The sequence below is a fragment of the Dictyobacter aurantiacus genome (genome assembly GCF_003967515.1).
GTDB classification, from domain to species: domain Bacteria; phylum Chloroflexota; class Ktedonobacteria; order Ktedonobacterales; family Ktedonobacteraceae; genus Dictyobacter; species Dictyobacter aurantiacus.
Genome location: NZ_BIFQ01000002.1, coordinates 1,038,085 through 1,268,770, shown reverse-complemented (window position 1 = coordinate 1,268,770; position 230,686 = coordinate 1,038,085). Strand labels below are relative to the sequence as shown.

The 230,686-nt window shown below is 52.4% G+C and carries 175 protein-coding genes and 1 other annotated feature (2 of these 176 running past the window's edge); of the genes, 89 read left to right on the top strand and 86 right to left on the bottom strand.

Going from position 1 to position 230,686, the window contains the following annotated elements; genetic code table 11:
* A protein-coding gene (locus KTT_RS30050) for a hypothetical protein (RefSeq protein WP_126601371.1) crosses the window boundary here: on the bottom strand, positions 1-473 show its 5' portion. 400 nt of this gene lie to the left of the window's left edge; the window shows 473 of its 873 coding nt (coding positions 1-473); its start codon is at positions 471-473; the stop codon falls past the left edge of the window.
* Positions 474-683: 210 nt separating this feature from the next.
* Between KTT_RS30050 and nudC the strand changes: the two genes are divergently transcribed.
* Together nudC and KTT_RS30040 are read left to right on the top strand one after the other, a co-directional pair.
* Positions 684-1,541: an NAD(+) diphosphatase gene (nudC, locus tag KTT_RS30045; protein ID WP_126601370.1), complete on the top strand. Its 858-nt coding sequence runs from the start codon at positions 684-686 to the stop codon at positions 1,539-1,541.
* 365 nt (positions 1,542-1,906) lie between these two features.
* On the top strand, positions 1,907-3,100 hold the full coding sequence (locus KTT_RS30040) for a lipid II:glycine glycyltransferase FemX (RefSeq protein ID WP_126601369.1): 1,194 nt from the start codon (positions 1,907-1,909) through the stop codon (positions 3,098-3,100).
* Positions 3,101-3,168: 68 nt separating this feature from the next.
* On the opposite strand, the gene KTT_RS30035 is transcribed toward KTT_RS30040, so the two are convergent.
* Positions 3,169-3,792 carry a TetR/AcrR family transcriptional regulator gene (locus tag KTT_RS30035; RefSeq protein ID WP_160146226.1) on the bottom strand — a complete coding sequence of 208 codons (624 nt, stop codon included), beginning with the start codon at positions 3,790-3,792 and terminating at the stop codon, positions 3,169-3,171.
* A 224-nt stretch (positions 3,793-4,016) separates the two neighbouring features.
* Between KTT_RS30035 and KTT_RS30030 the strand changes: the two genes are divergently transcribed.
* Positions 4,017-4,955, top strand: a complete 939-nt coding sequence (locus KTT_RS30030) for a serine/threonine protein kinase (RefSeq protein WP_126601367.1) — start codon at positions 4,017-4,019, stop codon at positions 4,953-4,955.
* 540 nt (positions 4,956-5,495) lie between these two features.
* Complete coding sequence (locus tag KTT_RS36585) at positions 5,496-7,367, top strand: hypothetical protein (RefSeq protein ID WP_174844811.1); 1,872 nt, start codon at positions 5,496-5,498, stop codon at positions 7,365-7,367.
* A 150-nt stretch (positions 7,368-7,517) separates the two neighbouring features.
* On the opposite strand, the gene KTT_RS37475 is transcribed toward KTT_RS36585, so the two are convergent.
* Entirely contained in the window at positions 7,518-7,673 is a 156-nt protein-coding gene (locus KTT_RS37475; protein WP_170207753.1) for a DUF5679 domain-containing protein, read from the bottom strand.
* A gap of 351 nt (positions 7,674-8,024) precedes the next feature.
* Complete coding sequence (locus KTT_RS30020; RefSeq protein ID WP_126601366.1) at positions 8,025-9,449, bottom strand: MFS transporter; 1,425 nt, start codon at positions 9,447-9,449, stop codon at positions 8,025-8,027.
* Between the two features lie 492 nt (positions 9,450-9,941).
* Between KTT_RS30020 and KTT_RS30015 the strand changes: the two genes are divergently transcribed.
* From KTT_RS30015 to KTT_RS36855, 7 genes are all read left to right on the top strand, one after another.
* The gene (locus KTT_RS30015; protein WP_160146225.1) at positions 9,942-11,237 is read left to right on the top strand and encodes an acyl-CoA thioester hydrolase/BAAT C-terminal domain-containing protein; all 1,296 of its coding nucleotides are present in this window, start codon (positions 9,942-9,944) and stop codon (positions 11,235-11,237) included.
* Between the two features lie 244 nt (positions 11,238-11,481).
* A complete protein-coding gene (locus KTT_RS30010; RefSeq protein WP_126601364.1) occupies positions 11,482-12,768 on the top strand; it encodes a hypothetical protein in 1,287 nt (428 codons plus the stop codon).
* Between the two features lie 1,754 nt (positions 12,769-14,522).
* A complete protein-coding gene (locus KTT_RS30005) occupies positions 14,523-16,760 on the top strand; it encodes a hypothetical protein (protein WP_126601363.1) in 2,238 nt (745 codons plus the stop codon).
* A 381-nt stretch (positions 16,761-17,141) separates the two neighbouring features.
* Positions 17,142-17,441 carry a hypothetical protein gene (locus KTT_RS30000; RefSeq protein ID WP_126601362.1) on the top strand — a complete coding sequence of 100 codons (300 nt, stop codon included), beginning with the start codon at positions 17,142-17,144 and terminating at the stop codon, positions 17,439-17,441.
* Positions 17,442-18,534: 1,093 nt separating this feature from the next.
* The gene (gene ltrA, locus KTT_RS29995; RefSeq protein WP_126601361.1) at positions 18,535-20,400 is read left to right on the top strand and encodes a group II intron reverse transcriptase/maturase; all 1,866 of its coding nucleotides are present in this window, start codon (positions 18,535-18,537) and stop codon (positions 20,398-20,400) included.
* Positions 20,390-21,229 carry a ParA family protein gene (locus tag KTT_RS29990; RefSeq protein ID WP_160146224.1) on the top strand — a complete coding sequence of 280 codons (840 nt, stop codon included), beginning with the start codon at positions 20,390-20,392 and terminating at the stop codon, positions 21,227-21,229. Before ltrA ends, KTT_RS29990 begins: the two co-directional genes overlap by 11 nt.
* Complete coding sequence (locus KTT_RS36855; RefSeq protein WP_218031046.1) at positions 21,213-21,884, top strand: hypothetical protein; 672 nt, start codon at positions 21,213-21,215, stop codon at positions 21,882-21,884. Before KTT_RS29990 ends, KTT_RS36855 begins: the two co-directional genes overlap by 17 nt.
* A 210-nt stretch (positions 21,885-22,094) precedes the next feature.
* Here KTT_RS36855 and KTT_RS29980 read toward each other — a convergent pair whose 3' ends face one another.
* On the bottom strand, positions 22,095-22,988 hold the full coding sequence (locus KTT_RS29980; RefSeq protein WP_126601359.1) for a hypothetical protein: 894 nt from the start codon (positions 22,986-22,988) through the stop codon (positions 22,095-22,097).
* 419 nt (positions 22,989-23,407) lie between these two features.
* Here KTT_RS29980 and KTT_RS29975 point away from each other — a divergent pair, with 419 nt between their 5' ends.
* A complete protein-coding gene (locus KTT_RS29975) occupies positions 23,408-24,280 on the top strand; it encodes a nucleotidyltransferase domain-containing protein (protein WP_126601358.1) in 873 nt (290 codons plus the stop codon).
* Positions 24,281-24,328: 48 nt separating this feature from the next.
* On the opposite strand, the gene eno is transcribed toward KTT_RS29975, so the two are convergent.
* From eno to KTT_RS29940, 7 genes are all read right to left on the bottom strand, one after another.
* Positions 24,329-25,606 (bottom strand): phosphopyruvate hydratase, encoded by a 1,278-nt coding sequence (gene eno, locus KTT_RS29970; RefSeq protein ID WP_126601357.1) that lies wholly within the window; start codon positions 25,604-25,606, stop codon positions 24,329-24,331.
* A complete protein-coding gene (locus tag KTT_RS29965) occupies positions 25,581-26,645 on the bottom strand; it encodes a phosphotransferase family protein (protein ID WP_126601356.1) in 1,065 nt (354 codons plus the stop codon). The genes eno and KTT_RS29965 overlap by 26 nt, the downstream gene beginning before the upstream one ends.
* A 164-nt stretch (positions 26,646-26,809) precedes the next feature.
* Complete coding sequence (locus KTT_RS29960) at positions 26,810-27,988, bottom strand: mandelate racemase/muconate lactonizing enzyme family protein (protein ID WP_126601355.1); 1,179 nt, start codon at positions 27,986-27,988, stop codon at positions 26,810-26,812.
* A 24-nt stretch (positions 27,989-28,012) separates the two neighbouring features.
* Positions 28,013-29,062 (bottom strand): galactitol-1-phosphate 5-dehydrogenase, encoded by a 1,050-nt coding sequence (locus tag KTT_RS29955; RefSeq protein ID WP_126601354.1) that lies wholly within the window; start codon positions 29,060-29,062, stop codon positions 28,013-28,015.
* A 52-nt stretch (positions 29,063-29,114) separates the two neighbouring features.
* A complete protein-coding gene (locus KTT_RS29950; protein WP_126601353.1) occupies positions 29,115-29,993 on the bottom strand; it encodes a fumarylacetoacetate hydrolase family protein in 879 nt (292 codons plus the stop codon).
* An 89-nt stretch (positions 29,994-30,082) separates the two neighbouring features.
* Positions 30,083-30,781 carry a FadR/GntR family transcriptional regulator gene (locus KTT_RS29945; protein WP_235845980.1) on the bottom strand — a complete coding sequence of 233 codons (699 nt, stop codon included), beginning with the start codon at positions 30,779-30,781 and terminating at the stop codon, positions 30,083-30,085.
* Between the two features lie 318 nt (positions 30,782-31,099).
* Positions 31,100-31,765, bottom strand: coding sequence for a hypothetical protein (locus KTT_RS29940; protein WP_126601351.1), 666 nt, complete (start codon positions 31,763-31,765; stop codon positions 31,100-31,102).
* A gap of 288 nt (positions 31,766-32,053) precedes the next feature.
* Here KTT_RS29940 and KTT_RS29935 point away from each other — a divergent pair, with 288 nt between their 5' ends.
* The 3 genes from KTT_RS29935 (at position 32,054) to KTT_RS29925 (ending at position 36,759) form a co-directional block, all read left to right on the top strand.
* Entirely contained in the window at positions 32,054-35,464 is a 3,411-nt protein-coding gene (locus KTT_RS29935; RefSeq protein WP_126601350.1) for an Eco57I restriction-modification methylase domain-containing protein, read from the top strand.
* A 128-nt stretch (positions 35,465-35,592) separates the two neighbouring features.
* On the top strand, positions 35,593-36,189 hold the full coding sequence (locus KTT_RS29930; protein ID WP_126601349.1) for a hypothetical protein: 597 nt from the start codon (positions 35,593-35,595) through the stop codon (positions 36,187-36,189).
* A gap of 66 nt (positions 36,190-36,255) precedes the next feature.
* Entirely contained in the window at positions 36,256-36,759 is a 504-nt protein-coding gene (locus KTT_RS29925; protein ID WP_126601348.1) for a GNAT family N-acetyltransferase, read from the top strand.
* Between the two features lie 100 nt (positions 36,760-36,859).
* Here the strand turns inward: KTT_RS29925 and KTT_RS29920 are convergent, their stop codons facing one another.
* The 4 genes from KTT_RS29920 to KTT_RS29905 form a co-directional block, all read right to left on the bottom strand.
* Positions 36,860-37,111: a hypothetical protein gene (locus KTT_RS29920; protein WP_126601347.1), complete on the bottom strand. Its 252-nt coding sequence runs from the start codon at positions 37,109-37,111 to the stop codon at positions 36,860-36,862.
* 588 nt (positions 37,112-37,699) lie between these two features.
* Positions 37,700-38,809, bottom strand: a complete 1,110-nt coding sequence (gene dinB, locus KTT_RS29915; protein WP_126601346.1) for a DNA polymerase IV — start codon at positions 38,807-38,809, stop codon at positions 37,700-37,702.
* 177 nt (positions 38,810-38,986) lie between these two features.
* Positions 38,987-43,021: a tetratricopeptide repeat protein gene (locus tag KTT_RS29910; RefSeq protein WP_126601345.1), complete on the bottom strand. Its 4,035-nt coding sequence runs from the start codon at positions 43,019-43,021 to the stop codon at positions 38,987-38,989.
* 387 nt (positions 43,022-43,408) lie between these two features.
* Complete coding sequence (locus tag KTT_RS29905) at positions 43,409-44,047, bottom strand: NAD(P)-dependent oxidoreductase (protein WP_235845979.1); 639 nt, start codon at positions 44,045-44,047, stop codon at positions 43,409-43,411.
* Positions 44,048-44,455: 408 nt separating this feature from the next.
* Between KTT_RS29905 and KTT_RS29900 the strand changes: the two genes are divergently transcribed.
* Positions 44,456-45,001 carry a hypothetical protein gene (locus KTT_RS29900; RefSeq protein ID WP_126601343.1) on the top strand — a complete coding sequence of 182 codons (546 nt, stop codon included), beginning with the start codon at positions 44,456-44,458 and terminating at the stop codon, positions 44,999-45,001.
* Positions 45,002-45,266: 265 nt separating this feature from the next.
* Here the strand turns inward: KTT_RS29900 and KTT_RS29895 are convergent, their stop codons facing one another.
* Together KTT_RS29895 and KTT_RS36320 are read right to left on the bottom strand one after the other, a co-directional pair.
* The gene (locus KTT_RS29895; RefSeq protein ID WP_126601342.1) at positions 45,267-45,821 is read right to left on the bottom strand and encodes a YtxH domain-containing protein; all 555 of its coding nucleotides are present in this window, start codon (positions 45,819-45,821) and stop codon (positions 45,267-45,269) included.
* Between the two features lie 443 nt (positions 45,822-46,264).
* The gene (locus KTT_RS36320) at positions 46,265-47,800 is read right to left on the bottom strand and encodes a S1C family serine protease (protein ID WP_160146223.1); all 1,536 of its coding nucleotides are present in this window, start codon (positions 47,798-47,800) and stop codon (positions 46,265-46,267) included.
* Between the two features lie 241 nt (positions 47,801-48,041).
* On the opposite strand from KTT_RS36320, the gene KTT_RS29885 reads away from it, so the two are divergent.
* Positions 48,042-48,821: a Type 1 glutamine amidotransferase-like domain-containing protein gene (locus tag KTT_RS29885; RefSeq protein WP_160146222.1), complete on the top strand. Its 780-nt coding sequence runs from the start codon at positions 48,042-48,044 to the stop codon at positions 48,819-48,821.
* Positions 48,822-49,223: 402 nt separating this feature from the next.
* Complete coding sequence (locus KTT_RS29880; RefSeq protein ID WP_126601340.1) at positions 49,224-49,469, top strand: hypothetical protein; 246 nt, start codon at positions 49,224-49,226, stop codon at positions 49,467-49,469.
* Between the two features lie 57 nt (positions 49,470-49,526).
* On the opposite strand, the gene KTT_RS29875 is transcribed toward KTT_RS29880, so the two are convergent.
* From KTT_RS29875 to KTT_RS36315, 3 genes are all read right to left on the bottom strand, one after another.
* Positions 49,527-51,806: a PAS domain-containing sensor histidine kinase gene (locus KTT_RS29875; RefSeq protein WP_126601339.1), complete on the bottom strand. Its 2,280-nt coding sequence runs from the start codon at positions 51,804-51,806 to the stop codon at positions 49,527-49,529.
* Positions 51,807-51,992: 186 nt separating this feature from the next.
* A complete protein-coding gene (locus KTT_RS29870) occupies positions 51,993-54,431 on the bottom strand; it encodes a DUF2298 domain-containing protein (RefSeq protein WP_126601338.1) in 2,439 nt (812 codons plus the stop codon).
* Positions 54,432-54,608: 177 nt separating this feature from the next.
* Positions 54,609-54,761 (bottom strand): hypothetical protein, encoded by a 153-nt coding sequence (locus KTT_RS36315; RefSeq protein WP_160146221.1) that lies wholly within the window; start codon positions 54,759-54,761, stop codon positions 54,609-54,611.
* A 199-nt stretch (positions 54,762-54,960) separates the two neighbouring features.
* On the opposite strand from KTT_RS36315, the gene KTT_RS29865 reads away from it, so the two are divergent.
* Entirely contained in the window at positions 54,961-56,103 is a 1,143-nt protein-coding gene (locus KTT_RS29865) for a hypothetical protein (protein ID WP_126601337.1), read from the top strand.
* 6 nt (positions 56,104-56,109) lie between these two features.
* On the opposite strand, the gene KTT_RS29860 is transcribed toward KTT_RS29865, so the two are convergent.
* The gene (locus KTT_RS29860) at positions 56,110-57,135 is read right to left on the bottom strand and encodes a LacI family DNA-binding transcriptional regulator (RefSeq protein ID WP_126601336.1); all 1,026 of its coding nucleotides are present in this window, start codon (positions 57,133-57,135) and stop codon (positions 56,110-56,112) included.
* A gap of 527 nt (positions 57,136-57,662) precedes the next feature.
* On the opposite strand from KTT_RS29860, the gene KTT_RS29855 reads away from it, so the two are divergent.
* From KTT_RS29855 to KTT_RS29830, 6 genes are all read left to right on the top strand, one after another.
* Positions 57,663-59,051 carry an ABC transporter substrate-binding protein gene (locus KTT_RS29855; protein ID WP_126601335.1) on the top strand — a complete coding sequence of 463 codons (1,389 nt, stop codon included), beginning with the start codon at positions 57,663-57,665 and terminating at the stop codon, positions 59,049-59,051.
* 87 nt (positions 59,052-59,138) lie between these two features.
* Positions 59,139-60,083 (top strand): carbohydrate ABC transporter permease, encoded by a 945-nt coding sequence (locus tag KTT_RS29850; RefSeq protein ID WP_126601334.1) that lies wholly within the window; start codon positions 59,139-59,141, stop codon positions 60,081-60,083.
* A 1-nt stretch (position 60,084) separates the two neighbouring features.
* Entirely contained in the window at positions 60,085-61,008 is a 924-nt protein-coding gene (locus KTT_RS29845; RefSeq protein WP_126601333.1) for a carbohydrate ABC transporter permease, read from the top strand.
* Positions 61,009-61,011: 3 nt separating this feature from the next.
* Entirely contained in the window at positions 61,012-63,156 is a 2,145-nt protein-coding gene (locus KTT_RS29840) for a glycoside hydrolase family 2 protein (RefSeq protein ID WP_126601332.1), read from the top strand.
* Between the two features lie 110 nt (positions 63,157-63,266).
* The gene (locus KTT_RS29835; protein WP_126601331.1) at positions 63,267-64,328 is read left to right on the top strand and encodes a sialidase family protein; all 1,062 of its coding nucleotides are present in this window, start codon (positions 63,267-63,269) and stop codon (positions 64,326-64,328) included.
* 131 nt (positions 64,329-64,459) lie between these two features.
* On the top strand, positions 64,460-65,416 hold the full coding sequence (locus KTT_RS29830; protein ID WP_160146220.1) for a glycoside hydrolase family 43 protein: 957 nt from the start codon (positions 64,460-64,462) through the stop codon (positions 65,414-65,416).
* A 47-nt stretch (positions 65,417-65,463) separates the two neighbouring features.
* Here KTT_RS29830 and KTT_RS29825 read toward each other — a convergent pair whose 3' ends face one another.
* The 4 genes from KTT_RS29825 to KTT_RS36580 all read right to left on the bottom strand — a co-directional run bounded on the left by KTT_RS29825 (position 65,464) and on the right by KTT_RS36580 (position 69,063).
* Positions 65,464-66,435 (bottom strand): amidohydrolase family protein, encoded by a 972-nt coding sequence (locus KTT_RS29825; RefSeq protein WP_218031045.1) that lies wholly within the window; start codon positions 66,433-66,435, stop codon positions 65,464-65,466.
* A gap of 162 nt (positions 66,436-66,597) precedes the next feature.
* On the bottom strand, positions 66,598-66,846 hold the full coding sequence (locus tag KTT_RS29820) for a hypothetical protein (protein WP_126601329.1): 249 nt from the start codon (positions 66,844-66,846) through the stop codon (positions 66,598-66,600).
* Between the two features lie 340 nt (positions 66,847-67,186).
* Entirely contained in the window at positions 67,187-67,738 is a 552-nt protein-coding gene (locus KTT_RS36850) for a VOC family protein (protein WP_218031044.1), read from the bottom strand.
* Between the two features lie 101 nt (positions 67,739-67,839).
* Positions 67,840-69,063 (bottom strand): hypothetical protein, encoded by a 1,224-nt coding sequence (locus KTT_RS36580; RefSeq protein ID WP_126601328.1) that lies wholly within the window; start codon positions 69,061-69,063, stop codon positions 67,840-67,842.
* Positions 69,064-69,565: 502 nt separating this feature from the next.
* Here KTT_RS36580 and KTT_RS29805 point away from each other — a divergent pair.
* Both KTT_RS29805 and KTT_RS29800 read left to right on the top strand, forming a co-directional pair.
* Entirely contained in the window at positions 69,566-70,858 is a 1,293-nt protein-coding gene (locus KTT_RS29805; RefSeq protein ID WP_126601327.1) for an MFS transporter, read from the top strand.
* Positions 70,859-71,060: 202 nt separating this feature from the next.
* Positions 71,061-73,130, top strand: a complete 2,070-nt coding sequence (locus KTT_RS29800; RefSeq protein WP_218031043.1) for an alpha-amylase family glycosyl hydrolase — start codon at positions 71,061-71,063, stop codon at positions 73,128-73,130.
* A 269-nt stretch (positions 73,131-73,399) separates the two neighbouring features.
* Here the strand turns inward: KTT_RS29800 and KTT_RS29795 are convergent, their stop codons facing one another.
* Positions 73,400-74,260: a hypothetical protein gene (locus KTT_RS29795; protein ID WP_126601326.1), complete on the bottom strand. Its 861-nt coding sequence runs from the start codon at positions 74,258-74,260 to the stop codon at positions 73,400-73,402.
* A gap of 252 nt (positions 74,261-74,512) precedes the next feature.
* Between KTT_RS29795 and KTT_RS29790 the strand changes: the two genes are divergently transcribed.
* Positions 74,513-75,982: an MDR family MFS transporter gene (locus KTT_RS29790; RefSeq protein ID WP_126601325.1), complete on the top strand. Its 1,470-nt coding sequence runs from the start codon at positions 74,513-74,515 to the stop codon at positions 75,980-75,982.
* A gap of 353 nt (positions 75,983-76,335) precedes the next feature.
* Here the strand turns inward: KTT_RS29790 and KTT_RS29785 are convergent, their stop codons facing one another.
* The 4 genes from KTT_RS29785 to KTT_RS29770 all read right to left on the bottom strand — a co-directional run bounded on the left by KTT_RS29785 (position 76,336) and on the right by KTT_RS29770 (position 80,057).
* Positions 76,336-76,779 carry a PaaI family thioesterase gene (locus KTT_RS29785; protein ID WP_126601324.1) on the bottom strand — a complete coding sequence of 148 codons (444 nt, stop codon included), beginning with the start codon at positions 76,777-76,779 and terminating at the stop codon, positions 76,336-76,338.
* A complete protein-coding gene (locus KTT_RS29780; RefSeq protein ID WP_126601323.1) occupies positions 76,772-77,383 on the bottom strand; it encodes a hypothetical protein in 612 nt (203 codons plus the stop codon). The genes KTT_RS29785 and KTT_RS29780 overlap by 8 nt, the downstream gene beginning before the upstream one ends.
* A gap of 201 nt (positions 77,384-77,584) precedes the next feature.
* Entirely contained in the window at positions 77,585-78,841 is a 1,257-nt protein-coding gene (locus KTT_RS29775; RefSeq protein ID WP_126601322.1) for a cytochrome P450, read from the bottom strand.
* A 211-nt stretch (positions 78,842-79,052) separates the two neighbouring features.
* On the bottom strand, positions 79,053-80,057 hold the full coding sequence (locus tag KTT_RS29770; RefSeq protein ID WP_235845915.1) for an aldo/keto reductase: 1,005 nt from the start codon (positions 80,055-80,057) through the stop codon (positions 79,053-79,055).
* 200 nt (positions 80,058-80,257) lie between these two features.
* Between KTT_RS29770 and KTT_RS29765 the strand changes: the two genes are divergently transcribed.
* Positions 80,258-81,202 (top strand): oxidoreductase, encoded by a 945-nt coding sequence (locus tag KTT_RS29765; protein WP_126601321.1) that lies wholly within the window; start codon positions 80,258-80,260, stop codon positions 81,200-81,202.
* A gap of 444 nt (positions 81,203-81,646) precedes the next feature.
* Entirely contained in the window at positions 81,647-82,183 is a 537-nt protein-coding gene (locus tag KTT_RS29760; RefSeq protein WP_126601320.1) for a DUF1269 domain-containing protein, read from the top strand.
* A 95-nt stretch (positions 82,184-82,278) separates the two neighbouring features.
* Here the strand turns inward: KTT_RS29760 and KTT_RS29755 are convergent, their stop codons facing one another.
* On the bottom strand, positions 82,279-82,713 hold the full coding sequence (locus KTT_RS29755) for a zinc-ribbon domain-containing protein (RefSeq protein ID WP_126601319.1): 435 nt from the start codon (positions 82,711-82,713) through the stop codon (positions 82,279-82,281).
* Positions 82,714-83,011: 298 nt separating this feature from the next.
* Here KTT_RS29755 and KTT_RS29750 point away from each other — a divergent pair, with 298 nt between their 5' ends.
* Both KTT_RS29750 and KTT_RS29745 read left to right on the top strand, forming a co-directional pair.
* Complete coding sequence (locus tag KTT_RS29750; protein WP_126601318.1) at positions 83,012-83,317, top strand: hypothetical protein; 306 nt, start codon at positions 83,012-83,014, stop codon at positions 83,315-83,317.
* 66 nt (positions 83,318-83,383) lie between these two features.
* Entirely contained in the window at positions 83,384-84,478 is a 1,095-nt protein-coding gene (locus KTT_RS29745; protein WP_126601317.1) for a hypothetical protein, read from the top strand.
* 59 nt (positions 84,479-84,537) lie between these two features.
* Here KTT_RS29745 and KTT_RS29740 read toward each other — a convergent pair whose 3' ends face one another.
* On the bottom strand, positions 84,538-85,437 hold the full coding sequence (locus KTT_RS29740; protein ID WP_126601316.1) for a LysR family transcriptional regulator: 900 nt from the start codon (positions 85,435-85,437) through the stop codon (positions 84,538-84,540).
* A gap of 268 nt (positions 85,438-85,705) precedes the next feature.
* Here KTT_RS29740 and KTT_RS29735 point away from each other — a divergent pair, with 268 nt between their 5' ends.
* On the top strand, positions 85,706-86,740 hold the full coding sequence (locus KTT_RS29735) for an aldo/keto reductase (protein ID WP_126601315.1): 1,035 nt from the start codon (positions 85,706-85,708) through the stop codon (positions 86,738-86,740).
* Between the two features lie 120 nt (positions 86,741-86,860).
* On the opposite strand, the gene KTT_RS29730 is transcribed toward KTT_RS29735, so the two are convergent.
* Positions 86,861-89,149, bottom strand: coding sequence for an MMPL family transporter (locus tag KTT_RS29730; RefSeq protein WP_160146219.1), 2,289 nt, complete (start codon positions 89,147-89,149; stop codon positions 86,861-86,863).
* A 382-nt stretch (positions 89,150-89,531) separates the two neighbouring features.
* On the opposite strand from KTT_RS29730, the gene KTT_RS29725 reads away from it, so the two are divergent.
* On the top strand, positions 89,532-90,710 hold the full coding sequence (locus tag KTT_RS29725) for a sensor histidine kinase (RefSeq protein ID WP_160146218.1): 1,179 nt from the start codon (positions 89,532-89,534) through the stop codon (positions 90,708-90,710).
* Positions 90,707-91,378: a response regulator gene (locus KTT_RS29720; protein WP_126601312.1), complete on the top strand. Its 672-nt coding sequence runs from the start codon at positions 90,707-90,709 to the stop codon at positions 91,376-91,378. The genes KTT_RS29725 and KTT_RS29720 overlap by 4 nt, the downstream gene beginning before the upstream one ends.
* A gap of 100 nt (positions 91,379-91,478) precedes the next feature.
* Here KTT_RS29720 and KTT_RS29715 read toward each other — a convergent pair whose 3' ends face one another.
* Complete coding sequence (locus KTT_RS29715) at positions 91,479-92,429, bottom strand: phosphotransferase family protein (RefSeq protein ID WP_126601311.1); 951 nt, start codon at positions 92,427-92,429, stop codon at positions 91,479-91,481.
* Positions 92,430-92,477: 48 nt separating this feature from the next.
* Complete coding sequence (locus tag KTT_RS29710; RefSeq protein ID WP_126601310.1) at positions 92,478-93,323, bottom strand: methyl-accepting chemotaxis protein; 846 nt, start codon at positions 93,321-93,323, stop codon at positions 92,478-92,480.
* 1,316 nt (positions 93,324-94,639) lie between these two features.
* On the opposite strand from KTT_RS29710, the gene KTT_RS29705 reads away from it, so the two are divergent.
* From KTT_RS29705 to KTT_RS29680, 6 genes are all read left to right on the top strand, one after another.
* Positions 94,640-95,755 carry a carboxylate-amine ligase gene (locus tag KTT_RS29705; protein WP_126601309.1) on the top strand — a complete coding sequence of 372 codons (1,116 nt, stop codon included), beginning with the start codon at positions 94,640-94,642 and terminating at the stop codon, positions 95,753-95,755.
* 102 nt (positions 95,756-95,857) lie between these two features.
* Positions 95,858-98,089, top strand: coding sequence for an SF1B family DNA helicase RecD2 (gene recD2, locus KTT_RS29700; RefSeq protein WP_126601308.1), 2,232 nt, complete (start codon positions 95,858-95,860; stop codon positions 98,087-98,089).
* Between the two features lie 549 nt (positions 98,090-98,638).
* Entirely contained in the window at positions 98,639-99,691 is a 1,053-nt protein-coding gene (locus tag KTT_RS29695) for a chemotaxis protein CheB (protein WP_126601307.1), read from the top strand.
* 141 nt (positions 99,692-99,832) lie between these two features.
* Complete coding sequence (locus KTT_RS29690) at positions 99,833-103,603, top strand: CheR family methyltransferase (protein WP_126601306.1); 3,771 nt, start codon at positions 99,833-99,835, stop codon at positions 103,601-103,603.
* A 110-nt stretch (positions 103,604-103,713) separates the two neighbouring features.
* On the top strand, positions 103,714-104,925 hold the full coding sequence (locus KTT_RS29685; RefSeq protein ID WP_126601305.1) for a Gfo/Idh/MocA family protein: 1,212 nt from the start codon (positions 103,714-103,716) through the stop codon (positions 104,923-104,925).
* Positions 104,926-105,134: 209 nt separating this feature from the next.
* Positions 105,135-105,656, top strand: a complete 522-nt coding sequence (locus KTT_RS29680) for a protease inhibitor I42 family protein (RefSeq protein WP_126601304.1) — start codon at positions 105,135-105,137, stop codon at positions 105,654-105,656.
* Between the two features lie 65 nt (positions 105,657-105,721).
* Here the strand turns inward: KTT_RS29680 and KTT_RS29675 are convergent, their stop codons facing one another.
* Positions 105,722-106,513, bottom strand: coding sequence for a Nif3-like dinuclear metal center hexameric protein (locus KTT_RS29675; protein ID WP_126601303.1), 792 nt, complete (start codon positions 106,511-106,513; stop codon positions 105,722-105,724).
* 122 nt (positions 106,514-106,635) lie between these two features.
* Between KTT_RS29675 and KTT_RS29670 the strand changes: the two genes are divergently transcribed.
* Positions 106,636-107,109 carry a peroxiredoxin gene (locus tag KTT_RS29670; RefSeq protein ID WP_126601302.1) on the top strand — a complete coding sequence of 158 codons (474 nt, stop codon included), beginning with the start codon at positions 106,636-106,638 and terminating at the stop codon, positions 107,107-107,109.
* Here the strand turns inward: KTT_RS29670 and KTT_RS29665 are convergent.
* Positions 107,106-107,804, bottom strand: a complete 699-nt coding sequence (locus KTT_RS29665) for a lipid II:glycine glycyltransferase FemX (protein WP_126601301.1) — start codon at positions 107,802-107,804, stop codon at positions 107,106-107,108. The genes KTT_RS29670 and KTT_RS29665 overlap by 4 nt on opposite strands.
* A 531-nt stretch (positions 107,805-108,335) precedes the next feature.
* Here KTT_RS29665 and KTT_RS29660 point away from each other — a divergent pair.
* Complete coding sequence (locus KTT_RS29660; RefSeq protein WP_235845914.1) at positions 108,336-108,587, top strand: helix-turn-helix domain-containing protein; 252 nt, start codon at positions 108,336-108,338, stop codon at positions 108,585-108,587.
* A gap of 197 nt (positions 108,588-108,784) precedes the next feature.
* Positions 108,785-109,501 carry a YjbE family putative metal transport protein gene (locus KTT_RS29655; RefSeq protein ID WP_160146217.1) on the top strand — a complete coding sequence of 239 codons (717 nt, stop codon included), beginning with the start codon at positions 108,785-108,787 and terminating at the stop codon, positions 109,499-109,501.
* Positions 109,502-109,581: 80 nt separating this feature from the next.
* Here KTT_RS29655 and KTT_RS29650 read toward each other — a convergent pair whose 3' ends face one another.
* Complete coding sequence (locus KTT_RS29650) at positions 109,582-110,727, bottom strand: hypothetical protein (protein ID WP_126601299.1); 1,146 nt, start codon at positions 110,725-110,727, stop codon at positions 109,582-109,584.
* A 19-nt stretch (positions 110,728-110,746) separates the two neighbouring features.
* On the bottom strand, positions 110,747-111,286 hold the full coding sequence (locus KTT_RS29645; RefSeq protein WP_126601298.1) for a hypothetical protein: 540 nt from the start codon (positions 111,284-111,286) through the stop codon (positions 110,747-110,749).
* A gap of 388 nt (positions 111,287-111,674) precedes the next feature.
* Here KTT_RS29645 and KTT_RS29640 point away from each other — a divergent pair, with 388 nt between their 5' ends.
* Positions 111,675-112,508, top strand: a complete 834-nt coding sequence (locus tag KTT_RS29640; protein ID WP_126601297.1) for an alpha/beta fold hydrolase — start codon at positions 111,675-111,677, stop codon at positions 112,506-112,508.
* 171 nt (positions 112,509-112,679) lie between these two features.
* Here KTT_RS29640 and KTT_RS37470 read toward each other — a convergent pair whose 3' ends face one another.
* Positions 112,680-112,805: a hypothetical protein gene (locus KTT_RS37470; protein ID WP_268904551.1), complete on the bottom strand. Its 126-nt coding sequence runs from the start codon at positions 112,803-112,805 to the stop codon at positions 112,680-112,682.
* A gap of 156 nt (positions 112,806-112,961) precedes the next feature.
* On the opposite strand from KTT_RS37470, the gene KTT_RS29635 reads away from it, so the two are divergent.
* Both KTT_RS29635 and KTT_RS29630 read left to right on the top strand, forming a co-directional pair.
* A complete protein-coding gene (locus KTT_RS29635; protein WP_126601296.1) occupies positions 112,962-113,870 on the top strand; it encodes a LysR family transcriptional regulator in 909 nt (302 codons plus the stop codon).
* A gap of 385 nt (positions 113,871-114,255) precedes the next feature.
* Positions 114,256-115,044 carry a PadR family transcriptional regulator gene (locus KTT_RS29630; RefSeq protein WP_126601295.1) on the top strand — a complete coding sequence of 263 codons (789 nt, stop codon included), beginning with the start codon at positions 114,256-114,258 and terminating at the stop codon, positions 115,042-115,044.
* A gap of 110 nt (positions 115,045-115,154) precedes the next feature.
* Here KTT_RS29630 and KTT_RS29625 read toward each other — a convergent pair whose 3' ends face one another.
* Positions 115,155-116,708 (bottom strand): alpha-glucosidase/alpha-galactosidase, encoded by a 1,554-nt coding sequence (locus tag KTT_RS29625; protein WP_126601294.1) that lies wholly within the window; start codon positions 116,706-116,708, stop codon positions 115,155-115,157.
* 271 nt (positions 116,709-116,979) lie between these two features.
* On the opposite strand from KTT_RS29625, the gene KTT_RS29620 reads away from it, so the two are divergent.
* Both KTT_RS29620 and KTT_RS29615 read left to right on the top strand, forming a co-directional pair.
* Positions 116,980-118,038, top strand: coding sequence for a LacI family DNA-binding transcriptional regulator (locus KTT_RS29620; RefSeq protein WP_126601293.1), 1,059 nt, complete (start codon positions 116,980-116,982; stop codon positions 118,036-118,038).
* Between the two features lie 194 nt (positions 118,039-118,232).
* Entirely contained in the window at positions 118,233-119,507 is a 1,275-nt protein-coding gene (locus KTT_RS29615; RefSeq protein ID WP_126601292.1) for a hypothetical protein, read from the top strand.
* Between the two features lie 95 nt (positions 119,508-119,602).
* Here KTT_RS29615 and KTT_RS29610 read toward each other — a convergent pair whose 3' ends face one another.
* Positions 119,603-119,818, bottom strand: coding sequence for a hypothetical protein (locus tag KTT_RS29610; protein WP_126601291.1), 216 nt, complete (start codon positions 119,816-119,818; stop codon positions 119,603-119,605).
* Positions 119,819-120,408: 590 nt separating this feature from the next.
* On the opposite strand from KTT_RS29610, the gene KTT_RS29605 reads away from it, so the two are divergent.
* Positions 120,409-122,028, top strand: coding sequence for a serine/threonine protein kinase (locus KTT_RS29605; protein ID WP_235845978.1), 1,620 nt, complete (start codon positions 120,409-120,411; stop codon positions 122,026-122,028).
* Here KTT_RS29605 and abc-f read toward each other — a convergent pair.
* Positions 122,025-123,695 (bottom strand): ribosomal protection-like ABC-F family protein, encoded by a 1,671-nt coding sequence (abc-f, locus tag KTT_RS29600; protein ID WP_126601289.1) that lies wholly within the window; start codon positions 123,693-123,695, stop codon positions 122,025-122,027. The genes KTT_RS29605 and abc-f overlap by 4 nt on opposite strands.
* A 982-nt stretch (positions 123,696-124,677) precedes the next feature.
* Between abc-f and KTT_RS29595 the strand changes: the two genes are divergently transcribed.
* The 7 genes from KTT_RS29595 (at position 124,678) to KTT_RS29565 (ending at position 135,111) form a co-directional block, all read left to right on the top strand.
* Entirely contained in the window at positions 124,678-125,343 is a 666-nt protein-coding gene (locus tag KTT_RS29595; RefSeq protein WP_160146216.1) for a TMEM175 family protein, read from the top strand.
* Positions 125,344-125,419: 76 nt separating this feature from the next.
* Entirely contained in the window at positions 125,420-126,052 is a 633-nt protein-coding gene (locus KTT_RS29590; RefSeq protein ID WP_126601287.1) for a TetR/AcrR family transcriptional regulator, read from the top strand.
* A 134-nt stretch (positions 126,053-126,186) separates the two neighbouring features.
* Positions 126,187-127,515 carry a cytochrome P450 gene (locus tag KTT_RS29585; protein WP_160146215.1) on the top strand — a complete coding sequence of 443 codons (1,329 nt, stop codon included), beginning with the start codon at positions 126,187-126,189 and terminating at the stop codon, positions 127,513-127,515.
* Between the two features lie 298 nt (positions 127,516-127,813).
* Positions 127,814-129,697, top strand: coding sequence for an FHA domain-containing protein (locus KTT_RS29580; protein WP_126601285.1), 1,884 nt, complete (start codon positions 127,814-127,816; stop codon positions 129,695-129,697).
* Between the two features lie 240 nt (positions 129,698-129,937).
* A complete protein-coding gene (locus KTT_RS29575; protein WP_126601284.1) occupies positions 129,938-131,620 on the top strand; it encodes an oligosaccharide flippase family protein in 1,683 nt (560 codons plus the stop codon).
* 149 nt (positions 131,621-131,769) lie between these two features.
* Positions 131,770-133,095: a nickel pincer cofactor-dependent isomerase, group 22 gene (locus KTT_RS29570; RefSeq protein ID WP_126601283.1), complete on the top strand. Its 1,326-nt coding sequence runs from the start codon at positions 131,770-131,772 to the stop codon at positions 133,093-133,095.
* Between the two features lie 390 nt (positions 133,096-133,485).
* Entirely contained in the window at positions 133,486-135,111 is a 1,626-nt protein-coding gene (locus KTT_RS29565) for a UxaA family hydrolase (protein ID WP_126601282.1), read from the top strand.
* A 62-nt stretch (positions 135,112-135,173) separates the two neighbouring features.
* Here KTT_RS29565 and KTT_RS29560 read toward each other — a convergent pair whose 3' ends face one another.
* A complete protein-coding gene (locus KTT_RS29560; protein WP_126601281.1) occupies positions 135,174-136,844 on the bottom strand; it encodes a thiamine pyrophosphate-binding protein in 1,671 nt (556 codons plus the stop codon).
* 329 nt (positions 136,845-137,173) lie between these two features.
* Between KTT_RS29560 and KTT_RS29555 the strand changes: the two genes are divergently transcribed.
* Together KTT_RS29555 and KTT_RS29550 are read left to right on the top strand one after the other, a co-directional pair.
* Positions 137,174-139,045 carry a glycosyltransferase family protein gene (locus KTT_RS29555; protein ID WP_126601280.1) on the top strand — a complete coding sequence of 624 codons (1,872 nt, stop codon included), beginning with the start codon at positions 137,174-137,176 and terminating at the stop codon, positions 139,043-139,045.
* Between the two features lie 164 nt (positions 139,046-139,209).
* The gene (locus KTT_RS29550) at positions 139,210-139,881 is read left to right on the top strand and encodes a copper resistance CopC family protein (RefSeq protein ID WP_126601279.1); all 672 of its coding nucleotides are present in this window, start codon (positions 139,210-139,212) and stop codon (positions 139,879-139,881) included.
* 13 nt (positions 139,882-139,894) lie between these two features.
* Here KTT_RS29550 and KTT_RS29545 read toward each other — a convergent pair whose 3' ends face one another.
* Positions 139,895-140,401, bottom strand: coding sequence for a GNAT family N-acetyltransferase (locus tag KTT_RS29545; RefSeq protein ID WP_126601278.1), 507 nt, complete (start codon positions 140,399-140,401; stop codon positions 139,895-139,897).
* A 218-nt stretch (positions 140,402-140,619) separates the two neighbouring features.
* Between KTT_RS29545 and KTT_RS29540 the strand changes: the two genes are divergently transcribed.
* From KTT_RS29540 to KTT_RS29510, 7 genes are all read left to right on the top strand, one after another.
* Positions 140,620-140,820, top strand: a complete 201-nt coding sequence (locus KTT_RS29540) for a hypothetical protein (protein WP_126601277.1) — start codon at positions 140,620-140,622, stop codon at positions 140,818-140,820.
* Between the two features lie 295 nt (positions 140,821-141,115).
* Positions 141,116-143,458 (top strand): ATP-binding protein, encoded by a 2,343-nt coding sequence (locus KTT_RS29535; RefSeq protein WP_126601276.1) that lies wholly within the window; start codon positions 141,116-141,118, stop codon positions 143,456-143,458.
* Positions 143,458-143,865: a response regulator gene (locus tag KTT_RS29530; protein ID WP_126601275.1), complete on the top strand. Its 408-nt coding sequence runs from the start codon at positions 143,458-143,460 to the stop codon at positions 143,863-143,865. Before KTT_RS29535 ends, KTT_RS29530 begins: the two co-directional genes overlap by 1 nt.
* 41 nt (positions 143,866-143,906) lie before the next feature.
* Complete coding sequence (locus KTT_RS29525; RefSeq protein ID WP_160146214.1) at positions 143,907-146,864, top strand: PAS domain S-box protein; 2,958 nt, start codon at positions 143,907-143,909, stop codon at positions 146,862-146,864.
* 249 nt (positions 146,865-147,113) lie between these two features.
* Positions 147,114-148,133, top strand: coding sequence for an NAD-dependent epimerase/dehydratase family protein (locus KTT_RS29520; protein ID WP_126601273.1), 1,020 nt, complete (start codon positions 147,114-147,116; stop codon positions 148,131-148,133).
* A 474-nt stretch (positions 148,134-148,607) separates the two neighbouring features.
* Complete coding sequence (gene fdhA / locus KTT_RS29515) at positions 148,608-149,801, top strand: formaldehyde dehydrogenase, glutathione-independent (RefSeq protein WP_126601272.1); 1,194 nt, start codon at positions 148,608-148,610, stop codon at positions 149,799-149,801.
* 396 nt (positions 149,802-150,197) lie between these two features.
* Positions 150,198-150,740 carry a L,D-transpeptidase gene (locus KTT_RS29510; protein ID WP_126601271.1) on the top strand — a complete coding sequence of 181 codons (543 nt, stop codon included), beginning with the start codon at positions 150,198-150,200 and terminating at the stop codon, positions 150,738-150,740.
* Positions 150,741-150,826: 86 nt separating this feature from the next.
* Here the strand turns inward: KTT_RS29510 and KTT_RS29505 are convergent, their stop codons facing one another.
* The gene (locus KTT_RS29505) at positions 150,827-152,632 is read right to left on the bottom strand and encodes a glycoside hydrolase family 36 protein (RefSeq protein WP_126601270.1); all 1,806 of its coding nucleotides are present in this window, start codon (positions 152,630-152,632) and stop codon (positions 150,827-150,829) included.
* Between the two features lie 623 nt (positions 152,633-153,255).
* Between KTT_RS29505 and KTT_RS29500 the strand changes: the two genes are divergently transcribed.
* On the top strand, positions 153,256-154,125 hold the full coding sequence (locus tag KTT_RS29500) for a hypothetical protein (RefSeq protein WP_126601269.1): 870 nt from the start codon (positions 153,256-153,258) through the stop codon (positions 154,123-154,125).
* Positions 154,126-154,236: 111 nt separating this feature from the next.
* Here KTT_RS29500 and KTT_RS29495 read toward each other — a convergent pair whose 3' ends face one another.
* The 5 genes from KTT_RS29495 to KTT_RS29475 are packed head-to-tail and all read right to left on the bottom strand — an operon-like array spanning position 154,237 to position 158,598.
* Positions 154,237-155,148 (bottom strand): ABC transporter ATP-binding protein, encoded by a 912-nt coding sequence (locus tag KTT_RS29495; protein WP_126601268.1) that lies wholly within the window; start codon positions 155,146-155,148, stop codon positions 154,237-154,239.
* 35 nt (positions 155,149-155,183) lie between these two features.
* Positions 155,184-155,969, bottom strand: coding sequence for an ABC transporter permease (locus KTT_RS29490; protein WP_126601267.1), 786 nt, complete (start codon positions 155,967-155,969; stop codon positions 155,184-155,186).
* Positions 155,966-156,706, bottom strand: a complete 741-nt coding sequence (locus KTT_RS29485) for a hypothetical protein (RefSeq protein ID WP_126601266.1) — start codon at positions 156,704-156,706, stop codon at positions 155,966-155,968. The genes KTT_RS29490 and KTT_RS29485 overlap by 4 nt, the downstream gene beginning before the upstream one ends.
* A 36-nt stretch (positions 156,707-156,742) precedes the next feature.
* The gene (locus tag KTT_RS29480; RefSeq protein ID WP_126601265.1) at positions 156,743-158,005 is read right to left on the bottom strand and encodes a HEAT repeat domain-containing protein; all 1,263 of its coding nucleotides are present in this window, start codon (positions 158,003-158,005) and stop codon (positions 156,743-156,745) included.
* On the bottom strand, positions 158,002-158,598 hold the full coding sequence (locus tag KTT_RS29475; RefSeq protein ID WP_160146213.1) for an RNA polymerase sigma factor: 597 nt from the start codon (positions 158,596-158,598) through the stop codon (positions 158,002-158,004). The genes KTT_RS29480 and KTT_RS29475 overlap by 4 nt, the downstream gene beginning before the upstream one ends.
* Positions 158,599-159,016: 418 nt before the next feature.
* Between KTT_RS29475 and KTT_RS29470 the strand changes: the two genes are divergently transcribed.
* On the top strand, positions 159,017-159,976 hold the full coding sequence (locus KTT_RS29470) for a zinc ribbon domain-containing protein (protein ID WP_126601263.1): 960 nt from the start codon (positions 159,017-159,019) through the stop codon (positions 159,974-159,976).
* 65 nt (positions 159,977-160,041) lie between these two features.
* Here KTT_RS29470 and KTT_RS29465 read toward each other — a convergent pair whose 3' ends face one another.
* Positions 160,042-160,491: an OsmC family protein gene (locus KTT_RS29465; protein WP_126601262.1), complete on the bottom strand. Its 450-nt coding sequence runs from the start codon at positions 160,489-160,491 to the stop codon at positions 160,042-160,044.
* Between the two features lie 204 nt (positions 160,492-160,695).
* On the opposite strand from KTT_RS29465, the gene KTT_RS29460 reads away from it, so the two are divergent.
* Positions 160,696-161,283, top strand: coding sequence for a GNAT family N-acetyltransferase (locus tag KTT_RS29460; RefSeq protein WP_126601261.1), 588 nt, complete (start codon positions 160,696-160,698; stop codon positions 161,281-161,283).
* Positions 161,284-161,390: 107 nt separating this feature from the next.
* On the opposite strand, the gene KTT_RS29455 is transcribed toward KTT_RS29460, so the two are convergent.
* Complete coding sequence (locus tag KTT_RS29455; RefSeq protein ID WP_126601260.1) at positions 161,391-163,589, bottom strand: alpha-galactosidase; 2,199 nt, start codon at positions 163,587-163,589, stop codon at positions 161,391-161,393.
* Positions 163,590-163,980: 391 nt separating this feature from the next.
* Here KTT_RS29455 and KTT_RS29450 point away from each other — a divergent pair, with 391 nt between their 5' ends.
* The 8 genes from KTT_RS29450 to KTT_RS29415 all read left to right on the top strand — a co-directional run bounded on the left by KTT_RS29450 (position 163,981) and on the right by KTT_RS29415 (position 174,936).
* Positions 163,981-164,907: an N-acetylmuramoyl-L-alanine amidase gene (locus tag KTT_RS29450; RefSeq protein ID WP_126601259.1), complete on the top strand. Its 927-nt coding sequence runs from the start codon at positions 163,981-163,983 to the stop codon at positions 164,905-164,907.
* A gap of 301 nt (positions 164,908-165,208) precedes the next feature.
* Positions 165,209-167,818, top strand: a complete 2,610-nt coding sequence (gene pulA / locus KTT_RS29445) for a type I pullulanase (protein ID WP_126601258.1) — start codon at positions 165,209-165,211, stop codon at positions 167,816-167,818.
* 401 nt (positions 167,819-168,219) lie between these two features.
* On the top strand, positions 168,220-168,603 hold the full coding sequence (locus KTT_RS29440) for a hypothetical protein (RefSeq protein ID WP_126601257.1): 384 nt from the start codon (positions 168,220-168,222) through the stop codon (positions 168,601-168,603).
* A 225-nt stretch (positions 168,604-168,828) separates the two neighbouring features.
* Positions 168,829-169,959 (top strand): GntR family transcriptional regulator, encoded by a 1,131-nt coding sequence (locus tag KTT_RS29435; RefSeq protein ID WP_160146212.1) that lies wholly within the window; start codon positions 168,829-168,831, stop codon positions 169,957-169,959.
* A 209-nt stretch (positions 169,960-170,168) separates the two neighbouring features.
* Positions 170,169-171,479 (top strand): glycoside hydrolase family 125 protein, encoded by a 1,311-nt coding sequence (locus tag KTT_RS29430; RefSeq protein WP_126603248.1) that lies wholly within the window; start codon positions 170,169-170,171, stop codon positions 171,477-171,479.
* 69 nt (positions 171,480-171,548) lie between these two features.
* Entirely contained in the window at positions 171,549-172,538 is a 990-nt protein-coding gene (locus KTT_RS29425) for a carbohydrate ABC transporter permease (RefSeq protein ID WP_218031042.1), read from the top strand.
* A gap of 60 nt (positions 172,539-172,598) precedes the next feature.
* Positions 172,599-173,510: a carbohydrate ABC transporter permease gene (locus KTT_RS29420; RefSeq protein ID WP_235845912.1), complete on the top strand. Its 912-nt coding sequence runs from the start codon at positions 172,599-172,601 to the stop codon at positions 173,508-173,510.
* Between the two features lie 100 nt (positions 173,511-173,610).
* The gene (locus KTT_RS29415; RefSeq protein WP_126601255.1) at positions 173,611-174,936 is read left to right on the top strand and encodes an ABC transporter substrate-binding protein; all 1,326 of its coding nucleotides are present in this window, start codon (positions 173,611-173,613) and stop codon (positions 174,934-174,936) included.
* 85 nt (positions 174,937-175,021) lie between these two features.
* Here the strand turns inward: KTT_RS29415 and KTT_RS29410 are convergent, their stop codons facing one another.
* The 8 genes from KTT_RS29410 to KTT_RS29375 all read right to left on the bottom strand — a co-directional run bounded on the left by KTT_RS29410 (position 175,022) and on the right by KTT_RS29375 (position 184,211).
* On the bottom strand, positions 175,022-175,462 hold the full coding sequence (locus KTT_RS29410) for a GNAT family N-acetyltransferase (protein WP_126601254.1): 441 nt from the start codon (positions 175,460-175,462) through the stop codon (positions 175,022-175,024).
* A 128-nt stretch (positions 175,463-175,590) separates the two neighbouring features.
* The gene (locus KTT_RS29405; RefSeq protein WP_126601253.1) at positions 175,591-176,139 is read right to left on the bottom strand and encodes a DinB family protein; all 549 of its coding nucleotides are present in this window, start codon (positions 176,137-176,139) and stop codon (positions 175,591-175,593) included.
* Between the two features lie 270 nt (positions 176,140-176,409).
* A complete protein-coding gene (locus tag KTT_RS29400; RefSeq protein ID WP_126601252.1) occupies positions 176,410-177,390 on the bottom strand; it encodes a D-alanyl-D-alanine carboxypeptidase family protein in 981 nt (326 codons plus the stop codon).
* A gap of 341 nt (positions 177,391-177,731) precedes the next feature.
* Complete coding sequence (locus KTT_RS29395; RefSeq protein ID WP_126601251.1) at positions 177,732-179,060, bottom strand: phospholipase D-like domain-containing protein; 1,329 nt, start codon at positions 179,058-179,060, stop codon at positions 177,732-177,734.
* 174 nt (positions 179,061-179,234) lie between these two features.
* A complete protein-coding gene (locus KTT_RS29390) occupies positions 179,235-179,984 on the bottom strand; it encodes a YqjF family protein (protein WP_235845911.1) in 750 nt (249 codons plus the stop codon).
* Positions 179,985-180,100: 116 nt separating this feature from the next.
* Positions 180,101-181,318 (bottom strand): 6-phosphofructokinase, encoded by a 1,218-nt coding sequence (locus KTT_RS29385; RefSeq protein WP_126601250.1) that lies wholly within the window; start codon positions 181,316-181,318, stop codon positions 180,101-180,103.
* 449 nt (positions 181,319-181,767) lie between these two features.
* Positions 181,768-183,000, bottom strand: coding sequence for an L-fuconate dehydratase (locus KTT_RS29380; RefSeq protein WP_126603240.1), 1,233 nt, complete (start codon positions 182,998-183,000; stop codon positions 181,768-181,770).
* Positions 183,001-183,371: 371 nt separating this feature from the next.
* Positions 183,372-184,211, bottom strand: a complete 840-nt coding sequence (locus KTT_RS29375; protein WP_160146211.1) for a sensor histidine kinase — start codon at positions 184,209-184,211, stop codon at positions 183,372-183,374.
* 341 nt (positions 184,212-184,552) lie between these two features.
* On the opposite strand from KTT_RS29375, the gene KTT_RS29370 reads away from it, so the two are divergent.
* Both KTT_RS29370 and KTT_RS29365 read left to right on the top strand, forming a co-directional pair.
* Positions 184,553-186,442, top strand: a complete 1,890-nt coding sequence (locus KTT_RS29370; RefSeq protein WP_126601248.1) for a GAF domain-containing sensor histidine kinase — start codon at positions 184,553-184,555, stop codon at positions 186,440-186,442.
* Between the two features lie 863 nt (positions 186,443-187,305).
* Positions 187,306-188,637 (top strand): MFS transporter, encoded by a 1,332-nt coding sequence (locus KTT_RS29365; RefSeq protein ID WP_218031041.1) that lies wholly within the window; start codon positions 187,306-187,308, stop codon positions 188,635-188,637.
* Between the two features lie 374 nt (positions 188,638-189,011).
* Here the strand turns inward: KTT_RS29365 and KTT_RS29360 are convergent, their stop codons facing one another.
* From KTT_RS29360 to KTT_RS29350, 3 genes are all read right to left on the bottom strand, one after another.
* Positions 189,012-189,452: a transglycosylase SLT domain-containing protein gene (locus KTT_RS29360; RefSeq protein ID WP_126601247.1), complete on the bottom strand. Its 441-nt coding sequence runs from the start codon at positions 189,450-189,452 to the stop codon at positions 189,012-189,014.
* Positions 189,453-190,302: 850 nt separating this feature from the next.
* Complete coding sequence (locus tag KTT_RS29355) at positions 190,303-190,491, bottom strand: helix-turn-helix domain-containing protein (protein ID WP_126601246.1); 189 nt, start codon at positions 190,489-190,491, stop codon at positions 190,303-190,305.
* Between the two features lie 1,050 nt (positions 190,492-191,541).
* Positions 191,542-193,305 carry a peptide ABC transporter substrate-binding protein gene (locus KTT_RS29350; RefSeq protein ID WP_126601245.1) on the bottom strand — a complete coding sequence of 588 codons (1,764 nt, stop codon included), beginning with the start codon at positions 193,303-193,305 and terminating at the stop codon, positions 191,542-191,544.
* A gap of 474 nt (positions 193,306-193,779) precedes the next feature.
* Between KTT_RS29350 and KTT_RS29345 the strand changes: the two genes are divergently transcribed.
* Complete coding sequence (locus KTT_RS29345; protein ID WP_218031040.1) at positions 193,780-194,715, top strand: threonine/serine dehydratase; 936 nt, start codon at positions 193,780-193,782, stop codon at positions 194,713-194,715.
* A gap of 49 nt (positions 194,716-194,764) precedes the next feature.
* On the opposite strand, the gene KTT_RS29340 is transcribed toward KTT_RS29345, so the two are convergent.
* The 4 genes from KTT_RS29340 to KTT_RS29325 form a co-directional block, all read right to left on the bottom strand.
* A complete protein-coding gene (locus KTT_RS29340) occupies positions 194,765-195,130 on the bottom strand; it encodes a winged helix-turn-helix transcriptional regulator (RefSeq protein ID WP_126601244.1) in 366 nt (121 codons plus the stop codon).
* Positions 195,131-195,777: 647 nt separating this feature from the next.
* On the bottom strand, positions 195,778-197,574 hold the full coding sequence (locus KTT_RS29335; RefSeq protein ID WP_126601243.1) for a sensor histidine kinase: 1,797 nt from the start codon (positions 197,572-197,574) through the stop codon (positions 195,778-195,780).
* Between the two features lie 399 nt (positions 197,575-197,973).
* Entirely contained in the window at positions 197,974-198,159 is a 186-nt protein-coding gene (locus KTT_RS29330) for a hypothetical protein (protein ID WP_126601242.1), read from the bottom strand.
* Positions 198,160-198,204: 45 nt separating this feature from the next.
* Entirely contained in the window at positions 198,205-198,390 is a 186-nt protein-coding gene (locus tag KTT_RS29325; protein WP_126601241.1) for a hypothetical protein, read from the bottom strand.
* Between the two features lie 1,442 nt (positions 198,391-199,832).
* Between KTT_RS29325 and KTT_RS29320 the strand changes: the two genes are divergently transcribed.
* Positions 199,833-200,831 (top strand): RIO1 family regulatory kinase/ATPase domain-containing protein, encoded by a 999-nt coding sequence (locus KTT_RS29320; RefSeq protein ID WP_160146210.1) that lies wholly within the window; start codon positions 199,833-199,835, stop codon positions 200,829-200,831.
* Between the two features lie 263 nt (positions 200,832-201,094).
* Here KTT_RS29320 and KTT_RS29315 read toward each other — a convergent pair whose 3' ends face one another.
* The 5 genes from KTT_RS29315 to KTT_RS29295 form a co-directional block, all read right to left on the bottom strand.
* Entirely contained in the window at positions 201,095-201,772 is a 678-nt protein-coding gene (locus tag KTT_RS29315) for an HAD-IA family hydrolase (RefSeq protein WP_126601239.1), read from the bottom strand.
* A gap of 57 nt (positions 201,773-201,829) precedes the next feature.
* On the bottom strand, positions 201,830-202,897 hold the full coding sequence (locus KTT_RS29310; RefSeq protein ID WP_162854204.1) for an alpha-hydroxy acid oxidase: 1,068 nt from the start codon (positions 202,895-202,897) through the stop codon (positions 201,830-201,832).
* A 67-nt stretch (positions 202,898-202,964) separates the two neighbouring features.
* On the bottom strand, positions 202,965-203,786 hold the full coding sequence (locus KTT_RS29305) for a putative GNAT family N-acetyltransferase (RefSeq protein WP_126601238.1): 822 nt from the start codon (positions 203,784-203,786) through the stop codon (positions 202,965-202,967).
* A 98-nt stretch (positions 203,787-203,884) separates the two neighbouring features.
* Positions 203,885-204,688: an SDR family NAD(P)-dependent oxidoreductase gene (locus tag KTT_RS29300; protein ID WP_218031039.1), complete on the bottom strand. Its 804-nt coding sequence runs from the start codon at positions 204,686-204,688 to the stop codon at positions 203,885-203,887.
* Positions 204,689-204,720: 32 nt separating this feature from the next.
* The gene (locus KTT_RS29295) at positions 204,721-205,149 is read right to left on the bottom strand and encodes an SgcJ/EcaC family oxidoreductase (RefSeq protein WP_160146209.1); all 429 of its coding nucleotides are present in this window, start codon (positions 205,147-205,149) and stop codon (positions 204,721-204,723) included.
* A 365-nt stretch (positions 205,150-205,514) separates the two neighbouring features.
* Here KTT_RS29295 and KTT_RS29290 point away from each other — a divergent pair, with 365 nt between their 5' ends.
* Positions 205,515-207,209 (top strand): serine/threonine protein kinase, encoded by a 1,695-nt coding sequence (locus KTT_RS29290; protein WP_126601236.1) that lies wholly within the window; start codon positions 205,515-205,517, stop codon positions 207,207-207,209.
* 427 nt (positions 207,210-207,636) lie between these two features.
* On the opposite strand, the gene KTT_RS29285 is transcribed toward KTT_RS29290, so the two are convergent.
* The gene (locus tag KTT_RS29285) at positions 207,637-207,831 is read right to left on the bottom strand and encodes a helix-turn-helix domain-containing protein (protein ID WP_126601235.1); all 195 of its coding nucleotides are present in this window, start codon (positions 207,829-207,831) and stop codon (positions 207,637-207,639) included.
* A gap of 735 nt (positions 207,832-208,566) precedes the next feature.
* Between KTT_RS29285 and KTT_RS29280 the strand changes: the two genes are divergently transcribed.
* Positions 208,567-210,243, top strand: coding sequence for an NRAMP family divalent metal transporter (locus KTT_RS29280; protein WP_160146208.1), 1,677 nt, complete (start codon positions 208,567-208,569; stop codon positions 210,241-210,243).
* A 40-nt stretch (positions 210,244-210,283) separates the two neighbouring features.
* On the opposite strand, the gene KTT_RS29275 is transcribed toward KTT_RS29280, so the two are convergent.
* Positions 210,284-210,964: a DUF1345 domain-containing protein gene (locus KTT_RS29275; RefSeq protein WP_126601233.1), complete on the bottom strand. Its 681-nt coding sequence runs from the start codon at positions 210,962-210,964 to the stop codon at positions 210,284-210,286.
* Positions 210,965-211,086: 122 nt separating this feature from the next.
* On the opposite strand from KTT_RS29275, the gene KTT_RS29270 reads away from it, so the two are divergent.
* Entirely contained in the window at positions 211,087-211,644 is a 558-nt protein-coding gene (locus KTT_RS29270) for a hypothetical protein (protein ID WP_126601232.1), read from the top strand.
* A gap of 92 nt (positions 211,645-211,736) precedes the next feature.
* Here the strand turns inward: KTT_RS29270 and KTT_RS29265 are convergent, their stop codons facing one another.
* The gene (locus KTT_RS29265; protein ID WP_126601231.1) at positions 211,737-212,180 is read right to left on the bottom strand and encodes a GNAT family N-acetyltransferase; all 444 of its coding nucleotides are present in this window, start codon (positions 212,178-212,180) and stop codon (positions 211,737-211,739) included.
* A 192-nt stretch (positions 212,181-212,372) separates the two neighbouring features.
* On the opposite strand from KTT_RS29265, the gene KTT_RS29260 reads away from it, so the two are divergent.
* A complete protein-coding gene (locus tag KTT_RS29260) occupies positions 212,373-212,960 on the top strand; it encodes a hypothetical protein (RefSeq protein ID WP_126601230.1) in 588 nt (195 codons plus the stop codon).
* A 12-nt stretch (positions 212,961-212,972) separates the two neighbouring features.
* On the opposite strand, the gene KTT_RS29255 is transcribed toward KTT_RS29260, so the two are convergent.
* Positions 212,973-213,884, bottom strand: coding sequence for a LysR family transcriptional regulator (locus tag KTT_RS29255; protein ID WP_160146207.1), 912 nt, complete (start codon positions 213,882-213,884; stop codon positions 212,973-212,975).
* Between the two features lie 174 nt (positions 213,885-214,058).
* Here KTT_RS29255 and leuC point away from each other — a divergent pair, with 174 nt between their 5' ends.
* Together leuC and leuD are read left to right on the top strand one after the other, a co-directional pair.
* Positions 214,059-215,504 (top strand): 3-isopropylmalate dehydratase large subunit, encoded by a 1,446-nt coding sequence (gene leuC, locus KTT_RS29250; protein ID WP_126601228.1) that lies wholly within the window; start codon positions 214,059-214,061, stop codon positions 215,502-215,504.
* Between the two features lie 22 nt (positions 215,505-215,526).
* Positions 215,527-216,159 carry a 3-isopropylmalate dehydratase small subunit gene (leuD, locus tag KTT_RS29245; protein WP_126601227.1) on the top strand — a complete coding sequence of 211 codons (633 nt, stop codon included), beginning with the start codon at positions 215,527-215,529 and terminating at the stop codon, positions 216,157-216,159.
* 69 nt (positions 216,160-216,228) lie between these two features.
* Here leuD and KTT_RS29240 read toward each other — a convergent pair whose 3' ends face one another.
* Positions 216,229-217,263, bottom strand: coding sequence for an SIS domain-containing protein (locus KTT_RS29240; RefSeq protein ID WP_126601226.1), 1,035 nt, complete (start codon positions 217,261-217,263; stop codon positions 216,229-216,231).
* 311 nt (positions 217,264-217,574) lie between these two features.
* Positions 217,575-217,833, top strand: a binding site (T-box leader).
* Between the two features lie 97 nt (positions 217,834-217,930).
* On the opposite strand from KTT_RS29240, the gene leuS reads away from it, so the two are divergent.
* Positions 217,931-220,444: a leucine--tRNA ligase gene (gene leuS, locus KTT_RS29235; RefSeq protein ID WP_235845909.1), complete on the top strand. Its 2,514-nt coding sequence runs from the start codon at positions 217,931-217,933 to the stop codon at positions 220,442-220,444.
* Between the two features lie 569 nt (positions 220,445-221,013).
* Entirely contained in the window at positions 221,014-222,714 is a 1,701-nt protein-coding gene (locus tag KTT_RS29230; protein ID WP_126601225.1) for a serine/threonine protein kinase, read from the top strand.
* Positions 222,715-222,748: 34 nt separating this feature from the next.
* On the opposite strand, the gene KTT_RS29225 is transcribed toward KTT_RS29230, so the two are convergent.
* From KTT_RS29225 to KTT_RS29195, 7 genes are all read right to left on the bottom strand, one after another.
* Positions 222,749-224,602, bottom strand: coding sequence for an MraY family glycosyltransferase (locus KTT_RS29225; protein WP_126601224.1), 1,854 nt, complete (start codon positions 224,600-224,602; stop codon positions 222,749-222,751).
* Between the two features lie 788 nt (positions 224,603-225,390).
* Entirely contained in the window at positions 225,391-226,542 is a 1,152-nt protein-coding gene (gene ribD / locus KTT_RS29220) for a bifunctional diaminohydroxyphosphoribosylaminopyrimidine deaminase/5-amino-6-(5-phosphoribosylamino)uracil reductase RibD (RefSeq protein WP_126601223.1), read from the bottom strand.
* A 229-nt stretch (positions 226,543-226,771) separates the two neighbouring features.
* On the bottom strand, positions 226,772-227,851 hold the full coding sequence (locus KTT_RS29215) for a glycosyltransferase family 9 protein (RefSeq protein ID WP_160146206.1): 1,080 nt from the start codon (positions 227,849-227,851) through the stop codon (positions 226,772-226,774).
* 243 nt (positions 227,852-228,094) lie between these two features.
* Complete coding sequence (locus tag KTT_RS29210; RefSeq protein WP_126601221.1) at positions 228,095-228,532, bottom strand: Fur family transcriptional regulator; 438 nt, start codon at positions 228,530-228,532, stop codon at positions 228,095-228,097.
* A gap of 169 nt (positions 228,533-228,701) precedes the next feature.
* The gene (locus tag KTT_RS29205; protein ID WP_126601220.1) at positions 228,702-229,601 is read right to left on the bottom strand and encodes a metal ABC transporter permease; all 900 of its coding nucleotides are present in this window, start codon (positions 229,599-229,601) and stop codon (positions 228,702-228,704) included.
* Complete coding sequence (locus tag KTT_RS29200) at positions 229,585-230,478, bottom strand: metal ABC transporter permease (RefSeq protein WP_126601219.1); 894 nt, start codon at positions 230,476-230,478, stop codon at positions 229,585-229,587. Before KTT_RS29200 ends, KTT_RS29205 begins: the two co-directional genes overlap by 17 nt.
* A protein-coding gene (locus KTT_RS29195; RefSeq protein WP_235845908.1) for a metal ABC transporter ATP-binding protein crosses the window boundary here: on the bottom strand, positions 230,479-230,686 show its 3' portion. Its footprint extends 614 nt past the window's final position; the window shows 208 of its 822 coding nt (coding positions 615-822); its start codon lies off the right edge, out of view — the gene reads right to left on this strand; the stop codon is at positions 230,479-230,481.

Below are 230,686 nucleotides of genomic sequence, written 5' to 3'. Positions count from 1 at the left end.
ACCAATAACTGTTCCACCGAATCCGCTATCACAGGCAGCGGTTGCCTGATGATCAAGCGATTCTGCTCGGTCAACTTGAGTTGAAACGGTTGAGAACGGCACCCCAACACCACCAGGGATTCCGCCGTAGGGAGCCTCTCGGTACTCTGGACGAAGAAATCAAAGATTTCACCATTAGAAAAGACAAGATGATGAAGGAAGGCATCATTCCCAAACTGCATAAAAGAGTGACCCTGTACGGCAATCTGCGTAAACAATTGCTCAAATGCGGGCTGACGCCAGCTATCCAGATCAGAAGGGGAGACCGCGACGCGGAAATCGACATCGCTCATGACATCACCGGTGCCGCTCGCCAGACTCCCTCCAACCCAGAGCGCAAGCACATCATCTCGTTCCCAGAGGGTAGAGGCCACCTGTACAATCGTTGCGCATTGAGGAAGATCGGGCAACGCATCAAGAGATAGAGACTGCATCTTCAAGCACCTCTTTTGAGAGTATTACTCCTCGATAAAATACAGTACCGTTTTTATGCATTGTACCTGAAAAAGTGCAAATAAAAAAGGCCACCGACTTGTGATACTATAAACTCAGTCTAATAAATGTCACTCCCTAACGAATAGCATCTCTACCTGAGCAGCTACCAGATTCATTTCTATTCCAGAAGAAGGTAACAGGGGTATATCATGGCAAATATCGAGAGTATCGCAGACAATACCAACAACGAATTCGAGCGCGTCTATCCAACGCAACCTATACCAGAGGGGCAGGTGCTCTGGTTCCCCTTTCAAGGCCAGAGGCTCATGCTAAAAGTCGGAGATCAGGATGCGGCCATACTGCAGGGGGATCAGACCCTGCTGGATAATATAAAGCACGAGGAGATACTGTACATCGGACGTTACAGGGGCCAGCCGTGCCTGGCTAGCGCGCTTGATCCCGAAGCATCACTACCAGGCGATTGGAAGGCCGTTGGCTTACGCGAGCTCTATAACCTGATGCCAGGCAGCGAATACAACATTGCCACCTATGCATCCCAGCTCATCAACTGGTACCAGACCAGCCGCTACTGTCCGGTCTGCGGATCACCCATGGTACCAGTTGATGGTGGATGGGGCAGAAGCTGTGTGAAAGGCCACTATACCGGCTATCCCGCCGTAGTTCCGGCCATCATCATCTTGATTCACGATGGAAAACGCGTTCTCATGGCCCACAAAGCCGGCTGGGGCAAACGCTACGGACTCATCGCGGGCTTTGTCGAACCCGGAGAAACGCTTGAAGAATGCGTTCGTCGGGAAGTGAAAGAAGAAGCGGGCATTGAAATTGAAGACCTGGAATACAGGTGCAGCCAACCCTGGCCATTTCCTAGCCAGCTCATGATCGGTTTCATGGCGCGCTATAAAAGTGGTACCGTTCATCCTCAAGACAACGAGCTTGACGACGTGCACTGGTTTAGTCCTGATACACTGCCCGAACTTCCACCACCTTCCAGCCTGGCCTATATGCTCATTTCCAGCTGGCTCCAGCAATACGGCAATCAACAATAACCGCAGCCAGCAAGCTTTATAGGACCGGTTCCCAAAAGCTAGCAGGTCATATCATGAAGACATGACCTGCTAGCTTTTTTGGATCAGAGCCGTTACAGATGCGTAAAATGCATAATTATCAATATGAACCATCTATTAGGACATAATAGCTATATATATCTCTCTATTCTTCAAAAGTGCCCCACATTTTTATAATGGATACAGCGCATGCTCCTGACAAATCAAAATCGTAACGGTATCGGACCGTGGCAAAGATAGATTCATAGGAACCTTTTGCTGCTGCTCTCGATACCCATCAATGAAGAATTTCTTTTATCAAAGAGCCGCGCGTCAATCACTGAAAACCAGAAGCTTATTGGGGATATATGAAAGCAAAGATTATAACCGATCGCCAACAATGGAACGACTTTATCGCATCATCCGGTGGATGCAACATCACCCAGACATATGAATGGGGGGAGCTGCTGGCAACGAACAACAGGCAGGCGCTCCCTATAGGAGTCATCAACGCCGAGGGCAAACTATGCGCCGCCATATTAATCCTCATCGCGCGCATCTCACTCCTGCCATTCTCCTACTTCTATGCGCCGCGTGGTCCTGTGATCGATGATCCAACCGGGCCAGCCATGGATATCTTACTGGCATGTGTTGAAGCCGAGGCGAGGAAGCACCACGCATTTATGCTGAAGATAGAACCAGGCATCCCCGAACAGGACCAGGCATGGCAGGATGCACTGAAAAAGGCTGGCTTCTGTACCAATCCAGAGGCGCGCCATCTCAGGCATGAATGGGTGCTCGACATTCGTCCCGAGGAGGCAGAACTGCTGGCTGGCATGAGGAAGACCTGGCGCTATTGTATTCGGCTGGCCAGCCGCAGGGGAGTTCAGGTCCGCAGCGGACAGGGACGGGCCGATCTGGATACCTTTTACCAGCTCCTGCGCACAACCAGTGAACGTGATCATTTTTTTATCTATGGCAAAGATTTTTATGCAAGGCTGCTGGCACTCTATGGAGAACGAGCCAGGCTATTGATCGCAGAACACGAAGGCAAAGCCCTGGGCGCGGCTCTGCTCATTGCGCATGGGCGCTGGTGCTGGTACATGTACGGAGCCTCCAGCAACGAGCAGAGAGAACGCATGCCCAACCATTTACTGCAATGGAACGCCTTCCAATGGGCCAAACAACAGGGCTGCTGGTACTATAACTTTCGCGGCATTCCCGATCAGTTAAAAGAAGGTCAGCCAATGTGGGGGGTCTACGTTTTCAAAAGCGGCTTCGGCGGCTATCCAATGCGCGCTATAGAAACCCATGATCTACCTTACAATATCACCATCTACCAGATGTATCGGACACTCTTAAAAATGCGCTCGTGGTATAGCAGCCAGAAAGAGCTGAAACGTTCCACAGCAATCACAGATAAACCAACAAAGGAAAGGCAACCGGCCGAGCGTGTCACGCCAGCGCACCGTCAGACAACAGCTATCGCCGACGCGTCCGTGGAAGTTCAGAAAGAACACGCATTCATTATAAACAGAACAGCGCATTCCCAAAGGCCATAACGCCATTCTTGTTGATACCAACCGTGGGCCGCAGATACGATTGGCATCAACATAGCATGTGCTCTTAGCTAGGAAGGCTGCTTCGCAATCCCGCGAAAAAAGATTTTTTGCACGCAAGACAGGACCTCTTGACGTGTATACCCCTCCTCCAGAAACAGCCGGCGATGGGCGCGCGGAGACAATACACTGAAAAAGCTACTGAGTAAGATATCGGTAGGGATATTAGGATCGAACTCACCGCGCGTCTTCCCTTCCTCTAGATACGCCCTGACTTTATCAGAGATGCGCCGCAAGGTATCCAGGGATTTCTGCTGCAACGTAATTTTAAAATCCTCGCTATTAAAAAGGATGAATAGGAGATTGGCCCGCTTACCAGAAGCGTCCTTATGCATAATATTGACAATAGACTCTAGCTTTGCCCGAGCACTCATCTCTTCGGTAACAGGCAACTGCTCAATGGCCTGGAGAATATTCTGCATTTCCCGCTCAAAAAACGCCAGCATCAGATCCTCTTTTCTGGCAAAATGCAGATAGAGCGTTCCTTTCGCAATGCCAACGCGCGCCGCGATCTCATCCATAGAGGTGTCGCGGTACCCCTTCTCCAATACAACATCTTGCGCAACCTGCAGGATAAGTTCTTCACGTTCAAGGCGTTGCTTTTCCTTGAGCGATCGATGCTCCGGCACCTTCATACGGCTGCCTCCTTGCTTAATCGGCCAAACCTGATCATTTCCGTGACTATCCATTTTAATTTATGACTTCTCAGTCAACATTTTAACTATTCAGTCATAGAATGTCAAGGAGCAGAAGAAAGTTCAGTTCCATAGGAGAGTGGTCCTTTGCGAGTTGACAAGCATTCTGAACAGCAAGTACAATCGCAATATCTTTTGTATCCTCCAGTGAAACTCCGTATTTCATGAATGAATGCCGGTATACATATCAATATATTAACCACTACCATATACAGCAGCTGTTAGGTAAAAGTGACCTATCAGAGGTTTACCTTGCCGAAAATATGAACAATCAAACGCGGGTGGCCTTAAAATTGCTTTACGGGGATTGGAAGGGTGAAAGCGCGGAAAAGTTCCTGACACGAACCGCCACGTTAACACATCTTAACCACCCGAACATCGTCCCTATCCTTGACTTTGGCGTAGAAGATAATGTGGCTTTCATAGCCATGCGCTACATTCCAGATGGGAACCTGCGCCAGCGCCACCCACGTGGAACGAGGATCGATTTAGCGACCGTGATCAGCTATATTCAGCAGATCAGTGTCGCTATCCAATATATCCACGATTTAGGGTTTGTCCACCGCGATATCAAGCCCCACAACCTTTTGGTAGACAAAAACGCTGGCATTATGCTCAGTGACTTCGGAACAACCATCGTATCGCACAGCCTGAGCCCGATTCACGCATCGTTACGCGAATTTGAGGGAACCGCTCCATACGCGGCCCCCGAACAGCTTCAGGGCAAGCCGTGTAGAAATAGCGATCAATACGCACTGGGCATCATGATCTACGAGTGGCTCAGTGGAGACTGGCCATTTAACGGATCTTTTTACGAGATTACCCACCAGCATCTATTTGTAGAGCCTCCAGCTTTCAAAGAACGTGGACTAAACTGTCCTCCCAATGTCGAACAGGTCATCTTCCGTAGCCTGGAAAAAGAGCCAGCCAGGCGCTTTCCAAGCGTCAAGCGCTTCGCCGAAGAATTAGACTGGTCCACCAGGGTCGCTCAGGCCAGGGGACTCACCTTTGGCCCTATTACCACGACAACAACAACTGCTCCCCCTCAGATAGTTCAAAGCAAACGCCAATTCCGATCTCCCTTCAAATTTGGGCCTGAATAACTCGTAGAGCAGCAAGGTTAACTAAAACCTGTAGTTCCTAAAAAAAGCAAATTCTCAACTTATTGGTACCAAATATCTATCACCAGATAAGTATGGTTAAGATATCTCCACCTAAAATGGTACTTTTATATCAATTCTTTACCGTAGTACGCCAATCCCTTACGAAACGTGCTACTATCCTAAACAGAGCCTCATCAAAAGGCATCAGTGTCGTCCAAATTGTTTCAAAGCATGCAAATACACAAATCTATTTACTCGATCAACTGTTGCAATAGGGGAAAGAACATCCCGGCATGCAAAACGAGAGGCTGTAAAGGAAAACACCTCAATAGACAAAAGCCAGAGATGAGGAAGATAAGCCAGCTAAAGAGAGACCATACTGGTCGGCTTACCCATAACGATATTTTCTGAGGCAGGCTGTCAGGTAACAATTCAGCTATACAAGCGCACAAACGGTTGTCTATATCTAACCAGGTCAAAATCAGGGAAGCAGACGCCAAAAACCAGGATTCTTACAATTTGAAAAAGAGGTTCAAAACCGTGCGAACACCGACCAAGCCAAAGCGGAGTGTAGGACCCGATACCTCACTCAAACGCAAACGTCAGAAACGTTTCTCACCACTCATGCTCATCGGCATTAGCGTGCCCCTGCTCGTGATCATAGTCGCGGGTATCATCTTCGTCGTCCCACGCATCAACTCTCATGCGGCCAATGTCAACGCAGATTGTACCCTGATTGTCCCACCCAATCCACTCAGCGCACAGGGATTGGCCACACCTTACCAGCTGGTTGCGACGGATCCCAACGCAGGACCCTGCAATGAAGCCAATGCCGGACAGGCTGCCTTTGTCCAGGGCGCCGTCATCAATCCAAGAAATGGGCAGATATCCATCTACAATCCTTTAGTAGTTGACAAAGGGACCCAGCCCACCGCCAAACCGGTCGTGCCCAACCTGCCGGCTAACGGGGTCGTCGCCCTCTGGTTTGGTTTTAACGGCAACAATCTCACCCTGAAAGGCATGAACAACAGTTTGGCCGCTGGCCGCTGTACAAACGGAAACAACAACTCGATCTTTGGTCAGTTCGCCTACTGCAATGCTCGAGAATTCTTCGCGGTAGCAAACTTCGCCATTCGTCGCGGACAGCTCCAGGTGCCTGCGTTGGGGACAGCCGCCGACGGCATGCCGTGTCCCACCGTGCGCGATTTCAGCGTCATCGACATGGACCAGAGCGATAACGTCACCACCACCTACCTTGTCACCGCCAATGGCATCGCCCAGAACAACGCGGCTAATCTGGCCGCCATGCAAAACGCCCAGGCGCAGACCAACGCCAGCGACAATCGCCTGCTCTCTGTCGCCCTGGATGGCGCGCTCAACTGCCAGCCATGGACGGCGCCCGACCTGGCCGACAACGGCAAAATGGTGCCCGCCCTGCCACTCAACGAATTGCAGGCCGCTGCTCACCCGCCCACTCCTATGGCGGTTGTTCCATTGGGAGATCCGATGGTCCTCAATAACGGCAATCATGATCAGAATAAAGTCAACCTGTACCGCCGGGGCGTGGACCAGAAGCTAATCGGCCAGGGAGGAGACAACGGCAATACCATCACCTACTGTAAAAACTACCTCAATATCGCGCCGGCCCGCATCCAGTTGGATGCCCAATTTACTAAAAATAAGCCCTCGCCTGATCCGGCTGCCGCCAACTCACTCTTCACCTTCCTGGCCCAGCGCTTCAACGCAGGCTTTGGTGATGGTGGTCTCAATTGCGCCAAGCTGCTAAACATGCAGAGCCCCATTAAAGTTACAACGGATGGCAACGGAGTCGCCATCGATGCGACCATCAACCTCGGCAACGGTGGTAATACTGGCGCGCCCAATTGTTCGGTCAATGGCACCGTTATCAATGGCTGCACAGGTACCACAACCATCAATAACCAGACCTGCCAGGTATCGTTTGATAAAGCTACCAACCAGGTGAACATTAACTGTGGTGGCAATCAGACACAGCCTGGTCAGAATCAGCCAACACCGGTACCACCAACACAACAGACTCCTGTACCGCAGGGGCAACCGACCCCCACGCCACAGGTTCAACCAACTCAGCCTGGTCAGAGCCAGATGACTCCTACGCCACAGGGGCAGCAGACGCCCACAGCTCAAAATTCACAGCCCCAGGGCCAGCAGCAGTCCTCAACGACTACAACTACAGGCACAACGACCCAGACGACACAGGCACAGAATCAGCAAGTTCCTACCAGCACAGCGGTACAAACTCAGAGCTTGCAGATCCCGGCCAATGCGGCTACCCAGACACAAACACAGCAACAGACAACCACCAATACGACTCAGATGTCGACTGAAGGTACTACAACCACCAGTCACAAGCAGATGCTCAAAATGAACTAGTCGAGCCGCAAAAGGAAGAGGCCCGCCGCCTTTCGATTGACTGAAAGGCGGCGGGCCTCTTCCTTTTGTATACAAGCCATCATCACACAACACAAAAAAAATAAGTCCCACACTCGCAAAGAGCAATGGGACTGTAGAGTCTGATAAGCCTTACGCTTTCTGGCTAGAAAGGATGCGAGTCAGTTTGGTACCGCAGACTGCGCACGTACCCTGCAATGCGGGTTTACCATTCTTCATCGTAATCTGGTGGGCCTCTTTCATGTCGCGTTTTTCTTTACACTTAACGCAATATGCGATATCTGCCATGAGCTATATCTCCTCACTAATAATCTTGAGATTTCTGGTCTGCATGAGCCTGATGTTAAGAGGCAATCATGCGCTTCTCTTGTTGTAACGGTTCACAACCGCAACGAGACTCACTTCCAGAATTTTCACATTCCAAACAGACAAAATAATGCGTAGTAGAAGCCATTTTAAGGACGCATCATATTGCCAAAAGGCGTGAAACCTCTCCTGGCTATTCGGGCAACAACACACTAAAAGGTAAATGGTGCACTAGCACTAATTATACTGCTGAACCACCATTTTTCAACAAGCAAGCTATTCAGCACGGGTAAAACAGCCAATCAGTACTATGAGCTTAGTGCCAGCACGCGATCAAGGCAGGTCATGACGATGCACACGCATATAGAGAACGCTGATCAAAGAGAGTATACCCAGCACTACAGAGAAACCCATCAAACCGTAGAAGCCAGCCAGATCTACCGTGAGACCACCAATCGAAGCTCCAATAAATTGTCCCAGGCCAAGGACAACTGAATAAATGCCCATCACAGCTCCCCGTTTCCCTGCCATACGCTCTGAAATTGACGCCATCTGTGTTAGAGAGGCAGGTGTAAAGCCACTGAGCAATACAACGCCAAAGACCACTATCGGCAACAGAGTCCAGAGGACGGTCCACGCGTTACGGGTCAAGTCGGACATATTTTCGCCCAGACCATTAATGATAGTGAGTGTAATCACACACAGACTCAGGCCAACCAGACCAATAATCATGACAGTCGTGCGGCGCATACGTGGCAAAATTAACATCCAGGCTCCCATGCCGGCCAGGAAGAACAGTCCGAAGCACCCCAGAGCCAGCGTGGCACTATCTTTTCCAAAACCACCATACAAGAGTTGGTGCGGATGACGAAGATCGGCGGCAGGGTTGGGATAGGTCAGCATAATAATGATCAACGTAATCCAGGCTCCCACCAGTGTATTAATAGATAACCAGGCAGGCAAAAAGGTAAAGATATATTTATTGCGCAACAACTTCAAGCTCTCCATAAGCGAGCCATGATGCCTGGATAGCCGGGATCGATACTGGCTCTCTTCTATACCAAAGAGAACAATCAGCAAATTCAGCACGTGCAGACCAATCACAACCAGAAACCCCCAGTAACCAAGCCACTTGCTAAGTTGACCACCACATGGAATCGCCAGGGCCAGGCCACCTACCGTGGCAACCTCGAAAGCCGTCATTACACGGGCTCGTAAGCGGTCAGAGCCCACAGTCATATCAGTAATGTATCCCAGGCAGGCTGGCGCATTCAGGGCGGTCATAGCGCCTTCTAATAACCGCCCACACAGGATAAATAGCAGTAGCAATACCAGATGTAGATCTATATGCGAAGCATCCGGTCGAGGGAAGAAGCAGGCGGCCAGCAGGAGGCAGAAAGCCGCAATGGCCCCCATTATAGGAGCCAGGATCAAAAACGGTTTTCTCCCCAGGCGATCCGATAGGCTTCCAGAGATCGGAGCTAACGCCAGTTCGCTAATATAGAAGGCCTCCAACACCAGGGCAACCAGCGTGGCCGAAGAAAAATGCTCCCCCAGGTAAAAACCAAGCAATACAAAGCTGAGACGACTGGCAGCACGCAAAAACAGAGTTGAAAGGATATTTGAACTGATAGATAAGGAGGGTTTACGACTATATGATATAGAGCGTACAGCATCTTCCTGCAAAGTCGAAGATTGATAAGAAGGAGACGCTGCCGCTTTTATTGTATCGTCTTTCTGCATAATATTTTGCTTCATAAAATTTTCCAACTATCTCGCTTATGCACACAGTTGATCGATATTCATCAGAAGTCATCACAGAAACAATGATAGAATAAGTATGTCATAGCAGTGTCACAAGGATGTGACAAAAATGTCGCAAAACTGTCTTTCCGCTAGCAACACTTGTTCTAAGAACAGATATGGCTCAACAATCATATCTATGATTACTATACCTATTCAGGATAATATCTTCATGGAGGATACAAAACATATATTGGTTATAAGAATGTGTCTTGCTTTCGTTACCCCGAGGGATACGTAATACCCCCGCACGCGCGTCTGCGGCGCAGACGCGCTGGTTTTGTGTGTTGATGCAACAGGAGCGCATCCAATCCCCTGTTGCATCAACACACCGTGGAAACATCTACCTCCTATTACGGCCTACGATAGCATCCATAACTGGAGTAGGACCTACCAGGTAATGTATCTTCTATATGATGCACTCTACTGGAAAAGGTAATGTCTCGTATGAAAAATCCAGATCCCAGCCAACATATAGAGATGCGGGTTGAACCGCTACGGGCTCAAGCTGATCTGAAAATAGATATCCAGCTAAGCAGTCTGGCACCATATCAGGAGGTAACCGTTACAGCCAACACATGGGACGACAACGGCATGCTCTGGCGCTCAACAGCTACCTTTCAAGCCAACGCACAAGGAATAGTCCGGCCAGCTACCCAACGGCCACTCAAAGGTACCTATCAGCAGAATGACCCGATGGGACTTATCTGGTCCATGTATCCCAGCAACGATAAGCAGAATCTCACGCTGTTTGTTAAAAAGGATATAGAGCCTGTAAACATCTATTTCAAAGCTGAGACAGCAGACTATACAAGCAACGGAATAATACATACGCGTACGTTTCTGGAACAGGGCGTCAGGCAAGAGCCGGTTGAGGAAGAGGGACTCATTGGAACGCTGTATGCGCCTGAAGCCGGAGGCCCATATCCAGGTATCATACTGCTCAGTGGCTCCAGTGGGGTCAGCAGAGATCAAGAGGCGGCCTTACTGGCGACTCATGGATATAACGCGCTCGCCCTAACCTACTTTGGTGTCTCGCCATTACCAATCAACCTGCAGGAGATTCCATTAGAATATTTTAAAAGAGCTATTGACTGGCTACGTAGCCGATCATCGGTTCAACAGACACAGATAGCACTCTTAGGATTATCCAAAGGCGCCGAGGCAGCTCTGCTCGTAGCAGCTACGTATCCCGACGTCAATGCCGTCATTGCGTATGCGCCCAGTGCATTCGTCCATCAAGGATTGGGAGCAACCGCCGAAGATAGTAGAGAACGCTCCTCCTGGACCTATCGGGGAAAGCAGTTGCCTTTTATACCTTATCGGCCCACTGCAGCCTTTCAGGAATATATTACGAAGCAGCGCCAGGCTGGATTACCCGTAGCCTTTCGGCGCGCGTACATGGAGAGTCTGCAAAACCAGCCGTATCTCCCACCAGCCACGATCGCGGTTGAAAAGATCCGAGGCCCCATCTTGATCATTTCGGGACAGGATGATCAGATGTGGCCATCAACGCTCTTCGGGGAGATGATTGATGAACAACTCAGCAAATACCAATATCCCTATCTTCATCAGCATATCAGCTATGCCAATGCCGGCCACAAAATTGGCTATCCATATATGCCAACAACCATTAATCAGGCACGTGGAAATGCCTATGGAGGAACTCCAGCAGGCAATGCCTATGCTACAGAACATTCCTGGCAAGCGGTACTTGCTTTTCTCAAACGCATATTCTCCTGATAAGCATTTATGAAAGGCCGTTAACCACTTCACAAGGAGCATGCAATATGCTACCCTTACCCATAAAGCACAAATATAGGCAAAAGGATAATAGCAATTCTTATCGATCACCTACCCGCTGTTATCAGAGAGACACATAAAGAAACGCGAAGTCACCCGGTACAATACTAATATAATTAACTGCTTTCGCGGGCATATAAAAATGTGTGTCATTCTACAACAAACATCCTGAAGGGGTTTTCTGATGGAAAAACATCAACAGCAGGAACTCAATCTCGTTCCAACTGAAGACAATGAAGCATTCATTACAGAAGAAATCGAAAACGATAGCGAACTCTCGACCCTCCTCGATCAGACCCTTGCAGGTATCACTGATTATATGACCGAGGAAGAAGCGACAGAGTACATCGCTCGTATCCTGGATGGCGTGGAGATCGAGAGTGAGAACACGCTCTTTGAGAACGTCACCCCGTATATCCCTGAAAATATCAAAGTGACCAATTATCGGCCTGATCAAGCGGTGCGCGAAGCATCGTTGGCGCAGAAAAGCATGTGGAAGCCTGGAGATGGCGAGATATCTTATCTGGCTTCTAATACGCTTGAGGTCTATCTGGGTACACCTGAGCGTCCGTTGGAGATCCCACAGGCCCTCAAGCAGATCCGTCAACTAAGCGAGAGCACGGTGCTGACCGCACGCATCGTTCTGGGATTGTGGAATATCCGTCGCCACAACGATCGTGTCTCCAAAAATGGGAGCGTAGCGATCCTGTTAGAAGAGATTCTGCAATGGCAGGGCGTACAAAAGCATAGTCGGGTCGCCCATCCTGGTACCAACAAACGCTATACAGATGGATACCGCACCGAACAGAAGCAGCGTGTCCTTCAAGACCTGGCGCTCCTGGCCTCGTGTAATGTTCGTGGGAACTGCACGATCACCGTTAAAGGCAAGTCGGTCTCGATTCAGGTGGATGGTACATACATGCGCTATTCGGTTGTCAGCCGTAAGACGCTGCTCAATGAAAGAATCATCGTTGGCTTCCTGGTATCGCCCGGCGACTGGATCAGCACTTATGAGCAACATCAAAACTACTACCTGGCAGAGGTGGATACGCAGATCTTTAAGCTCAATCCCCAGAATGATCGTTATGCATTGCGTATGGCCCTCTATCTCACCGAGCGCTGGCGTGAGCAAGCCAAACAGGGTGATTTTAGCACCCCGCTTATGATGTCAGAGCTCCTGGCAGCCAGCATGATAGAGGTAGATGAACGGCATATGACCTCGCGTTTCGTGCCGCGTATCGAGGCGTCGCTGGAAAAACTAGAAAAGATGGGCATTATTGGCAAGCAGCAGTGTCTGACCGAGGTTGACAGAAACCAGACACGCTGGAGCAAGGATTGGTTAGCTTCGCGTTGGGAAATCTTGCCGCCCCTCAAATTGATTCAGGAATATCAGGCAATGAATAATAACCTGCGCAAGCGTTTACGTAATAAAGCACGTACACGTGAGCGTGAGCAAACCCAACAGCATTAATTGGTCGAGGAATATCCCCCATCTCATAAGCATCAAATTGAGCTCAATGAGGGCCGATATCCAGGCTAACAGCGCTACACCCCACCAGGGTGTGGCGCATTTTTTATCGTGAGCAATCAAGACCCCACCAGGGCATGGTGCATTTTGTGTTTTATTACCATCTCATCCCCACCAGGGTCGGGTGCAAATATAGGCAAATGCAGAAAGAAAGATCTGTCGGAAGTTAACAAATCCATATCTAAAAAGATAGCACTACCCCCACCAGGGTCCGGTGCATTTTGGTGTGTCATATCAGCTTTTATCCCCACCAGGGTTCGGTGCATTTTGGTGTGCTATATCAGCTTTTACCCCCACCAGGGTTCGGTGCATTCTCTCATTGCCTGCCAGTGTTTACCCCACCAGAGTCCGGTGCATTCTTCAGTTGTCAAAGCGGCCTTATCCCCACCAGGGTTTGGTGCATTTTGGTTCGCCATACCATCACTTATCCCCACCAGGGTCTGGCGCATTTTGGCTCATCATGCCATCACTTATCCCCACCAGGGTTTGGTGCATTTTTTCACGATGGCGATTTTTCAATTTTTATAGCTCCCATCAAAATATAAAACCTCCGGCAAACAGCATCTACCTATATATAGTAGCCCTATCAATTCATATCCATGAATTAACCCCACCGGAGTATGGAGCATTTTGGAAAAGGCTTCCTTTATAAAATGCGGCTATTCCTACCTCCGGCTATTGCCATCTTCAAATTGAAAAACGATGTTGTTCAACACGTACATATATATAAGTAGAGAAACACTAAAACACCTTCATATGATATCCCCACCAGGGTCCGGTGCATTCTGACTCCAGATAAGAGAAAAACAGCTTTACACATCCCAGTAGATCAGTAACATACCCCCACCAGGGTCCGGTGCATTTTGGTTGCAACCAGTGGTAGATACCCCCACCAGGGTCTGGCGCATTTTGGCTGATCCTGCTAATAAATACCCCCACCAGGGTCTGGCGCATTTTTCTCGAGATCAGCGATAAATACCCCCACCAGGGTTCGGTGCATTTTTCTCGAGATCAGCGATAAATACCCCCACCAGGGTTCGGTGCATTTTGGTTGTGTACACAGAAACATACCCCACCAGGGTCTGGCGCATTTAGTCTCATCATGCTCTGCCATAACCCCACCAGGGTTCGGCGCAAATTCTACTCAATGTGATAAATGGTCAATGAGGAGGCTGAATAATTTGTATAACATTAGAGGCCATAAAATCGATAAATATCGATTTTAATATTCGGGCCATAAGGATCGATATGTGTAGATGGAAACACAAAGCCAGGGATAAAAGCAGTAAATCATTCCTGGCAAACAGCAAAGCGGGATAGCTAATACACTAACGATCGATGTTTATACCAGAAGTACTGTGCTCAAAAACGTCATCCCCACCAGGGTTAGGTGAAAACCCCACCAGGGTTAGGTGAAAACCCCACCATTGTTAGGTGCATTTTTGAGCGTAAAACCATCAGAGTAATAAGTAATTACTAAAAGACACTGCCACTAGTAAAATGCGATTTCGCAAGGTACTATGTACATCACGACTTGAAGTGCGTGCACCAGAGCGAATACACAATAGGTTTACAAAGAAATTTAGTCTCTGTACTGAGTGGGGGGAAACCAATATTTTTATAGCGGTTTCTTACCCATCAGGCAAGCAAGCGATAAAGGCCAATAAATAAAAAAATATGTGGAAGGTGTAGGAAAGATGGGGGGTATTGCAAGTGAATATGCCAATGTTATGCCACCAAAATTTTTTAGTGAGGAAGCGGCAACGTATATGCAGCAAAGTACGATAGAAATTCAAAACATGCATAGCCAGGCGATCAGCCAGCCTGAGCACGTGCTGTCTACTGATGCTGCCCAATTCACAAACTACGAGCGAGTAGATCCATCGACACTAAAGGTTATCGCCACCCTCTTCCCAAGCGGTGGATTAGAATTTCTGGCTCGGTTATTACAACACGCGACAATCAAACAGGCGACGTTGCCAGGGATAGGAGTCAGAGAATATGTTGCGGTCATCAACGCACGTACGCTACGCGCATTGGCTAAAATCATCAAATGGGGATACGACACGACCCACAAATACGTGTCACTGTTCGATGCCTTAAATCTACTAAGCAAGGTCAAGGACGGCAAAGAGCTCAAGATCGTTATCCATATGGGTGCATATCAGGCACCTAAAAATTTACAAAGGCTTGATAAGTTAATCACCAAGAGCCGCCCAAAGGTTCAGCAGTTCGCCAGGAACGTCAAGGGACGCCTTCTCAAGCATAATCTGCTATCTATATCACCTGAGCCCTCCGACGAGGCTCAGGCGTTCTCAGAATGCGATCCACAGCTGCAACAAAAATTCTATGGCCCTATGTTAGAAATTATGGAGTCAGAGGGCATAGATCGCGCAAAGGGACAGCACGTTCTATTTCGCATGGTCAATGAAGTATTGGGAAAGATGTTGTTTCCCAAACTGGCCGATGAGGTTAAACAACCATTCAGGTCTACCATGGTCCCAGAATCAAAATCAGAAGTCTACCATTCCCAGAACCCGAAAGGTTCAGGAGTCTACCACCCTCAGAGCTCAAGAAACTCAAAAGTCTACCTTCCTCAACATGAAGGACACACGAAATATCAGGGATACACTCAGTCAGAGTCTACCCGGTCTACCGATTTGCAGCAAAAAGTCTACCCTGTAGGTAGACTTTCACCAGAAAGTAAAATAAGTACACCCGAAAAGTCTACCGATCGTGAAAAGTATTCCGCGCCAGAACAAAAAGTCTACCTGGAACCGCAAAATGAGTCTACCTTACAGCCATCAAGGGTAGACTCGATGTCAGAACTCCTTCATGTCTATAGTGATTTACTCGATGATCAAACAGTAGACTGGGAACAAATGGATCTACCAAAGCAGTTTTTTGAAGGCGTCTATGAGCAGATATATGCTTACTATGTTCGTTTGCACAACACAGGACTGCTGACACGTACAGTGCGGAACGTCTGGCAGTCAGTTGAGATCAGCATTATAAAAAAGCAGTCTGTGGTCTATGATGTTGATAGCACAGCAGCCTGCATATATGTCTTCCAGTGCACAGGACGTGAGTATCATCCACCAGTCACACAATCCAAGAAAGTCTACCCTGCTCCTGCTTCTCAATCTGTGACGACAAAAAAGCGTTTCTCGCGTGATCAGTACCCGGAAGACTGGTATCAGCCACCTGCCCATCGCGATGATCGTAAGGTAGACTGGTTGCAGCTCACAGTAGACCCTCAGAAAACGTTGGTAGACCACAACGCTGAGCAGGAAGTAGACTACGAGGGTGAAAAGTCTACCGCTCGCGAGATTTTTTCAGATAACCACGGCGATAAGTCTACCATCAATTCAGATAATCACAGCGAAAAGTCTACCGCTGGCGAACCACAAATTGAAAAGTCTACCTGGACGGGAGACTTTTTCGAGCAAGAACCAAAAAAAGTCTCCCGTTTGAACGCCGAAATAGACCTGAAAGCTTATGGAGATGAGTTCTATAACGTAATACGTAACGGTAATATATATATATTATTTAGTAATATATATAATAACGTTACGTTACGTAATAGCGCAGCCAGGTTTTTAGCACGCTTATTTGACAACAATGAGAGCGAGAAGATTTGTAAAATAAACAGGACTCTCCTGAAGAAATACAGTCCTGAGAATATTACAACGGCTTTTATTGAAACAGTTTTGTCGATGCATGAGCCTGGTTATGACTCACTACAAAATCCAGGTGCCTACTTTACGTCTCGCTGCAAGTACTATAGCAATCAGAGTGCCAATGAAGAGATATCACGTATCGTTGAAATTTACTCTAGCATGACGTATGAGGAATTGATGGTTGAAATGAAATCAGTTCTCAGCAGCGGAAAGAAATTGCGAGAAAAAGTTTACTCTAGCCGTGAAAAGTTTTGATCTTCTCTAGAGTGGCTTTTTTTATCCCATAGAGCCCTGATTGCTATTGTTTTGTCCACTGCAGCCTTCTGCCATCAGTTTCTATGCCGACCTGTAATACAAGGTTGGCTGAGAGGCTCATTAACGGCTCTCAAGATAAAAAGACCAGTAGTGACTGCTAAAAAACAATCAAAGCCATTTCTTGAGTCTCTCAGGGCCAAATAAGATAGGTTAAAGCGCTTACCCTATCCGTTAAGCAACCAGGATATTGTTAAAACGGCCGACTACATGGCGATAACGACTCTCGCGTTATCGTTCCTCTTCGTGTACAATTTTTGTAGCAATAAAATGGATCATGATCCATTTTATTGCTACAAAAATCAATTTTAGAAGGGTATTTACGTGACTGGATTTTCAGGATCTGATCAAACAGAAACGCTCAATGACATGTGCGTCGTTCAAGAGGCTGCTCAACTGCTAGGTGTAAAGACCAGTCGTATCCATGCGATGATTGAAGACGAAACGTTACCTTCTCGTCTGGCATCCATGGAAGAGATCGCGCAGTTGCTCTTCAGCAAACGTATCAAAGGCGTACCTGGTTCTGGCATTCGACTTATTCCCCAGTCGGCTGTCGCCGCAGCTGTTGGACGTCGCAAAAGAGGTTGGCCAAAAGGGGTTGCACGCTATCAACATAAAACATAAATAACGTGTACGTGTACGTGTACGTGTACGTGTACATCTACGTACACGTACACGTTATTTTGAGCTCAAATAACGAGAAAAATCTTCCTTTAATATTTGAAAAAGCCTTTTATTGGCGCTTTGATGTATGTTACAATGCCCATGGCTATGCGTCTTTATTGTAGGACGTGTACGTGTACGTATACGTGTACATCTACGTATACGTGCGTTTTGAATCGGTAAAAGAGGAATAATTACTGGCGTTTTAAGCGGTAAACCGTTCCTTATATATAAGGGATGGCTATGAGCTGGGGTGAATTCAATGAAAATTCAGGCCAGGACATATGTCAAGGCTGTCATGGAGAAAGAATGTCCTTATATATATAAGGAACGGTTTGTCTCCGTATGAATGATGGATAAGAGGGATCAAATAGCCAGCGGTGCCTTTAGACATTGATGCAGGTTTTTTAATCGCGATCGAAATAGATAGATCACGTTATTTGAAAGGGATAAACGAAGAAGCATGACAAGAATATTTGCACTTTGCAATAACAAAGGGGGGGTCACCGTGCGTCCGTAAGGCGCTCTTTGTATTGCCCCCAAGGGGGTCACGGGTGGAGAGAACCCGTGTGATCGACGAGCTTACCGGAGATGGAAACGTCACAAGGGAACACAGCATGCTCGTAACGCGTCGAGCCTGGAAGTCAGCCTACAGGCGGCGATGCAAGATCAAGAAGTGGCATGGCTAAAGCTGGATTGCTTTAAACCCAGTTCCTTGGCCCTAACCCACCGGGGTGCGCGAACGCTGATTGATAACGCGCACAGAGGAGTTTACAGGAGTTATTGGTTACGACACCTGTACTCTCCAACATCCTCTCAGCGTACCAGAAAGTACGTCAAAGGAATGAACGGGAGCCTAAACCACTTGAAGAGACAAAGAGAACGCTAAACGGAGATCACCTACGTCGGGATGCCAGGAAATTCTGGCTATGGAGGTAGCTCCTGAATACTCGATATGGTGACGGAGCTTCCATAGTAGTCCGAGATGGGTAATGACCATCACATGGCGAAGGGAAGCAGGTCATTCAATTGATAGCACGCGGAGGTATGCGCAATGCAAGAAGCCGAAGTGGTTCTGTCAATGCTAGGTCGAAAATCAACCGAAAACAGTGAGTTTGTTTTTGACAGGCTGTACAGAAACTTGTTCAATTCGGATTTTTACCAGTTGGCATATAGCAACATCTATGCCAGGGAAGGAAATATGACCCAGGGGATAGACGAGAGCACAATCGATGGTTTCAACAAAGCCAGGGTAGAGAAGCTCATTGCTTTACTCAGGCAGGAAACCTACTATCCAAAACCGGTCAGAAGAACATACATTCCTAAAAAGAATGGTGATCAGAGGCCGCTGGGGATACCTTCATTCGAAGACAAGCTCGTGCAAGAAGTCATCCGGCTCCTGTTGCAAGCGATCTACGAACCAGTGTTTCAAGACACTTCCCATGGGTTTCGACCCAATCGAAGCTGTCATACCGCACTGACGCAGATCAAAACAACCTGTAAAGGAACGAATTGGGCTATTGAGGGAGACATTAAGGGATTCTTTGACAACATCAATCACAAGATACTCTTAACACTTCTCTCTCGAAAAATTAGTGATGGAAGATTGCTCAACCTGATTGAGCGTTTTCTCAAAGCGGGATACATGGAATTTAGGCAGGTTCACAACACACTCGCAGGAACTCCGCAAGGAGGGATCGTGAGTCCAATACTGGCCAACATCTACTTGCATGAGTTGGATCTGTGCATGAAGAAAATTTGTGAGCAGCATACAACAGCAAAGAGAATCCGTAAAAAGTATCAGCCCTACCAGGAACTGAACATGCAACGGTATTACGCCAGAAAAAATGGAGACTACGTACACGCCCAGGCACTGCTCAGACAAATGCGAACCATGCCATCCATTGATCCGCTCGACCGAGAGTATATCAGAGTCAACTACACGAGGTACGCAGACGATTTTGTGGTCATGATCAACGGCAGTAAGAGCTTAGCGGAACAGATACGCAAGGAAATTGGTGCGTTTCTCCAACAGGAACTCCAGTTGGAGTTAAGCATGGAGAAAACGCTGATTACGAACGTATCTGACCAAAAAGTGCGCTTTCTAGGATACGAGATAGCCAAGTCCCTGGAAAATACGGCTATCACAACGGACACCAGAGGCCGAAAAAAGCGAACTGCCAATGGGACCATACAACTGCTCGTACCAGGCGATGTAGTAAGAGAAAAGCTCAAGCCATTCGTGGCAAATGGAAAAGCAGTCCATCACAACGCCCGAATCAACGTTCCAGCACTCGACCTCCTTCAGCAATACAATGCGGAGATACGAGGACTCTACGAGTACTACAGCCTTGCAACAGATGTCAGCACGAAAATAGGCAAGTTCAGGTACTACCATTACTACAGTCTGTTAAAGACAGTCGCCCGTAAGGAAAAATGCTCGATAAAGAAAGTCGTAGACAAGTATGGCGTGAGCGTGAAAGTGAAACAAGGAACCGGCACCAGGAAAATCTTTGGCGTCATCTATGAAACCAAAGAAGGTCCAAAGACCATGACCTATTTCAATGAACCGCTCAAGAAGAAGGACAAACCACACGAGGGAAGAAATGCCAATGGCATCATTGAAACAGTCATTCCTCAGAGGCATCAAATTCTCGATAGGATGAATGCCGGAAAGTGCGAGCTTTGTGCGCACGAATCAGCAGATCTGACCGAATTTGAAGTCCATCACGTCAGAAAACTCAAAGACATCAAGCAGAAATACGCGAAACGGGGAAGCCATGTACCCAACTGGGTACTGGCAATGAGCAGCCTGAACCGGAAAACCCTCGTGGTATGCAAACCATGCCACGATGCTATCCACTCAGGCACCAATGTTCATAGTATCAAGAACGCTGTTAAGGGGAAAAATGAGAACTAGGAATGGCTGGAGAGCCGGATACGCTGAAAGGTGTACGTCCGGTTCGGAGGGGGGTTCACGCAAACCTGCTGTAGCGATGCAGCAAGGCGGCGGGTTCCTACCCTACAAGACAACGACAACTGTTAATCTTGGGTATGGCCTGGCACGTGCTGGTAAGCGCGTGCTGGTGATTGATACAGATGCTCAGAGTAATAGCACGTACAGCCTATTAGGCACTTTGGATCAAGAGCAGACCCTGTTTGATGTCTTAACGCAAGGCGTTCGTATGGCTGATACTATTGTGGAGTCGGTGGGACAAAAAGGATTATTTGTTGCTCCTGGCTCAATTAATTTGAGCGCCGCCGATCTTTTGATGGCTTCCGCGCCTGGTCGCGAGCGCAAACTTGCCCGTGCCCTCAATCAGGTAAAAGATGATTTTGATTATGTCTTGATTGATACTCCTCCCAATTTGGGAGTGCTGACAGTAAATTCATTTATCGCCTGTACCGATGTCATTATTCCCATTGCTTTAACGACGTACGCATTGATCGGTATTAGCATTCTCGAAACCACTATGCAAGAGCTGCGCGAAAATTTGGATGTTTCATTGCCAATTTTCGGTGTGGTGGCCAATTTAGATGACCATACACGCTTGAGCACAGATGTCCTGAGCGCGGTGCGTGAACACTTTGGGGATATGGTGTTTGATACGGTGATTCCTCGTAATATTAAAGTAGAAGAAGCCCACAATCAGATCGCCTGTCTCTTTGATTATGCCCCCACCAGTACGGGAGCAATAGCCTATTCAAAACTGGTGAAGGAGGTACTCCAACGTGCCGAAGGAAACTAAGAAGTTTATCAATCCCTTGCTTCGCCCGAGCGCGAGCGCCGATGCAAGGCCCGCGCCGTCCTCTCAGCCTGCAGTCGCTGAGGAGGCTGAAGAAAAGTCCTCTGGCGAATCGTCAGCCAAATATTCGGAAGAGCAGCCTGAGTCAACTCGAGTAGAGGATACTCAATCGTCTGTCGAAACTACCAGTCAGGCACGTGCTGATGAAAAAGATGCTGAAAATACTCCTTCTATAGCAGAGCCATCGTCAAGCTCTGCACGTCGTAGCTCTGCAAACAAGTCTCAGTCCTCACGAGAGGTGACTCAGAATCGCGGGCAGGTGCGTTCAAATCAATCAACTTCGAGTGAAGACGTTGTATCTTATGCAAGGACCAGACCTCTTGCTGAGCCAGTCGATTTCTCTTCCGAGGACTACGCATTGGAAACACCCTTCGGGAACTATGACCCGACGACTTCTACAGAGAACAGCCATACGGGCGCTCGGCGCCCTCGTAATCCACAGCAGTCCTTTGAAATGACCCATGCACGTATTACCCTCTGGATGGATAAGCAGTTGAAGCAGCGCTTCGAAGCTCTGGCCTCCCAGCGCGAATTGCCAAAAACTGCTCTGATTAACGAAGCTGTAAGCGCCTTGCTTAAAAAATATGAAACCCGTTAGCAATGCCCAATACAGAATGGCTGGTCCTCTTTGTGAGCCAGCCATTCTTTGTTATTGTCTACCTTTTATAATGAAACTTTCAAAGCGCAAAAAAATCTGCCAGAAAACTATATGAATTGCATTGATAAGGTAGAATTTAAATTTAGATAAGTAATCACTGATACGGAGCCATATTGTGTATCGTGTCAATATAAATTATTTTAGATCTATCTAATAAGGTAGGGGGCTTATCTTCACGTAGACGTAGACGTAGACGTAGACGTAGACGTAGACGTAGACGTAGACGTACACGTAGACGTACACGTAGACGTAGACGTACACGTAGACGTACACGTACACGTACACGTAGACGTAGACGTAGACGTAGACGTACACGTAGACGTACACGTAGACGTACACGTAGACGTAGACGTAGACGTAGACGTACACGTACACGTAGACGTACACGTAGACGTACACGTAGACGTACACGTACACGTAGACGTACACGTACACGTAGACGTACACGTAGACGTAGACGTACACGTACACGTAGACGTACACGTAGACGTACACGTACACGTAGACGTAGACGTAGACGTAGACGTAGACGTACACGTACACGTAGACGTACACGTAGACGTACACGTAGACGTACACGTACACGTAGACGTAGACGTAGACGTAGACGTAGACGTAGACGTAGACGTACACGTACACGTAGACGTACACGTAGACGTACACGTAGACGTACACGTAGACGTAGACGTAGACGTAGACGTACACGTACACGTAGACGTACACGTAGACGTACACGTAGACGTACACGTACACGTAGACGTAGACGTAGACGTACACGTAGACGTAGACGTAGACGTAGACGTAGACGTAGACGTACACGTACACGTAGACGTAGACGTAGACGTAGACGTACACGTACACGTACACGTACACGTACACGTACACGTACACGTACACGTACACGTACACGTACACGTAGACGTACACGTACACGTACACGTACACGTACACGTACACGTACACGTACACGTACACGTACACGTAGACGTAGACGTAGACGTACACGTACACGTAGACGTAGACGTACACGTAGACGTAAAACATGTTTTCGCTGCAATTTTTGCATGATTTCGATAGAGGCGTGAAATGGGGGAGCCGTAACTCCTGGAAATGCCGCTATTTGTAATTCTAAGGCTCTACAGTGGCCTTTAGGCTGTGGAGATATAAAAGTATACCTTACATCCTCTTAAAGCCCTTTCTTGATTCTCTGAATCCATTTTAGCTCAAGCACAGTGATGAAATTTGATGTGTGTCCGACCAGACCCGATCTGGAGCTCTAGTGACCAACTAAATGGTAATATAACTCACGTGTACACGTACACGTACACGTGAAATTGATTTCTTATATACGTTTTGCTGCGCGATTATTTTATATTTATTACGATGAGTGAAGGGCTTTTCTTTTTCTTTATGCCGTTATCAGAAGTAAAGTAAAAGTTTATATTCGTATCAGCAAGGAAGGTATGACTGTTATGCAGGTGGAAGCTTTGATTAATGTTATAGTTGAGCGCGTTAAGCATATTAAAGGTGTAAAGGCTATTGTGTTGGGAGGCTCTTATGCGAGCAATACACAGCGGCCTGATTCTGATATCGATATTGGTCTGTACTATGGATCTGATCAACTTCTCGACATTAAGGCGGTGCGCGCTGTGGCGCAGGAGCTGAATGATTTTCCAGATCCTACTGTAACCGCATTAGGTGGCTGGGGTACCTGGGTCAATGGAGGCGCCTGGCTAACCATTCAAGGGCAGCGGGTCGATTTTCTTTACCGCGATCTCAATTTTGTGACTACTACCATTGATGATTGTCTGCATGGTAAGGTGATTTCTGATTACTGGCAGCAGCCTGCCTATGGCTTTCATAATTTTATGTATTGTACTGAAACGGCCATCTGTAAGCCGCTGTATGATCCAGAGTACATCATTGAAACTTTAAAGACCAGGATCAATCCTTATCCTTTACTACTTCAAAAAGCAATTATAAAGAATTTTCTCTGGAGCGTGCGCTTTACGCTGGAAAACATGTATAAGCCAGCAAAGCGAGGGGAAGTCTATATGGTTGTTGGTGGATTGGCGCGGGCTGTCCATTGTCTGGTACAGGTGTTGTATGCTCTCAATAAAGTCTACTATTTGAGCGAAAAGAGATTAGCGGCGGATGTCGCTGCCTTCGCTATTAAACCAGACAATTTTGTAGAATGCATTACAGTTTTACTTGGTAAGATTGGTACCACTGGCGAACAGCTACAGGCATCAATCGCTGCGGTGGAAGAATTATATGCGCAGGTCGATCAACTAGGAAGTGATGTTCTCAATCAAGTTGCGGATACCAATCATTGAGCGACTTGATTGAGAATTGTGGGCATATGCGCATCGGATACGGATTATTCAGGATAGGGTTGGCCATTTTATCAGGGGCAAGTGTGTCTCGTTTTCAATCTCTAATAATCGATTATACTTTGTCAGGCGTTCACCGTGGGTAATTGAACCTATCTTGATCTGGTCGCCGGACCAGCCAACCGCGAGATCCGCTAACCAGTTGTCTTCGGTCTCGCCGCTGCGTGCGCTGATGGTGACGCGCCAGCCAGCTGAATGCGCTAGCTGATAGGACTGTGCTGCCTCGCTGAGTGTGCCTATCTGATTAACTTTCAAGAGCAAGGCATTGGCGGCCTGATTGGTAATGGCGCGCTGGATGCGCGTAGGATTGGTACATAGGAAGTCGTCGCCCAGTACGAGGGTCTGTGCAGCAAGACGGTTATGCAGCCCTGACCAGTTATCCCAGTCATCCTCGGCTAATCCATCTTCAATGCTGACCAGGGGATAACGCGACGACCAGTCCGTCAGGCGCTCGATCATGTCTGCACTCGATAATTGCTGCCCGTCGAGATGGTACTGTCCCTGCTGAAAAAAGTGGCTGGATGCAACATCGATCGCCAGCGCAACATCTTTTCCCGCTGTATAACCGGCTATCTCTATCGCTTCAACGGCATCCGTCAGCATGGTCTCGGTGTTGGGAAAGGGAGGAGCCAGGCCACCTTCATCGGCCGTCAGGCTACGGGTACCATATTTTTTATAGGTCAGCTCGGCGGCGGATTGGTAGATGGCGAAGGTTACGGCTAGCGCCTCATCCATCGTTTGCGCCGCCGCTGGTACCAGTAATACATCCTGAATGTCTACCTGACCACCGGCATGTTTGCCTCCACTAAAAAGGTTAATGGTAGGCCGTGGTAGTGTGCGCAAAGAAAGTTCCTGCATATCGGCGAAGTGCTGATAGAGTGGGCGCTGTCGCTCTATAGCTACTGCGCGCGCGAAAGCCAGAGAGACGGCCAGGATGGCATTGGCTCCCAGACGAGATTTATTCGGTGTACCATCCAGTGAAATTAACATGGTGTCCAGTTCTTGCTGACCGGCCAATGGACGTCTGCTTAGCGCGCTATTAATCTCTCCATTGATATTGGCGACCGCCTTACGACATCCCAAACCTCGATAGCGTGCGGGATCATTATCGCGTAATTCATGTGCCTCGGCCGCTCCCGTTGAGGCGCCCGAAGGGACGGAGACGATTCCGGTTGCCCCGCTATCTAATGTACACCGGGCTTTGACCGTTGGACGCCCCCGGCTATCCAGAATTTCCCATGCGCTAAGCTGTTTGATCGTTGTCGTCATACTGATTGATCCTCTCTATAAATTGCTCAATAAGTGCGTTGATAGTGGCTGGTTGGTCAGTGATGAGGCTCAAAATAACCTGGCGCTGCCGCAAACGTTGCTGGGGAGAGAAATACTCCAGCATGGAGCGACCAGCGACTCGGGCCAGCATGCAGGCCAGTGTATGACGAACCGCTCGTGCTTCCAGAGGCCGCGACCAGGGTACATCTTCAATGGACTTCTTATAGTTTTGCCAGTACATGTTGGCGGCCCGTGCGAAATCTGTTCTTTGAGCGGTAAGGTGATGTGCTTTGCTTAAGAGATGGGTGAGTGAAAAACCGAGATCGAAGGCGGGATCGCCATAGTGGATGACTTCGTGATCCAATAAAATAAGTTTGTCGGCATGTACCAGGATGTTTTTGGGGCTGTAATCACCATGTACCAGCGTTAAACGGTTGGCGCGTGTCTCTTGAACCAGCGTCTCGATGAAGGTGTTGGCTTCTGGAACCTGCGTAGCGGTATAGAGATAATATGGTTCGATGCGTAGCGATTCAAAAAATGAGGTGTCGTCGAATACACGGGCGATTCCCTCTTGCCGCTCGTAGGCATGGCGATGGATGTTGCCCAGCAATTCACTGAATTGCACGACGTGTTGATCTTGCAGCTGGCCTGCTAGCAGCAGTGTTTTCCAGTTAGCGTGTGGCTGAGGCACAGCTTGCATCGCCAGCAAATGCTGGATATGATCCTCAAACACAAAGGGGGTAATCGTACCAGAGGGTGCCAATTGTGATAGCCAGCGGATGCCGAGCGCCTCACGGTGGATACGTTCGGGACTGCTAAACCAGTCCGTGGCCACGCGCAGCTTTGCCAGCGCCTGCTTGATGACCCAGCTCTCTCCGTCTGCGCGCTGCACCAGTACGGTACGATTCGAGATCCCTCCGGCCAGTATCTGAATAATCGGTTCTTCTTCGGGTTCTATGCGCCCATGGGCCTGTAAGTAACGCTGAAGCACTCCTGGTTGCTCAATGTCTAGAGCACCATCATCGATGTTTTGTTGCATAAGTGCCTTCCCTGCAAGTGCTTGATTTCAGTTGCAATATAAGAGAACAACTTTGGAAGTGATGGAAACGAGGCGCGATATGCAGTGTAGACGGATAGAAATGAGTATCAATGCGGCATCCGCAATGGGGTATTTCGCCATTGCGGATGCCGTATCTGATCCTGTTATTGGGCGGCTGGCTGTTCAGCCTGCCGATACTGCCAGTCCTGCTTGAAGAGATCGAAGAAGACATCTTTATGTGGGTGTGCGGCGATGAAGTCTTCGTTCAGCTTGACGCCCAGTCCTGGTCCTGATGGTAACGGGAAGCTACCATCGGCTGGATCAACTTCGGGCATGCCGGTGACTACGTCCTTCACCCAGGCATCGGCGAAGTCGTTAAAGTGCTCCTGGATTTTGAAGTTGGTGGTACTGGCTGCCAGGTGCAGGGCCGCCGCTGTTCCAACCGGACCACATACGTTATGTGGCGCGATCAGCATATAATAAGCATCCGCCCAGGCGGCGATCTTTTTGCTTGCCAGTAGACCACCAGTATGCGTAATATCCGCCTGGACGATGTCCGCCGCCTGTAGCTCAAATAGTTCGCGGAACTCGTATGGTGTATGCAGACGTTCGCCGGTGGCGATGGGGATTCCCAGTGGACCGGTGGCGTCGCTGACCTTCTTGAGAACCGCCAGATTTTCGGGTGGTACTGGCTCTTCAAACCAGCCGGGAGTAAAGCGTGCCAGTTCCCGTATCATTTCCGTCGCGGTGGCGGCGTTGAAGCGTCCATGCATTTCTATAAATATATCTATCTCCTCACCGACGGCCGCACGTATGGCCTCGATGAGTGAGATGGCGCGCCGTTTCTCGGTACGACTCAGCTCATAGAAACCGGCGCCGAACGGATCGACTTTGAGCGCGCGATAGCCGCGTGCCGCGACTCTTTTTGCGGCCGCGTGAAATTCCGCCGGCGAGCGTTCTACTGTATACCATCCGTTGGCATAAGCCGGGATGCGTTCTCGTACGGCGCCTCCCAGCAACTGATAAACTGGAACATTGAGCGCCTGCCCCATGATGTCCCAGCAGGCGATTTCAACGGCGGCGATCGCCGACATCATGATCTCGCTGGGTCGCGCGAAGTCACGTCTGAACATCCGCTGCGTGAGATCCTCGATCCTGAAGGGATCCGAGCCCAGTATGTGATGCCTGGCCGCTTCATTTAGATAGCCCAGGAGCGACTCGGTATGGTTAACCATGCGTACTTCTCCCACACCACGCAGCCCTTCATCCGTCTCGACGACGACATAGGTTAGATTACGCCAGGGTGTGCCAAGAACAAGCGGACGTACCGCACTGATTTTCATCTTACTCATCCTTTTTGTTTCGCTTTATTCTACACGCAGAACGATTTTTGTGGCCGCCACACTGCCGGCGATCAATTCGGCGAATGCGTTGGCACCAGCGGCCAGCGGACGTTCCTCCAGCCAATCTGTTTCAGCTTGCAGCAGGCCCTGCTTCAGGTACCCGAAGGAGAGGTCAAAATCGGCTGGCGTGTAGCTAAAGCTTCCACTGATCGTTACTTCTTGTCGGACCAGGTAGTTCGCTTCCAGCGGAGAAGATTCGTGATGGAGGCCAATAAAGACGACTTGCCCACCGGGAACTGCGGCCTGGACCGCCTGGGCGCGCGTGCTGTTCAAGCCAACCGCGTCGATGACCGCGTCAACACCACCCGGAAAGAGTTGTTGAATGGTCTCCACCACGTTTTGCTCGCCCGCGTTGATGGTTGCCTGCGCACCCCAGCGGTTCGCGATGTCCAGTCGGGATGGCGACATGTCGCTGATTACGATATTCTGGATGCCCAGTGCCTTTGCGGCGGCCAGGCAGAAGAGTCCAATAGGTCCCGCACCCAGAATGAAGAGGCTCTGCTCCGGCTGTAGGTGCGCGATAGAGACGGCTCTTACGGAACATGCCAGTGGTTCAGCCAGGGAAGCGATCGAGGTCGACATATTGTCTGGTAAGGGATAGCAGAGTTGAGCAGGCACGGCTACATAATCTGCGAAGGCACCCGGACGATGGATGCCAATGATCTGGCGGGTGCGGCAGAGATTTGGTCGGTTGGCCCTACAGCGATCACAGTGTCCGCAGGTGATCAGGGGATTGAAGGTAACCCGCGTATCTATGCTGGCCGGGCTGCCATCGTGAAAGGTTCCATCTGTTACCTGCACGACCCGACCGGCGGCTTCATGCCCCATCACTAAGGGTGGTTTACGCAGGCTATTTTCACCCAGGTAGCCGCTCAACTCTGATCCGCAGATACCGGCCGCGCTTACCTTGAGCAATACCTCGCCCGCTTTGGGCTGGGGGACTCCGGTCGTGCGCATCTCCATCATACGTGGACCCAGCCAGGTTAACGCTTCCATCTGTTGCGTTGTACTCATCCCTCTATCCTTTCAGTGTATTTTTTCTTGCCGTGTATCCGCAAAGACAGGCTTAGCGTAGGACATTTGTCAATCTACCCAGGTTACCGATCTCGATCGTGACCTGGTCACCCGCCTTGAGCCATTGAGGTTGGGCATAGCCCGAGATGACCCCTTCAGGTGTACCGGTGACGATCGTGTCACCCGGCTCTAGCGTAATATACTGGCTCAGGTAGCTCACAAGATAGGGGACCGAGAAGATCATATCCGAGGTGTTGGATTGCTGGCGTATCTCACCATTGAGCCAGAGTTTGATGCTCAAGTTTTGTGGATCACCGACCTCGTCAGAGGTAACCAGGTACGGGCCGATGGGCAGGAATTTGTCGACCGTCTTGCCAAGCATCCATTGCGAGGTACGGAACTGGAGGTCGCGTGCGCTCAGGTCGTGTCCGTTACAATAGCCCAGCACATAATCAAGGGCTTCCTGTTCTGAAACATTGTGGGCGCGGCGTCCGATGACCAGTGCCAGCTCCGCCTCATAGTCATATTGCGTGGCGTTCGCAGGCAAGGGAATATCTTCACCAGAGCCCGCCAGTGTGTTGGCGTATTTGGGGAAGAGTACCGGCGATTCTGGTACGGGCATCTTCGATTCAGCCGCGTGGCGCCGGTAATTCAATCCTACGCAGATGATCTTGCCATAACGTGAGGCACTGGGACCATATTGGATGTTGTCCTCTGACAGCAGCCAGTCGCCACTTTTGCCTTCGGCCGCGTTAACCAGCTGGTGTAATCCCTGCAGATCAACAGCATCTCCACTACAGAGCTCTTCAAAAGTAGCAGGAACGTGCTGAATATGTAACGCCGTGCTGGCGGCGGCCACATCGATGATGCCGCGCTCGGTTTTGATTCCTAACTTTAAACCTGTTGGCGCATGAAAAGTTAATAGACGCATGGATGATCCTTTCCTTTAAAACTATGCAGGTACAGAGTAACAACACTATTAGAGCTACTCACGAACGTTCAACATGGCTGTCTGCCTGATTAAGATTGTTCCTTAAGCAGGCGTTGCTCAATATGTTCGAGATGGGTAAGCATCGCATTATGGGCGGCCTGAGCATCATGAGCTTTCAGGGCGTTGATGATCCCCTGATGATCTTGAATGGTCTGGGCAAAAACACCGGGCAGCGTCGATGTGCGCTGACGACTGGCGCGGCCAAGGCTACGGATACTGGCCATGAAACGTTTTAAAAGGGGATTACGCGCGGCCTGCGTGATTATTTCGTGTAGATCCAGATCGGCCTGGAGATACACTTCTGGATTGTCGAGACCCACTTTAGAGCGTTCGACGCAGGCTTCAAGTTGGGTGAGTTCTTCTTCGGTAATGTGCCGGGCTGCCAGCGCGCAAATACCAGGCTCTAGAATCTTTCGGGTCTGAAAGAGCTGTAAATATGTGGAGTCATCCAGCGAAAAGACGAAATCAAGATGCTCAACCAGTGCCGATGGTTCGAGCGCCGTAATGTATGCGCCTGAGCCATGGCGCAACTCAACGACGCGCATGATCGATAGCGTACGTAACGCTTCGCGCAGCGAGGGCCGACTCACCTGCATCATCGCGGCCAGTTCCCGTTCGGGTGGCAGTTTATCTCCGGGCCGCAACTTTTTTTCTCGAATCAGCAGCAGCAGATGACTGACGATATCCTCCGCCACCGCGGATTTTGGTATAACCTGGAATGATGACATCACATACCCTATCCGTTACAGAATGAAAATTGGTAAGATGACTTGTCCAAAACGTACCATGACAAAATCTTATTGTCAAGTAGAGCGAGAGCGGAAACAGGGCTTTTTAATATTCGTCCAGAGATTGTCGGAAGATCACGAGCAAGCGATACGATGTATATTCTTTCAAGTGTGGAGTGTGTGGTGGGCGGCTGCGGCCGCCCACCACACACTCCACACCTCCCAACCCGGCCCCGTAGGCGCCAAAGAGGAACATAAAAAAGCGCTGGAGTGGAAATACTGAAAGGGAGCAGGAGGACAGGCGTCCTCCTACGGTATTTAAAGGGTGGTGATGCGAATAGAGCTCAGGCGCAAGATAACTTTGCTGCCGATAATACGAATGGGGCCATCTGATAGCGTATCGGTTTTGATACTGAGCGCATCGCTGATGGATCTATCGTCGATTAAAAGGCTGGCACGCGCGCCTGAGACCTCTACGCGGAATGTATGCCACTGGGTACCCGGTTCATAATCCATGGTCTCAAAGCTTCCTCGATCCATAGAACCACTGGGATCAATATAGGCCTGCACCTGGGGATGGCTACCATTCGGACGTACGTCCGTCTGGAGGAGATTCAGGATTCCCGCGCGATATCCATCTTTATTAGGCTGTCTATCGGCGCTGATAAGTACGCTACCACCATTACTTGCTACATGGACAATCTGCAGCCGCGCTTCAACCGCGTAGTTAGAGACCCTGGGCTGGTAAGGGATGGTCAGTGATAGATTGTCCATCGGCTCGGTTTGTAAATTCTTACCCAGTATCTTCCAGCCTGGTGAAGCGTGCCAGTGGTCCAGGCCCAGGGACCAGTTGGATTCATAGAGTAAGGTACCTGCGGGCACCGGTGTCGCGGTAGGTCGGCGAAGAACTGGCGTAGGTTTGGCCGGCGCCGTTCCTCCGATAGTTCCACAACTGGCAACACAAAAAGATAAAAAAGCAATCATAACTATGCTCATAAGAATAGTGATGCGCTTGCTAAAATTGTGCATTGTCCTTCCATTTCTTTGTAATCCTGCCAGAAAACAGGTAAAATTATTGACGTGAAGCAGGTATGTCCTTCTTTCTGTGCTTTGTGTATCCTGAAAGGAGGTATAACATTTTCTCTGCATATGTATACGACGCCGATCTATCAGATCTCCCACATAAAACTTGTCTGTTTTGCCCGATCTCGTTATACTGATTGCATATTCTTGTGTTGACAATAGATGCCGGGGCAGGCTAGTGGTGATGGGATGGCGGTGTGTGTGGAGGACCAGTTTGGTAAGCAGGCTGATGCATGGTGTGAGCAGGTACGGGTAGCGGTAGAGATACTGCTAGACGCTATGGATGCCGCTCCGCTGGCTGATAAACATCAATGGTTTGAGATGATCGGGCGCGAGGTTGATGGCACATCCCTTTCTTTGCGCGATACGCTGGATGCGCTCTACCAGTCTGGAAGTGCTATCATTATGCGATTAATCGTGCTTCTCTATATGCGGGCACGCCATCTGCAACCTCTACGAGGGATGACCGATCAGCCATATGGCGATCTCAATATACTTGATCAACTATTGTGCTGCCCGGCTTCATCAGGGCGATATGACGCCTGGAAGCATCTGAAGCTGCTTTTCCTCCTCTGTGATCAGTATTTAAATCCCGGTTCTGGTGACTTTGCTCCCCATTACGTGCGCCTCTTTTTGCCAGGAGATCGACATAGTATCCGCGCGCTGCGGCGGGCGCTGGCTGTTTTGGAGTCGTGGGATATGCTTTTTTCCGATTCCTGTGTCAAGCAGTTGCTAACTATCCTGCAAACCACCTGTTCCAGTGTACCTCCGGCCCCTGGCGACTTCAAAGATTTTCCTGTAGAAGCAATCGGCCTGGCTCATCAATATCTGCTGGATTGGCAGCTTTGCTGGGATGGTCAGGATCTGTACCTGCAACAGGGAGTGGGTGCGCGTAAAGCTTCGGGTACCTTTTATACGCCACCTACATTGGCGAGGTCGCTGACCGAATGTGCCCTGGAGCCGCTGGTGTATAGACGTGATCAGCAGGGAATGCTTGTTCCGAGGACGCCAGAAGAGATTGTGAGCGTTAAGGTCTGCGATCCAGCCTGCGGGCCCGGTTTTTTTCTGCTGGCCGCCTTACGCTATATGACCGATGCCCTCTGTAAAGCTTACCAGCTTTATTGCTGTCCGCCTGTCGCGGCACCTGAACAGCAACGCGCCAGGGCGGCCATGCTGGTGGCACAACAATGTCTGTATGGCGTCGATCTCAATCTGTTTACAGTTGAACTGGCTCGCGTCAGTCTGTGGCTTGAGGTGGGCGATGATTGTATCCCTTTGAATTTTATCGATCATCAGATCAAGCCCGGCAATGCTCTGGTTGGCACGTGGTCCCACCTGTATCAGAAATATCCTGTTATGGCCTGGCTGCGCGAAGCGGGGGATGAGAACCATACCACTGGCGTGCACTATCGCGCTCGTCAATGGGGCGCCGATCTACTAAAGGTGCGTAGAGAGGTTGTTAAACCAGAGTTTCAGCAGATGCTACTTCACGATCAGGAGAAGATCGCCGGCGCGGCTTGTCCTGAGGATGATACGCTGGAAGAGGGCCAGATGCGTCTTTACGATCGCTGGTGCGCGCTCTGGTTCTGGCCGCCCGAACATCTCGATATCGCTCCCACCCCGGCTACTTTTGCCCGGAGCAGTGCGGCTGTCGATAGGATCGTAGCGACCGTGGCCGAAAAAATAGGCTTTTTCCACTGGGAGCTAGAATTTCCGGCTGTCTTTCAATCTGGCGGTTTTAGCGCCATACTATCCAATCCTCCCTGGGAAACGTTAAAGCCCTGTTCGCGCGAGTTTTTTCAGTGCTATGATCCCCACTACTTGAGCTACAATAAACAGGAAGCTTTGCTGGTCCAGCGGCAGTTGTTCGCGCGAGACGAGAAGATCGAGCAGGACTGGCTGGCATATCAGGCGTATTTCAAGTATATGGCGAACTGGGTCAGGCATGTGGCCTCTCCATCTGGTGATTCCTCAATAGCTGGCGGTAGCGCTTCTTTCAAGCTGGCTTCTGGTCCGCTGAACGAACGAATGCACGCTCCATTCCGTTACCAGGGCAACGCCGATCTGAATAGCTATAAGCTCTTTTTAGAACTGGCTCACTATCTGCTCCGGCCTGAGGGACAACTGGGTATGCTGGTGCCTGCCGCTATCTATACGGACCAGGGGACGGCCGCACTGAGACAATTATTTTTGGAGCGCTGCCAGTGGCGATTGTTGTTCGGTTTCGTGAATCGACGGCGCATTTTTGCCATCCATAGCTCTTTTAAATTTGCCGCCATTGTGCTAACGAAGGGTGGTCACACTACTCAGGTCGCGCTAACCTTTAATCAAGAGGAGGCGCAGGCATTGGCTGATCTGCGTGAGCCGCGGTTGTTATCCATGTCGCGTCAGCAGATTCTTTCTCTCAGCCCATCATCGCAGACTATCCTCGAGATTCGAGATCGGCGTGATCTGGAGATTCTGGAGAAGATCTATCCACATAGCGTGTTGCTGGGTGCGCAGCATGAGCAGAGCTGGCGACTGCGTTACGCGCGCGAATTCGATATGACCAATGACTCTCACCTGTTTGCGCCGGTGGCGCATTGGCAGTCGCGTGGCTATGCGCCCGATGTATCAGGATGCTGGATTGATCGCGAGGGGAAGGTTGCCCTGCCTTTGTATGAGGGGCGCATGATCGGCGCCTTTGATCCCGCCCTCAAAGGCTGGGTGCGCGGCAGAGGGCGGAGCGCGCGGTGGCAGGATCTACCTTTGACCCACAAGCGGTTGCAACCTCAATTCCTGATGGCGGCCGAGATCTATCGGGATAGCTCGACGGCTGTCAGAGGTAATAAGCTGGCGTTCATGGATGTCTGCTCCCCCAGTAATGCGCGTTCGATGTATGCCAGTATCGTGAATGGTTTGCCCTGTGGCAACGTGACGCCAGTGTTGCAGCCCGCGAACAGCAGTATTATCAGCGTGGCGGCGTTGGCGGCGAATCTAAACTCGTTTGTGTATGATTATTTGCTGCGCTGTCGCCTGGGTGGCGTCCATCTGAATTACTTTATTATCGCCGAGACACCCTTGCTATCACCCGAACGATTATGCGCGACCTGCTGCCCCCTGATGGCGGCCCGGCTTAATTTGATCCTGCCTGGCTGCGCGTCGCAATGGTTGGAATTGCGGTCCTTACTGCCAGAACTGGGCCAGCAGCACTGGCGTCAGCTCTGGGCAGTGACCGCGCATGAGCGCCTGCGTTTGCGCTGCATGCTGGATGCCATTGTGGCCGACTTATATGGACTTGACTATGCGGATCTCTGCTGGATTTTGAGCTCAGATCCCCGGCACATCAAGGGCTTCTGGCGTATCGATAAAGAGAAGCCAGAGCCATTGCGCCAGACAACCCTGACGTTGCAGGCTTTTGAGCACCTCATACGCGTCGGGCGAGAAACATTTGAAATGGAAGGCTGGCAACTCCCTGCCGACGTTGCGCACTATCTGGGACCACGCTTTACGTCCTGGCAATGCGAGGGAAGTATAGCAGAGAGCTGGCGCGAGTGTGAGGCTCTGGCCGACCTGACCTGTAATTTAGAGGGAAAAAGGTGCCAGCAGGTAGGGTGCTAAAACTTTGTTCCCATGTGATGGCCCGATCGCATATACTTATATCATCGAATAAAGAGATGTAGTCAGAGATTATGGCTGAACAGTTGAGGGATCACCGGGCTGATTGGCAATGAAGGGAGCAATGTTCTATGTATAGCGATCAAGCACATGAGAGAGCTGTTAAGCAGACCGCTTACCTGTGGACGTGGTGGCAAGGTGATTCCGCACCGTTCTTCCCAGAGATCCAGGGCTGGCATGTGGAGACTTCGGACGATGTATCTATGGTGGCCAGGTTGTCTAATATCAGCAAGAAAAGCGCCGAGGCGCGTTTTCAGATGGGGCATCTCTCATACCTGGCGTATCTGGATAAAAATCTGGTCTCCTACGGCTGGTCCGCTGTTCGCGAGGCCGAATTTGGAAGCCCCGGCGTCCATTTTCGCCTTCCCCCCCATAATCTTTATCTCTACCACTTTATGACGCTGTTGCCATGGCGCGGCCACGGGTTCTATCCACGCCTGATACAAGAAGTCATTAAACGCTCTCTGGCCGACTATCAGCGCTTCTGGATTATTCATCAGATCTCCAACCAGGCCTCAAGAAATGGTATTGCCAGGGCTGGCTTTCACATTGCCAATAGCATTGTACAGATGGCTAAAAATGGTCCGGCTCTCTTACCCGACGACAATGAAGAGCGGTCCCGAGCCGGCGCGGAATTGTTGGGCCTGCCATTGCTGACGAGGCGTTGAGTTTTTTCTGTTCTATGTTATGCTGTGTTTTCAGAAGATCCACGATATTGAATGGAGACGCAGCCTATGCAAAAAACGATAGAATTCGATCAGCTGACCATCCGCAATGCCACGCGTGCCGATGTGCCCGCTATCGTTCACCTGCTGGCAGATGATGTGCTGGGTCAGCAGCGCGAATGCGATCAAGATCCGTTGCCCCAGGCGTACTACACAGCTTTTGAACAGATTGATCGCGATCCAAATAATGAGCTGATCGTGGTCGAACTGGCTGGAGAGGTGATTGGTGTGCTTCAATTTACACTTATCCCATCGCTCAGCTTTCAGGGTGGGACTCGTGCCCAGATTGAATCGGTGCGCGTGGACCAGCGTTATCGCAGCCACGGCATCGGTCGCTACCTGTTCGAATGGGCGATTGAGCGGGCTCGCCAGTCTGGCTGTCGCATGGTGCAGTTGACCACTAACGCCAGCCGTGGCGATGCGCACCGCTTCTATGAGCGCCTCGGCTTTGTCAGCTCGCATGTCGGAATGAAGCTGGATCTAGTTAGAACGCTCTCTAATCATCCGGCATAATAAAAAATCCCCCCGACCGGATTGTTGCTATGATGGTTAGCCTGGTTGGCTGGAGTGGCTGGTGGAATATGGGCCAGCCATGCCAGCGAGGTTGTAGCCTTTAACTCGATACCAGGCAGATCCTGTGGTTGGTGATAGCTGTAGTCTGCGGTGTGCCGGGTGGGGCGGCGGAGGCGTGGTCTGTTTGCTCATCTTCACCAGCTACAAATACTTTTTTCTGGAAGGCGGCTACCTGGGCAGCTGCTTCAAGCAGGCTGGTTGAGTGCGGATAGAAATGCTGTGTGAAGATATCAACCGTAAGGAAGGTGATGTTTATAGAAGACAGAAAAAAAGGATTGCGCCATCCATCCATAGAAATGCACAATCCCTAAGTTTGTACACTATCCATCCATAGAAATGCACAATCTTTGTTCTGTATATGTAGCCGCGTAAGAGACCCCTACACCAACCTGAATTACTACATCCGTGTGGCATTCTGGAGAGCGTGTGAGCCGCTTTTCTCACCCGGCCAGATACAGCGTAAAGGTAAATAGCATGAACCGCGATGCTCTGTATGCTCCTCCCAGAAGCTCTACAGTACATACTGATAACAGCCCAACTATATGACCAGACCTTGTAAATACAAGCTATTCCCTCGTCCCTGAAGGATAGTGGTAAAAGATAACTGAATGGTTGATTTGTTTCTGCGTCAGATATCAGTGTTCCGCATCGAACAGAGATAGCAGACGTGCTACAAAATAAGATAGACCATTAGTTGCTTTACCTGATAAAAATATACACTAAAAATATCAGAATGTCAATATAATGGAAGATATTTTTCCTCACTTTAATGTAATAGTCATAAGTTGTGTTTATAGTGTTCGCAAGTTCGTAAAAATGGTGCGAATAGCTAGCACTTCTGAAAATGCGAGCGAATAGCTCACAAATGCAGAAAGACACATCAGGCCAACCAGGCTGTTTCATCCCACAGGGGGAGAGGGACGATCTGCGGTGCCTGAGCGGCGGCATGGCTGCTAAGTAGATGGGAGACTGTGACGCCAACCAGACGTACGCGTCTGGGCTCTCGACTGAACTGTTCATGCACAATAGGCGTGAGGAGCGCGACCATTGTGTCTGCGTCCTGTAGCGCGCGGGGAACGGTGACGCGCCGCGTCATCAATTGGAAGTTGTTCCAGCGCAGTTTGAGAACGACCGTTTTTCCATACAGGTCCAGCTCGCGCAGACGGCGTTCGACCTGTTCCGCCATCTGGCGCATGATCTGGATAACGCGTTCAGGATCGCTGATGTCGTCCGCCAGGGTTGTTTCTTTGCCGACCGATTTGCGGATGCGCGTTGGCTGGACGGGACGTTCGTCTTCACCGCGTACGTAGTGATAGAGGATGCTGCCCTGTTTGTGCAAGAGCCTCTGTAGCTCTGGTTCGGTCAGGCGTTTCAGGTCGGCGCCGGTCTCGATCTCTATTTCGTGTAGCCTGGATGCCGTTACTTTGCCGACCCCAAAGAACTTGTCGATCGGTGTCCGTTCCAGGAACTCGGTGGCTCGCTCAGGAGGGACCACCGTCAGGCCATCGGGTTTGCGGTAATCGGAGGCGAGCTTGGCGATGAATTTATTGAATGAGACGCCGGCTGAGGCGGTGAGGTGCGTTTCATCATAGATCTGTTGTTTGATGGCGCGTGCCACCATGGTGGCCGAGGCGATGCCCTGGCGATTATTGGTAACATCCAGGTAAGCTTCATCCAGCGAGAGCGGCTCGACCAGTTCGGTGTAGCTGCGGAAGATCTGCATGATCTGATTGGAGACCGCGCGGTAGGTGTCGAAGCGTGGTCGGATAAAGATGGCGTGGGGGCAGCGTTGATACGCCTTCTGCGCTGGCATGGCGGAATGGATGCCATATTTGCGTGCCTCGTAGGAACAGGTGGCCACGACCCCTCGGCGCTGTGGATCTCCTCCTACAACTACCGGTTTGCCCCGCAGCTCGGGATGATCGCGTTGCTCGATCGAGGCATAGAATGCATCCATATCTATGTGTATAATCTTTCGCGTTGGCTGCATCCTCGTCTCCTGCGCTAGAATCTTCCAAAAAGCGGGGAGGTGCAGGAGGGCGGCTAGCCCTTCCTGCTGGGGTGGGGTTCCCCCCACAAATCCCTCTCTCCTTACCACCATTTCTATTCTACTGTAGCATTGCTATAGTAGAATAGATCACATCATATCATGTGCGATATGCCTTTGCTAGAGTTTGTGTTTGCCCGTGCGTTTGCGTAATTCTTCATATTTGCTGCGTGCCACCGGATCGTGTGGGTCTAGCTGTTGAGCGCGTTCATAGGCCGTGAGCGCTTCTTGATGGCGCCCGAGGCGCCGCAGTATGGTTCCTCGGTCACTATAGGTCTGCGCTAGCATTGGATTGAAGCGCAGGGATTGATTGTAGGCTTCCAGTGCCTCCTCATATCTCTTCAGGCTATAGAGGATTTTGCCTTTATTGATATAGGCGGTGGCATCTGTTGGTGATAGGTGGATAACATGCTCAAAGACCGCCAGGGCTTCCTCATAGCGATAGAGCTTGCGCAGTGTTATACCCTGGTGGTAATAGAAAAGCGTGTTTTTGGAATCGAACTGGATGGCTTGCGCATAGATGTCCAGGGCGACCTCATAATGCTTGAGTTCATGTAGCACTTCACCGTGCTGTTCTAGCAGATTGAGATAGCTTGAGCGGATGCCCTCGTGTTCTGGATGTTGTTTGATCCAGGCCGCGGTTGCCTGTAGCGCTTGCGCGATCTGTTTGCTATTGCCATATTGTTTCATGATGGTCAGATAGGTAATCCATACCGGTGGCTGTTCGGGATGTTGCTCAAGCCACGTGGTGAGCTCTTCCAGCATGCTGTTGCGTTGTTCTTCGCTGCCGTGCTGTTTGAGGAGCTTCAGATAGGCGGTCCAGACATGGATACAATCTTTGTGTCGTGCTAGCCAGTTGCGGGTGCGGACGATCTGTTGTTCAATGGTGCTGATGGTTCCATGGTGCTCAACCAGGCGTAGATAGGCAGCGCGCACAAAGATATTATCCTGGTGTTCGTCTAGCCAGGTGGTGGTAAAGTTGAGCATCATCTGTATCTGGCTTTCGGTTCCGTAGTATTTCAGGAGCTTTAAATAGACAGCCGGGATTACGATCTCTTTTTCGCCTGGCGCAGACATCAGGTAATTGGTGGTGGTGTTCAGAGCATGTATGATCTGCGGTGTAGAGTCACAGTATTCTACCAGGTCCAGATATGTTTCCAGCACAAAGGCGTCCAGGCAATTTGTATCGAGCCAGGCCGTCGTTATATCAAGCGCGCTTAATATCTGTTCCCGCGTGCCATAGCGCCTGATCAGGCTGAGATACATGGTGAGCAGGTAACCGTCGGATGTTCCCGTTGTTAGCCATTCGGTTGTAAAGTGGAGCGCTTCATGGATCTGTTCGTCTGTGCCGTGGTATTTGATCTGTTGCAGGTACACGGTGAGTAGATAAGGATTGGCGTTGTGCAGTACAAGCCAGTTGCTGGTGAAATTCAGGATGCGCTGAACCTGGGCCACCGATCCGTGTCGTCCGATGAGATTCAAGTAGGCTGAGAGTAGATACGCACTGGTGTCTACCAGCGTTAAGCGTTGCTCGGTAAAACCTAACAGCTCCTGAATGGTTTTCTTTCCTCCATGTTTGCTGACGAAGTTCAGGTAGTGTACCAGGAGATTATCATCCGGCGTGTTGTTTTGGAGCCAGTTTTCCATTAAAGTGATGAGCTCGTGAATCTGTTCTCTATTTCCAGCATGCTCGATCAGCTCGACCAGGTGCGTCAGGGCATTACTGCTCTGCTGCAGTAGTGGAGACCAGCCGGACAACGTGGCCAGAAATGCCGCGATCTGTGCGGGAGTACCGACATGGTCCAGTAACCTGATGTATGTGGTGAGAATATGAACGTTTTTTGTGTGTCCAGCCAGCCAATCTGTCAGTGCGTTAAGCAAAGCCCTGAGCTGCGATGGGGAAGCATGGTGCTCGGCCAGTTCTAAATACGCTTTAACTTCGCTACTCTGGCGCCTGGGTGTTAACCAGTTGATGGCTTGCTCGATCGCCAGCGTGGTATGCTGGGTATTGCCCCGGTGCAGTACGAGGCCCATATACGCTATGCGAACTACCGAGTCCTGGATATGGGCCGCTGGCAAAGTGGTTGTCGCGACAATGGCTGTATCGACCTGTTGGGCATCTCCGTAGCGCTCGACCAGTTTGAGATAGGTGGCCCTGAGCCGGGTTTCATCGGGATGGATCGCCAGCCAGCTGATTGTGGCATCGATTACCTGCTGAATGGTCTTCGGGTCTCCGTAGCGATAGAGGAGTTTAAGGTAGGCATTGCGTACATAGGGGTCCTGTGGATGGGCGATTAGCCAGCTGGCTGTCTGCTTCAGGGCATCTGCGATCGCTTCCTGTGACCCCCATTGTCCTATCAAATTGAGATACATGGCGCGTGTGTTGACGCTCTGTGGGTTCATCTGCAGCCAGGTCTGGGTGGTGTTGATGGCACTCTGTACCTGTTCTGCCGTACCATACTGCTCAACTATCTTGAGATATGTGGCGCGGATGGCGCTGACCTGGGGGGTGTGCTCCAGCCAGGTCGCGGTCTCATCAATTACCTGCGCGATCTGCTCAAGATGGGCGTAATGGCTGATCAGTTCTAAATGGGTTGCGCGAATGGCGTGGTTCTGGGGCTGGGTAGCTATGGCATGGGTGGTTAGCTCGATGGCGGCCACAATCTGCTCCTCGCTCCCGTAGTGCCTCATGAGATCCAGGTAGGTACGCAGGACGTTGGTATCCGGAATATTCATGATGATCTGAAAATCCTCTACATTGAGGATGGCACTGATTAACTCTTTATTGCCACGGCGCTCCAGCGATTTCAAGTAGACCTGGCGTACATAACAATCCTGTGGATTGGCGGCCAGCCAATCCGCGGTATTGGTGAGCAGGGCCATGACCTGTTCGTGGGTACCGCAATGCTCTATAAATTTAAAATATGCCTGCCGGATATTCGAGCAGGTGGGATGCTGCTCAAGCCAGTGGGCCGTGCTCTCTATTAGCCTGGTGATCTGCTCGGTGGTGCCGCAGCGTTCAACAAACGTGAGATAGCCCTGCCGTACATGGGTATCTTCGCTGTGCAGTGAGAGCCAGTCGGAGGTCTCTTCAATAACGTGCGCGATGGTTTCTGGTGAGCCGTTGCGCTCGACCAGGCCGAGATAGGTCTGGCGAACCTGCGTATCGTCGGGATTTTCCTGTAGCCATTGCTCAGTTGACTGCAGCAGGCTTTCCATCTGTTCTGCGGTTCCCCAGTGTTCGATAAATTTCAGGTAGATCTGGCGTACGTTGACGTTCTGGGGATTGGCGTCTAACCAGCATGCGAACGCTTGAATCAGATGGGAGATGTTGGCCAGCGTACCATGGCGTTCAATAAAACCCAGGTAGGCATGGCGTACATTGGTATCCTGTGGATTGGCTTCCAGCCAGCATTCAACCCTGTCTATTAGCTCCGACCTTTGTTCCGCGTTGCCTTGTTGTTCCGTCTGCTTGATCGCGGCTACCCAGTCTAATTCGGACTCCGGCATCCTGTCCAGCCCCATCTGGGTAACCTGTTCAGCCCTGTCATTATCCCCTACCATGCTATAGAGCAGGGCCCAGTTGATTAATTCGGCGTTACTGCAGAATCCGATTAATGTTTGTAGACGGGCTTCGTGTTTACACAGCATATGATGCACAGCCGCAAGCGATGTTTCGCGCGCCACATGCTCCAGCAGACGCTGCAGAAACATGCGTTGCTCACGTCTGTGTATGCTGGTAGCCACAATATAACTATCGAGTAGCCGCTCCTCATCCGATTGGTAAAAACAAATAGCACTATGCGCGACGCGAGGACTTACCGTGCGAATGAGGCCGGGAACATTGCTGTCACGAAAGATAAGCCCCTGGTTGGCGCTGTGTGTCAGGGCGCTATCGATGGGCAGCCTGGGATTCAACTGTGCCAGCAAAGATTCCGGTATGGCCAGTTCGTATTGTCCGGCAAAATAAATATATTCAAACAGTTGATATAGCTGTTTATGATAACACTGCAATAGCGACAGGCTCTCATATACGCAGGAGGCAAAGTCTTCTTCCGTTAGTGGACCAGAAATGGTCGGTAAATGAGCAAGAGGTGCCGCATTAGTCAGGTGATCAAGAGGCATGTTTATGATTGAATCACTATTGTCATTCATGAGCCAGTACTTTCTCTTGCTAAATCCAACCAGTGTCGCTGGTATTTTTATGAGTCATCCCGGATTTTTGAAAAACCCGCAAAACAGGCTCTGCGCTCCCAATGCGGGAGGTGCAGGAGGGCTCGCCGCCCTGCACCCCTGGTTTTGGGAACTTTTTCAAAAGTTCGGGATGACTCATAGCCTATCATATTGCAAATTAGTGATGTTTAATATACTAGAAATTTACTGACAATACAATAAAAATAAAACAAAGAAAATATTTTTGTCGCTTTTTACACAAGGAATATGGGTAAACAGATCTGAAGAACTAAAAGATGAAAATGGGCGATACCTCATGGACTTATGAGGTGCCGCCCAGGATGAGATCGGGAAAATAATTGACTGGAATTAATCAGCAATGACCGGGAGCTTACGCAAGTACTGGGTGTCGGTTAGTTCTTTGAGCATGAAGGCGGCCAGGTCGGTGCGACGCGTTCTCTGGTCTTTGGACGTTGGACGCAGCGAAGTGCGATATTCATCGGTGCGTGGATAATCTGATAGGCGCGCCGGCCGTACTACGACCCAGTCCAGATTGCTTTTGCTGATCTCGCGCTGCATCAATTTCATGTCTTCAAGCGTTTTTCTCCAGATGAGCGGAATCTGAATGGAGCCATATAATCCCTGCGGGGTATACTGATCGTCGGCAGCGGCCGCTGTAACGCAGACCAGGCGGCGAATGCCATTTTTTTGCATCGCCTGTAAAATATTTTTGATGCCCCGCGAATATAAGCCTTCGGGCTTGTAGGCACCTAGCAATCCTCGTTTGCGTGGACCGACCGTAGATAAGACCGCGTTTTTTCCCTGCATCGCGGCATCTACCGACGGCAGGTCAAAGACGTCTGCCTTGACGACGTGCAAGCGTTCGTGTTGTAGTGGAAAGTTGTCCGGGTTGCGTACGCCTGCCGTGACATCATGTCCCGCTTCGAGCGCTTGCTCAACAAGAGCCCTGCCAGTTCTTCCTGAGGCTCCAAAGATTACTAGTTTCATGCGTTTCAATCGTGCGGAACCTCCTGCCGCAGAGGAACGGGGAGGAAGCACGCCTCCTTCTTTCTAAAAAATCGCTGGGAACGTGTTTCTGCTTCATTATACATGATTGCATACATGAATGTGGATTTTTTTGTTTTTCCAGGTATACGACCCGAGATCGATGCTCGCGGACACGATAGTGTGTGCTTTGCTCTCACTTTTCCCATGAAGATGCTTTTGTTTTTGTCAGTGGTGTCACATTTGTTCTTCTGAGGGCGTGTTGAATATAGTCAGAAACGGTTGAATCATACTCGTTGCCTGAACGATGGAACATACTGAGCCATGAAGGATGTGACCTGTGTGCGTGCTTGCCTGTATATATGCTAGCAGCGTATGCACCTGGCCCACAACCGGAAAGGGATTTGATGTATGCGTAATGATAGTGAAGCGATGCAAATTGCTCGCATGTTAGCAAACATTGGACAGCGTACACTGTATAGTTGTGAAGCCCTGCCAGATGATCTATTGCAGTATGCCCCTCCTTTTTCAGAGATCGGTTCCCCACTGGCAACCGCTATTGACCTGGCCCGCGATATTGAAAAATGGGTGCTGATTCCCGTTGGTGGAAGGCAGCCGCTCCTCAATCAATCGCTTGAGATGAAACCGATCTGTTCATTGCTGGCGCTCTCGCGTTGTTATGGCCAGTGGATGAAAAGCGTCCATACTATTTTAGATAATATGCCCGACTCTTTTATGTGTTTGCTGGTAGAGGCGCGATCTTTACAAGGGAAGATGCGTGGCAGGCAGCGTCCAACTGTACGTGCCTGCCTGCTGACTGCGGTTGAGAGGAGCGCGTACCACCTGGGCCGAATCGAGACGATCTGCCAGATGGTAAGCCAGAACAATATGCCCCTCTCATCGGCCAATCTGGTTCATCTGCGCGGTATTCACCATACCACCGTTAGCATCCAGTGATTATGGTGTATCGCCAGGCAGATAGCCGTTTTGAATGTTAGCTATCTGCATGCGTATAATTTTTAGAATGTGTCTGACTCTCATGATGATGGCCTGCGGCCTGCATGGGGTTTCGCACCTGCGGTGCTCAGAATTCCATTGTGTGTTAGTGCATGGGATGCACATCAGTGCATCCCATGCACTAACACACAGAACCAGTGCGGCCGCGTAGCGGACGCCCGTGCGGAGGCGCTCACGTGCCCCCAACATGACGGAAGTCAGACACTTAGTGCTGGCGCGATCTATTGCCGGGGTTTTTCTGTACCGTGGTATTTGTGTTATGCCTGCTTTGATGACTGAGATTCTTGTCGGGATTTTCTGTACTGGTAGCAGGTGGTGCGGTCCGTTTGGGCGCACGCTCATGTTCTGGATTGCCCGCTTTGATTTCTTCAAATGTTTCAACCGGCAAATTCAGGGGTTCGTAATCCATCTCTTCTGGCGTGCTCTCATATTTGTAGAGCCTGCTGTGTGTTGTCGATTGGGTGGATGCACCACCTGATGGTGCGGCCTGTGAAGACATTGGCGACGGTTGCTTGTTTGTTGGTGGTGTGTTATTAAGCGGTAAGGTAATAGGTTCATCGCCTCTCTGGCGCTGAGATTGTGTTGTGCCGCGGCCGCCAGACGTATCGGTTGAGCTCAGCCCGAGCTTTGAATTTGATGCCCTCTCCTGCAACTGTTTGAAGCGCTCCTGGAGCTTGCCACGCAACTCTTCACCACGCATAGGCGCGATCAAGAGGCCTATCGCGGTCCCAAAGAACAGGCCCTGGAGAAACTTTCCCATCTTGTTTGCCTTTCTATGCAACTGTATCTACCTGTGTAGCTAATGGCACAGGTGCGCGTAAATCCTAGTAAACACACGTTTTGGCCTATAACATAGTTTCAAAATGCCTGCATGCGTAGTAGGTGTGCTGTGGCGCACCTGCGGTATCCACAAACCATGTTTCTGTTGGTGCGTGTGCTGTGGTGCACCTGCGGTATCCACAGACCATGTTTCTGTTGGTGCGTGTGCTGTGGTGCACCTGCGGTATCCACAGACCATGTTTCTGTTAGTGCGTGTGGTGTGTGTGCTGTAATGCACCTGCAGTGCCCACAGACTATATTTCTGTTGATGCGTGTGGTGTGTGTGCCACAGCACACACACCACACGCATCAACAGAAAAAACAATGCGGCCGCGCAGCGGACGCGCGTGCGGGAGCGCTAATGTACCCCCCATCAGGGGCGCATTAGCCAAACTGCTGCTCCCCTAGCTGAACCTTGACCGGCATTTGTTGATTGCCGCGATAGATCTGTAGCGTTATGGTCTGACCTGGACTCTTGTTGATCAGGAAATCCTGCAGCATGGCCGTATCCTGGATGGATTGATTGTTGGCCTCGACAATGATATCACCACGCTTTAGGCCGGCCGTGGCGGCGGCGCTATCGGGTTTGACGTTGACGATTAACGCTCCATGGTCCACCGGTAACTGGGCCTGATCTGCGATGTCTGGATCGACGCTGACGACGTTGACCCCTATATCGGCGCGGCCAGATTGGACGACGCGACCCGAGTTAATCAATTGCGGTACGATGAATTTGACGCGATTGGATGGGATGGCGAAGCCGACGCCCGAGGCTGGCGTTTTGAATTCGGGATCGATGGGTACGAGTGTGGGGATGCCAATCAGGTTCCCCTGCATGTTTACCAGGGCTCCACCACTGTTGCCTGGATTGATGGCGGCGTCGGTCTGGATGGCGTTGATGATGAGGTTATTCTGACCTTCATTGATATTGCGTCCCAGCGCGCTGACAATGCCACCCGTGACCGTCTGCGTAATGCCTAGTGGATTCCCGATAGCCAGCACTGGCTGTCCCACCTGCAGGCGCGATGAGTCTCCAATATTTGCCACCGATAGATGTTTGGGTGGATTGATCTTTACGACCGCCAGGTCATCATTGGGATCGGTGCCGACTACGTTCGCGGGTAGCCTGGTATTGTCGTAGAGTACGACCTGGTAGTTGAGGCCGTTGTTAACCACGTGATTGTTGGTGACGATATAGCCGCGCGGATCAATGATGACGCCTGATCCCAACCCTCCTCCTGTCTGGGTTTCGACGTTGATCTGTACTACCGATGTGCGGAATTTGGCCGCGACCTGCTCAGTCGATTGGTTGGCGCCCGGGAAGAGGGCATTGGCGGAATGGGTGGCGGCCCCGGCGGCGAGCCAGCCGCCCAGCGCACCCATCAGGAGCGCGATCAATGGCAGGGCGATGAACTGCATTTTGTTGTTCGTTCCCCTGCGTTGACCGGGTGCGCCTCCGGGAGGTGGAAAACCCTGGGGTGCTGTACCCTGTGCCTGGTAGGCGTACTGTCCTGGTGGTGGTGCGGCTGGCGTATAGGGCGGTGGCATGCCCGATGGGACATTACCGGGAGGAGTACCCGCGCCAGCTGCTGGCGTTGGTGGCCAATCGGGCGGATAGTAAGAGCGATATGTCGGTTCCGCGTACGGTGATGGCCTGCTGGTCGGCGTCTGTCCCTGGGTTTCATTAGATCGATAGATATCTGATTCCGCTTCGAGCGGTGCGTATCCAGCAGGCTGTTCAGTCGGGCCGCGATATGGAGGTGGTTGCGTCGGTCCACCTCTAGATGGATCGTTCAGAAAGGGTGGCGTGTACGACCTGGACCTGCTCTGTTCAGCTGGTTGTTCTGAAGACGAGTCAGTTGCTCGCTGTGGTATATTGGATGATTCCGAAGGATCTGGCTTTTGATCTGAATGTGACATGTGGCAATCCTCCTCAATCAGGATCGGTTAGAAGCACAAGAATGACGATAAATCCACGAGAATAACTATAGCGTGTAGGCCCCTATTTGTACTCCCCCAAAAGATGGATTGCTGCTAACCCTCTAATGCGTGTCCACTGAAACAGCGCGCATTACCAGGATCTGGCATTCATCAAACGCGATGAGCGTGATATAGTATGGATAATTACCAATCACATTCTGTTTTGAAAATAAGGATAACCATGGTACAAAAGCACTCTCTCTCGTCTGCACCTGGCACGGTTGCTCTCCTGGGATCTGGCGAATATTTACCCGTGATGAATGAGACCGATACATACTTACTCGCTACCCTTGGGGGCGCGGGACAGACACACATTGCGTTATTGCCGACGGCCAGTGGACTTGAGCCGGGCCGGCCCCAGTATTGGAATTCCCTGGGTTTTGAACACTTCCAAAAACTGGGCGTGCAGGATATCCGCTTATCGTCCATTATTGATCATACGGGCAGCAACGATCCCGAACAGGTTGCTCTGCTGCAGGGGGCGAATTTCTATTATTTTTCTGGCGGCAATCCGCGCCATATTTTAGAGAGCCTGCGCGCCACTACTGCCTGGGAAGTTATCGCGGCCGCCTATCGACGCGGTGCCATCCTGGCCGGCTGTAGCGCTGGCGCCATGGCGCTTGGTTCCGTCTTGATCTCACCCCGTGACGTCTACTCCGACCAGTCTCCCCACTGGCTGCCCGGACTTGGTATTGTGCCGAAGATCGCTGTTTTTCCACATTTTGATCGCATGCAGGGCAATGAGATCTGGGCCAGTGGATTTAAGCGTATGCTGGCCTCTTTACCCGAGGATCATCGTGGCCTGGGTATTGATGAGGATACCGCCCTGGTCAGAATGCCGGTTGAGACGGAGGCAGAACCTGCCAGTTGGAAGGTGATGGGCCTGGGTAGCGTTACGCTCTTTGAAAGAGATGGGCGCGCCCGCATCTTCCACGTTGGCGAAACGATCGTCGATCTATAAAGCAAACCATTTCCGTAAGAGCTTTTCTATTTTTGAGGGATGAGGCAACACCAGGGGAGGTGCGAATGCACCTCCCCTGGTGTTGCCTCATCCCTCAAAAATAAATTGGGGGCCAAAGGCACGGACCTCTCTTTTGAATAAATGTGGTCGCTATATATACGTCCTTCTATATAGAGGGAAAAGTGCAGCTTGAAAAGCAATTTCTGGATAGACTGATGCTTTTTATTATAGTGAGGGCGGCTATCAAGAGGCCGCCGCACATGAGTGCTTCATGGAGAAACAGGCCTATGAGTATCCTGAGATGCTGGCTATAGTTACGATTACAAACGACATGGTTGTATACTAGAGTACGGTAGAATGAGATAGGCTATGCATAGGGTGCCAGATTAGCGAGAATTGGTGATGGCATACAGAGAAGAGATGACAGCGCGCTACAAAGGGATTACCATCTGGGTCGAAAAAATATCTGAGCACGAGTACGATGGTGTCTTTAAATGGAATGAGCGCGTTATCAAAACAGATCCCGCTTACGAATATTCAGCGACCCCGTTGGAGGCTATCGAGAGCGCTAAAGGGGTTATCGATATTCTGATCGAGTTGCGACGTGGCGGTATCAATGTGGCCGAGGAGGATGAAGACGAGGGATAGTTTGTTGTATAGATTGCTGTCGATCGCGGACGGGCATTAAGCCCGTCCGCGTTGCTATTATGTGGGATCGGAGGGAGGCGCCAGCGGTAATGTAAACCAGAAGGTTGAGCCGTGGCCGGGGGCGCTTTTTACTCCCACCTCTCCATGGTGACGCTGAATGATCGTCTGACAAATGTAGAGCCCCAGGCCCAGCCCCTGCTGCTTGTTGGCGGACGTGGCTGTCTCTTTGATTTGATAGAAGCGGCGCCAGATCTGCTTTTGAGCATCTGCGGTGAGTCCTGGCCCTTCATCCTGGACCCAGACCGATACCTGCTTCTCCTTCTGTTCCAGGCCAATGCGAATAGGATGTTCTGGTTCCGAATATTTAATCGCGTTGGTCACATAGTTGTTGATGACCTGTCCGATGCGATCGGGATCTGCCCGCACATAGATCTCTTGATCCTGCGGAATGAGCATCTGCAGGGTGTGTCCGGGCGAGGTGGCCTGTAGATCCTCAATAGTTTCCTGGATAATCTTGATCAGGTTACAGCGTCTCAGATGTAATTCTAGTTTATCTACCGCGATGCGTGAGATATCGAGCAGGTCGTTGACGAGGCGCGCCTGTACATCGATCTGGCGCAATGCATTGTTCAGGTCATCCTCATTTTTTTGCCAGATCGTTGCTATGTCGGCAGGTGTGGTATCGGGGGAGGAAGCTATACGTTTCATGCGGCGCTGAATAAGCTGGAGGGTGCCTTTGAGGATGGTGATAGGGGTGCGCAATTCATGGCTGGCGATGCTCAGGAAGACATCTTTTTGCTTTTCTACTTCTTTGCGCGCGCTGATATCCAGTACGATGGCTACGCCCAGGGTAGAAGAGCTCTTGAGCTGGGCGATGGCCATCATGATTGGAACCTGTTGCCCCTGCTTATTGCGAATGGTGATCTCAAACGGCTTACTGACGCCGGTTGCCAGGAACTCTTCGATCGCCTGGGCCTGGCGCGGTAGATATTGCTGGGTTGTCATGGCGGTCCATTGTAGATTCCGTTGCTGGATCTCTTCCTCGCTATAACCGGTAATGGCCCGGTAGGCCTCGTTCGTTTCGTAAATGTTGCCATAGATGTCGGCGACCAGTACGCCAATGATGTTGGATTCTACGAAGCGGCGGAACTTGAGCTCGCTTTCACGCAGGGCTCGCTCGATGCGTTTGCGCTCGGTGATGTCCTGGTAGTAGACAGATAATCCCTCGGGGGTGGGATAGGCATGTACCTCGAACCACTTTTTCTGTGGCAAGGAGAACGCTTCAAAGTGATTGGCCTGCTGCGTTGTAATCGCCAGCTGGAACTTGCGCGTAATAAAGGGATCGGCAAAGGCTGGTGTGACGGCCGCGATGGGCTGGTCCAGTAGATCTGCTAGCCTTTTGCCCAGGAGCTTCTCGGCATGAGGATTGACATAGGTGTAGCGCCATTCGCTATCGATGGTGAAAAAGGCGTCGCTGATGCTTTCGAGAATTGAGGTCATCTTGTTGGCGGCCGCTAGTTGCTGCGCTTCAGCCTCCTTGAGGGCGGTAATATCCATGACCGCCGCGATCATGTGTACCGCGACACCCTGCTCATCATACAGCCAGCGTCCTCGCAATGTTATCCAGCGGATTGATTGATCGGGGCAGATGTGGCGATATTCGACACTATATTCTGTTTTTTCCCTTAGCGCTTCCTGGATCGCACGATCGCGCTGGTCCAGATCGTCAGGATGAATGGCCGCCATCAGTTGCTCATAACTGACCGTATGACGAGGAGGGAAGCCAAACAAAATTTTGCACTGCTCATTGAGTGTCAGATGATTGGTGCGTGTATCCCAATCCCACAGCCCGATCTTGGCGGCACCCAGCGCCAGGCGCATCTGTTCCTCGCTCATCTGCTGATAGTGTCGCTGCTCGGTGATATCTTTACCGTGGGCAATGATCTGGTAGATCTGACCATTGGTATCCTGGACGGGAACAAAGTGAAGTCGCATCAGGCGGTAGATGCCATCACTTCTACGCATCCTGCATTCTGTCTCGGACGCTTGCCGGGATTGAACCGCCTGCATAAAGGCGGATTGCGCGCAGGTATTGTCCAGTGGATGGATACAATCAAGCCAGCTTTGATGCTGCTGCGCCTGCTGGATGCCGACAAAAACCTTCCAGTTGGAGGAATCAGGAGCGCCAAAATCACCATAGGGCGTCATGAGCCAGAATATATCCGCGCTGTTACGCGCCAGGGCCAGGAAGAGATCTGTATTTGTCTGTTGTATGTGTTTCTCCTGCCCGGACGGCATAGACTCCTGTGGCCCGGACGTACGTTGGTCAGATTCCATTGAACCTCCACGCAAAAAACGTTCCTCTTTGTATATATACTATACCTCGTTAAAGACGCTCTAGAGGAAAACAGTAACGGGTTATGTCGGTGTGGATTGCCTTTGGAAGCGGCTTCAATCAGTTTCTATAAAGAAAGAATTTTGCCTCGTAGCGCCACGAGGCAAAATTCTTTCTTTATAGAAACTTCAAGCTTTGACCTTGTAGATGGTAACATCCTGGTTGTGATAGACAACCTGCATAAATGACCCAAAGCGATTCAGATTGGCTTTGCTATAGGTGCTGCGCTCTAACGTGCTAACGTAGATGTACTGCGCGTGATAGCGCGCCATCGTGGCCAGCACATCCTGGGGATTGGGATCGGTATAGATCTTGGTGACTTCGTCTTTGCGACTATTAAATTCGGCGGCGTTGGCCGGGTTGCGATTGAACCACTGGACGCGCCACTGGTATTCATGTCCGATCCATCCCATAATAGTCGGCAGGCCGGTTAAGCCCGAGACGCGAGCGTAGTAGGTATAGTCGTCGCCCACCGCTTCCACGATGACTGGTGAGCCGCTAATGTTGGCGTTCAACCAGCGGATCGCGTTGTAGTCTCCAACCGAGGCCGGGTCCCTCTGCAAGTAGTTCAGTCCATCCAGGCTGTTAGTACGGAACATCCCAGTCTGTTGCGTGACCGGATCAAAGCGCACAAAGCGGTAGTAGGGCGCGACAATGGGATAGATGGAACTGGCCAGCACCAGGACCAGCAGGATGGTGCCCCAGACGATCTTCCCGCCCGTCACGACGTAACGCAATGAGCCCTGCAGGCGTTCTTTAAGCTGGAAATTCTCCAGGATGTAGTAGAATCCAGCGCCACCGGCGATTGAGAGCAGGATCCAGGCCTGAAAGTAGAATTTGAAGACGCTGTTCATGCGTGGATTGTTGTCGACGAAGACGTCGCGCAAGAAAAAGACTTCGCAGCCCGCGATCAGGGCGAAGGCGACCGCGCCCAGCAGAAGCGTAAAGGCGTGCGCCCGGTCATCTATCTTCTGCATGATGGCGACGATGGCCGTGATTGTGATGCCCAGCGCGATGAATAGCGTTACATTGGCGGGATTGAAGAACTGGCAGGCCAGTCCGATGACGATAAAGCCCAGGCCCGTCATCGTGCCGATAAAGGGCCAGGAGAGATACGCTTCTTGCGGCGCCGTTTCCGGCTCATCAGACCCCGGCTCTGTGGGAGCCTCTATATTGGGAGCGGGCGCGGGCCTGAATGTACGTGTGATGATATCGCTAAAGAGTAACGAGAGGAAGACGAAGGCCAGGAAGGTGTAGATCAAGAGTTCATTGCGTAAAGATGAGCGCTCCGACAGTGGCGCGATCCCGATGCCCTGTGAGGGAGAGATGAAGGTGAGATGGAAGGGTAAGAATAGCAAGATCGCCAGTACGGCCAGGGCCAGCGATGGCGCAGCGACATCAAGGGCGAGCCGCCAGCTGAAGCGGCGCTTATTCAGCAACCACTGCTGTAGCGCGATACATACGATGGCCAGCCCCATATACGTCGGCAGGTCCCAGCCATTCATCACAAAGAGTCCTCCGAGTGAGAGACTTGTAACGCCTAGCGTCAGGATAAGGCGCCAGCCGCGCCCAAAGAGGAAGATCCCTTTGCCTTCGTGTTCCAGCAACAGATTTAATGCCAGGCCGATGGCCATAATAGTAAACGCCAGCGAGAGCACGTGGGCATGAAAATCTGAGAGCAGGAAGCTAAAGGCCGGGAATTCATTGATGGTGCGTGGGATGATACGTGTCGGGTTGAACCAGTCATAGCCGTTCGCACTCCCTCGATCGTGGAACCATTGAAATGCGGAAGCCATATTGCCGAACATCAGGGCCATGATCACGGTAATCAGCCCGAACGGAATCCCTATTTTGAGGGCACCCGGGATGGCGTGAATCGGTTGCTCTTGTTGCGGCTCGTCCTGTTCCTTGTCGATGACTATCTGCCGCTGCCGGCGCAGGTGACGCGACCAGGAGACCAGGTTGCTGGAGACACCAAATAGACTTACCGCCGTCAGGCCATAGAGCATGCTGATACCGGTGTTAAAGGCTACCGATGGCAGTTGCCCCAGTAATTTGGCCAGGAAGCCAACGATATAGTGGGCATAGTAGTAATAATTGATCGAGTAGCCAGCATACCACATGTCTGGTGGCGGAAAATGCTGGCTGCGCATGATGGAGGCCAGAAACCCTTCATCCATGAACATCTCGTAGGAATGAATATCAGGTCCAAAGGAACGCAACCAGCCTAGCAGGAAGACCATAACCAGGAAGACCGCTTCCGTAGCAATAATATACAGGCTATTAGAGCGCACCATGCGAAGTATGGTCTGGCGTGTACGCAAGAAGCCAACAACATTCAATGCCAGCAGGAGCAGGACTACCGCGAGGATAAAGATCCTGCTGAATGGGAGCGCTTGAATAACCATCAAGGGCCACCAGACACAGAAAGAGGTTACCAGGACTGCCAGCGCCTTGCTCCAGGCCCAGCCCCGATCAGGAATATTGTGGAAAACCGTCACGGTGAGCGGTAGAAAGATGATCCCAAGGACCTCTACCAGTGCCCACATCTGTAATAACTCTAACATATATGCTCATCTCTACCAGAATATCTGTCCCTAATATGGACATGGCCGTTCTCAGCCCTGTAAATCTATTATACCTGCTTCAGGCTATTCTCTGCTTGTTTAAACTGTATCATATTCTACCGTGGTTTGGATGAGGTGAGACCCGTAATAGGGCTTTTGGCTAGTGCTCTATATAATCTAGTGACCGGTAATAAACTGGGTGAGCATAAAAAAGAAGAGCGAGCCGGAAACCAGCAGGTAACATCGGTTGAGCAGGCGATTTTTGCCAGGGATCGCCTGCATTGTGAAGGCAGGGAATATTTCAAGTAGATAGCGCGATAACGCTTCCAAAGGAGGTCGCTTTCAAAGATCTGTCAGAACAGGTGACAATGTTTGTGCTTTCATTTCTGGATTTTCTTTTCGTTTGCTAATATTTATATTGACTTTTTTTTATAAAGCAGTTACACTCGATATGATTTTATTCCTCAACTCTTAATCGCGCAATTGTGTAACCTGTTTTGACTCAATAAGAAAGGGCAAATCTTACTATATGGTGTCTGCACCTGGTGAACCATCTTCGTTTGATGCTGCTGATGCTTTAAAAAAAGCACGCGAGCATGTTCTTTTGATCATTGATACAAATGAGGTTCGGTCTCAGTACCTGGCTCGCCTCCTTACGCTGGCCGGGTTGCGAGCAATTATTACCTCGACCTCCTACCAGGCGTTTGATCGTTTCCTGAAAGAGCATTTCATTCCCCGTCTCATTTTGTTAGGTCAACAGGAGGAGACAACAAGCCCTATTTTTACACGCCTTCTGCGGCGTTTAAACTACGAGCTACAACGAGATGTTCCCGTTATGCCGCTGTCTTCCATATATTTGCCTGATGGTCTGCTGCTATCGGCCGAGGATACGATTTCAAATACTATGCATTGTATCTCTCCACCAAATAGCCTGATTTTGCGGCGCATCTGGCAATTTTTGCCGTCGGCGCAGATACCGCTGAAAACGGCGGAACACACCATGGTTCTGGAGTCTTTGCCGAAGCTAGGCTTTAAGCCACGCGTGGCCCACTCCAAACGGTCTTTTTCTTCGCATCTGCGTCTTGAGTTGAAAGCAGCCAGACAGGTTATTCCTGCTGATCAATGGAATACGTTGTTGACTGATGTTGGCCTGGCACAATTTTGTAAAGAAGAACAATGGCCACCTGAGATCGACCAGTGTACGATTCCTCCTCACTATTTTTCATTATTGATGCGGGCCGTAATGTTTTCGGCGCCTCTGCAGCCTCTGCAGCAGGCATATCGCTGGGCGGGACAGGTTGAAGCTGATACCCTGCAAAAGGCTATCTTTCTCTTTCTTATGCAGCAGATCCCTAAAGTGATCGGTGCTGATCGCACGATGCGTACGCTGCTTACCATCCTGGCAAATGAGGTCGATAGTCGTCGCGGCGAAAAGCTGACCGAGTGGAAGCGCCTCGACAATGGTTCTTTTATGTGTGTGTTTTATAGCAATATTTTTGCCTATAGTGTCATGGGGGCTGAGCATCCGCTGTGTATGCCATGGCAGTATTCGTTTGACCTGATGTTGCGCCTGGTGAAGCAAGAGAAGCAGTGGGAGATACGCGAGGTGGAGTGCAGCGCCCAGACGCATACCGGGCACTGCGTCTTCCTTATTTCACCCAGAAAAGGTTAGCTGATTTTAATCGGTCTTGCATCCCATGGTGCTGGCGCGCGCGTGCAGACGAAATGGTACATAGATTGATTCTGGCTCCTGTGTACGTCGCCCCGTGATACGTCCGAGCAGCAATTGGACCGCGATGCGTGCCATCTCCTGCTTGTCTGGCTCGATGCTGCTGAGGGGTGGGTTGGCGTAGCGCCCGTCTTCAATGTCATCAATACCGATGACGGCGATATCCTCTGGAATACGACACCCAGCCGCTCCCAGTACAGAGATAGCGCCGAGTGCCATCAGGTCGTTGAAGCAGAAGATGGCATCGGGCCACTCCTCGCGGGGACGCGCGAGCAGCGCTTGCATAGCTGCCGCACCGTCGGGCCGGTGCCATAGCCCCCCATCCATGAGGAGCGATTGGTCTATGGGTAGATGAGATTCCGTTAGCGCCCGCATAAAGCCCTGCAGACGTAGCGATGGGGCCTCACTCCGTGCCTTCTGGACTCCGATGGCGGCGATTCTGCGTTTCCCCCGTTCGATCAGGTGTCTGGTGGCTGTATACGCTGCTGCTGTATTGTCGATGAGCACGTGGTCCAGCGGCGCGCCAAACAGCCTTTCACCAAGCAGGACAATTGGACCGCTCGTTTTTATCTGGCCTATGTCTTCTACATCAAGCGCGTGTGAGTCCAGAATCAAGCCATCGATGAGATGGGGGCTCATCCCGGTCAATATATTGAGCTCTTTGTCGCGTTCTGAGAAGGTGTAATCCAGCAGGACCGTGTAGTTGCGCCTGGCTGCTTCAGTAGCGATGGCGTGACCGATATCGGCAAAATAGGGGTTGGATAGATCCGGGAAGGCGTAGGCCAGCACATTCACCTGGGCCTTACGCAGATGACGGGCCGCGTTATTCGGCTGATAATTCAACTTTTTGATGGCATCGAGTACCAGCGCCCGCGTCTCCGGTCCCACATGATCATAATTACCGTTGACTACATTGGAGACAGTCTTTATCGAGACGCCGGTATAAGCCGCGATATCTTTTAAATGCACTCTCACGGTCGTTTTGCCATTCCTTCTCTTACTCAGCTTTATATTTTTGCCAAGATAGTAGCATCCCTATTTATGTCGTGTCAACTTATTGTTTTTCCTTTATGTTTATAAGTTGTGGTGAATGATGCAAATGCCGCGCCATGGCGCGGCATTTGCATCATTCACCACAACTTATAAACGAGGCGGCCGCGCATGCGGACGCCTGTAAGAGACGCTTACGCATACTAGCAAGGGGAGCGTCTGACCCGCCCGGCGAGAAAATTGTTTCACTGAATCCTTGACAGGCACGTTTTTTGGATGTTATACTACGTTCAACGTTGAACGAGCTCTGCTGATCAGCGGCATATATCAGGCAAGGACGTTGCCTGTCTGCCAGCTTTTCGTTATTGTGCAGTGTAGGCATGACCACGATATTGGATTATGTCTGGACATCAGTATGAGTTTGCCTCTTTATTTGTTTAATTCGTCTTTATTTATGCACTGTAGCATGGAACTTCCAGTATTTCTCGTTATGAGGGAAGGGATGAACACGGATGTCGAAACAACAGGATATTTTTAAGCCATGGGATGCCCTCTCATCTCAGTATGCTATCTCACGACGCTCTTTTATTAAGTCCTCCGCTACTGTTGGAGCGTTCGCCGCTGCTGGCGGCTTGCTGGCGGCTTGCGGGTCGCCTTCAACTGGAGGGGCGGCTAGCGGCAATGCGACCGCTAATGAAGGTACCGTGACTATCTGGGATCGCTCAGGTGATCTGTTCCAGGTGTTTGATGCTACCATTGAGAGCTTCAACAAGAAGTACCCCAAAATCAAGGTGAAGCATGTATCGGTAGATGTCGATGCGAAGCTGCCCACGACCCTCAATACCGGCGTTAATGTGCCGGATGGCTCTTTCTACGAGGATAATAACCTGCCAACGCTGGCTTCGCACTACTACGATATTACGGACTGGATTCAGCCGTACGTGAAAGACATTGTTCCGTTTAAGTTGCGTGTCAATACCCATAATAATCGCATCGTTGGTATCCCCTGGGACCTTGATCCAGGGCTGCTGTACTATCGCGAGGATATGTTACAGGAGGCCGGCGTCGATCCTACGTCGATTCAGACCTATGATGATCTGATCGCGGCCGCCAAAAAGGTGCAGACGAAGTTCGGTCCCTCCTGTAAGCCGGTACACCTGGAACAGGATCCCGGCCTGACGCAGTTGTGGGTTGAGATGTTTGCTAACCAGCAGGGGACCAGCATGGTGGATGCCAGTGGTAAGCTGCAGATCAATACGCCGGCCTATCTCAATATCATGAAATTCTTGAAGACGGTACGCGATCAGAACCTGGGGACGCGCGAGACGTATTATAGCCCCGGTGATGTGGCGGCGATCGAGAACAATCAGGTGGCGTTCTATCCCTGGGCGGTCTGGGCTGTGTATGGTCCTGATCTGCTCTTTAAGAAGACCAAAGGGAAGTGGCGCGCCATGCCTCTGCCCGCCTGGACCAAAGGTGGGGCCCGTGGGGCCGTGATGGGTGGTAGCTCGTTTATCATCCCGAAAAAGGCGAAGAATCCTCACCTGGCGTGGCTCTTCTATGAGCACCTGGTCTTCAGTAAAGAGGGCTATAGCGCCGTCTATGGACCCAATAAAGTCTATCCCGGTGGCATCAATACTTCAATCCCTTCGTATATGCCCGCGCTTGGGACACAGCTGTATAAGAATTCTGAGGGTCTGGGTGGACAGAATTTGTGGCAAACAGTGACCGGTACCGTCAAAGATATCCCCGGCAACTTCTATATTGCCCCCTGGTACAACCAGGCTGTACCCTACTTTGGCACCAATGTTCAGCGTATGCTGGATGGGCAGCTGACGCCGCAACAGGTGCTGCAGAAGTCTTCGGATGATATCCAGACCAAACTTGTTGCCCGCCAGTAGGAGCCGCGTGCTTATCTACAGGTCATGGCCTGGGAGGGCTCATATCGTTATGAGTCCTCTTTACCCTCAGGGAGGAGTTTTTCTGTTATGGCTGTCGCTACATCCCGGCCAGGCTCTGCTACCCCTTCTCCTATGCCTTCTCGTTCGCCGTTGGAACGGTTGCGTCGCTGGCTAGGTGGTAGCTTCTCGCCCTATCTATTTATCGCGCCTTTTGTGATTTTCTTTTGCGCTTTTTCGCTGTTTCCGTTTTTCTATTCGCTCTTTTTAAGCTTTACCCATTGGCACGGCGATGCTGATCCTCGCTTCATCGGCCTGGATAACTATACCTTTTTGTTGACGGATAGCTCGTTCTGGCAGTCGTTGGGAAATTCAGCTGTGCTGTGGTTTTTGATTGTGCCGGTGCGCGTGCTGGTGGCTGTGGTGATCGCTGCCTTGCTGTCCTTGCCTGGACTGCGTCTGCGCGGTTTTTTCCGCACCTCTATGCTGCTGTCTTATGTGGTGCCTCTGGTGGCGATTGCCCAGGTCTGGCTGGTGCTGTTCGATCAGGATTTCGGGGCGGTCAATACGCTCTTGCATATAGTACATCTGCCCTCGATCGGTTGGTTGACGACCAGTGAGTGGGCCAAGCCAACCCTGGCTCTGCTGGTGTTGTGGGGAGGGAGTGCCTTCGCGGTGCTGACGATGCTGGCTGCGATCCAGGCGATTCCGGCGGAATATTATGAGGCCGCCTCAATCGATGGCGCCGGAGCGGTACGGCAGTTCTTTGCGCTTACGCTGCCTCTGCTGCGCCGCACCGTTGGTTTTCTGGTGGTCTTTAGCACGCTGGGTGTGGTGCAGATGTTTGCCGAGCCAAAGGTGTTGACGAATGGTGGTCCCTATAATTCGACGACGACCGCCGGTTATCTGCTCAATTCCTATATCGCCAATTCTGACTTTGGCACCGGTGCCGCCAATTCGTTTCTGCTGACAATTTTACTGGTTCTGCTTTCGCTGTTTATGCTGCGCTTCTTGCGAGCTGGAGAGGAGAGGTAGGATGGCTGTAACAACTTCACAGTCCTATGACAAGACGGCTCGCCAGGTGCTCACTGGCTCGTCTGGTATACGTCGCCGTCACTTCCAGTTTAGTAGTGTGCTGGTCTATATCGCGCTGGCTATTGCCGCGTTGGTAACGATTTTCCCACTGGCCTGGATGTTTGTTTCGTCTTTGAAGCCGGGTAGCGAGATCGCTACGACCCCGCTGGGTCTGGATCTGCATACACTCTCTTTTCATAACTATACCGCTTTGCTCGCTGCCGTGCCGATGTGGGTCGGATTTCAGAATACCTTTATCGTGCTGATCCTGCAAGGAGGCGCGACTATGCTCTTTTGTCCCCTGGCCGGTTTTGCCTTTGCCAAGTTTCAGTTCCGGGGCAAGAAATTTCTGTTCGCCTTTGTACTCTCGACCATGATGGTCCCTGCCATCGCGATGATCCTTCCCCTCTTGTTGGAGATGGGCGCCCTCAACTGGGTTGATACCTACCAGGGATTGATCGCGCCCGGACTGGTCAATGCCTTTGCCATTTTCTGGACGCGGCAGCAGATCGCGGATGTGCCGAATGAACTGCTGGAGGCAGCCAAAGTGGATGGGTGTACCCCGTTCGGTATGTACTGGCGTATCGTTCTGCCGCTGATGCGGCCGGCGCTGGCGGCACTGGCGATTATGACCTTTCTGGGCATCTACAATGATTTTGTCTGGCCGGTGATCGTTACGGGGTCCGATTCGATGCAGACCCTGCAGGTGATGCTGTCGAACCTGGCAACCCAGATTAATAATTCGAGTCCGGGGACGACCGGCCATGATGCCTGGGGCATGATTATGGCCGCCAGTACGGTGGCTACGCTTCCGGTCCTGGTCCTGTTTATCGCTCTGCAGCGCCAGTTTGTCAGCGGCATGCTGGCCGGGAGTGTCAAGGGATAGTTTATGCATATATCTTCTAAACCAGAAAACATATCGCGGCTGGCCCGTGGGCAGCGTTCAGCCTATCCTCGTCCAGATTTTGATCGGTCGCATCGCTGGTTGTGCTTAAATGGCTCCTGGGACTTTTTGCCCGATCCCGATCAGCAGGGATTAGCGCAGCACTGGGAAGAACCTGGCCATGCCAGTTGGGCGCAACAAATTCAGGTTCCCTTTGCCTGGGAGACGATGGCTTCTGGGATTGGACAGGAATGGCTGCCGGTTGGCTGGTACCGTCTGCGCATACAGCGTCCTGCGGAATGGGCGCGTGAGCGCACCATTCTGCATTTTGGCGCGGTGCATTATCTATGCCAGGTGTGGGTGAATGGTCTATGGATTGGCGAGCATAGTGGTGGCTATCTGCCTTTCAGCTTTGATATTACTGATGCGTTGCGCGATGGGGCTGGCGAGCTGATCGTGCGCGTTGAGGCGCCCCTGGATAAGCTCGCTATCCCGCATGGGAAGCAGCGTAGCCGTCCCAACGATGATTATTATGAATGCCAGTTTACGGCCAGCAGCGGCATCTGGCAGACGGTCTGGCTGGAGGGGCGCCCAGAGACGTTTATTCAGCGCGTGCACCTGTCTCCATCCCAGGATTTGACGGCCATTGAGGCTCATCTGGAGCTTGCAGGTGAAGCACTGACCAATTCCATTCTTTCCGTTCAATTCGAAGGCATGCCAGCGCAGAGCGTTCCCGTTCACGATCGCGTTGTGCGCTTGACCTTGCCCGTCGAGCAGCCCCGCCTCTGGTCGCCGCAGGACCCGCATCTCTACTTTGTGACATTCAAGTTGACGAGCAGTGCGGGCGTTGATCAGGTGAAGTGCTATACCGGGCTGCGCTCGATTGAGACGCGGGGTAAGCGACTCTTGTTGAATGGCGAGCCGCTCTATGTGCGCGGCGCGTTGGAGCAGGGCTACTGGCCGCAAAGCGGCTATAGCGCGCCCAATGATGATGCCCTGCGCCTGGATGTCGAGATATCGCTGCAGGCAGGCTTTAATCTGATGCGTAAACATATCAAGCTGGAGGATCCGCTCTGGCTCTACTGGGCCGATCAGTTGGGCCTGCTGGTGTGGGCTGAGCCTCCCTGCTATGGTCGTTTCTCTGAGGAGGCGGCCGCCCTGTTTGAAGCGCAGTTGCCGCTGATGGTGGAGCGCGACCATAACCATCCGTCCATTATTCTGTGGGGTATCTATAACGAGGAGTGGGGGCTGGATTGGCGCAGCGGTCAGGATGTGGAGAAGCAGGAGGCGGTGATCCGGGCGTACGATCTGCTGGCCTCCCATGATCATAGTCGTCCCATTCTCGATGATTCCGGTTGGAACCATGTCAAGACCGATGTGCTGGACTGGCATTATTATGATGAGGATAATCAGCGCTGGCGTGATGTGACTGCGGCCCTGGCTAGCGATAATACCACCTGGTTTGGTCACCAACTGGGCGTGGACCACTGGTATGAGACGCAGTTGTGCGTTACCGGCCACGAACACCAGGAGATTCCTCTATTGAATGGTGAATATGGCGCGGGCCGGACCGATGAGGAGCGCGGCTGGTATTTTCGCTGGCAGACACAGGAGCTGCGGCGGCACGCGGCTATCAGCGGCTACATCTATACCGAGCTCTATGATGTTGAAAACGAGCTTTGTGGCCTCTATGATGCCTGGCGCCAGCTCAAGCCGCTGGGTTATGATCCTCGACTAGTAAATGCCGATACGGTTATTATCTTTGGTCTGGTACCACATGAACCGGGCCTGGATTACCTGGTGGAGCAGGCCGAATTGTCGATTCCCTATCAGATCTCGCATCAGGGTGGGCAGGCTATCCATGGCCATCTGCTTTGCTGGTGGGAGGGTGAGCGCGGAGGGGTAAACCGGGTGAAGGTAGATATCGAGCCATATACGATTACTACCCGGCAGCTGTTGAACTTTACCCTGCCTTCCGGGCCTGCTAGTGGTCGTCTGCATGTCCAGTTACAGGATGAGCATGGTCACAACTGCGCCTATGCTTTTCTGGATCTGGCCCCGGCCAGTCAGCCTTTATCCGCAGGGCAGCAGGCATCACAGGAGGGGTATGCCTTCTCTGAAAAAGACCTTTCTCAGATCACTGGAGAATGAATTGTTCTGAAAGATACCCTCGGGTTTCTTTCATTCGCTTATATTGTTGTTGTATTGCGTGACTCACGATGAGAATATCGCTAGCCTATGAACAAGGAGAATGGATTTCTATGCAAAAGTTTACACAGCGATGGCGCGTGCTACTCTTGCCCCTGTTCGGTTTTCTGTTCGCCTGCGCGCCATTCGCGGATGCGCAGGCCGCTGGCCCCATTAACTGGTTTACAATCAGCACCGTCAGCTCTACCAATAGTCCGGGTTGGGGACGTATGCTTCCCTGGGACCAGCAAGGGGACAATCTGGTGACCTATACGGAATATCCAGCGGGCGGTTCGCCGATTATCCGGGTGGCGCGCAGCAATCCAGCCAATCCGACCTATACCGTGATTGGCTGGATCCCTTCACCGGATGGCCATATTCAGGAGCAGTCGCAGATGGTGCAGATGCCCAATGGCGATATCCTGATGGCCATGCGCAACCGGCAGACGGATCTGAACTGGTATGGCCTGCCGATCGTGAAGAGTACCGATGGCGGCTACCAGTGGAACTTCGTTAGTCAGCTAGATACCAATCCCAATTCCAATGGGCGCTTCGATCGCGGATTGTGGGAGCCTTTCCTGTATGTCTTGCCCAATGGCTGCGTGGCAGGTTTCTATGCCAACGAGAAGCACGCGGACGATAATCCTTCTTACAGCCAGATCGTGTCTGAGCGTGTCTCTTGCGATGAGGGGCAGACGTGGGGACCGGAGATCTACGCGGCGGCCGAGCCCGGTTCGGCTCGACCGGGCATGCCGGGCTTTGCGCGCATGGCGAACGGACAGTATATCCTGGTCTTTGAGGTCTGTGGGACCGATAACTGCAATGTCCACTACAAGTTTTCTAACGATGGCACCAGCTGGTCAAATGATCTGGGCTATACGCTGCCCAACCAGCAGAGCGGCCCCTATGTGACGGTACTCTCGTCTGGTCGCATTCTGGTTAGCTCTGGCGGGACCAATCAGATCTCGGTCAGCGATGATAATGGTCAGAGCTGGTATCTCAATGATCCTCCCGCCTTCCAGGGCGCGACGGACACCTGGCCTGCTATCTACCAGACCGGTTACAACCACTCAAATGAGGTCGGCGTGGTTGTCAATATCGATGGTGCCATCAAGATCAACTTCGGTAACTATTAATACAGTAACCATGAAAGGAAAAGATGCACATGGTAGTTAACGGACAGAAGAACAGGTGGCGTGGCATATGTCTCCTCGCGGTGTGGTGGCTGTGCTTGTTATTGACCGCCTGTGCATCATCTACGAAGCCCATGTCAAAATCTGTTGTCGCTCTCCATAATCCATTGGCCCCGGTGGCTGATCCTTTTATTGTCTATCACAAGAAGAGTTACTATTTAACCGGTACGCGTACCGGTAATTCGCTGGAGATCTGGTATGCGCCGCGTCTGGAAGATGTGGGCCGTAGCTCAAAGACCATCTGGAGTCCCGCTCCTGGTGAGCCCGCCTTCCAGGTCTGGTCGCCGTCCATGTTTTTGCTGGATTATCAGGGGAGCCGCCACTGGTTCGTGTATTTTACGGCGGCCCTCACCAATACGAATGAAGACCATCGCATCTATGTTTTGCAGAGCCAGGGGGAAGATCCTCTGGGACCATACACATATAAGGGTCAGTTGACCGGTACAGATAGTACCACAGCCATCGATGCCTCAATTCTACAACTACACAATCAACTCTATATGATGTATGTGCTGGAAAAAGGGACTAATGCAACCTACCTGGCTCCAATGAGTGATCCATTGACTATGAGTGGGGCTCCACACCTGATTATCGATCCCGACCAACCGTGGGAGCAGGGATTCCAGGCCCATTCCACCTATCCAGTAGCTGAAGGGCCTGAGGCTTTGTATCACGATGGCAAAACATTTATCGTCTATTCGGCCAGCGATACCGGTAACTATAATTATTGCCTGGGCTTGATGACATATGTGGGCGGTGATCCACTTGAGCGTAGCTCCTGGCAGAAAAAGGGACCGGTCTTTGAATACAATAGTGATAACGGCGTGTTTGGTCCCGGACGCGCCCACTTCACGACCTCGCCAGATGGCAAGCAGTCCTGGATGGTCTACCATGCCAAGACTACCCCTGACTTCACATATGCGGGACGTGAGGTACGTGCCCAGCCCTTTAGTTGGAATGCCGATGGCAGCCCCAATTTCGGTACTCCGGTTAGCCTGAAGACTCCACTGGAACCACCCTCTGGCGAGTAACACATATTTTGAGAGGGCGTCCAATACGTGGGACGCCCTCTCAAAGATTATCCTAACTTCAAAACGCGTTCGGCGTTCAGGTGACTGATCTTTTCTTTATCGGCGGGACTGATGGCGGCGTGGTCTAGAAATGCACGCCCCTGCTCATTGCCGCTATAGGGATAGTCGACGGAGAAGATGATACGATCGGCCCCAACCGTCTGTAAGGCGAGCAGCAACGGAGGATCTGAGAAGAAGCCGCTGGTCGTGATGGTGAAGTTGTTCAGGAAGTATTCAGGCAGCGGTCGTTTGAGATTCTTGACCAGCGGAGCCAGCGTGTTGCTGATGCGATCTAGCATGAAGGGCAGCATCTCTCCCATATGTCCGATGATGATCTGTAAATCGGGGAAGCGATCAAATACGCCTGCCAGGATCAGGCGCAGGGCGTGAATGCCGACCTCTGAGTGCCAGCCCCAGCCAGCCGTGGCCAGCGAGAATGAGACGGCCGGATCGAAGCCACCGTAATAGGCGTCTCTTACCACTGTGGGCGGCTCGCCGGGATGAATATAGATCGGCACCTGCAGGGCGGTGGCCTGTTCCAGGATGGGGAGAAAGTGCGGATTATCCAGGAAGCGTCCCTGCGTCGTCCCGTTAATCATGGCGGCTTTAAAGCCGGGCAAGCGAAGCGCGCGTGCTAATTCATCAGCCGCGGCGGCCGGACTACTCATTGGCAGGGTGGCAAAGCCCGCGAAGCGCTCTGGATGCGTGGCGATGGCCGCGGCCAGCTGATTATTTGCCTCCCGCACCAGCTCGATCTCCTGTTCCTGTGGAACTGATAATACGCCCATGGCGGTATGCGAGATGACCTGGAGATTAATGCCGTTGGCGTCCATATCTCTGAGACGTGCGTCGCCAAGGTCGCTGAGCTTCTCCTGTATCCTGGATAGCATGGTTGGCGTGGGGCTGTTGCTCTGTCCAGCGTGCAGCACCGCTTTAAAGCCGGTCGACAAAAAGTGTTCTTCAATAGCGATTGTACGCATAAGCAGTCCTCACGATACTTCGTGCCAGCACTGCTCGTCCCTGCCATCACTGCGCACGATCTGATAATCGGATAATCGATTCCGGGCACATAAAAATAATGCTGTCTATACCCGGCATCCCGATGATCCGTTGTCTCGATCAGGAAGCTATGTATGTTTTGTCTACTGCGAAATTTTGGCTTTATAGGCGTTCCATTGCCGTTCATTGAATCCCAGTTCGCGCTTGAGCATATTTAGCTCTTCGCTATCAAGGAACTCTTCGGCCATGAAGCAGCAGCGACCAATATGTTCTTCTTTGACGATGCGTGACATGGGGAGGACAAACCAGCCGCGTTTGCGTAATTGTCGGAGTTCTTGTAGGTCCTGCACAAAGAGGGTTTGCAGGGTATCAAATGCATTGTTCGTCTTCATCGCCTTTGCCTTTCCTTCTCAGCAGTGAGCAGGTCAAAAGATGCCGGTGGGTTATTTATGCATCTACTATATCACACAGAAGTTTGCAGGTGGAATAGTAAAAGGGGCGAAGTTCTAAGATCACATATGGATATTATATCCATATGTGATTATGCTTTTATATGGTTCGCACCTGCGGCGCTCAATGACTTGCATCTACGGTGCTCAAGTCATTTATATATTGCTGCATCGGGGGCGCGGATGCGCCCCCGATGCAGCAATATATAAACTCAGCGCGGCTGCGTAGCGGCCGCGCGTATGGGGGCTAACACATTCCCAATGTGGAGGAGCAGAGATGTCCTTAGTTGTATAACTCGGGATCGAGTTGGTTAATTTTTACCAGCATGTCATCTGGATCTTCTAGCTGTAGCTGGTAGCCAAAGCCTTCATCGCCTGTTGGACGGGCGATGGTAATTCCGGCGGCACGCAGCTTTTTCTCTAACTCTTCCAGCGATGCACCATATTCAAAGTTGAGCTCAACCCGGCCCTCGTTCTGGTCGGGATTGGCCGGGTGCGCCAGTAATCCCAGTTCGGTCTGGCCGATTCGCAACAATGCCCAGTCCCCATCCCGGCTTCCATGAACGATGGTTGCGCCGAGTTTGCTATAGAAATCCAGCGCTCGACCCATATCCTCGACGTGTAACATGGGCTGAAGGCGTAACGTCTCTTCTGACTGCTCAATCGGGGGTGCTGATTGTGGAAGACGCTCCTCGCTCGTGTTGACCAGGTACGCGTTAAAAATTTTTTCTACCAGGTCGGATAATGAGAGTTGCTCATCAATGGAACGGTGCTTCATCTTTTTAACGGTCTCGGGGGTAAGGTACACATTAAATTGCTGTTTCGCTTCTTTCATCCTTCGCCTTCTTTCCTGACAACTAGAATGCTAGTATACTACTATAGTAGTATACTAGCATTCTAGTTGTCAATAGCATATTGCTGTGGAGGAAAGAGCGCTTATTGTACCGTCAGGGCAACATCATCCACATAGAAACTAGAGGTGAGCTGAGAGTCGGTCGTACCTAAGAAGGCGACCTGAACCTGTTGTCCCTTATAGCTGGAAAGGGCCGATGTCACATCAAACGTATACTGTGTCCAACCCTGTGCATCGATATTACACTGTGTCTGAACCGTTGAGATGGTGGATCCGCTGGTTGTACGCAGGCGGGCACGGAAGTAATCGTAGCAGGTACTACCGGTCTCATTTGTCGTGATGTTGATCCAGTAGCTCAGTGTAATTTTGGTGAAACTCGACGGAATGCTGACCGTTTGATAGATCGTATCAGAACAGCTATTGTAACCACACAGATAGGCACTATTGCTACCTGTATGAGGATTGCTGTTATCGACGATCTCATAGCCACCTGATGAGCTCTCGGTCCACGAGGTTGATCCACTCTCAAAACCACCATTGGTCAGGATATTGCCACCACCAGTAGTTGGAGTTGGAGTGGGTGTCGCTGCGGGAGTTGGAGTGGGCGTCTGACCCGGCGCAGGCGTGGGCGTTGGGGTTCCACCGCTTCCAAATTGGATATCGAGTACCGCGTGCAGCTCGATGCCGTTGGGCGCTACGCCCGCCTGACCATGTAAGAAGTCAAAAAATCCTACACCAGTCACGGTCACAGGTATATTCGCGGTCTGGAATGAACTATTGGGGGTATAGCGGGCGTCAAATTCGGCGCGTGCTTTTTGGATGCCGGACAGCAAAGGGCTGGATGAGCCAACGCAGGCCGGATCTGGAATCTCGACGATCATGGTCTGGCCGGAACTATCGGCAAGGATCAGGTGGTAGTCGGAATCGGTTTCAAGTTTGTACTGGGTAAGGGTGTCCTGCAGTTGGAATACGGTTGTCTCGGTTGGCTGAATGCGATTGTTGGAGGGGAGGCTGCTGGGTGCGGTCAGGGCTCTCAATGCTGAAATCGTCGTTGGCGTCACAGATTGCAGGTTGATCTTGCTCGCGTCGGCATCCGTGCCAGTTTTGACGGACCATCGTTCAACTCCACAGGATCCAGTACTGCTCTGCGGATTGACGTGGAGTGTTTCCTGGTCCGTATCCGTGTCTTTAATTGGTCCAGGATGAGGATTGGGTAGGGTTTGTGGCTGTGTGGCATATGCTGAACCTATCCCTACAAGGATCAATAAGACGACAGCTGCAAGGGCCAGAAGAACGCGTCTTCTCATGTTAACGCTCCTTTTAACTAACAAAAAATATGAGTAGCTCAACGCATGTGAATCTTCCCGGCAGCAGATAAGAAGATTTCTAATTATAAGTATGATTATGCTGCCTAAAAAAGTATACACTAAAATTGTTATTTTTTTGTTATCTAGTCTTTATATACTTATTATGTTGATTGTTTTATTAGGATAGATAAAATGGAAGGTGAGGCAGCAGGGGTGCATTCGCGCCCCTGCTGCCTCACCTTCCATTTTATCTAACTATTATGAATAACCTTGACGTTAACGTTAATCTTGTTGTATACTTAGAACGTGGTGGAAAACGTTTCCTCGATTCACCATGGCTACTTTTAACTTCAAAGCTATAAATTGATGCATATATGCCATTGTTAATTCGCGCTATTCTTTTAAGAATAGAAAAGGATGGTTCGTATAGCGGAAATTATATTCAAACTCAAAAATCTATAGATCGGAACTTTTCTTAATGCAAACTACCAAACAAGAAAATATGCAATTCTCTTCTGGCTCTTTGCCGGAGCCACAAATCGGGAAGTTCCTGCAGATGTTTCCCGCCTTACGCCAGCGCAACTTCAGATTATTCTGGTTTGGGCAGTTTATCTCATTGATCGGCACCTGGATGCAAACTACCGGCCAGGCCTGGCTGGTGTTGCAGTTGACGCATAACGACCTGGCTTTGGGAACGGTTGGCGCGTTACAGTTTTTGCCAGTGCTGCTATTCACCCTGTTCGGCGGAGTCATCGCCGATAGACTACCCAAGCGTAGGGTGCTCTTAGGTACGCAAACATTTGCCTGTCTGCTGGCAGCCACCCTCTTTACTCTCTATGTGACACATACGATACAGATCTGGCATATCTATATCCTGGCTTTCTTGCTGGGTATCAATAATTCGCTGGATATGCCGACACGACAGGCCTTCGTTGTAGAGATGGTCGGTCGTGATGCGCTGGCTAATGCTGTGGCTCTGAACTCTTCTGTCTTTAATATGGCCAAAATCGTGGGACCTGGCGTGGCTGGACTGGTTATTGCACGCTTCGGTGAAGGGCCTCTGTTCCTGGGCAACGCGATCAGCTTTATCCCGGTTCTGTTCAGCCTGATTTTGCTCGATCCAACGAAGCTCTTTGCTGTACAACGCAAGACTTCGGCGACCCCGATTGGACCACTTCAGAGTCTGAACAATGGTCTGAAATATGTGTGGAAGACGCCGGCGATCTTTCTGATTATCGCTGTGGTTGGTATCGTCTCGCTGTTTGGCATTAACTTTAACGTGGTTGAGCCGCTGGTGGGTACCGAACTGCTGCATCAGGGCGCGCAGGGCTTTGGCCTGATCTCGTCATCCTTCGGCGTTGGTGCCTTGATCGGAGCGCTCTCGATCGCGACGGGCAATAAGGCACCCAGCTTTAAGAAGATGCTGACGCGCGCGGCGATGTTCTGCCTGGGGCTCGCCCTGGTCGGTCTCTCGCATAACTACCTGTTATCGCTGGGTCTGGCGATGTTTACCGGTTTCAGTATGATTACTTTTACGGCGACCGCCAATACAACCTTGCAGACGATTGCTCCTGATCATCTGCGTGGCCGTGTAATGAGCGTCTACATGCTGGTCTTTAACGGCACCACGCCGATCGGCAATCTCTTTACCGGCTGGCTGGCTGGCCTGGCTGGTATCTCGATCGCCCTGGTCGTCAATGCACTGGCCAGCTTCATCGCTGTGCTGGTCGGCTGGATCAAGCGCGGACCCGCTGAAGATAATCTCCAGCAATCCCTCTCCCCTAAAAAATTATAAAGATATACATACAAAGAGGCCGCTCCTTACAATGGGGAGCGGCCTCTTTGTATGTATATCTTGAGCTAATCTCCCAATTGTACCTGCACTGACACGATTTATGGCCGTGCTCCATATTACAATTGATATGGTCTGTATACGATTTTATCTCTTGGAAGGCCGGATGTATAGAAAGTCGCCCGGCTTGAAAGGTTGATCATTCATGCAAGCGGCTAACGTTTCATTGCAGCAAGCGGCAGATCTGCTGGTACATAAGAGGACACATTTCGCGTTGTGGCGGCCAGCGGTGACCGATCCAGCTCCTGAATTGGTGATCGGGATCTTCGCACCGGGCGATCCGCCGACGCTCGCGAATGCACAAACATTTCCGTTGTCTCCTTCGGCAAAGGGGTCTGATTTGTGGGATATTGCAGCCAGGGATTGCCTGCTTGAGAATGGTAAAGTCTATCACTACTGGTTTAAGGTGACGGATAGCAATCTGTATAAAGAGAGCCATCCGCGCATCCTGTGTACCGATCCCTTCGCGACCAGCGTGGATTGGCGCCTGATGGGCCCACGCCCCGATGATCCCGCGTTTGGCGAGGAGGATCGCTATCCGGCCAGCGTGGTGCTATATAAGAACGGCGAACTGCTGCCATGCGATCCCGATGGACAGCAGCCCGACTGGCGCAACGATACGCCGCTGGAGCAGTTGCCGGTCAATACGCAGCTGGTTATTTATGAGCTACCAACGGCCTGGGCGCGCACTCGTAAGGAGGGGGGAATCATGGTGGCGGGCGGTACCTTCCGTGATGTGCTGGCCCTGGTCGATCCGGCGGCGGTCCCCTTTAGCTTCTTTGGCCTGGCCGTGTTGCAGGAGGGACGGGCGCATCTACGCGACCTGGGGATTACCGCGCTGGAACTGCTTCCGCCGGCGGATAGCTTTGTCCGGGGTGGTTGGGGATACTCGACTACCAACTACCTGGCCGCCGATCACGATCTGGGGCTCTATGGCAGAGATCGCAAGTCGGCGCCTATGACTGAACTGGCGCGCCTGATTCGTGCCTGCCACCAGATGGGTATTCGCTTCTTTGCCGATATGGTGATGGCTTTTTCGGCCCGCAATCCCTATCGCTCCATTAATTTCCCGGATTTCTTTGTGAAGGCTGATTCCGGTGATCCAGAGGAATACTCAAACGGGGTGCGGCGCGATGGCTTTGGGAGCGATCTCTTCAAGTATCATTATGAAGTTGAAACCTACGATCCATTTTCAGGCGAGAAGCAGAAGCTGGTGCCGGCCAACGCGTTTATGGTGACGTACCTTGATCACTGGATGCGTTTCTATCGTATCGATGGGGTGCGCATCGATAGCATCGTCAATATCGCCAGCTGGGATTTCATCCAGCACTTTAAGAATATTGGCCACCGCATCTACCAGGAGCGCTGGAGCGCGCAGGGCCATAATCCCGATGAGGCGGGGGCCCGCTACCTGGTCACGGGCGAGGAACTGGCTATGCCGCTGGACCTGATTCATCAGCAGCGTATCGATAGTCTGTGGAATGAATACTTTAAGCGCTATGTGCGGGCCGCCATCCTCGGTCAGAACCATCCTAACGAGCAGAACTTTGAGGATACCGTCAAGAAGATGGTCGATTGTCGCCTGCTCGGTTATGGTGATGGCTCACAGGCGATCAATTATGTCACTTCACACGATGTGGAGGGGTACGGCAATGAGCGCCTCTATGATTTTCTGGAGAATAGTGGGATCGCCGAGAAGGAGCAGCGCATCAAGCTGGCTTTTAGCTGCCTGATCACTTCCGTTGGCGTGCCGATGATCTTTGCCGGCGAGGAGTTTGCCGATCAACACGACGTACCGGCTGAGGGTCCCGATAAGCAGCTGGATGCCGTGAATTTTGAGCGCCGCGACGATCCCTGGCGGGCCCGCATCGTAGACCATGTGACGCGCCTGGTACATCTGCGCACCTATTATGAAGCGTTATGGACCAATGATACGACTTTTATCCACAGCGATTTCTCTGAAGACAAGCGCGTCATGGCCTGGGTGCGAGGCCAGCCTGGCAGTCGCGATATGGTGGTGATCGTGGCTAATTTTAGCGATTATATGACCCCCAATGCGCGCGATAAACGTTCCGAATATGTTATCAATAACTGGCCTCAGCTGCCGGAGGGCATGCGCTGGTATGAGGTCACGCAGGACCGCACCGTCTCCGTACGATGGGCCGGCCGCGAACCTATCTTCCCCTGGGAAGCCAAAGTGTATGCCGCGGTTTAACCTCCATAACGCCGATGTGGCCCGGTGCATTTATGCACCGGGCCACATCGGCTGTATGTTTCGCTCTTCTTTATTTAGAGTGTATTTGATTCTCATGATCATCGCCTGCAGCATGCCTGAGCTTTTGCACCTCTGATGTTCACAAATCCATGGTGAGTTGGTGCAACAGGGGCGCGAAAGCGCCCCTGTTGCACCAACTCACAAAACCAGTGCGGCCGCGTAGCGGACGCGCTCACATGCCCCCAGGGTGACAAGGGTTAGACACACTCTTAAGAGCGCTGGAGCTTTAAGGCGATTACAAGGTCATTCAGGAACGAATTTTCGGCTGGAGATACCTGCTCTCCTCCAAAGAAACCCAGGAAGCCGCCTTCGCGCCCGGCTGCGGCAACGTTATAGGCGAAGGAGTAGACGAACTGCTTGAACGACATGGCATCGCGCGGCGAGGTTCTTTCAAGGATGGATGCGCTACGCTGGCAGGATGCCAGTGCGGTATTGCGCGCCATTTCTGGATTCTGGGACATCTGGCGGATGTCGCCAAATGGACTTTGTCGTCCCGCACGCATGTCCTCTAACCCCCTGGTTAGTTGCTGGCCGATTTGCGTCAGCATCGGACTGATACTGCCCTGGGCTTGCAAGGCCTGTACACTCTTACCGATCGCCATCGCTTCCTGGACCATGCCAAGGATACCCGAAGGCGAGATGGACATCATCGCCAGGCTGACCTGTATGGGCGTGGCGACCAGCGTTTGCCATTCTTGTTGATTAAATGGTAGACCAGTGGGGACCGCATAGTTGGCGGCCGTAACCTGTCCAGGCTGACCAGTTACTCCGCCACCCACGGTGGCTCCCTGCCCTGGCTGGCCCGTGGCTGGCCCGCGATACTGCTCCTGCCCCGGCTGGCCCCAGACGGGTTGTTGTGGCGCGCCTTGCTGTCTATATTGCTCTTGTTCTGGTGTAGGCGCGGCCTCTCGCTTAAATGGTTCCTGGCCAGGCTGAGTGGGTTGAAAAGGATTCTGATTGGGAGGGTTCATGTCGCTCTGCCGATAAGGACCCTGCCCCATATTTTCCGCTGACCCACCTTGAAAGGGGTTCTGATTAGGATTGTCCATCCCTTTATTCGGATTCTGCATGTCATACTCCCCGGCCAGTCCTTGCCTGCGTTAAGATCCAATTGTACGTAATTGATGTGACCCATTTACATACACGTACTGTCCTACGCTTGACCGTACTCCAGAGCCAGGTGCGTTCCTCTCTATTATAATCGGTCAATGCAAACTCTTGCATCAACTCCTAATGTTTAGGATGGATGATTTTTTGACTTTTTGGTGTTCCAATAATGAGAATAATATAAATATGTAGTTAGATGGTCTGGAGTCCAATGAATGCCTCGTCTTCACATGAACCCCAAAATTTCTGTTAGTGTCGTCTTCGTTGCTGCTATGTTTATGAGTATTATGGATGGCACGATTGTTACTGTCGCCCTGCCTTCACTGGGGCGGCAATTTGGTGTTTCTGGTACCGGGATTGATGCGGTGGTGGTGGGTTACCTGGTAAGCCTGGCGGTGGTGATCCCGGCTTCGGGTTGGTTGGGTGACCGCTTTGGAAACAAGCGTATCTTCTTGAGCGCCCTGGCGCTGTTTAGTGTTACTTCTGCGATGTGTGGACTGGCGCCGAGTTTGCCAATGCTTATCCTATTTCGTGTCTTGCAGGGACTGGCTGGTGGTGCGTTGACCCCCGTTGGTACGGCTCTTCTGTATCGTACCTTCCCACCTGCGGAACGTGTGCAGGTATCACGTATCCTGAATATCCCTACTGTATTTGCTCCCGCGATGGGACCAGTTCTGGGTGGCTTATTGATCACCCAGTTCTCATGGCGCTGGGTCTTCTTTGTCAATGTGCCTATTGGTATCCTGACCGCGTTGTTTGGCCTGCTTTTCCTTGAGGAGTACTATGAGGAGTCGGTGGGCGGCTTTGATGTGATGGGCTTCTTTCTGGCCGGCATCGGCCTGGGCCTGGCTATGTACGCCCTGAGTGAAGGTCCAAACTATGGCTGGACCTCGATCGGGATCCTGAGTTGCGGTGCCGCCGGGGGGCTTATTCTGGTGGCCTTTGTCGTTGTTGAACTGCGGGCTTCACATCCAATGCTCGATCTGCGTCTGCTGCGCAATCGCTCTTTCCGCACCTGCAACCTGCTCTCGCTCTTCTCGGGCGCGGGCTTCCTGGGATTGCTGTACGCGGCACCTTTGTTCTTGCAGGAGGGACGTGGTGTGTCGGCTCTTACTTCAGGTCTGACTACGTTTCCCGAGGCGCTTGGGGTGCTGGTCATGACCCAGATCGCGGCTCGCCTCTACCCATATGTGGGACCTCGACGCCTGATCGTCTATGGACTGGGATGCGTGACCGTTTTTATGCTGCTGATGAACTTGATGGGCCAGGATACCAGCCTGTGGCTGATGCGTGGATTGATGTTCTTGATTGGAGCGGGTATGGCTAACTCATTCCTGCCGGTGCAGGCGGCCGCCTTCGCTACCATCTCGCCAGCCGAGACCGGTCAGGCTTCCGCGCTTAGCAATGCTCAGCGTCAGATCGGTTCCTCACTTGGGGTGGCCATCATCAGCACTGTAATTAGCTTTGTTGGCATTACCCAGATGAATACCCATGGTGTGGCCGTTCCCAACTTGAACGCCTACCATGCGGCCTTTATCACCTCCGCCATTCTGGTCCTGATCGCCGCTTTGATCGGACTCGCTGTTCGTGATAGCGACGCCGCCTCTACCATGCAGCGCACCGGATCAGCATCCAAAGAAAAGGCCGTTATCGAAGCCACCCTTGGCGCCGAGACTGGTATGTAAGTAGTGGTGTATAGAAAATAGTGCACGGGGCGCGAATGCGCCCCGTGCACTATTTTCTATACACCACTACTAGCAATGTACCTCTTGCTATGGTAAGAGTCTTGATAGGCATTGACTACTATTGTGATGGGTATTGATTATTGTTCTAAGAACGTGCTGCTTAGCCGCGTTTCTTATGGGGCTATTTTATGCGCGAGAGGCATGTGAATCCATGGATTGCGTCACAAATCTACCGTGTTCTATATTATGGCAAAATATCGTTTATTGTGCTATAACAGCTCCTGATATGGCAAATAAACATATATGAATATATTGTTGAAAATAGATTGCGGTACGTCAGGTTGTTGGGCAGGTTAAGATTTGATTGGGCGACCGATGATCGTTGCGAGCATGGTGGCGCAGACCTGTTCATGGTCATCGTTGAGGGTGATAACCTCTCCCTGGCAAACGGTGATGGTGCGTCCAGGTCTAAGGACTCGTCCGTGCGCGATCGCCATTGTGCCGCGCGCGGGTGCCATGAAGTTGACTTTATATTCAATTGTTAGCACGTCTGTGTCTGGAGGCATGAGTGTGAGGGCGGCGTAGCCACAGGCCGAATCTACAATGCTGGTGATGGCTCCAGCATGAAAGTAGCCGTGTTGCTGGGTGAGACTGTGCCGGTAAGGCATCTGGATACGAACGTAACCGGGTTGGACGTCTTCCAGCGTTGCGCCGAGGTGTTGCATTAATCCCTGGCGCAGAAAGTTGGCGCGGACGACCTGCTGAAAATCCTCGTTAGTAGCCCGAAAATCAGCCATGATGTCCCTGTTCCTCCTTGAGTAGGTAATGGTGTTTCAGAAAATTGGTAAAGGTAAGCATCTCTTCCTGATAGCTTTTCAGGTTGTGAGACTGGATCTCCTGCGTGTATTGAGTCTGGTAGTCGAGGCCATGAGATTGCAGACGACTATAGCCGAAGCTGTCATTATGCAGGTAGAGCTGTTGATCGTAGGGCGCGTGGTGAACTTCATAGAAGGCGATCAGCGCCTGGTGCACCAGCCGGGAGCCGCGATAATAGGCGATATTCTCATCACGGGCCAGCCTGAACATCTCTTCGTTCAGCTTGCTTAACACTTCTGGCGTGGCCTGCTGCTCCTCGGCCTCCTGTAGACGCCTGGTCGCCTCGCGGGCCTGGCGGCGTATCGCTTCGGTCCCTACGGCGTGAAAATCGACCCACGGCCCGGCGTAGCCATGGTTTAAATGTCCCTCGCAAGAGGCGTTGGTTTCGACCCCCAGCACGTTAAGCGCGATCACCGTTTCCATGATGCCCGGGTCAATGGGCGCGCCCGTCGGATCGGTGGCGTCGGCTAGCTTGTGAGCCCATGCGGACCAGCCCTCTGGCAGTGGTGCCGATTGATCTGGCATGCTTGCTTTATCCCTCTTTCACGTAAATTTCTGCTGATATCTATTTCCGCTATTGTGGATCAATCTTTGCGCCACTGTCAACTCGCGCCGTATCTTTTGTTGCTATGGAGATATCGATAGGGCGGCTCTCGTTGTTCTTGAGGATCTGTGACAACGAGGGCCGCCCTGTTAAATTGCGATCGGTAGGTGAAGATGCATGAATTAATCGACGGCGATCAGGAAATCGCGGATCTCGTAGCCGGTGACGAGGTCGCTCCAACTGATCCTTGGTTTCTGCTTGATGCGCAGTGTTGGCAGTGCCAGCAGGCGGCTCAGGAAGATATCGGTCTCCTGGATAGCCACATAGGCGCCGGGACAGCGATGGACGCCATCTCCAAAGCTCATCAGCATCTCGGGAACCTTGTCTCCCTGCAGATCTCGACCCGGACAGATGACGCGCGGATAGTCCCCGACCACCTTTTCGTCACTGTTGGATCCATGAAGGTGGATATTGATCAGCGCGTTGTTGGGAATGGTGATCTCTTCACCGTTATGTTTGAGGGTGATGTCCGCGGTGGCGCGCCGCTGCAGGTTACCGACGATCGGTTCCAGGCGCAGAATCTCGTGCAGGATGGCGTAGCGTTCTTCTTCAGGCGCGGCCAGGTAGCGCTGGCGCAGCTCCGGCTGCTCTAACAGGTGCCAGGCGGCTACGCTGATGAATTCGCGCGTCGTAATCATGCCGGCTGCTCCATAAGTGACGCACTCGGTCAGGATCTCCACCTCGCTATATTTTTGTTCGAGCAGATGTGAGATTACGTCCTGTTTCAGATTGCGCTTGCGCGCCTCGATGGCTGGCTTGACATCCAGATAGAAGAAGTTGAACATTTTGCGCTGCGACCAGATGGCGCGTATCTTCTCGCTCAACTTGCCGGTCCCCTGGTCGAATCCTCCCTCAAAGAAAGCCTCGATGCGGCGGTCCAGGCCCGGGATACGGCTATCGGTTAGTCCCACGATCTCACCGGCCACACGTACGGCCAGCCTCATGCTCAGCTTGCTGAGGTCAACCTCTTTTTTGCGTTTGAGCTTTTTGACCAGCTCGTCGCTCAGATTCTCCATCAGCTGGCGGTAGTTATCGCTTACCGCTTTCGGCGTGAAGAAGCGCGCCGTCTGTTTGCGCTGCTGCTGGTGCACCTTGCCCTCTTGATAGAGGATGGGCGTGTTTTGCTGGCCCGGGATACGCGCGATCAGCTCGGCATTGAAACCGGCCTGCTTTGTATTGGGACTGCGCAAAATTGTGCGTGCCGCCTCGAAGCTACGTATATGCCAGACGTTGGCGGCCTCATCGTATTCAATCGCTACGCCGACCGGCTCGATAAATTTTGGCGTCTTCTGCTGCGAGATCGCGCTATGATCAACTGGACAACGGGCGGGTATGTTATCTGCACCCGACTCCGTAGTCCCTTCAATCGTCTTCTGCATTATTATTGCTCCAACTTATACATACCCGTTTACATAAAATCCTTACATACCTGCAAACTTATGGTATATCATGTATCATATGATATACTGTAGATCATAAAATGGAACACGTCAAGGGGGACATCCAATTATCTTATGTAAATACTACGATTCAATGAATTTTATCGGCTACCCCCATCCCTCGATCATACATCTCCTACATAGCGTCTGTTCATGAGGATGAGCAGATGGCGTTGATGGCGTTGAGCTCGAGGGGGCTGAACTCAAGATTTTGCAGAGCGGCCACGTTCTCTTCGATCTGTTCGACGCGGGAGGCGCCGATCAGGACGCTGGTGACGGCTGGATGATAGAGGCTCCAGGCAATGGCCATCTGGGCCAGGGTCTGGCCACGCTGCTGTGCCAGCAGGTTGAGCTGTTGGACCTTGTCGAGCCTGGCCCGGCTGCTGACCTCGTGCAGGTTCTTCTTGCCCCAGACGTTGAAGGCACGTGAGTCCTGTGGGAACTGGCTTCCCAGGTATTTGTCTGAGAGGACGCCTTTGGCGAGTGGGCTGAAGGCAATGACGCCGATGCCGTTGCGTTCGGTATGTCCAAAAAGGTCCTGTTCGCAACCGCGATCGAGCAGATTGTAGCGCTGCTGGTCAATGGTGATCGGGCACAGGTTCATGCGCTGCCGCACCTGGATGGCTTGCTCCAGTTGTGGACCCGAGAAATTGCTGAGGCCTATGTACAGAGCCTTACCCTGACGCACGATCAGGTCCAGGGTCGCCATTGTCTCTTCCAGCGGTGTCTGTGGATCGGGCCGGTGGGCGTAGAAGATATCCACGTAGTCCAGCTTGAGGCGCTTCAGTGATTGATCCAGGCTGGCGATCAGGGATTTCTTTGAGAGCCATTCCCCGTATGGCCCTTCCCACATATGGTAGCCAGCTTTGGATGAGATGATCAGTTCGTCGCGTGGCATGCTTTTGAGGATCTTTCCGACGATCAGTTCGGCTGTTCCTGGTGGGCGCCCATAGTTGTTGGCCAGGTCAAAGTGGGTGATGCCCAGGTCGAAGGCGCGATATAGACAGGCGCGCGTGATGTCTTCGTCTCGATAACTGCCAAAGGTTTCATGTGCGCCCAGTGAGATGGCGGGTAGCACGAGGCCCGAGTTCCCACATCTGTTGTAGAGCATCCTGTCATAACGGTCGTCCATAAAAGACATCTGATATTCATTCATGGTCGTTTCGCTCCTCTTCCATCACTATATTCACCAGGGGCACTACCAGCATCAATGTCGCTTCTTCTTATAGTTTACACCGCTATAAAAATAACATGCTTTACCCGGTGAGACTCTGTATAGATGTCCTTTTTGGGGTATAGTTATGCTATGGCATGCATTAATTTGAGTGTTTAAGTATGGTGTCTGGAGGTTTTGCTATGGTTCAATGGACGGATAAAGATATCCCTGATTTGCAGGGACGCGTGGCGCTGGTAACCGGCGCCAATAGCGGACTTGGCCTGGAGACGGCGCGGGCGCTGGCGGCGAAGCGGGCGCATGTAATCATGGCGTGTCGCAATCTGGAAAAAGGTAGTCAGACGCAGGCCGAACTGTCGCAGGCTTTTCCGCAGGCTTCTCTGGAACTGATGGAGCTCGATCTGGCTTCGTTGGAAGCGGTACGGGCGTTTGCACGTAGTTTTGCCGCAAACCACGCCCGCCTGGATCTGCTATTTAATAACGCGGGCGTGATGGCGATTCCGCGTCGTGAGACCCATGATGGTTTTGAGATGCAGTTTGGTACCAATCATCTGGCCCACTTTGCCCTGACTGGTCTGCTGTTGCCCACCTTGCTGGCTACCTCGCGCAGCCGTATTATCTGCACAACCAGCGCCGCCCGCGCCATGGGGAAGATCCGCATTGACGATCTTAATCGCACGCGTTCGTATGGTCGCTGGGAAGCGTACGGGCAGAGTAAGCTATCGAACCTGCTCTTTGCCTTCGAACTCCAGAGACGCCTGGCGGCGGCGCGAGCCGAAACCATCTGCGTGGCGGCCCATCCTGGTTACGCGGTTACGAACCTGCAGACCACCAGTGCCACCCTTTCTAATGCCACCCTTGAAACTCTCCTCTACACGAAGCTCGGCCCACTCGTCGGTCAGACCGCGCGGATGGGCGCTCTACCCCAACTCTACGCGGCCTTCTCCCCGGATATTCATGGCGGCGAACTGGTTGGTCCCGGCAGCCTTGGTGGATTGCGTGGCTACCCGCGTATCGAAACCAGGGCCCAGAAAGAATACGACAGGGCCACTGCCCGCAGCCTCTGGGACGCCTCCGTCAAGCTCACCGGCGTCGACTACTCCGCCCTCCAATCCCCCGCCATCTAACATCATATAGCGAGGCCCCGCCTTTTTCCATCTGGCGAGGGCCGCCTTTTTCCATCTGACGAGCGCCCCCCTTTCTCTCCGCCGAGGCCCGCTCTTTTTCCATCTGGCGAGGCCACCTGCCTTTCTATCTGTGAGGCCCCGCCTTTTATCTATCTGGCGAGCGCCCCCCCCTTTCTATCCGTCGAGGAGGTTGCGGGCGCTCGACGCGCCCGCAACCTCCTCGACAAAAAAACACAGGCGGCCGCGTACGCGGCCGCCTGTGCGGGGGCGCTTAGCTCCCCCAAAGCCCCACCCCCACATACGCGAGTAGAATCATGCCCCACGCATGATTCCACTCGCAATCTCCAACTTTTGGTTGACGGCACACCTCCCTTTATCAACTATATTCGAGTAGTGGCGAATATAGTGCATTGAAGAGTGTTAGCTGATTAAAGGAGGACGTAGATGTCTACGAGGCCCAATAAGAATAATATGCTGGTAGTCGGCGTGTTTGAAAATGTGGCGAAGGCAAAACAGGCCCAGAAAGAGATCGAAGTCTGGGACGAGACTCAGTCCGATATTAAGCTTGGTGGCAGCACCGTGATCTATAAGGACGAGAAGGGCAAGATAAAGGATGAGCGCAGCAGTAAGTTCGATTGGAAGAAGGGGGCCTTGATCGGTCTGTTGCTGGTTCCCTTGACCGGCGGATTGTTGCTCCCTGTTTATGGCGCGGTGGCCGGACTGGCTGTGACCTGGTTGAAGGGTATTAAGCGTGAGGACGTCGACCAGGTGGCCTCGGCGATCAAGCAGGGGAACGCGGCCCTGGCGGTTCTGTGCGATGAATACGAGATCAAGTCGGTGTCGGAAGAGATGAAGCGGCTGGGTAGCAAGAATGTGATTGGCTACGCGGTACCGGAGTCAACGTCCGCCCAGGTTGAGCATGCGGTAAATGAGGCGGCCTCCAAAGGCGAGATCACACCCGAGCACCAGGTGAGCCAGTAAAGCAAGCCTGGATGTGTGATTCCTTCTCGCACCGGGAAGGAATCACTATCGGTGTGGGCGCCTGCTAGATAGGAGCATAGGCTTATTTGATCCATTTAATCCCGCCCGTTTTTCCACTGCATCTGTGCCTGTTGCAATCCCAGCAACTGTTGCTCCAGCGACATGATCTCTTGCTGTAAGCGCTGCTTTTGTTGCTGTGGACCCATCAGCCGAATGTCCTCTGTGATTTTATAGCCACGCCTCAGCAAGCCACGCGGCACGAAGGCCGCCGTCTGATTATACTGGGCCCGCGTTTTGGACATACCCGTGTTGATCTGCTTCAAGTCCAGCTTTAGCTGCCTGATCTGTAGCTTTAACTGGCTGATCTGATCTTTATAGGGATCAGCCTGTTTTCTCAGTCCACCCTGGTCAAAAGATATTTTAGACGACCCGTACGGCGTAATGGCGCCGGGCTCTTGTAGTGGTGCACCACAATGCTCACAAAATCGTGCTCCATCTTTGACCCTCTGACCACAGACAGAACAGAACATAGTCGCGACTCCTTCCTCACATTTTATCTATCTATGATACGGTTGAGGTGCTGAAAAAGATCACGCGTGAAATTCCGGTAGTTATCGTTACTCCCATTGATCAATTGACCACGATTTCTCTTTCTCTATCTGCAGACGAGAATTGATAGAAATGAAGCATCTGCATTGTTGAATTGATAATGCTTTTGTAGTATATTCTGACGTGTAGAGTGCCAGGTAAAATTATGCATAGCTCTCCTGGACGTGTGCAGGATATTGTGATGTGCAAAATGTTGGTCATGGGGAGAAATAAAATACGATGTTTGATGAGGATGATGATCTGGATACGCTGCGCGATGGATTGATGATTAATAATTCACAGTCTGATGAGGAGGATGGCACGCGAGGCATCGGAAGCGGCAACGTGTTGCGTTGCCCGCGTTGTCGCCGTACGCGGGGATACCGCCCTATTAACGTGCTCAAGGACATCAAAGGGCTGCTTTGCTTGAGTTGCGGGGCCGAACTGCTACAATGCTCTTTTTGTAGCCAGTTCAATATCCTACCACGGAGAGGCGGCAAAGCCGCGCTACCCTGCCAGCATTGTGGAAAACCACTGGCATGCTAACATTGTCGCTGCAATCATGCTTATCTGCGTTAAGGCCTCTTAGATTATGTGCATAAAGGCAGGGTTATGGCCAGGAAGAAGAAACATCCTCATAGCAAACCTCAAACCGTTGATGCGTTCAATGGTGTGTCCGAAAGGGTGGTAACGCTACTGCCTCCGGACCTGCCGTCTGCGCAACCCGAACAATCCTGGGTCAAAGGACGTGGTCTCTCGCTCTATATCCTGTGGAGGCGTAGCAGCGCAACCACTCCTGTTCTGCCCGAGCATGATGCTATCTGGAGCCATCAAACACCGGTCAATCTGTGGATGGTGACGCAATGCCAGTGGGTGCCTCCCGCGCAGACGGCGGATGCATGGCTGCCGCTGACATCCCTGCTGGAGGGCTGTGACGTTCTGCATTCCTATCTGACGACTGTACGCCAGTCGCTCAATGACGTGGCCTACGTTGTTTTACACCTGGAAGAGACGCAGGTAAATGTTCCCTCGGACGTGGTGAGGAGCATGCAGAGGCAGAAGCAGCATCGCAAGCGGGCGTTGATGGAGAGCATGGATGGCGCGGTTGAAGAGGTGCTGGATCTGCTACAGCAGCGACTGCGCTTGAATGAGAGTGCTCTGGAACAGGGTTGGTCCCCTGGTCGCTTCATCCATTTCGATCGCGCGACCGGCCAGCGTGGCTGGCTGATCGTTTCGCCACGTGAAGCCATCGCTGTACGCCTCTCAGTGCAACAGATCTACAATTTTATCAGTCTGCTGCAGCCACAGGATATCGAGTGGCCTGATCAGCAGGAGGCGCGTATCGGCGCGCAGCGCTATGGTCCGTTCTACGAGCGCGTGATGCAGTGGAACGCCACCAACGACATTTTTGAGACCGTGGCCCAGCTCGAGACGATAGTGGAGGATAGCCAGAAATCGACCGATGGCCAGCTCTGGCTCAACTTTGCCCTGGCCGGCATCGGTATCCTACTATCTCTCTTCTCCATCTCCCAGTTCAGCTGGTTCCCTATCCTGGCGATCAGTGGACTGGCGATTGCTTCGATTTTTCATGCCCTGTATGCTCGCTCTGGCAGATATCTATGGCAGGTTGCGGGCTGGCTCTTCTTCGCGATCTCTCTACTGCTGGTGGTGTTGCTCTATATTTTAAGGCTGCCGGTCTTGAAATAATGTATGGAAAGGGTACGGCCGGGCGTTTCCCTCTTCAGATGCTATGCGTGCTACCCAAATTACTCATGAGACGATTGTAGCTCAACCGCTACCGTACGCACGGTGGCGACGAAGCGCTCGATGAGAGGATTGATATCATTTTCGCGCCAGGCGATTGCGATCCGCAACGGATCGATATCGATGATGGGACGCCAGACAAGGTTGGGCCGTGCGTAGGAGGTGGACATTGAGGTCGGAGCAATACAGACGGCGACTCCGGCTGCAACCTGTTCAAGCATCTCTTCCACATTGTCGTTTGTGGGTCCCCAGATTGGTTCCCTTCCATCTGGACGAGGATTGACGGCCCACCAATCTACCCAGACCCTGGGTGCCCTCTTTGTCCACATGAGCGGTTCATCGGCGAGATCCATGATATGTATCTCTTTACGGTTCGCCAGTAAATGATGTTGTGCCATGGCAACCATGCGTGGCTCCTGGGTGATAATCTCCATCCGCAATCCTTCGATTTGCGCTGGTAACCATACATATGCCACATCCACAGCACCCTGGCGCAACGCCTCTGTCTCCGCTCCCCAATCAAAACGCCTGGGAATGATGTGAACATCGGGATATTGCCGGGCGAATCGTGCCTGGACTTTGGGTCCGATTGCGCCAGCGCCGGTCGCTTCAAATCCTACTTGCAGCCTACCCGCCTGTCCCGACCGAAATTGCTCGGCTACAGTGCGTACGCGTTCTGACTGCTCTAGCGTGCGCCTTGCCTCAACGAGAACGGTTCGGCCCGCGTCTGTTAGCGATACGCTGCGGCGGTCGCGTTGTAGTAAAGCTACACCAAGCTCTCGTTCCAACTCTTTAATGGTGTAACTCAGGGATGGTTGGGCGATCAAGAGTCGCTCGGCGGCACGACCAAAATGTAGCTCCTCGGCCAGCACAACAAAATACTGCAGGGTACGCAATTCCATTTGTATTCGATCCAGGTATTAGTTTTATATCGCTTATGTTGATTGATAGAGCCATTCTATCACGTAAGAGAAAGCTTGTCTTGGACAAACGTACGCTCCGGTAGCATACTTTTTATGTAAGCGCATGAAGGCCGCAGGCCAGAAATGCTTTTGCTGATTCTTAACGCCAGGATCTTTTTGTAACGTTGATGTTTAAGTGAAAGACCAGGATGGACTCTTAAAAGAGCTAATAGTGCCGTCCCGGGTAAGAAAATAAGGGGGGAGCAGCGTGCAATATACACGTTTAGGCAACACCGGTTTAATCGTTTCCAGACTCGCGTTCGGAAGTATGACCTTTGGATCAGGAGAAGGGGCGTTTGGCTCCATTTATAAGGTGGATCAGGCGGGCGCGGATGAGCTAGTAGCATCAGCACTCGATGCAGGGGTGAACTTTTTTAATACGGCTGACGCCTATGCGAATGGACAGTCGGAACTCATGCTGGGAAAAGCCCTGGGGGAGCGTCGCCAGGATGTGGCAATCGCTACCAAGGTTGGTAATCGTATGGGAGAAGCGTTGCTTGACCAGGGATTGTCAAGGCAGCATATCCTGGCCTCGGTGCAGGGCAGCCTGCGGCGCCTGGGGACCGATTATATCGATGTCTATCTCGTCCATCGCCTTGATCCATATACTCCTTTGGAGGAGACGCTGGAGGCGCTCAATTATGTTGTGAGACAGGGGATGGTACGCTATATCGGTTTCTCGAACTGGCCAACATGGCTGGCCGCTAAAGCGGTAGGACTACAGCGCGAACATCACTGGGCACAGTTTCGTGTGGCCGAGATGTACTACTCATTGATTGGACGTGACCTTGAGCACGAGATGATCCCGTTTGCTCAGGATGCGGGAATTGGCATCCTGGTGTGGAGTCCGTTAGCCGGTGGATTTCTGAGCGGCAAATATACGCGTGAGAATCCTGGCGGCGGTGGCGGCCGCTTGACGGGCTTTGATATTATCCCTTTTGATCGTGAGCATGGCTATGACGTGGTAGAGAAGTTGCGCCAGATCGGCGAGCGTCACAATGCCTCACCCGCGCAGATTGCGCTCAGCTGGTTGCTTTCTCGCCGGGCTATCACCTCCGTGCTGGTTGGCGCCAGTAAGATTAGCCAGCTCAATGAAAATCTGGGAGCCGCAGAGCTTCATTTGGGCACTGATGAGCTGGCGGAACTCGACAAATTAACAGAACCGACCGCTATCTATCCCAACTGGTTTAACTCCGCGATCTATGACGCACCAGTACGCGCCGCCCTTGAGAAGCAAGGCTAGATCACCGCTGTCTTCTCTATTCTATGGGAGCAGAAAGTGGAGATCATGCGTCAGGATCTCCTGTTGATGTTGGGTGTACCAGCAGATCATTACAACGGATCTGCTGGTAGTGTCCAGGCGCTATCGTAGCTCTGTAGATGGGGTGTCTGCAGCAGGACTATTGCTACGTATCGCTAGATCGCCTTTACCTGGGATGTTCTTCCAGGGGCTCTTGAGAGGCCAGATCCAGTTCCAGCGTCCCAGCAGGGTGACGATGGCGGGGACCAGCAGGGGCCGAACGATAAACGTGTCGAGCAGAATGCCGACGACTACGGTAAAGCCCAGTTCCGCTACTTCCACTACGGCATTGGTGGCCAGACGCGAGAAGCTAGCGGCCATGACCAGTCCACAGGATGAGACGACTCCACCGGTGAGAGCAATCGCGGTGGCAATGCCCTGACGCGGTCCTGACTTCTGTATCTCCTCGCGGATACGTGCGATGGTCAGGATGTTGAAGTCCTCGCCCAGCGAGACCAGGAAGACGAAGGCGAAGATGGGTACAATCGAGAAGAGCGGTCGGCCCATAATATCGTGATAGACGAGATGCGTCGCGCCCACTGCGGTCAGGGCCGATAGCGCTATGGTGGCGACCAGGTAGAGCGGGGCTGTGAGACTGCGCACGAGCAATGCCAGGATGAGATAGGTGGCAATACATACCAGGATGACGACGAGCGTGAAATCACTCCCCAACTGAACCGCTTTATCCCGTACCGTTGCGCTTTGGCCTGCTACAAGCACCTGTGCTACGCCCAAGGATGTGCCATGCTGCGCCTGCATAGCGGTTGTAGAGATTGCATCAACTGCCTGACGCGCCTCCTGTGAAGAGGGATCGACGGTGAGCGAGAGGTTGATGACGGCGGCACTACCATCGGTGGCGAAAGATGATTGCGTCCCCTGTTGACCACTCGCTGATGGGGACTGAACATCGGCCACGTGTGTTACTCGCGCGAGGGCGGTAACCACCTGCTCAATCGCGCCGCTATACGCTGTCTGACGGAGATCGCGTCCCGGATCATTGATGATGACCTGCACCTGGGATGCATCGTTGAAGTGCGCCTGGTATGCGTTGAATGCCTGAACCGAGGGAGCTGTGGCGGGTAATGACTTCAAATCATCAAATGATGGTTGAATCGCGATGGTCGAGATGGCCAGTGGTAAGAGCACGACCAGCGTCAGCAGCGCAACAAGGCGTGGATGGGCCGTTACCAGGTGTCCCGCGCGGGCCCAGAGGCCTTTTTCTGTGGCAGTTGTATCGTTCAGTGTTCCCGGACGCGGCTGCGCAGGCCAGAAGAGCGCTTTGCCGCACAGGGCCATCAGCGCCGGTAGCAGGCTGAGTCCCGCTAGCAAGAGGCAGACGACGCCGACCGCTACTGCGGGACCGGTGACACGCAATTCGTAGGACTGTGCCAGTCCCATGATGGCGGTCGCCACGACCACTGTTGAGGCACTGGACATGATGGATTCGCCAACGTGGCCGACGGTACGCGCCAGCGCCTCTCGTCTTGCGGCGCGGTCGTTCTTTTCACTACGCCGTATCTCTTCTTTGTAGCGTGAGAGCATAAACACACCATAGTTCGTACCAGCGCCCAGGAGGACAAAGGCAACGTATTGCAGACTGAAGGACGCCACGGCCAGGCCAAAGGTTTGTCCCAACCAGGCAATCACCGGCAGAGAAACCCCGAAGGCCAGAGCAACGGCGACCAGCGGCACCAGCACAGCCAGCAATGAACGGTAGACAAAGCCGAGCACGACCAGAATAATGAGGAGACCAAGCAGTGTACCAATACCACCACTACCGCTAAAGACGCCAGCGTTGAGGTCATAATTGATGGGCGCACTACCTGTCAGTCCCAGCGTACTCCCTGATGACAGGCGTTGCTGCGACAGGTAGGTATGGATCGCCTTGAGAGAAGTGTCGGGCACGGACCCCTTCGTCGTATCCCAGGTGAGGATCATGCGGAGCGCCTGGTGGTCGCTACTTTCGAAGGCAGCAGCCGAGGCGTCGGGACCTGGACCCGTCACTGACAAAAGCTGGGCCGGCCGCGTGCCTGGAGCCATCAACCAATCCTCGATCTGCCGGGCCAGCGTGGTATCTTGCGGCGAGATACCCTGGGGATCAGAGAGCACGAGCACATCAGTCTCTTTATGCAGCGTGGCCTGTCCCGCAGCAAAGCGGGTCGTATAGATGTGGTCCGCTTGAACGCTCGGGGCCGAGGCAGGCAAAGATGACGTGTTATGCTGCGTAGCAGCCACGGCCCCGAGCGATGGACCGAATTTCAAAGCAACGACAACGAGGATGATCCATACCGCGATAATCAATAACGGCCGGCGGGCCACAAAATGGCCCCATTTTTCTAGTACAGCTTCCATCTGATACGTTCTCCTGTAATCCTTCTCATAATGAACCCGGGGATTATTTCCGGGACGAATAAGCTCATTTACAGGAGATAGCGTACCTTGTTCACGTGAGATGCACGTCAACCTACGCATTGATTTGAGGATGATTTCGTTCTCCACCCCTCGGTGGAGAAGAATAAACAGGGAGGTGACTCTAAATCTCAGCCATGAGATATAATACGATGGATAGTTTCTCCATACGTTCCCAGCGAGGTCGAAAACGACACATATGACAACACCCTGGAATCTTCAAATATTTGACATGCTCCCGGCAGATAAAGAGCAGCTAGGAGCACGAGGGCTCTTTGCAAGGATTGTAATACCTGGCAGCGCACCAAAAACGTTCACGCTGGGAATGCTTCTTGCCGTAGATGGTGTATCGCTCATCTGGGGAGTTTTGATCGTCCTCACACTACTGTCCGTTCCACTCACGACGATTATCATAAGCGAATTACTCTTCCTGATAAGCGTGGTCCTGCTTGTCCTTGCCAGGGTAGAAAGGCGTTTTCCGGTATCCCTGGCATACTATGCTCTCGTCTTTGCACTGAGCATACTGCTCAATATTACATTTCCTGGCCACTGGGGAGATTTCGGGCTGCTGGCGCTCTGCGGCTTTGCGATCTACCGCTTCCCACTTCGCTGGTCATGGTCAATCGCGGCTCTATGTATTGTCGGGCTTGCGGAAACTCATGGGTTCAACAACATCTTTTTGATGCAGCATATACGTAGCAACTCGCCATTCATGACGATGCTGATAATGGCTGCATTCATTTGCTGGATTGGCTGGTCACGCCGTATTCAACATCTGCAATTTATCCGGTTGCAAGAGATGCAGAAGCAATTGCGGGAGCAGATGGAGCGTGTCGAGGAGCTGGCTGCGACGCGAGAACGTGTACGTATTGCACGTGATATCCATGATGTGCTGGCCCATTCGCTGACGGTCCTCTCGATTCAAGTACAGGCGACACGGCAACTGGTACAACAACCCGAACGCGTGGCTGCGAAGCTTGATGATATGGCGGCACTGCTGCGCGAGAGCCTTGCCGAGAGCCGTAGAGTCGTTACCTTATGGCGTGAAACAGCCAGCGCGGCAACGTCCTATGGGAATGTGGTAACGCGATTGCAGGCGGCCCTTGATCGTTTCAGCGAAAGGACCGGGATACAGGGGGTATTCGAGGAAAAAGGAACGGCACACCCCCTCAACGATCAACAATGTGAAACGCTCCAGTATGTCTTGCAAGAAACACTTACCAATGCTCATCGTCATGGGGCGGCGCAGCACATCCAGGCGGAATTACAATGGCAAGATATTCAGGTGATCCTACAGGTGCATGACGATGGGAAGGGGCAAGATACGATATCCCCACCTCAGACCGGGACGCTGCATGGGCACCATGGGTTGCAAGGGATGCGTGAACGGGCGACGGCCCTGGGTGGAACGCTTCAAGCCGGTCCTCGCAAAGCAGGGGGATTTGCCGTAACGCTCTCCCTACCATTTGAGAAGGCAAAACAGCTTCAGAAAGGCAAACAATGAACGGGGGCAAGATTCGTATCGCACTCGCTGATGATCAGCGCCTGCTCCGTGAAGGATTACGCATTATCCTGGAAGCCGCGCCAGATATGCTCGTCGTCGGCGAGGCAGACGATGGTATCACGGCCACCGCACTCGCCACAACTGAGCAACCAGACGTCATGCTGATGGATATTCGTATGCCCCGACGCGACGGGATTGCGGCCACAGAGATCATCCATCACGCGCATCCATCTGTACGTATCATCCTGTTGACGACCTACGATACGCCGGAACAGGTCATCAAGGGTATGCGTGCGGGTGCGTCAGGCTACATCCTCAAGGATTGTAGTGCCGAGGAGCTCTACGCCGCAATCCGTACCGTTGCCCGTGGGCAGATCCTCCTTCAAACGGTCAGCGCGGCCCAATTGCTGGCGGGGCTCCCCTCGGCAGCTACGCCGCAACCATCATCTCCTCCACCCCGATCGGTCGTTGAAAAGACGGGGCTAACCGAACGTGAGCGCGACGTCCTGCGTCTGATCGTGCAGGGACGTTCCAATAGCGAGATCGCGGCGGAACTCTATGTGAGCGAGGCGACGGTCAAGACGCACATCAACCACATCTTTTCCAAGCTCGGTGCACGGGATCGCGTGCAAGCAGTCGTTCTGGCCCAACAACTTGGTCTGGCATAATTGTGTCACACCATTGAATGGTTCGTAAAGTAATCCTGGAAAGAGGATGGGCCAGCGCCGCCCTTGAGAAGCACAGCTAGATCGCCGCTGCCTTCTTAATCTATGAGAGCATCAACTGGAGGTCCTGGCGCAGGGCTTCCAGTTGATGTTGGGTGTACCAACTGGGTGGCCTTGTCTGCAGAATGTGCGATAGTATCCTGATATTGATCAGGATGCTGTTAAAGCAGATACGCTGTTGATAATCTGCTGGCAGCGTCTTGACGCTATCGTAACCCTGGACGAGGGGCGTCTGCAAGTCAAAGGGTAGGTGCTCTCCTTCACGCAGATGGAAGTGGGCGAGATCATACCACTGATTCACTCCTCGGATCTCACCAAAGTCAATGATGCCGCTATAATGACCGTCCAGCTGATAGATATGCGTGCTATCAAAGTCTCCATGGGCGATGTAACCCTGTTCGGCGTCAAGATAGGTGTCGTAGCGCTTCAGTAGTTGCGCGAGCATGGTCGTCTCTGCTTGAGAGAGCGTGCCGTGTTTAGTTAGAAAGGCCAGGTCCATATCCCAGTATTCGAGGGCGAAGGTGCGCTGATCAGGCCATGGAGCCCGCAGATTGCGGTCCACCTGCGCATCGCGCTGTATCCAGCCAAAGCCAGCAACCGGCACGCTGTTGATCATGGCCAGGTCGCGGCCCGCCTCACGCATTATCTCTTCTAACTTTCCCCTACCGAGCCCTACGGATTGGCTGAGCGGTTGCCCTTTGATCTCACCAGTTACCATGATGGAGCGCTGTAGCGCCTCATTATATGGTTCAACATGGATGGCCGGTACCTTGACGCCCCTGGTTCGCAACTCTTCATGAAGCGCGGCCTCAGGGCCGAAGCTTGCATCCTCTTCTGGCAAAATCCGCAGGTAGAGTGTCTCTGACTCGGTAGTTATGCGATAGACGCAGGTCGACGTCCCTTCCGTCATCCTTTCCACCTGCAATGGATTGATCTTCAAGCTATGGCGGATCACAGTCTCAACGAGCGCTTGATCTTCGTATGGATGAGGCATGCCTTCCCCCCTTTTACATCTCAGCCATCAGGCCTTCATTGTAGCATATTAGTTTTTGAGCTCGCGGCGATTCAAAGGCGATGGGGATGGCGGATATGTCGGTTGTGAAAGATTGCAGCCGAGCAATTCGCTGATCAGGGGATCCATATCGGTGCCCCCTGGCATGAGATAAAAATTGTTGTGATTGCGCTTGCTTTCACGCACGCTCTGGATTACCCGTCGAAGCTCATCTTTGATCCTGGTGAGCTCTTGTTCGTTCAAGGTGGTGCGCTGCAGACGAGATACAAGCATGTTGACCGCGCTTCCGACCTGCCAGAGAACATTTTCCTGCGTATAAGGGGCTCGTACATTCAGATTGCCGTTGGCCGCTTCAACCAGCGTTTGTAAGAGTTGCTGGATGCCTATGTCCAGGTCCCTCTTCTGCTGAGCCATGTCACGCTCCAACTGAGCGATCAGCTCGGCCTGGTTAGCTTTTTCAATCGCTCGATTGGCATTACGCACCCAGATATAGGTGACGAGGGCTACGATAATTTGAATGGCCAGTGGTCGGAGGAGGATGGTGTAGTTGGTGGTGGTGAGGGTATTCTGCAGATCGGCGGTGTGCGGCTGGAAAATCATATCAATGGTTATAAATAAACAATTGAATAAGGTGGTAAGGACGACGCCTGGTCCAGGGAGGAAAGAGACCGCGATAATCACCGAGAGCACAAAGAGGTCATAGATAGGCATGGCATTCTGAGGGAGTTCGAATTTTGGATAGGTGAGCAAAACCGCGATTAACGTGGCGTTGACCGCGATCGCGATTAAGGCTCCTAGCACCTGCACTTTTCCCTGCCGATTGAGAAATATGGCCACGAAGGTCACCGCTAGTAAACCCAGTACGGGTGGTAACACATGATAATTTTGACTTGATAAACCTGCGGGTATGAATGCTATACACGTCAGGAGGGACATAAGGAGCAAGATGCTTGCTACTCTTGTACGATGTAAAGGATCATTTTGAGCAAGAGTAATGCTATCCTTTGGCTCTACCAGCCGATACCACCATGACAACATGAAATTCTCTCTCCTCTTTAAATTCTGGCTAAAATATGTAGTTTGTAGAGTAGCGGGGATATTGGGGTATATTTATATATGGTTGTATTTATAAGCAGGCGATATAGCACCTTTAAAACGGAGATGCCAGAAAATTGGTCCGGTGTGAATAGTAACAATAAACTACCTATTTGTCAACGGATATAGATTTAAATCCTTATTTACTCTATATGTATGTTCCATTATGCATCATTGTTTATCTCAATGATTATGCGCTATCATGCCATTGTCGGACTTGCTGCTGCTGAGATCCCTTTTCGCGCTTCGTAGCGGCTAGTAAGGAGCTGATCCATAGTTTGCAGGTTGGTGATGATACGGCGGGAAGCATGTAAGACAAAACTCAGTGTGGTGAAGGTGGCCGGATCTGTCTGGCGCTATATAGCTATCCATCACCTCCAGGTAATATCTCTGTAGCGCCTCCAGCCGCGTGGCGATGCCTGTAGGTAGCCTGTGCCATAATCATCCATCTTCTCTATAATAGCCACAACATAATGTGTTATGTATATGTTTTCAATACTCACAGCTATCTACTATCCATGGATACATCTAGAGTACCATTTATCGATAAAATCGCTCATCTATTTACCTGTTTCGCCCGTATATTAAGCAAACCGGCTTTACATCATGTTGGGCCGTAAATTTTTTGTATTTCAAGAAATGTCATCGCTGTTCAGCATTTGTCAAAGGGCGCTTGATTTCCGTCATCATAGGGGCAGGTGAGTGTCCTCGCACGCGCGTCCGCTGCGCGGCCGCACTGGTTGGATGTGTTGGTGTATGCGGTGCGCATCTGCGCACCGTATACACCAACACACTACGGACATGTAAGCACCAGTGGTGCTCAATTACCCATAGTATGGTAGTGTGATAAGGGTGCGAATGCGCTTTTGTTGCATTAACATATCACGGACATGTAAGCACCAGTGGTGCCCAACCACCCATAGTATAGTGGTGCAGCAGTGGCGTGCCTGCGCCACTGCTGCACCACTATACAAAACCAGCGCGGCCGCGCAGCGGACGCGAGTGCGGGGGCGCCCATGTGCGCTCTACAATGACGGGAGTAAGACACGCTCTCAGAACAAGCGATGCCTTTGTACAGAATAGAGGAGTCAGCTACCATGCCAACGGATACCACGGGTTTTACGCTGGGCATTGAAGAGGAATACTTGATCGTTGATCCTGAAACGCGTGAGCTGGATTCGGCGGCGGCACGCGTCTTGCCCCGGGCGCAGCGCGTGTTGGGCGAGCAGATTCAGCCGGAGCTACAGCTCTCGCAGGTTGAGAGCGTCTCTCCCGTCTGCCATAGCCTGGCTGAAATTCGCCAGTCTTTGATTCAGCAGCGGCGTTCCCTGATCGAGGCCACGGCGGCTATCGATAAAAAGCTGGCTGCCACGGCCACCCATCCTTTTTCTCACTGGAGCGGTCAGCAGGTGCATCCTAAGGAACGCTATCAATCGCTCTTGCGCGAATTTCGACAGCTGGCTCGTGAACAGGGTATTCAAGGTTGCCATGTGCATGTAGGATTCCCCGATCCCGAGCGGGCGCATGCCATCTTTAGTCGGCTGCGCGGCTGGCTGACTCCTTTGCTGGCTTTGACCGCCAATTCACCTTTCTGGCTGGGCGAAGATAGCGGCTACGCCAGCTTTCGCACCGAGGTCTGGATGCGCTGGCCACTGTCGGGTCCGCCGCCAGTCTTTGCCTCGTTGGAAGAGTACCGTGAACTGGTGCAATCGCTGGTGGCCGTTAAAGGAATCGAAGACGCGACCAAGATCTACTGGGATCTGCGCCTCTCGGAGCGCTATCCAACGATTGAGTTTCGCGTGGCCGATGTTTGTCTGACGGTTGATGAAGCTGTGATGATGGCCGGTCTGGCGCGCGCCCTGGTGCGCACCTGTGATGAGCAGGCACAGCAGGATATGCCTTTTACCCATATCCATCAGGAGCTTCTGCGTGCCGCCCACTGGCGCGCCGCCCGCTACGGTCTGGATGGCGAACTGGTTGATGTCCATACCCGTGAGGTCGTCTCCGCGCCTGAACTGGTCGAGCGCTTAATGACACTGGTACGCCCGGCTCTAGAGGCGGAAGGTGACTGGGAGGAGGTTTCGGCCCTGGTGCAGCAGACCGTACAGCAGGGCAATGGGGCCAGCCGGCAGCGCGCCGTCTACCAGCGTACAGGCGATATGCTCGCGCTGGTCGATTTCATCGTCAGCGAAACCACCCGCGGCGTTCTCTAAGTGATCATTCGTGACGCGGAGCAGACTCTATTGGCAATCCGGTTGTGGACTGGTATACTCGTTGCAGTGGGATAGGTAGGAACGAAGAAGGCGAGTAATATTGTGTCGGTACCGCAAGAAGATGTTGGCAAACGCGTTGTTCAAACGAACAGTACAGAACATATCCAGGGCATCGTTGAGCGTGTAACATACCATGCCGAAGATTCAGGCTATACCGTTGCGCGCATGAAATTGCCATCGGCCCGAGACCTGGTAACGATTGTGGGCAGCTTTCCAGAGATCCATGCCGGTCAAACTCTGCGCCTGACCGGCTACTGGCGCGAACACTTGAAGTATGGACAGCAGTTCCAGGTGGTGCACGCGCAGGAGACAAAGCCAGCGACTCTAACGGGGCTGGAGAAATATCTGGGCAGCGGGCTGATCAAGGGGATCGGACCGGTAACGGCGAAGCGTATTGTTGCCCATTTCGGCATGGATACGCTGGATGTTATCGAGCAGCATAGCGAGCGCCTCTCCGAAGTTCCGGGTATCGCGCAGAAGCGTATCACCATGATCGCCCAGGCCTGGCAGGCACAAAAAGCCATCAAGGAAGTGATGATCTTTTTGCAGGGCCATAAGGTCTCCACCACCTACGCGGTAAAGATCTTCAAGCACTATGGCGATAGCGCCATCGATAAGGTATCGCAGAATCCCTACCAGCTGGCGACCGATATTTATGGCATCGGTTTTATTACCGCTGATACCATCGCGCGGTCCCTGGGGATCGCGCCCGATTCCTCTTTTCGTTACCAGGCGGGTATTCTGCACATCCTTCAGCAGGCCTCCGACGATGGTCACTGCTTCTTGCCACAGACCACCCTGGTTGAGCAGGTGGTTGAGCGGCTGGCGCTGCCGGATTGTCCCGTTGATGCTGATAAGGTTACCTCGTTGATCGCTGAGATGACCGAGAGCGGCCAGCTGATCAGTCAGCCCGGCTACGATGAACTGGCCGAGCAGACCATCTGTTACGCGCCGGCTTTTTACCATACCGAGGTGGCGCTGGCCAAACGGCTGGCGGGTTTTGTCCAGGAGCCAATAGAGGTCGATGAGCAACGCGTGCGGCGCTGGATCGATGGGTACACGCAGAAGAAGGGGATCCAGCTCTCCGAGGAGCAGCGCCGGGCCGTTGAGCTGGCGGCCTCTTCACGCATGCTGATCCTGACCGGCGGGCCCGGCTGTGGTAAGACCTTTACCACCCGTACCATCGTGGCGTTATGGAAGGCTATGGGCAAGTCTATCGTGCTGGCCGCTCCCACCGGACGCGCGGCCCAGCGGCTGGCTGAGATGACGGGCCGCGAGGCCAAAACCGTTCATCGCCTGCTGGCTTTTGATCCCAAGACCATGCAGTTTCGCTACAATGAGCATAATCCTTTAGAGGCGGATGCGCTGGTGGTGGATGAGACGTCGATGCTCGACCTGTTCCTGGCCCATTCACTGGTCAAAGCCATCTCAACGCGCGCGCAGGTCCTCTTTGTGGGCGACATCGACCAGCTGCCAAGCGTCGGACCCGGCATGGTGCTGCGTGACCTGATTACTTCTGGACGTCTGCCGGTGGTGCGCCTGACCTCTATCTTCCGCCAGGCGGCTGAGAGCCACATCGTCACCAACGCCCACCGCATTAATGCCGGGCAGTTTCCCCATCTCACGCCCACGACGAAGTTCGCCAGTTCCGATTGCCTCTGGCTGGAGGCACCGGAGCCCGAACTGGGGGCCGAAGGGATCAGCCACCTGGTCAGCCACTATCTGCCCGCGCATGGCATCGATGCGGTACGGCAGGTGCAGGTGCTCTGTCCCGCCACGCGCGGTGAAGCGGGCACACGCAATATGAACACCCGGCTCCAGCAGATCCTAAATCCCTTAAAGCCGGGCGGTGTTGAACTGACGCGTGGCGGTCACACCCTGCGTGTCGGGGATCGCGTCATTCAGCAGGTCAACGATTATCAGCGCGAGGTCTTTAATGGTGACCTGGGCACGATTACGACACTGAATCTGGAGGATCAGGAGGTCAGGGTGCGCTTCGCCGAGCGCGAAGTCAGCTATGATTACGCCGACCTCTCAGAGCTGTCTCTGGCCTGGGCTATTACCATCCACAAATCCCAGGGGAGCGAATACCCCATTGTGATTATTCCCATTTTTATGCAGCACTATATGCTCTTAAGCCGCAACCTCATCTACACCGGATTGACACGCGCCAAAAAGCTGGCCATTCTGGTTGGTCCCACTAAAGCGATCGCGACCGCCATCCATCGCGTCACCGATCGTGAGCGCTATACCGCCCTCGCCAACCGTTTATAAGAATGTATTTGACTTTCGTCATGTTGGTGGCACGTGCGGGGGAGCGTACGTGCGTCCGCTACGCAGCCGCACTGGTTTTTTGTGTATTGGCGCAACAGGGGCGCATCCGCGCCCCTGTTGCGCCAATACACCATAGACATGTAAGCACCATAGGAATTTTCGCATCTGGGGTGCTCACGTATCAGTTTTGTGTTGTTGCAGCGGATGCGCCCCTGTTGCGCCAATACACCATGGATATGTAAGCACCATAGGAACTTTCGCATCTGGGGTGCTCATGTATCAGTTTTGTGTTGTTGCAGCGGATGCGCTTCCGCGCATCCGCTGCAACAACACAAAAAAATAGCGCGGCTGCGCAGCGGCCGCGCGTGCGGGGGCGCGCACGTGCCCCAAGGGAGACGAGAGTCAGACACGCTCTAAAAATCGGAGGCAAGCTCCGCACCTCTAGTACATATGGGGAAAACTTTTTTTTTGTCTGAAACGTGTACTTCCTACAGCTTGTGAATAATTTTAGCACGGGAAAGAAATTTTGAAAGTAAGGTAGAGAGAGATATGGCTGGTCAGGATATTGTGGTGGTAGGGGCATCAGCCGGAGGTGTTGAGGCGTTAATGACCCTGGTAAGCGGTTTACCGCGGAATCTTCCGGCAGCTTTGTTTGTTGTGTTGCATGTATCGCCTGAGGGCCGCAGCCGGCTGCCAGAGATTTTGAGCCGCGCTGGTGTTTTACCCGCGGTACACCCGTCCGATGGTGAACCCATTGAGTATGGGAAAATTTATGTTGGTCCCCCGGATTATCATCTATTACTTGAGCGCGGATGCATCAAGTTGATACGGGGTCCTAGAGAAAACCGTAATCGGCCCGCGATTGACCCGCTGTTTCGTTCCGCCGCCCATGCCTATGGGAGGCGTGCTGCCGGAGTTATTCTTACAGGCGGGTTGGATGATGGAACGTCCGGTCTCTTTACGATCAAGCAAAAACATGGACTCGCGATTGTGCAGGATCCGCAAGAAGCCCTCTATCCAAGTATGCCTCGCAGTGCTCTGACGCATGTCGATGTGGATTATATACTTCCATTAAATGAGATCGCTTCACTTGTGACGCGCCTGGCGAATGAGCATCGTAATGGCGAAGACCTGCGGGCTACGGACCCATCCCAGGATGAGTGCCAGGCAGAAGATAAGGTAACCAACATGGAGAAGAATGACCTTCAGCAGGAAGAGCTCAAAGGCGATCCGTCTGTCTTTTCCTGCCCTGAATGTGGTGGCGTTCTTTGGGAAATGAGGAATGGCACCTTGCAACGCTTTCGCTGTCGCGTAGGTCATGCCTTTTCGGCGGAAAGCATGCTCGTTGAGCAGTCTGAAGAACTGGATAAAGCGCTCTGGATGGCGTTAAAGACCATGGAAGAAAAGGCGGAATTGCTGCAGCGGATGCGGGATAATGCGCATCAGCACGGCAGATCGTGGCTGGAACAGAGTCTGGAGACACGGTTCGTGGAAGCGCAGAGGCATGCGCAGACGTTACGCCAATTGTTGGTGGAAGGGGGGCTCAAAGTATCCGAACCTGGATTTGATCAAAAACTTCAAGTACCCCCTTCCATAAAATAAAGGCACTACGTTCCTTATACTCTACAGCGTGTTTCTTGTCATGAAAGAGTTGACAATCCTGTTTGATCGGCCTATAGTAAATAGGCATCGCACATTGTCAATTCTGGTTTACGTTGTCGTTTTAATGGGAAGAAATCTTTCATGACTGAAGCTGGAACGCAGGGCGAGCCTGTCTCTAAAAGTTTGATTACCGTGGGCTCATCTGCCGGGGGGGTGGAAGCGCTATCTATCTTTGTGAGCACCTTGACTGTTGATTTTCCTGCTCCTATCGTACTTGCACAGCATCTTGATCCGGATCGCGTAAGTTCACTTGATACAATCCTGCAGCACCGAACCCAACTTCCTGTGGAGGTGGTGATGTCGCGAAGTAAGCTGCAGGCAGGCAGAATTTACGTTATACCGTCTAATCACCTGGCCTCTATCCACGATCATTATGTCGAGGTAAAGGAAAGTCATTCAAGGCGTCCACGCCCATCGGTGGATACCTTATTTTCTACCGCGGCCGAGGCTTACGGTGAAAATTTGATCGCTGTGATTTTGACAGGTTCAGGCACGGATGGATCAGTTGGCGCTGTCGATGTGAAAGATAAGGGTGGCGTGGTGATTGTGCAAGATCCGCAAACAGCCCGTTATCCTTCTATGCCCGCTTCATTGCCTCCTACTGTGATTGATTTCGCGCTTCCCATCGAGCGGATTGGCCCTTTTCTCCAGGAACTGTTGCACGATGAGCATATCCAACAAAGTGAAGAGAAGGTGGAAGATGTTTTACGCGATATCCTTGAACTGGTAAGCAGGCAAGCAAGCATTGATTTTCGACCATATAAAACATCAACCATTCTGCGCCGTGTGGCCAGGCGCATGGCTGTCACGCATAGTCGGAGCATGCGTGAATATGCCCAGTATCTCAAGGCAACCCCTGAAGAGGTGGGCGAGCTGGTCAAGGCCTTCCTGATTAATGTGACGCAATTCTTTCGCGATGCAGAGGCTTTCTCCTACCTGAGAAATGAAATTCTCCCCAAACTAATCACGCGCGCGCGTACGCGCAATCGTGTCCTGCGCTTCTGGGCCGCCGGGTGCGCGACCGGTGAAGAGCCTTATTCACTGGCTATGTTGCTGACCGATATGCTGGGGGCGGAATTGCTGGAGTGGAGCGTGAAGATTTTCGCGACCGACCTGGATGAGGCCGCGATTAACTTCGCTCGCCGTGGCATCTATGCGGAAAGCCTGCTCAAAGGGATACCAAAGGAGTATCGCGAGCGTTTTTTTGAGCCGATCGATAACGGCTATCGCATCTCGAAAGCGCTGCGCCAGATGGTTATCTTTGGTCAGCAAGATCTCAGCCGGAGCGCTCCTTTCCCGCGTATCGACCTGGTCTTGTGCCGCAATGTATTGATCTATTTTACCCCTGAACTGCAGGAGTATGTGCTCAATCAATTTGCCTTCTCTCTCTCGCCCGATGGTTATCTCTTTTTAGGGAAGGCCGAGACTGTGCGTCCCGTGCAATCGTTTTATGAACTTATCAATAAACAGTGGAAGGTATATCGCTGTATTGGCAATGGGTTACCCTCAATGCGCCATCAGCTTCTTTCCGAGCGAATAAATCCTTACATGGAAAGACAAGCCATGAAGCAGCAAAATATGATGTCAGGAAAATCAAACAACGAGCAGGATTCAGCAAATCTGGCATTGGATATAGGTCAGTTACGCCGTTTCAACGAATTGCTGCTGCGCTTCTTACCCATTGGCATTGTGGTCATCGATCGCTCGTATCGCATTTTGACCGCTAATGGATCAGCCCGGCGCCTGCTGGGGTTACGTGAGATTGGCACCGAACAGGACTTCCTCCACGCCGTACGCGGCATCCCCTATCACGATACACGGGCCGCTATCGATAGTGTCTTTCGGGAACGTAATTCGGTTAGCCCTCTGGAAGTTGAGCTGGATATGGCCTCCGGCGGTAATGGGCGCTATGTGAGCCTTTCAATCTCTTTGATGCAGATGGAGTCAGACTCCTCTACCCTGGCCGTGATCAGTATCGCCGATGTAACCCAGCAGGTACAGTTCCGGCGTCAGCTAGAGACGGTGCAGGCGGAACAGACCCAACTGATGAATGAACTGAGCACGGCCAATAAGCGTCTCAGCGATGTCAATAAAGAACTGGTGGATGCGAACGAGGAATTACAGGTCACTAATGAAGAACTGATGCTGACACACGAGGAGCTGCAGGCTAGCATTGAGGAGTTCGAGACGACCAACGAAGAGCTGCAGGCGACCAATGAAGAGCTAGAGACCAATAATGAGGAGCTGCAGGCGACCAATGAGGAGCTGGAGACGACCAACGACGAGTTGCGTGCGCGTAGCAGTGAACTGCAGGAGATGACCGCTACCATGGAGAGCGAGCGTGGTCGCCTGGCGAAAATGATTGAACTGGCTCCTTTCTATATCCTGGTTTTGCGTGGCCCCACCCTGATTGTCGATGCGTATAGCCCGCGCTACGCACGCTTACTTTCTACACGCTCTGTCTATGGACGCGCCCTTGATGAGGTGCTTGACATCTTCTGGGACAAAGGTATAGAGATACTGCACCTGGCTCGCGATGCCTACCGGCTTGATGAGCCGCGCACATTGGATCATGTGGTGACTCCGTTGCCGCAGGGTGATGTTGGTAAACCTGTTGAGGCTTATTTCGCGTATACGTTGATCCCTTCACATGATACCAATGGTAAGGTTGATGGTGTCATCATCTACGCCGTTGATGAGACCGAGAAGCGCCTGCTAGAGGTTGAGCATGAGCGCGAGCAATTCGAGCTTATCTTTCGCAATTTTCCTGCTGGTGCCCTGGCCCTCTTCGATGCACAGAGCCAGCATCTCTTGCTTGCCAGTTCACGCTACCTTGAGAGCGTTGCTCGCGTGACCGGTTTGCCACAGGATACGTTGATAGGTCGCTGCTGGGAAGATCTGCGCCTGGCATTACCCGCAGAGAGGCGTCAGGCTATCTGGGAACAGGCTTTGATAGATGGCCAATCCGTGCACATCGCTGATCTATCCGTCGTTGAATATGATGATCACCGGGTTGTCTGGGACTACACGCTTCTTCCAGTTATGGATACCATGAATGCTGAGCGCGTGCGCTATATGCTCGTCGTTGCCATTGAGATGACCGACCAGGTGCTGGCCCGCGAAGAACTTGAGAAGGTTGATCAGTTGAAGGATGAGTTTATCTCACTGGTTACCCATGAACTGCGGAACCCGCTATCCTTGATCCTGGCCAATGTGCAACGGGTACAGCGAATGCTCAACAAACGCTCGACGGATGGAACCGGGCATGCAGAGCAGTCATTTGATTCAGAAGTGGCCTTACTTGAAAAGATTACTTACCAGGTAGGAAGAATGAACAAGCTGATCTCTGAAATGCTTGACGTGGCCCGTATCCGCGGTGAAGTCTTTGAATTGCATGGGAAGGAAGAGGTCAACCTGGTGGAGATGATACGGCAGATTTGTGAGCAATATGCCAGTACAGAGCAGCAAGATCGCATTCTTGTACAATCACAAGAAGATGTGATCAATGTTATGATTGATAAAGGCTATATCGAGCAGGTCCTGCATAACCTCATCACCAATGCATTAAAATATAGCCCTCAACAGTCTGAAGTGAGGATTGAGGTGCAGAATATGCCGAATGAGGCTGTGGTGGCGATCCATGATAAGGGACGGGGCATCTCTAAAGAAGATCAGAAGCACCTCTTTGAGCGTTTCTACCGCGGCCACGATGAAAACGAGCGCGTGGAAGGATTAGGTCTGGGCCTGTATATCGCCCATGCAATCATTGCCCGGCATGGCGGTCGTTTCTGGCTGGAAAGCGAACCGGGCAAGGGCAGCAGCTTCTACTTCTCCCTTCCCCATTCTCTATAGATATAACAATGGTGGTCAATGCAAGTGCATTGACCACCATTGTTATATCTTCCCAAATCCTTTATGCTATAGTAAAGAAGACGTTTTCTTTTTTGTGAGGAGATCTTTGTATGATCACAGCTTGCCTTATCGGGGTATCGGGCTTTGGAAATGTTCATTATCAGGATCTGATGCGTGCGGTGGAGCGCGATGAGGTTCGCCTGCTGGGCGCGACCGTTATCAATCAGGAAGAGGAGGCCGAGAAGTGCCAGCGTTTGCGCGCCATCGGCTGCCGGATATTTACCGATTTTACGCAGATGCTGGAACAGTTTCGGGGCCAGTGTGACGTTTGTTTTATTCCTACTGGTATCCTTTTGCATGCACCGATGACGCTGGCGGCGCTGCGCGCGGGGGCGAATGTTTTTGTGGAGAAGCCAGCGGCGGCTACCATTCAGGATGTGCTGGCTATGCGCGCCTGCTCGGAAGAGGTAGGACGCTTTGTGGCGGTCGGTTTTCAGACGATGTATGCGCATGAGACGTTCTGGATGAAGCGGGCGATCCTGGAACAGCAGATTGGGAAGCTGCAGAGCATTAAGTGCTATGCCCTGTGGCCGCGCCTGGATGAGTATTATACGCGCAACAGCTGGGCTGGTCGTCTGCAGATACACGATGCCTGGGTGCTGGATTCGCCATTTAGCAATGCTGTTTCCCATCAGTTGAATATGCTCTGTTTTCTGGCGGGTAGTGAGCTGACGCGTTCCGCCATCTTGCGTAGCGTCGAGGCCGAGCTCTATCGCGGGCACGAGATTGAAAGCACGGATACCGCTTGCATACGTGTTACTGCAGAGCCCGGTGTCCCACTCTATTTTTATGTCACCCATTGTTCTGTCCAGCTGGCTGGACCCGAGATTATCGTGCGTGGCGATCGCGGTAGCATCCATTGGACGACGGATCATGTGGAGATTACTCGCGCCGATGGTACGCATGAGGAGATGGATTGCGATACCGGTCTGCAGCTTCGTGATCGTCTGATGCAGCATCTCTATCGTAAAGTGGCTGATCCACAAAGCTTTGTCTGCGATCTGGATATCGCCGGCGCCCATGTTCTCGCTTTCGATGGAGCGTACGAATCTTCCCCCATTCATCAACTGGAACCGGCTCTGTTGAGCCGCTTCGAAGAGTCCGGCTCGATCAAGACGGTCATCGAAGGTATCGACGACATCATCAAGCAGGCATTTACGCAAGAAAAGTTGTTTAGCGAACTGGAAACCGTGCCCTGGGCCCGGCCCGGGAAAGTGATTCCCCTGTCCAGCTACACCCATTTCCCCTCATTTGAACAATAATAAGAATTGGTGCAATACAGCAGATGGGTGCGGATGCACCCATCTGCTGTATTGCACCAATTCCTAACAACCTGTGAGCGCAAAATCATAGGTTATTTTGTATTGTCTTGCACCTCTTTTAATAGTAAAAGTATTATAAAGTTGTTTTTGTTTTTATACTGATAGTATGGATCCCAAATAATGTATTTTTGAAAGGTCGTGCTAACAGTATGATGAAAAACACCAGCGGCGTTCTATGGAACACGCAGCGGCTCACCGGAAGGCAAAAATTGTGCCTGTCTATCTTCCTCGGTTTCCTCTTCATTTTTGCCAGCGCATTCCGCAGTGCCAGCGTTCCTGTTATCCTGACACAGGCGAACAATAGTAACCAGGTCACTGTGGCGCCCAATACACTTATCGTTGTGCGGCTACCCTCTAATGTAAGTACAGGTTATTCCTGGAGTATCGCACCTCCACTCAGTTCTCTGTTGCGTTTACAGAGTCAGCATTATATCAACCCTACGTCGATCGCGGGTAAAACCCCTCCACCTGGAACGCCTGGTATGGAGGAGTTTACCTTCCTTACCCGCGGCCTCGGTAACACGCAGTTACACCTTATCTATAAACAAGCCTGGGAAACCATGCAGCCCCCGGCTCAGACTTTCTATGTGATCATTCATATTCAGGCTTCTCCCTACTGTATTACTGCCAGTAGTAAGCCCAAACACGTATGGCCATTATTCTGTAGCTAAAACCACAGTTGCCATGATCGAAATGATGCCGCCTGCTGCGGCATCATTTCGATCATGGCAACTCTCTATACGACAGCGATGGGGTCGCCAACAGGGATGAAGGTAATTTGGATATCGGGAACCTTTGGCTGTAGCCATTCGACCAGGTAGTGCATGCCGGCCTCTTCACTGGTGGCGTGGCCGAGTATAATCAGGGCTTTCTTCTGATCGGCGGCGATGGCGTCGCGGATATATTCACCGGTCTGCCATTCAGTCGTCTCACCACATAATGCGACGTCTAGATTGGCCAGGTGGAAAGCTTTAATCTGGTTGGTACCACCGATCGCTCCCAGCAGCATGCCGATGCGCTGACATGGCATCGCCAGATCCCCGATGACGCGCATCGTGCTTGTGCCGAACTTTTGCTTGAGGTGGTCAACCAGATCTCCAACTGTGGTGGGCGGAATATGGATGATGTAGCGGTTGTCGGTATGCTCGTATTGTTCCCAGCCCAGTACCTTTTCAACTCCGACCTGGATGCCGTCCGGTTCGTGCATGTGCCAGTAATCGTGGAAGCGCCAGATGGTTAGCTGATGTTTCTCGATAAAGGCGCGCTTGGCGGCGTAGACCGGATCATCGTCCAGCCAGTCGGTATTGTCGCGGTGATCGTAAAATGTGGGTTCATGGGTAATGATCAGGTTGGCGTCCAGTTCGACCGCGCGTCGCAACACATCCAGTGTCGCTGTAAACGTTGTGACAATGCCGCTAACTTCCTGCCCTGGATCACCACATTTGAACGTATCAACCGAATCTTCTAATGGCGCATTGGGAATCTCCGCAATGATGAGATCAATAACTTCTTGAATCGTTTTTGTCATAAAGGTTATTCTCTCTTCCTCATCAAATATTGCCCCTAAACTGGTCTGTTATTTGTCTAAAGCATAGCATATTATGGAATGGAACCGTATGCTGTTGTTCATTCACGAAGAGGAGGTGCTAGATGGCATCATCAACGGAGACAAAGGTGCAGGTAGGGGACGAGGCGCCTGATTTTACATTACCAACCCAGGATGGAAAACAGGTGAGCTTAAAGGATTATCGTGGTCAGAAGTCTGTGGTGCTCTACTTCTATCCGAAGGATGAGACGCCGGGCTGCACGGCGGAGGCCTGTGCCTTCCGCGATAGCTATGAGGTCTTTAAAGATGTGGGCGCCGAGGTGCTTGGCGTCAGTTCCGACTCGGTAGAGGAGCATCAGAAATTTTCGGCCAGACATCGATTGCCATTTATATTATTAAGCGATAAAGGTGGCGCGGTCAGAAAACGCTACGGCGCGGTCTCCGCCTTTGGTTTGATACCGGGACGCGTCACCTATATTATCGATAAAGAGGGTATTGTACGCCATGTGTTCTCATCGCAACTGGCGGCCGAACGCCACATCGATGAAGCCTTAAAGACCTTGCGTGCCGCTCGCTAAGATCCCCTGATAGCGTGCCTCACTCCATCTGAGCCCTGTATGTGTTTTTGCACCCGAGAAGCCCGGATAGCTGTGCGCGCCGCACGCTCTATTTCTATCTGTGAGCGTTCTTTGCGGCGCCGGGCGCGGCGCATATCCAGCAACAGGTTCCAGACCCTGTATGGTAATGGCCTGTAGATATAGTCCTGGGTATTGATGATCATGCGTGAGAAGCCGCCGAAGCCTTTTTTGAACTCGTAAACGCCCCACATCTCTTCGCCAGGTTTAAGGACGTTAGGGATGGCACGGAAGTCAAAAAAGCTGCAGCCCTGCTCCTTTGCCCACAGAAAACAGTGGTACTGGATCAGGTAGGTTGCCCTGAGGTTGCGTTTGTGGTTGCTTGAGCCGCCAAACATATCCCAGCACCAGTCTCCCATCTTGATGAGCATCTTGGCAGCAGTCACGTCCCCCTCATGTTCCGCTAGCAGGATGACCGCCTGTTCTTTTTGCTTGTAACGCGTGTACATCTCCTTGTGGTAGTCTTTGCTGTGAATGAAGAAGTCTTCACGCTCACCGGTGAGTGAGAGGATGTGATAATAGGTGTCAAAGTCGGCGTCACTGGTCGCTTCGCGAATGGTGACCCCCTTGCGCTGCGATGAGCGCACGTTTTGCCGCCAGGTGGTTTTGAAGTTTGCCAGCAACTCCTCGTATACCATACTTTAGAGCCAGCCCATCCATAACCAGAGCTTATTGGCTAGCCCAATGGATGGGTACGTACGCTTTTTGGAGAAGTGAAAAAAAGCTTTTTTCAATACAGCCATTACAAATATAAACTTTCTCGGAAATGCACTGGAGTTCATTTAGATACGCTGCTTAAGCCACTTTATTATATCCTCTTCTCTCGTGTCCAGGTAATAACTTGTAGTAATTCTTTACCCTAAAACGTTATATTCAACGTCTAGATTCTATAAATTGAACTGTGTATGCATTTCTAGTGTTTTTAGGATAGATGCACTAGCGTAGAAATAATCAATCTGTTTTTATGCGTTGCCTATCCTTAGGAATGCGATCACTATGCAGGTAGTGTCCAAACCTGCTTCCAGTTCGGACATCGGACCAGGGTCCTGGTTACCTTCGGTTGCTGCATCGAGAGCGCGCGCAGTTCGATTTGCGGAGATGTGCTTGTTGAAACACGCACTTTGTTCTATAGTAGAGGCGTATTTGTTCAGTGATAAAGGAGGTCAGTGATGGCCCGACACAAACAAACAGATATTAAAGAAGAGCGCAACGTCAATGAACCTGAGATGGGCGGTGATCTGCTGACGGTTCGCGAAGTTGCACGTCACTTGCGGGTGGATGATACAACTGTGCGCCGCTGGATTAAGTCTGGGGCGTTGGAAGCGGTTGCTCTTCCACATAGTGGTAAGCGGTGTGGATATCGTGTACGCAAGCACACACTTGATGCGTTATTCAACACTGGAACACCATCAACGGTTTAGTGTAAAATTTAAAGCAGGCGAGTGGCGCGACGTGCGCCACTCTTTTTTTGATTTGATATTTTGAAATTGCTAACGTTTAACTATCTGTCCCATAATATATGGGCTGTGGTCCTCTATGGCCTTTTTGGGATCGGATCAGTCTGGGTGGGAATTTATGTGGAAGTTGCATCGACTATACATTGCTAAGGAGTGGCTGGATGTTTCATTGGTTTACTGCGATTGGCGGAATTGTATTATCGGATCTAGTATTGAGTGGCGACAATGCCCTGGTTATCGGGGCGGCGGCGGCCGGTTTGCCGCGCCATCAGCGTTACTGGGCTATCATATTGGGGGGTGCTGGCGCGATCATTTTGCGCATTATTTTTTCTATTGCGGCGACTATGCTGTTGCAGGTGCCCTTCCTGGGTGTCTTTGGCGGCATTATTCTGATCGTGATCGCTATCCGCTTACTCACCGATCGTAGCAAAGATGCTCGTAAGACAGATGATGAGAAGCAGTTGGAGCAGGAAAAGCTCACCCGGCGTGGCTCGAACGGTATCTGGGCTTCTCTAATCACGATCCTGGTGGCGGATGCGACTATGAGCCTGGATAATATACTGGCGGTTGGCGCTCTGGCCGGGGGGAATATTATTTTTCTGGTTGTTGGTTTGCTGTTGAGCATCGCGATTTTGTTGCTGGGGAGCTCATTGATCGCGAGTCTGATGGATCGCTTGCCCTGGCTGCTTGATGTGGCGTGTCTGATTCTGGCCTGGACCGCGTCCCGTATTTTCCTGGGCGATGATAGTCTGCAATCTTTTTTTGATAGCTATCCATGGATCCAATTTGTAGCCCCCACTGTTGCAATTCTTATTGTGCTATGCTCCGATCTTTTTTTACGCAGACGAGACCGCAAAGTTCAGCAGTCGTTGACATGACAGAATGTATCTCGCGTTAAGAAATACATTCTGTCATGTCAGCGGCCAATGTATGGCCGCTCAGAATATAGGCGAGACGATCAGGGATATTTTGTTGGACCCGGTTGCGAAAGATGTACCCCTTCGGTGGGAAACTGGGGGTAGGCGGTCTCTTTCCGAGCTAGCGGCGATTGTGTGTAGGCCAGTGTTTTGCCCTGTAGAACCGCGATTAGTGGGTCAATAGCCGTCTGGGTAAAGGTGAGGCGCGGTGATCGGTGTTGCAGTTCTGCGTGCTGGACGGCACGCACGGAGGCTGAGACCGCCTGTTCGACGCGTTGCAGTTCTTTCTCTGCGAGCACGGCACGCTGGAGCCGTACCAGCAGGGTGTTGAGTGCGCGGGCGATCTGCCAGAGTGCGTTGTCCTGTGTGAGGGGGGCACGTGCGTTATAGTTACCATTGGCGACCGCGACATGGGCCTGTAGAATCTGTTCGATCCCTTCTTCCAGCTCCCGCTTTTGATCTCCTAATGCGTGTTCTAGCTTCGCTACCATCTCCGCACGGTCGGCGCGCGCAATGGCTTTGGTGGTGCTCTTGACCCATACATATGAGACACCGGCAACGATAAATTGGAGCGCGACTGACTTGATAAACGTAGGGATGAACTGGGTTTGCATATCTATATTGAAGAATGTGGCGTGTGGCTGGTACAGCAGGCTGGCTATGATGATCAAGCAGTTGCAGATCGCAAAGATGAACACGCTACGCGCAGGTAAGAGGGATACCGCTAGAAGCTCACCCATGATATAGAGATCATAGAGCTGGATAGCTGGCTCATCCAGCGGGGTGATAAGTCCCAGGGTAAGCGTGAGCATCATTTCAAACATGACTACGACCGTTAAGGCCGCGAGCAGTACGTACCCTTTTCGGTTCAAGAAGAGCGCGGCAATGCTTGAGACTACCAGCCCGGCATCCGCCCAGACAATGGCTGGTCGCGGGAGCAGCAGGCAACAAGGAAGAAACACTGTGACGACGATGATGTAGTAGAATAAGACAGTACTGAGTAACTGCGATCTGCGAATCGTTTCACGCTTGACGAAGCTTGCGTCCGGGCCAACCTCGGGCATGGCGGTGGTTCTATACCACCAGCGAACAAGCGAAATTTCGTTGGTTGTGTCTTTCTGGACGACCTCGGTAGGCGACCAGTTCTTTCCAGGCTGCGGGGTTTCAGGGGATGAAAAGTTTGCCATGATAAGCTTCCCTCCTACATTACACCAAGATGACTATCAATTTCATCGCTAGTAAAACACGCAGGGCCTCTTCGGTCACGGATGGCGGCAGAGGCGATTTGGATTTGATTTCTTCGATGTTGGCGGCACCATTGATCAAACCATAGACAATAGATAGCATTAACTTTTGCTTTGATGTCCATCCTTCTAACCCATCAAGGTCAAGAGGTGCAATGGTCTTAGGCACCGGTGAGTTTGGTATAGGACGCGCAGGTATGGCCGTCCTGGGATCTAAGGAAGGCGGTGCCGGATGCGGCGATAGCATCCATTCAAATGGGCCGCGCTCACTATCAAGCTTGATGAGGATGGTACTGCTCGATGTGTGACGACGACCTTCTTTGTCCTCGATATAGCAAGCCACAACTTTCCCCTCAACCAGGTGCAAAAATCCCTTACAACGTCCACGGATACCTGGTACATGATGCACTTCGGCGTGCAACAGACCATTTTTTCGATACTTCTCGAACAGCGCAAGGCTAAAGGCCAGGCCCAGGCTCGCATCGATATGTTCTTTACCCACAATGCACCTTTATTTTGCTACTCAAGTGTGATAATCAGTTCTATAGCATACCTTTCCTGCCAACTATATCTTGTGCTACTCCACTTATATGATGAAGAAGCCATACTTATACTAAGCATACTATAAAGCTAATTGGCTCTGTAGAATAAAATCTACCATAGAACTGTGTAATAAGTCTATTAATTCTGTGTTAATAACAGGAATATATCAAGGATTTGAACATTCTGGCCTATGATTGCAATCGCAATCATAGGCCAGAATGTTTGTTATGTACACATATCAGGTATGCAATGTGCAAAATGTGAAGCCTGGCGAGCGGTTAATAGAGGATGTGCTATACTAAAAAGTACTTATAGGCGTCTGGTAGGCAAATGAGGAGGCAATCTCTATGGCACAGTGGCGTGAAGAGACTATGAACGTTAATGGTATTAACATTCATTATCACCTGGTAGGCGATCCACAGCAGAAGCCGACTGTTGTTCTTTTACATGGGATGACCGATAGCGGATTGTGCTGGACGCATATCGCGCATGCGTTAGAAGATGAGTACGCGCTTATTATGCCCGACGCACGTGGCCATGGTCATTCGGAAAGAGGAGAGGCGGGACTGGATCAAGAGAGCCTGGCGGCCGACGTGGCTGGACTGATTCAGGAATTGCGTCTGGATCGTCCATATCTGCTTGGTCATTCTATGGGCGGCATGACGGCCCTGGTGGTGGCGGCTCGCTATCCAAAACTTGTGCGCGCTATTTTGTTGGAAGATCCTCCTCTGATAGATCGAAGCGAGCATATGGCTGATAATCAGCGGCCACGCGCCGGGATACCTCCCTGGCTGGCGCGCTTAAAGCCAATGACGAAGGAGGAGATGCTGACGCATATCCGTGCTGAAAGTCCTCAATGGGATGAAGAGGAGTACGAGCCGTGGGTCGATTCAAAGGTTGATGTTGATCCAGCTATTTTTGAGCAGTGGCGATCACTGCCTTCCTGGCGCGAACTGGCGGCCATGGTCCATTGTCCGGTGCTTTTGATCACGGGCGATCCTTCCTTGCATGCCATTGTGACTCCTCAAGTAGCCGTGGACGCCCTGCACTACTGGCCAGAGGGACAATTGATTCAGGTGGCGGGTGCCGGCCATAACATTCGCCGCGATAAGTACCCCGAGTTTATACGGGCGGTCAAGGCTTTTCTGCAGCAGATGCAGGCCCATCAAGCTCAACAGTAATTTTATCGCCATTACACGAGCATAAAAAAAGCGACATCACGGTCTGGATCTTTTTCCCTGGGATCCTGAGGTGATGTCGCTGCTGATCGCCGCTTTGCTATCGATCTCTCCCACTCCTTTGAAGGGCTGCAAGCAGCCTGCTCTTGCCGTATAGTATCAATGCTGTCGATACTAAAAATGCCGCTGCAGGCTTCTTAACCATTCAGGACTATCGATGCCATCACGGCTATCATTTCCCCAGCGCAGTGCCGCTATATCCATTACAATAATTCCGAGCAGTAAAAACAGGATCTCCATGATTTTTCCTTTCACTTTGCCTATGGTTATGAATAAACTATAATTGCTATACAACTACTTTTATCTTCTTGTATTTAGTATAGCCGTGTGTTATTATCGAGTCAAGGAATTGTTTTCGATGCTATGTATCAAAAAAATCGATAAAAGGGATAGGCTATGGAGTTACGCCAGCTGGTGACATTTCGTATGGTTGCCACTACTTTGAGCTTCAGTCGTACAGCTCAGTCGCTGAACTATGTACAATCCAGTGTTACGGCCCAGATGCAGGCGCTGGAAGAAGAATTAGGGGTGCGCCTGTTTGATCGTCTCGGCAAACGTATCGCCTTGACCGATGCGGGGAAGCGTTTCCTGCCATATGCGGAGAAGATTCTTAGCCTCATTGAAGAGGCGCGCGAGGCCGTGACCGATGACGACGTGCCCAGCGGGTCGCTGGTTATCAGCGCTCCTGAGACGCTTTGCATCTATCGTTTGCCGACGCTGCTACGCCTGTTTCGCGATCGTTTTCCACAGGTAAAGGTGATCTTTAAACCCTCCCCCTATGAAGACCTGCGTCGCAGGGTCAGCGAAGGTGTGGTGGATGTTGCTTTTTTGATCGATGAGCCACAGCGCTCGACCGCGCTGATGGTGGAGGAATTGATTATGGAGCCCCTCTTGATCCTGGTTTCGCCGGATCATGACCTGGCGCGCCTGCCCTCTATTCAGGCACAAGATCTGGATGGCGAATCGTTTTTACTCACAGAGGCGGGATGCGGCTATCGCGTCCTCTTTGAGCGCGCCCTCAGCGAACAGGGGGTCTATCCAACCACCAACCTGGAATTCACCAGCGTGGAGGCTATTAAACAGTGTGTGATGGCCTCGATGGGAGTGGCGTTTCTGCCCGAGATAACGGTGGCCAGAGAAATCGCTCAGGGACGACTGGTTGCCCTGAACTGGCCCGGCCACAGCTTCCATGTCCACACCCAGATCCTGTGGCATAAAGAAAAGTGGCTCTCCCCCGCCCTCAATGCCTTCTTGACGGTCACCCGCGAATGCATGTCCAATCATCCCACCCCCGTTCACTCCTGACCTCTCCCAGGGCAAAAAGAAACCGATCAAGATGAAGAGGTGGCGGCATAAAGCATTTTATGCCGCCCTATAAGTTATCCCAGATTTTTTGCAAAATCTGAAAACGTATTCCGCACTCCCAATGCGGGAGGTGCAGGAGGGCGGTCAGCCCTCCTGCCGGGGCGCGGGGTGTCCCCGCGCTCTTCTCCCTCCCCTCTCGCCGCCGCAGGCGGCGCGTAAAAAGAGAAAAAGAAACCGATCAAAATAAAGATGTGGCGGCATAAAATGCTTTATGCCGCCACATCTTTATTTTGATCCCAAAAAGCCTTGACAAAAAACACTCTCCGATATATTATAGATATATCGATGACATATCGATATAGAAAAACAGAGGAGTGTTAACCTTATGAGAACTTTTGAATTGAGCCGGGGATCCTGGTTTGGACCGGCAAGAAATTTGCATTCACGAACCATGCATATGTCACGCGATCATGGTGATCCGCGTGGTGAAGGCTTCGGAGAAGCTGGACATCACGGTCGCCGGCAAGGTCGCAGGGAGCGTCTGGAGGAGTTTGAACGCCATGAGCATCGTGCCCACCATGGACTTCGCGGCGAGGAGTTTGGAGAGATAGAACCACGTGAGCATCATGGGCGACATCATACCGGTCCCCTGGGGCCGGAGCATCGGGGACCCCGGGGACGTCGTGGCGAGCGTGGCGGTCCACGCATCGGACGCGGTGATGTGCGCTCGGCAACCCTGTTGCTGCTGGCCGAGCAGCCATCGCATGGTTATCAGATTATTCAGCAGGTTGCTGAGCGCAGCGGCGGACTCTGGCAGCCCAGTCCCGGTTCGGTCTATCCAGCCTTACAGATGCTTGAGGATGAGGGATTGGTGCGCTCAGAAGAGCAGGAGGGTCGCCGCGTCTTTAAATTGACCGATGAGGGACAGGCGTATGTGGCGGCACATAAAGATGAGCTCTCTGGCGTCTGGAAGTCGGTCAGCGATACAGTCGATAATAGCCAGATGGAGCTACACGATCTTTTCCACCAGGTTGGCAAGGCGGTCAGGACGGTAGCGCAGGAAGGTACAGCCGGACAACTGGCCGCAGCCCGCGAACTACTCAGCAACACCCGCCGCCAGTTATACCTGATCCTGGCCGGCGAGGATAGCACCTCCGATAATGATCGTCCATAACCGATTTTGCTCCAGATACGAGATGACGCGCATATCGCCATCGATATACGCGTCATCCCTGGGGTCACTGAAAAAGGCGGGTTCCTTCCCTTTCCTTCGGCAAATGGGTTTTATGAGACTTTCGTCATTTTGCCTTTATCGGTCGCGCTGGCATTGGCCTGCGCTTCCGCTCGATTGCTGGCCATCTCTTCCACGGTTTTAACATGCAGACGGGCCGCCCCTTCGGTCTCGACGGTTTTGACACGGGTACCATTTTTGACCGCTGCCTCAAGTCGAGCCTGGGCCTGGGGGATCTCTGTCTGGTACTGCGGCAGCCACTGTGCCTGCGCGATCAGCATCTCGTCGGTCATCTGCCAGACCTCTTCGGGATTGCAGACGGCCCCTACCAGTGGATCATGCAGCATGGCTTGTTTGAGCAGCGTAACGTTACCGTGTGCCGCCGCCTCCATGCCCATCTGTTGCACACGCACACTGGCGGAGCAGGTGGCCGCGCAGGCCATGGGCAGGTCCCCCACCACCGGCATATTAATACCGTTCTTATCAACGTAGCCCGGAATCTCGATCACACAGCCGTTGGGCAGGTTGGTGATGTGATTCTGATTGACCACGTTGAAGTGGCCGCGATAGATGCGACCGGTCTCCAGGGCCTCGATGATGTAAGAGCCATGTTCCTCGCTGCGCCTGTCCGCCGTGATGGGCCTGGGCTCTTCTTTTAGCCAGTTGGGAAAATCTGTTTCGAACCAGTTGCGCCCTTCCGTGCAGACCCGCAGGTAGCCGCCGGTCTCGCCGTTAATCCAGCTGGAAAGATCGATCCACTGAGGGATTTCATTGACGCGTTTGCGATACCAGGGCAGGTATTCGCTCAGGTGGCCGTTCGATTCGGTGCTGTAGTAGCCGAAACGACGCAGGACGTCGATACGCACCTTTTCTGTCTGCGGAAACTTTGGATGGGCCTCGAATAGCTCCAACAGTTTCGGCAGCATATCCATGCCGCGCCACTGCACCTTGATGAACCAGGTCTGGTGGTTGATGCCGGCGGCGATCACATCGACGTCGCGCCGGTGGAGATGCTCATCCTCTTTAAGCAGACCCTCTTTGTGCGCCCACAGCTCGATGCACTGCGTAATCTGCCAGTGCGCGCCCTGCACCCCATGGCAGAGGCCAATGGTCTTTACGCCACCATACTGGTTGCAGGCCCACACGTTCATGGCCATCGGATTAGAGTAATTGAGGAACAATGCCCCTGGTTTGGCGACTTCGCGAATATCGGTGCAGAAATCCAGCAGCGCCGGAATGGTGCGCTGCGCATACATCAAACCGCCCGCGCACAACGTATCACCAACGCATTGATCGACGCCATATTTCAGCGGAATATCAATGTCCGTCTGAAAGGCTGCCAGACCTCCTTGCCGGATGGTGCTGATTACGTAATCACTATCCGCGATGGCCGCGCGCCGGTCCGTGGTGGCCTCGATTTTTGCCGGCAACTTGCTGGCCGCGATCTCGCGCTCACACAACTGCCTGACCATGTCGAGGTTCTGCTCGGATATATCGGTGAAGGCGAATGTGGTGTCTGCCAGCTCTGGCACCGCCAGAATATCGCGCAACAACGTACGCGTAAAGCCAATCGATCCGGCACCAACCATCGCAATTTTAATCGCCACGCTGTCCTTCTCCTTCGAATAAGTGGGGTAAATAGCACAAATATTTGTAAAGATGTAACATAGAGAAAGGCTTCGATGAAGATACTATTTGGATGAAACCATTGTAACTTCTATATACTGTATATGTCAATGCTTTGATTCTTGACAAGCGATTCGTTTTTATGTAATAGTGATATTTCTAAATGTTACATATGTGCATCTATATGTATATGCAAGTCAATTACAGGAGCAAGAATAAACAGGCCGGCACGCCAGGAGAATATATTTCTGTATGGTTACCAGTGAACAGGTTGCACGATTGGCTGGTGTATCGCGGGCAACGGTATCCCGCGTTCTCAATGGGTCCACCAGGGTGAGCGAGGAGACCCGGCAGCGTATCTACGCCGCCATTGCCACGCTTGGTTATGGCTCCAATATTTTTACGAAGACACTGCCGCCGGGCCGTTCACGCTTGATTGCGCTGGCGATGTTTGGCGGCGAAGGTGGTTTAAACTTTGCCCAGCTTTCTCTCACACAGTGCCATTTTTACCTGGAGCTGCTGCGCTTTATCGAGCAGGCGGTAGCCGAGGCAGGTTATGACCTTTTCCTGCCAACTCGCCCGTACACTGCCTTTGACAGCGAGAGCGATCCCACCTTGAATTATGTGTTATCGCTGCAGGCGCGGGGTGTCGAGGGGGTGATTACCATGGCGCTGGGTGTTGATGATCCTCGTACACAGGGATTGTATGGCTCGGCGATGCCAGCTGTGTTTATCGATAACCTGTTTCAAGGCGGCCACACTACCTATGTGAAGTCAGATTACAAAGGTGGTGCGATTCAGGCGACTGAGCATCTTTTGCAACTTGGTCACCGGCGCATCGCTTTTTTCCCCGGTTCACTCTTCTCCATTACCGGGACCGAGCGTTTCATGGGCTATCAGCAGGCAATGGCCAGTTCCGGACTCTCGGTCGATCAGCGCCTGGTCTGCCAATCTGGTTGGGAGACACAAGATGCCTATCAGGCGGCACTCGCCCTGCTTTCTGAGCGGCGCGACTTCACCGCAATCGTAGCCAACAGCGATATGATGGCCTTCGGTATCTTGCGAGCCCTTAAAGAGCATAATCTTCGTGTACCAGATGATGTCTCTCTCATCGGTTTTGATAACATTGATCGCAGCCAGTACTCCGATCCTCCCCTGACTACCATCCACCAGGATAAGCAGGCGATCAGCAAAGGAGCCGTCGCGCTGCTGCTGCAATTAATAAGTGGTGAAGAAACCGTCTCACCGTTGGTTGTACCAACGCAACTTGTTGTACGTGCCTCAACCTCAGCTCCCAATTCAACGCGCTAGGGCAGGAGGCTGTACTATTGTGACCAGCGGCTTAAAAAAGATAGAATACATATATGAGTCATCCCAGATTTTTGAAAAATCCGAAAATGGATTTCGCACTCCGGCAGGGTCCTCTAGCATTGGGAGCTCCAAACCAGGGATTACTTATAAGTGTATTCGTTCAGCATGGTTTAAATCTATAAATGAGGAGCAGGTTGCGTAAACAGGCAAAAATCGGCATCAAGATTGGTATTATCATTGTTCTATTGCTTATTCTGGAAGCGACGGTGACCCAGGAGTGGTCTATTAACGATGTCGTGCGGCTGATGCGGGGCGCTCAGGAGGCAGGCTTATCGTTGGCGGGCGAAAATTCATTCTTTTTTCAAATGTCACCACCGTGGGGAAAAGCTGTGCTGGATGGTAAGCTTGTGGAGCACCTACCGCAGGCAACGACGGAGACACCTCTTAGCCTCGCTCCTGGAGAGCATACCCTGCAGTGGAATGCCGATCCTTTTCCTTCTCAGAGCTGTACCTTTACGGTTCCGGTGCATACCTTGCCCGCACAAAACTGCGTGCTGAGCGAGGTGGCGGATGGTTCGCACGCGGATGCCACCTATATCGTGAGCTTTTCATCCCGCCCTTCGTTGACATGGCTGGCTCCTGAGCAGCGACAAGCGTTACTGCAGGCCACCCAGACTTACCTGGACACGTTGCAATCACAGGAGACGGTTCATGCTGGCGAACCATTTACATACAATGCTAGCTCCCCTGTTTATACTGCCACCCATCCTCTGAATGCCACCCTGCGTTTTCTGCTGGATACCGACGTAAGCGCCTCGGCGACCTGTCAGGGTCCCTTGATCGGTACTTCCTGCCAGAATAGTCAGGGGAACGATTGCCGTTTGTTCTGTACCCAGTATTCCGCACAGCCAGAAACCTGGCATGGTATCCCCGCGTGGGAGGTATTCGTGATTACGCGTCCCACCTGGACCTATCGTGATCCTGGCGCATCTTCCACCTCGCAAAAAGGGCTGGAAGGAGCGCCTGGCGACCAGCAGTATACCTTTCTGCAGGTATTTTGGGATCAGGACCAGCATGGCTGGCATGTGACAGCTCATCGAGCTGGGGATAGCTCCTTTGATGATCCTAATTGCACATTGATGATTAGTAAGGTGCTTGCTCTGCCCGAAACAGTTAGCGCGCAAGCATCAGGCGTCAGACGTTCGCTATCGCCTATTCAGCAGCACTGGTCGTTTACCTCGACTCGCAACCGGGCATTGGGCTGCCTTTCCACCGTCCCGCTTACCTCTACAGTTGCCGGGAAAGCAGCAACGGCACAGCAGGGAAACGCCTATTTCCTCTGGCGTTTTGGCGTGTTTAGCGCGGCCAACACCCTGGCCCACCAGCTCCAGCCGCAAGATCCGGTCGTCCAGCCCGCGCTCCAACCGACCATTCAACAGATCAAAAAAAATCCCGCCATCATCTCATAGGCGTTGAACATGGGGAGCGCCTCCCTCGCGTTCATAATGCGGACGAGGGAGGCGCTCCACATTGAAACTGGTGTTGTTTGTTTATTGCACCTATTTTACCAGCCGCCATGATGGTGATGTCCGTGATGATGATGGTGGTGACCATAGAAGCCATCGCCATAATAATCGCGACGCATATATGGGCGGCGGAAGAAGAACCATGGTCGGTATGGACGATAGTAGCCATAACCCATCCAGCGCCTGGGCCGTAATAGTCTGCCCAGGCTGGCAAAAAGGATAATCATGAAGAGGATCATGAGTAGAAAAAACATGCGGGTCTCCTTATATTTGCTGACCGTTTATCTTATAGTTATGTACGGAACAATTCATCTTTATATCTATCAGAACGTAGAAATAGCACCAGAATCAAATGGTCAGACTTGTACCATACTCGCAACCCCCTCCTATTGTTGCGGTATCTCAGACAGCAATAGGATCGGAGCCTATCGCATGAGCTCTTGATATCTGCGAGCTTACATAGACTTCCATATCCTGATGCATCGGGGCGTTCACGCCTTTTCAAGTATAGGTTTTTTGGATCGGGGTCCAGGGGCGGCAGCCCCTGGCGGGGTTTCAGGGGTGTCCCCTGATTTTCCCTCTCCTTGTGCCACCGTCAGGCGGCACAAGCGGGTTCAAGGGCTTTGCCCCTTGAAAACCTATACTTGAAAGGCGTTCACGCCCCCCCCCCATAAACCTATTAATATAGTCTACCCGCTGTATTGTCGATGAGGATAGAAATAGCGTATTTACATTTACTCTCTTTTTCCTATTGTCGTTTCCATATATTTAGTTTTATTTATTCGCAAGGTATAATAAAAAAAAGCAGGGTAACAGAAAATTAAGGATGTAAATAGTGCCTGATATGGGTTTGCCAGAACAATCCAGGGTCCGCCCCCTGGCGCGCCATGGATCAACTTTGGTCTATGTTGGTCAGCTTCCGCGCTCGAAGCGTGAGGTCGTCCTCAAAATATGCTTCACGCCATTTATGACACCTTTACAGCAACAGCAGGCATATCTTCACCTGCGCCAGGAAGTCAGTCGTCTTCAGGCATTAAAAAATCCGCATGTGCTGGCCCCGTTGACGGTACGGAAAACCTGGCAGGGACTGGTGTTCGTTAGCGCGTATGCGCCCGCAGGTTCTCTGCAGCAGCTTTTGCCGGGACCGCTGCCACAGGATAGGGCGCTGACGATTATCCGTCAGATCGGTGAGGCACTGCGGGCCGCGCATCAACAAGGCATTGTCCATGGCAACCTGATGCCCAATAATGTGCTATTTATGCAGCGCGCTCCCGAAAAGACTGTTGACGATGCACTCAGAGATCAGGATCAGCCATCCGAACTGGAGAAGAAGGATTATGTGGCCCTGTCAGATTTTTATTTACCCTCGCTGGCTTCGGTACAGATTGTCAGTAGCGGCAATGAGCAACCACAACTACGCCATTATATGGCGCCAGAACAGTTCCTCGGCCAGCGGAGCGCGCTGGCCGATCAATATGCACTGGCGGCCATCGCTTACGAGTTATTTACAGGCAAAACACCATTCGCGGGGTCAGCTCGCACAACGCTCCAGCACAAACATACATATGTTACGCCTCCGGCTCCCGATACGCTTAACCCCGATCTGCCAGTCGTTATCGCGCGCGCTATTAGCAAGGGACTGTCCAAAGATCCTGCCGCCCGTTTCGCATCCGTTCAGGATTTTTTGAATGCCCTTGAAGCTATTGAGCCTCCGGTGATGGATGCTGTTGCTACATTACCAATTGAGGCGAAGACTATCGGCTCACCAGCTCCAGTTGAACGCGCTGATGTTGCTCAATCGCTAAACGTGACGCGTCGGTCACGTACACGTATACGTACACGTTGGTTGCTGATGTCGGTCGCACTGCTGTTTTTACTGCTGGCGACCGGTGCTTTTTTTGCCACAGGTGCTCCTTTTTTTAACCGTAGCTCCACCGTGAAGGTTGTTCCTACGCCGTTGGCAACCGCTAAGTCAACTATAACGCAGCAAGCGCGGATTGAGACCACGGCGGTCGCGACTCCATCCGCTACGCCGAAGCCGACATCTTTGCCAACTGTTGGTGTTACTTCTACGCCGACCGCGACCCTCGCGCCTCTACCGACCGCGACCCCTACCACGCCGGTAATGCAGGTTTCGCCAACCCCTGTTCCTACCAGCAATCCGGCCGGTTCGCCAGTTGCGCCGGGCACCGTCAAGCCGATTCTTGAATGCGTGCATCTACAGGGAGCAAGCGGCTATGTCGCCAAATTTGGTTACCTCAATACCAGCAGTGATAATGTAACCATTCCGGTTGGGGACAATAATATGATTGTCCCTTCCCAGTATAGTGGCTCACTCCCCACAAATTTTGTGCCGGGTCGGCAGTATGCGGTGGTGCAGATTAATGCCTCCAGCGGCGATGTGCTGGTCTGGGCGCTCAATGGTGCGACCGCGACCGCCAGCGCTCTTTCAACTCGCTGTTAGCGAACCAGCTGCGGTGGTTCCCGGGTTACGAGCTGGCCATCTTTTAACTCCCAGGTGATGCCACCGACGCGCTGCATAAACCAGCGATCGTGGGTGATGGCGATCACAGGTCCGGGAAAGTTCAGAAGGGCATGTTCGAAGGCTTCCAGAATGTCCAGGCTGATATAGTTGGTGGGTTCGTCCAGTAGTAGTACGTTGGGATTGCGGGCCATCAGCCGGGCGATCTCAAGCTTGCGCTTCTGGCCCAGGCTGAGCTGCGCGACCTTCTTTTGCATGTCTTCGAGTTTGAAGAGCCCATAGCCGATCAGCCGGCCCGTAAGCTCGTCCTCGTAGCCTATCTGATCATAGCGATAGGTTTCGATGACCGTTTTTTCGGGATCGAGCAGGGGATCTTGCGGCAGGTAACCGATGCGCGCGCTGGGTGAGAACTGGATCTCACCAGCGTCCGGCGTTTCCAGTCCCATGATCATTTTGAAGAGCGTGGTCTTGCCAGTTCCATTCTCCCCGGTCAGCAGGATACGTGCATCGGCGTTCACTTCCGCGTTGATGTGCCGCACGATTGTCCGGTCCCCGAAGCTCTTAGAGATCTGAGACAGCCGGATGACGATCTCTGACTGTATGGCCTGCTCTGGATTAAACTGGGAGTTGACCCGCAAGATCTTCGGTGGCCTGGGTAGTGCTTCCGCCTCCAATTGCTTGAGCTGCTGTTCGGCGCCACGTAGCCGACTGGCCGATGAGCTCTGCTTGCTCTGCGTATGGCCGTAGAGCGCGTTTTTGTCGTTGTCGCGTGGAGGACCAAAGCTGCTGCGGCTGGCGCTTTGTCTGAGCTCGCGAATGCGCTTGCGGAGCAGCTGCATCTCTTCCTGTTGTCGCTCATACGTCTCCTCCCATTGGATACGTTCAGCTTTTTTTGCCTCCACATAGGCGTCGTAGTTGCCGGTGTACATCTTGAGTTGATGCTGATGTTCATCGATCTCGAAGATATGGTTGACGGCCTTATTTAAAAAGTGGCGATCGTGTGAGACAACCAGCAGGGCGCCATGGTAATCGGCCAGGTAACCTTCCAGCCAATCTATGCTGGCGAAATCCAGGTGATTGGTGGGCTCGTCCAGCAGGAGCACGTCGGGTGAGCGCAGGAGCAGGGCCGCCAGGCCGACGCGCGCCTTTTCACCTCCCGATAGTGTACTCACTGGCCGTGTGCGGGGAAGATAATCGATGCGCAGACCGGCCAGGACCCGGTCGATATGATGATCGAGCTCATAACCTCCCCGCTCTACAAACTGCGTTGAGACGGTGTTGTACTCTTCGAGCAACTGATCCAGCTCTTTCGGCTCTCCGCTCTGCGCCATCAATTGCTCCAACTGGTGCATGCGTACCTCCAATTGACGCAGGTTGCCCACCGATTCTAGCAGCAGATCATCGATGGTGCGTCCATAGAAATCGGGAGTACTCTGCGCCAGGAAGCCGTATTCAACGCCATGAGCATAAGAAATGCTCCCCTGATCAGCGTTTTCCTGTCCAGTAAGAATATGCAGCAGCGTGGATTTTCCGACGCCATTCGGTCCTACCAGGCCGATGCGCTCCTGGCGGTTGAGTACAAAAGAGATATCATTGAGAACCGCAATAATGCCATACGTCTTGCTAATATTTTTGACTGTTAACAACATAAAACCGCGCTTATCTACATGCTTTTCCAGCATGGGTGGTGCTAAAAGCGTGCTATAACCAGGCATAGCAGCTTATATGTAACCGGTGCATATGAAGAAAAAATGGAGGCAGGCACAACGTCACGCGGTATCTGAGATGTATACTGGCTATACAACCAGAGCGAATAGTTCTACGACAGTTGCGCACGGTTAAAGTCTCTTAAGGATGGCAGCATATACTAATGCTGAGGTAGCAAACGAGTAATGGTGAAATTTGCGGTAGGGAGGTGGAGTGCTACCCTGCTCATGAGCACAATAACACAGGCAACAATGATGAGTAGAAGCTTCGTCAATAAGTAAAAACAAAGATGTGACGATGCCTTATTGCCTGATAATTGTGATCACCAAGGGTCTGTTCTCCTGATTGAAGTAAAAACGTAATTTCTATTTGTTAGTATAGCGAACCTGTTTATCATTGTCAACCACAAGCCAGACCTGAACAGGGCCATTTAAAAGTCTTTTCTTGCCGCCTTCGGCGGCGGTGAGAGAGGGAGGAGTGAGCGGGGACTGATCATGCCCCCGGCATGCTCGCCCGCACCCCGCAAGGGGCTAGCCGCCCCTTGACCCCGCACCCCGCAAGTGGCTAGCCGCCCCTTGACCCCGCTGTTCGCTACTTTTAAATGGCCCTGAGACCTGAAAAAAGGCAGGGACGCCGCATCATAAGCAGAGCTTCTATGGGATATACTTATAGCGTGCCCGGTTCTCAAGATCATCGTCTGCGGCTTGCATGAGGTTTGGCACCTACGGTGCTCAGGAGCCCGTTTTGTGTTGGTGCAGGGCGTGCGTTAGCGCGCCCTGCACCAACACAAAAATCAATGCGGCCGCGTAGCGGACGCCTGTGCGCGGGCGTTCATATTGATTTAGACACCGTCAAAGTACCCTGATGGGTATGAGCCTGCATCTTTTTTATGGATACGTTTTGCGAGTAAAAGGATAGCTGTACGTGGACGAGAAAGATACCAATCGCCTGGAGGCATTTAGCGATGGGGTGTTTGCTGTGGCCATCACGTTGCTGGTGTTGGATATAAAGTTCTCTCCCTTTGAGCCTGGTGGTGGATTGATGGACGATTGGACACTGTGGCAAGTGATTAGACATCAGGGGCCGACGCTGTTTGCCTTTGTGACCAGCTTTGTTACCATTGGTGTGATGTGGCTGAATCACCATCGTGTCTTCAAACACATCAAGCGCACAGATACCACCCTGCTTTTTCTCAATATTCTGTTATTGATGATTATCGTTTTTATCCCGGTGCCTACCGCCCTTCTGGCCGAGTATATTACTGCACCCCGGTATCATACCGCCGCTATCTTATATGGCATCACCTTTTTTGTTATGGCGACCTGTTTTAACCTCATCTGGCGCTATGCCTCGCATAACGGTCGCCTGCTGGGTAGAAAGGTAGATGTGCATGAAGTAAACAAGATCAGTCGGCAGTATGCCTTTGGTCCGCTGGTGTACGTGATCTCGATCGCTCTTGCACTGTTCAATACGCCTTTGACCATGGTCTTCAACTTTTTACTGGCTGTCTTCTTTGCCCTACCCGAGTTCCCTCGGCCCCGTCGCAAGCAGTCCGATCCATTTGTTGAGAGCGATACTATAGCTGAATAATGATCATTGGTTGCTCTTTGACTGAAAGTGGTACAATGAATGAAGCTCATTCAATGAGGGGTAGAGTACACAGCATATGGATCAGGAAAAATTATCTGCGGAATCGCGCTCGAAGCGAGAGGCTATTCTGGCGGCCGCGCGCACACTGTTTGTGCAGAAGGGCTATGAGGAGACCACCATCGCTGATATCGCCAGGGAGGCAAATATCGCTGTTGGTACGGTCTATCTCTATTTTCGCAATAAGCGCGATGTGTATACAGCGGTAGCGCTCGACATCGGAGAGATGATCGCGACCTCTTTCCTTGATCCCAGGCTGCGCAGCCTGCCCTTTGCCCAGATTCCCAGAGCATTGGTGGATGGCATTTTTCGGGTTAGCCGCGAGCAGAGAAATTTGATTACTTTTTTGCAGACCGATATGCAGTCTTCAGAGGAGATGTTGCGTCATAAAGACTCCGATGATCACATTAGCATAATACTGGCTGATCTCTTTCAGAGTGCCATCGATCGTGGCGAACTGGCCCCTTTTCATACAGAGATGTATTCACGGCTGCTATGTTTATTGGGCGACAACGTGATGTATCAGTGTTTCGCGGTCGAAAATGGTGAGCGTGAAGCACTGTACCATGATTATCTCGTCGAAATGGTTGAGCGTCTGTTCTTTGGTCCCTCTTTGCGCGAAGGTCTGGATAGATCTTCATCAGATAGCTAAAAGTTCGTAACTAAAAACTACAACCTTTTCCACTATGTGGCGTAATGCTAATGAATGAACTTCATTCATTAAGAAAGAATATTATTGATGGTTGTCGGTGAATGAACTTCATTCACCGATGCAGGAGTAGAATTATGAATTCGGTAGACCAGCAGGCACAGGCTCTCCCATACGATGCTATTCCCTATGTAACCATGCCAGATGATTACCAGTTACACCTCGGACAATTGCTGGCTGAGGCCTACACAAAGCATGGACCCATCTTTCGTTCTGGATTCTTCGATATGCCGGATATCGTTTATATGGTTGGACCAGAGGCGAATCGTTTTGTGATGGTGAGCAATCGTCAGAAGTTCTCTAATTTTGTGGGCTGGGGAACAATCTTCTCGGTGGTGGATATGTTCGGGCGTGGCCTGTTGAGCATGGATGGAGCCGAGCACGACCAGCAGCGGAAAGTGATGAATCCGGCGTTCACTGTGAGCTATATGGATCGTTATCTGCCTTTGATGAACCGCGTGATTCGTGAACAGGTGGCCAGCTGGGCCGAGCGCCCCGAGGTCAACGTATATGAGGAGACGCGCAAACTAACCTTTGAAGTGGCGGCCGAGGCGTTGACCAGCCTGAAGCCGGGGGTGGAAGTTGATCGTTTCCGTGAACTCTACATGTCTTTGCTGGAAGCACCAGAGACGATCACTACGCAAGAAGAGTTTATGCAGCATCTGAAGCGCACCAACTATGAGATCGCCCAGTTGTTGCATCCAAAGATCGAAGAGCGTCGACACCATCCTGGGGATGATGTTTTTAGCCTGCTGGTCAATGCTCGCGATGCCGCTGGCAATGCTATGAGCGAGGAGCAGATCATCGCCCATGTTAACATTTTGTTGATCGCCGGACATGAAACATCGACCAGCCTGAGTGCCTGGCTGCTCTACCTGCTGACGCAGCATCCCGACTACACACAGCGTATCCTGCGTGAGCAGGAGCAGATTCTGGGGCAGAAGGCTGATCCCGGTTTAGAGGATATCAAGCGTATGAAGGTGCTGGAGAACGCGCTCAGTGAGGCCGAGCGGCTATACGCTCCTGTTCCCAATGGGCCACGCGGCGTGACTGAGGATTTTGTTTTCAACGGCTATCATATGCCGGCCGGTTCATTCCTGTTCTACTCCATCATTGGCTCGCATATGCTGCCACAGATCTTCAAAGATCCTGAGAAATTTGATCCCGATCGCTTCGCGGCTCCCCGTGAGGAGCACAAGAAGAATCCTTATGCCCTGGTCGGCTTTGGCGGTGGACCACGCATCTGCATCGGCATCAACTTTGCCCAGGTGGAGATTAAAGCTATGGCCTCCCACATCCTGCGCAACTATAACCTGGAACTTGTCCCTGATCAGGAGATCGTCCAGGCCTATGGCGTTACCGGCATGCCCCTGCACGGCATTTACATGCGCGTAACACGCCAATAAAGAATCCTCCCAATCGATTAGTTAATGTGGTGTGGCAGGGGCGCGCCCCTGCCACACCACATTAAAAACCAGCGCGGCCGCGCGTGTGGTGGCGCTTACGCCCACCGGATTTATAGTACCTTCTGGTAGTTTACCCCAAAGCAATTTTAAATGCTTATATACCTATGAAACCGCTCCTAAACTTAGCTGAACGCATGAATGCATAAGAATCTTTATGCATTTCTTATATCAAAGATTGTGTATACTGTGTGTGGATATCTGGCATGAACTTATTGGTAGATCTGGTAAGGGGGGTACTATGAAGATGGAAATGGGTGTATCTACGCCATATCGTATGTTTCTGCAGTTTTTAAATGGTCCGCTAGCACGCCAGAGATATGAGATCTCTTCCTCGCTCTCTATTTCAATCGGTAGCTCATTGAATGATACTATTCGTATATCTGGACTGCAGCCTGGCCACGCGCATATCTGGCAGGACCACGAACATTTGATGATAGGTGTCTCCAATGTGGCCAACTACCTGGCGATTAATCAGAAACGAACGCATCGCGGTGAATTGCACGATGGCGATACGATTACGCTGGGTGATTTTGGGGTGAGATTTCAATTAGTGGCGGTGCGACAGAGCGCCAATGAGCAACAGCTTACCAGCAGACATGCTACCGGCCGGCGGCCCATCAGTGAGTTTGTGGCTACGGCGCAACCTTTCCCGGGGACCGGTACCGTCGAGACGGAGATTGAACAGGCGCAGGTCCCGCCCATGATGCAAGGCCCTGGCATTCCCCGTGTTCCATCTATCGAGGCCGAGACACCATCGCCTGAAATGACCCTTTCCGGTTCTGCCGAGGTTACGCGTTATCTCTGTATGGCCGCTTATAGCGATGAGACGTTCTGTAACTATGTCAATAACAATATTATCCATGACAATGTGCGCGCCTTTGGTGATACTTCTGGTATCAGCGTCTATACGATTGCTCGCTGGGCGCTGGCGGCCCGACGACGTTTCATCTTGCGCGACATGGTGCTACTGGTTGCTTTTGTGTTGGGATGCTGGCTGATTATTCCGGCTTTTCCAGTTGTTGGTTTTATGTCCTATCTCCTGCCATTCGTGCTGGCCTGGATCGTAATTATGCTTGAGCGTTGCTGGTGCTATTATGGGCCCGATGTATATAAGCTCCGTCGTAATAATTTTGTACTTGATACCGGGAGCGCTGCCTTACCGCCGGCGATCGAATGGAATCTCAATACGGGTCTATCACAGCGTCCGGCCAATGTGGTGGTCTATAGCGGTTTTTCACCATTCGCTGGTTCGGGTGCGCACGTGAAGAGCTGGTCGTTTGTGATCGATATCTCTCGGGGTAAGACGCTGCTGGGGAAGAATGCGCATCCAAGGGCCTTTATGTTAAGTGAGCTCTATGACACCCTGGCCAGCGATATGGCGAAATTGAATCTGAGCAATCTGCTGGTGGAGGATAAGCTATACGTCGATGGGAAAGAGATCCGTGAGCGCAGGGAATTTCTGCCCAACCCCTTTGCCCATCCGGTGACGTGGCTGGAGGATGAGATGGTGCGCATGTATAAGGATGGGACGGCTTCCGAACTTACCAGTACAGGTGGACAGATGAGTGATGATGCGGTTCGCTATTATCAATGCTACCGGATAGATTCCTGGCAGGGAGATCTGGTGTTATCTTTCTTCCTGCGCTTCCAGCGTACCGGCAATAATCTGTTGATTGAGGGCCATTATCATGTCCTACCACCGATCGATGCGCGCTATCGCGAGATCGATGAATTGCGCACGCGATTTGATCTGCGTTGTCTCTGGAAACTATGTGGTCAGATTGCGGTTCCCGCGTACGCACTGTTGATCTTGCTGACCCCATATCGCCTGGTAGGACATATGCTGAAGGACTGGCTGTGGATCAGGCGGCGGCGCACCCAGCAGGAGATTGAGCATAAGCCCACGTTTGACTATGGGGCCGCCACCAGCCTGCGTGAGAAGGCCTGTTCCACGAATTATCAGCGCCACTTTCAGCAGTTGGACAAGGAGCACTATCTCAAGCTGGTTGAATATCAGCTCTTTGTTTCGCTGACGGCTTTTCTGGACACACACGCTATCGATAGCACCCAGTTCCGTGAGCGGCAAAAAACGATCTTGAATACCAGCATCATGACGCCGTGATCCGCATGCTTCATACCTCAACGACAACCTGGGGGCACATACCTATTTTATTCATTAAAAATGTGCCTTCGACCTCATATCTAGCTAACTGATCGTTCAGAAGTCCTGGTCCATCAATTTTTTGCAAAGCCAGTAAAATGAAAATATACTGTATTTTGCAGCTATATTGCTTTTTATTGGTATTCTGGCCCCGTTAAGGCGACGATCGGATGCGGTAGTGTTGGCGGGAGGAGTAGATGTATGTCGCTGATACGTGCTCGCAAGCGATTGGTCCGGCACGATCATCAATCTCGGCTGGCTGTTCATGGTGACGATGCACGTATAGATGATGTACTGGTTGCTGAGTGTGTGCGATCTGAGCCCGTGACATCAGTGGTTCCGGCACTGATGTCTAAAGAACTGATAGCTCTCTGTATAGATATGAGCGAGGTTGTGGGTGGCGGTACTGTTGTCAGCGGGGGTTATCTTGGGTCGACGCTGATGCGCTATGTTGCGAATATATTGATGGCCCGCATGGTTTCACCGGCTGTCTATGGCATGTTTGGCGAAATATTTAGTCTGACCTATATTCTCGGCTGGATCGCTAAATCGGGCTTTGACATTGTCTTTGTTCGCCTTCTTCCTCGTTATCTCTTAAAGAGCGAGCTGAAACTGGTTGTGGGCCTGACCCGCTTTATCCTGCTGATTACTATAGTCCTGGGCCTGTTTGCTGGCCTGCTCTTCTTTGTTTATGCTCCTCGGATCGCGCTGCTCTTTTACCATGATGCTTCATGTACCCTGTTGCTGCGCGAGATGACTGTACTGATACCACTGATCGCTCTACAGACGGTGATCGCGGCGGGCTTGCAGGCCTTTAAAGAAGTGCTCTGGAAGATGTATATCGAGCGTATTGTGCAGCCGGTTCTGACCCTGATCATGTTAGTGCTGGCTTTTCTACTGGATTGGAAGGTGGAGGGGCTTAGCTTCTCCACCATTGTGGGCTATCTATTCGCGGTTGGCATTGGTTACCTGGTGCTGATGCGTATTGTGAAGCGGCATACGCCGCATGTGTTGCCCGCCAGCTACCAGGTGCGCCGCTGGCTGGCCTTGAGCCTGCCACTGTTTTTTAATGGACTGATCTATGCGCTGGCGGATACGCTGAACGCCTTGTTGCTTGGATTGCTGGCTACCCCCGGCCAGGCGGCTGGCTACCTTGTTGCCGAGCGGGCCGCGATTTTTGTCACCATGCCGCTGGCGGCGCTCTCCGTCCGCTATACCCCTTTGATTGCCGAGTACTACTATCACGGCTTGCCAGTGCGCATCACGCGGATGTATGCCGCAGTGACGCGCTGGTCTATCTTATTGAGCCTGCCAGTCTTTCTCTGGCTCTTAATCTTCCGGCAGGTCGTGCTGCAAGGCTTTGGAGCCGCCTATGCTGGTTATGAAACCGTGTTGATCATTATCTGCGTGGGATTTCTGGTGTATGCCGTGCTGGGACCAGCATCTTACATCTTCGTTATGGTAGCGCCTCCGCGCCTGATCATGCTCAATAGCACGCTTTCTATTGGTGCCAACATCATACTTTCATGTATTATGATCCAGCTTTATGCCGCCATGGGAGCGGCGCTAAGTATCTTTTTTTCCTCGCTTATTACCTACGGACTGAGTTTTTGTTGGGTCAACTGGTACCTGAAGATGCAGCCATTGCGCTGGCAATTGTATAAGCCATTGCTGGCAGGTGGCCTGGCAGTGCTGACCGGTTACCTTATCCTGCACTGTATGCAGATTGAGTCAGATATGTTTCGCGTGCTCGTTACCCTTGGCGCCATGATCCTTTTCATTATCACCTACTGTTTTGCCCTCATCCTCCTTCGCTTCTCCCCTGAGGATCTGTTTGTCTTTGCCCACCTGCTTGGTAAATTCAGGCTGCGCCCGGCCTCGTGATATCTGATGTACCTTACAGGGAAAATAACGGAGCGTTTTGGCGCTAATATGGTATTATTGCATAAACCGATGAAAATGTAGCGCATCCTCTCCTGTATCTTCTACGTTGTTGTGTGGAGATGCAAGCACCCACCGTCGGAGGTTTTCATATGGCTTTTGGCCCATATCGAGATACTTATCAATTATTTTCTTCTGTCCCTCTACCGCCGCTGCAGTTGTTGCGTCAGCGTTTTCCGCGCCCTCGCGTTGAAGATGTAGCCGGCGCTGTCGTAGAGGCCATCGAGTCCCGGAATTTAAGAGAGCAGATCAGGCCGGGGGCGCGTATCGCGATCACGGCGGGTAGTCGGGGGATCGCGGATCTGGCGTTAGTTGTGCGTACCGTGGCTGAGACTTTGAAGCAGTACGGCGCCGAACCCTTTATCGTGCCGGCTATGGGCAGTCATGGCGGGGCAACACCCGAGGGCCAGCGTGAGATTGTGGAGAGTCTGGGCGTAACCGAGGAATATTGCGGTGCACCCATTATCTCTTCGCTAGACGTGGATCTGCTGGGTACCTTGCCCAATGGCCTGCCAGTCCACATAGATCGTGCCGCCAATGCTGCGGATGGCATTATCGTACTCAATCGCGTCAAGCCACACACCGACTTTACCGCTCCTATCGAGAGCGGGCTGTCAAAGATGCTGGCCATCGGCCTGGGCAAGCATAAGGGCGCGTTGACGCTGCACTCCTGGGGACTGGATGGGCTGTGCGTGCAGCTTCCAGAGGTGGCGCGATTCTCGGTCGCCCATGCAGCTATCCTGTGTGGATTGGCGATCGTTGAGAATGCATACGATGAGGTGGCGGAGATTGCCTGTATCCCTCCTGAGGGTATCGGTACCGAGCCTGAACGCCTGCTGTTGGACCGGGCCCGCGCTTTGATGCCGCGTCTGCCATGGGATGAACTGGATGTTCTGGTGGTGGATGAGATAGGGAAAAATATCAGTGGAGCGGGCATGGATCCCAATATTACCGGTCGCATGCGCTGGGGTCCCCAGAAGCGGACGGCGGTGGAGGCGACGGCGATCGCGGTGCTACGTCTGACCGAGGCTTCGCACGGTAACGCGATCGGACTGGGAATGGCCGATTTTACGACCGCCCGGCTCTATGAGCAACTGGATAGCCAGTCGTTTTATATCAATAGCCTGACAGCCGGCGTGATCGCTTTAAACTCTACCAAGTTGCCGCCGATTATGGAGAGCGAGCGTGAGGCCGTGGCGGCCGCGATCCGCAGTTGCGGTAGGCCGGATCTGACGCAGGTACGCCTGGCACGCATCAAAAATACTTTGAGTCTGGAATACCTGCTCGCCAGCCCGGCCAGTCTGGAGCACCTGCGTTCTGACTGCGACATCGAGCTGCTGGGGCCCCCCGAGCCCTTTTATGTAGCGGATGATAATACCCTACCATCCTTTGAACATATTTTGCGCTTTCACACCTGACCATTGTAAGACGTGTCTGACTTTAGTGATCATTGCCTGCTCCCTGTATGAGGTTTTGCTCCTGCGGTGCTCAAGAGTTCTTTAATTGTTGGTGCACCGGGGGCGCACATGCCTTTCAAGTATAGGTTTTCAAGGGCCTTGCCCCTTGAACCCGCTTGTGCCGCCTGACGGCGGCACAAGGAGAGGGAAAATCAGGGGACACCCCTGAAACCCCGCCATGGGCTGCCGCCCCTGGACCCCGCTCCAAAAAACCTATACCTGTAAGGGCGCACATGCCTCCAACATGGCGGAAGTTGGGCACACTCTAGAAAGATCGTTACTCCGATTGTAGGGATTGAAGCTTTATCTGATATGAAATAGAGATTATAGAAATAGAATGGAGCTCTATCTATGGATACGCGAGAAGCATCGACAACATCTACGCCATTGCATACCATTCAGACCGGGGTGGCGGCGCGTGGAGAACCGGTTGAATTGAACGAGGTGGCGATCTTACTGCATCCGCAAGACGATGTGGCCATCGCGCGTGTTCCGCTGAGCCGGGGCGTGGTTTTGCGTCTTCCGGGTGAGTTGGGGGGACAGGTAGAGGTGGTGCAGCGGGTACTCTCGGGGCATAAGGTGGCGCTGCATGCGGTGGCTGAGGGCCAGCCGGTGCGCCGCTATGGTTCGGTGATCGGTTTTGCCACGCGAGCTATCCAGCCGGGCGAGCATGTGCATAGCCACAATCTGTCGGTTGGCGAGTTGAAGCAGGAGTATCAGTATGGGGTGGATGTACGCCCGGTGGAATATGTGCCGGAGGGGCAGCGCCGTACGTTTATGGGCTATCGGCGTCCCGATGGCCGCGTGGGGACGCGCAACTATGTGGCGATTATCGCTTCGGTAAATTGCTCGGCCTCGACGGTGCGTGCTATTGAGCGGCACTTTGGTCCTGAGATTATGCAGGCCTATCCCAATATCGATGGGGTGATTGGCTTGACGCACAAGAGCGGTTGCGGCATGCGTACGGGGAGCGCGGCGGTCGAGCAGCTGCAGAGGGTGCTGGCCGGCATGGCCCTGCATCCTAATGTGGGCGCCTACCTGCTGGTTGGCCTGGGCTGCGAGAGCAATCAACTGCAGGAGATGATCCAGGCCATGCGATTGGACGACGCACAGCAGTGGAAGCAGCCGCACTTTTTGACTCTGCAGGAGAACCATGGCGTTGCGCATACTATCGCCGAAGGGGTGCGTATCATCGAAGGACTGCTGCCGCAGGTGAACGCCGTGCAGCGTGAAGAGGTTCCTATCTCCGAACTGAAGCTGGCTCTGCAGTGCGGTGGTAGCGACGGCTGGAGCGGTATCACCTCGAATCCTGGCCTGGGCTTCTGCGTTGATGAACTGGTGCGCCAGGGTGGAACCGCTGTGTTGAGTGAGACCCCCGAGATTTACGGCGCTGAACATATCCTGCTGCGACGCGCGCGCAGTCGTGAGGTGGGCGAGAGCTTTGTGGAGCGTCTGCGCTGGTGGGAGCATTATACGGCCATCAACGACATGGAGATGAACAACAATCCATCACCCGGCAACAAGCTCGGTGGTCTGACTACCATCTACGAGAAGTCACTGGGGGCGACGGCCAAGGGCGGCACGACACCTCTTAATGCGGTTTATAACTACGCGCAGCCCATCACGGAGCGCGGCCTGGTTGTCATGGACACTCCCGGTTATGATCCGGTTTCGGTGACCGGCCAGGTAGCTGGCGGCTGCAACATCATCGTCTTTACCACCGGTCGCGGTTCGATGTTTGGTTTCAAGCCGGCCCCCTCAATTAAGGTCTCTTCCAATACCGCCCTGTACGAAAATATGTCTGACGATATCGATATCGACGCGGGCGTCGTGCTCGATGGCGTTAGCCTTGAAGAAGTGGGGCGGCGTATCCTGGATGAGGTGATCGCCGTGGCCAGTGGCAGGCCGAGCAAGAGTGAGGCCCAGGACCTGGGTGAAGAGGAGTTTGCCCCGTGGATTCTTGGGGCTACCATGTAGCGTTGATCTGGCATAAATATAAATGGGAAGACATCGGGTGCCCGATGTCTTCCCATTTATATTTATGCCAGTGTGGTTACTGATTGTTCTGTGGAACGCTGGTTTTGCCAGTGCCGGGGAAGCAGGGGGACTTCGATGACGGTCGGGCCGGCATGGCGGGTGGCGTTCTGGATGGCCTGACTTAGTTCCTCGGGTGAGTTGACGCGGATGCCTTCGGCATGGAAAGCCTTCGCCATGGCTACATAGTCGGGGGCCAGCAGGTCGGTGGCGATATAGTGGCTGTTGTAGTTGCGTCGCTGGTCGGTTTTTACCCTGGTATAAGTTGCGTCATTAAAAATAACTACTATGATCGGGAGTTTTTCCTGGGCCGCGGTGGCCAGCTCGCTGCTATTCAAGAGAAAGCCGCCATCCCCGCATAAAGCGATGACCGCGCGTCCTGGGTGCGCGATCTGGGCTCCGATAGCCAGGGGCAGACCGCTCCCGATGGTGCAGAGCTCGGCTGGATGGATAAATGTGCGTGGTTGGCGCATGGTGAGATGCTGGGCCGCAGCATAACCGAGCATGGTCATGTCCGCTACCACCATGGTATCGGCTGGCAATTGCGACAGCGCGCTCTGGACACCCTCTAGCATGGTGAAGTTCTCTCCCTGGAACGCCACCGTATGCAGGTAGAGGGCTTCGCGCAGATCATCCAGAGCGCTATATGGCGCGGTACGTTCGCGGGGATACTCTTTCAGGAACTTATAGAGCGCCTCCAGGGCTACCCGGGCATCTGAGACAATGCCCACCTGGGTGCGGTAGTTGTGTCCAATCTCTGTGGGATCGATATCGATATGGATCATGCGCTCCGGCAGTGGCAGGCGCCGGTCGGCGGTCCTCTCCGCGCCCAGCTTGCTGCCCACGACCAGTACCGCGTCGCGGGTCGCTGTAAAGGCATCTAAATCCAGCGGCAGATTGTCGTTGGTCGCCAGTACCAGCGGATGGTTGGTCGGCAGTACGTCGTGACTCTTGCTGCCGAGGAGAACCGGTGCCTGCAGGAGCTCGGCCAGTTGCAATAACTGCTGGTTGGCGTTGGCCGCCGTGACCCCGGCTCCCGCCACGATCAGTGGGCGTTCGGATTCGCGTAAGATCTCTACCGCTTCCGCCAGAGATTCAATGGAGGGGAGTGGACGCTCAAAGGGGCCGGGGATCGTAATGTCTACATCGGCCTGCAGGCTGAGCAGATCGCAGGGGATCTGAATGTAGGCGCCGCGCGGCCGGCCCTGCTGCATGACGCGAAAAGCATCGTGCACCGCTTCCGAAATCTCTTCAACATAATTGACGGAGCGCGTCCAGCCTACCAGCGATTGCATCAGGCCCAGCTGGTCCTTAACCTCATGCAGCTCACCTCGTCCGTGTCCCTGTGACGCACGCGACTGGGAGCTACTGATAATTAATAATGGGACAGAGTCGGCGTAGGCACTGGCGGCCGGCGTGGTGACGTTGGTGGCGCCAGGTCCCGTGATGGTAAAGACCACACCGGGACGTCCTGTGGCTCGTGCGTAGCCTTCGGCCATAAAGCCAGCACCTTGCTCATGGCGTGCCAGGATATGATGCATTCCTGGTTCATTGTAGATGGCGTCATAGATCGGTAATGTATGTACACCTGGAATACCAAAAACGGTATCCACGTTGTTTGCGCGTAGTGCTGCGATGACTGCTTGAGCGCCAGTAAGATGCTGCCTTTTGGTCACGCGAGAGACTCCTCAATAATTAAAGTTTAACGATCATTATATATAAACACAGTGATAGGACGTCTAGCCAGACGTCCCATTGATATATGTGATGCTCTTCTTTTTTTATTAGCTTACCACATTCTGGATGATCGGGCACCTTCAATGGGACTGGTATCTTATTGCGCGAGAGACGCGGCGATTCTTCTTTTTCAGAAGCTGGTTATAATAAACATCCGCGTGTGTATTTTCCTCTATGTAAGATACCCAAAAGGACTGTTTTTCGTTTATTGTTGCGTTTATTGTTGTGACTTTTGGGGGGACATGATATATAAAATAAGACGATAAAAATGTATCAACGTTACGGTAATATAGGTAAAGGAAAGAAGTGGCGTTTTTTTGCTTTCCTTTTAAGGATGCGCTTAACCGAATATTATTTATGGTTTCAACGTGATATATGTAGTCAGAATTGTCAGGTTATAAAGAAAAGCAGCATTGAAAGGTTTCTATATCATCCTATGAAACTACTTCTTAATTTAAAGCGTTTCCATATTGGAAAACACGAACGCTACTTGATTGGTATCGTCATATTAGCGATTCTACTGCGCGTACTCCTCATCTCTTTTAACTGGCCTACTACCAATAGTGATGAGACCACTATGGGGCTGATGGCACGCCATATCGCCTATAAAGGGGAGTGGCCGATCTTCTACTATGGCCAATCTTATATGGGACCAATCGAAGCTTACCTGGCTGCTCCTTTATTTCACTTATTGGGTTCCTCTCTTTTTGCTTTGCGACTGGAACTTTTATTGTTCTTTGCCTTATTTTTGTTGGGCTTATATGCTTTAACTACTTTATTGTATACACGAAAATTTGGACATTTTATTTGCTTGCTCTTCAGTTTTGGCACAGAGGGTATTGTGCTGCATCAGCTAAAGGCCATTGGGGGATATGCGGAAACTGAATTTTTTGCCGTAGCCATTTGTGCAATTACAATCTGGCTGGCTTTATATACATATAAAATTGATGCAATGAAACGTACGAATGGAATACGTATCTTTATCTATAGTGTGTTGGGGGTGATTATTGGCCTATCTATATGGGAAGATATGCTGATTTTGCCCTTTGCTTGCATGGGTATACTTTATTTGCTGCTCTTTTGCCGTCGTGAGTGTTTCTCCTGGGCCGGTGTGGCTCTAGTTCTTGGCGTGCTCGTTGGCCTCGCTCCTCTCATTATTTATAATGTTAGCGTTCCGTGGGATCAGAATGCTATTGTGGTGCTGCTACGTCTTCATAATGGGGGATCGGGAGCCCATACAAATTTGAGGCAGTCGTTAGTTGGCACCTTCGGTATAGCTCTTCCTGGGATCCTTGGCGAGAATTCTGGTTGCACCCAGGCTCAGTTTCCTCTATTTGGGCATATATCTGTATCATGTGTGGTAACACATTTCGGCTGGAGTATTGGTTATCTTACTATGTGGTGCATTGCTGCTATTATGTCTGGATGGGCTATCTGGAAGTTTTGGCGTGTGCGGCAAGGGACGTCCCGGTGGCATCCGGAGTGGACATTTGAGCAGAGCCGCGGGCTGATTATTGAATGCGGCCGCCTGATGGTGCTGGTTTGCTCTATTGGTACGTTGTTCCTGTTTATTTCAAGTTCAGCATCTGCATTCGCTCCTGGCCCCACCTCACGTTATTTGATATGTATGCTGATTTCAATGCCAGTAGTCCTATGGCCCTTATGGGATGGATTAGGTGCGCTGCTGCTGCAATTTAAAGCAAAAGAGATAAGTTTATCGATTGTCCGTATATTGATACTCGGGCTGATATTCTTTTCTTATGTGAGCGGTATGGTTGATATATTTGTTACGGGAATACCGCAGGCTCAGTTTGTTTATCAGCGTCAGCAGAGTGATATTCAGAATTTAGAGAAGCTTCATCTAAAGTATATTTATTCTGATTACTGGATTTGCAACAACCTTATTTTTATGAGTAATGAAAATATTATCTGTGCTGTGGTGAACTCGCAGTTGAAGGAAGGCTTTAATCGTTATCCTGCTTACCTGACCGAGGTCCAACAGGCACCGCGGACGGCTTATGTTTTTGCGTTGAACTCAGACCCGGACAAGTACCTGATTAATCAGATACGCTTAAAACAATCGCCATTGACGTACCGAATTATGAATATTCCTGGCTATCACGTTTTTGTTCCCGTCTAGCTGCAGCACCTCTCGATCCCCTCATTATGATGATGGCAAAATGGGTAATTGATTTTTACGTCCTTGAATAGATATATTTTGATGGGACGGATGCCGATTGTTCATAATGAAGCTCTGGCTATGGGGCGAGAATACGGTACGGTGAATTGAGGGGTGTTGTTGCTATGGAATGGATGCAATATCGTAAACATGAGCATGTGTGGATGTGGCGCGTATGGCGCTGTGTCTGGTGTGGAACTGTGCCTGTGCGGGCAGCTTTGGTAGTCATCATCGCGGCTGGTTATTTTCCAGCGCTGGCGCTGGCAAGTTCCACACCAGCTACGTACGCGGAATATGTCGATTCCAAGCCCGCTATGAATGCTCTCTTGCCGCAGCCTCCGACCACCATTGCTGTCCATTTCTCAACTCGGGTAGATATCCAGCATAGCACGCTTGCGGTGCTCGATGTGAGTGGCAGGCGGGTCGATACAGGTCCCACGCGTATAGATAAGGCCGATCCTGCTACCCTGGTGATTGATATGCAAGGGGATCAATCGGAGCTCTATATTGTGAACTGGCATACCATGTCCGCCCAGGGAAGCTATCGTGATGGTGGCAGCTTTCGGTTTTTTGTTCACATCAGCCCTGTCCTTAAAAATACGCTGACCAGCACGCCATCTCGCCCGTCTGCTCCCACGATAGCACCGCGGCCCGATCGTATCGGCGTTCCTCTGTGGATAACTGGCCTGATCGGGCTGCTGGGATTGCTGGTGGGCGCCGGTGTCATGTGGTCATTCTCACAGCAAGAGGGGTATCGTCGTTCCATCGCTTTGATCCCGCCATCTGAAGATGAGTGAGGTACTCCTGCCTCTATATTCTTCGTCGCAGGGCGGTTCGCTGGGCACCGTCATCCGTATACTCGCTGGCTTCGAAGCCTAACCGCTGCCAGAAGCGTAACGCCTGCGTATTTTGCGTGAGTACGGTCAGGCTAATCGTTTGCGCTCCCTGCGTAGCCGCCCACCCCGCGAAGACATGATAGATCTTTTCCCCCAATCCTCGATGGCGTTCTTGAGGATCAAGCAATAAGAGATTGAGATACCATTCTTGCGTGGTGGGATAATCGCGAATAGCATCGATGATGCCGATCAATTTGTTGTCCGGCGTAAAAATACCGATGAGCAATTTGTCATTATACGTTTTGCCGGTGGGAATTTCTGTGAAGATCCGCTGGGCCGCGACCGACTCTGGTTTGTGCCCGGTTACCAGCTCTACATAATCCGCGCAGCGCTCATAGAGGTCTTGCACGTTGTCCGTGTCTGCCAGCGTCAGATAGCGGAACGCGTAATCGGTGATCAGGGGAAGTGTTGCTTTTCTCATCGGATCTTTACCTCTACTTTTTATCTCATCTTTTATCAGTACCACTTCTACGATACACCATAAAGTGTGTTCTTACCAGATGGCAGTGATTCTTGCTTCCAGCGACCATAGTGAAAAACTTGATTGTACCTGTTTTCATTCGTCTATTTAATACAGCCTTAATATCGCCATTTTTATGGCGTCACGCTCTTCTTTGGAGAGGGAAAAGGAGTATTCAGATGACAGATATGCCTGCTCGAAATCCTCAGTCTGACCCCAATGTTGCAAGAGCGATTCAATGTATGAATTGTAAGAAGACTTTTACGATTGGTCTTGCCGATGGTGGCAAAGATATTCATTTCTTAAATATGATTAGTTGGGATTGCCCGGCCTGTAAGAAGCGCAATCTGACGCCTTTCCTCACTACCGTTGCCTCTTAAGAGTTAGTCTTGTGTTGGTGCATGGGGGTGCGCGGATGCGCACCCCCATGCACCAACACAAGAAAGACCTTCCCCCTCCATCCACGCCGAAATTTTGAGCAAGCCAATTGTTTATCTTGCTTCCTCCTTGTTGTTGATTTATAATTTAATACTAATTCAATTCATGTGAATATATACTGTACAGATGCAGGCAAATATGCATGAGAAAAAGTGTTTCTCTCCGAGCAAACAGGTTTTAACAGGTTATCATCTGGTATTTAGCCAGCAAGCAGTTGAGAGGAGGAGAAGCGTGAATATGGCCGGCACTACCTCTATGTTTTCTGTTGATCTAACAACCTGCGATCAAGAACCTATTCACATTCCCGGTTCTATTCAGCCGCATGGTGTTTTACTGGCGCTCGGCGAACCGGACTTGACTATTGTACAGGTGAGCAATAATACCAGGGATATACTGGGTGTGGCTCCAGAGGCTATGCTGGGCACACCCCTGAAAAACTGGTTAGCCGCCGAGCATGTTGCGGCACTCCGTGGGCTTCATCTGGAGCCGCTAGAGCATAATCCTGTCTATCTGTTTACCGTGAAACTGCTCGGTGTGCCGCAGCGTTTTGATAGCATTGTTCATCGCGTGCATGATGTGCTGATCCTTGAGTTGGAGCCAATCGCGGAGGCGGGATTGCCCGCTGACGCTACATCGTCAAAGGATATCTATTATACGATTCAGTCCACCTTCACACGACTTCAGCGGGCGACTTCGATCTCTATGCTATCCCAACAGGTGGCCGAACACGTACGCGCACTGACCGGCTTTGATCGCGTGATGATCTATCGTTTTGAGGCTGATGGACACGGTGTCGTGCGCGCGGAAGCTAGACGGGAAGATCTGAGTCCGTATCTTAATCTGCATTATCCGGCTTCCGATATTCCCGCTCAGGCCCGGAGACTATATCAGTTGAACTGGCTGCGTCTCATTCCTGATTGCAACTACAGACCTGCCACGCTCATTCCGTCTGTGAATCCACTGACCAATCAACCTCTGGATATGAGCTATGCCGTGCTGCGTAGCGTTTCTCCCGTTCACCTCGAATACCTCGGCAATATGGGCGTGGCGGCCTCTATGTCGATCTCGCTGATCGTTGAGGATACTCTGTGGGGCCTGATCGCCTGCCATCATTACACTCCCAGGTACGTCCCATACGATCTACGTACGGCCTGCGAACTGATTGGACGCATTATGTCTCTACAGTTGCCGCTGGTGGAAGAGCGTGAGGAACGTGAATACGTGGTGCAGTTGCAAACCAGGCACAGTCAGTTGATCGAAGCGATCTCTACCGAGAAGCTGTCGCTGGCCGACGCCTTTACACACCACGCTCCAACGGCGCTGGAGTTTATCGCGGCCGGTGGGGTGGCTGTATGTGTGGATGGGGCGTGCCGGTTGTTGGGTCAGACGCCATCACCTTCTCAGGTTGATAAACTGCTCGACTGGCTCGTGCAGCAATCGGAGGATCAGATACTGGTTACCAATAAGCTCTCCTCGCTCTATCCTGCTGCCGCGGCGTTTCAGACGGTAGCCAGTGGTTTGCTGGCGCTTGTGCTCTCCAGATCGTTGCGCCACTATATACTGTGGTTCCGTCCCGAGATCGTGCAGACGGTTCACTGGGGAGGAGATCCGCATAAACCGGTCGATGTGGTGCGACAGGGCTCTCAACTTTCGCCGCGCCGCTCCTTCGAGGTATGGAAGCAGCAGGTGTATGGTATGTCCCAGCCCTGGCAGCTCTGCGAAGTAGAGGCCGTCGATCGCTTACGATCTGCGATTATTCGTGCGCTGCTCCGACAGGCTGAGGAGATGGCCCGGCTGAATCGCGAGTTGGAGCGCAGCAATATCGAGCTGGATACCTTTGCTTATGCGGCCTCCCATGACCTGAAAGAGCCTCTGCGCGGTATTCATAATTATGCCCATTTTCTGCTGGAGGATTATGGAGAGCAATTGGACGAAGAAGGGGTTTATAAGCTGCGCACGCTGGTCTCTCTGTCACAGCGCATGGAAGATCTGATGAACTCATTGCTGTATTATTCGCGTGTGGGACGCGCGGATCTATCGATGCGCGAGACGGATTTAAATCTTGTGTTGCAGCAGGCGATGGCATTATTGCAGGCTCGCATTGAAGAGAGTGGCGCCTGCATTCGCGTTCGAGCCCCTTTACCATCGGTGGTTTGCGATGGTTCCCGCGTCGGTGCGGTGTTCTTGAATCTCATCGGCAATGCGATCAAATATGCAGGCGAGCAGAGACCCCAGATTGAGATTGGTGTGCTTTCAGCTTTTGAGCAGCAAGAGCACCTGTCCTATCTGAAGGCCAGGGGACAGCTAACGCCGCCAGCAGCGCAGGCGCTTGGTCACGGCCTACCCGTCTTTTATATTCGCGATAATGGTATTGGCATCGCCTCTGAGCATTTTGAAACAATTTTCCGTATCTTCAAACGCCTGCATGGCCGTGATGCGTTTGGTGGAGGGACAGGCGCGGGATTGACCATCGTGAAAAAAATCGTTGAGCTCCATGGAGGAACGATCTGGGTCGAGTCAGTTGAGGGCCAGGGCTCGACATTCTTCTGGACCCTCGGTTCGTCAGAGAAGGAGTTGTGATGAACGCGCCATCGATCCTGATTGCTGAGGATAGCGATGAGGATTTCTTTACGTTAAATCGCATCTTTAAGAAGCTAGCTGTCTCTTATCCCATCGTGCGCTGCACCGGGGGAGAAGAAACATTGGACTTTCTCTACCGGCGTGGCAAGTACACCCACCTGGCGGATACTTCCTTGCCAGCGTTAGTTTTGTTGGACCTGAATTTGATCGGCCTGGATGGACGCGTTGTGCTGGAGCGCATAAAGCAAGATCCGGCCCTGAAGCGGCTTCCCGTGGTGATTTTGACGACTTCTTCAAATCCTCGGGATGTTGCGTTCTGTTATGAGTGTGGTGCGAACAGCTATGTGCTTAAACCTGTGCACTTTGATCATTTTACACGAACGATGGAATTGCTCGTTGGTTACTAGTTTGAGGCCGTCGTTCTGCCATGAAGTCTGGAGCCGTCCCGATGTCGCAATCACAACAGTGCAGGCAGATCTTGATCGTTGATGATAGCCCGGAAGATTGTGTGACGATACGCCGCTATCTCTCGCGCGATCAGAGTATGCTTTACACGATCCATGAGGCCCATAATGGAAAGCAGGGATTGAGCCTGTGCCAGGAGGTCGCGTTTGATTGTGTGCTCCTGGATTATAATTTGCCTGATATGGGTGGCGTCGTCTTTCTTGATCGGCTTCATGCATTGCTCAATCAGCCATTTTTGCCGGTGGTGGTTCTTACAGGCGGTGGTAGTGAGATGGCTGCTGTGGAGTCGATGAAGAGTGGCGCGCTGGATTATGTGCTTAAAAAGCAGCTTACACCTGAGCTGCTGCGACATTCCATCATGAATGCAACAGAGAAGATGCGCATGCAGCAACAGGTAGAGGCGCAGCGCATAGAACTGATTCGGCAGCGCCACGCCTTTCAAACGCTGGCGGAAAACGCCTCAGATATTATTTCCCGCTTTGATCCAGCGTTACGCCACCTCTATGTTAATCCTGCTGTGACGAAGATAACGGGCCTGCCAGTAGAAGCTTTTTTGAACAAAACAAAACGCGAGGTGGGTTTCCCCGAAGATTTTTGCGCGAGGTGGGAAAAAAATCTGCACGAAGTATTTTCCACCGGGAAGATCACCCAAATCGAATTCAACTATTCATCGCCCACTGGCCTGCGCATCTTTCAGGCAAAGTTGACCCCCGAGTTCGATAGCGCCGGAGAGGTGATCTCCGTTCTGAGCATCAGCCGTGATGTGACAGAGTTGAAAGAGACGGAGGCCGCTCTGCGCGAAAGTGACGAGCGTCTGCGCCTGGCGTTCTCTGCCGCCAGGATGGGGACCTGGGATTGGAATATCAAAACGGGAAAAGATGTCTGGTCTGAAGAAATGGAAGCCTTGCTGGGGATGGCGCCCGGAACGTTCAGTGGTACCTACGAGGCATTCTGCGATCTGGTTCATCCCGATGATCGCGCCCTGGTTACCGCGCTGTTGCAGCAGGCGCTGCAACAAAAAAGTATGTTCCAGGCGGATTTCCGTATGCTGCATGCGGATGGTAGTGTTCGCTGGCTCGCGGCTCGTGGTCATGCGTTCTACGATAATGAGGGTCATCCTGTGCGTATGATAGGCGTTGATCTAGATATTACGGAGCGCAAGCAGTCAGAGCAGCGGGCTACCGAGCGGGCCAGTGAGCTGGAAGCCTTTTTTGAAGCCATCGGCGACGGCCTGTTTATATTGGATGCTCAGGGCAATCCGGTACGCCTGAATCGAGCAGCACGCAGCCTCATGGGAGTGTCAACCGGTATGCTGAGCGAACGGCTCTCTATCCCTCCGCCCCTGTTTGTGGATGAGCAGGGCCGGCCCTTGCCTGATGAGCAGCGCCCGGAAGCCAGGCTATTGCGAGGAGAACATCTGGCGGGTCCTACGGCAGCTGATATGCGTCTGCGTCGCGCGACAGGATTTGAGGTCGAGCTGAGTGTGACAGGGACACCGCTGCTGACCGAAGATGGAGCGGTAAGTGGCGCGATTATGGTGACGCATGATGTGACGAGGCGTCGTCGCCTGGAACGGCGTACCCATGCCGCGCTCGATGCTCTGTTGATGATGGCTAAAAGCCTCATCTCCATTGAAGGACCGTCTGTACGGACCGAGCAGACCGAGCAGACCGGCCGAGCCGTGATGCAACGCCTGGCTGAACTAACTTGCCGTGTTCTGGACTGTGAGGGGGCTCTGTTATTTGTGCTGGTACCCGGGACCGAGAAGGTCGAATATAGCGTGGGTACTGGCTTCGATGCTTCCCTACTTTCCTCCCTGCTCAATCGCGTACAGGGAATGTCCCTGACAGATTTGTTCCAATTAGCAGCTGTCAGGCAGTTGCGCGAAGGTGGTGTGGTCTCTCTGGATGTGAGTCAGCCCTCTTATCATGCATATCAATTGCACCCCCATCTGCACCGAGCCATCCTTGCTCCGCTTTGTCTGCAGTCCGCTCTAATGGGTGTGGTGATCGTTTATCCAATGGATGTATATCATCGCTATCTGACGGAAGAAGTGACCCTGGTGGCCGCGGTTGGACAGTTAGCCGTGCTGGTGATCGAGCGCGAGAGGTTGTTGCGTGAACGGGAAGAGGCCCGTGTCAGAGAACTGACGGCGCTTGAAACCACGCGCCGCATCGATGATTTTATCGGCATTGTCAGCCATGAGCTTAAATCTCCGCTGACGGCGGTGCGTGCGAATGTTCAGCTAGCCAGGCGGCAACTGAACCGTATTTTATCCCATCAAGCCGAGCTGGGTAGTGGAGCAGTGCCAGATATCGCGACCATCGGCAATTTCCTCGAACGCGCGGAGCGACAGATCATGACCCAGACCAGGTTGGTAAACGACCTTGTGGACTCCACACGTGTCCGTATGGAAAAGTTGGATCTACAGGTTACCCGCTGCGACCTGCGAAAAGTCGTACAAGAGGCTATTGAGGATCAGCGCCAGACTTCCCAGAAACATGCCATTCAATTGAGAGGCACCGAAGGTGAGGTTTTCGTATGGGCGGATGCCCAGCGTGTCGGCCAGGTCGTGACCAATTACCTCTCCAATGCGATCAAGTACTCGGATGAGGATACCATGATCACCGTGCGCCTCGATCGATGCGACTCGGCTGTGAGGGTCTCTGTGTGCGATCAGGGACCGGGTTTGCCGCTGGACGTGCAGCAGCACATCTGGGATCGCTTCTATCGCGTTCCCGGGGTTGAGGTTAAAAGTGGCACCGGCGTTGGCCTGGGATTGGGATTACATATCTGCCGCACCATTATTGAGCGCCAGGGAGGAACCGTAGGCGTATCCAGCACACTAAACCAGGGTTCAACCTTCTGGTTCACCCTGCCACTCTACGCGAACGCAAACGAACTCCCTTCGAAACAGGAACATACCTCCATTTCAAACTAATCACTAATCCATTACATGTTGGTGCAACAGGGGCACATCCGCGCCCCTGTTGCACCAACAAAAAACGAGTGCGGCCGCGTATGCGGACGCTCGTGCGGGGGCTATCACGCCCGCTAGCTATGATTGGTGCACATGCTATCAGCATATGCACCAATCATAGCTATGCTATCAGCATTTTTGTCTACTTCCCCGGACTCTGGAAGGGCTGGTATGATAGGGGCAGATGTTAAAGAAAAGGATGTGGCGTGTATGAAATTTCTTCTTCTCGGTGGAACGGTCTTTCTGGGACGTGCCCTGGTTGATAGTGCTCTGGCGGCCGGTCATGAGGTGACACTCTTCAATCGTGGTACCCATCCTGATGTGGAGTATCCCGGCGTTGAGCAATTGCACGGCGATCGAACCCGCGATCTCTCCCTTCTTGAGGGCAGAGAATGGGATGCTGCCATCGATACCAGTGGTTACCATCCCGATGTGGTACGGGCTTCGACCCGCTTACTGGCGGCGAACGTGAAGCATTATACTTTCGTCTCCAGCAAATCGGTCTATGCCGATTTTTCTCAGCCTGGAGTGGATGAGTCGTCTCCAGTGGCGACCGTGACCGATGAGCAACTGGCCTCTACCGAGCAGATGCAGCCTCCATATGGTGAGCTCTATGGACCTCTTAAGGCTCTCTGCGAACAGGCGGCGGAGGAAGAGATGCCGGGCCGCGTGCTCAATGTTCGCTCGGGCTTGCTCGTGGGACCATACGACGGTACCGATCGCTTTACGTACTGGCCGGTGCGCGTAGCCCGTGGCGGAGAAGTGCTGGCCCCTGGACGACCCGATAAGATGATCCAGTTCATCGATGTGCGCGATATGGCCGATTGGATTGTGCGCATGGTTGAGGCGGGTCAGACGGGTACCTATAACGCTAATGGACCTGTTGGCCAGTTGACTATGCGGCAGTTTTTAGAGCAGTGCAAGGCCGTTATTGGTAGCGATGCTACTTTTACCTGGGTCGATGATGCTTTTTTGAACGAGCACAAAGTGGGCATGTGGATGGAATTGCCGCTCTGGATTCCTGATAGCGAGGCCGATATGGCCGGTTTTATGCTGGCGAGCGTGGATCGAGCGCGGGCCGCGGGATTGACTTACCGGCCGCTGGCGGTCACTATCAAGGATACGCTGGCCTGGAATCAGACGCGTCCCGTCGGTCCACGCCGCGCCGGTATGGATCCCAAACGTGAAGCGCAGCTATTGGAGCTCTGGCATCAGCCCCCTTCAGCCTGATGGGCAGGAAGGGCACTACCAGATGAGTCTGGTAGTGCCCTTCCTGTATGTTTGTACATATAAGTTGTACGATGAATGTGTCTTTGACGCGTATGGATAACCTCTAAAAATGAACCATTGTGCTATCTTTTTTTGCCTTTTCCTGCCTCGTGCGAAGGACCTCAGAGGGCTTTTTTAGCTCACCTTAATTATCCTCTTGCATTGACAGGTGCAATTCTATATGCTACATTTTTTCGTGTCGGAAATAGCGCGATAAGATGAGTTAAGCTTGAGATAAATGATAGTGTCTAATTTACCTCAAGCATGATGTTAAGCCTCAAGTACTCGACAGTCCTACGGAGTTTTCTAGAATGCGTTCCTGTAGATTTGCCGTTGCGATGGAGCAGGCAATCCTCTGTGTAGCGATCGTACTTTCCTTATGGCCAGCCAACTACTGAACAGAGAAGATTTTTGTCCAAAGAAGGAGAAAACTATATGGCAGGCAATAAATGTGTTGTATACATCGAACCAGGGAAGGTCCAGGTTGAAAAGATTGAGTATCCGAAGCTAGAACTGGAGGCACAGCATCGCAAGTGCGAGCATGGTGTGATTCTGCGCGTAATCGCCACCAATATTTGTGGTAGCGATCAGCATATGGTGCGTGGGCGTACCACTGCGCCAAAGGGACAGACCCTGGGCCACGAAATTACCGGAGAGGTGATCGAGACGGGACGCGATGTTGAGTTTATTAAAGTCGGCGATATCGTATCGGTTCCGTTCAATATTGCCTGTGGACGTTGCCGGATGTGTAAGACTGGTCACACCGGTGTTTGCCTGAATGTCAATCCCGCCCGCCCGGGCGCGGCGTACGGCTATGTCGATATGGGGGGCTGGATCGGCGGACAGGCTGAATACGTGATGGTCCCCTATGCCGACTGGAACCTGCTGAAGTTCCCCGATAAACAACAGGCGATGGAGAAGATGAAAGATCTGACCATGCTGTCAGATATTTTTCCCACCGGCTACCATGGAGCTTTTAGCGCTGGCGTAACTACCGGATCAACCGTCTATGTTGCTGGAGCTGGACCCGTTGGCCTGGCCTGCGCGGCCTCCTGCCAGTTGTTGGGCGCGGCCGTTGTGATTGTGGGCGATATGAATCCTGAGCGCCTGGCTCAGGCGAAAAGTTTCGGTTGCGAAACAGTTGACCTGCGTAAAGATGCCGAGCTACCCGATATGATCGCGCAGATCGTGGGTGAGCCGATTGTCGATGCCGCCGTGGACTGTGTTGGTTTTGAGGCGAGAGGCCATGGACAGGGTGCTACCGAGGCGCCGGCCACCGTTTTGAATGATGTGATGACCATTACACGCGCCGCCGGTCGTGTGGGCATTCCTGGTCTGTATGTAACCGGTGATCCCGGTGGCATCGATGAGAGCGCTAAGAAGGGCCGCCTGGGGGTGGATATCGGTCTGGGCTGGGCCAAGTCCCTCTCATTCACCACCGGCCAGACGCCAGTGATGCGCTACCATCGGCAACTGATGATGGCCATTTTGAACGACAAGATTCAGATTGCTAAAGCGGTGAACGCCACTGTCATCCCGCTATCCGAAGCGCCTAAAGGCTACCAGGACTTTGATAAGGGCGTCGCGAAAAAGTTTGTGCTCGATCCCCACGGGTTAATCAAAAAATAACTGTGAGTGCTCTCGCACGCGCGTCCGCTACGCGGCCGTATGGGTTTTATATATTGGTGCCTCGGGGGCGCATCCGCGCCCCCGAGGCACCAATATATAAAAGACCTGTAGGCACCTGAGGTGCTTACGGGTTCATTTTATGGTGGTGCAGGGTGCGCGGATGCGCACCCTGCACCACCATAAAAAACTAGTGCGTCCGCGCAGCGGACGCGCGTGCGGGGGGCTCACGTGTCCCCAGAGTGAGAGAAGTAAGGTCCATTCTAAAAAACATATTTAAGTAAATACATATTTATAATTCATAATTGTGCAATTTGTGTAATTGACAAATAGTCATTTTATTTTAATAGTTACAACTTTATGCCTCCGTGATTCGTGTTATGTGGTGAGGAGGATACAATGATAAATAAACAAGTGGCTAGAATAAGCGTGGTGGGGATAGTTGCGTGTTTGTTCGCGATGCTGTTTATGCTAAGCCCGGCTAGTACATCCTCTGCCAGGGCGGCAACCACAGATAGCAGTGGAAGTAAAGTGATAGATGTCAATCTGACGCAGCAGAAGCTGACGGCCTCTGAAGGTGGTAAGGTGGTCTACTCTACCCTGGTACTGACCGGGCGTGCTGGTCTGGAAACGCCGATCGGCACCTATCACGTCTTTGCCAAGGAGAGTCCGACGACATTCTATTCTCCATGGCCAGCAAGCTCGCCTAACTACTATGAGCCGACCCACATCAATTATGCCCTTGAGTGGAAGCCCGGCGGCTACTACTTGCACGATTCCTGGTGGCATAGCGTCTATGGACCCGGCACCAATGGCTGGCATAATGATCCAACCTATGGCCGGCAGAATGGATCTCACGGGTGTATCTCTATGCCGTACGCGGCCGCGCAGTGGCTCTATAACTGGGCTCCTATCGGGACGACGGTACAGATTCATTCCTGATAGCGAGATCATTGAAGAAAGAAAAATTTTATGAGTTGGTGCAGAAGTTGCACTCTGTGCAACTTCTGCACCAACTCATACCCCCCTCAATGTTTTTGCAGGGTGACGGTTCCGGAGGCTGGCACGTTGAGCATGTGCAGGCCAGGGTTGAGGGTCAACTCTGCTTGCTGAATGCTTTGACCGCGGCAGTCGCGAATATGCATCTGGCGCGATCCACTATCCGCCGTGACCTCCAGAACGAGCCGCTGTTCCAGGCTGCCATTGATGACAATGAGTTCCTCCGGTATGGAGTCCGGAAGCGTTATGATGTTGTCTTGATAGGATACGATCAGATATTTGTCTTCGTTGGTGGCGCTGACCATGGGATAGAGTACCTCTGGATGCGCGGGCATGAGCGTTCCATCCAGCAGAACATCCCGGTGCTGCCGCCAGAAGGCTAGCCAGTAGCGTACCACTTCGAGATGCGTGGCCGGTAGCTTATCAAGCAGGACTGATATCTGTGGAACCGAGAAGAGGACGTTGATTAATTGCTGGGCCACGATCTCGGCTGGTTCATCTGGATGCCACATCAGCATATCGGCATGGGCAGCGGTCTGCCCGCATAACAGGCGAATATCCAGTGTACGCACGCGGTTGGTAATGAATTCGTAGGGACAATCTCCGGCGCGGAACATGTTGCCATACTTGCGCATCAACGGCCCCACATATGACTGCCGGAACTCAATCAAGATGTCGGGTTTTATGGCTCTGAGGCGTACCATGATATCGGTGAGCAGTCGATCTACAGCTCTATCGATCGATTGTTCGTCACGCTCCTCTGCCGTGCTGACCTGGGATGTTGAGGATAGTGGCGGCTGGGGGAAGCGCGGCTCAGCCCGGAACGCATCTACGAAGTCCAGCTTGAAGCCGTCCAGATCCCATTCGACCAGGGCTTTTTCGTAGAGCTGGATCAGATATTCGCGCACCTCAGGATAGCGCGGATCAAGTACGCCGGCTCCCAGGCGCTCGATGGTGTACAGCATGCGGTCGTTGAAACGCGACCAGGCCTTGCTGTACTGACCGACGAAGGGAACTGAGTACCATAAGACGTATTTCATGCCCAGCTCATGCACCCTGGCAACGTGGGCCTTCATGTCTGGTATCTTCTCAGTGGCTACTTCCCAGTCACCGCAGTAGGCGTAGCCGCGCTCGTTATTGATCGTTTGCCAGCCATCATCCACGATGACCGCCTCGCAGCCAAGCTCTTTGGCGATGCGACACTGGGCCTCGATGGCGGCAGGCTCTAACTGCTGATGGAAGCTATACCAGGTCGAGTACATGGGCAGGCGCGCTGGCTCTGGTACCGGGGCCGGCTCGTATCCTGGTTGCTCGGCCCACCACCGCTGAACGTTGTCCAGGGCTGTGTAGTAAGGGATGGCACGTGTATCCAGGCGGAGCGTGGCCATATAGTCAGCCAGCTCGGGTGATGACTCCACAAACAGATTGAGGGAGCAATGCAACTCGCCGGTCTCTTCGCTTACTCCCGCTTTGATCTCGACGGCTTCCAGCGCGTCTGAGAAGGCTGCGGTCAGCCGATTTTCTCCATGGTAACTATAGAAGCTGACAACCGGCATCTGCGACGTCACCTTCGCGATGTTCCCGTGCGACCAGTCAGCCGGAATATTTTTGTTGCGATCGCTGCCCGAATGCCAGAGGCTGTAGATATCGTGCATGGGCAGCGACCAGCTGATCTGGATGCGCGGAGCCGGTCGCGCTTGCCCATCATTGGCCGTAATATGTAGTTCGATCAACGACAATCCAGCGTTTACCTCTGTCACTGTCTGCTGCGCCGAAAAGTTGTCTCCCATACCTGTGATAGAAATTGTCGATGCCACACCAGAAATAGTTGTCATAATATTTAACTCCATCGTTGTACACTATATTATGGAAAGTCTACCATATATATGCATTCTGCATCTATCTCGATCGCATCTATGTGCGCAAAATTATAGCCAGAATTTGGTTCCATGGGTATACTATAAAGAGGATTTGTTGCATTTTGCTCACATGGGGAATTTGCTCTGGCTGCATTGTCTTAGTTACAATAGCACCCGATAGTGAATATAGCGCGCTGATCGATGATCCTCGCTTTCAGAGTGTCTGACTCCCATGATCATTGACTGCGGCCTGCATGAATTTTTGCCCCCATAGTACTCAAGAGTCAGTTTTAAGTTAGTGCAAGGCCTGCACACGGATCATTATCTTAAACAATCAGGAAACCCATAGTACTCAAGAGTCAGTTTTAAGTTAGTGCAGGGCCTGCACACGGACCATTATCTTAAACAATCAGGAAACCCATGGTACTCAAGAGTCAGTTTTAAGTTAGTGCAGGGGGTGCGCGGATGCGCACCCCCCTGCACTAACTTAAAAAACCAGTGCGGCCGCGCAGCGGACGCGCGTGTGGGGGCGCTCAGGTGCCCCCATGATGGCGAGAATCAAATCCTCGCATTGAGATGCGCTGCGCAAAGGAGATTATGTGGATAGTGTTGAGTTTGTCGACTACATCGAACCTTATATCGAAGCATCTGTAGATTTTATTATGCTGCACATGCAGCGGCGGCAATTGGATCCAGGCCCTCGCAATGGCACCTTCTGGCATGGGTTGTTTGAAGAGATCAGGCATTTTCTGATACGGACGTATGATACCTATGAGGTTGAAGAGCTGATCGAGACGGACGGTACGATGTGTTGGGCCTTTGGCTACAACGACTCTATCGGGGGCTGGAGCTGGATACGGGGCGAAGAACAGCATGCGCGCCGTGAAGATGGACCGATTTTGCCTGCCCTGTTTAATGCCCGGCTCAATGTGCTGGCATTTGATACAAGATTCCCCAAACAACACTGGGTTGAGATCTGGTATGGTCCGGGTACGGTCAAGTTGATCAAGCACGAAGGCGAGCGTACACAGGTAGCGTTACCGGCCTTTATCGAGGCGCATATCGATCTGCTCCAGCGCCAGCTTAACGCCTGCTACGTCAAAAATCATCAGCAAGAACGGGAACTCGAAGCGGAAAATGCCGCAGGCATGGTGGTAAAAATTCGCCAGAGGCAGCTCGACGATCAGCAAGGATTTCAGTACACATGCCAGATTGAGCAGCCGCGTGGACTGGTCCAGTTCAGTAGCGCCATATTTCCCTCCAGATCGCTGGACGAACTGATATTGATGCTCTGCTCAGATGTGCCGGGCTTTGAGCGCTTCTTCACGCGCAATCGCTTTGAAGAACTGGTTGGCCCCCACGAGCCGGGCCACAGGGTTTCCAACCCCGGCTGGCAGGTGCTCGCCCAGGCCCAACAAAAGGTCGCGGAACGTATCAAAAAGCAAAAAGACGGCGGACGCCAGGCATAAGCCCATCCCCCGTAGGTGCCGGGCTTGCCCCGGCTTTCCCCGTGCCCGGCCACTTCTGTATCTCATCATATTCTCTGCTCGCCCCCATGGTGCCGCCCGGCGGCCCACCATTTAATAAGCCGGTTGCCTTTCAAGGGTTCGCTGCTCACGCATGAGCCAGACATAGCCATCTTCCAGTCCCGGTTCGGTCGGGGTAATGCTGATTCCCGCCATTTGACGGACGGTGCTTTCATCACCGACTACGCGGTACTGGATGCCCTGCGCCATATGCAGGGTTGAGACCACGATGAAGTCTCCCTGCGGCTTCTGCCCCTGTGTGGAGGTGAGTAACCAGACCTTGTCGGCCGCTTGCTGTATCAGGTCGGCTGTAGTGCCGTGGAAGATGATTTCGCCGGATCGCATGACGGCCAGTTTATGGCATGTCTGCGCGATATCCTCCACGATATGGGTCGAAAGCAACACCGTACGATTGCCTCCCAGGTCGCTGAGCAGGTTGCGAAAGCGGATGCGCTCCTCTGGATCGAGCCCTGCCGTGGGCTCATCGACAATTAAGAGCTGTGGATCGTTGAGCAGGGCCTGCGCGATGCCGACGCGGCGCTTCATGCCGCCTGAGAAGGTTTTAATCTTGCGCCGGGCGACATCGCTCAGGGCGACCATCTCGAGCAACTCTTCGACCCGGGCTTTGCGCTGTTGACGTTGATCCAGTCCTTTCAGGATCGCCACATAGTCCAGAAACTCGCGCGCGCTGAGATCGGGGTACATCCCAAGATCCTGCGGCAAGTATCCTAATCTGCGTTTGATCTCGGTGCGCCCTTTTTCGCTGGTGCCATCGTATGGACCGACCTGGATGCTGCCCGAGGAGGGATAGAGGATGCCGGCCAGCAGACGCATAAGTGTCGTCTTGCCCGCCCCGTTGGGTCCGAGCAGACCAAACATCCCACTCTCAATCGTTAAATCAACCCCTTTTAACGCCTGTACATTGCCACGATAGTTCTTGGTCAGATCTTCAATCACTATTTGCATGCTGAAAAGCTCCTTGTCGTGTGATAGCGATAACGTTATTGCCGGGCCTGCTGCCAGCGTAGCACCAGCCATAGTATGCATAGAACCAGTATCGCCAGGCTGACCAGGAGTAAGAGACTCTCCCAGCCCTGGATGGCAGAGGCAGTGATCCCAGAATGTTTGGGGTCCAGGCCGAAAATGCCGGATGCTGTAATTTTGCCTGATGGTGTCAGAATAGTGCCATTAAGGGTTGGAATACCGTTTCTTGCACCCAGGAAGTTGCCCCAGAACCAGTAGCCAACAAAACAGAACTGGTAGAGGGGAACCCACATGATGGCGGGACAGGCCAGTGAGAAGGCGCTGATGAAGAGAATGCCGGGTAGGATGATAGCGCCAAACGTCGCTAGCGCGAATGGTATACATGCTATATTTCCCGAGTGATAGAGGACAAAGCCTGTGCCGAGCAAAAAGAAAACGAGCACCGGTAGCAGGGTGGCGCAGACGCTGCCAAGGTATTTTCCGATCAGCCGTACACCCGGGGACTGTGGCATGGTCATCAATAGTTCTTCGACTCTGGTGCGTCGATCGCGTGGCAGGCGATCCGCGATCAGACAGCCAAAGGCGGCTGGCAAGAGGGTATTTACCATCAGGGCCAGCTCGGCCATGGTCTGATTAATTGGTATTTGAAAGTAAAGATTGATGAGCTCGCTCAGGTGTGGTACGTAGATCATGATCTGAAGCAACCCTACCAGCAGTAAACTGACCCATACAGAGCGCCGCCGTATCTGCATCAAGAATTCATAGCGAAGGGCGCCGCCGCACGCGGTTATACTATTGCTCATTCTTCTATACTTCCTTTCAGCATACTTTCTGCGTTACGCAAAAGGAGCCAGCCTATAATCAGGATAAGGGCAGTGATGGCGAGCAGTTTATAATGCGGCTGCAAAAAGTATATATTATATTGTTGTGGTGTTGCGTTGGTGGGCGGAAAACCAACCAGCGTAGCGGGAAAAAGTAGCAGGGGACGTAGCCAGTCGCTCAAAGCAATGAAGTCCTTAAAGACGATCTCCGCGATCCAGATGGCGCATAAGAGTGCGACTCCAGCAGTGCGACTCTGCAGGAGTAGTGAGAAGCAGCCACCGGCTGCCATACACCAGAGGAGAGGGGCCAGCCAGATCAATTGTATGACCAGAAAAAGGCCGAGCGGTGACCACTGTTGGGTGAACTTTGGCAGGTAGAGCATGTGTACGGCCGCCAGCGTGTTGATGTAGATTACTGATAGCACCACACCCAGCACGAGCAGACAGAGAAAGCGTAGGACGCCAGTGCGATGGTATTTGCGCGGTACCGTCAACTGCAGTTCCAGAGCAGGATCCTGGGCAATGACGGTTCCAACCATAGAGCCGATGGCGATCGGGATCATCATTTCAACCCCACCCAGCAGGGTGCGCGCGGGATCAACGTGCCTGGCATTGAGTATAAATGCCAGCAGCACAAAGCCGATGATTAAGAGAAGAGGCGTAAGTAGCGCTTTCTTCCCTAAAAGTTTGAGCTCATAGTAGATCCGATCAACGAGCATAGCTCCTCCTCATACATTCGGCAATGACATTGCTAATTACATTTCCGCCAGTCGCGGTTGCCGGGGCGCGTAGATGATCGCTACCAACAATAAGATCGCGGCCGCGATAAAGAAAATGGAATTGATCTGCCAGTTCGCGGGCGTGACCAGGTAGATACTGGTTGTGCCTGTATCTATGTGCAGGTTCAGTGCCCGTGAGGCATTGATGAGTAGTGTAGTCAGCACCGCGACCCAGGAGCCTAGCAATAACGAGATAGAGAAGGCCGTCATCGCGAACAGCACCACGGGAGCCAGCCAGAGATGAATAATGCCCCAGATGTCTCCCCCTTGCAGCAGGGCCAGGATGCCAGAGGCCAGCAGGGAGAGGAGCAGGTTATAGCCTACGAGCAGTAGGAATCGTGACAGCATTACGACACGTATCGATGTCGGCGTAGCCATCGTTAGCTCTAAACCCGCGTCGTTCTCGCCGCCGTACAGGAAGGCGGTCCCCGAACTGGCAGAAATACAGGCGAACAGCGCCAGATAAAAGGTGGCCCCGCTCATGCCCGCTTTCTCCAGTGCTACAATGCTCAATATGGTGCCGAACAGGATGATTACGAACGACCAGAGCCAGATGGTCTTATGCAGCAGGGCGCACTGCCTGTGTAGTAACAGGACATAGTGCCAGCATGCATTTCCTATATTCTTGCTGATGGTATCGATGCGTAAGGATGGTGGCGCTATCCTGATTGTTTCTGCAGCCTGGATTGTGGAATTGCCGGGCGCGTCAGAGTTTGTCTCGGATACCTGCTCACCGTGATTGCAGGACAAGGCATAGCGGGCGGCATCGCGAACGGCTCCATCGGGATCGTGTTGGGCTACACGTAACAAAGCGGGGAGCAGGTCCACCGTCTGTGCCTGAAGCTCTCCCAGCGCCAGTACGGCCATTTCACGTACCTCCCAATCACTGTCCGAGAGTGCGCACAGCAGATATTCCAGCGGGACATGTTTTTTCATATGGCCCGCGACGCGCAAGGCCGCGACCCGCACCAGGCGGTGCTCGTCCTCTAATGCTGTACGCAGCAACTCAAGTGTGAGCGCATCATCTCTCCCATCCAGCGCGCGTACGGTGGCGGCGCGTATCTCCCAGGCCGGATGGGTGAGTCCGGCTCGCTGCTCTGATTGCGCTAAATCGGGCTGTAGATAGGGTTGCCGCTGTTCCAGCCGCGCCAGTACATTGGCCAGAAGGGTCTCTGGAGCTTTTTTCTGGGCGCGCCAGGCGGCCTGATTTTCTCGTGCATCATGATCTTGCGAATTCATCGTTTCTCCCTTCTCCCTTCCTGTCGTGATGCCGTCTCGAAGAGCATACGTAGCTGGCGTATTCCGCGCGAGACAGAGGATTTTACCGTTCCGAGGGGGTGATCCAGCAGGTTCGCGATCTCCTGGTATGTGAAATGCTCGAAATAGTAGCAGGTGATGCAGATGCGATATTTTTCTGGTAGCCGCGCGAGCAAGCATGCCAATTCCTGCTGCTGCTCTATCTGTTCGAAGAGGCGTTCCGGCTGCTCCTCGGGACGATCCGCAATCTCTAGCATAGGGCTGTCCGCCGTGGTGTCCAGTGGAACGACGTGCAGGCGCGTTCCACGCAGCGAGTGTGTATAAACATTCAGCGTGACCCGGTAAAGCCAGGCCCGCAGCTTAAGTGTACGTATACGTTCAGGCGTATAGTTTTCGAGTGAAACATACGCCTGAACGAATGCTTCCTGCACAATATCTTCTGCATTCTGCTGATCAGCGCATAAACGATAGGCAAAGGTATAGAGGCGATGCTGATAGCACAACACCAGTTGCTGAAAATGTTGATGCAGATTTGTGGAGAGCAGTAGCGGCAATTCTTCTTCCGTCACGTTCATGGTTATGTCATCCCAGACGATCAGTATTGCTGGCCTATGCCTGAGTGTATACAAACCACCTGATCTGATGGTGTCCTTTCTTATCAATTTTGCCTTTCCATCCTGTAAATACCAGAACATTGATCAATGGTTGCACTTTAGCGCAGATATTTTTATAATTGGGCTTACGACATTGTTTGACGTCTATATATTTGTCTCAAAATTCTGTCTGTGTTCCGCGTTTTTATGATGTGGGCCAAACAACAATCTTTCGTAGCGTGCATTTCAATCAGCAACAAATGTATCGAAATTCTCATATGTATTGTGGCGAAAATCATATTCTTTTAAAACGATATGAGGTAAGCTAACATTTGTCATCGTTCTCATATTTTGTGAATTTATTTTAGGTATTCTGAAAACTAAGGTGAGGAGAAAGTATATGCAGTGTCGTGTTTGTGGAGCGCCCATTCCTCCTGGTGCTAATGCGTGCCCTTCATGTGGTTCAGCAGTGCCAGCATCGAGTGATAATCAGCAGGGACAGTTGCCGCCAACCGCTTACGCAGGGCCAACGCCTCCAACAAACTATGGTAGTACACCTGTGCCACCACCACCCAGCTATGGCGGCGGCCCCTATCAATCAGGGCAGCCGAGTTCATCGCCCTATAACCAGAATTATTCGTCGGCACCGTATAACCAGCCGGGGCAGCAGTATCCTCCCTATAATCAGCCTGCAAATAATTTTCAGCAGGGTGGTGGCTATCCTGGCGCTCCCGGACCTCAGCCACCTTACTCGCCGCCCCCGCGCAAAAAGTCCAGGGTGGGCCTGATCATTGGTATCGTAGCACTGCTGCTGGTGGTGGCCTGTATCGCTTCTGTGGTTTTCGCCAGCAAACTTCCGGGTGTAAGTCAAACCGACTCAACTCCGACCGCCGTCGCGACCAAAACGCCAGTTGGTGTTACACCAACACCGACAACGGGTAGCACGACCCAGGCCAACAGTACACCTTCGGGCAACCCGATTGATCCGCAAGCTGCATCGATCATTATCCATCCACAGACGGCCAGCGAGGTTGATAAAGATACGTTGGAGCCCAAGGCGGGCACGGTCGGCACAACCTTTAAAATCAATCAGCCGATCTATGTCACGTTCCACCTCGATCCCAGTAAGTATGATATTACGAAAGAACAGGATTGGGTGAATGTGCGTTTCTATCGCGGCAGTGAAAGTATCCTGAAGGATGATCCTCTGCAATTGACGAAACAAGAAACGGTGGGGTACTTTGGCGCGAAATATTATCTGTCGACCACCAATGGGGCGGCGGAGATATACTGGTGCCATACCTCCACTTGTAGCGATGGAAAACTGGCCCAGGTCGTCCATTTTACCGTCACAGATTAAATGTATGCGCAGAGGGAGCGCCCGCCAGGGCGCTTCTAATCTGCCTGATCGATAAGATCCCTATGTCATACGTTGCTGGTAAAGTCTGTACGGTGGATGTGGATGCTATGGGTGACCTTTACGTCGGCGTTGAGCATAGCCCCGACCGAGCAATATTTCTTCTCTACCAACTCCAGTGCCCTCTGAACCACGTCTTCATCTATGCCGGGTCCACTAAAGTGGTGCTCAACCGTAATGGTGTGAAAGATATATGGTGGTCGCGTCGTTTTTTCTCCACTCACCTGTATGGTATAGCTTTCGATGTCCTGCTTCATCTTTTGCAGGATCGGTGTGATGGCCATGCCGGTGCAGCCTGCCAGAGCTGCCAGCAGCAACTCGGTTGGACAGGGACCAGCGCTCTTTCCCGGCTCAAGATCAGCGGTGTCCAGCAGCATGCTATGGCCTGAACCTGTGTCGATGGCGAAGTTGAGCCCTGTGCCACGCGTGGCCTGAACATGCATCGTTGTCTTCATCATTTCACCCCCCTTTGTTTATCTTTATGTTCTACCGCGTAGATGGTTATCTGTATAGACGATTTTCTTATATTACCATCTATAGCTTATATCTGGTGCCGCCAGGAGTGGTATGGCTCACAAATGAAAAAGTGGATCTTCGCATGCGCTTGCCTGTTGCGTATAATCTGCTTGAGCTATTTGAGCGGAAAGGATGTGAGAACGTTTATGATGCAGATTGAGCCGGTTACATTGACAGGAAATGTGGTACGTTTAGAGCCGCTACAGTTGAGCCATGCGGAAGATCTGCTTGAGGCGGCCCAGGAGCCAGATACATGGTGGTATATGGCCTTCAATCCAAGCACCTCGCTGCAGGCCATGCGGCAATGGATCGATGAGGCTGCGCAACTGCAGCAGTCGGGTTCGGTTTTGCCCTTCGCCATCGTCGATCAGCGGAGCGGGCGCGCCATTGGCTCGACACGTTATCTGGCTATTATGCCAAAGGATTACGGTCTGGAGATTGGTTGGACCTGGATCGCGCCCGCCGCCCGGCGTACCGGTATTAATACCGAGTGCAAATACCTCTTGTTGCGCCACGCTTTTGAGCAGTTGCACGCGATCCGTGTGCAACTGAAGACTGATAGCCGCAACCTGCGCTCCCAGCGCGCCATCGAACGCATCGGTGGTGTCAAAGAAGGAGTGCTACGCAACCATATGATTATGTTGGATGGCTATTATCGCCATTCGGTCTTCTACAGCATCATCAATACCGAGTGGGAGCAGGTAAAAGCGGACTTAGAAGAGAAAATACGTTAAAATGCACATTCTCTTCTAAGTCCGCTTGGAGCAATTTTTTGTTGATGAGTTTTTTGCCGTGTGCCCAGCGCACGGCAAAAAACTCATCAACAAAAGGGGTGAACATCTTAAGCGTTTGAGGAGATTTTTTGCAGGTGCAGGATGCAGCTGGCGTAGGAGCTGTGGCCCAGCGGCAGCGCGATGCCCTGGTGCATCAGGGAGGCTCCTGAGTATTGCTGCGCTTCTGATTCGGGCTGTCCCATGAGTTGGACGCGGTAGCTGCTGTTGGGCGCCAGTCCTTGCAGACGCAACCTGGGCGTGGTCTCCCAGAAAGGATTGGTGCGACGGTAGACGAAGACGACCGCTTCACCGGCGTCTGGTGCGACGCTCTCTACGGCGGCCCAGTCTCCCGCTGTGGCGCTCGGCGAGATCAGCCAGTACTGATCACCGTCCTGTACCAGGGGCCGGATCTGTTTGTAGACGGCGATCCAGCGTTTGGCCTCGGCCAGGTCCTTTTCGCTCCAGTGCAACAGATGTCCGCCGATGCCGAGCATGCCCATCATGGCGACGTGGAAGCGGTAGGAGAGCGGGATCTCATTCTGGACGCGGTCGCTGGGGGTGTCGGTGACCCAGTCACCCATGACGCGGCCCGGCAGGATGTGCGAGATGCCTTCCTGGATGAAGAGGCGGGCGTCGGGATGGGTGTTGTCACTGGACCAGACCTGGTCGGTGCGTTCCAGGATGCCCAGGTCGGCGCGACTGCCGCCGCTTGAGCAGGATTCGATGCTGAGGTTGGGATGGCGCGCCCTAAGCGTATCCATGATGGTGTAGACGCCTTCAACGTGGCGCACCCAGATCTCGCGCGCGTTATGTCCCGCTGCGACATATTCGGGCCAGCCAGGCTCGGAGATGGGACGATTCATGTCCCATTTGATGAAGTCGACGCCATGATCGCCGATTAATTTGTCTAGCAGATCGATCAGGTATTCCTGCACATCCTGCCGACCGACGTTGAGCACCAGCTGGTTGCGTGCCTCGCTGCGTGGGCGCGTAGGGAAATGGTAGATCCAGTCGGGATGGGCGCGGTAGAGGTCGCTATCGGGATTGACCATCTCTGGTTCGACCCATATGCCGAACTGCATGCCGAGTTCATGCACCCGATCGACCAGCGGCTGCAGGCCATTGGGAAACTTCTGTGGATCGACACGCCAGTCGCCCAGCCCGGCATGGTCGTGGTTGCGCGCCGGAAACCAGCCATCATCGACCACGAATAGCTCAACGCCCAGGGCGGCGGCGTGCTCGGCCAGTTTGCTCTGTCCCTCTTCGCTGACATCAAAGGTGGTGGCTTCCCAGGAATTATAGAGGACCGGCCGGGGCTGGCTGGCCTGCGGCTGTGGCAGTACATGCTGCCGCACATAGTTGTGGAGGCGATGGCGGCCGCCATTAAATCCGTCTTCGGCGAAGCCGGCGATAAAGTCGGGCGTGGTAAAGCTCTGCTTGCCCGCCAGCACCCAGGCGAAATCATGCTCATGGATACCGCCGGCGATGGTGGTTTCACCAGTGATGCGGGTGCTGATGCGCAGATTCCAGTTACCGCTCCAGGCGATAGTGCCGAAATAAACCTCGCCCTGCTGCTCCGTGGCCTGGGTATCGATGGCGAACCAGGGATAGGCCGTAGATCCGGTCACGCCTTTGCGCGACTCGATCTGCACCGAGCCAGCCACGATAGGCTGTTGCTGGACGCGGCTCTCGCCCGCCCAGTGTCCGGCCAGCGTGGTCAGACGGCGCGAGGCGAACTGCTGCGGTAGATGCCAGGCGGCTGAAAAGGCTCGCTCCAATAGGATCTCTTCGTCGCCTAGATTATGAAAGCTGGCCGCGCGGATAATCAGATCATTTTTGCTATCGACCCGGTAGCTAAGGATCACCTCTAATGGATAGGCGGCGTCGCACAGACGCAGGCGTAGCTCCGGGAGTCCTTGTTTCTCTTCTATCTCCGCGCTGGCGAAGCGTAAATCAATGTCGCGTGTGCCGTCGGAGAAGATCGCCTGGGCCGCGATCTCGCCGTAACGTAGTCCTCCCATCACGGGATACACCTCGGGCGCCAGCGTCAGGGCGACATCCTGTGAACTGCGTTCCCTGGGGAGACGGGCCGCCGCGATATCGGTCCCAAGGGGCAGGCGCGCGCCCCAATAAAGTTGCAGGAGTAAGCCTTCCTCGCTAACTCCCAGTGCGTAGGTGCTATGTTCGGTGACCAGCAACCAGCTCTTCCCGCCGGGCTGCTGATGAATTCCAGATGTAACTTCCTGGATACTCTGATCGGTCTGCATGTGGAACTATATCCTTCTGTTTGTACTTATGTCGTATAAGTATAACCATTTTTGTATAAGGTAGCCTCTCCATCTCAACCTGTCAATGCCTGCTTCCTTGCAATCAGGGCTATTTAAAAGTAACGGATAGCGGGGTCAAGGGGCGGCTAGCCCCTTGCGGGGTGCGGGCGAGCATGCCGGGGGCATGCTCAGTCCCCGCTCACCCCCTCCTCCCCACCGCCGCCGAAGGCGGCAAGAAAAAAACTTTTAAACAGCCCTGCCTTGCGAGGCAGTATTCCACCTTTTGTGCTATACTTTGAGTAACTCTTCTGTGATGGCAGATGCAGGTTGTTGGGTCATGCAGACCTGAAGGGGGAAGTTGGTGGGAAAATGGGGTGGAACGGAGGGGAACATGCTTCCAGAGCAACATGGTGCCATTGTAATCCCCAATAACAACTTTTTTGCCAATCGCGATGGCTTACGCCCCCGCTATGTCATTCTCCATGGATCGGCAGGCGGTCGTCGGGCGCAGGACCTCGCAGCCTATTTTGCCTCCACCGAGGGCACCTTAAATCCTGTGAGCTGCCACTATATTATTGGTCAGGATGGTACCCTCGTGCAATGCGTGTCCGAGCGCGATGGCGCCTGGTCCAATGGCCAGCTAACACGAGGACACGATAGTTTTTGGAACGCCTCTATCAATCCTAATCTCCTCACTATTGCGATTGAGCATTGCAAACCATCGCTTGACAATTCAGATGCCCTGACCGGGCCACAGCAACTTACCAGCTTTGTACTTGTGCACAGCATCTGCCAGCGCTGGGGTATCCCTATGCGTAGAGCTGACGCCACCGGCGGTATTACCGGTCATTTTTCGCTTGATCCTATCAATCGCAGCCGTTGCCCGGGAAACTATCCCTGGGAACGTTTGTGGACATTTTTGGAGGATAAAAAGATGCTCGACCTCAATGATCCAGTTGTCAGGCTATTTTTTACCGATGGTGGCCACGGGACCTGGCGCTGTAAAAACGGTGTCATATTGCAGGGAGCAAATCTGACCTTCTATCGTAGCCATGGTGGTCCGTCTATATTTGGTCTGCCCCTTGCCAATGAAATACACCTGCCCCAATACCCGAATACGGCCATCGTCCCCTGTGAACGCGCGCTGATCGCGTACGACCCCGAACGTAAAATTGATTCCCCGCCGATCCACGGCCCCTGCTATCTGCTTCATATTGACTCTGGCCTGGGACAGCAACTCTTACTCCAACGCTCAAACGCTCTCATCCATACCCTATCCACCAAACTAACCCAGATCCATACCCTCTCCGAAATCTAAATACACGAGATGTTTTCATGTAACATGGCGGTAGTCGTGCCCAGCACGACTACCGCCATGTTACATGAAAACATCTCGTGTATACATAATTACCATAAACTTGACTAATTAGAGCTTTAGATGGTATCTTCTAGAAGAATATAGTTGACACATAAACAGTTGCCATGTCAACATTATGGCTGACATTATTTTAATGCAGATGGACATAGCAGGATCATCGTCTGGCGTTATTGCTTCTTTGCCTCATCCATGATGAAGATAACGCGATCCTACCACAGTATTTTCCAAGGAAGGGAAACCTATGACCACTGGAGTGAATGGCTTCAATGCGAAGAGAGTATTGAAAGCCTGCGTTACGACCATGCTGCTCTTGCTGCTGACGACGGCTATCTTCGTCCAATCGGTCCCCGTTAAAGCAGCTGGAACAGTTCCCAATGTCTCTGTGACCGTGCATTATTTCAGGCCAGATAATACCTACGATCAATGGAATCTCTGGATGTGGAATATCGATACTGCCGGCAATGGTCACAATGGGGCGAGCTACAATTTTACCTCTCAGGACAGCTACGGTGCTGTCGCGACCCTGTCGATTCCTCCGGATACCAATCAAACCCTGGATACCGCCCAGGTTGGTTTTATTGTGCGCAAAGGTGATTGGCTGGAGAAGGATATCGATTTCAATCGCTTTATCAATATTGCCAATGGTAAGGGTGAGGTCTGGCTCGTCTCCGGCGATCCCAACGTGTATACGACGTTAAACGACGCGCTGGACGCGCGCAAGCCGCATGTGGTGAATGCGTTTCTGGAGAACAATCGGACCGTGGTGGCACAGCTCTCAAACCCGATTACTTTCCCCTATGCTCCCACTGACGCCAGCGCGGTCGATACCACCAGCGGTAAATCTATCTCCGTCAATAGTGTGACGCCTTATGATCCTAGCAAAACGACATCGTCTAATCTGGTGACCATCAAGCTGAATGGTGCTCCAGATGTGACACATATTGTTGATGTCGATCTCAAAGACTTTAAGGCAAAAACGATTATTCCGCGCAACGTCTTGAATCTCCCCCAGTATACCTATAAGGGCGATGATCTTGGCAATCGCTATGATGAGTCCGCGACGACGTTCCGTGTCTGGGCGCCGACCGCGTCAGATGTGAAGCTTCAGCTTTTTAATAGCGAGAGTGGACCACTGACGAAAACGGTAGCGATGCATAAAGGCGATAAGGGAACCTGGCAGGCGCGCGTGCGCGGCAACCTGCAGAACTGGTACTATCTCTACCAGGTGACCGTGCAGGGCCAGACGCAGACGGCGGTCGATCCCTACGCGACGGCCATCGCCGTTAATGGTACGCGTACGATGATCGTTGATCTGCACGATACCAATCCCGCCGGCTGGCGTTTCGATACGCATAAGACACCGGCCCAGCCGGAAGACGCGGTGATCTACGAGGTCCATACGCGTGACTTTACCATCAATCCGAACTCGGGTGTGAAGAACAATGGGAAATTCCTGGCCTTCACAGAAACGGGGACCAAGGGGCCCGGTGGCGTTTCAACCGGCGTCGATAGCCTGAAGGAACTGGGCGTGACCGATGTGCAGATCATGCCTGCCTACGGCTTCGCCAGCATCGACGAGAATAATCCCAACCAGTATAACTGGGGCTATGATCCACGCAACTACAATGTGCCCGAGGGCGCCTACGCTACCACTCCCCATGGTACCACGCGCATTACTGAGTTTAAACAGATGGTGCAGAGCCTTCACAAACAGGGTCTTGGTGTGATCATGGATGTGGTCTATAACCATACCTTCACCACTAAGATCAGCGATTTCGATAAGATCGTGCCTGGCTACTACTACCGCACCGATTTTTCTGGTGCCTATACCAACGGCTCTGGCACCGGCAATGAGATCGCGGCCGAGCGTCCCATGGTGCAGAAGTTCATCCTGGACTCGGTCAAATACTGGGTTAACGAGTATCATGTCGATGGCTTCCGCTTCGATCTGATGGCTCTGCTGGGCGTCGATACCATGAAGAAGATTTCGACCGAGCTGCATGAGATCAATCCTGGCATCCTCATTCATGGCGAGCCATGGACGGGGGGAACCTCCGCGCTGCCGGCCAATCAGTTGCTTACCAAGGGCCAGCAGAAGGGTCTGAACCTGGCCGTCTTCAATGATAACCTGCGCAATGGTCTCGACGGCAACGTCTTTGACAAGAGCGCCCAGGGCTTTGCTACTGGGGCGACCGGTCTGACGGACGTGATCAAAAAGGGCGTGGAGGGCAGTATTAACGACTTTACCGCCTCCCCGCGTGAGACGATCAACTACGTTACCAGTCATGACAATATGACGCTGTGGGATAAGATCGCGGCCAGCAATCCCAATGATAGCGTCGGTGATCGCATCAAGATGGACGAACTGGCCCAGGCCGTTGTTATGACCTCGCAGGGCATTCCGTTCATGCAGGGTGGCGAAGAGATGCTGCGCTCAAAGGGCGGCAACGACAATAGCTATAATGCCGGCGACGCCGTTAATCAGTTCGATTGGTCCCTGAAGGAGCAGCATAAAGATGTCTTTAACTACTACGCGGGCCTGATTAAACTGCGCGACAGCCATCCTGCCTTCCGCATGACGACCGCCGACCAGATCAAGGACAACCTGGTGTTCTTGAATAGCCCGGATAATACCGTGGCCTTCATGCTCAAGGACCATGCCAACCATGATGCCTGGAAAAACATCATGGTTGTCTACAATCCTAACAAGACCGCCGCCAATGTGACCCTGCCTTCTGGCAACTGGAACATCGTCGGCACCGCGAACACCATGGGACAGCAGGTGCTTGACCATGCAACGACCAGCGCCACCGTTCCACCGATCTCCACCATGGTCCTCTACCAAAACTAATCTTTATCTGGGATTCCTCCTCCATGGAGGAATCCCATCCGTGACGTTCCCCTTTTGCCGATGCCCGGAAACGTCACTATCTCGAAAGCATCCCTCTTTTTTCCTATCTGTTCTGGCTTTCGCCGGGTGTTGTCACCTGGGAATTATGCAGCGCGTGTACAATGTGATAAGAACATGATGTAGAAATTTACTTATCAGCTTACTTCTTAAGGATGAGCTGCGTAAGTGATATAGGAATGTATTGGAAAGGAGGTGTGCCAGATTTTTAGATTCCCGTGTATTGTATATGCTCTCTTTGTTGATGGGTGGAAGTAGATGTGGTTGTGATGACAAAGGGTGGTGTGGTTGGTTGATAGTGAGTAAATTGTGGTCTCGTTATCACAAGGGAGGAGTAGTACAATATGAAACAGATGGCACAGACACGCATACATATTGGCCCGGTTCAGCTTGGTATTATCGTGTGTACCCTGGCCACGGCGCTGATCCATCTTTATGAGGCCGTGCAGCCAGGGGAAGATTTACGTAACTGGTTCATCCTCAATTGTATCGGCTACCTGGTTCTGCTGGTGGCCTGGTTTCTTCCACAGTTGGCGGGCTTTCATCGCCTGGTCCGCTATGTCTTGATCCTTTATACCGCGATCACTGTCCTGATGTGGTTCCTGATAGGTTTGCCCTCTGAGCCGATTGGATACGTGACCAAGGCTATTGAAGTGCTCTTGATTATATTCCTGGCAACGGAAGATGTGCAGGAACGGCGGCACTCCTTAAGCTATTCTGCATCATAAAAAAACTTCAAATTTGCTATATAGTAGTAAGTGTGGTTAAAGGAAGTAACTACTTTTCAGATGCAAGGATGCATCGCTCTACCCCTTTCAAGCACCATAAGTCTTCTCATCTTCCTTTCTTGTTATGGCAACTTGAGATAAATTGGGCTGAAAAGCTATTCCCTTTTCGATTATAGTTGATATAATTAATATATCAACCTGATGACGATGAGGAGACCGGATACCATGTTGCCGCTTTATGAGCAAGTATATCAACATTTGTTAAGTGAGATTAAGAGCGGAAGATTACGAGGAGGGGATCGCGTTCCTTCTGAGAAGGAACTGGCGGAGCAGTTTAACGTCAGCCGCATTACCTCTAAGAAGGCGTTAGAAAATTTGATGCAGGCACAGCTGGTTGAGCGTATCCGCGGTAAGGGGACATTTGTTGTGCAAACGTTGCCCGACCTTCAGGAAATTGCTCACCCTCATTCCTCTGAAGTTTTATCTGCGTCAAATGAGCATGCACGCCATGACTATGCCTTGATCGGTGTAATTATTGAAGATGTAGCTGATTCTTATGGATTGCGCCTCTTGCAATCTATTGAGGAGAGTTGTTCTCAACATAAAATGTATATGTTGTTGAAGCGTACATATGGCAAGCGTGAAGAAGAGGAAGCGGCCATCGAGGCATTTCTCCAATTGGGCGTGGATGGTCTGATAATTTTCCCTGTGCATGGTGACTACTATAATCCCAAAATTCTCAAACTCGTGGTAGATAATTTTCCTGTTGTGTTGGTGGATCGCTATCTCAAAGGGGTAGCCGCTCACGCGGTCTATACTGATAATCGTAAGGCTGCCTATGACCTTACAGTCTACTTGCTTGAGCAGGGTCATCAGCATATTGCTTTTGTCTCACCACCACTGGAAAATACGTCCAGTATTGATGAGCGCCTCCAGGGCTTTTCCGCCGCCTTAACCGATCATGGGGTCTCATTAAACTCAAATTATTGGTTTACCCGTTTGGTCAGTACGTTACCCGCGGTGTATCGGCGCGAGAACGCTTTTACCGATCAGCAGGAACTGACACGGTTTATTCAAGAGAATCCAGAGATTACGGCATTTTTTACTTGCGAATATAGCCAGGCGATGCTGTTACGGCATACCCTGTTAACCATGGATCGGCCGAAGGTACCTCAACCTACGATTGTTTGTTTTGATTATCCAGAACAGCTATTTGTTTCCCCCCTTTTTACCCATATCCAGCAAGATGAGATAGCCATGGGCAGGCAGGCTATCGAAGTGCTTCGCGGACAAATTGAGGGCCAGCGTGAGCCTCTGGTTTCGGTCATTCCTTATACCCTGATACGAGCTGATTGAGATCTTTCTTTCTTTACCAAAGTTGATATGCTTTTTGCTTATTGATATATTGACATACTAATTGTTGGGATGTTATATTCTCATTAAGAAAAGCATCAGCTTCTCATCGGTGCCAGCCATAACTATCTGGCGTTGCATGGATAACAGTGCATATTCTGATGTGCTAAGCCATGTTTTCATCCGATGAAGTGAATTGAAATTTGGTGAAGATGTTGTCATACCAACCTGTTTTAGAACGATATACTCTCTTGCAGCAGCGTTTACAGGACAGTAGCGAATTCTTCCAACGGCAGGGGTTGCCTGATCTGAAAGCTATTTTTAGTCGTTGTATGTTAAATACTCTGGAGACTACGGTAGAGCTTTTAGAGGATGGTACAACTTTTGTCGTGACGGGGGATATTCCCGCCATGTGGTTGCGTGATTCTACCGCTCAAGTTAAGCCATACCTGACGGTCGCGGCTGACGACAAGGATGTGCAGCGTCTTGTGCGCGGTTTGTTGCAGCGCCAGGTGCGCTATATTTTGCATGATCCTTATGCCAACGCGTTTAATCGTGAGCCTGGTAGATCTGGGTTTTCACACGACCACACTGAGATGACGCCGTTGCTGTGGGAGCGTAAGTACGAGCTCGATTCTCTGTGCTACCCTCTCTATCTCTTGCACGAATATGTTGTTCGTACCCGCGATACTACCATCTTCGACGAGACGATCCACCAGATGTTGCAATGTGTTATAGACGTCATGTGTACAGAACAACAGCATGACCTTCAATCGCCTTATTATTTTGAGCGTGACAATGGCGTTGCTTCTGATACCTTGCCTTTCCAGGGACGAGGAACACGCTGTAACTTTACCGGCATGGTCTGGTCAGGTTTCCGACCCAGTGACGATGCCTGTAAGTTTGGTTATCTGGTGCCCGCTAATATGTTCGCGGTAGTTGTGCTGCGGTACGTAGCCGAATATGCGCGCTCTATTTATCAGGATGAAGAGCTGGCGTTGCGGGCGCTGCGTTTGCGTGAAGAGATCAACTTCGGTATTCAGACGTACGCCATCGTGCAACATCCTGTATATGGCTCCATTTACGCTTATGAGACCGATGGCTATGGCAACTATAACTTGATGGACGATGCCAACGTGCCAAGCTTGCTTTCTCTGCCGTATCTGGGTTACTGTGCCGCGGATGATCCCATCTATCTCAATACACGCCGCTTTATTTTGAGTGCGGCCAATCCTTACTATTTTAGCGGCACGCGGGCGCGCGGCATTGGAAGCCCTCATACTCCGCACGGCTATATCTGGCCAATCGCGCTTTCCATGCAGGGACTTACCGCGACGGATGAGCGAGAAGTGCTGGAACTGGTACAGATGCTGGTGGACACGACGGCCGGTACCGGATATATGCATGAAAGTTTTCATCCCGACGAGCCGGAGCGCTATACTCGCTCATGGTTTGCCTGGGCCAATAGTTTGTTTGGAGAGTTTATCTACCACTGGATAACGAGGAATACTTCCCCAAGCTAGCTAGATACTTATGGATGTATTTCCCGGTGGTCGCATTGACGACGCTACAAGTATGAGAGAAGGTGTTCAATGAAGACACAGGTGCAAGGAGTAGGTACGGGAATGCGCGGCACAGGCGCTTCCAATAAGGTTGGTACCTATGCCCCTAAAACTGGTCGTGCGCCCCGGCATAGATGGCGCCCTGGAGATGTGATTGCAGGCTATCTCTTTATTATGCCCTCGATTATCGGTTTTTGCCTCTTTATCGCGTATCCACTGATCTTTTCCGCCTACTATGCGTTCACGGACTGGAATGGGCTGAACAACCCTACCTGGATCGGATTGAAGAACTTCCAGTATATGTTTAGTAAAGATCCGGCCTTCTGGCCTTCGTTGCGCGCTACGGCCTACTTTGGTATTTTGAGTGTGCCTTCGACCCTGGTGCTTGGCCTGTTGCTGGCGGTCTTGCTTAATCGATCACTGCCAGGTGTCCGGATCTTCCGCACCATTATGTATCTACCTGTCGTCTTGCCAAGTATCGCGGTACTGACGCTATGGAAGTATTTGTACGATCCACTGTTTGGCCTGGCGAACCAGGCGTTGAGCTTCTTTCACCTGCCGACCAGTATGTGGCTGGGTAGTGAGCAGATGGCGATGCCGTCCATCGTATTGATTGGACTCTGGGGTGTAGGATCGACCATGATCATTTTTCTGGCCGGTCTGCAGGCAGTGCCTCAGGAGGTGTATGAAGCGGCCAAAATGGATGGGGCGGGGGCGTTCAACCTATTTTTCCGTATTACCTTGCCGATGATCTCTCCCATCCTTTTTCTGCAACTGGTGCTGCAATTGACGACAGCTTTCCAGGCCTTCAACCAGGCCAAAGTACTGACCGGCGGTGGTCCGCACTTTGCGACTAACCTCTTTATGTTCAAGATCTATAATGATGGCTTTAATGGCGCCTTTCCTCAGCTTGGATATGCGACGGCAGAGGTGTGGATCCTCTTCATTATCATTCTGGCCATCACTGCCCTGACGTTCCGTACCTCGTCGATGTGGGTATACGCGGAGAACGCCGACTGATTGCCGGCGGGATGATTGTTGCATCACATGGTTTTATCCCTGGAAAGGAATCGATAAGATATGAGTACTGTTGCTCATGCGCCGGTGAAGAAACGGAACACAATGCCGTCGGCGGAACAGCGTAGAGCCCGTTATTTGATTGGCAAGCTCGCCTGGTACGCGCTCTGTATCCTGCTCTCGATCTCGATGATCTTCCCCTTGTTGTGGATGATCACGATCGCACTCAAAAGCAATAGCGCTATCCATGAGCTGCCGCCCCGGTTGATTCCCAACGAGTTTCACTTTGAGAACTTTATTCTGGGACCGGCAGAGATTCATTTTCCACTGCTGTTTATGAACTCGGCCATTATCGCTATTGCCTGTACCGTTGGTAGCGTCATTACTTCGATGCTGGTGGGGTATGGCCTTTCGCGCATCCATTTCCCTGGTCGCCGCGTCTGGTTCTATGTGTTTATCAGTAGCATCTTTGTGCCGCCGCTGATCGGCCTGATCCCGATTGTGCGCCTGGCCATTAATCTGAACTTTTACGATACCTGGTTTCCTTTAATTTTGCCTGCCTGGCTGGCGAATCCCTTTTTTATCTTCCTGTTCTATCAATACGCGCTCTCCATTCCGTATTCGTATGATGAGGCGGCCAAGCTGGATGGCGCCAATCACTGGACCATCTTCTGGAAGATTATGGTCCCTCTGACGCGCCCGATCTGGATTACGATGGCGATCATGTCTTTCCAGGCTTCCTGGAACGACTACCTTTCTCCGCTGGTCTATCTGATCTCGGATGACAAATTTACCCTTTCCCTGGGTATGGCTTCTTTTGCGGGCCAGTTTGCGGGTGTCGCGACCACGCAATACAACTACTTTATGGCTGCCAATGTGTTCTACATGCTCCCACCACTGATCCTGTTTTTCCTGGCTCAGAAATATTTCATGCAGGGGCTTGGCTCACTGGGTAGTTCAATGACGCAAAAGTAGAGAAGCTGTATCCCGTTTTCGCTTATTATCGCTGGTTAAAGTTGACCAGTTCGCGACCTGTTTCATTTGTCGATCTCATTTTTGAGGAGAGGTTGTAGCTATGAAATTCACAAGGACAAAGACCGTCTTACTGATCACCGTCATTTTATCTATGTTGCTGGCCGCCTGCGGCGGCTCCAGTAGTGGACCCGGTAGTAGTAGTAGTAATGGCGGTAAAGCGACCGTCAGCTTTATGACGTGGGAAAACAATACGACCAATGCCGCCATTGATGCCGCATTGAAGAAGTTTTCCGACAAGAACATTACCATCCAGCATATCCCATCTCCTAATAGCGATTTTAGTCAGAAGATTACATCGTTAACGATGGCCAAGAAACTGCCCGATTTCTTCTGGTGTGGCAACGATACCGAGCAGGATCTGGGTAGCAAAGGGGTACTCTTTGACTGGTCCAAGTATATCAACCAGTCTAGCGGCAACTTTGATCAGAAGAACTTTGCCCCCTCCGCCCTCAAGGCCTGGTATTCAACGGATGGTAGCAAGCTCTATGGCCTGCCTACCTTGCTTAACACCTACGGCTATTTTTACAATGCTGACCTCTTTAACGCCGCTAAAGTATCTCTGCCAACCACGAACTGGACCTATGACGATTTCTTTAAGGCGGCCCAGGCGTTGACTGTGAAGAGTGGCGGCAAGGTGACACAGTATGGTGCCCTGAGCGGTCCTTATGCCGATCCGTTTGGTATGAGCAATTACGCGGTTTCAGCCGGTGGCGCGCCATTTGTCGATCGCATCATCTCACCCACAAAAGTGACGATCAGTCCCCAGTTTGTGGAGGGCACGCAGAAGTTTGTTGACGCCGTTAAGAATGGCTATGTTACCCCGCCAGACTATCAGAGTAGCGATCCTTCGGCCGCCTTCCTGGCTGGTAAAGTGCCGATGTTCTGGGGCGGTCAGTGGTTCGCCGCCAGCTTCTTGCAGGCCAATCCTAAGTTCAAAATTGGCTTTGTACCTCAGCCGATCGTCAAAACACAGTCCCAGACCTATGATGCCGTTGGCATCTGCTCACCGACCTACATTCAAAATCCGGATGCTGTCTGGAAAGTTATGACCTATCTGGATGGTACAGCCTGGAACGATATCCTGCCCAGCGCTCCGGTGGCTCCCGCAGCTTACCTGCCCGCTTCGCAGCAATACTTTAGTACGTTGAATGCGAAGGGCTATCAGAGCGTGAGCGACTCGGTCAACGCCAGCCTGAACACACCGAATAAAGTGCCGGTGCGCTTCATTTCTCCCTGGGCTACTAAAGCCAATGATGTCATTACCGCCAACTGGAACGATATCCTTAGCGGTAAAAAGCCGGTTCAGCCTACCCTGGACAACATGGCTAAACAGCTCAACGAGATTATCCAAAATAACGGACAGTAAAGTTTGATAGGGGGAGCTATGTGCATTGCACATAGCTCCCTTTTTCTGTATAGGGACATGTGAGGAGTTGCCAGAAATTTTACTGTTAATCTCGGCTTTCGCGATAGCGATTATCGGTGTAGCGCCTGACTACTTTGCGCCAGAAGGCCTGCGCGGCCTCGTTTTCAACATCCTGCCGTACGCGCCAGCGGCCCGGAAACATGTCAAAGATATGGTGCGCAACTACCTGCCCTAATCCTTGTTGACGATATTTGCGCAGTATAAAGAATTCAACCATGCTATAGGTAGCGGGTTCCTCATCTAGCTTTTGTACCAGTACGAAACCAGCAAGCTTCTGCTCCACGCGGATCAAAAACGGAAAGCGTTTCTCTTCGGTCCAGTAGTGATCTAAATAGGGATAGTCGAAGAGACCGTGGTCGCCAATATTCCTGGAGGTGAATTCAGTGTAATCGTACTGACAGAGCTCTAGCAGGTTTCGGACGATAAATTTTTCCTCGCGTGCCGCAAGATTGATTTCAACCTTCATACTATAGGCGCCTTTTCATGTATCTATTCAGACAGTGTGGATGCGAATCTGGCAAAGGCTGATTGTGGTTATTGCTTGATGCGTTTATGATAGCGCATCAAGCAATAACGATGCCTATGGGTAGGATTTCAGGCTTCCCTGGCCTGACGCATAATTTCTTTGAGCTGGTCGTAGTGCATCTGACCATGCAGAATCCCAAGCGTGTAGCAGCCAATGGCATTCATGGGGCCGATAAATGGTACGCGTGTAACTGTTGTGCTGAGATCGGGATTGTCGGGCCACGCGTCCAGATAGGCGTTGCAGATGCGGGTGCATTCGCGCAGACGCGCCTGTAGCTGCTCAACCGTGGTGATGCTTTCCCAGGGTGTTTCAGTGTGGAAGCGTTGTTCAATCGTGAAGCCGCGTGCGAGCAAGGCGGAGGTAGTTGCTTGCTCCTCTAGCGAGGCTGTCAGGTGGGCGATTACATGTCCCAGGGTCCAGCCGTGCTCACCTTCACCGGCCTGAGGATCCTCCGGTACCAATGTGACGGCCGCGTCCGTCGCCTGCGCGATAATGGCCTGGATGTTGTTAAATAGTTCACTGGTTTCTGTACGTAGCTCGGTGTGGCTGATGGCACTGGTGAGATCAGTGTACGAGGCTGTCCCTGCGCGTAAAGCTGCAAAATCAATCTGTAACATATACAAAGCTCCATTATTAAATGTTGTAATGTTAATGAATAGATTTTATCCGGATTAACACTACCTCTCTTATATATGCACAAAAAGCATCGCATTGCCAAATGCCCCGGAGCGTGGGGAACGCAGGCGTCCCCATATTCTGGTTTTGTGGTGGTGCATCAGAGGCGCATTCGCGCCTCTGATGCACCACCACAAAAATGGTCTCTGTACCTGTATCTGTTATGTAGTGGTGTAGGGACGCATCGGTGCCCCTACACCACTACATACAACTTATTTATGGATGGGTGTTGGTGTTGGTGTTGGCGCCTTGAGTGGCAGGTTGAAGCCCCAGTCAAGCAGTTGAGGCGCATCTGTAAAGCGATCGTTTTTGTCTTTTCCCTGTAAGAGTACGCCGATCAGGGTATGCTTGGCATTCTTGGCGGCAAATACCAGGCAGGAGCCGGCCTCAAGGGTGAATCCCGTTTTGACGCCGATGGTGCCTGGATAGGCTTGCAACAAGTCATCAGTGGTGTCCCAGTTGTAGGCCCCATGGTCGGCGGTAGCCGGTAAATGGTAGTGCTGGATCTGTACGATCTGGGCGAATATGGGATTGCGCAGGGCGTAGCGGGTGAGTTGGGCCAGGTCGGCCGCGGTACTGTATTCGTTGGGATCGGGCTTTTTATCGGCCCCGGTGTAGTATGTCAGTCCGTCTGGATTGATGTAGTGGGTGTTGTTCAGGTGTAGCTTGTGGGCATAGGCGTTCATGACCTTGACAAAGTTGGCGGGTGAGCCGCTGATAGTGTCGGCGATGGCGATGGCCGCGTCATCTCCGGAGGGAAGCAGCAGGCCATAAAGGAGATCGATCATGCGTACCTTGTCGCCTGCTTTGAGGTCGGCGGTACTGCCAAAGTTGTCCTTTACCTCTTTGACCGCATCATCTTTGACGGTAACAATCTGGTCCGGCTGGCTTTTCTCCAGCGCGATGACCGCGGTCATGATCTTGGTCGTGCTGGCTACGGGCAGGCGTTCATTGCCACGGACGTTGTCCAGGACGTCGTTGGTGTCGGCATCCAGTAAATAGGAGACGGGGGATTTAAGCGTGGGGGGCGTCTGCCCGCTGGCGCTTAAAACCGGTTGTGGGGTAGGTGTAGGGGTGGGATTAAGGCTGCCCAGTATGGTAGGGCCGATGGGAGTAAGAAGCATCAGCGGGATAGTCAGAAGGAGTTCCAGGGCGAGCATAATTAAGACTGTTGCAACGACGGCTCGTTTCATCTGAAAATATTAACCTCGTATTCTAGCCATTTTGTTTATAAGCGTGATTTGACTCTTGTCTTGTAGGGCACATGAGCGCCCCCGTACGGGCGGCCGCTGCGCGCCCGCGCTAGTTGTGAGAGTTGGTGCGAAGGGGCGCATTCGCGCCCCTTCGCACCAACTCTCATATGACTGTGGGGCACCGAAGGTGCGAAATAAGGCTGTAGAGCGTCACAGGTACGAAATAAGGCTGTAGAGCGCTACAGGTACGAAATAAGGCTGCGGGGCACCGCAGGTGCGAAAGCCCGGTTTTATAGATACTTATATATACTCTATAACGAGCATAAATTTGTTTGTCGATATTACATCATAAAGCGTAGAGGGGCTAGAATATGCTCACTAAGCTTTGTATACCAGGGCCGATGATGCCAGTCTTCAGCGCGAAGCTCGATCACATCTTCTGTATCGCAGGCGAACAGACGCTCCATTTGCTGCGCGAAATCTGAACTATAGATCTCCAGGTTAATCTCGTAGTTGCCGATGGAGCTCAGACGATCCAGGTTGGCGGTTCCAACGGTGGACCACTGGCCATCAATGGTGCAGGTTTTTGCGTGCAGCATCGTGTGACGATAGCCCAGAATGTGGATGCCCGCGTCTAAACACTCGCTGAAATAGCTATGCGAGATCCAGTCGGCGACCACGTGGTTAGATTTCCAGGGAACGAGGATGCGCACATCGACGCCACGCTGGGCGGCCGCCTTTAATGAGTCCAGCAGCGATCCATCGGGTACAAAATAGGCGTTGGAGAGATAGATCGAGTGTTCGGCGCGATTAATGGCTTCGATATACATATCTCGAATGGGGAAGGTCAGGCGCAGGGCATCGTTGCCATGCAGATTGATCAGGGGATCAAATCTGCGCTGGTAGCGATGCTGGATGGGATGATGCCTGGGACCAAAGCGGTTCCAGAAATCAACAAAGGAGTGGGCAAGCTCGGTTGTGGCTGGCCCCTGGATGCGCAGGTGGGTGTCGCGCCAGGAATCGGCATACAGGCTGCCGATGTTGTAGCCACCGATAAAACCTGTCTTGCCATCTACGATCAGCAATTTGCGGTGATCCAATGCATAGTGACGCGGATCAATAACGTGCTGATACGAACCAAGGGCCTGGTACTCTATCAAATGGATGGCAGGATCAAAAGATTTCTTAAACTGACGTGGCACCACCAGGTTCCCGATCATATCAAAAATAACATAGACCTCGACGCCTTCGGCCGCTTTGCGGGCCAGGTGCGTCTTGAAGTCCCAGCCAGCTTGATCGTCTTTCCAGATATACGATTCGATGTAGATGCTTTTTTCGGCCTGGTCAATGGCCTCTAACATCGCGTTATAGAGATCTTTCCCATTACTGTACAATTGGAGGCGGTTAGCGCCCACCTGCACCTCTTTGAGCTCTATGGTGGGAAACTTATGCAGATGTTTTTTGCGGTCGCGGATGGCCGAGATCGTGAGCAAAATTCCTGCCGTTAGAACCTGGGCCGAGAAGATAGCAATTATGATGTTGCGAATCAGTCTGGTCAGTGAGAAGTTTTGCCACCAGCGCTCCCACACAGATATATTGAGCTGTATTTTTTTTGTTGGGATGCTGCGCCTGCGCCTTTGCATCTTCACCCCGATTTTTTGAATTTTCATTAATGCTTCAATCTATTATGGATGTATCGCGACAATAATATAAGATCATTAGTTGCTATTATAGCATGGAACAGCAGCTCGGACGCAAAAATAAGGGATGGGAGGGGGAAGAATAGGGTAACATAAACCGCCCACACTTTCTCTAACGATTAGCGAGCCGCATGACCAGCTCCATTATTGGATACGTTGAATGGGCCAGATCAATACGTCGAGGTGTTGGGAGTAGTAAAGCAAGGGATCCGTGTCGGGTAGATGAATATTGTGCGAGGCGGCCATGGTGTCGCGGGTGGTTTCCATTTCGGCTGGCTGAAGCGGCCAGGGAAGATGGTGGATATCGGCTCGGTAGAGGTGAGAGCCTAGATTGGTGTAGAGACAATAGCGATCGGTGAGCCAGGATTCGATCGAGTGCCGCTGCGCATAGTTGACCTCTCCGGTCGGTCGGTAGCGTCCGATAAAGTCAGCGGATGGAGCTCCCCTATGGGTACGTTGACTACGGTAGTTGATAGTATTATCGATGCGCTGTGTTCGCATCAAGGCATTGTAGTATGGCAGATGGAAGATCGAGCGCGCCAGGGCCACGGCGATAGGATTGCCCGCCTCCAGGCTAAAAAAGTAGACGCCGGGCCGTCCATCCAGTGATACATAGGTGCGCACATTTAGTTCTGGAAACGCTGAGAGCGCGGGCACCGCGAAAAGTCCCCGTGGCCGGACATCGCTCATGCGGAAAGGGACGATCCCTACCCAGGCCTCACCCTCGAAGGTATCGACCTTAAAGGCTGGTGGCATTAAGGCCTGCAGACTGGCGGGGGCGATTGGCCAGTGCGCGAAGAGCAGTTCATGCCAGCTCTGCTTCATGATCCAGGGTCCCGCTGGCAATGGATAGTTGCGATGCTGAGTCGTATGGAGAATCTCTTCCGTGCGCACGTGTCATTCCTCTCATTGGTCAGGGGATACCCGGAAATCCCTCTTGTGGCTGGACGCGAGGCGGGCATGCCGTGAACATGACTCTCCTCGCTCCATCCCCCCTGTTTGTGTTGTGTTTAGCGAATCTGTGGCTGATAAGGACCACTGATACGCTCAAAGCGTGGACGATAGCGCTCCTCGTGATAGTCGGCCGGGTCGACACGACGGGCCGGAATATCCTTGCCGGGAATATCTGTGACGATGTATTCTCCGTTACGATGCGCGGCCATCACATTATGCATCCCTTCGCTAACCTTACTCATGACCAAGTTGGCAAAGTGGATCGCGATATCTTTATCATACACTTCTGGCTCGCCACTTCTCAAGAAATAGGTCAGATCGATCGGCAAGAAGCGTACCCCGGAGATACGCTCGGTTAGCTGGTCCGCCAGGAACTCCGCCACATTGGCTTTTTTCTTGTGACCATAGGCGTCGGCCTCACCGACGGTGGGTACCGGAACACCCATGTTGGCACCTTCGGACATGACGACGAATGAATACCCTTCGGGATTCTGTCGGTCCTTCATCACCAGGTCAGCCAGGCGATCAATGTTAATGGGAACTTCCGGGATAATCAGGCGATCGGCCCAGGTCACGGCCGCCGTTTCGAGCGCGGTAAAGCCCGCATCTCGTCCGAACATACGGAACAGCACGGTCTGACGATGGGAGCCCGCGGTTGAGCGGATACGGTTGATGAACTCTCCGGCGCGGCTGATGGCTGTCTGGAAGCCGATGCAGTAATCGGTGCCGGGTACGTCATTATCCATTGTTTTGGGGATGGCCCAGACGGGAATGCCGGCGGCTGCTAGCTTGGAGCCGTAACTCAGCGTGTCATCACCGCCAATCGCCACCAGGCCGTCAAGGCCCAGAAACTCCAGGTTGGCGATAACCTCTTTCGTCAGGTCGACACGCTCTTCGGGTTGGTGTCCTTCTCCATAAGATTTCAGATGGGGAGGTAGCTCGCTCACACGCATATTGGCAGGATTGGTACGTGAAGACTGTAGTATCGTGCCGCCCTGACGGTCGATGCTGCGGGTGTTCAGGCGTGTCAGGGGCATCAGATAGCCATCCTTCCAGGTGCGGGGATCCTCCTCCTGGAAGATCAGAGCCTCCTGTCCCTGTGACCGATCCAGGAAGGTGATCCCTTCCCAACCGGCGCGTAAGCCCATAACGCGAATACCCATTGTCTCTGCGCGGTACACTAATGCTTTAATTGCAACGTTGAGCCCTGGCACGTCGCCGCCACCGGTTAGCACGCCGAGCGAGCGAATGGGGCTTGATACATGTCCTGGCATGGAAAACCTCTTTTCAACTGAGACTTACTCTCTATTACTTACGCCCCCCGACCGCTTGTGATGGCGGTCCGGGGGCGTTTTCCGTCCACTCTTGATGGTGAGAAGCGTTTCCTCACCACAAAGATGTATAGAGAAAATTATATCACTCGTGTCGATCAGAAACCTGCTATCGGCATAGAACTATATCACGATTCATTGCCGCTTCTATGTGTGGTATTCACACATTTAATAGCGGTCCGAAATTTTTTTGTCCTTGCATTTCTTCTATGACTGTTGTATCGGTCCCTTGCAGGTATACAGTATCAATCGCTCCCCTGCTTTTTATGGTACCCGGCATACCAAAAGTTCATTGGTTGTTTATGGGTTGGCGCAGTACAACGGGTAGCTGCGAAGGCAGCTACCCGTTGTACTGCGCCAACCCATAAACAAAAATATGCACGTTGAGCGGACTATTTGTGTTGCAATGCCTGCCAGGCGGGACCTTCAGGATAAGCGTACTCGTGAAGTGAGGAGGGATGCATGGTGATGCTATAGCCGGGGGCGGTAGGGGGCATGTAGTGTCCGTTGTGAATAACAACCGGGTGCTCGAAGTGTTCGTGCAGGTGATCGACGTATTCCAGGATGCGGTTCTCCAGGTTGCCACTGATGCAGATATAGTCGAGTAGTGAGAGATGCTGGACATATTCACACAGCCCGACGCCGCCAGCATGGGGGCAGACTGGGATGCCGAATTTCGCCGCCAGCAGCAGCACGGCCAGCACTTCGTTGACGCCACCCAGTCGGCAGGCGTCGATCTGACAGAAGTCGATTGCCTTTGCCTGCAATAGCTGTTTGAAGATGATGCGATTCTGGACGTGTTCGCCGGTGGCTACCTTTATAGGCGCGATGGCGCGGGCGATCGCGGCGTGCCCCAGGATGTCGTCGGGACTGGTTGGTTCTTCGATCCACCAGGGATCGAACGGCGCCAGTTGTCGCATATAGGCGATCGCCTCTGGAACATCCCAATACTGGTTGGCATCCATCATCAACCTGCGGTCTGGACCGATGATGCCGCGCATGATGCGGGCGCGCCGCACATCGTCGGTCAGGCTGGAGCCGACCTTGAGCTTAAAATGCGTCCATCCCTGCTCGCTCGCCTCGCGGCAGAGCGCCTCGATCTTCTCATCGCTATAGCCGAGCCAGCCGGCCGAGGTGGTATAGGCCGGATATCCTATCAGCTGCATCTCTTGCTCGCGTTCAGTTTTGCTCAGTGCCCGCTCTTGTAGGATGTGTAGTGCTTCATCGGGGGTCAGAGCATCGGTGAGATAGCGGAAATCGATGCAGGCAACCAATTGTTCCGGTGTCATATCCACCAGCAACTTCCACAATGGCTTCCCTTCCGTCTTCGCATAGAGGTCCCAGACCGCGTTAATCACGGCCGCCGTTGCCAGGTGGATGGCGCCCTTTTCCGGACCGATCCAGCGCAACTGGCTATCTCCGGTCAGCAGGCGCCAGCAGGCGGCCATATCGGTGGTCAAGGATTCCAGTGTCAGTCCAACCAGCATGGGCGCCAGCGCCTCAATGGCGGTTACACAGATCTCGTTGCCCCGACCGATGGTGAAGGTCAGTCCGTGACCTTCCAGACCTGGCTGGTCGGTATAGAGAATCACGTAGGCGGCCGAATAGTCCGGGTTTTTGTTCATGGCATCCGATCCGTCGAGCGCCAGCGAGGTGGGGAAGCGAATATCATGTGTCTTGAAGTGGGTAATGGTGATCGGGGTGGTGGTCACGGGCTTTATTCCCTTCACTAAAATAAGTATGACTCATTTTTAGCATGGTTATGGATTGATAAATAGTTATGTGCGCTGTATTCCCCACATGCTATATCGGTAGAGCTTGCATGAGCCACGCTTAATGCACGTTTCTTTTCACATACTACCATATGGATATGCTTGCTGACAAGCTAAATTGGAGAGTTACAGTTAAGGTGGCTCCAGATGTGCATAGTTGGATCAATTTTATGGGCATATAATAAGTATGTCTTATTTTACATCACAGATTATCTTTGACGTGCTCAGGCGGCGGCGAGCAGAATGTGGAAGACGCTGCCCTTACCCGGTTCGCTTTCGGCCCAGATGGTGCCATTGTGGAGCTCTATGATGCGCTTGCTGATAGCTAATCCAAGTCCTAATCCTCTCACTTCACGAGTCAGGCGCGTATCGACACGGTGGAATACCTCAAAGATTTCGTTCAGGTGTTGCGGCTCAATGCCTATGCCGTGATCGCGAACCCATATCTCGACCATACGTTGATTATAAGCGGTTGCGGTGCCGTGTGCCTGAACCTGGTCTCGGGCATTGGTGGGCGGCATGGTTGGCAGTATTTGATCCATGCTTATCGTGCGGACTCCCACCTCGATGGTTCCTCCGTGTGGCGAATAGAGCAGGGCATTTTCTAAGATATTCTTGAGCACTTCCCTCAGGCGTTCGCGGTCCGCATAGATGAACTGGTGTGGGGTTTCCTGCCCTTCGGTGCAGCCGGTAATCTCGAACTGAAAGACGGGATGGGGATCTGTGGGATGGCTGTGCTGAAAGCGCAGCGAGTGCTGAGCTGTGTCGCGGACATCTGCCACCACTTCTTTGATAAGCTGGCAGAGATTCACCTGCCTCTGTTCCAGGATAATAGGCTCCGCCTCAAGCTGTTGGACTTCGATGATCTGATTTATCAGCACCTCCAACTGTTCACTGGCCTGCTGGATGGCCTGCAGAAATTCCAGGCGTTCCCACTTTCTCAGGCGTTGTTCATGCCGCACCAGGGTCGATGTATAGCCTTTGATCGCTGTGAGAGGGGTCCTTAATTCATGGCTCAGGGTCGTGAGCAGATCTATGGCGGACCGGTTTTTTTCTTCTATCATATCTCTCATCCACCTCCTCCTTCTCGTGATGCTTTTTTGCTTGTTGTAGTTCTCAAAGTTGATCATTGGTGGAGCAGTAACAATGAAATCTTTATGGGTTGCGAAAATTCTATTTGCCGATATGGGCTAGTATAGATTTCAGTACTCACAAAGAGAGCACAGAGCGTATTACACTATCACAATGGCATCACAGAAAATGTAGCGGTTGAATATTGGTAAATGTATATACTTAAGCTTGCTCTAGTAATGATTTATAGTGTTACATATATATTATAAGTAATATATTGATGGGTTTAAGGTGGGAAGCGGTACTGTGGCTGCGCTATACGAGGTGAGTTTTTATGGTTTCAACGGCGACCAATAATTCTGATTGGAATGTGGATACATCCAGGCGTGGGGCTGCCTTCGCCCGCACAGGCATGGCGTTGATGCGCGAAACCGATGAAGGACGATTAATTGAACATATAACCAGTACCTGTTGCGCGGTGGCAACGGCGGAGATGGCGGCCTGCTCTTTGTGCGCCGTCGATGTGGACGGGAAACCGGTTGATTCAGAGGATGAGAGCTTTTTCCATATCGTCAGTGTGGTGGGTATTAGTGATGAGCAGCGCGCCTTCGCCCACTCCGTCCCTCTAGGGAGCATTGGTCTGTTACGCCCTATTTTTAAGCATGGGTTCCCGGTGCGCATCGATGATATTCTGGCCCCCGATCTGACCGCTTATTGCGCGTATTTGACAGAGCGTGAGGCCAGTGGTGATATGTTTAGCCCACATGTGCGCGATCCGCGCTGTGCCGAGTCGTCGCAGGCTCCCTTGCCTCCCGAACACCCTCCTATACGTAGCTTCCTTGGCGCTCCCATGCTGAATTCTGATGGTGCCGTTATCGGCGCTTTACTGCTCGGACACTCACAGCCAGGGCATTTCTCTGCCTGTGATGAATTGCTGGTGACTGGCCTGGTAACGGTAGCGGCCGCGTCCCTTGAAAATATCCGTTCATGCCGTCGTGTGCAGTTGTGCGCCACGAATCAGAAGGTACAGCAGGAAGTAGAGGCGCAAAGGTCCGTTTTGCAACTCATCATCGATGAAATGCCTGGTCGCATCTACCTGGTGCATGGACCTGAAGCGCGCCTGGTGTTGATGAATCGCGCGGCCTCTGCTTTATGGCAAGGTCAATGGATGGCGGGTCAGCCATGGGATGAGTTTTTGCGTCAGAGCCAGATTATGATCTTAGATGAAAATGGCGTTCACATTCCTTTGGAACAACTGGCTATTATGCGGGCGATACAGCAAAGGAAAACGACATATCGACGACTGGAAAAATTACGTTACGCCGATGGTCGCTGCGTGCCCATGAATGTGAGCACCTCTTTGATCGGTATTCCACGCTGGCTGTGGCCTACGATGCGCAATGTTCTCTCTTTACAAGATCGGGGACCTTTAGTCGTTGTTGTGCATCAAGATATAACCATATCGATCGATGTCGAGCGTTTGAAGGATGAGTTTATTGATATTGCGGCCCGAGAGCTCCTCGCTCCCCTGTCAACCTTACGCGGCTGCACGCAAACCTTGATGCGGCAGTCTAAACGCGGCCGTGGGGCTACGCTGACTCACGGGCAACTGGAGGCCATTGAGGGTATTGAACAAGCGACCGCTAGCATGGCCGAGCTTTCCAATCATTTATTGGATGTTACACGTCTACAGGCGGGCTGTCTGAACATACAGCCGACGCCACATGATTTACTCGCTCTGGTGCGCCGGGTTGTTCAGCGTGTCCAGCCAACCGCTGCCAGGCATCAACTCAACATCCGTACTGTGCCGGATCAACTGTTAGTGGAGGTTGATGTCGAGCGTATAGAGCAGGTTCTGACCAATTTAATTCATTATACGATCACGTATAGTCCCACTGGCGGTCCCATTGACCTGGACATCTCGGTAGGTCTTGAAGCAGCGCATGTCGGTGTCGCGGTTGTGAGCATACAAAATCATGGACTGTGTATTCCTCCCGGGCAGCAAGCCGGGATGTTTAAGCGTTTCAGTAGCGCCCGTGATGCTCACAGCTGTACCGGTACCGGACTTGAACTCTATCTTTGTCGCGCCCTGATAGAACTGCATCGCGGCCAGATCTGGTTCGAGTCGTTTGAAGACGACCGACCCACATGCACCTTCTACATTACCCTCCCCATTTATTGTGAAGAAAAATCTACCACCTGCCGCCTGCCAGATATCGGCTAGCCAGTCAGAGATTCCCCTTTGTTCTTTGATTGGCACGGCCTGTGGTACTTGTCAGCTAAATTTAGGTTAGTGCCGCCTGTAGCCTGTGCACCTATGATGCGCAGCAACCAATCTTCTGTTGGAGCAGGGTGCGCAGGTGCGCACCCTGCTCCAACAGAAAAAACAGCGCGGCCGCGCCAGCGGCCGCCCATGCGGGGGCGCTGACATGCCCCTATTAAGACAAAAGAGTAAGACACCTTCTTACCCCTTTCTAACCTCTGGTTGGTATCCTTCTTTCAAGGTGAAAAGTGATAGAGATAAAAGATAATTCCTTTCCACCAAAGATGTTTTTTTACAGCATCACACCGATGTGATCGTCATGCAACAGCAATCTCATCCCAGAGCGTATCTGACTCTCATGATGATGGCTTGCGGCCAGCGTGGGTTTTCGTACCTACCTTATGGTGCTCAACAGCCTATTGTGTGTTGGTGCAACTGGGGCGCATCCGCGCCCCAGTTGCACCAACACACAAAACCGGTGCGGCCGCGCAGCGGACGCCCATGCGGGGGTGCTGATATGCCCCTATATGACGGGGGTAAGGCACATTCTCAAAATTTGTCTTACGCTCATGCTCATCGCTTGCGGTATGGATGAGGTTTCGCACCTGCGGTGTTCACGAGTCCGTTGTGTGTTGGTGCAAGGGGTGCGTATCCGCGCACCCCTTGCACCAACACACAAAACCAGTGCGGCCGCGTAGCGGACGCCTGTGCGGGGGCGCTGACGTGCCCCCAGGGTGACGAGGGTAAGACACAGTCTCAGAGACATGCATATATGTTGTGGCAAGCGCATTGATGAGCGCGAGCATTAGAAATACGAAGGATCGATGATGAAAGAACAGAATGTCGTCGCGGTCAACACCGAGGCACTGCCAGCGAACCGCTGGGCGCGACTAATGCCCCTGGCATTTATTACATATAGTCTTGCCTATCTTGATCGCGCAAACTTTAGCTTTGGAGCGGCAGGAGGGTTGGAGAAGACGCTGGGGATTACCTCGCTCATTTCTTCCTGGCTGGGAGCGCTTTTCTTTTTAGGATACTTCTTTTTTCAGATCCCTGGTGCCAATTTCGCGCAGCGCAGGAGCGCCAGGATGCTGGTCTTCTGGGCCCTGATCGCCTGGAGTATCCTGGCGGCGCTTACTGGCATTATCACTAATGTGCCGTTACTGATGATCGACCGTTTCCTCCTGGGTGTTGCTGAGAGCGTCGTTTTCCCGGCGATGCTGGTCTTTCTGACGCACTGGTTTACCAAGCGCGAGCGTTCCCGTGCCAATACCTTTCTGATCCTTGGCAATCCGGTAACGGTCTTATGGATGTCGGTTATTTCTGGCTATCTGATTCAGGCTCTGGGCTGGCAGTGGATGTTTATCCTGGAAGGGGTTCCTTCGCTGATCTGGGCTTTTATCTGGCTCAAGCTAGCTGATGATTGGCCCAGAGATGCCGCCTGGCTCTCACGTCCGCAGGCGGAAAGCGTCGAGAAAACTCTGGCGGATGAGCAACAGGGATTGAGCCAGGTCAAGAACTACTGGGCCGCTTTCCGTACCGGACGTGTTATCTTGCTCGCGCTTCAGTACTTCTTCTGGAGCATTGGCGTTTATGGTTTTGTTCTCTGGCTGCCCTCAATCATCAAAGCGGGCTCGAATCTCAAGCTTGGTGTGACGGGGTTACTCTCCGCCTTGCCTTATCTGCTGGCGGCCATTCTCATGCTTGTCGCTTCGTACTTTTCTGATCGCACGTTGCAACGCAAGTTGTATGTCTGGCCATTCTTGCTGGTAGGTGCCGTGGCCTTCATGATATCGTATTTTGCTGGCCCCGGAAATTTCTGGTTGGCTTTCCTGTTCCTCGTCATCGCTGGTGGGTGCATGTACGCCCCATATGGTCCATTCTTTGCCATTGTGCCTGAGATTCTGCCCAGCAATGCGGCTGGTGAATCGATGGCGCTGATCAACGGCATGGGCGCGCTGGGTTCATTTATTGGCGCCTTCTTCGTAGGCTGGCTCAATGGTATAACAGGCGGCTCCGGCGCTGGCTTCATCTTTATGGCCGCCTCACTGATTTTGGCGGTAATACTGACCATACTGGTTAGAATGCCCAAACAACGCAGCCTTGAAGTAGCCCCTGGCGACACAGTGGAATCACAAGCCTCCAGACCCGCTTAACTGACAGACGAAAGAGGAGTATACTTAAGTTTTCGCTCTATGGTACTCAGCAATCCATTATGTGTAGGTGCAACCTACAGTGAGCAGCAATCCATTATATGTAGGTGCAACCTACAGTGAGCAGCAATCCATTATATGTAGGTGCAACCTACAGTGAGCAACAATCCATTATATGTAGGTGCGATCTGCGGTGCGCAACAATCCATTATATGTAGGTGCGATCTGCGGTGCGCAACAACCCATTATATGTAGGTGCGATAGGGGCGCGAATGCGCCCCTATCGCACCTACATATAAAAAAACCGGGCGGCCGCGCATGCGGCCGCCCATACGGAGGCTATCACGCCCCAGAAAAAAGTGTGTCTGACACCCTCATCAAGCTTTACACTGCCACTGGGTCCAGCGGAAACCGTCGTTTTTAAACAGCTCATAGGCAGCACGGGCATTGGCTTGTGGATCAAACGGTGACTTGCCAGCCTGTGAGGTGCCGTTCCAGGTGCTGGGATAGAGGATCTGGAACAGACCGGAGGCGTAGCTGCCGCCGATGGCCATACTGTTGCGTGCATTTGGATTCATGGTTGATTCACATTGCGCGATACGCATCGCCTGGTCGGAATACTGACCAAACACGCCGCGAATAATGCTGGCCAGGTAGGTCTCATTGGTCGCCGCATGCGTGGTCGTGGCTTGCATGCCCATAAATGTCCCGGCCAGTGTAAAGGCAAACATCACAGCCAGCGCGATTCCCAGTAGACGCTGTTTGAAGGATCGGATTTTTGGCGTTGTATTCATAGTGTTTTTATGTGTATTGTTCATGGTTTCTCCAGTGTATTTGCTTGAAATCAATGTAGATACTCCTCCTTACAGTCCGGTACACTGTTCTGTCAACCTGTCAGGACATACATACATAATAATGTATGTACCAGAGCTTCCTCTTCAGTGGCCCACCCGGTGGAGTCGTGGACACGACTAACCTGTGTCTATAGCATATGGGAAAAGGATTCCCTGTTGTCGTCTAAACAGGAAAACGAAATTGGGAAACTGGTATTTCTTTGTGAATGTCTATACCCTGGTCCAGATCCGTCGCATCCTACAGTCAAATCCTGGGGGCAAATGATCTACTACTACTGCGTGCTCTACGATAACGGACTACTGTGAGTATGACTCAAATTTGTTGATTGAAAACAAATTGTATCGATGTCTGGTATCTCGTCGATATCTCTGGAGGAAATTGTGCTTGCACTTCTAGTTGAGTGATATCAATAGTATGCAATCAATGATTTATACAGTCAAATCTTATAGGTACTTGGTACTATTTTTTTAATTTCCAGGCTTTCCCTGTGCTCAGAAACACCTGTGAACCTTTAACAGTATGCAATCCTGGAAGCAAGCTGTCAATTTTATAGCTACTTAGTACCTGTCAATGTTTTTTAGTGGCTCGTTCCCGCTCAAAAACATTTGTAAACTGTTACCAGTATGTATTCATAGAAGCAAGCTGTCAATTTTACAGGTACTTAAGTAATGGTGTTCTGTAGCATGGCGTTGTGGTATTGATATCCGCACTCAGCGTGGATATCAATACCACAACGCCACACAACACAAAAAGGAACGAGATCCTATGAACAATAGGACCTCGTTCCTTTTTGTGTTGTGTGGCGCTTTATGCTTACTGGAGCAAGCCTTCGCTGCCCAGAACTTTGTTCAGGGTTTCGCGTTTAATGCGATAGGCCTGACGTGCATTGACGTGAGGAAGCACAACAGCTTCGAGCGCGCCCTGTTTGACCCAGCGACGAACAGTGGTATCATCCACGCGAAGAATCTCGGCCACTTCTGATACGGTTAAAAGATCACTCATTTGTTTAAGACTCCCTTTTGGTTTTGTATATTCGTTCACTCATTTTTATCTATATTAGATCAAAATGGTGTGAAACATTGTTGTAATTTGTTATTACGCGCACATTGTATAACAATGTTATGAAATTGTAAAGCCGTGATAACTTACGTCGAACGGGACTTGCTACATCCACCCTTTTGTGACTTAGAAGCGCAAGGAATAGTATGTCAATGTGGTAACGCGAAATGATCATTAAAACGACTTGATAAGCGCAATCAGAATCTCTTCGGCATATCTTAGCAAAGCACTCGATCCTGGCTGAAAGACGGGTGTCTGAACCGAATATGCTATACCGCGAGTTGGAGACATGCTTTTCAGGGGATGTCGTAGTGGAAAGCTATCATAACTACATTTCATTATATCACATTCTTTAGTGATTGACCTTCCTATGCTTAAGGAAAATACTTTCTTATAGAAGGTGCCTTATGCGAATAATAAACCCTTGTAATCATGTATTATATGCAACACAGAAGAAACAAAAAGGCTTGCTAAATGTACAAATATAGTAAAAAAGCATTTATATTCTGCCTCTGTTGTGGCAATTTTAAGGACCTGTCATTAGAATGCTTGATTTTTATTTGATTTGGATGTCTTTTCTGGATATCTCCGCCATGTGGGTGGTAGCACACACTTAAGGCATGAAAAAGCCAGCGCCCGACGCTGGCTTTTTCATGCCTTAAAATATAGCTATGAGTCATCCCGGATTTTTGAAAAATCCGCAAAACAGGTTCAGCGCTCCCAAAGCGGGTGGTGCAGGAGGGCGGCGAGCCCTCCTGCCGGGGTGTGGGGCAAGCATGCTGGGGGCATGATAGTCCCCACAAAAACGTCTTTTTCTTTTTTTTCGCGCCGCCGTAGGCGGCGCGAGAGGAGAAGGGAGAATATGGGGACACCCCACACCTCGGCAGGGAGGACCCTGCACCCCCGGTTTTGGGAACTTTTTCAAAAGTTCGGGATGACTCATAACAAGAAGACACATTGTATCCCGGCGCGCCGGGATACAATCCTCCTCCCTTATTTGTACTGGCTGGTGTTAGCGCAGGTCGAATTGTTGTTGATGTAGATGGAGCCCCAGTCATCTGGTGGGGTCAATCCCTGCGCGTTGTCAACCACACCCACTACACAGGGTTTTCTCACCGAGGTGGAGATCTCCTGGGCGGTAGGAATCCAGGCGACATCGTTGATCAGCGCCTGCTCAACGGTATTGTACTGCTGCATGCGCTCGGTGCTATTGGTATTGGCGTCCGCCTTCACCATCAAGGCCTGATTGGCCTGCTGCTCGGAGGCGTATGGTTGCTTATTCTGACCATAGTTCATACCATTTTTGGAGGCACCGTTCCCAAAGAGTAGCGTCAGCCAGTCCTGCGGATCGGGATAGTCAGCGTACCAGTCGGCATACCACATCTGGATGCCCTTTGGATTGTTGGCGGCCGAGTTGGCCTCATCCAGCAGGGTATTAAAGTCGGTGTCGCGCACCTTGACATCGATACCCAGTGCGTTTTTCCACATCTGCTGCATGGCGCTGAAGAGATTGGCGGTATCCGACGATCCCTCGGTCGCAACCGTGAAGACCACCGGTGGGAAGTTGGCCCGGGTATAGCCCGCCTCTTTCATCCCTTCCTCAAACAGCTGTTTGGCTTTGGTGGCATCTCCTTTGGTGTCCTTAACGCCCTGTGGACCGGTCAGGTTTTCATTATAACCTGGCATGCCCTGGGGGACGATATGGTTGGTGGCGACATTGGCATCTTTCTCAACGTTGTGTGCCAGTGCGTATTTGTCCAATGCCAGCGCGAAGGCCTGGCGGATCTTGATATTGTCAAAGGGTTTGGTCAGGTAGTTCATGGCGATGAAGTCGATGGCCAGGATCGGCACCTGGTGATACTGGTTGTCGGGTAGCGCTTTGGCGGTCGAGACCAGCGATGAGGGGACACCTGTGGCGTCGAGCTGGCCGTTCTGATAGGCTTGATACGCTGCCTGGCTATCTTTGTAGAAGGGCTCAACGATCTTTTTCAATTTAGGCATGGCCCCATAGTAATATGTATTGGGCACAAATACGATCTGTTTGCCGTGGTCAAACTTCTGCACCTTCCAGGGACCGGCGCCGCCTCCCTCGTCCAGGTGATCGGTCCAGCTTTTGCCATACTTGTCAATGAGCTTGCGCTCGACTACGAACGAGGTGTTGTATGTCAGGGCCTCTAGGAAGTAGGCGGCCTTCTGCGAGGTTTTCAAGATAACCGTCTGATTATCAGGGGTAAGGATGCTATCATTGATCAGGGTGTTGATCTTACCCGCGCTGCGCTTATCCGAATCTTTGAGTAGCCCCAGATAGGTGCTGGCAACGCCCGAACCAACCTGGGGATCCAGCGCCCGGTCAATGCTATAGGCGACATCTTTAGAGGTCAGGGGGGTGCCATCGCTAAATTTCAGGTTGGGTTTCAACTTGAAGGTCCAGGTTAAACCATCCGCGCTGTTTTCATAGGATTGGGCGAGCTGTTTTTGTACCTCAAGCTTGTCGTTGAGGGATACCAGGCCGGTAAAAACATTGCTGATGGCGTTGATGGAGGGGATATCGCCAGCCAGGGCGGGGTCAAAGGTCTTGAGGTCCGCGCGACCGGTGATGGGTTGGATTAAAATCTGCTTATCATCTGAGGCTTTGCTGCTGTTAGTATTAGAATTGGTGGTAGCCGGCGTTGTACCGCCGCAGGCGGCGAACAGCACGGCCATGATACACAGCAGGGCTGGAATCAAACGGCGACTCGACAATGCATGTGATTTCATGAGCGTCTCCTGACTCTACGAGGTGAAAATTTCGGGCTGAAATAATTCCTGTTCCAAAACTCTTCACCGTATACTACGCTTTTGCATGATTAAATCTCTCACATAATATAAATACATATAGAAGTATAGACAACATAGCCACAGCATATGCCCAAAAAATGGAGCACTTTTCTATCCTGCACGATCGCACTGGTACGTTGTGCTGGCGCGGCAGGGGTGCATCTGCGTTCCTGCCGCACCAACACAACGCAGACATCTAAGCACTGTAGGTGCTCACGAGACTTTTTTATGTTGATGCATGGGATGCGCATCGACGCATCCCATGCATCAACATAAAAAACAATGCGGCCGCGCAGCGGACGCCTGTGTGGGGGCGCTTACGTGCCCCGGGGTGATGGGCGTAAGGCACATTCTTAACATGGACAACATTTTGCCAGATGCTATAATGAAGCCAAAAAGAATAAAAGAAGGTATATGATGGTTAATAGAGAGGATATTAAGCGGGCGGCCCGGCGCGTGGCCGCTTATGTGCGGCCAACCCCTGTCATTTCGCTGGAGAGTGGTATCTGGAACTGTCCCGGACACCTTTCATTGAAGCTGGAGCAACTCCAGCATTCAGGCTCGTTCAAGGCGCGGGGAGCCTTTAACCGCCTTCTGTCGCAGCCGGTTCCCCCGGTGGGCGTGATTGCTGCTTCCGGTGGCAACCACGGAGCGGCTGTGGCTTACGCGGCCCAGCAACTGGGACATCGCGCGGAAATATTTGTGCCCGAGATTTCGACGCGCGTGAAGGTGGAGCGTCTGCGCTCGTATGGGGCTGATGTGCATATTGTCGGGGCGACATACGCCGATGCATGGTTTGCCAGTGAGCAGCGGGCCAGGGAGACGGGCGCGCTGGTGGTTCATGCCTATAATCAGCCAGAGGTTGTGGCGGGCCAGGGAACCGTTGGTTACGAACTATCGCGGCAGCTGCCGGACCTGGATACACTGCTGGTGGCTGTGGGCGGGGGTGGCCTGATCGGTGGTATCGCCAGCTGGTTTCAAAATACGGTGCGCGTGATTGGCGTTGAGACCGAAGGGACGGCCAGTATGTATCGGGCTTTACAGGCCGGTGCCCCGGTCGATGTAGATGTTCATGGCCTGGCGGCGGATGCTCTGGGGGCAAGACGCGTAGGTGAGCTGGCCTTCGAGATCGCGCAGCGCTATGTGGAACGTGTCGTGCTGGTGGACGATGAGGCTGTGGCCCGCGCCCAGCTGTCTTTATGGAACGATCTGCGCCTGGTGGCTGAACCCTCGGCGGCGGCTGGCATCGCGGCCCTGCAGGCCGGTGCTTACAGGCCCGCGCCCGATGAGCGCGTCGGCATCTTTATCTGCGGAGGCAATGCCCAGCTGGAAGCCTTCTCGATCAAGTAAACATCTTTGTATCAAAAGAGTAGCGTGCTCAGAAGTTGTTCTGTCCACGCTAGCCAGTTTTTTGCTGAACATCTTTCTGGGGTGTGGAGTCTTCCCCTGGCTTGGGTAGCCATTCTGCCCCCCAGCGTTCGATGGCTTCAACGACCTCGCTGAGGGCCTGACCTTTCGCAGTCAGTTCATATTCAACGCGTACCGGTATCTCATTGAAGACCGTTCTCTTGATGATCTCTTGCTCTTCCAACTCGCGCAAACGTATGGAGAGCACACGGTCGCTGATATGACCAACCATGCGCGCGATTTCACTGTAGTGGCACGGCCTCAGCAACAATACTTTAAGGATGAGTGGCGTCCAACGCTTGCTTATCAAGTTGGCCGCCTGCTGATAGCGTGTGCACATCGGCTTGTCTTCTGCCATGATTTATAAAACCCCCCACATATTTTAATCGTAGCTATTCTTTTATTATACTAACATAAAATTAGTAACTTAACAAATATTAGATCAGTGTATTACCACACTTTTATTAGAGGTGTTACTCACAATGAGCGTGTCAGACTCCCGTCACCCTGGGGCCACATGAGCGCCCCCGCACCCGCGTCCGCTGCGCGGCCGCACCGGTTGTGTGTTGGTGCATCGGGTGCGCATCCGCGCACCCGATGCACCAACACACAAAGGACTACTGAGCACCGCGAGTGCGAAAACCGATGCAGGCCCCAGGCCATCATCATGAGAGTCAGACACTCTCTTATCTTGACTTTGTACAAAGGTAGCAAAGTGAGCTCGCAGAAGAACGACAATCGAGGTCCTTTCTCCGCTCAACGAGCGAAAAATGTACAAAGTCGAGCTTATGGTGTGTTGGTGCAGCAGGGGCGCACCCGCGCCCCTGCTGCACCAACACACAAAAACAATGCGGCCGCGCAGCGGACGCGCGTGCGGGGGCGGCCACGCGCCCCTAGGGTGATGGAAGTCTGACACGCTCTTTTAGGCGGACTGGTCGGACAATTTGACTGGTGAAAAAGATCATCCTCAAGGCATGGTGATGCATGTCATGGGGATGGTTTTTTTTATGTGGGGTGCGCGGCGATCGGCAATGAGAACCAGAAGGTTGAACCTTTCCCCTGTTTGCTGATGAGGCCGATCCTGCCACGGTGGCGTTCAATAATCATGCGGCAGATATAGAGTCCCAGTCCCAGTCCCGCGCCTGAGCCATACTGTACTTCGATGCCTTTGGCGCGGTAGAAGCGCTCCCAGACATGCTCCTGGGCTTCTGGCGAAAGGCCGGGACCCTCATCGTGTACCTCTACATGGGCCTGGCCCTGGCTCGTTTTCAGATAAACATTCACCTGGCATTCCAGGGGAGAATATTTAAGCGCGTTGGTGATGTAGTTATGAATGACCTGGCTGATGCGATCGACATCAGCATTGATAGGTATGGATTGGGTGTCTGGTAGGTGCAGGTTGATTTGTCTGTCCAGCGTTACCTTCTGCAGATCCTCTACTGTGGTGTGTACAATCTCTTTTAGATCTGATGGATGCAAGGTAATGACAAACTTATCAGCGCGAATGCGCGAGGCGTCAAGCAGATCACCGATCATACGATCCAGCGTCAGCGAGCGGCTTAATATCTCCTGTAGTGGCTGCTGAATGCGCTCATTTTCGCTCAGCATCGATACTGCGATGGTCTCGACGTCCTGTTTCTTTAGCTTCTCTATGCGGCGTAATACCAGCTGTACATTGCCATAAATACCGGTGAGGGGTGTACGCAATTCATGACTGGCGATGCCAAGGAAGGTGTCAAAGCGATGATTGATCTCTTGCAGGGCCATCTCATTGGAATGCGCCTGCGCCCATTTACCTGATAGCCGTACCCGTTCAATGGCCAGTGCATTGAGCTTGGCGATGGCTTTGACTACGGCGATTTCCTCCTGCGTGTAGGAACGTTTCTCATCCCGGTCGATAAAGCAGACCCCGATAAGTTGCGTTTCCATTAACATTGGCGCTATCAGCACGTTAGACATTCCGAATGTGGAGCGTTTTTTAAAGGGATCTTGTCTCAGGTTACGCACAAGAGTTTGATTGGCATAGAGTTTTTGGATATCCGCTTCATCAAAGTAGTCTGCCAGGGTTGATTGGTTGACTTCTTTTTTTGCCGCCATGACCAGGTCTTCCGGAAGGCCGCTCACTCCTGTCAATTGCAGATGCTGGGAAGGTGTTAATAATGAGATACCAACCAGACGGCATTCAAGGACCTGGTGGAGAAACTGCGTCAGGTGTTGCGCGGTTGACTTCTTGCTCGGGAAGAGGTTGCCGTTCTTCTCATCCATGTGAGAAGCGCGGTCAGGGATGCGCACGATCTCTTCGGCGACCACGAGTAGCGATGCCAGGGTCTGCAGCGCCTGGCGCGATTGTTGGCGCTGCTCTGTGACGTCTCGGAAGACACATACACCCCCTACCATCTTTCCATACTGATCATGAACCGGTGAGGCGGCTATGTTGAGCTGCCTCTCGTTGCCAGATGGCATCCGCATAATGATATCCTGCGTTTGATCGCTGCTGTGGCCGTCCGAGCCGCTCATGACGTGGTTGAGCCAGAGTTGCTGCGCAATGAGTTGCTTTCTATTTTCATCAAAAATGTGGTAGCGATCAAAAAGCTGGAAGCACTTATGACCTATCACATCCTGTGCTGAATCACACTCAAAGAGGGAGAGCGCGGCCGGATTGATGTGGAGTACCTCTCCATCCAGATTATAGATAAGAACCGCATCTGTAATAGCTTTGAATGCGGCTTCGAGCCACTGGGCCAGTCCCTTTACTTTCTGATGCGCTCCTTCCCTATGAGGATTATCTGTTGTCTTGTTCATCGTCTCTCTTCTCTCATGTAACGCGTAAAGTAGTCAGATCGATCTGCTATAGTATTGACAGAATTTATGACCTTCGCGTAGCACTACATAAAAGCTACTTTGCACATAGCATTTATAGCCACATGTAATTGACCTATGATGCATCAAAGCGATATAAATAATAGTAATGTACCTACTTTGATTATGCATACATTTGATAATACATCATATTCGTGAAGTGGTAGAGAATGTCAAGCTTAACCTTACCAGGACCGTGTTCCTGTATTGTATTGATGTGGCACAGTCAACACGTATATGCGATTTGATGCCATAGGGGCGCGAATGCGCCCCTATGGCATCAAATCATGAAACCTCGGCGTAGGTCTCGCGCCTCGCGCTGAAGGCGCGAGACCCACGGTTTTAGTAAGAGTCTTTGGCGTGCACGCCAACCATCATCCCTTTTTTGAACATACGATCGCGTGTCTCCTGTGGCTGCCGCATGCGTGTGGTGAGTACGACACGTTGCTGAGCAGCCTGACCACGCCGCAGATCACCAGTTGTCTCGATCTGCTTGAAGATCATCATGCCCTTTTTGAACTGTACCATACTTTCACCTCTTCGCCTGAATGCCTGTTTAACAACGATAGATTTCTAGCACAGACCCTTGACGGTCGAGCCAACCATCATCCCTTTTTTGAACATACGACCGTTGGACTGACGGACCTGCTGGATCTGTGTGCCGAGCACAACGCGCTGCTGAGCAGCCTGGTTGAATTTCAAGCCTGTTGTCTGCTCAACCTGATTGAAGACCATCATACCTTTCTTGAATTGGATCATATGTTCACCTCTTTTTACTTGCGGCCTGGTGCCGATTTACACTATTGCTACAGCTAGCGGAGTGGTCGTTACGTTTACGACTTCGGTATTTTCGCTTTACCTGTTTTTCTGTTCTACTAAACTATTCTGTATCGCCAGCTCAAAAACGGTAATTTTTCTAGCATTTCTATCACCTTTTGCGATTTCTCTCTGGCTTTCACATTGCCACGGCGGCCATCTCAACTGAGCACAAACTACCTCCAGATTGCACTATAAGTGCAAAAAGTTGTGCATGTGAATCGACCTATGATATGCAATCATTGCGGCATAGATCGATTACTGGCGTGCAGTTAACGTTGCATACATTGCTGTAGCGAGCGTTTCTCTTTTCTAGCGAGCATTAAAAACAAAATTGGGAAAATGTGCCTCAGACACCCTTCTGGTCGTCACGCGAGGCAAAGACATAAGTGAGTTGACGAAGCTGCCTTTATAGGTTCGGGCAACCCGCGTCTGGTTGATAGATGCCTTTACCACTCAGGTCTGTCAGACATCCTTCAGTAAAGAGGTATAAGTGATGGGATATCAAGACAGACGAGGCGCGCCAACTAAAAAGCATTGATGCCTTCATGTGGTTTTTCCTCTCTTCCTATCTTGATACTTAAAACGTAGCAGAATCTTTTCTTTAGTTATCGTATATAACAAAGATAGCATACAGCACAACCATTGTCAAGCTAATTACGGACAAAATTGACAAATATTTCACTTTTGTAAAAAAATGTCATCACACTCATTTCATAAAACGGTAACTATATAGAGGATCTGTTACTAATTTTTCCTGTTATGTCGATAGCGGCACTTTTTTGCTTGACACAGGAAAATGGGAATGGTACACTCTTGCTATATCAATGCACTCAAAGGAGGTAAAGATGAAATTGTTCGACGTCATAATTACACCCTCCGCTCGTTCTGGGCGTGCGTTCCTGACCGTGGGGTCGGGGTTCGCCCGGAGGTAAGTGCATCTTTTCACTACCATCATCCATATCATTCCCCTCGTGATGGCGCGGAGATAGGGATACTTTGTGCCCGTCACAGGTATCGCTGCCTCCAGATCGCGCGCTACTTGATGGATCACTGCTGCACTTGCTGCCTGTGGCTCTTTTATGAGCAGTAGACCACAGGTACAGAGCTTTCCAGGTGTGTGCCGTGGTCGCGCTGTGTCCGTGTGAACCCCATTTTCCTGTTGCGCGTGTCCGCTCTCTATGCGCTTGCGCTTCAGGCGACTACCGGCCAGTACCCTTGTGCCACACCAATCTGCTCCCCACTTCCACTATTCAGTACCCGCATGGGTATAGAGGATCAACTATGCATGTTTTTTGTGTGCTCACACGCCGCATGTGTGATGTGCCTGCCGTCGGATGTGGCAACGTTGTTTTGTGCTTAAACAGGGAAAAGGAGCATGGGTTATGGTAAAGAAATATTCAATGCAGCACTATCAAGATCATATTGACCTGGAAGGGAATGAGGAGGAGGCGCCGGCGCGCTGGGAGCCCATTCGGCGCCCCGAGGTCCGTGTGAAGCAGACGAAGAAGAGCAGCTATGAGAGCAACGCCGATGTGCAGCGCTGGTTGAAGGAGCAAGGGATCGACGTCAACCAGCCCACGGTCTTCAATCCCACTTTCCTGTCTTCCCAACGTGATGCTCCCTGGATTCTATCGTCGTTGACCCCTCTCTATGAGCAGAAGTTGATCCTGGATATCCTGCACGTGGTCAAGAGTGGTAAGGAGGCGACCGTTTTTTGCTGCTCGGGCCATCCTGATACCGGGCGCCAATACCTGGCGGTCAAGGTGTATCGTCCACGCATGTTTCGTAGCCTGAAGAACGATGCTGATTATCGCAATAATCGCACCCAGCGCGATGAGCAGGGCCAGGTGGCCCATAGTGAGAATCGCTTGCGTGGTGTGGCCCGTAAAACGGCGCGCGGCCACGCGGCACGCGTGCAGTCCTGGATCGAGTACGAGTTTGATACCCAGCTCAGACTCTTTCAGGCTGGCGTCCATGTGCCCCGGCCGCTGGCATACGTTGGTAACGCTGTTCTGATGGATTACGTCGGCAGTGAGGGGAACGCGGCCCCGCTGTTGCGCGATGTCAGATTGGCTGAGCACGAGGTACAGCCACTATTCGACCGTCTGCTGGCGGATATCGAGCTGTGCCTGGCCCATGGCCGCATCCATGGGGATCTCTCGGAATACAATATCCTCTACTGGCAGGGAGATGTCACGATCATCGACTTTGCCCAGGCCGTGGATACCATTCACGACGAGGTCTTCCCCATCTTTGCCCGCGACGTCGCTCGTGTCTGCCAGTACTTTACCCGTTACGGCCTCGAGCGCGACGCCGAACAGCTCGCCGCCCAGCTCTGGACGCGCCACCTCGGCGGCCGCGTCGAAGACATAGTCCTATAAAAGAAAGAAAAGTGATGGTTTTTCACGTGCCATGCGCATTCGCGCATGGCACGTGAAAAACCAGGAAATATTGGAGGGTGCGCGCCTTTACACGCATAAAACCTGGAGGGCGCAGCGCCTTTATGCATATAAAATTTTGGAGGAGGGTGCAGTATGGAGGGCGTTCACGCCCTCCATACTGCACCCTCCTCTAAATAAAAGATTGGGGGCGTCAGCGCCCCCAGGCTGGCTTATCTAGGAAAAAGCCCGCGCTGCGCGCGTCTCTATTCAGAGACCGCCAGCGCAATCTCATTCTCTTCTTCGGTGTCGATGATGCTCAGGAGTTTAAGCGAGGGGATCCAGAGCTCGGCACTTTTTAGTTCGGCGCGCGGATGCGTGGTGCCAACGGCGATGGCCGGGATGTGGGCGCTATGGGCCGCCTCGATGCCCGGCAGCGAATCTTCGATGACCAGGCATTCCTCGGGCTCGGCCCGCATCAGCTCGGCTGCTTTAAGATAGCCTTCTGGATCGGGCTTGCCTTGCTTTACGTCGTTACCCGAGATGAGCAGGCGCGGCAATGGCAGTTTGGCGGCGCGCAAGCGTGCTCGGGCCAGCGTGGCCGGACCCGAGGTGACGATGGCCCATTGCTCGGGTGCCAGCTGCGCTAAGAGCTCGGCCGCCCCCGCCGTGGCTACGACGCCATTGGTGTCCAGCGTCTGTATATCATCCAGGTAGCGCGCCTCGTTGTCGGCCTGTAATTTCGGCGCCACCAGGCGAATCGTATCAATGGTACGGCGTCCGTGGATCGAGGATAGTACTTGCTGAACGTCTAATTGATGCCTCCGGGCCCATTCACTCCAATGACGCTCTACGTTAGCGATCGAGTCGACCAGGACACCATCCAGATCAAATAGAAGTATACGGCAGATGAGAACTTTGCTGTAGTCTTTTTTCTTTGTCATAGGTAAATGTGCTTGGGATATCCTTTCTATTGCCTCGGGTCGTTTTGATTGTAGTATTTAAGTCCATTGAATAAGTGAACGGGATATATGTTTGATTGTGGGACTTCCAACCAGGACCATGGCGGAGCGGAGCTCTTGCTGCAAAATCTGCAGGACGTGTTTGACTCCTTCGGACCCTCCGACCGCCAGTCCCCATAAGATCGGACGCCCGATCATGACCGCCTGGGCTCCCAGCGCCAGGGCTTTCAAAACATCGGTTCCTCGCCGTATCCCTCCATCCAGGTAGATTGGGCACTGGCCATCGATGGCCGCGACGATCTCTGGCAGGGCTTCGATGGGAGCGATGACTCCGTCTAGCTGTCTTCCTCCGTGATTGGAGACGATAATACCTTCGGCTCCGTACTGTACCGCCAGCGCGGCATCTTCCGCCGTCAAAATACCTTTGAGTATGATCGGCAGGCTGGTGTGCGTGCGTAACCAGGCGATGATGTCCCAGGTCAGGGTATGACCTGCATAGGCTGCACGCTCATCATCGTCTATGCTGCCGTTAATGCTATTGAAGACATTGCCAGCAAATGCTCCCGGATAATATGTTCTCTGGAAGCTGCCCATCTTGTTGCGTATATCGCGTTCACGCCGCGAGAGCAGGGGCGTATCTACTGTCAGGACAATCGCCTGGTAGCCCGCTACCTCGGCTCGCTTAACCAGTTGTCGTGCCTCAGACAAGGTACGGATATAGAGCTGATACCAGCGCAATCCATGGCTGACTCTGGAGATATCTTCCAGGCTGCGTGTGGCATCGTTGCTGACAATCATGCCACTACCTGCCGCGTCGGCACCCTGTATGGTCTCGCACTCTCCCTGGCTATGGGCCATGCCATGTGCCGCCGTCGGGGCGATCAGGATGGGCATCGTGAGCTCTCTTGTTAGTACGGATGTCGCGGTATTGCAGTTGTTAACATCCACCAGGACGCGAGGTCGCAAACGCAGCCGGGCAAAAGCGGCGCGATTATCTCGCAGAGAGATTTCGTCGTCACTACCCCCCTGATAGTAATCCCATACGGGTCTTGCGAGACGTTTCTGGGCGAGCATCTCATAATCATGCAGGTTGATCGGTTGCATCATACACTACTCCTAATCATCTTGAACGCTCTGGCGGCTGAGTTTTCTGCCTTTTACCTGCAGGGATACATTAGCGTGGGGCCCAGAGATAGGTCTGGATGCTGCAGCATTCCTGGAAACCAATGCGGGCATAGATGCTATAACCCATTGGCGAGGCCTGCAACACACCAATATTGTATCCTAAAGTACGTGCAACTGATAGAGGGGCTACAGAGATGGCACTGCCGATACCCTGTCCGCGCGCTTCTGGCAGGGTACCAACGGAAAAGAGGCCCGCGACGCCCGCGCCTAGAAACATGGAGGAGGTGGCAACCGCCTTGCCATGAAGGCGGCCGAGGAAACGCCGGTCTGGCAGGTCTTTTCCCCAGCCCAGACATTGTTCAAATTTAATGTACTCGGGATCAATGTTGCCAGCGGCACCTCCAAAGGCAATGGAGGAGACCTGTATCCATTCGTTCAGGGCGGTGGCGTCTTCTACTTCTTCGATGCTGAAGCCGTCGATCGTGGGTAGCGTGGTCGGGAGCCGGGAGAGTTCGATCATCATGCCGGGTTCGGTGCCGTTGTATTGCAATCCGCTGCGTTTGAGATAATAGCCTAAATTGGCGGGTTGAGTATCGGGGAAGAGCCACCATAGCATAGGTACCTGACGAGCCTGAAATGGGATCATGATCTCTTTGATGCGGGTCATAATCGTTTGTTCATCCATCTTTACCCCCATCACAACATTAAGGGATGGTTGCGGTATGCCGGTAATGGCGGCGATGTGATCGCTGCTTTGATAGGCCTGGGCGCCGGGTATACAGCTACAGTACATAATAAATTCAATCAGGTTCTTCTCCATGGCCGCGATGACGCCTGGATAGCCGCTCTGCTGAAGAATCCTACCGCTCATACTCATGCAGTGGTCCGTTCTTGAAGATAATAGATTGTTATGGCTTCTCCATCTATCCTACCATGCTGCTTTCTCTACAAGCAAGGAGTGTATCACGATCAGGTGAGGAGATACCCTCCGTCTACGGTGAGCAGGCTGCCCGCCATGTAGCTGGCGGCCTCGCTGGCGAGAAAGAGGACTACCCTGGCGATATCATCGGGCATGCCCAGGCGGTTGAGTGGAATCTGCTGCAGGAAATCGCTGTTGTTCATATCGGTGACGCCCGCCTGCTCCAGTGTTTCTGGTGAGGCGGCGGAGGTGCCCGGCGTGATGATCTCTCCTGGCGCGATGGCGTTGACGTTGATGTGGTGTGGTCCCAATTCGAGAGCCAGCGTCCTGTTGAGGGCGATCATGCCTCCTTTAGAGGCATCATAATGACTTAAGAACCGGGTGGGGGTCAGGCCATTGATTGAGGATATGTTGATGATGCGCCCGCCGCGCCCCGCCTTGATCATCTGTTGCGCTGCCTTCTGGGCGTAGAAGAATGCACCTTTAAGATTAATGGCCAGCACTTGATCCCATGCGGCTTCCGTCATTTCCAGCACAGATGCAAAAGGATAGATGCCGGCGTTGTTGACCAGGATGTCCAGGCTGCCAAATGTTTCTACCGTTGTCTGAATGATCGCATCGATGCTGTGCACCTCGCTGACATCTCCATAAAGTGCGGAGGCTCGGCCACCCCGCGCCTGGATGTCTTGCGCCGTTGCCCGAGCAGCCTCCAGATTAATGTCGACTAGCATGGTTGCGGCCCCGGCTTCCGCGAGTCTCCTGGCGCTGGCTTGCCCGATGCCCAGCGCGCCACCTGTAATCAGCGCGGTCTTTCCATGCAGATCAAACAGGCTAACATTGCTTTGTTGTTCCACCGTATGTTCCTATTCTAGCCTACCTGGACCTTTCAGGGATCCGACCTGCGGTAGGTGGCCGTAAAATCGAAGCTGTGTCCTACGGCAATTAACCAGCGCTCTTCTTCCTGGACGACAATGAGAGTCATCAGACCGTTTCTGGCTGGCAATGGCTGCTCGGTTAACGTCTGATGTCCCGTTGTGTTCCAATGAACATCAACTGAGGCGCAGGTGGCCGTAATCCAGGTTATGCGTATATCTTTGATGGTAAGGATGGCGTGCTTCTGCGTTGTTGTAAAGGGTTGGTGGTGCATCCGTGCGATTTCCGCTCGCCCGCGCATCAGTTGTCCCGCAACATCTGTAAATTCTCCATCCTCGCGAAAGAGCTGCGCCAGGTCGTCTTCATTATGATTGTTCCATGCACCTGCCAGATGCTCAATGATATGTTGGACCGCGGTGGTGTTAGAGGTTGTTTGATTCATCAGCATGCGTCCTCCTATCAGGCGTGGACATATTATGCGCTTGAGAAAAAATGCATAGCTACCTGTAAAATAGTATACCCAATATCTATCGTCTGCACTAGTTAAAAAAGATAGGAGGCTACCATTTTATCGGCTACCATATTATAATGAATTTGCCGCATCTATTAATAAAGCATGTCACCCTGTATTATGGTGGACTAATTAGCTCAGGAATAGTATACTTATTTTCCATGCAATGTTTTTTTCACGTTATCTGCGGTAAGTTGTTCGTTATAAAAGCTATAAGGGGTATGTCATCTTAGAATGAATGTGTTGTATTTTTTCAGCACTAGGCACCTACGAGGGTGTAATATAGGAATTTGTCGATGGCCAATACTGTAATGCATGAAATACCTTTTTCTTTTGATCAACCGGATCAAGTTTTGAATTCCTTACTCAAGCTCTTGCAGCAAAGGCTAAGACAGCCTCTAGCGACGAAAACATCAAGGGAGATTGTTGTTCGCAATGCACTTACTGTGCTCATTATTGATGCATACCAGGAGCGTGCCCAGTATATTGGTGGCCTGTTAACCGCTGTTGGCTACCGGCCCGTAGCGGTTTCTAACGAGCTTGATGCATTTACTGCCTTTCTGCGTGGTAGCTGTCTGCCACTGGCTATTGTGCTTGGGAAGGAAGATGGATCGAATCGTTTATTTGTGAATCGCCTGCAGCAGCAGTTGCTACAGCGCTATGACTGGGAGCCTCTGATGATTCGCCTGCAGGACGTGCGTCCCGCCGCCTTCGGTTCTTCCCTTTCTGGTGAGTTTCTCCCTCCATCCGTACCGCCTGGTAGTAGCCCTGATCAATCTCGTACTCCTTATCCATACACGACCAGACCTTTATTTAATCGTTTTGGGGAACAGAAAGAGGGTTTTGGCCAGCCTGCGCGGCCAGTTGGGTATGACAGCCGTTCTCTGGTGGATTCTTCCCCGGCTAGCGGTTCTTTTCCCAAGGGACCCACTTCGGTGCCCACGCGTGGTCTGGCGTCAGATGCCTCGCATCCCTCCATGACCCCTCCTCCTTTTGTGCCCCCAAAGGGTAATCAGACCACATCCCCATCTGGTACTCATTGGTCTTCTACGCATTCACTGCATACAGAGCCGCCTGCCTCCAGAGATTTGAAGAGCGAGTCTCATACAGATAAAGCTGAACTTCCCGGAAAGGAAAAGGTTTATCTGGATGGGCAGAGTCTGGGACGCTATCAGATTCGGGCTCGCCTTGGAAGCAGTATATATAGTGAGGTGTATCGTACCTATGATCGCTTGCGCGAGCAGGAGAGCGCGTTGAAGGCGATTCAGGTGGATATGGTACCGTTTTATGTGATGAAGGATTCTGTTGAGGAAGTGACCGTCTTTCAACAAGAGGCGGAACTGCTGGGTCCTCTGCAACATCCCCATATCTTGCCTGTGCTGAACTGCGGTAAATCATACATCAGTGGCACAAATTTTATCTATAAAAACATGCCTTTCTGCGCCGAGGGATCGCTGGCTGCCTGGATACGCCGCTATGGTGGTGGAACCCCGTTTATGCTGAAGGATGTGCTGCCAGTTATCCTGCAACTGGCCGATGCGTTGCAGTTTGCCCATAATTATCAGGTGACCTACCAGAACTTTAAGCTGTCAAATATTCTGGTGCTGAATCAGAGTAAAAAGATAGCCAAACTGGAAGTGGCCCTGGCCGACTTTTCTGTGGTGCAGGACGGCTCATATTTCTCAAAACTGCCCGAGGGATTCCCTTATATGGCTCCCGAACGCTGGGATGGAGCGGTTTATCCGGCTTCTGATCAGTATGGTCTCGCCGCTATTACCTATGAGTTGTTGACCGGACGTCCTCCATTTCAGGGCAATGCTGAGCATGTAATGAAGATTCTGCATACGACAAAGTTTCCTCCTCCTCCTACAACCTGGAATCCTAAATTGCCTTCGTCTGTTAATGCGGTACTGGCCGCCGCCATGGCGAAGAAGCCCGCGGAGCGTTTCGGCTCGGTATCCTTGTTCGCCCAAACCCTCCAGCGCTGTTGAATCATATATGCGCCTAGATGTTCACGCTTGTTTTTTGTGATGGGGTACAAGTATGTTCTATATGTTATGATGAATGATACACATTGTGCGCATCATGTGTATCATTCATCATAACATATAAGAGTGTGCCTTACTCTCACGATCATCGCCTGCGGGCTGCCTGAGCTTTCGCATCTCTGGTGCGTACGAGTCCATTGTGTTGGTGCAACTGGGGCGCATCCGCACCCCAGTTGCACCAACACACAAAACTAGCGCGGCCGCGCAATCGAGTTCGCTTTCGTTGAAGTAAGACGACACTCTCAGTGAACGTGCCTCTTTCCTTAGTTGAAAAGAGCGGATATCCCGCAAAGGATATCCGCTCTTTTCAACGTGTGGTCAACTATTCGTGTTGTAGATTAGTTGACCACACGTACGTACGTTGCGCAAATCAGGCATGCGTCAGTTCGCTCTGACCAGCCAGCAGTTTGTTGAGGGTCTCACGTTTGATGCGATAAGCCTGGCGCTCATTCACATGTGGAAGAATGATCGCTTCTAGCGCACCCTGCTTTACCCAGCGACGAACCGTGGTGTCATCTACCCTCAAGATATTCGCAACTTCCGATACAGTTAATAGCTCGCTCATGTGGTGTGTCTCCTTTTCTGATGTTCTACTATTTGAATGCCGTTTCAAAACGGCGCTTTATTCAAAAACAGAAAGACTAATGAAATTATCTGCTAATGAATAAACTACGTGTAACTTGTTTTTATATTGTATCGCAATTAAAGACATTTGTAAATATCTATCTATGCAAATAATGTTGATTAACGTCTTTATCGCGATGAATTGTTTCGTGTTGTATTCTGAACAATAACGGCAATGAAGAGGAATTTTCTTCTGGCCGCTATTAAATTTAATAGTTTATTGCCTCATATTTATTACACGTGTGAATAGGCGAATAGGTTACGCGAATATTCCAATTACGTTGGCATGGTTCGGAGGATACGAGGTATAAAAGAGAGATGTTACTGTGCCGCAGGTGACAGTTAAATGTATATTCCTTATAGAATTAAACTAAGGGTAAACCATTTTTATTGCGATAGTGGATAGAACATCAGTTTTACCCCTAAAAGGTTCCTCTCCTCGGACCTCTTTTTCCTGTCTCGCGTGCCAGCTGCCGCATATTTCTCTGTTTGCTATGGTTGCGTCCCGATTTCTTGTAGTTACGTGTTAGTGGTAACATATTTACAAGCGCTTGATGTGAAATGTTGTGCAAACGCATTGGTTTAGGATACTAACCAGAATTTTACATGGATGTACTATTCTTTATTTTTATGGTGTCGTGTTGCCTGCAACGAAAAACATTTTGAAGGAATATATATGTCGAAAAGGAAGCATAAGAGTTCTCGCCGTATCGAGCCAGGGATGCTGGTGGAGACGAAGGATGGGAATCTGGGTGAAGAGGATATCAGTCGACCTTATGTACATGAGGTGGTGAAGGATGAGCAGGGGAATACTGCGAAACTTATTGTTCAAAAAGGGACCGTGTTTCAAAAGCAACTGGAGGTGCCTTTAGATCGCGTGCAGAAAATTGTGCCTGCCAGCAAGCGTGAAGGTGACCATCCCGGTTATGTAGTCCTGGATATTGATGAGCAGGAAGCCAGGACATTGAACGCTCACAGGGTTGAAGAGATCATGAGCGAGCAGCAACACCAGGATTCAATGCTGAATGAGGTTGAGAGGGACCTTCCTACTGCGGAGGGCGTCCGGGAAATGGAAGCCAGGCGCCATGTGCATGGTCATCAGGATGATGGTCATGATACGCAGTTGCGCTCTTCCTTCTGGCTGCGTATGTTGGGTCCGGGATTTCTGGCAGGTATGGCCGGTAATGACTCATCTGCGGTGGCTTCATATTCTATAGATGGTGCGCAGGTGGGCTTTGGGCACCTCTGGTTGATGTTGCTCTCCACCCCTTTATATCAGGTTGTACAGTATTCCTGTGCCCGCATAGGACGTTTGACGCAAAAAGGCCTGGCTGAAGTGCTGAGCGAGCATTATGGCCGTGCCAGTGCTATTGTGGCTTCCCTGGCCTTGATCATCGCCAATGTTGTCCTGATCACCGCCGATCTGGTCGCGATTGGTAGTGGTTTTCAACTTTTGACGAACATCAGCTGGATCTGGTTTATCGCCCCAATCGCCCTGATTCTCTGGTATTTAACCGTTTTTAGCAATTTTGAGGCGCTTAAAAGAATCTTTATTGTAATGAGTCTGGCATTTATAGTCTATATTATCACCGATATTATGGTCCGACCGGATTGGGGCTCGATTCTTAGCCATACGTTTCTACCACATATCGATTTTACTTTTGCCAGTATTAGTAGTGCCGTAGCTTTGCTGGGAGCGACTATCTCTCCCTATAACATCTATTGGCAGGTGCAGGGAGAGAAGGAAGAGCATCGACCAGGGAGTACCAGGCAGAAATTATGGCAGGCCTTTGGTGATATTGGTGTTGGTGTCGTGAGTGGAAATCTGGTGGCCTACTGTATCATTGTATGTACCGCGACCACGCTGTTCACCCATCATAAAACTATCTCGACGGCGGCGGATGCCGCGCTGGCCCTGGTCGCGATTATGGGGCCCGTGGCGAAATATCTGTTCGCGATCGGCTTGATCGGCGCGGGCCTGGTGGCGATCCCTGTGCTGCTGGCCAGCACTTCTTATGCTATTACCGGTACGTTTGGCTGGCCGTCCGGGCTGTCGAAAAAGCCGTGGCAGAGCGAGGGCTTCTACCTGATCCTTACCGCGGCCCTGCTACTCAGCCTGCTGCTCGCCTTCTGCCACCTGGATCCAATCCAGCTTATTCTGTGGGCTAATATTATCTCTGGCGTGCTGGCTCCTGTGCTGGTTGTGTATCTTTTGCTGGTCGGTAATAATCGCAAGATTATGCGGCAGTATACCTTTGGCTGGATCTCTAATGTGCTTCTGGTATTGACCTTCCTGATCATGGCTGTGGCGGCTGTCCTGCTCTTTTACGGGCTGCTGACTGGCCAGCAATAAGTGCGTGTCGTATGCTTCTCTTACCGGGGCGCTGTCCTGCCTAGAAAATGTTGGCGACGCGGCTGATCAGGACCGCGACGATCATAAATGAGATTAGCCCCTCTAACATCATCAAGACTTTCGCCCGGCGGCTGAGTGGGGAGGTATCGGTGGGGCTGAACGCGGTGGCTCCCGTAAAGGCGACAAAGAGGTAGTCGAAGAAGCGCGCTTCCCACGAGGCTCCATTGGTTTGCTGCGGAAACAGGAAGTCGCTGGCCTGGTGCGCGTTTTCGTGCCGCTTGCGTGGACCTCCCCCATCGATGTTCCAGTACCATACCGCGAAGACGAGCACATTGCTGATCCATAGTAGCGTCGCTGAGCGGAGCAGAATAAAGCCGCTGTTGAAGGTCGATATTTTGATGATCAGCAGCGCCATTTCAACGATCAGGGCCAGCGTTACAAATCCCATCGCGGTCAGGCTGAGCGGCCGCGCAACGCGATGAGGAATGGCATGACCGGTGATCCAGTACTGCCACATGGGAATGAGCAGGAGGCCTTCTATCGCCAGCAATGACCATTCTGGCCCTATCCTGAGCGTGGGTGGTAGGAAAAAATAACAGACTCCTATCAAAAGTAATGTGAGCGATACCAGCAGTTTTGGCACCTGCCCTACCAGTTGATGCTCTGCTACCCTGTGCTTTTGCGCTAGTGAGGATCCGTGCTCCGCCTTTTCTTGTTCCATTTTTCCCTTCTATTCCATTATACGCTTGCTTGAGATATTATAATTGTGACAGGCTTGAAAAGCAATTGTATATTTCGTTCGGCCTCGCGGCCAGCCTGAGAAAGTAGATTTGTAGAATCTCTATGCAGCAGAATATAGATGAACAACAATTCTATGATAAGCAGAGAGCGCGAACCACTATTCGTAGAGAGTATCGCTTGCAGCGCTGGGCCTTTCGGCTCTATCTTGCTATCGTCGCGCTTCTGTTGTTATGCATTGTGATCGGTGCCATCGGCATCAAGACATCATGGGGCGCCTTTATTGTTGATGGCTCGGTACCCTGGAAATGGATCTTGCCGTGCGCCCTGGTGCTGGGCTTCTCGTTTATCTTTACCGATACCTTTATCCAGAATCAGGAAGAGGGCTGGTTTCGCAGGTATGGCACCCAGATCATGGCGACGGTGGTGGCGTTTGACGAGGTGCGTATCTGGCGCTGGCCACGCCGCTTCTTCTCCGGTGGGAGTGAGTATCGGCTGCAATTAGAATGGACCTCCCCACAGAATGGCAAAATATATACCTTCTCACGCCGCGTGCGCGATAGCAAGTTGCCCGTCTCAGGCTCTCAGATTCCCGTCATTATCGATGCCGCCGATCCCACCAATTATCTGCAAGAAGATTTTAAGCGCTCCTATGATTGGTAGCCCGCGTGGGTGCCCTGTTTTTTGGGCTTAATTTGGTGCGAGAGCAGGGATGGCCGCATTCGCGGCCATCCCTGCTCTCGCACCAAATCCTATTAGGATAGGTTTTTCACCATTGTGTAGTAACAAGATCCAGGGGGATAATCCTCGACGATTCCCACCACTTTATAGCCATGGCGCTCGTAGAAAGTTCTACCCTGGAATTCAAATGTGGTGAGCAAGACTTTCTGTGCTCCATTCTCGCGCCCTAGCTGTTCCACCTGGGCCAGTAATGAACTGCCCAATCCGTGATTGCGCAACTCTTCGGGGAGCCAGAAATCGTTAATCTCCAGCCAGTTCCAGTATTGTTCCGCGGCGAGCCCGCCCAGCCACTGTCCCTGTTCATCGGTCACGATGGCGTTAATCTGCTTGACGGCGCCTTTGGCGCGGGCCGCCTTGTGATGTGGCGAGCGCTGGTTATTGAACTCTTTGATCTGTTCATGGATAAAGCTCGCGAATTGCTCTTGCTCTCCCTGCGTAACTGAAACTTTATAATTCATATATTCATCCTTTAGCAGATTCTCATCCTTGAGTATACCTGTTACGCCGTTTAAAGACAAACAAGAACCCGCTCTGCTGCGATCTTTTTTTTGTTTGTGGCGTTATTTACTAGAGGACCTCGCTTTGTGGTAGGTTTCTTCGTATTGATCTGATGTGGATGTATGGTTATGTAGAAAGTTGAGGGTGAAGTCATGTCAGGTGTAAGGGGAGCGTCAATCTCCCGTTTTTTTTCGATCGTATCAGGTATCGCGCTGGCGCTCTGTTTGTTCGCGGGCAGTAGCGTGGCTGAATCTGTCCCAAAGGCGACCCTGGTCTCTCATTTTTTTCCCTCTGGCGTGCGGGCTACTTCCGATTCGACGGCGGACTGTTGGGAAACCTCGCTGGCCGCTCCTCGTAAAGATGCCTGGCGATGTATCGTGGTGAATACTATTTACGATCCATGTTTTAGCTCGACTAGCTATCCAAATGCCGTGATCTGTGATGCCAATCCCGCTACGGATACACGCGGCGTGAAGGCTACGCTGACGAGCAAGCTGCCCGCGACTACGGCGACCGGGGATAGCATGCAGCCCTGGGTACTGCAGCTCTCAGATGGTGCGTACTGTACGTTTTTGACCGGGGCGACATCGCTGGTTGGCAATGAGCGCGTGGATTATGGCTGCACCAACAATGCTATCATTGCTGGATTGCCCAAACAGGGGACCATCTGGACCGCCAATGTGGTTCCACAGGGACAGACGCATCCGGTGGTGACAACCGTTGTTCACGCCTGGTATTGATCAATTCTCTATTTATTCACCCTCCTGCGTGGCCGCCAGGGTGTCCATAATGGTGTTGATAAAGTGACGCGCGGGCTGTGCTATGCGGCGGAAGCGGGGATAGACCAGGGCGAAGACAAATTCTTCGCTGAGGTCCTCGATGGGTAGCAAGACGACCTCGCGGTCGATCTCGGATGAATAGAGCAGGGCGGGCAGCATAAAGGTGATGCCCCTGCCCTGCCTGACCAGTTCTTTTAGACCGGCCAGGGATTCGATCTCTACCACAGGTTGAATGGTTATGCGGCGGGCCGCGAAGGCGCGATCTACCGCCCGCCGCAGACGCGAGGTTTCCCCCAGCAGAAATAGCGGTTCCTGTAAAATCTGAGCCAGCGTAACGGGGACCGTTTTGTGCTGCGCCAGGGGATGATCGGCCGCGACCATGATCTGTAGCGGTTGGCGAAAGAGCTCTTTGACGACCAGGACCTCGGGATGGACGTTGGGATTAAAGATGAGCCCGAGGTCGAGTTCGCCATGCTCGATGTGCCGGAGCAGATCGTCGGTGCGGCTGACACGTACTTTGAGCTGGATATTTGGGTAGCGCTGATGGAAGATGGGGAAGATGGTGGGTAGGAATACCGTGGTGAGAGGTTCGATGCTGCCGATGTGGATCGTGCCATGCTCCCCATCCTGCAGACGCGCCATGGCCTGCTGCCCCTGCTGTAGATGATCCAGGGCGTCACGTACATAGGCGGCGAACTCCTGTCCCGCTGGAGTAAGCACCACGCGTTGCTTTACGCGGCGAAAGAGCTCTATCCTCAGTTCGTCTTCCAGAGCCGCGATCTGGCGACTCAGCGCTGGTTGTGCCACCAGGCAGATCTCGGCCGCCTTGCGAAAGTTCTGGGTCTGCGCGGCCGTTAGAAAATAGGTGAGCTGCCGTAGTTCCATCTTCCCCCCTTTATGTTGATAACCTGCAGGCATCAACCTTAGCTCTGATAGGTATTAGACATATCAATTGTATGTTATTATACTTCACATAATAACTGTCGCGCACGCCTCTATGCGCGCGCTGTGGTCCCTGTTTTCGCCAGGGGACGTTGGTACTCAGGAGAAGAGGTGCATATGGTAGCTGACAAGCAAGCAGTGGACGGCAATACGACGCGACGTCCACAAACCCTGTTTGATAAAATCTGGCAGTCCCATGTAGTCAAGGATCAGCCCGGTGAGGCCACTCTTATCTATATCGATCGTCACCTTGTGCATGAGGTGACTTCTCCCCAGGCGTTTGCGGGCCTGCGCTCCGCCGGATTGCCGGTGCGGCGTCCGGATGCAACTGTGGCTGTGCTGGACCATAATATTCCGACCACCCAGGGGCGCCGCAAGCTGGATATCGTTGATACGGCGATCTCTACCACTATTACGACCCTGGAGCAGAATACGCGTGACTTCGGGCTGACCTTATTTGATATGCAGGATGCGCGGCAGGGGATCGTGCACATTATCGGCCCGGATCTGGGTCTGACGCTGCCCGGCATGACGATTGTGTGTGGCGATTCCCATACATCGACGCATGGGGCCTTTGGGGCTCTGGCTTTCGGTATCGGGACCAGCGAGGTTGAGCATGTGCTGGCCACGCAGTGTCTGTGGCAGGAAAAGCCGAAGACGATGAATATTCGCGTTGAGGGTACTCTTTCAGAGGGCGTGACGGCGAAGGACCTGGCGCTGGCCATTATCGGCAAGCTGGGGACGGGCGTTGGAACCGGCTATGTGATCGAGTTCAGCGGTTCGGCCATTCGTGCGCTGTCGATGGAAGGCCGTATGACGCTGTGCAACATGGCGATTGAGGCGGGCGCGCGCATGGGTATGGTGGCCCCCGATGATACGACCTTTGAATATATCAAGGGTCGTCGCTATGCCCCGCAGGGCGAGCAGTTTGAGCAGGCGGTCGCGGCCTGGCGCCAGCTGGCGAGCGATCCCGGTGCGCAGTACGACGCGGTCCACGAGGTCAATGTCGAGGGTCTGGGACCCCAGGTGACGTGGGGCATTAATCCTGGTATGGTGCTGGATGTCACCGGTAGCGTGCCCGATCCCGCGCAGCAGTCCGATCCTCAGATACGCGAGAGTTATGAGCGTGCCTTGAAGTATATGGGCCTGAACGCGGGCCAGAAGGTGACCGATATTCAGGTGGATACGGTCTTTATCGGCTCCTGTACCAATTCACGCCTGGATGATCTGCGCATGGCTGCTCAGTATGTCAAGGGCAAGCATGTAGCTCCCAATGTGCGGGCGCTGGTGGTACCTGGCTCAACCAATGTGCGTCGCATCGCCGAGGAGGAGGGTCTGGCCGATATCTTCCGTGAGGCGGGCTTTGAGTGGCGCGAGGCAGGCTGTAGCATGTGCATCGCCATGAATGGAGATCGCCTGAGCGAGGGTGAACGCTGCGCCTCCACCAGCAACCGTAACTTTGAGGGGCGCCAGGGACGCGGTGGCCGTACCCACCTGGTCAGTCCGGCCATGGCGGCGGCGGCCGCTGTCACCGGCCACTTTGTTGATATCCGTTCCTGGTAGTGAAGAGGAGCTAAGAAGAGATATGCAACCATTTACCACACATAATGGGTTGGTGCTGCCCCTGAATCGTGTAAACGTCAATACCGATGAGATCTTGCCTGCGCGCTTCCTGAAGACGGTCAAGCGTACCGGTCTTGGCGAAGCCCTGTTCGCCAACTGGCGTTACCTGGATGAGCAGCAGACGCCCAATCCGGATTTCGTGCTGAATGAGCCGCGCTACCAGGGGGCCAGCATTCTGGTAGCTGGTGATAACTTCGGTTGTGGCTCCTCGCGTGAGCACGCTCCCTGGGCGCTGGCCGAGTATGGTTTTCGCGCCATTATCGCCCCCAGCTTCGCCGATATCTTCTACAACAACTGTTTCAGCAACAGCATCCTGCCGATCGCGGTCCCCGAGGCGGTGGTCACCGCGCTGATGGCGGAGGTGCAGGCCAATCCCGGCTATACGCTGGACATTGACCTGGCTGCCCAGACCGTGACGCGTCCCAACGGCGAGGTGATCCGTTTCGAGATCGACGCCTTCAGGAAAGAGCGCCTGTTGAAGGGACTGGACATGGTCGGCTGGACCCTGCAGATGAAAGATGATATCGCTAGCTATGAGCAGCGTCGTCGGCAGGAGGCTCCCTGGCTCTTTTCCGATTCGCTGATCGCCCGCTAACCGCTTATTCTCCCGCGCACAAAAACTGCGGCCCTTTGATTGATCAAAGGGCCGCAGTTTTTGTGCGTGTTAACGGGTGAGAGTAATCTTGTTCAGGCCACGGGGCGTGTCCGGCTGCAGTCGCTTGGTCAGGGTCAGGTGCAGTCCAAACAGCTGACCAGGGATGATGGCGGTGATCGGGCTGAGCCATTCGGGTATGCCGGTAGGCATGGCGAAGGGCGTCTGGGCCATTTTGAGCGCCTCCTGGGCGTCGGAGATGATCAGCAGTTCTGCCTGGCGCTTCTGGAGATCCTGGGCCAGCTCGACCATGTCGGCGTAGGCGGCTCCGCTGGGCATGATCAGAATGGTTGGCAACTCCTCCTCGACGGTGGCGATGGGACCATGGCGGAAGTCCGCCGATGAGTAGGCGGTGGCCATGACATAGGTGAGCTCCTTTAATTTGAGCGCCAGTTCGAAAGAGGTGGCGTAGTTGTAGCCACGCCCCACCACAACGCACTGGTTCATGTAGCGGTAGCGCTCTGTGCGTTGCGCGATCTCCGGAGCGCTCTGCAGCGCCTTCGCGATAGCTTCCGGTACCTGCTGCAGCTCGGTCAGCCGCTGCTGATCGCCGCTCCAGGCGGCCGCGAAGAGCATCATGATCGCCAGCTGCGCGGTATACGTTTTGGTGGCGGCGACGCTCTTCTCCTGTCCAGCATGCAGCTCCACCACATGGTCGGCCGCCCTGGCCAGCGCTGAATTGCTATCATTGGTGATGGCGATGGTCGGCCGTCCCTGGCGCTTGCCCTCTGCTAGCACCGCCACAATGTCCGGCGATTGGCCGGATTGCGAGATGCCCACAACCAGCGCGTTATTCATCCGTGGAGGCGCGTCATACAGCGTATGTACGGATGGCGCCGCCAGCGCGACCGGATAGCGACCCATTGTTTCCCAGGCATATTTGGCATAGGTCGCCGCGTGATCCGATGAGCCACGGGCCGCGATCAAAATATAATCAAATGCTGGCAACTGCGCCACGATCTGCTGGATGTGCCGCGTCTCTTTATCCAACAGCCCTGCAATAACCTCGGGTTGACTCAGAATCTCCTGCTCTAACAATGATGACATCTGTAATCCCCTTTTATATTTAAAATGAACGACGAACCGGGACGTGCGTCGACGGGAATCGACCGCAAGGGCCACCACATTCAATTTAAGAACGAGAGCGGAAAAGAATGTTCCCATTAATGTCTACGAATTGTATTTGCCCTGCATCTGCCTTCCTTTTGCGATTTATCTGGCTTTTCTTACTATACCATATTTTCTGGTATAGTGGTCTATACGACCTGGGTGTCTTCTTGCCCTACACCTGAAATACTATCCATGTACTTGACAAAGCGCATGAGATTGGGTAATTTATGCATATAAAGAAAAATAGCAGTGTGGCATTGAACAAGGAAAGTAGGGTTGTCGGGGATCACAGAGAGCCAGCGGCTGGTGTGAGCTGGTATTCAGAGCAACCTGAAGCTCCCTTGCGAGCCGTGCCGGTGAAATATCCTGCGGGATGGAAGTAGCTGGCTCCGGGTACTCCCGTTATAGGGTTCGGGTGTGTTGGCACCCAAAAGGCCGTCGCCGCGAGGCGGTGGTGAACAAGGTGGTACCGCGAAAGTGGGTCTGTGCGCACTTTTCGCCCTTGCCAGGGCGGAGGGCGCTTTTTTGATGCCTGGATTACGGTCGCATCACTGAACCCGGTCCTCCGCGCAATGTTCTCTCTAAGTTCATTAAGGAGGATCTTGTGTCTGAAGCGAGATTTCCCGCCGCTGTTACTGGCGCAGCACCAATCCCTACCGAGTCGGCTGCTGAGCAGGCGATAAAGCGTATTCGTGCTCCCCGTTATGACTTTGCTCGTTTTGAGGCGAAGTGGCGCGCTCGTTGGGAGGAGCAGAAGATTTATCAGGTGGACCTGCGGCAGGCGCCACGCCCCTACTACAATCTGATGATGTTCCCCTATCCCTCCGCCGAGGGGTTGCACGTGGGCAATTTTTATTCCTATGTGGGCTCGGACCTGCATGGTCGCTTGATGGCGATGCAGGGCCACTCCGTCTTTGAGCCGATCGGCTTTGATGCCTTTGGCATCCATAGCGAGAATTTTGCCATCAAGCGCGGCATCCATCCGCGCATTCTGACGGCCCATAATGTTGAGCATTTTCGCGAGCAACAATTGAAGCGCATGGGCAATCGCTTTGACTGGTCGCATGAGTTGAATACTACCGATCCTGATTATTATCGCTGGACGCAGTGGATCTTTGTGCAGCTGTTTAAGGGGGGACTGGCCGAGCGTAAGGCTGCCCCTGTCAACTGGTGTCCCCATGATAAGACCGTGCTGGCCGATGAGCAGGTGATCAATGGCCGTTGCGAGCGCTGCGACTCTATCGTGGAGCGGCGCTGGCTGGAGCAGTGGTTTTTGAAGCTGACCAATTATGCGGGACGCCTGCTGGATAACCTGGATAGCCTGGATTGGAGCGAGCGCGTGAAGGCCAGCCAGCGCAACTGGATCGGTCGTTCGCAGGGGCTGGAGTTCCGCATGGAGATCGATGGGAAGCCTGGTAGTTATGTTGAGGTCTATACAACCCGCCCCGATACCATCGCTGGCATGACCTTTGTGGCGCTGGCACCCCATCATGCGCTGGTGACTGAAATTACGGCGTCTTCTTATCGCGATCGCGTCAGAGCATACCAGGAGACGGTGAACAGTCTGCGCACGCAGCAGGAGCAGACGATGACCGGTGCCTTTACTGGCGCATATGCTATCCATCCGTTCTCGGGTGAACGCATTCCGATCTGGATCGCTGATTTTGTGCTGGAGGGCTATGGCGCTGGTGCTGTGATGGGCGTGCCGGCGCACGATGAGCGCGACTTTACCTTTGCGCGCCAGGAGAATCTGCCCGTACACGTGGTGGTGCAGCCGTCTTCGGAACCAACAGTCGATGCCGCGACCATGACGGAGGCATTCACACAGGCAGGCATGCTGGTAGATTCGGGCGCGTATACCGGCATGCCTTCAGCGCAGGCTCAGGAGGCCATCTGCGATTGGTTTGAGCAGCGACAGCTGGGAAGACGCAGCATAAAATATCGCCTGCGCGACTGGCTGATCAGCCGCCAGCGCTACTGGGGGCCGCCCATCCCGATCATCTATTGTTCCGAGCACGGGGCGGTGCCGGTCCCCGACGACCAGCTGCCGGTCCTGCTGCCTGACGTGGAGCAGTGGATGCCAACTGGCACCGGTGTCTCTCCCCTAGCGGCTATCGAGGATTTTGTCAACACGACCTGTCCCGTCTGCGGCCAGCCGGCCCGCCGTGAGACCGATGTCAGCGACAACTTTCTGGATTCCGCCTGGTACTACCTGCGCTATTCCTCTTCAAACGATCAACAGGAGGCCTGGAATCCCGAGATGACGAGGCGCTGGCTGCCGGTGGATATGTGCATCGGGGGCGCGGACCACAGCGTGTTGCACCTGATGTATGTGCGTTTCATCGCCATGGCCCTGCACGATCTGGGTTTGCTGGAGTTCAGCGAGCCGTTCCGGCGCTTTCGCGCCAACGGCACCATTACCCGTGACGGCGCCAAGATCTCCAAGTCGCGCGGGAACGTGATTAATCCCGATCACTACATCGAGCACCTGGGCGCGGACGCCTTCCGCATGTACCTGATGTTTATGGGACCCTACGAGGCCGATGGCGATTTCAGTGATCGCAATATCGGCGGCGTGGTGCGCTTCCTGGACCGCGTCTGGCAGTTGGTACGGCAACACCGGCAGTCAACTGCAATGCAACAACCGGCGGCGCGCGAGGAACAGCGTATGCTGCACGTCACAATGAAACGCGTCACCGAAGATCTGCAGGCTTTCAAATATAATACCGCCATCGCCACCCTGATGGAGTACCTGAACGCCCTGACGCGCAAAGCCCATACTACGGACCAGGAGATCGAGACGCTGCTGCTGCTGCTGGCCCCGATCGCTCCTTTTATCAGCGAGGAATTGTGGGAGCAGACCGGCCATGCCAGTTCGATCCATACAGTTTCCTGGCCCATCTACGATCCTGAGGCCATTCAGCAAGAGATGTTCTGGTTGCCCATCCAGGTCGATGGACGCGTCCGCGACCGCATCGAGGTCAGCGCTGACGCCCCTGAAGCAATCATCAAGCAACAGGCGATCAGCACCACCCGCATCCAGCGCTATATCGCCGAACATCCCATCCAGAACATCATCTACGTACCCGGTCGCCTGATCAACATCGTTACCCGATAACTAGCATTGAGATATCTCCGATGCACAAATGTTGCTTCACATAGATATCTCTGGTGCTCAAAAGCCGCTTCTAGAATGGTGCAGCAGAGGCCCAAAAGCCGCTTCTAGAATAGTGCAGCAGGGGCACAAAAACCGTTTCTGTGTTGATGCAACAGGGGCCCAAAAGCCGTTTTTGTGTTGGTGCAACAGAGGCCCAAAAGCCGCTTCTAGAATGGTGCAACAGGGGCCCAAAAGCCGTTTTTGTGTTGGTGCAACAGAGGCCCAAAAGCCGCTTCTAGAATGGTGCAACAGGGGCCCAAAAACCGTTTCTGTGTTGGTGCAACAGGGGCGCGAAAGCGCCCCTGTTGCACCAACACAGAAAACCCCGGGCGGCCGCGCAGCGGCCGCCCGGTCGTGGGCGCCAAATTCTGCTGGCGCCCACGTTTTATTATAAAGTACTCATTTGCTTATTTATTATGAACTTTGTATCATTGTGTGTTATATTGATGATAGTATTTTCATTAAGGTCGATAGGCGCTAATAAAATTTGGGCATTGATCTTCTGAGAATTCCAGGGAGAGTGAAGTGATATGGCGTTAGAAGGAATATACCTTGGTCGCTATCGCCTGCAGCAGCAGCTGGGAAGCGGCGGTATGGGTGAGGTCTACCTGGCGGATGACACGCGTATTAAGAGACGTGTGGCGGTAAAAGTGGTGCGGAACGATTCTCCTATGTATCGCGCATCAGAAAACGTTCAGAAATCAACTCAGCTTTTTGAGCGTGAGATGCATGCCATCGCTAGCCTGGATCATCCGGCGATCCTACCGCTGTTCGATTATGGCGAGCAAGATGTCAATGGCGCCACCCTGACCTATATGGTGATGCCCTATCGACCCGAGGGTTCGCTCTATCAATGGGTGAGGGATCGTGATGAGCATGATTTATTGCCGTCGTTAGAGGTAGCGCGCCTTATTTCTCAGGCTGCGGGCGCCCTGCAGCATGCGCACAGCCAGGGTATCGTGCACCAGGATGTGAAGCCAGACAACTTTCTCCTGCGCATCCGGCCCGAGCAGCCCTCACAACCGGACCTACTGCTGGCGGACTTCGGCGTGGCCCGCTCCCTGCTGGTCACTTCGCATACCAGCCAGACCATTCGTGGCACATTGACATACATGGCTCCGGAGCAGTGGGATGGCCATCCCGTCTTCGCTACCGATCAGTATGCGCTGGCGATCATGGCTTATGAACTGTTGGTTGGTCAGCCGCCCTTTGATGGCGCGCCAGGCCAGATCATGTATAAGCATATGCACGTGCCACCGGAACCACCATCACGCTTGAATCCTGCACTTCCTCCCGGCGTTGATGCTGTTTTACTACGCGCGCTGGCCAAGCAGCCTGAAGATCGCTTCCCTTCGGTGTTTGATTTTGCCCAGGCTCTCCAGAAGTCCCTGCAGGCTAGCGCCTCCGGCAGGCTCCCCTGGCTGATGCCTAACAAAGGTTCCGATGAGGACAATGCCGCGCCGGTACGCCTCGCGCTGATGGAGCATAGTACCCCCACCATAGCCATTTCCGGTGGGGGGGCCGCGCAACGGCAGGATGCTGTCACTCCTGTGCCCTATCGGCGTTTCCAGCCTGCGCAAGATTTCTCGACGCGTAAGATGACCTTGATTTTCCTGGCCGCGCTGGTCCTGCTGGTGGGTGGCGCCGGTTGGGCCTATGCCTTTACCTTAAGCCACCCTTTAGGGAAACTGGACCTTTTCGCTGCGCCAGATCACGCGGCAACGCAGACAGCGGTAGCCAGGTCACTGCATAATATCAGCGCTACCCAGACGGCGGTGACGCAGCGCGATGTCACCGGGACCGCGCAGGCCCAGACCCATCTCAATGCCACGGCAACCGCGGTGACGCAGCAGCATATTGCCGCCACAGCGACCGCTGTTGCCGTCTCTCAGCTATTGCAGGCGGATAAGACCTCATTTCAAAACCTGGACGGTTGCTCGACGATGGGCTTCGGCCTGGCGAACTGCCCGATTACCCTGACCAACCGTAGCAATAACGATGTGCACTGGGTCGCTACCTCGAATCTTCCGAATTATCTCGGTTCGATTAATTCTGAGGATGGTGACAATAATCAGGGGACCGTGGGAGCCCAGAATTCACAGATGGTAAATGCTACCGTAGCTTTGCGCTGCGGCTTCGGAAATGGCGGTCAGACCAGCAAGAGCGCGCGTTTTACCATCCAGGGCCCGCACAATGCTATCGACATCACCATCACCTGGCAATGCCAGTAGGTGGCGGGCTTGCCCCGACTTTGTTTTGTCGTTATCAGCCCTGATCGCGTTCAGCTTTATTGTCTGGCACCAGGGTTTTCCATGGCGCGTCGATGTTTCCAGTGCTCATCTCTTCTTCGCTGATAGGCTCATATGGATTAGGCATATCCGCTGGCGGTAAGTTTCCGGTAAAGATGGGTTGCTTGTTCTCTTCGATCCTGGCTCGTAGCTGATCGCGGCGCATCGGCTGGGTCTCCTGCTTTTCCAGCGCCAGGCGATTATCGACCTCATTCAAGAGGATAACGATTTCGGGACGCAATTTGCGGTTGCGTTCAGGAATGCGGCTCCACTGAGCCATGGCGGCTGGATAGTAGCCTGCACGATAGCAATAGAGCCCGAGCATGGCGCGCGCATCAAAGATCGTCATGCGCTGCCACAGGGCCAGTTCTTCGGCCGGCGTCTCAATCACATCTTCACTGGCTTCGATGCTCTCAACGTGATGATAGAGGTTGATCCCCATAATGCTCAAGGGATAACCATAGTATAGGGCCAGGCGGCGGTGCCGGTTGCGCCCGGCTAGTGATTGTTTGCCGACAAAGTAACATTTGGACCAGGTACCGCTGGACCAGATAACCGCCATCAGAACGAAGCCCAGAAAGCGGGCCAGGTAGCGCTGCCAGCTGATGGTGTCTACCGAAATCAGCACGCTCAGTCCCGCGAAGATCGCTCCCAACGTCCATGCACAGTAGACGAGCTGTTTTCTGTCCCATCCTAACAGGTCGAAGTGATGGTGCAGGGGCGCGGCCAGAAATGGCAGCGGAAACTCGGTGTGCGGTACGAATTCCTTTTTATTCTCGAAGCGTAGAATCCTTAAGCGGCGACGATAGAATGGTGTGAGAATGCGGGTGGAGACGATGACCGAGAGCGCCTCCAGTACGAAGACTCCTCCAATGGTGGTGAGCAGCAGGATTTCATTGCGTGAGAAGAGGGCGATGATGGCCAGCAGACCGCCCAGTGCCAGTGCTCCACTATCCCCCATGATGATGCGGGCGCGCCGCTTGACGACGCCGCTACGCCTGGCCGCCCACGACGAGGGCCAGCACCAGGGGAGGAATCCCAGCACCCCTCCCGCGCAGACCAAGGCCAGTAGCTCCAGTACGATGCCCTCGGGATGCGTTCCAAGATCACTTAAACGGCCGGTAATGGCCAGGGCCAGCGCGATGGCGGCGCTAACAACCAGTCCACCGGAGAGCCCATCAAAGCCATCGCTGAAATCGACCGATACGGCGGTTGCCGTGCCGGTGAAGCCTACCAGCAGGACCAGGAAGATAAACCAGCCAAAGTAGGCCAGTTGTGGAAAAACGACCCGGCAAGGCTGGTCGACCGCTACCGAACTGCTACAGATTAGCCGCCCCAGAATCGGCAGATCCTTCCACAGGCTGTAGGATTCTTGTCCCGCCGAAAATAGAAAGAAGTAACAAACAGCGGCGGCTACCGAGACCAGGAAGACGCCGGCAAATTTCGCCCTTTCGGATAACCCTTGATTGCTATAGACTTTACGCCAGTCATCCAGAAAGCCGACAAGGGCGTAACCGATGGTTGCCCCTAAACCGATCAAGAGAAGGTTCCATTGATTTTGATTGAGATTTAAAATATAGCCAGCGCTGATCCCGCTGCCAACAATGGCTATGGTAAAGGCTGGTCCACCGACTAATGGGAGCTCAACCGTTTTAATGGCCCGTCCACTGCTTGTTGGCATATCTGTGCGATGCGTGCCCGGTTTATGCTCGCCACTGCGAAACGTGGGGAAGAGCTTGCGGGCAAGGCCACATAAGAGCAGGCTGCCCGCGAAGCAGAGTATAAATGCGAGCAATAGCCAGCAGATCTGATCAAATTGTATTGAATTCATAGTTTAGTCAACTCTCATGGTCGATTTATGGTTTAAAATATTTTTCCCCTAACGGTTTGAGACGACCGGTTTTATATGTATGTAACTTTATCTCTTTGATACTAGGAGAAAGGTACGTAGATGTCGATCGCTGACACCATACTTTCTCTTACTAACCCGCATGTTTATGCAAGCTGTTTTCTACTCTATAAGTACGCACGAACCCCTCGAAATTACGGCTCGTTTTTAGCTCTCGATATGCTCTTTTATATAAGAGTGTTTGACTCTCGTCGTATAGGGGCACATGAGTGCCCCCGCACACGCGGCTGCTGCGCAGCCGCGCTGGTTTTGTATATTGGTGCATGCGGTGCGCATCCGCGCACCGCATGCACCAATATATGGAAAGATGGTGAGAGCTATGCACCAATATATGGAAAGATGGTGAGAGCTATGCACCAATATATGGAAAGATGGTGAGAGCTATGCACCAATATATGGAAAGATGGTGAGAGCTATGCACCAATATATGGAAAGATAGTGAGAGCTATGCACCAATATATGGAAAGATGGTGAGAGCTATGTACCAATATATGGAAAGATGGTGAGCTCGCCGAAATCAAAAGCTCATAAGGAGAGAAGGAGCACACGATAGGAGTTTGACACGTTCTATGAGTGGAGGTTTCGCAACTGCGTTGGTCACGAGCCTATTTTGTATTGGTGCATGGGTTGGAGTGCGCAACTGCGCACTCCAACCCATGCACCAATACAAAATAAGTGCGGCCGCGCAGCGGACGCCCGTGCAGGGGCGCTCATGTTTCATACACAATCAGTCCCTGGATTAAGATGTCGCCATCAATAATCTGAGAGCGTTGATTGGCTAATGTAAGGGCGTGCTTCATCATAGAAAGACCGGTCCCTCCAATGGGGGACGGAGCCGCTCGACCACCAATCAGGCGCGGAGCGATAAAAGCGGCCACCTGATCAATCAGACGTTGATCAAAGGCCTGGCCTAAGAGCTGGCTCCCGCCTTCAAGCAGCACATGCATGAGCCCCTTTTCCGCTAGCAGCGAACTGATCGTCTGCATATCGATGAAGCCCCCCTGATTCACTTCGGCGCGTATGATCTCAGCGCCGCTGGAGCGCAGGCGGTCGATGTTATCAGGGGAGGCGCCCTCTCCAACAATGATACAGGTGCCGGCGGCAAGTGCTGGCTGCAGCAGTTTGAGGTGTGCCGGGAGATCACCATGGGTGGAAACGATCACTCGCAGTGGTCCGCCAGAACGAGTGGTTCGGGGATACCAGTGCTGATGCGGCTCAAGCCGCACGGTTAATTGCGGATCATCGAGGCGCGCTGTCGCGCTACCGATGATAATCGCGTCTACCTCCTCGCGGAAGTTGTGGACCCAGACGCGGGATGCATCATTACTGATCCAATACGCGTCGCCGGTATAGGTCGCGATCTTACCGTCGAGGGTCATCGCCCACTTGGCGCTAAAATGGGGGCGATGCCGGGTAATAAAGGTCGAGAACGGACGTATAATCTCCTGCGCTTCAGCCGAGCCGGGACCAACAACCACCTCGATGCCGGCCTCGCGCAATTGCGCCATGCCGCGTCCGGCGACCAGGGGATTGGGATCAAGCGTCGCCACCACCACGCGTCGAATGCCTGCCTCCAGAATGGCGTGCGTGCAGGGTGGGGTATGGATCGCCACGCAGCATGGCTCAAGCGTCACATAGAGATCTGCTCCCCGCGCCATCTCGCCAGCCTGGAGCAGTGCGTTCACCTCCGCGTGGGGACCAAATGGAGGATCGGTTGCGCCCGCGCCAACTACTGTGCCATCCAGCACGACCACTGCCCCCACAGGTGGACGAGGGCTGGTGCGCCCGATAACCGAACGGGCGCGGGTAAGTGCTTGCGCCATAAATTCAGTATTATTGTTGTTATGATTATCGTCGTTCATCAAGACAAGAATCCACCCTTCCAGGCCGATCAGCCTGAAAAATCAAAGGATCTGGGACGATCGTAATATCCTTATTCCTTTTGTCTCTCGGCTTCATTTGAGAAGTATTGCGTATCTCATGGATGGTCGTCAAGTAGTCAGGGCCGAAAAACTGGCATCTACTCATCCGCTGATCGTGGAAGGAGAGTCAATCCTACTCTGGAAAAACATGTCTGTGTTCATAGGTTGCTCAAGCCCGAAGCAATTCCCAGGCGCCGTTGATCACTTCGTCACTGCTGATATCTGTAATCAGCGAGGCCAGGTGGCCGCAGCGTTCATAGAGCTGGTTGTGGCCGCAGATAGGACAGTCGAGCTGCCATGAGATAAACGGACGGTGGCGCAGTCGATTGAGCGGTCCGCCGGAGAGCATATTGACGCACCAGTAGAGGCCGATAGTGGCGCTCCCGACACAACTGGCCAGTTGCTGGATGGCGGCATCATTGGCGATGGTGAGGCGACAGCGGGAGAGCAGGCCGCACAGACCCGCGTATGAGAGCTTTCCGGCTACGTTCTGCGCGGAAGCTCTCATTTGCCGCGTGATCTGGGTTGCGAGGTCGCTCTCCTGCTCGCTGCCTGTAATGACAATGCGCATCCCTTCACGGGCCAGGGCGTCTCCTACGGCGGCGAAGTGCTGTCCGGGCCAGCGGCCGCGTGGATCGTCGCTACCCGGATGGAGCACCACCAGGGGACATGAATCTGCTGCTACCACTCGCAGTGATTCTTCCAGGTCTTTTGCCATCACGATCAGTTCAGGTTGTGAATTGGTCTCCGTGGCCGCTCCTACCAGGGCGGCGATCTCCTGCCAGCGCAGAATTTCGTGCTGAAACGGAGTGTATGGGAGACTGCGATCTAGTTGAGGACCATCGGGTGCGTCATAACCGGCGGTAACGCGAGCCTGAAGCCTGAGCAGGAAGGCGCTGATGCCTCTACTACCATCCTGCATTTGCAGAGCCAGGTCGAAGTGCTCCGCCTGCATGTGTGCGAAGAACCACTCCAGATCACGGTGATCTGTCGCGTGCGCGTCCTGGCAGGCCGGTACGACCACAACCCGGTCGATCGGTGAGGGGCGCCCCCGCAAAAAGGCGGCGTGCCAGTTCTGACCGAGCAGGACAATTTCGGCCCTGGGATAGGTATGGCGTAGCGCTTCCAACGCTGGCAGTGTGAAGATGAAGTCTCCTGGTGCACCGGCCTGTAGGATAGCTATTTTCTTGACTCGGGTGAGCTTGCCAGCTACTTTAATGGCCTGGTGTGGTGTGTCGTGGTACTTCATCTTCACTGCTTCCCTTTCCTCGTACCCGGCCCTACTTGCGGGCACAAAAAACAACCCCCCGGTCTGTCTGGAGCTACTGATCATATTGTGTTAAGCACCTGGAAGCATGCTCAATGGGGATGCTATATCGAGCTCGCGAGCGGCTCAACCCATAAATTGAACCTTTAGTAATTGTTACGCCTGGCAAGAGCAAATGTGGACTCTGCTGTTACCCGATTTCTTGTTTTGCCACGATCCATTCTATCAGGAGCGACAGGACTCGCAACGTCCAAAGAGGGAGAGGGAATGCCCTTCGATTTCAAAGTTGGTCTGACTACCAATGGCGTTGAGCTGTTCGGGAGGGAGGCAGAGGTCAACTTCGACCACCCGGTGACATTGGGTGCAGGTCAGGTGATGGTGGTGGCTCCCTCCGCAGACCCGGTAGTGATGCGTACCATCGGCGAACTCGATGCGGTCGAGCAGTTCTTTATCGACCAGCTTTTCAATCGAGCGGAAGACGGTGGCGCGACCAATCCTGGGTTCGATGGCGCGCAGTTCTTGCCAGAGATCATCGGTGGTGAAGTCGTGTCCCGAGTTGGCCAGTTGAACGAGCCGCTCGGCGATGAGTCGGCGTGGACGGGTGTTGCGCTGACTCATCTCGTCAAACGCTGTATAGATTTTGTCCGTTATCTCCTTTGACATTTCATTTCTCCGTTTAATATCTGTGCTCTTGTGCTGTTAGCTTGCCTCCTCCATACACCATCAGTTTTTGATGATGTTCCCCGTTTGCAACGCCGCAAGTATATTTGTGGTTATTATAGTTTACCACAACAATCATGAGCTAACTACACTTTATCTGTTATATTGATACCTACTGATAGTCTGGCTGTGTGCGTTTGTGACAATCCGTACAACGAACCAGTTTTTCCGTGCGTTGAGGTGTATGAATGATCCCCAGGCGACTGATGATGATTGAGATGAAGTAGAATGCCGCGGCTATGGCTGAGATATAGAAGCCTACTGGCAACTGCTTGCCGAAGCTACCCGTGAAGGCCAGGATGAGCCCGCTCCATGTGCAGGCCAGGCTGAGGATGATGGATAGGATCAGCGAGTGACGCGGCTGATGGGTCAGGCGAAGCGCGGTGGCGGCGGGCGCGATCAGCAGCGCGATGATCAGCAGGACCCCCACGACCAGGATGGAGATGGAGACTGTGACCGAGAGCATAAGTAGAAAGATGATCGAGAGCGTGCGTACCGGCACGCCTCGCGTCTGCGCTACCTCTGGATCGATGGATGCGAAGAGGAGTGGACGATACAGGATCATCAGCAAAATTAATAAGCAGATTCCGCAGCCCAGCGCTATCAGGACGTCCGAGCGTCTGACGCTTAGAATCGAGCCGAAGAGGATGCCCACACCCGAGTTAACGCCGGCGCTGCCGGTCTGGGTGTAGATGCTTAGAAAGAGTACGCCCAGACCCAGGGCGAATGAGAGCACCATCCCGATCTCAACATCGCGTCCTCGAATACGTTCTCCCAGCGCACCCATGCCGAGCGCGGATAGCATGGAGAAGATGAGCATGCCGATCAACGAGCTGAAGCCAAAGACGATGGCTCCGGTGGCTCCGGCGAACCCGATATCAGAGAGCGCTTCACTGGCAAACGTCTGTGAGCGCAGCACAACAAAGTAGCCGATGCAGGCAGCGATGATTGCTACAATGGTCCCGGCGCCAAATGCGTTCTGGACGATTTCGTAATTAAAAAGTTCTAGCATATTCTGTTTCCGGTGCTTTGATTGATTGATTAACTGGCGGACGCTCGCGACGACCGCGCTTCCCTAGCCAGCGTGGCGATAAGATGCGCACGGGCAGATAGACGGCAAATGAGATGGTGGCGATGTAAAAACTGGCAGGCCAGAGCCCATTGGCGACCGACAGGAAGATACCCGCCCACATGTAGAGCAGTCCAAGTCCGATAGCGATCATGATGGCTGTAATCGGACGCTGGGCGATGCGGATGGCGGTCGCGGCGGGTCCGACCAGCATGGTAAATATCAGGAGCGCGCCGACGATCTGGATGGCGATCGAGACCGCCATGGCGACCAGAACCAGAAAGAGGACGGCGATGCCGCGAATGGGAACGCCACGGGCCTGCGCCACCTCTGGATCAAACGAGCTAAATAGGAGCGGGCGATACAAGGCGATGATGGCGATGATGGTTAGCAGACAGGTGATGACCATGGTCCACACGTCGTTTACGCTGATGCCCAGGATGGTGCCAAATAGCACGCTGTAAACGCGTTCAGCATAGCCCGAGTAGAGCGAGAGAAACATCAGCCCAAGCCCGAGGGCGCTGGTCATGATGATGCCAATGGAGATATCGCGTTCGCGTACCTCTTTGCCCAGTAGTCCAATGATAATGCCCGCGCCGATGGTAAAGGCGAACAGGCCATAGACCGGACTGAGCCCGAGCAGGACCGCCCCGGCGGCACCCCCAAAGCCAATGTTCGGTAGCGCGTGTCCGGCGAAGGTCAGGCCGCGCGCGATTAAGAAATAGCCTGTGATGGCCGCCACGATCGCAATGCATGAGCCGGCCAGCAGAGCGTTGCGCACGAATTCGTATTGTAGCGAGTCCATGATGGAATACAGCATTTAGATCTCCGCTCCAACTACAAACACCCGCCCGAGTGCTCTGACTACCTCTACCGGCGATCCATAGAGGCGCGTCAGGGTTTCACTGGTAATGACTTCTTCCGGCGTTCCTATGGTGCAATGCTGGTTCGCCACGTAGATAACCTTGTCTACCACATGTAGCAATGGATTGACGTCGTGCGCCACCAGCATTACCGCCACGTTGCGC

What these genes read in the sequence shown, in the direction of transcription:
- nudC (WP_126601370.1), top strand. Translation starts at nt 684, where the DNA reads ATGGCAAATATCGAGAGTATCGCAGACAATACCAACAACGAATTCGAG.
- KTT_RS30040 (WP_126601369.1), top strand. Translation starts at nt 1,907, where the DNA reads ATGAAAGCAAAGATTATAACCGATCGCCAACAATGGAACGACTTTATC.
- KTT_RS30035 (WP_160146226.1), bottom strand. Translation starts at nt 3,792, where the DNA reads ATGAAGGTGCCGGAGCATCGATCGCTCAAGGAAAAGCAACGCCTTGAA.
- KTT_RS30030 (WP_126601367.1), top strand. Translation starts at nt 4,017, where the DNA reads ATGAATGAATGCCGGTATACATATCAATATATTAACCACTACCATATA.
- KTT_RS37475 (WP_170207753.1), bottom strand. Translation starts at nt 7,673, where the DNA reads ATGGCAGATATCGCATATTGCGTTAAGTGTAAAGAAAAACGCGACATG.
- KTT_RS30020 (WP_126601366.1), bottom strand. Translation starts at nt 9,449, where the DNA reads ATGAAGCAAAATATTATGCAGAAAGACGATACAATAAAAGCGGCAGCG.
- KTT_RS30015 (WP_160146225.1), top strand. Translation starts at nt 9,942, where the DNA reads ATGAAAAATCCAGATCCCAGCCAACATATAGAGATGCGGGTTGAACCG.
- KTT_RS30010 (WP_126601364.1), top strand. Translation starts at nt 11,482, where the DNA reads ATGGAAAAACATCAACAGCAGGAACTCAATCTCGTTCCAACTGAAGAC.
- KTT_RS30005 (WP_126601363.1), top strand. Translation starts at nt 14,523, where the DNA reads ATGGGGGGTATTGCAAGTGAATATGCCAATGTTATGCCACCAAAATTT.
- ltrA (WP_126601361.1), top strand. Translation starts at nt 18,535, where the DNA reads ATGCAAGAAGCCGAAGTGGTTCTGTCAATGCTAGGTCGAAAATCAACC.
- KTT_RS29990 (WP_160146224.1), top strand. Translation starts at nt 20,390, where the DNA reads ATGAGAACTAGGAATGGCTGGAGAGCCGGATACGCTGAAAGGTGTACG.
- KTT_RS29980 (WP_126601359.1), bottom strand. Translation starts at nt 22,988, where the DNA reads ATGTTTTACGTCTACGTGTACGTCTACGTCTACGTGTACGTGTACGTC.
- KTT_RS29975 (WP_126601358.1), top strand. Translation starts at nt 23,408, where the DNA reads ATGACTGTTATGCAGGTGGAAGCTTTGATTAATGTTATAGTTGAGCGC.
- eno (WP_126601357.1), bottom strand. Translation starts at nt 25,606, where the DNA reads ATGACGACAACGATCAAACAGCTTAGCGCATGGGAAATTCTGGATAGC.
- KTT_RS29965 (WP_126601356.1), bottom strand. Translation starts at nt 26,645, where the DNA reads ATGCAACAAAACATCGATGATGGTGCTCTAGACATTGAGCAACCAGGA.
- KTT_RS29960 (WP_126601355.1), bottom strand. Translation starts at nt 27,988, where the DNA reads ATGAAAATCAGTGCGGTACGTCCGCTTGTTCTTGGCACACCCTGGCGT.
- KTT_RS29955 (WP_126601354.1), bottom strand. Translation starts at nt 29,062, where the DNA reads ATGAGTACAACGCAACAGATGGAAGCGTTAACCTGGCTGGGTCCACGT.
- KTT_RS29950 (WP_126601353.1), bottom strand. Translation starts at nt 29,993, where the DNA reads ATGCGTCTATTAACTTTTCATGCGCCAACAGGTTTAAAGTTAGGAATC.
- KTT_RS29945 (WP_235845980.1), bottom strand. Translation starts at nt 30,781, where the DNA reads ATGTCATCATTCCAGGTTATACCAAAATCCGCGGTGGCGGAGGATATC.
- KTT_RS29940 (WP_126601351.1), bottom strand. Translation starts at nt 31,765, where the DNA reads ATGATTGCTTTTTTATCTTTTTGTGTTGCCAGTTGTGGAACTATCGGA.
- KTT_RS29935 (WP_126601350.1), top strand. Translation starts at nt 32,054, where the DNA reads ATGGCGGTGTGTGTGGAGGACCAGTTTGGTAAGCAGGCTGATGCATGG.
- KTT_RS29930 (WP_126601349.1), top strand. Translation starts at nt 35,593, where the DNA reads ATGTATAGCGATCAAGCACATGAGAGAGCTGTTAAGCAGACCGCTTAC.
- KTT_RS29925 (WP_126601348.1), top strand. Translation starts at nt 36,256, where the DNA reads ATGCAAAAAACGATAGAATTCGATCAGCTGACCATCCGCAATGCCACG.
- KTT_RS29920 (WP_126601347.1), bottom strand. Translation starts at nt 37,111, where the DNA reads ATGGATGGATGGCGCAATCCTTTTTTTCTGTCTTCTATAAACATCACC.
- dinB (WP_126601346.1), bottom strand. Translation starts at nt 38,809, where the DNA reads ATGCAGCCAACGCGAAAGATTATACACATAGATATGGATGCATTCTAT.
- KTT_RS29910 (WP_126601345.1), bottom strand. Translation starts at nt 43,021, where the DNA reads ATGAATGACAATAGTGATTCAATCATAAACATGCCTCTTGATCACCTG.
- KTT_RS29905 (WP_235845979.1), bottom strand. Translation starts at nt 44,047, where the DNA reads ATGAAACTAGTAATCTTTGGAGCCTCAGGAAGAACTGGCAGGGCTCTT.
- KTT_RS29900 (WP_126601343.1), top strand. Translation starts at nt 44,456, where the DNA reads ATGCGTAATGATAGTGAAGCGATGCAAATTGCTCGCATGTTAGCAAAC.
- KTT_RS29895 (WP_126601342.1), bottom strand. Translation starts at nt 45,821, where the DNA reads ATGGGAAAGTTTCTCCAGGGCCTGTTCTTTGGGACCGCGATAGGCCTC.
- KTT_RS36320 (WP_160146223.1), bottom strand. Translation starts at nt 47,800, where the DNA reads ATGTCACATTCAGATCAAAAGCCAGATCCTTCGGAATCATCCAATATA.
- KTT_RS29885 (WP_160146222.1), top strand. Translation starts at nt 48,042, where the DNA reads ATGGTACAAAAGCACTCTCTCTCGTCTGCACCTGGCACGGTTGCTCTC.
- KTT_RS29880 (WP_126601340.1), top strand. Translation starts at nt 49,224, where the DNA reads ATGGCATACAGAGAAGAGATGACAGCGCGCTACAAAGGGATTACCATC.
- KTT_RS29875 (WP_126601339.1), bottom strand. Translation starts at nt 51,806, where the DNA reads ATGGAATCTGACCAACGTACGTCCGGGCCACAGGAGTCTATGCCGTCC.
- KTT_RS29870 (WP_126601338.1), bottom strand. Translation starts at nt 54,431, where the DNA reads ATGTTAGAGTTATTACAGATGTGGGCACTGGTAGAGGTCCTTGGGATC.
- KTT_RS29865 (WP_126601337.1), top strand. Translation starts at nt 54,961, where the DNA reads ATGGTGTCTGCACCTGGTGAACCATCTTCGTTTGATGCTGCTGATGCT.
- KTT_RS29855 (WP_126601335.1), top strand. Translation starts at nt 57,663, where the DNA reads ATGTCGAAACAACAGGATATTTTTAAGCCATGGGATGCCCTCTCATCT.
- KTT_RS29850 (WP_126601334.1), top strand. Translation starts at nt 59,139, where the DNA reads ATGGCTGTCGCTACATCCCGGCCAGGCTCTGCTACCCCTTCTCCTATG.
- KTT_RS29845 (WP_126601333.1), top strand. Translation starts at nt 60,085, where the DNA reads ATGGCTGTAACAACTTCACAGTCCTATGACAAGACGGCTCGCCAGGTG.
- KTT_RS29840 (WP_126601332.1), top strand. Translation starts at nt 61,012, where the DNA reads ATGCATATATCTTCTAAACCAGAAAACATATCGCGGCTGGCCCGTGGG.
- KTT_RS29835 (WP_126601331.1), top strand. Translation starts at nt 63,267, where the DNA reads ATGCAAAAGTTTACACAGCGATGGCGCGTGCTACTCTTGCCCCTGTTC.
- KTT_RS29830 (WP_160146220.1), top strand. Translation starts at nt 64,460, where the DNA reads ATGTCAAAATCTGTTGTCGCTCTCCATAATCCATTGGCCCCGGTGGCT.
- KTT_RS29825 (WP_218031045.1), bottom strand. Translation starts at nt 66,435, where the DNA reads ATGCGTACAATCGCTATTGAAGAACACTTTTTGTCGACCGGCTTTAAA.
- KTT_RS29820 (WP_126601329.1), bottom strand. Translation starts at nt 66,846, where the DNA reads ATGAAGACGAACAATGCATTTGATACCCTGCAAACCCTCTTTGTGCAG.
- KTT_RS36850 (WP_218031044.1), bottom strand. Translation starts at nt 67,738, where the DNA reads ATGAAAGAAGCGAAACAGCAATTTAATGTGTACCTTACCCCCGAGACC.
- KTT_RS36580 (WP_126601328.1), bottom strand. Translation starts at nt 69,063, where the DNA reads ATGAGAAGACGCGTTCTTCTGGCCCTTGCAGCTGTCGTCTTATTGATC.
- KTT_RS29805 (WP_126601327.1), top strand. Translation starts at nt 69,566, where the DNA reads ATGCAATTCTCTTCTGGCTCTTTGCCGGAGCCACAAATCGGGAAGTTC.
- KTT_RS29800 (WP_218031043.1), top strand. Translation starts at nt 71,061, where the DNA reads ATGCAAGCGGCTAACGTTTCATTGCAGCAAGCGGCAGATCTGCTGGTA.
- KTT_RS29795 (WP_126601326.1), bottom strand. Translation starts at nt 74,260, where the DNA reads ATGCAGAATCCGAATAAAGGGATGGACAATCCTAATCAGAACCCCTTT.
- KTT_RS29790 (WP_126601325.1), top strand. Translation starts at nt 74,513, where the DNA reads ATGCCTCGTCTTCACATGAACCCCAAAATTTCTGTTAGTGTCGTCTTC.
- KTT_RS29785 (WP_126601324.1), bottom strand. Translation starts at nt 76,779, where the DNA reads ATGGCTGATTTTCGGGCTACTAACGAGGATTTTCAGCAGGTCGTCCGC.
- KTT_RS29780 (WP_126601323.1), bottom strand. Translation starts at nt 77,383, where the DNA reads ATGCCAGATCAATCGGCACCACTGCCAGAGGGCTGGTCCGCATGGGCT.
- KTT_RS29775 (WP_126601322.1), bottom strand. Translation starts at nt 78,841, where the DNA reads ATGCAGAAGACGATTGAAGGGACTACGGAGTCGGGTGCAGATAACATA.
- KTT_RS29770 (WP_235845915.1), bottom strand. Translation starts at nt 80,057, where the DNA reads ATGAATGAATATCAGATGTCTTTTATGGACGACCGTTATGACAGGATG.
- KTT_RS29765 (WP_126601321.1), top strand. Translation starts at nt 80,258, where the DNA reads ATGGTTCAATGGACGGATAAAGATATCCCTGATTTGCAGGGACGCGTG.
- KTT_RS29760 (WP_126601320.1), top strand. Translation starts at nt 81,647, where the DNA reads ATGTCTACGAGGCCCAATAAGAATAATATGCTGGTAGTCGGCGTGTTT.
- KTT_RS29755 (WP_126601319.1), bottom strand. Translation starts at nt 82,713, where the DNA reads ATGTTCTGTTCTGTCTGTGGTCAGAGGGTCAAAGATGGAGCACGATTT.
- KTT_RS29750 (WP_126601318.1), top strand. Translation starts at nt 83,012, where the DNA reads ATGTTTGATGAGGATGATGATCTGGATACGCTGCGCGATGGATTGATG.
- KTT_RS29745 (WP_126601317.1), top strand. Translation starts at nt 83,384, where the DNA reads ATGGCCAGGAAGAAGAAACATCCTCATAGCAAACCTCAAACCGTTGAT.
- KTT_RS29740 (WP_126601316.1), bottom strand. Translation starts at nt 85,437, where the DNA reads ATGGAATTGCGTACCCTGCAGTATTTTGTTGTGCTGGCCGAGGAGCTA.
- KTT_RS29730 (WP_160146219.1), bottom strand. Translation starts at nt 89,149, where the DNA reads ATGGAAGCTGTACTAGAAAAATGGGGCCATTTTGTGGCCCGCCGGCCG.
- KTT_RS29725 (WP_160146218.1), top strand. Translation starts at nt 89,532, where the DNA reads ATGCTTCTTGCCGTAGATGGTGTATCGCTCATCTGGGGAGTTTTGATC.
- KTT_RS29720 (WP_126601312.1), top strand. Translation starts at nt 90,707, where the DNA reads ATGAACGGGGGCAAGATTCGTATCGCACTCGCTGATGATCAGCGCCTG.
- KTT_RS29715 (WP_126601311.1), bottom strand. Translation starts at nt 92,429, where the DNA reads ATGCCTCATCCATACGAAGATCAAGCGCTCGTTGAGACTGTGATCCGC.
- KTT_RS29705 (WP_126601309.1), top strand. Translation starts at nt 94,640, where the DNA reads ATGCCAACGGATACCACGGGTTTTACGCTGGGCATTGAAGAGGAATAC.
- KTT_RS29695 (WP_126601307.1), top strand. Translation starts at nt 98,639, where the DNA reads ATGGCTGGTCAGGATATTGTGGTGGTAGGGGCATCAGCCGGAGGTGTT.
- KTT_RS29690 (WP_126601306.1), top strand. Translation starts at nt 99,833, where the DNA reads ATGACTGAAGCTGGAACGCAGGGCGAGCCTGTCTCTAAAAGTTTGATT.
- KTT_RS29685 (WP_126601305.1), top strand. Translation starts at nt 103,714, where the DNA reads ATGATCACAGCTTGCCTTATCGGGGTATCGGGCTTTGGAAATGTTCAT.
- KTT_RS29680 (WP_126601304.1), top strand. Translation starts at nt 105,135, where the DNA reads ATGATGAAAAACACCAGCGGCGTTCTATGGAACACGCAGCGGCTCACC.
- KTT_RS29675 (WP_126601303.1), bottom strand. Translation starts at nt 106,513, where the DNA reads ATGACAAAAACGATTCAAGAAGTTATTGATCTCATCATTGCGGAGATT.
- KTT_RS29670 (WP_126601302.1), top strand. Translation starts at nt 106,636, where the DNA reads ATGGCATCATCAACGGAGACAAAGGTGCAGGTAGGGGACGAGGCGCCT.
- KTT_RS29665 (WP_126601301.1), bottom strand. Translation starts at nt 107,804, where the DNA reads ATGGTATACGAGGAGTTGCTGGCAAACTTCAAAACCACCTGGCGGCAA.
- KTT_RS29660 (WP_235845914.1), top strand. Translation starts at nt 108,336, where the DNA reads ATGGCCCGACACAAACAAACAGATATTAAAGAAGAGCGCAACGTCAAT.
- KTT_RS29655 (WP_160146217.1), top strand. Translation starts at nt 108,785, where the DNA reads ATGTTTCATTGGTTTACTGCGATTGGCGGAATTGTATTATCGGATCTA.
- KTT_RS29650 (WP_126601299.1), bottom strand. Translation starts at nt 110,727, where the DNA reads ATGGCAAACTTTTCATCCCCTGAAACCCCGCAGCCTGGAAAGAACTGG.
- KTT_RS29640 (WP_126601297.1), top strand. Translation starts at nt 111,675, where the DNA reads ATGGCACAGTGGCGTGAAGAGACTATGAACGTTAATGGTATTAACATT.
- KTT_RS37470 (WP_268904551.1), bottom strand. Translation starts at nt 112,805, where the DNA reads ATGGAGATCCTGTTTTTACTGCTCGGAATTATTGTAATGGATATAGCG.
- KTT_RS29635 (WP_126601296.1), top strand. Translation starts at nt 112,962, where the DNA reads ATGGAGTTACGCCAGCTGGTGACATTTCGTATGGTTGCCACTACTTTG.
- KTT_RS29630 (WP_126601295.1), top strand. Translation starts at nt 114,256, where the DNA reads ATGAGAACTTTTGAATTGAGCCGGGGATCCTGGTTTGGACCGGCAAGA.
- KTT_RS29620 (WP_126601293.1), top strand. Translation starts at nt 116,980, where the DNA reads ATGGTTACCAGTGAACAGGTTGCACGATTGGCTGGTGTATCGCGGGCA.
- KTT_RS29610 (WP_126601291.1), bottom strand. Translation starts at nt 119,818, where the DNA reads ATGTTTTTTCTACTCATGATCCTCTTCATGATTATCCTTTTTGCCAGC.
- KTT_RS29605 (WP_235845978.1), top strand. Translation starts at nt 120,409, where the DNA reads ATGGGTTTGCCAGAACAATCCAGGGTCCGCCCCCTGGCGCGCCATGGA.
- abc-f (WP_126601289.1), bottom strand. Translation starts at nt 123,695, where the DNA reads ATGTTGTTAACAGTCAAAAATATTAGCAAGACGTATGGCATTATTGCG.
- KTT_RS29590 (WP_126601287.1), top strand. Translation starts at nt 125,420, where the DNA reads ATGGATCAGGAAAAATTATCTGCGGAATCGCGCTCGAAGCGAGAGGCT.
- KTT_RS29585 (WP_160146215.1), top strand. Translation starts at nt 126,187, where the DNA reads ATGAATTCGGTAGACCAGCAGGCACAGGCTCTCCCATACGATGCTATT.
- KTT_RS29580 (WP_126601285.1), top strand. Translation starts at nt 127,814, where the DNA reads ATGAAGATGGAAATGGGTGTATCTACGCCATATCGTATGTTTCTGCAG.
- KTT_RS29575 (WP_126601284.1), top strand. Translation starts at nt 129,938, where the DNA reads ATGTCGCTGATACGTGCTCGCAAGCGATTGGTCCGGCACGATCATCAA.
- KTT_RS29570 (WP_126601283.1), top strand. Translation starts at nt 131,770, where the DNA reads ATGGCTTTTGGCCCATATCGAGATACTTATCAATTATTTTCTTCTGTC.
- KTT_RS29565 (WP_126601282.1), top strand. Translation starts at nt 133,486, where the DNA reads ATGGATACGCGAGAAGCATCGACAACATCTACGCCATTGCATACCATT.
- KTT_RS29555 (WP_126601280.1), top strand. Translation starts at nt 137,174, where the DNA reads ATGTATCAACGTTACGGTAATATAGGTAAAGGAAAGAAGTGGCGTTTT.
- KTT_RS29550 (WP_126601279.1), top strand. Translation starts at nt 139,210, where the DNA reads ATGGAATGGATGCAATATCGTAAACATGAGCATGTGTGGATGTGGCGC.
- KTT_RS29545 (WP_126601278.1), bottom strand. Translation starts at nt 140,401, where the DNA reads ATGAGAAAAGCAACACTTCCCCTGATCACCGATTACGCGTTCCGCTAT.
- KTT_RS29540 (WP_126601277.1), top strand. Translation starts at nt 140,620, where the DNA reads ATGACAGATATGCCTGCTCGAAATCCTCAGTCTGACCCCAATGTTGCA.
- KTT_RS29535 (WP_126601276.1), top strand. Translation starts at nt 141,116, where the DNA reads ATGGCCGGCACTACCTCTATGTTTTCTGTTGATCTAACAACCTGCGAT.
- KTT_RS29530 (WP_126601275.1), top strand. Translation starts at nt 143,458, where the DNA reads ATGAACGCGCCATCGATCCTGATTGCTGAGGATAGCGATGAGGATTTC.
- KTT_RS29525 (WP_160146214.1), top strand. Translation starts at nt 143,907, where the DNA reads ATGTCGCAATCACAACAGTGCAGGCAGATCTTGATCGTTGATGATAGC.
- KTT_RS29520 (WP_126601273.1), top strand. Translation starts at nt 147,114, where the DNA reads ATGAAATTTCTTCTTCTCGGTGGAACGGTCTTTCTGGGACGTGCCCTG.
- fdhA (WP_126601272.1), top strand. Translation starts at nt 148,608, where the DNA reads ATGGCAGGCAATAAATGTGTTGTATACATCGAACCAGGGAAGGTCCAG.
- KTT_RS29510 (WP_126601271.1), top strand. Translation starts at nt 150,198, where the DNA reads ATGATAAATAAACAAGTGGCTAGAATAAGCGTGGTGGGGATAGTTGCG.
- KTT_RS29505 (WP_126601270.1), bottom strand. Translation starts at nt 152,632, where the DNA reads ATGACAACTATTTCTGGTGTGGCATCGACAATTTCTATCACAGGTATG.
- KTT_RS29495 (WP_126601268.1), bottom strand. Translation starts at nt 155,148, where the DNA reads ATGCAAATAGTGATTGAAGATCTGACCAAGAACTATCGTGGCAATGTA.
- KTT_RS29490 (WP_126601267.1), bottom strand. Translation starts at nt 155,969, where the DNA reads ATGAGCAATAGTATAACCGCGTGCGGCGGCGCCCTTCGCTATGAATTC.
- KTT_RS29485 (WP_126601266.1), bottom strand. Translation starts at nt 156,706, where the DNA reads ATGCTCGTTGATCGGATCTACTATGAGCTCAAACTTTTAGGGAAGAAA.
- KTT_RS29480 (WP_126601265.1), bottom strand. Translation starts at nt 158,005, where the DNA reads ATGAATTCGCAAGATCATGATGCACGAGAAAATCAGGCCGCCTGGCGC.
- KTT_RS29475 (WP_160146213.1), bottom strand. Translation starts at nt 158,598, where the DNA reads ATGAACGTGACGGAAGAAGAATTGCCGCTACTGCTCTCCACAAATCTG.
- KTT_RS29470 (WP_126601263.1), top strand. Translation starts at nt 159,017, where the DNA reads ATGCAGTGTCGTGTTTGTGGAGCGCCCATTCCTCCTGGTGCTAATGCG.
- KTT_RS29465 (WP_126601262.1), bottom strand. Translation starts at nt 160,491, where the DNA reads ATGATGAAGACAACGATGCATGTTCAGGCCACGCGTGGCACAGGGCTC.
- KTT_RS29460 (WP_126601261.1), top strand. Translation starts at nt 160,696, where the DNA reads ATGATGCAGATTGAGCCGGTTACATTGACAGGAAATGTGGTACGTTTA.
- KTT_RS29455 (WP_126601260.1), bottom strand. Translation starts at nt 163,589, where the DNA reads ATGCAGACCGATCAGAGTATCCAGGAAGTTACATCTGGAATTCATCAG.
- KTT_RS29450 (WP_126601259.1), top strand. Translation starts at nt 163,981, where the DNA reads ATGCTTCCAGAGCAACATGGTGCCATTGTAATCCCCAATAACAACTTT.
- pulA (WP_126601258.1), top strand. Translation starts at nt 165,209, where the DNA reads ATGACCACTGGAGTGAATGGCTTCAATGCGAAGAGAGTATTGAAAGCC.
- KTT_RS29440 (WP_126601257.1), top strand. Translation starts at nt 168,220, where the DNA reads ATGAAACAGATGGCACAGACACGCATACATATTGGCCCGGTTCAGCTT.
- KTT_RS29435 (WP_160146212.1), top strand. Translation starts at nt 168,829, where the DNA reads ATGTTGCCGCTTTATGAGCAAGTATATCAACATTTGTTAAGTGAGATT.
- KTT_RS29430 (WP_126603248.1), top strand. Translation starts at nt 170,169, where the DNA reads ATGTTGTCATACCAACCTGTTTTAGAACGATATACTCTCTTGCAGCAG.
- KTT_RS29425 (WP_218031042.1), top strand. Translation starts at nt 171,549, where the DNA reads ATGAAGACACAGGTGCAAGGAGTAGGTACGGGAATGCGCGGCACAGGC.
- KTT_RS29420 (WP_235845912.1), top strand. Translation starts at nt 172,599, where the DNA reads ATGAGTACTGTTGCTCATGCGCCGGTGAAGAAACGGAACACAATGCCG.
- KTT_RS29415 (WP_126601255.1), top strand. Translation starts at nt 173,611, where the DNA reads ATGAAATTCACAAGGACAAAGACCGTCTTACTGATCACCGTCATTTTA.
- KTT_RS29410 (WP_126601254.1), bottom strand. Translation starts at nt 175,462, where the DNA reads ATGAAGGTTGAAATCAATCTTGCGGCACGCGAGGAAAAATTTATCGTC.
- KTT_RS29405 (WP_126601253.1), bottom strand. Translation starts at nt 176,139, where the DNA reads ATGTTACAGATTGATTTTGCAGCTTTACGCGCAGGGACAGCCTCGTAC.
- KTT_RS29400 (WP_126601252.1), bottom strand. Translation starts at nt 177,390, where the DNA reads ATGAAACGAGCCGTCGTTGCAACAGTCTTAATTATGCTCGCCCTGGAA.
- KTT_RS29395 (WP_126601251.1), bottom strand. Translation starts at nt 179,060, where the DNA reads ATGAAAATTCAAAAAATCGGGGTGAAGATGCAAAGGCGCAGGCGCAGC.
- KTT_RS29385 (WP_126601250.1), bottom strand. Translation starts at nt 181,318, where the DNA reads ATGCCAGGACATGTATCAAGCCCCATTCGCTCGCTCGGCGTGCTAACC.
- KTT_RS29380 (WP_126603240.1), bottom strand. Translation starts at nt 183,000, where the DNA reads ATGAACAAAAACCCGGACTATTCGGCCGCCTACGTGATTCTCTATACC.
- KTT_RS29375 (WP_160146211.1), bottom strand. Translation starts at nt 184,211, where the DNA reads ATGATAGAAGAAAAAAACCGGTCCGCCATAGATCTGCTCACGACCCTG.
- KTT_RS29370 (WP_126601248.1), top strand. Translation starts at nt 184,553, where the DNA reads ATGGTTTCAACGGCGACCAATAATTCTGATTGGAATGTGGATACATCC.
- KTT_RS29365 (WP_218031041.1), top strand. Translation starts at nt 187,306, where the DNA reads ATGATGAAAGAACAGAATGTCGTCGCGGTCAACACCGAGGCACTGCCA.
- KTT_RS29360 (WP_126601247.1), bottom strand. Translation starts at nt 189,452, where the DNA reads ATGAACAATACACATAAAAACACTATGAATACAACGCCAAAAATCCGA.
- KTT_RS29355 (WP_126601246.1), bottom strand. Translation starts at nt 190,491, where the DNA reads ATGAGTGATCTTTTAACCGTATCAGAAGTGGCCGAGATTCTTCGCGTG.
- KTT_RS29350 (WP_126601245.1), bottom strand. Translation starts at nt 193,305, where the DNA reads ATGAAATCACATGCATTGTCGAGTCGCCGTTTGATTCCAGCCCTGCTG.
- KTT_RS29345 (WP_218031040.1), top strand. Translation starts at nt 193,780, where the DNA reads ATGATGGTTAATAGAGAGGATATTAAGCGGGCGGCCCGGCGCGTGGCC.
- KTT_RS29340 (WP_126601244.1), bottom strand. Translation starts at nt 195,130, where the DNA reads ATGGCAGAAGACAAGCCGATGTGCACACGCTATCAGCAGGCGGCCAAC.
- KTT_RS29335 (WP_126601243.1), bottom strand. Translation starts at nt 197,574, where the DNA reads ATGAACAAGACAACAGATAATCCTCATAGGGAAGGAGCGCATCAGAAA.
- KTT_RS29330 (WP_126601242.1), bottom strand. Translation starts at nt 198,159, where the DNA reads ATGGTACAGTTCAAAAAGGGCATGATGATCTTCAAGCAGATCGAGACA.
- KTT_RS29325 (WP_126601241.1), bottom strand. Translation starts at nt 198,390, where the DNA reads ATGATCCAATTCAAGAAAGGTATGATGGTCTTCAATCAGGTTGAGCAG.
- KTT_RS29320 (WP_160146210.1), top strand. Translation starts at nt 199,833, where the DNA reads ATGGTAAAGAAATATTCAATGCAGCACTATCAAGATCATATTGACCTG.
- KTT_RS29315 (WP_126601239.1), bottom strand. Translation starts at nt 201,772, where the DNA reads ATGACAAAGAAAAAAGACTACAGCAAAGTTCTCATCTGCCGTATACTT.
- KTT_RS29310 (WP_162854204.1), bottom strand. Translation starts at nt 202,897, where the DNA reads ATGATGCAACCGATCAACCTGCATGATTATGAGATGCTCGCCCAGAAA.
- KTT_RS29305 (WP_126601238.1), bottom strand. Translation starts at nt 203,786, where the DNA reads ATGAGCGGTAGGATTCTTCAGCAGAGCGGCTATCCAGGCGTCATCGCG.
- KTT_RS29295 (WP_160146209.1), bottom strand. Translation starts at nt 205,149, where the DNA reads ATGAATCAAACAACCTCTAACACCACCGCGGTCCAACATATCATTGAG.
- KTT_RS29290 (WP_126601236.1), top strand. Translation starts at nt 205,515, where the DNA reads ATGGCCAATACTGTAATGCATGAAATACCTTTTTCTTTTGATCAACCG.
- KTT_RS29285 (WP_126601235.1), bottom strand. Translation starts at nt 207,831, where the DNA reads ATGAGCGAGCTATTAACTGTATCGGAAGTTGCGAATATCTTGAGGGTA.
- KTT_RS29280 (WP_160146208.1), top strand. Translation starts at nt 208,567, where the DNA reads ATGTCGAAAAGGAAGCATAAGAGTTCTCGCCGTATCGAGCCAGGGATG.
- KTT_RS29275 (WP_126601233.1), bottom strand. Translation starts at nt 210,964, where the DNA reads ATGGAACAAGAAAAGGCGGAGCACGGATCCTCACTAGCGCAAAAGCAC.
- KTT_RS29270 (WP_126601232.1), top strand. Translation starts at nt 211,087, where the DNA reads ATGCAGCAGAATATAGATGAACAACAATTCTATGATAAGCAGAGAGCG.
- KTT_RS29265 (WP_126601231.1), bottom strand. Translation starts at nt 212,180, where the DNA reads ATGAATTATAAAGTTTCAGTTACGCAGGGAGAGCAAGAGCAATTCGCG.
- KTT_RS29260 (WP_126601230.1), top strand. Translation starts at nt 212,373, where the DNA reads ATGTCAGGTGTAAGGGGAGCGTCAATCTCCCGTTTTTTTTCGATCGTA.
- KTT_RS29255 (WP_160146207.1), bottom strand. Translation starts at nt 213,884, where the DNA reads ATGGAACTACGGCAGCTCACCTATTTTCTAACGGCCGCGCAGACCCAG.
- leuC (WP_126601228.1), top strand. Translation starts at nt 214,059, where the DNA reads ATGGTAGCTGACAAGCAAGCAGTGGACGGCAATACGACGCGACGTCCA.
- leuD (WP_126601227.1), top strand. Translation starts at nt 215,527, where the DNA reads ATGCAACCATTTACCACACATAATGGGTTGGTGCTGCCCCTGAATCGT.
- KTT_RS29240 (WP_126601226.1), bottom strand. Translation starts at nt 217,263, where the DNA reads ATGTCATCATTGTTAGAGCAGGAGATTCTGAGTCAACCCGAGGTTATT.
- KTT_RS29230 (WP_126601225.1), top strand. Translation starts at nt 221,014, where the DNA reads ATGGCGTTAGAAGGAATATACCTTGGTCGCTATCGCCTGCAGCAGCAG.
- KTT_RS29225 (WP_126601224.1), bottom strand. Translation starts at nt 224,602, where the DNA reads ATGAATTCAATACAATTTGATCAGATCTGCTGGCTATTGCTCGCATTT.
- ribD (WP_126601223.1), bottom strand. Translation starts at nt 226,542, where the DNA reads ATGAACGACGATAATCATAACAACAATAATACTGAATTTATGGCGCAA.
- KTT_RS29215 (WP_160146206.1), bottom strand. Translation starts at nt 227,851, where the DNA reads ATGAAGTACCACGACACACCACACCAGGCCATTAAAGTAGCTGGCAAG.
- KTT_RS29210 (WP_126601221.1), bottom strand. Translation starts at nt 228,532, where the DNA reads ATGTCAAAGGAGATAACGGACAAAATCTATACAGCGTTTGACGAGATG.
- KTT_RS29205 (WP_126601220.1), bottom strand. Translation starts at nt 229,601, where the DNA reads ATGCTAGAACTTTTTAATTACGAAATCGTCCAGAACGCATTTGGCGCC.
- KTT_RS29200 (WP_126601219.1), bottom strand. Translation starts at nt 230,478, where the DNA reads ATGCTGTATTCCATCATGGACTCGCTACAATACGAATTCGTGCGCAAC.